The sequence below is a fragment of the Acinetobacter sp. YH12094 genome (genome assembly GCF_013419295.1).
Taxonomy (GTDB): Bacteria; Pseudomonadota; Gammaproteobacteria; order Pseudomonadales; family Moraxellaceae; genus Acinetobacter; species Acinetobacter amyesii.
In genome coordinates, this window is the sequence record NZ_VPAK01000001.1 from 1 (window position 1) to 230,686 (window position 230,686).

At 40.6% G+C, this 230,686-nt stretch carries 207 protein-coding genes, 8 tRNA genes, 2 rRNA genes and 3 pseudogenes (1 of these 220 cut by a window edge); 152 read left to right on the forward strand and 68 right to left on the reverse strand.

The features are described 5' to 3' along the window. The 9 genes from FTU34_RS00005 to hisC form a co-directional block, all read left to right on the forward strand. Positions 1-229: ribosomal RNA gene (locus FTU34_RS00005) — 23S ribosomal RNA — on the forward strand; the annotation flags it as partial. 189 nt (positions 230-418) lie between these two features. After that, positions 419-533 (forward strand): 5S ribosomal RNA (rrf, locus tag FTU34_RS00010). A gap of 290 nt (positions 534-823) precedes the next feature. Next, positions 824-2,278 (forward strand): RNA polymerase factor sigma-54, encoded by a 1,455-nt coding sequence (locus tag FTU34_RS00015; RefSeq protein WP_180034594.1) that lies wholly within the window; start codon positions 824-826, stop codon positions 2,276-2,278. A gap of 169 nt (positions 2,279-2,447) precedes the next feature. Continuing rightward, complete coding sequence (gene hpf, locus FTU34_RS00020; protein WP_078191195.1) at positions 2,448-2,780, forward strand: ribosome hibernation-promoting factor, HPF/YfiA family; 333 nt, start codon at positions 2,448-2,450, stop codon at positions 2,778-2,780. 135 nt (positions 2,781-2,915) lie between these two features. Further along, positions 2,916-3,167 carry a BolA family iron metabolism protein IbaG gene (ibaG, locus tag FTU34_RS00025; RefSeq protein WP_180034593.1) on the forward strand — a complete coding sequence of 84 codons (252 nt, stop codon included), beginning with the start codon at positions 2,916-2,918 and terminating at the stop codon, positions 3,165-3,167. Positions 3,168-3,173: 6 nt separating this feature from the next. Continuing rightward, the gene (murA, locus tag FTU34_RS00030; protein WP_180034592.1) at positions 3,174-4,430 is read left to right on the forward strand and encodes a UDP-N-acetylglucosamine 1-carboxyvinyltransferase; all 1,257 of its coding nucleotides are present in this window, start codon (positions 3,174-3,176) and stop codon (positions 4,428-4,430) included. Then, complete coding sequence (hisG, locus tag FTU34_RS00035) at positions 4,430-5,131, forward strand: ATP phosphoribosyltransferase (protein ID WP_180034591.1); 702 nt, start codon at positions 4,430-4,432, stop codon at positions 5,129-5,131. The genes murA and hisG overlap by 1 nt, the downstream gene beginning before the upstream one ends. 201 nt (positions 5,132-5,332) lie before the next feature. Then, positions 5,333-6,634, forward strand: coding sequence for a histidinol dehydrogenase (hisD, locus tag FTU34_RS00040; RefSeq protein WP_180034590.1), 1,302 nt, complete (start codon positions 5,333-5,335; stop codon positions 6,632-6,634). Positions 6,635-6,815: 181 nt separating this feature from the next. Beyond that, positions 6,816-7,913 (forward strand): histidinol-phosphate transaminase, encoded by a 1,098-nt coding sequence (gene hisC / locus FTU34_RS00045; RefSeq protein ID WP_180023094.1) that lies wholly within the window; start codon positions 6,816-6,818, stop codon positions 7,911-7,913. Between the two features lie 118 nt (positions 7,914-8,031). On the opposite strand, the gene pabB is transcribed toward hisC, so the two are convergent. Then, positions 8,032-9,372, reverse strand: coding sequence for an aminodeoxychorismate synthase component I (gene pabB / locus FTU34_RS00050; protein WP_180034589.1), 1,341 nt, complete (start codon positions 9,370-9,372; stop codon positions 8,032-8,034). 255 nt (positions 9,373-9,627) lie between these two features. Between pabB and FTU34_RS00055 the strand changes: the two genes are divergently transcribed. From FTU34_RS00055 to FTU34_RS00080, 6 genes are all read left to right on the forward strand, one after another. Beyond that, a complete protein-coding gene (locus tag FTU34_RS00055; protein WP_180034588.1) occupies positions 9,628-10,608 on the forward strand; it encodes a DUF6160 family protein in 981 nt (326 codons plus the stop codon). Positions 10,609-10,806: 198 nt separating this feature from the next. After that, positions 10,807-11,640 (forward strand): C39 family peptidase, encoded by an 834-nt coding sequence (locus tag FTU34_RS00060; RefSeq protein ID WP_111884773.1) that lies wholly within the window; start codon positions 10,807-10,809, stop codon positions 11,638-11,640. A 60-nt stretch (positions 11,641-11,700) separates the two neighbouring features. Next, positions 11,701-12,900, forward strand: coding sequence for a hypothetical protein (locus tag FTU34_RS00065; protein WP_180034587.1), 1,200 nt, complete (start codon positions 11,701-11,703; stop codon positions 12,898-12,900). Positions 12,901-12,912: 12 nt separating this feature from the next. Then, positions 12,913-14,577, forward strand: a complete 1,665-nt coding sequence (locus FTU34_RS00070) for an OmpP1/FadL family transporter (RefSeq protein ID WP_180034586.1) — start codon at positions 12,913-12,915, stop codon at positions 14,575-14,577. A 14-nt stretch (positions 14,578-14,591) separates the two neighbouring features. Further along, entirely contained in the window at positions 14,592-15,941 is a 1,350-nt protein-coding gene (gene filE / locus FTU34_RS00075) for a putative pilus assembly protein FilE (protein ID WP_180034585.1), read from the forward strand. Between the two features lie 22 nt (positions 15,942-15,963). Beyond that, positions 15,964-17,979 (forward strand): hypothetical protein, encoded by a 2,016-nt coding sequence (locus FTU34_RS00080; protein ID WP_180034584.1) that lies wholly within the window; start codon positions 15,964-15,966, stop codon positions 17,977-17,979. Between the two features lie 67 nt (positions 17,980-18,046). Here the strand turns inward: FTU34_RS00080 and FTU34_RS00085 are convergent, their stop codons facing one another. Continuing rightward, positions 18,047-18,595: an NUDIX hydrolase gene (locus FTU34_RS00085; RefSeq protein ID WP_078192366.1), complete on the reverse strand. Its 549-nt coding sequence runs from the start codon at positions 18,593-18,595 to the stop codon at positions 18,047-18,049. Between the two features lie 126 nt (positions 18,596-18,721). Between FTU34_RS00085 and FTU34_RS00090 the strand changes: the two genes are divergently transcribed. The 9 genes from FTU34_RS00090 to FTU34_RS00130 all read left to right on the forward strand — a co-directional run bounded on the left by FTU34_RS00090 (position 18,722) and on the right by FTU34_RS00130 (position 27,077). Continuing rightward, a complete protein-coding gene (locus FTU34_RS00090; RefSeq protein ID WP_180034610.1) occupies positions 18,722-19,330 on the forward strand; it encodes a CoA pyrophosphatase in 609 nt (202 codons plus the stop codon). 35 nt (positions 19,331-19,365) lie between these two features. Continuing rightward, positions 19,366-19,896, forward strand: a complete 531-nt coding sequence (locus tag FTU34_RS00095; RefSeq protein ID WP_180034583.1) for a gamma carbonic anhydrase family protein — start codon at positions 19,366-19,368, stop codon at positions 19,894-19,896. 162 nt (positions 19,897-20,058) lie between these two features. Beyond that, a complete protein-coding gene (gene tsaB / locus FTU34_RS00100) occupies positions 20,059-20,724 on the forward strand; it encodes a tRNA (adenosine(37)-N6)-threonylcarbamoyltransferase complex dimerization subunit type 1 TsaB (RefSeq protein WP_180034582.1) in 666 nt (221 codons plus the stop codon). 12 nt (positions 20,725-20,736) lie between these two features. After that, positions 20,737-21,561, forward strand: a complete 825-nt coding sequence (locus FTU34_RS00105) for an undecaprenyl-diphosphate phosphatase (RefSeq protein WP_078191179.1) — start codon at positions 20,737-20,739, stop codon at positions 21,559-21,561. Beyond that, positions 21,555-22,373 (forward strand): class I SAM-dependent methyltransferase, encoded by an 819-nt coding sequence (locus FTU34_RS00110; protein WP_218950024.1) that lies wholly within the window; start codon positions 21,555-21,557, stop codon positions 22,371-22,373. Before FTU34_RS00105 ends, FTU34_RS00110 begins: the two co-directional genes overlap by 7 nt. A 125-nt stretch (positions 22,374-22,498) precedes the next feature. Beyond that, a complete protein-coding gene (locus FTU34_RS00115; RefSeq protein WP_180021433.1) occupies positions 22,499-23,890 on the forward strand; it encodes a C13 family peptidase in 1,392 nt (463 codons plus the stop codon). A gap of 28 nt (positions 23,891-23,918) precedes the next feature. After that, the gene (fghA, locus tag FTU34_RS00120) at positions 23,919-24,764 is read left to right on the forward strand and encodes an S-formylglutathione hydrolase (RefSeq protein ID WP_180034581.1); all 846 of its coding nucleotides are present in this window, start codon (positions 23,919-23,921) and stop codon (positions 24,762-24,764) included. A 130-nt stretch (positions 24,765-24,894) separates the two neighbouring features. Continuing rightward, positions 24,895-26,001 carry a YjgN family protein gene (locus FTU34_RS00125; RefSeq protein WP_180034580.1) on the forward strand — a complete coding sequence of 369 codons (1,107 nt, stop codon included), beginning with the start codon at positions 24,895-24,897 and terminating at the stop codon, positions 25,999-26,001. A 14-nt stretch (positions 26,002-26,015) separates the two neighbouring features. Then, on the forward strand, positions 26,016-27,077 hold the full coding sequence (locus FTU34_RS00130; protein WP_180034579.1) for a M48 family metallopeptidase: 1,062 nt from the start codon (positions 26,016-26,018) through the stop codon (positions 27,075-27,077). A 31-nt stretch (positions 27,078-27,108) separates the two neighbouring features. On the opposite strand, the gene FTU34_RS00135 is transcribed toward FTU34_RS00130, so the two are convergent. Then, positions 27,109-27,405 carry a DUF2218 domain-containing protein gene (locus FTU34_RS00135; RefSeq protein ID WP_180034578.1) on the reverse strand — a complete coding sequence of 99 codons (297 nt, stop codon included), beginning with the start codon at positions 27,403-27,405 and terminating at the stop codon, positions 27,109-27,111. Between the two features lie 606 nt (positions 27,406-28,011). On the opposite strand from FTU34_RS00135, the gene rpe reads away from it, so the two are divergent. The 9 genes from rpe to FTU34_RS00180 all read left to right on the forward strand — a co-directional run bounded on the left by rpe (position 28,012) and on the right by FTU34_RS00180 (position 35,818). Further along, positions 28,012-28,698: a ribulose-phosphate 3-epimerase gene (gene rpe / locus FTU34_RS00140; RefSeq protein ID WP_078192356.1), complete on the forward strand. Its 687-nt coding sequence runs from the start codon at positions 28,012-28,014 to the stop codon at positions 28,696-28,698. Positions 28,699-29,313: 615 nt separating this feature from the next. Continuing rightward, on the forward strand, positions 29,314-29,829 hold the full coding sequence (locus FTU34_RS00145; RefSeq protein ID WP_180034577.1) for a hypothetical protein: 516 nt from the start codon (positions 29,314-29,316) through the stop codon (positions 29,827-29,829). A 46-nt stretch (positions 29,830-29,875) separates the two neighbouring features. Further along, positions 29,876-31,858 carry a multicopper oxidase domain-containing protein gene (locus FTU34_RS00150; protein ID WP_180034576.1) on the forward strand — a complete coding sequence of 661 codons (1,983 nt, stop codon included), beginning with the start codon at positions 29,876-29,878 and terminating at the stop codon, positions 31,856-31,858. After that, the gene (locus FTU34_RS00155; protein ID WP_180034575.1) at positions 31,845-32,873 is read left to right on the forward strand and encodes a copper resistance protein B; all 1,029 of its coding nucleotides are present in this window, start codon (positions 31,845-31,847) and stop codon (positions 32,871-32,873) included. Before FTU34_RS00150 ends, FTU34_RS00155 begins: the two co-directional genes overlap by 14 nt. A 298-nt stretch (positions 32,874-33,171) precedes the next feature. After that, on the forward strand, positions 33,172-33,489 hold the full coding sequence (locus FTU34_RS00160) for a multidrug efflux SMR transporter (RefSeq protein ID WP_180034574.1): 318 nt from the start codon (positions 33,172-33,174) through the stop codon (positions 33,487-33,489). A 54-nt stretch (positions 33,490-33,543) separates the two neighbouring features. Further along, positions 33,544-33,861 carry a quaternary ammonium compound efflux SMR transporter SugE gene (gene sugE / locus FTU34_RS00165; protein WP_078191206.1) on the forward strand — a complete coding sequence of 106 codons (318 nt, stop codon included), beginning with the start codon at positions 33,544-33,546 and terminating at the stop codon, positions 33,859-33,861. A gap of 37 nt (positions 33,862-33,898) precedes the next feature. Beyond that, a complete protein-coding gene (locus FTU34_RS00170) occupies positions 33,899-34,381 on the forward strand; it encodes a methylated-DNA--[protein]-cysteine S-methyltransferase (RefSeq protein WP_180034573.1) in 483 nt (160 codons plus the stop codon). Between the two features lie 352 nt (positions 34,382-34,733). Further along, complete coding sequence (locus tag FTU34_RS00175) at positions 34,734-35,387, forward strand: nuclease-related domain-containing protein (protein WP_180034572.1); 654 nt, start codon at positions 34,734-34,736, stop codon at positions 35,385-35,387. Between the two features lie 62 nt (positions 35,388-35,449). Beyond that, on the forward strand, positions 35,450-35,818 hold the full coding sequence (locus tag FTU34_RS00180) for an SseB family protein (RefSeq protein ID WP_180034571.1): 369 nt from the start codon (positions 35,450-35,452) through the stop codon (positions 35,816-35,818). 92 nt (positions 35,819-35,910) lie between these two features. Here FTU34_RS00180 and FTU34_RS00185 read toward each other — a convergent pair whose 3' ends face one another. Continuing rightward, the gene (locus FTU34_RS00185; RefSeq protein WP_180034570.1) at positions 35,911-36,843 is read right to left on the reverse strand and encodes a tRNA-dihydrouridine synthase; all 933 of its coding nucleotides are present in this window, start codon (positions 36,841-36,843) and stop codon (positions 35,911-35,913) included. 449 nt (positions 36,844-37,292) lie between these two features. Here FTU34_RS00185 and FTU34_RS00190 point away from each other — a divergent pair, with 449 nt between their 5' ends. Next, positions 37,293-37,502: a cold-shock protein gene (locus FTU34_RS00190; RefSeq protein ID WP_067761877.1), complete on the forward strand. Its 210-nt coding sequence runs from the start codon at positions 37,293-37,295 to the stop codon at positions 37,500-37,502. Between the two features lie 150 nt (positions 37,503-37,652). Here FTU34_RS00190 and FTU34_RS00195 read toward each other — a convergent pair whose 3' ends face one another. After that, a complete protein-coding gene (locus FTU34_RS00195) occupies positions 37,653-38,462 on the reverse strand; it encodes an inner membrane protein YpjD (RefSeq protein WP_078191164.1) in 810 nt (269 codons plus the stop codon). Positions 38,463-38,600: 138 nt separating this feature from the next. On the opposite strand from FTU34_RS00195, the gene ffh reads away from it, so the two are divergent. Then, positions 38,601-40,004, forward strand: a complete 1,404-nt coding sequence (ffh, locus tag FTU34_RS00200) for a signal recognition particle protein (RefSeq protein ID WP_078191163.1) — start codon at positions 38,601-38,603, stop codon at positions 40,002-40,004. Positions 40,005-40,417: 413 nt separating this feature from the next. Then, the gene (locus FTU34_RS00205; protein WP_257226176.1) at positions 40,418-40,876 is read left to right on the forward strand and encodes an alpha/beta hydrolase; all 459 of its coding nucleotides are present in this window, start codon (positions 40,418-40,420) and stop codon (positions 40,874-40,876) included. 138 nt (positions 40,877-41,014) lie between these two features. Here the strand turns inward: FTU34_RS00205 and FTU34_RS00210 are convergent, their stop codons facing one another. The 3 genes from FTU34_RS00210 to FTU34_RS00220 form a co-directional block, all read right to left on the reverse strand. Next, positions 41,015-41,692 carry a hypothetical protein gene (locus FTU34_RS00210; protein ID WP_180034569.1) on the reverse strand — a complete coding sequence of 226 codons (678 nt, stop codon included), beginning with the start codon at positions 41,690-41,692 and terminating at the stop codon, positions 41,015-41,017. A gap of 226 nt (positions 41,693-41,918) precedes the next feature. After that, positions 41,919-42,647 (reverse strand): type III pantothenate kinase, encoded by a 729-nt coding sequence (locus FTU34_RS00215; protein WP_180034568.1) that lies wholly within the window; start codon positions 42,645-42,647, stop codon positions 41,919-41,921. Positions 42,648-42,669: 22 nt separating this feature from the next. Further along, positions 42,670-43,425, reverse strand: coding sequence for a biotin--[acetyl-CoA-carboxylase] ligase (locus FTU34_RS00220; protein WP_180034567.1), 756 nt, complete (start codon positions 43,423-43,425; stop codon positions 42,670-42,672). A 29-nt stretch (positions 43,426-43,454) separates the two neighbouring features. Here FTU34_RS00220 and FTU34_RS00225 point away from each other — a divergent pair, with 29 nt between their 5' ends. From FTU34_RS00225 to ligA, 5 genes are all read left to right on the forward strand, one after another. Then, the gene (locus FTU34_RS00225; RefSeq protein WP_180034566.1) at positions 43,455-44,267 is read left to right on the forward strand and encodes a sulfite exporter TauE/SafE family protein; all 813 of its coding nucleotides are present in this window, start codon (positions 43,455-43,457) and stop codon (positions 44,265-44,267) included. A 147-nt stretch (positions 44,268-44,414) separates the two neighbouring features. Next, positions 44,415-45,110: a GntR family transcriptional regulator gene (locus FTU34_RS00230; protein WP_078191157.1), complete on the forward strand. Its 696-nt coding sequence runs from the start codon at positions 44,415-44,417 to the stop codon at positions 45,108-45,110. Between the two features lie 10 nt (positions 45,111-45,120). Further along, a complete protein-coding gene (smc, locus tag FTU34_RS00235; RefSeq protein WP_180034565.1) occupies positions 45,121-48,570 on the forward strand; it encodes a chromosome segregation protein SMC in 3,450 nt (1,149 codons plus the stop codon). A gap of 1 nt (position 48,571) precedes the next feature. Continuing rightward, positions 48,572-49,624, forward strand: coding sequence for a cell division protein ZipA C-terminal FtsZ-binding domain-containing protein (locus FTU34_RS00240; protein ID WP_180034564.1), 1,053 nt, complete (start codon positions 48,572-48,574; stop codon positions 49,622-49,624). Between the two features lie 98 nt (positions 49,625-49,722). Then, the gene (gene ligA / locus FTU34_RS00245; protein ID WP_180034563.1) at positions 49,723-51,756 is read left to right on the forward strand and encodes an NAD-dependent DNA ligase LigA; all 2,034 of its coding nucleotides are present in this window, start codon (positions 49,723-49,725) and stop codon (positions 51,754-51,756) included. 242 nt (positions 51,757-51,998) lie between these two features. On the opposite strand, the gene FTU34_RS00250 is transcribed toward ligA, so the two are convergent. From FTU34_RS00250 to FTU34_RS00260, 3 genes are all read right to left on the reverse strand, one after another. Further along, positions 51,999-53,462, reverse strand: coding sequence for an amino acid permease (locus FTU34_RS00250; RefSeq protein ID WP_180034562.1), 1,464 nt, complete (start codon positions 53,460-53,462; stop codon positions 51,999-52,001). Further along, entirely contained in the window at positions 53,462-54,496 is a 1,035-nt protein-coding gene (locus FTU34_RS00255) for a methyltransferase (RefSeq protein ID WP_180034561.1), read from the reverse strand. Before FTU34_RS00255 ends, FTU34_RS00250 begins: the two co-directional genes overlap by 1 nt. Before the next feature lie 66 nt (positions 54,497-54,562). After that, positions 54,563-55,933 (reverse strand): uracil-xanthine permease family protein, encoded by a 1,371-nt coding sequence (locus tag FTU34_RS00260; RefSeq protein WP_078191151.1) that lies wholly within the window; start codon positions 55,931-55,933, stop codon positions 54,563-54,565. 173 nt (positions 55,934-56,106) lie between these two features. Between FTU34_RS00260 and typA the strand changes: the two genes are divergently transcribed. After that, complete coding sequence (gene typA / locus FTU34_RS00265; RefSeq protein ID WP_111884800.1) at positions 56,107-57,942, forward strand: translational GTPase TypA; 1,836 nt, start codon at positions 56,107-56,109, stop codon at positions 57,940-57,942. A 290-nt stretch (positions 57,943-58,232) separates the two neighbouring features. Then, positions 58,233-58,664: a large conductance mechanosensitive channel protein MscL gene (mscL, locus tag FTU34_RS00270; protein WP_078192339.1), complete on the forward strand. Its 432-nt coding sequence runs from the start codon at positions 58,233-58,235 to the stop codon at positions 58,662-58,664. A 38-nt stretch (positions 58,665-58,702) separates the two neighbouring features. On the opposite strand, the gene FTU34_RS00275 is transcribed toward mscL, so the two are convergent. The 3 genes from FTU34_RS00275 to mutM form a co-directional block, all read right to left on the reverse strand. Next, the gene (locus FTU34_RS00275) at positions 58,703-59,077 is read right to left on the reverse strand and encodes a hypothetical protein (RefSeq protein WP_005007840.1); all 375 of its coding nucleotides are present in this window, start codon (positions 59,075-59,077) and stop codon (positions 58,703-58,705) included. Positions 59,078-59,274: 197 nt separating this feature from the next. Next, positions 59,275-59,553 (reverse strand): peptidylprolyl isomerase, encoded by a 279-nt coding sequence (locus FTU34_RS00280; RefSeq protein ID WP_078192338.1) that lies wholly within the window; start codon positions 59,551-59,553, stop codon positions 59,275-59,277. Next, positions 59,550-60,404 carry a bifunctional DNA-formamidopyrimidine glycosylase/DNA-(apurinic or apyrimidinic site) lyase gene (gene mutM / locus FTU34_RS00285; protein ID WP_078192337.1) on the reverse strand — a complete coding sequence of 285 codons (855 nt, stop codon included), beginning with the start codon at positions 60,402-60,404 and terminating at the stop codon, positions 59,550-59,552. Before mutM ends, FTU34_RS00280 begins: the two co-directional genes overlap by 4 nt. Positions 60,405-60,793: 389 nt before the next feature. On the opposite strand from mutM, the gene FTU34_RS00290 reads away from it, so the two are divergent. The 4 genes from FTU34_RS00290 (at position 60,794) to FTU34_RS00305 (ending at position 66,376) form a co-directional block, all read left to right on the forward strand. Further along, the gene (locus tag FTU34_RS00290; protein ID WP_180034560.1) at positions 60,794-62,077 is read left to right on the forward strand and encodes a carbohydrate porin; all 1,284 of its coding nucleotides are present in this window, start codon (positions 60,794-60,796) and stop codon (positions 62,075-62,077) included. A gap of 18 nt (positions 62,078-62,095) precedes the next feature. Continuing rightward, on the forward strand, positions 62,096-64,237 hold the full coding sequence (locus FTU34_RS00295; protein WP_180034559.1) for a TonB-dependent receptor: 2,142 nt from the start codon (positions 62,096-62,098) through the stop codon (positions 64,235-64,237). A 12-nt stretch (positions 64,238-64,249) separates the two neighbouring features. After that, a complete protein-coding gene (locus FTU34_RS00300; RefSeq protein WP_180034558.1) occupies positions 64,250-65,365 on the forward strand; it encodes an NADH:flavin oxidoreductase/NADH oxidase in 1,116 nt (371 codons plus the stop codon). 81 nt (positions 65,366-65,446) lie between these two features. Next, complete coding sequence (locus FTU34_RS00305) at positions 65,447-66,376, forward strand: AEC family transporter (protein ID WP_180034557.1); 930 nt, start codon at positions 65,447-65,449, stop codon at positions 66,374-66,376. A 72-nt stretch (positions 66,377-66,448) separates the two neighbouring features. On the opposite strand, the gene FTU34_RS00310 is transcribed toward FTU34_RS00305, so the two are convergent. After that, positions 66,449-67,255: a tetratricopeptide repeat protein gene (locus tag FTU34_RS00310; RefSeq protein WP_180034556.1), complete on the reverse strand. Its 807-nt coding sequence runs from the start codon at positions 67,253-67,255 to the stop codon at positions 66,449-66,451. 249 nt (positions 67,256-67,504) lie between these two features. Between FTU34_RS00310 and FTU34_RS00315 the strand changes: the two genes are divergently transcribed. Together FTU34_RS00315 and FTU34_RS00320 are read left to right on the forward strand one after the other, a co-directional pair. Then, a complete protein-coding gene (locus tag FTU34_RS00315; RefSeq protein ID WP_078191141.1) occupies positions 67,505-67,750 on the forward strand; it encodes a hypothetical protein in 246 nt (81 codons plus the stop codon). Between the two features lie 207 nt (positions 67,751-67,957). Next, positions 67,958-69,142 (forward strand): sorbosone dehydrogenase family protein, encoded by a 1,185-nt coding sequence (locus tag FTU34_RS00320; RefSeq protein WP_180034608.1) that lies wholly within the window; start codon positions 67,958-67,960, stop codon positions 69,140-69,142. 85 nt (positions 69,143-69,227) lie between these two features. On the opposite strand, the gene FTU34_RS00325 is transcribed toward FTU34_RS00320, so the two are convergent. From FTU34_RS00325 to FTU34_RS00335, 3 genes are all read right to left on the reverse strand, one after another. Then, a complete protein-coding gene (locus tag FTU34_RS00325) occupies positions 69,228-69,713 on the reverse strand; it encodes a hypothetical protein (protein ID WP_180034555.1) in 486 nt (161 codons plus the stop codon). A gap of 137 nt (positions 69,714-69,850) precedes the next feature. Beyond that, complete coding sequence (locus FTU34_RS00330; RefSeq protein ID WP_180034554.1) at positions 69,851-70,582, reverse strand: folate-binding protein YgfZ; 732 nt, start codon at positions 70,580-70,582, stop codon at positions 69,851-69,853. 117 nt (positions 70,583-70,699) lie between these two features. Then, the gene (locus FTU34_RS00335) at positions 70,700-72,799 is read right to left on the reverse strand and encodes a multicopper oxidase family protein (RefSeq protein WP_180034553.1); all 2,100 of its coding nucleotides are present in this window, start codon (positions 72,797-72,799) and stop codon (positions 70,700-70,702) included. A 591-nt stretch (positions 72,800-73,390) separates the two neighbouring features. On the opposite strand from FTU34_RS00335, the gene acnD reads away from it, so the two are divergent. From acnD to FTU34_RS00440, 21 genes and pseudogenes are all read left to right on the forward strand, one after another. Then, positions 73,391-76,009 carry a Fe/S-dependent 2-methylisocitrate dehydratase AcnD gene (acnD, locus tag FTU34_RS00340; RefSeq protein WP_180034552.1) on the forward strand — a complete coding sequence of 873 codons (2,619 nt, stop codon included), beginning with the start codon at positions 73,391-73,393 and terminating at the stop codon, positions 76,007-76,009. A gap of 172 nt (positions 76,010-76,181) precedes the next feature. Next, entirely contained in the window at positions 76,182-76,718 is a 537-nt protein-coding gene (locus FTU34_RS00345) for a hypothetical protein (RefSeq protein WP_218948978.1), read from the forward strand. 501 nt (positions 76,719-77,219) lie between these two features. After that, positions 77,220-77,675, forward strand: a complete 456-nt coding sequence (locus FTU34_RS00350; RefSeq protein ID WP_180034551.1) for a hypothetical protein — start codon at positions 77,220-77,222, stop codon at positions 77,673-77,675. Between the two features lie 192 nt (positions 77,676-77,867). Beyond that, positions 77,868-78,083: a hypothetical protein gene (locus FTU34_RS00355; protein ID WP_111884814.1), complete on the forward strand. Its 216-nt coding sequence runs from the start codon at positions 77,868-77,870 to the stop codon at positions 78,081-78,083. Between the two features lie 127 nt (positions 78,084-78,210). Next, complete coding sequence (locus FTU34_RS00360; protein ID WP_180034550.1) at positions 78,211-78,786, forward strand: DUF4126 domain-containing protein; 576 nt, start codon at positions 78,211-78,213, stop codon at positions 78,784-78,786. A gap of 127 nt (positions 78,787-78,913) precedes the next feature. Next, the gene (locus FTU34_RS18090; RefSeq protein WP_373686459.1) at positions 78,914-79,051 is read left to right on the forward strand and encodes a DUF2569 family protein; all 138 of its coding nucleotides are present in this window, start codon (positions 78,914-78,916) and stop codon (positions 79,049-79,051) included. Between the two features lie 216 nt (positions 79,052-79,267). Further along, complete coding sequence (locus FTU34_RS00370; protein ID WP_078191130.1) at positions 79,268-79,477, forward strand: hypothetical protein; 210 nt, start codon at positions 79,268-79,270, stop codon at positions 79,475-79,477. 105 nt (positions 79,478-79,582) lie between these two features. Next, positions 79,583-79,840 carry a hypothetical protein gene (locus FTU34_RS00375; protein ID WP_180034548.1) on the forward strand — a complete coding sequence of 86 codons (258 nt, stop codon included), beginning with the start codon at positions 79,583-79,585 and terminating at the stop codon, positions 79,838-79,840. 1,423 nt (positions 79,841-81,263) lie between these two features. Continuing rightward, positions 81,264-81,722 (forward strand): GIY-YIG nuclease family protein, encoded by a 459-nt coding sequence (locus FTU34_RS00380; RefSeq protein WP_180034547.1) that lies wholly within the window; start codon positions 81,264-81,266, stop codon positions 81,720-81,722. Between the two features lie 85 nt (positions 81,723-81,807). Continuing rightward, positions 81,808-82,473: a pseudouridine synthase gene (locus FTU34_RS00385; protein WP_111884818.1), complete on the forward strand. Its 666-nt coding sequence runs from the start codon at positions 81,808-81,810 to the stop codon at positions 82,471-82,473. Between the two features lie 495 nt (positions 82,474-82,968). Continuing rightward, entirely contained in the window at positions 82,969-83,904 is a 936-nt protein-coding gene (locus tag FTU34_RS00390) for a hypothetical protein (RefSeq protein WP_180034546.1), read from the forward strand. Between the two features lie 133 nt (positions 83,905-84,037). Beyond that, positions 84,038-84,424, forward strand: coding sequence for a ribonuclease E inhibitor RraB (locus FTU34_RS00395; protein WP_078191123.1), 387 nt, complete (start codon positions 84,038-84,040; stop codon positions 84,422-84,424). A gap of 331 nt (positions 84,425-84,755) precedes the next feature. After that, positions 84,756-85,202 (forward strand): SRPBCC family protein, encoded by a 447-nt coding sequence (locus FTU34_RS00400; protein ID WP_078191122.1) that lies wholly within the window; start codon positions 84,756-84,758, stop codon positions 85,200-85,202. Positions 85,203-85,247: 45 nt separating this feature from the next. Beyond that, a complete protein-coding gene (locus tag FTU34_RS00405; RefSeq protein ID WP_111884822.1) occupies positions 85,248-85,616 on the forward strand; it encodes a DUF488 domain-containing protein in 369 nt (122 codons plus the stop codon). A 157-nt stretch (positions 85,617-85,773) separates the two neighbouring features. Continuing rightward, positions 85,774-86,115: a zinc ribbon domain-containing protein YjdM gene (locus FTU34_RS00410; protein ID WP_180034545.1), complete on the forward strand. Its 342-nt coding sequence runs from the start codon at positions 85,774-85,776 to the stop codon at positions 86,113-86,115. Positions 86,116-86,277: 162 nt separating this feature from the next. Continuing rightward, the gene (locus FTU34_RS00415; protein ID WP_180034544.1) at positions 86,278-86,640 is read left to right on the forward strand and encodes a 5-carboxymethyl-2-hydroxymuconate Delta-isomerase; all 363 of its coding nucleotides are present in this window, start codon (positions 86,278-86,280) and stop codon (positions 86,638-86,640) included. Positions 86,641-86,911: 271 nt separating this feature from the next. Further along, positions 86,912-87,196, forward strand: a pseudogene (locus FTU34_RS00420) (YegP family protein). A 238-nt stretch (positions 87,197-87,434) separates the two neighbouring features. Continuing rightward, the gene (locus tag FTU34_RS00425; RefSeq protein WP_180034543.1) at positions 87,435-88,118 is read left to right on the forward strand and encodes a DUF2939 domain-containing protein; all 684 of its coding nucleotides are present in this window, start codon (positions 87,435-87,437) and stop codon (positions 88,116-88,118) included. Positions 88,119-88,143: 25 nt separating this feature from the next. Further along, the gene (locus FTU34_RS00430; RefSeq protein WP_218948040.1) at positions 88,144-88,590 is read left to right on the forward strand and encodes a nuclear transport factor 2 family protein; all 447 of its coding nucleotides are present in this window, start codon (positions 88,144-88,146) and stop codon (positions 88,588-88,590) included. A gap of 138 nt (positions 88,591-88,728) precedes the next feature. Continuing rightward, positions 88,729-91,164, forward strand: coding sequence for an AI-2E family transporter (locus tag FTU34_RS00435; protein WP_257226180.1), 2,436 nt, complete (start codon positions 88,729-88,731; stop codon positions 91,162-91,164). 90 nt (positions 91,165-91,254) lie between these two features. After that, the gene (locus FTU34_RS00440; protein ID WP_180034542.1) at positions 91,255-92,307 is read left to right on the forward strand and encodes a DUF1176 domain-containing protein; all 1,053 of its coding nucleotides are present in this window, start codon (positions 91,255-91,257) and stop codon (positions 92,305-92,307) included. Between the two features lie 79 nt (positions 92,308-92,386). Here the strand turns inward: FTU34_RS00440 and FTU34_RS00445 are convergent, their stop codons facing one another. Further along, a complete protein-coding gene (locus tag FTU34_RS00445; RefSeq protein WP_180034541.1) occupies positions 92,387-93,154 on the reverse strand; it encodes a hydroxymethylpyrimidine/phosphomethylpyrimidine kinase in 768 nt (255 codons plus the stop codon). 98 nt (positions 93,155-93,252) lie between these two features. Between FTU34_RS00445 and FTU34_RS00450 the strand changes: the two genes are divergently transcribed. After that, complete coding sequence (locus FTU34_RS00450) at positions 93,253-93,924, forward strand: HAD-IA family hydrolase (RefSeq protein WP_180034605.1); 672 nt, start codon at positions 93,253-93,255, stop codon at positions 93,922-93,924. A 28-nt stretch (positions 93,925-93,952) separates the two neighbouring features. Here the strand turns inward: FTU34_RS00450 and FTU34_RS00455 are convergent, their stop codons facing one another. Then, positions 93,953-94,402: a hypothetical protein gene (locus FTU34_RS00455; protein ID WP_180034540.1), complete on the reverse strand. Its 450-nt coding sequence runs from the start codon at positions 94,400-94,402 to the stop codon at positions 93,953-93,955. Positions 94,403-94,700: 298 nt separating this feature from the next. Here FTU34_RS00455 and FTU34_RS00460 point away from each other — a divergent pair, with 298 nt between their 5' ends. Beyond that, on the forward strand, positions 94,701-95,867 hold the full coding sequence (locus tag FTU34_RS00460; RefSeq protein WP_180034539.1) for a low temperature requirement protein A: 1,167 nt from the start codon (positions 94,701-94,703) through the stop codon (positions 95,865-95,867). Between the two features lie 954 nt (positions 95,868-96,821). Here the strand turns inward: FTU34_RS00460 and FTU34_RS00465 are convergent. The 7 genes from FTU34_RS00465 to FTU34_RS00495 form a co-directional block, all read right to left on the reverse strand. Next, positions 96,822-97,229 (reverse strand): Tox-REase-5 domain-containing protein, encoded by a 408-nt coding sequence (locus FTU34_RS00465; RefSeq protein WP_180034537.1) that lies wholly within the window; start codon positions 97,227-97,229, stop codon positions 96,822-96,824. Positions 97,230-97,815: 586 nt separating this feature from the next. Continuing rightward, positions 97,816-98,502 (reverse strand): immunity 52 family protein, encoded by a 687-nt coding sequence (locus tag FTU34_RS00470; RefSeq protein ID WP_180034536.1) that lies wholly within the window; start codon positions 98,500-98,502, stop codon positions 97,816-97,818. Positions 98,503-98,516: 14 nt separating this feature from the next. Continuing rightward, complete coding sequence (locus FTU34_RS00475) at positions 98,517-99,155, reverse strand: Tox-REase-5 domain-containing protein (protein WP_111886111.1); 639 nt, start codon at positions 99,153-99,155, stop codon at positions 98,517-98,519. A 283-nt stretch (positions 99,156-99,438) separates the two neighbouring features. Continuing rightward, the gene (locus FTU34_RS00480) at positions 99,439-100,386 is read right to left on the reverse strand and encodes an IS5 family transposase (RefSeq protein WP_180034535.1); all 948 of its coding nucleotides are present in this window, start codon (positions 100,384-100,386) and stop codon (positions 99,439-99,441) included. 214 nt (positions 100,387-100,600) lie between these two features. Next, the gene (locus FTU34_RS00485; RefSeq protein WP_078191110.1) at positions 100,601-101,884 is read right to left on the reverse strand and encodes a ribonucleotide-diphosphate reductase subunit beta; all 1,284 of its coding nucleotides are present in this window, start codon (positions 101,882-101,884) and stop codon (positions 100,601-100,603) included. 407 nt (positions 101,885-102,291) lie between these two features. Beyond that, entirely contained in the window at positions 102,292-102,465 is a 174-nt protein-coding gene (locus FTU34_RS00490; protein WP_180009865.1) for a hypothetical protein, read from the reverse strand. Positions 102,466-102,600: 135 nt separating this feature from the next. Then, positions 102,601-105,432, reverse strand: a complete 2,832-nt coding sequence (locus tag FTU34_RS00495; RefSeq protein WP_180034534.1) for a ribonucleoside-diphosphate reductase subunit alpha — start codon at positions 105,430-105,432, stop codon at positions 102,601-102,603. A gap of 588 nt (positions 105,433-106,020) precedes the next feature. Here FTU34_RS00495 and bfmR point away from each other — a divergent pair. Together bfmR and bfmS are read left to right on the forward strand one after the other, a co-directional pair. Further along, complete coding sequence (gene bfmR, locus FTU34_RS00500; protein WP_067764711.1) at positions 106,021-106,737, forward strand: response regulator transcription factor BfmR; 717 nt, start codon at positions 106,021-106,023, stop codon at positions 106,735-106,737. 44 nt (positions 106,738-106,781) lie between these two features. Further along, entirely contained in the window at positions 106,782-108,443 is a 1,662-nt protein-coding gene (gene bfmS, locus FTU34_RS00505) for a sensor histidine kinase BfmS (protein WP_180034533.1), read from the forward strand. Positions 108,444-108,535: 92 nt separating this feature from the next. On the opposite strand, the gene FTU34_RS00510 is transcribed toward bfmS, so the two are convergent. Next, positions 108,536-108,892, reverse strand: coding sequence for a hypothetical protein (locus FTU34_RS00510; RefSeq protein ID WP_180034532.1), 357 nt, complete (start codon positions 108,890-108,892; stop codon positions 108,536-108,538). A gap of 557 nt (positions 108,893-109,449) precedes the next feature. Between FTU34_RS00510 and ndhC the strand changes: the two genes are divergently transcribed. The 17 genes from ndhC to FTU34_RS18040 all read left to right on the forward strand — a co-directional run bounded on the left by ndhC (position 109,450) and on the right by FTU34_RS18040 (position 126,559). Continuing rightward, positions 109,450-109,998 carry an NADH-quinone oxidoreductase subunit A gene (gene ndhC, locus FTU34_RS00515; protein ID WP_078192295.1) on the forward strand — a complete coding sequence of 183 codons (549 nt, stop codon included), beginning with the start codon at positions 109,450-109,452 and terminating at the stop codon, positions 109,996-109,998. Between the two features lie 6 nt (positions 109,999-110,004). Then, positions 110,005-110,682 carry an NADH-quinone oxidoreductase subunit B family protein gene (locus tag FTU34_RS00520; RefSeq protein ID WP_078191105.1) on the forward strand — a complete coding sequence of 226 codons (678 nt, stop codon included), beginning with the start codon at positions 110,005-110,007 and terminating at the stop codon, positions 110,680-110,682. A gap of 87 nt (positions 110,683-110,769) precedes the next feature. Further along, positions 110,770-112,557, forward strand: coding sequence for an NADH-quinone oxidoreductase subunit C/D (gene nuoC / locus FTU34_RS00525; RefSeq protein ID WP_078192294.1), 1,788 nt, complete (start codon positions 110,770-110,772; stop codon positions 112,555-112,557). A gap of 14 nt (positions 112,558-112,571) precedes the next feature. Beyond that, entirely contained in the window at positions 112,572-113,081 is a 510-nt protein-coding gene (nuoE, locus tag FTU34_RS00530) for an NADH-quinone oxidoreductase subunit NuoE (RefSeq protein WP_078191103.1), read from the forward strand. Next, positions 113,078-114,409, forward strand: a complete 1,332-nt coding sequence (gene nuoF, locus FTU34_RS00535) for an NADH-quinone oxidoreductase subunit NuoF (protein ID WP_111884890.1) — start codon at positions 113,078-113,080, stop codon at positions 114,407-114,409. Before nuoE ends, nuoF begins: the two co-directional genes overlap by 4 nt. 11 nt (positions 114,410-114,420) lie before the next feature. After that, positions 114,421-117,099 (forward strand): NADH-quinone oxidoreductase subunit NuoG, encoded by a 2,679-nt coding sequence (gene nuoG / locus FTU34_RS00540; RefSeq protein ID WP_111884891.1) that lies wholly within the window; start codon positions 114,421-114,423, stop codon positions 117,097-117,099. 3 nt (positions 117,100-117,102) lie between these two features. Beyond that, complete coding sequence (gene nuoH, locus FTU34_RS00545) at positions 117,103-118,119, forward strand: NADH-quinone oxidoreductase subunit NuoH (protein WP_078191100.1); 1,017 nt, start codon at positions 117,103-117,105, stop codon at positions 118,117-118,119. 18 nt (positions 118,120-118,137) lie between these two features. Beyond that, a complete protein-coding gene (gene nuoI / locus FTU34_RS00550; RefSeq protein ID WP_078191099.1) occupies positions 118,138-118,680 on the forward strand; it encodes an NADH-quinone oxidoreductase subunit NuoI in 543 nt (180 codons plus the stop codon). Then, positions 118,680-119,198 (forward strand): NADH-quinone oxidoreductase subunit J, encoded by a 519-nt coding sequence (nuoJ, locus tag FTU34_RS00555; RefSeq protein WP_171262661.1) that lies wholly within the window; start codon positions 118,680-118,682, stop codon positions 119,196-119,198. The genes nuoI and nuoJ overlap by 1 nt, the downstream gene beginning before the upstream one ends. Beyond that, entirely contained in the window at positions 119,198-119,506 is a 309-nt protein-coding gene (gene nuoK / locus FTU34_RS00560; RefSeq protein WP_067665227.1) for an NADH-quinone oxidoreductase subunit NuoK, read from the forward strand. The genes nuoJ and nuoK overlap by 1 nt, the downstream gene beginning before the upstream one ends. Then, entirely contained in the window at positions 119,503-121,392 is a 1,890-nt protein-coding gene (gene nuoL, locus FTU34_RS00565; RefSeq protein WP_078191097.1) for an NADH-quinone oxidoreductase subunit L, read from the forward strand. Before nuoK ends, nuoL begins: the two co-directional genes overlap by 4 nt. Before the next feature lies 1 nt (position 121,393). Further along, complete coding sequence (gene nuoM, locus FTU34_RS00570) at positions 121,394-123,007, forward strand: NADH-quinone oxidoreductase subunit M (protein ID WP_078192291.1); 1,614 nt, start codon at positions 121,394-121,396, stop codon at positions 123,005-123,007. 3 nt (positions 123,008-123,010) lie between these two features. Next, positions 123,011-124,555 (forward strand): NADH-quinone oxidoreductase subunit NuoN, encoded by a 1,545-nt coding sequence (gene nuoN / locus FTU34_RS00575; RefSeq protein WP_078192290.1) that lies wholly within the window; start codon positions 123,011-123,013, stop codon positions 124,553-124,555. Between the two features lie 126 nt (positions 124,556-124,681). Continuing rightward, positions 124,682-125,317, forward strand: coding sequence for a uracil phosphoribosyltransferase (upp, locus tag FTU34_RS00580; RefSeq protein WP_078192289.1), 636 nt, complete (start codon positions 124,682-124,684; stop codon positions 125,315-125,317). 85 nt (positions 125,318-125,402) lie between these two features. Then, positions 125,403-125,696, forward strand: a complete 294-nt coding sequence (locus FTU34_RS00585) for a cold shock domain-containing protein (protein ID WP_078192288.1) — start codon at positions 125,403-125,405, stop codon at positions 125,694-125,696. Positions 125,697-125,804: 108 nt separating this feature from the next. Beyond that, positions 125,805-125,903, forward strand: a complete 99-nt coding sequence (locus FTU34_RS18035) for a cold-shock protein (RefSeq protein WP_306669809.1) — start codon at positions 125,805-125,807, stop codon at positions 125,901-125,903. A 170-nt stretch (positions 125,904-126,073) separates the two neighbouring features. Beyond that, complete coding sequence (locus FTU34_RS18040) at positions 126,074-126,559, forward strand: excalibur calcium-binding domain-containing protein (RefSeq protein ID WP_180034531.1); 486 nt, start codon at positions 126,074-126,076, stop codon at positions 126,557-126,559. 26 nt (positions 126,560-126,585) lie between these two features. Here the strand turns inward: FTU34_RS18040 and gigC are convergent, their stop codons facing one another. Then, positions 126,586-127,470 (reverse strand): LysR family transcriptional regulator GigC, encoded by an 885-nt coding sequence (gene gigC / locus FTU34_RS00600; RefSeq protein ID WP_180034530.1) that lies wholly within the window; start codon positions 127,468-127,470, stop codon positions 126,586-126,588. An 85-nt stretch (positions 127,471-127,555) separates the two neighbouring features. On the opposite strand from gigC, the gene FTU34_RS00605 reads away from it, so the two are divergent. Further along, on the forward strand, positions 127,556-128,317 hold the full coding sequence (locus tag FTU34_RS00605) for a ferredoxin--NADP reductase (protein WP_168378569.1): 762 nt from the start codon (positions 127,556-127,558) through the stop codon (positions 128,315-128,317). A gap of 430 nt (positions 128,318-128,747) precedes the next feature. On the opposite strand, the gene FTU34_RS00610 is transcribed toward FTU34_RS00605, so the two are convergent. The 5 genes from FTU34_RS00610 to FTU34_RS00630 all read right to left on the reverse strand — a co-directional run bounded on the left by FTU34_RS00610 (position 128,748) and on the right by FTU34_RS00630 (position 132,692). Beyond that, the gene (locus FTU34_RS00610) at positions 128,748-129,491 is read right to left on the reverse strand and encodes an amino acid ABC transporter ATP-binding protein (protein WP_373686456.1); all 744 of its coding nucleotides are present in this window, start codon (positions 129,489-129,491) and stop codon (positions 128,748-128,750) included. After that, positions 129,488-130,171: an ABC transporter permease subunit gene (locus FTU34_RS00615; RefSeq protein WP_078191088.1), complete on the reverse strand. Its 684-nt coding sequence runs from the start codon at positions 130,169-130,171 to the stop codon at positions 129,488-129,490. Before FTU34_RS00615 ends, FTU34_RS00610 begins: the two co-directional genes overlap by 4 nt. Continuing rightward, the gene (locus FTU34_RS00620; RefSeq protein ID WP_180034529.1) at positions 130,171-130,914 is read right to left on the reverse strand and encodes an amino acid ABC transporter permease; all 744 of its coding nucleotides are present in this window, start codon (positions 130,912-130,914) and stop codon (positions 130,171-130,173) included. The genes FTU34_RS00615 and FTU34_RS00620 overlap by 1 nt, the downstream gene beginning before the upstream one ends. A gap of 70 nt (positions 130,915-130,984) precedes the next feature. Next, entirely contained in the window at positions 130,985-131,932 is a 948-nt protein-coding gene (locus tag FTU34_RS00625; protein WP_078192283.1) for a transporter substrate-binding domain-containing protein, read from the reverse strand. A 337-nt stretch (positions 131,933-132,269) separates the two neighbouring features. Next, positions 132,270-132,692 (reverse strand): hypothetical protein, encoded by a 423-nt coding sequence (locus tag FTU34_RS00630; RefSeq protein ID WP_078191199.1) that lies wholly within the window; start codon positions 132,690-132,692, stop codon positions 132,270-132,272. A 360-nt stretch (positions 132,693-133,052) separates the two neighbouring features. Between FTU34_RS00630 and FTU34_RS00635 the strand changes: the two genes are divergently transcribed. From FTU34_RS00635 to FTU34_RS00650, 4 genes are all read left to right on the forward strand, one after another. Continuing rightward, positions 133,053-133,331 (forward strand): hypothetical protein, encoded by a 279-nt coding sequence (locus tag FTU34_RS00635; protein WP_111884899.1) that lies wholly within the window; start codon positions 133,053-133,055, stop codon positions 133,329-133,331. Between the two features lie 282 nt (positions 133,332-133,613). Then, positions 133,614-135,392 carry a mechanosensitive ion channel gene (locus FTU34_RS00640; RefSeq protein WP_180034528.1) on the forward strand — a complete coding sequence of 593 codons (1,779 nt, stop codon included), beginning with the start codon at positions 133,614-133,616 and terminating at the stop codon, positions 135,390-135,392. A 68-nt stretch (positions 135,393-135,460) separates the two neighbouring features. After that, positions 135,461-135,643 (forward strand): hypothetical protein, encoded by a 183-nt coding sequence (locus FTU34_RS00645; RefSeq protein WP_180034527.1) that lies wholly within the window; start codon positions 135,461-135,463, stop codon positions 135,641-135,643. 124 nt (positions 135,644-135,767) lie between these two features. Next, complete coding sequence (locus tag FTU34_RS00650; RefSeq protein WP_162689753.1) at positions 135,768-135,929, forward strand: hypothetical protein; 162 nt, start codon at positions 135,768-135,770, stop codon at positions 135,927-135,929. 91 nt (positions 135,930-136,020) lie between these two features. Here the strand turns inward: FTU34_RS00650 and FTU34_RS00655 are convergent, their stop codons facing one another. The 5 genes from FTU34_RS00655 to FTU34_RS00675 all read right to left on the reverse strand — a co-directional run bounded on the left by FTU34_RS00655 (position 136,021) and on the right by FTU34_RS00675 (position 141,659). Next, positions 136,021-137,220: an NAD(P)/FAD-dependent oxidoreductase gene (locus FTU34_RS00655; RefSeq protein WP_180034526.1), complete on the reverse strand. Its 1,200-nt coding sequence runs from the start codon at positions 137,218-137,220 to the stop codon at positions 136,021-136,023. A 33-nt stretch (positions 137,221-137,253) separates the two neighbouring features. After that, a complete protein-coding gene (locus FTU34_RS00660) occupies positions 137,254-138,144 on the reverse strand; it encodes a 1-aminocyclopropane-1-carboxylate deaminase/D-cysteine desulfhydrase (protein ID WP_180034525.1) in 891 nt (296 codons plus the stop codon). A gap of 130 nt (positions 138,145-138,274) precedes the next feature. Next, positions 138,275-139,393, reverse strand: coding sequence for an HlyD family secretion protein (locus tag FTU34_RS00665; RefSeq protein ID WP_180034524.1), 1,119 nt, complete (start codon positions 139,391-139,393; stop codon positions 138,275-138,277). A 61-nt stretch (positions 139,394-139,454) separates the two neighbouring features. Continuing rightward, a complete protein-coding gene (locus FTU34_RS00670; RefSeq protein ID WP_078192276.1) occupies positions 139,455-141,104 on the reverse strand; it encodes an MFS transporter in 1,650 nt (549 codons plus the stop codon). Positions 141,105-141,110: 6 nt separating this feature from the next. After that, positions 141,111-141,659, reverse strand: a complete 549-nt coding sequence (locus FTU34_RS00675) for a TetR/AcrR family transcriptional regulator (RefSeq protein WP_078192275.1) — start codon at positions 141,657-141,659, stop codon at positions 141,111-141,113. Between the two features lie 306 nt (positions 141,660-141,965). On the opposite strand from FTU34_RS00675, the gene FTU34_RS00680 reads away from it, so the two are divergent. Further along, the gene (locus tag FTU34_RS00680) at positions 141,966-142,169 is read left to right on the forward strand and encodes an NF038215 family lipoprotein (RefSeq protein ID WP_180009849.1); all 204 of its coding nucleotides are present in this window, start codon (positions 141,966-141,968) and stop codon (positions 142,167-142,169) included. Positions 142,170-142,405: 236 nt separating this feature from the next. Here the strand turns inward: FTU34_RS00680 and FTU34_RS00685 are convergent, their stop codons facing one another. Further along, positions 142,406-142,864 carry a DIP1984 family protein gene (locus FTU34_RS00685; protein WP_180034523.1) on the reverse strand — a complete coding sequence of 153 codons (459 nt, stop codon included), beginning with the start codon at positions 142,862-142,864 and terminating at the stop codon, positions 142,406-142,408. A 171-nt stretch (positions 142,865-143,035) separates the two neighbouring features. Here FTU34_RS00685 and FTU34_RS00690 point away from each other — a divergent pair, with 171 nt between their 5' ends. Continuing rightward, entirely contained in the window at positions 143,036-143,659 is a 624-nt protein-coding gene (locus FTU34_RS00690) for a LysE family translocator (protein ID WP_078192408.1), read from the forward strand. Positions 143,660-143,987: 328 nt separating this feature from the next. Further along, complete coding sequence (locus tag FTU34_RS00695; protein WP_180034522.1) at positions 143,988-145,586, forward strand: DUF6119 family protein; 1,599 nt, start codon at positions 143,988-143,990, stop codon at positions 145,584-145,586. Between the two features lie 111 nt (positions 145,587-145,697). On the opposite strand, the gene metG is transcribed toward FTU34_RS00695, so the two are convergent. Continuing rightward, a complete protein-coding gene (metG, locus tag FTU34_RS00700; RefSeq protein ID WP_180034521.1) occupies positions 145,698-147,755 on the reverse strand; it encodes a methionine--tRNA ligase in 2,058 nt (685 codons plus the stop codon). A 171-nt stretch (positions 147,756-147,926) separates the two neighbouring features. Here metG and FTU34_RS00705 point away from each other — a divergent pair, with 171 nt between their 5' ends. After that, positions 147,927-148,721 carry a hypothetical protein gene (locus FTU34_RS00705; RefSeq protein ID WP_180034604.1) on the forward strand — a complete coding sequence of 265 codons (795 nt, stop codon included), beginning with the start codon at positions 147,927-147,929 and terminating at the stop codon, positions 148,719-148,721. Between the two features lie 241 nt (positions 148,722-148,962). Further along, positions 148,963-149,361 carry a hypothetical protein gene (locus FTU34_RS00710; RefSeq protein WP_180034520.1) on the forward strand — a complete coding sequence of 133 codons (399 nt, stop codon included), beginning with the start codon at positions 148,963-148,965 and terminating at the stop codon, positions 149,359-149,361. Positions 149,362-149,411: 50 nt separating this feature from the next. Here FTU34_RS00710 and FTU34_RS00715 read toward each other — a convergent pair whose 3' ends face one another. Continuing rightward, a complete protein-coding gene (locus FTU34_RS00715; protein ID WP_180034519.1) occupies positions 149,412-149,750 on the reverse strand; it encodes a hypothetical protein in 339 nt (112 codons plus the stop codon). A gap of 347 nt (positions 149,751-150,097) precedes the next feature. Here FTU34_RS00715 and apbC point away from each other — a divergent pair, with 347 nt between their 5' ends. After that, complete coding sequence (gene apbC, locus FTU34_RS00720) at positions 150,098-151,369, forward strand: iron-sulfur cluster carrier protein ApbC (RefSeq protein WP_180034518.1); 1,272 nt, start codon at positions 150,098-150,100, stop codon at positions 151,367-151,369. A 500-nt stretch (positions 151,370-151,869) separates the two neighbouring features. Here the strand turns inward: apbC and FTU34_RS00725 are convergent, their stop codons facing one another. Genes FTU34_RS00725 through FTU34_RS00735 form a run of 3 tightly spaced genes read right to left on the reverse strand, consistent with a single transcriptional unit; the run spans position 151,870 to position 155,358 of the window. After that, positions 151,870-153,882, reverse strand: a complete 2,013-nt coding sequence (locus tag FTU34_RS00725; protein WP_180034517.1) for a TRAP transporter permease — start codon at positions 153,880-153,882, stop codon at positions 151,870-151,872. Next, the gene (locus FTU34_RS00730) at positions 153,879-154,373 is read right to left on the reverse strand and encodes a DUF1850 domain-containing protein (RefSeq protein ID WP_233945036.1); all 495 of its coding nucleotides are present in this window, start codon (positions 154,371-154,373) and stop codon (positions 153,879-153,881) included. Before FTU34_RS00730 ends, FTU34_RS00725 begins: the two co-directional genes overlap by 4 nt. Beyond that, positions 154,351-155,358: a TAXI family TRAP transporter solute-binding subunit gene (locus FTU34_RS00735; protein ID WP_168379308.1), complete on the reverse strand. Its 1,008-nt coding sequence runs from the start codon at positions 155,356-155,358 to the stop codon at positions 154,351-154,353. Before FTU34_RS00735 ends, FTU34_RS00730 begins: the two co-directional genes overlap by 23 nt. Before the next feature lie 437 nt (positions 155,359-155,795). On the opposite strand from FTU34_RS00735, the gene FTU34_RS00740 reads away from it, so the two are divergent. The 6 genes from FTU34_RS00740 (at position 155,796) to FTU34_RS00765 (ending at position 163,639) form a co-directional block, all read left to right on the forward strand. Next, positions 155,796-156,389 (forward strand): LysE family translocator, encoded by a 594-nt coding sequence (locus FTU34_RS00740; RefSeq protein ID WP_078192265.1) that lies wholly within the window; start codon positions 155,796-155,798, stop codon positions 156,387-156,389. A 112-nt stretch (positions 156,390-156,501) separates the two neighbouring features. Continuing rightward, positions 156,502-157,071, forward strand: coding sequence for a dCTP deaminase (gene dcd / locus FTU34_RS00745; RefSeq protein ID WP_180034516.1), 570 nt, complete (start codon positions 156,502-156,504; stop codon positions 157,069-157,071). Between the two features lie 244 nt (positions 157,072-157,315). Continuing rightward, complete coding sequence (locus tag FTU34_RS00750) at positions 157,316-159,376, forward strand: hypothetical protein (protein ID WP_180034515.1); 2,061 nt, start codon at positions 157,316-157,318, stop codon at positions 159,374-159,376. Between the two features lie 10 nt (positions 159,377-159,386). Then, positions 159,387-160,076 (forward strand): hypothetical protein, encoded by a 690-nt coding sequence (locus FTU34_RS00755; RefSeq protein WP_067764582.1) that lies wholly within the window; start codon positions 159,387-159,389, stop codon positions 160,074-160,076. Positions 160,077-160,106: 30 nt separating this feature from the next. Further along, entirely contained in the window at positions 160,107-162,287 is a 2,181-nt protein-coding gene (locus FTU34_RS00760; RefSeq protein WP_180034514.1) for a DUF6160 family protein, read from the forward strand. 50 nt (positions 162,288-162,337) lie between these two features. Beyond that, a complete protein-coding gene (locus FTU34_RS00765; protein ID WP_111884918.1) occupies positions 162,338-163,639 on the forward strand; it encodes a hypothetical protein in 1,302 nt (433 codons plus the stop codon). 62 nt (positions 163,640-163,701) lie between these two features. Here FTU34_RS00765 and FTU34_RS00770 read toward each other — a convergent pair whose 3' ends face one another. The 4 genes from FTU34_RS00770 to FTU34_RS00785 all read right to left on the reverse strand — a co-directional run bounded on the left by FTU34_RS00770 (position 163,702) and on the right by FTU34_RS00785 (position 170,385). Then, positions 163,702-165,417 (reverse strand): proline--tRNA ligase, encoded by a 1,716-nt coding sequence (locus FTU34_RS00770; protein ID WP_180023163.1) that lies wholly within the window; start codon positions 165,415-165,417, stop codon positions 163,702-163,704. Between the two features lie 96 nt (positions 165,418-165,513). Beyond that, entirely contained in the window at positions 165,514-168,618 is a 3,105-nt protein-coding gene (locus tag FTU34_RS00775; protein WP_180034513.1) for an efflux RND transporter permease subunit, read from the reverse strand. A gap of 23 nt (positions 168,619-168,641) precedes the next feature. After that, a complete protein-coding gene (locus tag FTU34_RS00780) occupies positions 168,642-169,745 on the reverse strand; it encodes an efflux RND transporter periplasmic adaptor subunit (RefSeq protein WP_180034512.1) in 1,104 nt (367 codons plus the stop codon). A gap of 46 nt (positions 169,746-169,791) precedes the next feature. Beyond that, positions 169,792-170,385 carry a hypothetical protein gene (locus tag FTU34_RS00785; RefSeq protein WP_373685158.1) on the reverse strand — a complete coding sequence of 198 codons (594 nt, stop codon included), beginning with the start codon at positions 170,383-170,385 and terminating at the stop codon, positions 169,792-169,794. Between the two features lie 343 nt (positions 170,386-170,728). Between FTU34_RS00785 and pilG the strand changes: the two genes are divergently transcribed. The 7 genes and pseudogenes from pilG to FTU34_RS00815 all read left to right on the forward strand — a co-directional run bounded on the left by pilG (position 170,729) and on the right by FTU34_RS00815 (position 179,321). Further along, complete coding sequence (gene pilG / locus FTU34_RS00790) at positions 170,729-171,112, forward strand: twitching motility response regulator PilG (protein ID WP_078191060.1); 384 nt, start codon at positions 170,729-170,731, stop codon at positions 171,110-171,112. A 29-nt stretch (positions 171,113-171,141) separates the two neighbouring features. Further along, positions 171,142-171,510, forward strand: coding sequence for a response regulator (locus FTU34_RS00795; RefSeq protein WP_078191059.1), 369 nt, complete (start codon positions 171,142-171,144; stop codon positions 171,508-171,510). Positions 171,511-171,516: 6 nt separating this feature from the next. Then, entirely contained in the window at positions 171,517-172,053 is a 537-nt protein-coding gene (locus tag FTU34_RS00800) for a chemotaxis protein CheW (RefSeq protein ID WP_078191058.1), read from the forward strand. 44 nt (positions 172,054-172,097) lie between these two features. Further along, complete coding sequence (locus FTU34_RS00805; protein ID WP_180034510.1) at positions 172,098-174,173, forward strand: methyl-accepting chemotaxis protein; 2,076 nt, start codon at positions 172,098-172,100, stop codon at positions 174,171-174,173. Between the two features lie 162 nt (positions 174,174-174,335). Further along, positions 174,336-174,584 (forward strand): annotated as a pseudogene (locus tag FTU34_RS18095) (Hpt domain-containing protein); the annotation flags it as partial. A gap of 381 nt (positions 174,585-174,965) precedes the next feature. Beyond that, positions 174,966-178,850 (forward strand): annotated as a pseudogene (locus FTU34_RS00810) (Hpt domain-containing protein); the annotation flags it as partial. Between the two features lie 3 nt (positions 178,851-178,853). Then, the gene (locus FTU34_RS00815) at positions 178,854-179,321 is read left to right on the forward strand and encodes a hypothetical protein (protein WP_180034508.1); all 468 of its coding nucleotides are present in this window, start codon (positions 178,854-178,856) and stop codon (positions 179,319-179,321) included. Positions 179,322-179,390: 69 nt separating this feature from the next. Here the strand turns inward: FTU34_RS00815 and dapE are convergent, their stop codons facing one another. From dapE to FTU34_RS00830, 3 genes are all read right to left on the reverse strand, one after another. After that, a complete protein-coding gene (gene dapE, locus FTU34_RS00820; RefSeq protein ID WP_180023170.1) occupies positions 179,391-180,524 on the reverse strand; it encodes a succinyl-diaminopimelate desuccinylase in 1,134 nt (377 codons plus the stop codon). 122 nt (positions 180,525-180,646) lie between these two features. Next, positions 180,647-180,796, reverse strand: a complete 150-nt coding sequence (locus FTU34_RS00825) for an entericidin A/B family lipoprotein (RefSeq protein ID WP_078191053.1) — start codon at positions 180,794-180,796, stop codon at positions 180,647-180,649. A gap of 154 nt (positions 180,797-180,950) precedes the next feature. Then, positions 180,951-181,814: a DUF1853 family protein gene (locus FTU34_RS00830; RefSeq protein ID WP_180034507.1), complete on the reverse strand. Its 864-nt coding sequence runs from the start codon at positions 181,812-181,814 to the stop codon at positions 180,951-180,953. Positions 181,815-181,902: 88 nt separating this feature from the next. Between FTU34_RS00830 and FTU34_RS00835 the strand changes: the two genes are divergently transcribed. The 11 genes from FTU34_RS00835 (at position 181,903) to FTU34_RS00885 (ending at position 184,726) form a co-directional block, all read left to right on the forward strand. Further along, positions 181,903-182,337, forward strand: a complete 435-nt coding sequence (locus FTU34_RS00835; RefSeq protein WP_180034506.1) for a YbaN family protein — start codon at positions 181,903-181,905, stop codon at positions 182,335-182,337. After that, a complete protein-coding gene (gene elsL / locus FTU34_RS00840; protein ID WP_180034505.1) occupies positions 182,330-182,824 on the forward strand; it encodes a cell wall-recycling L,D-carboxypeptidase ElsL in 495 nt (164 codons plus the stop codon). The genes FTU34_RS00835 and elsL overlap by 8 nt, the downstream gene beginning before the upstream one ends. A 448-nt stretch (positions 182,825-183,272) precedes the next feature. After that, positions 183,273-183,348: transfer RNA gene (locus FTU34_RS00845), tRNA-Val, on the forward strand. Between the two features lie 29 nt (positions 183,349-183,377). Then, positions 183,378-183,454 (forward strand) — tRNA-Asp (locus tag FTU34_RS00850). A 47-nt stretch (positions 183,455-183,501) separates the two neighbouring features. Next, a tRNA-Asp gene (locus FTU34_RS00855) sits at positions 183,502-183,578 on the forward strand. 21 nt (positions 183,579-183,599) lie between these two features. Beyond that, positions 183,600-183,675: transfer RNA gene (locus FTU34_RS00860), tRNA-Val, on the forward strand. A gap of 13 nt (positions 183,676-183,688) precedes the next feature. Then, positions 183,689-183,765: transfer RNA gene (locus FTU34_RS00865), tRNA-Asp, on the forward strand. 31 nt (positions 183,766-183,796) lie between these two features. Further along, positions 183,797-183,872 (forward strand) — tRNA-Val (locus tag FTU34_RS00870). 44 nt (positions 183,873-183,916) lie between these two features. Beyond that, positions 183,917-183,993 (forward strand) — tRNA-Asp (locus tag FTU34_RS00875). A gap of 98 nt (positions 183,994-184,091) precedes the next feature. Beyond that, positions 184,092-184,167: transfer RNA gene (locus FTU34_RS00880), tRNA-Val, on the forward strand. 97 nt (positions 184,168-184,264) lie between these two features. Continuing rightward, positions 184,265-184,726 (forward strand): DUF2750 domain-containing protein, encoded by a 462-nt coding sequence (locus FTU34_RS00885; RefSeq protein WP_180034504.1) that lies wholly within the window; start codon positions 184,265-184,267, stop codon positions 184,724-184,726. A 53-nt stretch (positions 184,727-184,779) separates the two neighbouring features. Here FTU34_RS00885 and FTU34_RS00890 read toward each other — a convergent pair whose 3' ends face one another. The 4 genes from FTU34_RS00890 to yccS form a co-directional block, all read right to left on the reverse strand. Then, positions 184,780-185,550 (reverse strand): YdcF family protein, encoded by a 771-nt coding sequence (locus FTU34_RS00890; RefSeq protein WP_180034503.1) that lies wholly within the window; start codon positions 185,548-185,550, stop codon positions 184,780-184,782. Between the two features lie 104 nt (positions 185,551-185,654). Further along, positions 185,655-188,357, reverse strand: a complete 2,703-nt coding sequence (locus tag FTU34_RS00895; RefSeq protein WP_180034502.1) for a sulfite reductase flavoprotein subunit alpha — start codon at positions 188,355-188,357, stop codon at positions 185,655-185,657. A 187-nt stretch (positions 188,358-188,544) separates the two neighbouring features. Then, positions 188,545-189,105, reverse strand: coding sequence for a YcxB family protein (locus FTU34_RS00900; RefSeq protein WP_180004995.1), 561 nt, complete (start codon positions 189,103-189,105; stop codon positions 188,545-188,547). An 85-nt stretch (positions 189,106-189,190) separates the two neighbouring features. Further along, a complete protein-coding gene (gene yccS / locus FTU34_RS00905) occupies positions 189,191-191,359 on the reverse strand; it encodes a YccS family putative transporter (RefSeq protein ID WP_180034501.1) in 2,169 nt (722 codons plus the stop codon). Positions 191,360-191,494: 135 nt separating this feature from the next. Here yccS and FTU34_RS00910 point away from each other — a divergent pair, with 135 nt between their 5' ends. The 10 genes from FTU34_RS00910 (at position 191,495) to FTU34_RS00955 (ending at position 203,573) form a co-directional block, all read left to right on the forward strand. After that, a complete protein-coding gene (locus FTU34_RS00910; RefSeq protein ID WP_180034500.1) occupies positions 191,495-192,697 on the forward strand; it encodes a multidrug effflux MFS transporter in 1,203 nt (400 codons plus the stop codon). 642 nt (positions 192,698-193,339) lie between these two features. Then, the gene (locus FTU34_RS00915; RefSeq protein ID WP_180034499.1) at positions 193,340-194,674 is read left to right on the forward strand and encodes a DcaP family trimeric outer membrane transporter; all 1,335 of its coding nucleotides are present in this window, start codon (positions 193,340-193,342) and stop codon (positions 194,672-194,674) included. 628 nt (positions 194,675-195,302) lie between these two features. Further along, positions 195,303-196,544, forward strand: coding sequence for a sodium/glutamate symporter (gltS, locus tag FTU34_RS00920; protein WP_180034498.1), 1,242 nt, complete (start codon positions 195,303-195,305; stop codon positions 196,542-196,544). A gap of 63 nt (positions 196,545-196,607) precedes the next feature. After that, positions 196,608-198,083, forward strand: coding sequence for a sodium:alanine symporter family protein (locus FTU34_RS00925; protein WP_180034497.1), 1,476 nt, complete (start codon positions 196,608-196,610; stop codon positions 198,081-198,083). 242 nt (positions 198,084-198,325) lie between these two features. Continuing rightward, a complete protein-coding gene (locus tag FTU34_RS00930) occupies positions 198,326-199,318 on the forward strand; it encodes a patatin-like phospholipase family protein (RefSeq protein WP_180009823.1) in 993 nt (330 codons plus the stop codon). 386 nt (positions 199,319-199,704) lie between these two features. After that, positions 199,705-199,881 (forward strand): hypothetical protein, encoded by a 177-nt coding sequence (locus tag FTU34_RS00935; protein ID WP_171319286.1) that lies wholly within the window; start codon positions 199,705-199,707, stop codon positions 199,879-199,881. Between the two features lie 282 nt (positions 199,882-200,163). Continuing rightward, positions 200,164-200,685 (forward strand): acyl-CoA thioesterase, encoded by a 522-nt coding sequence (locus tag FTU34_RS00940; RefSeq protein ID WP_078192241.1) that lies wholly within the window; start codon positions 200,164-200,166, stop codon positions 200,683-200,685. A gap of 196 nt (positions 200,686-200,881) precedes the next feature. Next, a complete protein-coding gene (locus FTU34_RS00945) occupies positions 200,882-201,478 on the forward strand; it encodes a TetR/AcrR family transcriptional regulator (protein WP_180034496.1) in 597 nt (198 codons plus the stop codon). Continuing rightward, a complete protein-coding gene (locus FTU34_RS00950) occupies positions 201,475-202,680 on the forward strand; it encodes an MFS transporter (RefSeq protein ID WP_180034495.1) in 1,206 nt (401 codons plus the stop codon). The genes FTU34_RS00945 and FTU34_RS00950 overlap by 4 nt, the downstream gene beginning before the upstream one ends. After that, positions 202,680-203,573 (forward strand): LysR substrate-binding domain-containing protein, encoded by an 894-nt coding sequence (locus tag FTU34_RS00955; protein WP_180034494.1) that lies wholly within the window; start codon positions 202,680-202,682, stop codon positions 203,571-203,573. The genes FTU34_RS00950 and FTU34_RS00955 overlap by 1 nt, the downstream gene beginning before the upstream one ends. 120 nt (positions 203,574-203,693) lie before the next feature. Here FTU34_RS00955 and FTU34_RS00960 read toward each other — a convergent pair whose 3' ends face one another. Next, positions 203,694-204,602 carry a DUF4349 domain-containing protein gene (locus FTU34_RS00960; protein ID WP_180034493.1) on the reverse strand — a complete coding sequence of 303 codons (909 nt, stop codon included), beginning with the start codon at positions 204,600-204,602 and terminating at the stop codon, positions 203,694-203,696. 215 nt (positions 204,603-204,817) lie between these two features. On the opposite strand from FTU34_RS00960, the gene FTU34_RS00965 reads away from it, so the two are divergent. Then, entirely contained in the window at positions 204,818-205,426 is a 609-nt protein-coding gene (locus FTU34_RS00965) for a glutathione S-transferase family protein (RefSeq protein ID WP_180034602.1), read from the forward strand. 175 nt (positions 205,427-205,601) lie between these two features. Here the strand turns inward: FTU34_RS00965 and FTU34_RS00970 are convergent, their stop codons facing one another. The 3 genes from FTU34_RS00970 to FTU34_RS00980 all read right to left on the reverse strand — a co-directional run bounded on the left by FTU34_RS00970 (position 205,602) and on the right by FTU34_RS00980 (position 208,574). After that, complete coding sequence (locus FTU34_RS00970) at positions 205,602-206,105, reverse strand: hypothetical protein (protein ID WP_180034492.1); 504 nt, start codon at positions 206,103-206,105, stop codon at positions 205,602-205,604. A gap of 299 nt (positions 206,106-206,404) precedes the next feature. After that, positions 206,405-208,009: a bifunctional 3-(3-hydroxy-phenyl)propionate/3-hydroxycinnamic acid hydroxylase gene (locus FTU34_RS00975; RefSeq protein WP_180034491.1), complete on the reverse strand. Its 1,605-nt coding sequence runs from the start codon at positions 208,007-208,009 to the stop codon at positions 206,405-206,407. Between the two features lie 343 nt (positions 208,010-208,352). Next, the gene (locus FTU34_RS00980; RefSeq protein ID WP_078191424.1) at positions 208,353-208,574 is read right to left on the reverse strand and encodes a hypothetical protein; all 222 of its coding nucleotides are present in this window, start codon (positions 208,572-208,574) and stop codon (positions 208,353-208,355) included. Between the two features lie 567 nt (positions 208,575-209,141). Between FTU34_RS00980 and FTU34_RS00985 the strand changes: the two genes are divergently transcribed. The 4 genes from FTU34_RS00985 (at position 209,142) to FTU34_RS01000 (ending at position 213,579) form a co-directional block, all read left to right on the forward strand. Then, a complete protein-coding gene (locus FTU34_RS00985) occupies positions 209,142-210,155 on the forward strand; it encodes a GTP-binding protein (RefSeq protein ID WP_180034490.1) in 1,014 nt (337 codons plus the stop codon). Between the two features lie 65 nt (positions 210,156-210,220). Then, positions 210,221-210,751 carry a YaeQ family protein gene (locus FTU34_RS00990; RefSeq protein ID WP_078191423.1) on the forward strand — a complete coding sequence of 177 codons (531 nt, stop codon included), beginning with the start codon at positions 210,221-210,223 and terminating at the stop codon, positions 210,749-210,751. 505 nt (positions 210,752-211,256) lie between these two features. After that, complete coding sequence (locus tag FTU34_RS00995; RefSeq protein ID WP_078191421.1) at positions 211,257-211,595, forward strand: FKBP-type peptidyl-prolyl cis-trans isomerase; 339 nt, start codon at positions 211,257-211,259, stop codon at positions 211,593-211,595. 187 nt (positions 211,596-211,782) lie between these two features. After that, positions 211,783-213,579, forward strand: coding sequence for a diguanylate cyclase domain-containing protein (locus FTU34_RS01000; protein ID WP_180034601.1), 1,797 nt, complete (start codon positions 211,783-211,785; stop codon positions 213,577-213,579). A 141-nt stretch (positions 213,580-213,720) separates the two neighbouring features. Here FTU34_RS01000 and FTU34_RS01005 read toward each other — a convergent pair whose 3' ends face one another. Next, entirely contained in the window at positions 213,721-214,167 is a 447-nt protein-coding gene (locus FTU34_RS01005) for a GNAT family N-acetyltransferase (protein WP_180034489.1), read from the reverse strand. A gap of 434 nt (positions 214,168-214,601) precedes the next feature. On the opposite strand from FTU34_RS01005, the gene FTU34_RS01010 reads away from it, so the two are divergent. Then, on the forward strand, positions 214,602-215,090 hold the full coding sequence (locus tag FTU34_RS01010) for a hypothetical protein (protein WP_180034488.1): 489 nt from the start codon (positions 214,602-214,604) through the stop codon (positions 215,088-215,090). Here the strand turns inward: FTU34_RS01010 and FTU34_RS01015 are convergent. The 3 genes from FTU34_RS01015 to FTU34_RS01025 are packed head-to-tail and all read right to left on the reverse strand — an operon-like array spanning position 215,072 to position 217,417. Then, positions 215,072-215,635, reverse strand: coding sequence for a TetR/AcrR family transcriptional regulator (locus FTU34_RS01015; RefSeq protein WP_180034487.1), 564 nt, complete (start codon positions 215,633-215,635; stop codon positions 215,072-215,074). The genes FTU34_RS01010 and FTU34_RS01015 overlap by 19 nt on opposite strands. A 50-nt stretch (positions 215,636-215,685) precedes the next feature. After that, positions 215,686-216,576 (reverse strand): alpha/beta fold hydrolase, encoded by an 891-nt coding sequence (locus FTU34_RS01020; RefSeq protein WP_180034486.1) that lies wholly within the window; start codon positions 216,574-216,576, stop codon positions 215,686-215,688. 55 nt (positions 216,577-216,631) lie between these two features. Then, a complete protein-coding gene (locus tag FTU34_RS01025; RefSeq protein WP_180034485.1) occupies positions 216,632-217,417 on the reverse strand; it encodes a crotonase/enoyl-CoA hydratase family protein in 786 nt (261 codons plus the stop codon). A gap of 222 nt (positions 217,418-217,639) precedes the next feature. Here FTU34_RS01025 and pnuC point away from each other — a divergent pair, with 222 nt between their 5' ends. The 4 genes from pnuC (at position 217,640) to FTU34_RS01045 (ending at position 219,859) form a co-directional block, all read left to right on the forward strand. Continuing rightward, entirely contained in the window at positions 217,640-218,230 is a 591-nt protein-coding gene (gene pnuC / locus FTU34_RS01030; RefSeq protein ID WP_180034484.1) for a nicotinamide riboside transporter PnuC, read from the forward strand. Positions 218,231-218,493: 263 nt separating this feature from the next. Continuing rightward, positions 218,494-218,793, forward strand: coding sequence for a hypothetical protein (locus tag FTU34_RS01035; protein ID WP_180034483.1), 300 nt, complete (start codon positions 218,494-218,496; stop codon positions 218,791-218,793). 235 nt (positions 218,794-219,028) lie between these two features. Next, positions 219,029-219,196, forward strand: coding sequence for a hypothetical protein (locus FTU34_RS01040; protein ID WP_180034482.1), 168 nt, complete (start codon positions 219,029-219,031; stop codon positions 219,194-219,196). Positions 219,197-219,361: 165 nt separating this feature from the next. Next, positions 219,362-219,859 carry a DUF2505 family protein gene (locus tag FTU34_RS01045; RefSeq protein ID WP_180034481.1) on the forward strand — a complete coding sequence of 166 codons (498 nt, stop codon included), beginning with the start codon at positions 219,362-219,364 and terminating at the stop codon, positions 219,857-219,859. Between the two features lie 406 nt (positions 219,860-220,265). Here FTU34_RS01045 and FTU34_RS01050 read toward each other — a convergent pair whose 3' ends face one another. Further along, positions 220,266-221,546: an MFS transporter gene (locus tag FTU34_RS01050; protein ID WP_180021219.1), complete on the reverse strand. Its 1,281-nt coding sequence runs from the start codon at positions 221,544-221,546 to the stop codon at positions 220,266-220,268. Positions 221,547-221,923: 377 nt separating this feature from the next. Here FTU34_RS01050 and def point away from each other — a divergent pair, with 377 nt between their 5' ends. From def to FTU34_RS01080, 6 genes are all read left to right on the forward strand, one after another. Next, positions 221,924-222,406 (forward strand): peptide deformylase, encoded by a 483-nt coding sequence (gene def, locus FTU34_RS01055; RefSeq protein WP_078192223.1) that lies wholly within the window; start codon positions 221,924-221,926, stop codon positions 222,404-222,406. Between the two features lie 191 nt (positions 222,407-222,597). After that, entirely contained in the window at positions 222,598-223,809 is a 1,212-nt protein-coding gene (locus FTU34_RS01060; RefSeq protein ID WP_180034480.1) for a GGDEF domain-containing protein, read from the forward strand. A 17-nt stretch (positions 223,810-223,826) separates the two neighbouring features. Beyond that, on the forward strand, positions 223,827-224,279 hold the full coding sequence (locus FTU34_RS01065; RefSeq protein WP_180034479.1) for a hypothetical protein: 453 nt from the start codon (positions 223,827-223,829) through the stop codon (positions 224,277-224,279). Between the two features lie 64 nt (positions 224,280-224,343). Then, a complete protein-coding gene (locus FTU34_RS01070; protein ID WP_180034478.1) occupies positions 224,344-225,621 on the forward strand; it encodes a glutaminase in 1,278 nt (425 codons plus the stop codon). A gap of 90 nt (positions 225,622-225,711) precedes the next feature. Continuing rightward, positions 225,712-226,752: a molecular chaperone DnaJ gene (locus FTU34_RS01075; protein WP_180034477.1), complete on the forward strand. Its 1,041-nt coding sequence runs from the start codon at positions 225,712-225,714 to the stop codon at positions 226,750-226,752. A gap of 196 nt (positions 226,753-226,948) precedes the next feature. Further along, positions 226,949-227,323: an endonuclease domain-containing protein gene (locus FTU34_RS01080; RefSeq protein ID WP_180034476.1), complete on the forward strand. Its 375-nt coding sequence runs from the start codon at positions 226,949-226,951 to the stop codon at positions 227,321-227,323. Positions 227,324-227,422: 99 nt separating this feature from the next. Here the strand turns inward: FTU34_RS01080 and FTU34_RS01085 are convergent, their stop codons facing one another. The 3 genes from FTU34_RS01085 to FTU34_RS01095 form a co-directional block, all read right to left on the reverse strand. After that, the gene (locus FTU34_RS01085) at positions 227,423-228,088 is read right to left on the reverse strand and encodes an HNH endonuclease (protein WP_180034475.1); all 666 of its coding nucleotides are present in this window, start codon (positions 228,086-228,088) and stop codon (positions 227,423-227,425) included. Then, positions 228,081-229,514 (reverse strand): AAA family ATPase, encoded by a 1,434-nt coding sequence (locus tag FTU34_RS01090; RefSeq protein WP_180034474.1) that lies wholly within the window; start codon positions 229,512-229,514, stop codon positions 228,081-228,083. The genes FTU34_RS01085 and FTU34_RS01090 overlap by 8 nt, the downstream gene beginning before the upstream one ends. A gap of 65 nt (positions 229,515-229,579) precedes the next feature. Next, positions 229,580-230,686, reverse strand: partial view of a valine--tRNA ligase gene (locus tag FTU34_RS01095; RefSeq protein ID WP_180034473.1) — the 3' portion only. 1,788 nt of this gene lie beyond the right edge of the window; the window shows 1,107 of its 2,895 coding nt (coding positions 1,789-2,895); its start codon lies off the right edge, out of view; the stop codon is at positions 229,580-229,582.

The window sequence follows — 230,686 nt, forward strand, 5'->3', positions numbered from 1 at the left end:
CGAACCTCTGGTGTACCGGTTGTGACGCCAGTCGCATCGCCGGGTAGCTATGTTCGGAAGGGATAACCGCTGAAAGCATCTAAGCGGGAAGCCTACCTCAAGATAAGATTTCCCTTGGACTTTATGTCCACTAAAGAGCCGTTGAAGACTACGACGTTGATAGGTTGGATGTAGAAGTGCGGTGACGCATGAAGCTGACCAATACTAATTGCTCGTGAGGCTTGACTATACAACACCCAAGCAGTTGTATATATAGCATCAATTGATTCGATATTAAGCAAAATAACTTGATTTAGTTAACGCTTAAGAACAAAATACTGCAACTCAGATATGATCTGTTAATAACTCATTTGGTAGAAAACTTAGCACGAAGAGCACTGCTCTGAGATTAGACTAAGCAAGTATCCATAACAGTTGTGCTGGCGACAATAGCAAGAGTGAACCACCTGATCCCTTCCCGAACTCAGAAGTGAAACCTCTTAGCGCTGATGGTAGTGTGGGGTTACCCATGTGAGAGTAAGTCATCGCCAGCTCATTATTCGAAACACCCCCTGATATGTCAGGGGGTGTTTTTTTATGCGGGGAAAAATAATAAGAACAATGAAAAACAAAAAATACAGTGACAGCCGGAGTAAAATGAATAAGAAATCTAATTATATAGTTAATTTATAAGGCGAATTGTTCATAATAGAAGAATGAATTAGCTGAATAATGAGTCTAAAAAAGACAAAAAATCGGGCGTTCTGTTCAAAATTATGCTATAAAAAATAAAACGGCATAAAAATTGCTTATAAAGTGCGGTTAATTATAGGGGGAGTTATTAATGAAATTAGCGATGGGGTTAAAGGTTGCCAATTCCTTATCATTGACACCTCAATTACAACAAGCCATTCGTTTATTACAGCTTTCAAGTTTGGAATTGGAACAAGAAATTCAAATCCAACTCGACAGTAATCCTCTATTAGAGAAAGTTGAAGAACAAAATACCGTTGAAAGTTTAAATAGCTTACAAGAACAAGAAAGGGAAAATAAAGACTTAACCAATGAATTAAATGCCGATCATTTACCTGATGAGTTACCAGTGGATACAGAATGGGATGATGTATATACCCATCAACCAACAAGTTTAGGCGCTGCTGAATTTGAAGAGCGCGAAGATAATAGGCAGGGGCATCAAAGTTTACAAGCGCATTTGCTTGAGCAAGTTAATCTTTTACACTTTTCTGTGATCGATAAACTAATTGCGCACTGTATTGTCGATGCTTTAGATAACAAAGGTTTTTTAGATTGCGAATTAAATGAAATTACCCAATCGGTTCAGCATCTTTTAGACTCTATGGATTATGAAGAAGAAGTTGACGATGACGAGGTTTTGGTGGTTTTAAAGCATATTCAGCGTCTAGATCCTGTAGGGGTAGGCTCACGCAATCTTGCTGAATGTCTAATGGTACAAGTTGAAAATCTTCCTGAGCATATCGAATATCGATATGAAGCTATTTTATTATTGAAAAATTATGAATTGCTGATTAGTAATGAATTACCCAAGTTGATTAGGCAAACGGGATTAAATACGGAACAGCTTAAACTAGCCATTTCTTTGCTAAAAACATTAAAAGCGCATCCAGGGCAAGAATTTGAAGATAAAGATTCAGACTATCAAATTCCAGATGTTGTCGTCTTAAAAAAGAATGAACATTGGTTGGTTCAATTAAATCCTGATGTGATGCCAAAACTACGGGTAAATTCTTTTTATGCCAATATGATCAAGCGTGCTGATCAGAGCGAAGATAATCAATATTTACGTAATCAAATGCTTGAAGCTAAGAATTTTATTAAAAGCATTGATGAACGACATAAAACTTTATTAAAAGTAGCAACCTGTATTGTGGAGCATCAACGAGCATTCTTTGAACAAGGGCCTGAGGCAATGAAGCCTTTGGTATTGCGTGATATTGCGGAAGAAGTTGAACTCCATGAATCCACGGTTTCCCGTGTAACCACAAATAAATATATGCTCACACCACGTGGATTATTTGAGTTGAAATATTTCTTCTCAAGTCATGTTGGGACATCGTCTGGTGGTGAAGCATCTTCGACTGCAATTCGTGCAAAAATTAAAAAGCTGATTGCTGAAGAAAATACACGTAAACCTTTGTCTGATAATGCAATTGCAGTGTTACTGAATGCTGAAGGTATTGATGTTGCTCGTCGTACGGTTGCGAAGTATCGTGAATCGTTACATATTCCATCATCTTCAGAGCGAAAAGTGTTGATCTAAATTTGAAAATCTGACTATTCTAGAGGTTCATTATGACGAAATAATGAATCTCTTTTTTATATAAGGAATGGCCGAAATGATCTGATTGTGTAAATGTATGCTTCGCATATTGAGTTGGATGATTCGGCTTGAACTTTTCCAGTCCTGAAAGAAGGTGAGGGATAGAATTATGCAGATTACAATTCGTGGCCACCATTTAACAATTACGCCAGCAATAGAAGAAAATATTCGTCTTAAATTTGCGGAAATGACCAAACATTTAGATCAGGTCAATAGTATGCAAGTCAAACTGACTAAAGATCATCAAGTTGATAAACGTTCAAAAAAAGGTAGTGATAATCATATTGCGGAAGCGATTATACGATTACCTGGGACAGAACTTTTTGCGCAAGCGTGCGCTGATGATATGTATACCTCGATCAAAAAATTGTCTGAAAAATTAAAAAAACAATTACATAAACATCGAAAAATGCAGCTCATTTATATGCCTTTAACGGTTTAGATTGTACATTGTACAAAAAGAGGTTTTTTATAACCTCTTTTTTTATATATATAATGTATGTGACTAATGAATTATTTTTTAGATTTATAGTAAAATGACGGGTTTTACACCGTTAGTCCTATATGGGGTCTTGTGATGAATAGTGAACAGCTCACTGAAATTTTAAAAGCTGCTTTTCCAGAAGCTGAGGTTGCAGTTAGTGGGCAAGGCGGCAAATATGATCTACGCATCGTCGATGATCAATTTGAAGGGAAACGTCCTGTTGCTCGTCAACAATCTGTTTATGCACCTTTGAACTCCTACATTGCCAGCGGTGAAGTACATGCAGTAACAATTCGTGCAATGACCAAAGAAGAATGGCGCAAAGCAAGCTTATTCGGAGCTTAATAATTAATGGATAAATTTCTGATTCAGGGCGGTACTAAGCTCGAAGGTGAAGTTCGTATTTCTGGTGCGAAAAATGCTGCATTGCCATTACTCGCTGCAACTATCCTTGCGGATACACCTATTACATTAACCAATGTTCCGAATCTAAAAGATGTGAACACCTTAGTGAAATTGATTGCAGGTTTAGGTGTTCAAATCAGTTATGAAGGTGATACGGTTAAGGCTGATACTTCTAGCTTAGATAACCAATTTGCACCATATGAACTCGTGAAAACCATGCGTGCATCTATTTTGGTGCTTGGCCCGTTATTGGCGCGCTATGGTAGTGCAAAAGTGTCTTTGCCGGGTGGATGTGCAATTGGTTCACGCCCTGTAGATCAACATTTAAAAGCTTTAGAAGCACTTGGTGCTGAGATCGAAGTTGAAGCTGGCTATGTGCATGCCAAAGTGAATGGTCGTCTAAAAGGTGGCGAAGTTATCTTTGATATGGTCACAGTTGGTGGTACTGAAAATATTCTAACTGCTGCGGTTCTTGCAGACGGTGTCACCACGATTCGTAACGCGGCTCGTGAACCCGAGATTACTGATCTTGCTAATATGTTGATCAAGATGGGTGCAAAAATCGAAGGTTTGGACACTGATACTTTAGTTGTTACAGGTGTTGAAAGCCTACATGGCTGTGAATATGCCGTTGTTGCAGATCGTATCGAAACAGGTTCTTATCTTGCTGCTGCGGCAATAACTGGCGGTAAAATCAAAACCACGCATACAGATCCAAACTTGTTGGAGTCTGTGCTGGATAAATTTGAAGAAATGGGCGCAGAAGTTACGCGCGGTGAAGATTGGATTGAACTGGATATGATGGGTAAACGCCCGAAAGCAGTAAGTTTCCAGACTTTACCACACCCAGAATTTCCAACCGATATGCAAGCACAGCTTATGGCGGTGAATGCAATTGGTCGTGGTTTTGCCACAATTTCAGAAACGATTTTCGAAAACCGTTTCATGCATGTACCTGAATTAGCACGTATGGGTGCCAATATTCAGGTTGAAGGTAATGATGCTGTTGTTACAGGTGTAGAGAAATTATCTGCTGCACCGGTGATGGCAACTGATTTACGAGCTTCTTTCTCATTGGTTTTAGCAGCACTTGCCGCTGATGGGGAAACGTTGATTGACCGTATCTATCATATTGACCGTGGTTATGAAGATGTTGAAGCGAAGTTACAAGGTTTAGGTGCCCAAATTAAGCGAGTAAGTTAATGAGCGATATGAGAAACGATGATCCCAATTTTGACGTAATGGGCAATTTTGATCATGGTTTAACTTTAGCATTAAGTAAGGGACGTATCTTAAAAGAAACTTTGCCATTGTTAGAAACAGCTGGCATTAACTTATTGGAAGATCCGGATAAATCTCGTAAGTTAATTTTTCCAACGACCCATAAGCACGTACGTATTTTAATTTTACGTGCTTCTGATGTACCAACTTATGTTGAAAATGGTGCTGCAGATATTGGGGTGGCAGGTAAAGATGTGCTGATGGAACATGGTGCACAAAATGTGTATGAACCATTGGACTTAAAAATTGCCAACTGTAAGTTAATGACGGCTGGTAAAGTCGGCATGGTTCGTCCGAAAGGTCGTTTAAAGATTGCAACCAAGTACGTCAATTTAACCCGTCAATATTATGCAAGCTTAGGCGAGCAAGTTGATGTGATCAAACTGTATGGTTCTATGGAACTTGCACCTTTGGTTGGTTTAGGTGATTACATCGTCGATGTTGTGGATACAGGGAACACTTTACGTGCCAATGGTTTAGAGCCTTTGGAAGAAATCTGTAAAGTGTCTTCACGTTTAATCGTGAACAAAGCAAGCTTTAAACGTAAACAAATTTTGTTGAATCCAATTCTTGCACAGCTAGAAAAAGCCGTGGAAGAACGCGAGCAAGTAAAGAAAGCATAATTTGTTGAGTTGCTAACTATGCTGATCAAACCGCTCAAATTTGGGCGGTTTTTTTATGAAAACTGAAAAATAATGATAAAACTGTATTTTCACCAATTTTAACGAAAGTTATTTTCAATAAAACTCCACATGAACACATGCGATAGATGTCCACAAGCTGCTGTAAAACAGGTAAACTAATCTTTTCCAATAGATTACCTTGTGGGTAAATTGATGCGACGTTTATCGACTCAAGATCAAAACTTCAAGCAAGCTTTTGCTGACTTGTTGGCTTTTGAAACTGTGAATGATCCAGAACTTTTAAAAACCGTTGACCAAATCATTGCTGATGTTCGTCAGCATGGTGATGCTCATGTTCTTAAATTGACACAGCAGTTCGATCGACATCCAGCGCATCAATTCTCAGAATTAGAGCTGACACAAGAACAGCTGAAAGCAGCATTTGATGGTTTAAGTTCAGAAGTGCGTGAAGCCTTAGAACTTGCTGCGAACCGTGTTCGTGAATTTCACCAAGCACAAAAGCAAGACGGCTGGACCTATGTTGATGCTTTAGGAAATACCCTTGGTCAAAAGGTCACACCGCTGGACCGTGTAGGTATCTATGTACCAGGCGGTTTAGCTTCTTATCCGTCTTCTGTATTGATGAATGCTGTACCTGCGCATGTTGCTGGCGTGCCTGAAATTATTATGGTGGTGCCTGCGCCGAATGGTGATTTAAATCCATTGGTTTTGGCAGCAGCTTACTTAGCCGGCGTACACCGTGTATTTACCATTGGCGGCGCGCAAGCGGTTGCAGCATTGGCTTATGGTACAGAAACTATTCCATCTGTGGACAAAATTACTGGCCCGGGCAACCGTTTTGTTGCTGCAGCAAAACGTGCAGTATTTGGTCAAGTCGGCATTGATATGATTGCAGGGCCATCCGAAATTTTGGTCTATGCAGAAGGTCAAAACAACGCTGAATGGCTGGCGATGGATTTATTGTCGCAGGCGGAACATGACACTGTGGCTCAAGCGGTGTTCATTACGCCAGATGCAGAACTTTTAAATCAAGTAGAACAATGGATTGAAAAGCATTTAGAAGCTTTGCCTAAAGCAGATATCGCGCGCACTTCAATTGAAAATCGCGGCGCATTAGTTTTAGTTGAAGACCGTGCTGAAGGTGCTGAACTGATTAACCAAGTTGCACCTGAACATTTGATGCTGTGTTTAGACGAAGCGCAGGAAATGGCTGAAGATATCCGCCATGCCGGCGCGATTTTCATGGGTCGATATACACCGGAAGCGATTGGTGATTACTGTGCAGGTCCAAACCACGTGTTGCCTACTTCGGGCACAGCGCGTTTTTCATCACCGCTCGGTGTTTATGATTTCCAAAAGCGCTCAAGTTTAATCATGTGCTCTGAAGATGGCGTGAAAACTTTAGCGAAAACGGCTGATACATTAGCACAGCAGGAAAATTTAGATGCGCATGCGCGATCTGCGAGATATCGTTATCAGTAATAAAATATAGACTAGGTGAAAAACTTAGTTTTCCAAAACTATAAACCTCTCCCTAACCCTCTCCTGAAAGGAGAGGGGAAATCTCATAAAATGAATATTCCTCTCCCTGAACGAGCTTTAAGGATTCCTTTAAAGCGAAGTGCAAGAGGGGTTAGGAGAGGGTGAAAAAGAGCAAAATAAAATGCCAAATATTACCTCTGAACAAATGCGTTTTTGGAGCCCTGATGTACGTGAATTAGAACCGTACACACCGGGTGAACAGCCTAAAATCCAAAATATTTTAAAACTCAATACCAATGAAAACCCATATCCGCCATCGCCAAAAGTGGTGGACGCAGTACAAAAAGTGTTAGCAAATTCTGCTGATGTTTTACGTTTATATCCAGATCCAGATGCGTCTGAGTTAAAGCAAGCGATTGCAAAACAGCAGCATGTGCCTGTTGAACAGGTCTTTGTTGGTAATGGTTCGGACGAAGTGCTGGCGCATATTTTTAAAGCCTTTTTTGTGCAAGAGCTGCCGGTTTTGTATCCAGATATTACCTACAGTTTTTATCCGGTATATAGCCAATTTTTTGGCATTGCGGCCAATACTAAAATTTTACCCCTGAATGATGCCTTTGAAATTGTGGTGGATGACTATAAACAGCCGAATGGCGGCATCATCATTACCAATCCGAATGCGCCTACTAGCATTGCTTTAGGTTTGTCTGCAATTGAAGAAGTCCTGCAAGCCAATCCGAATTCAGTGGTTGTGATTGATGAGGCGTATGTCGATTTTGGTGCGGAATCTGCTGTGGCTTTGGTTGCCAAATATGAAAACCTTGTGGTTTGTCAAACCACGTCTAAGTCGCGTTCATTGGCCGGTTTGCGTGTCGGTTTCGCGATTGCGCAGCCGCATTTAATCGCAGCGCTTGAGGCGGTAAAAAACAGCTTTAACTCTTATCCGATGGACCGTTTTGCGATTGCAGCAGCCGTGGCGTCATTTGAGGATCAAGCCTATTTTGAAGAGCAAAATGCCAAGGTGATTGCGAGCCGTGAAAAACTTGTAGGTCAGCTGTCTGAGCTGGGCTTTAAGGTATTGCCGTCTGCGGCAAACTTTATTTTTGCCTCATTGCCAAATAAAGATGCAGGTGAGTTGGCTGCTGAATTACGCGAACGCGGGATTATTGTGCGTTACTTCAATAAGCCGCGGATTAATCAATTCCTACGTATCACCATTGGTACAGATGAACAAAATCAGCGCCTTGTGGATACGCTTAAAAACGATATTTTGGCTTGATTGCTGCAAGCTACTATAAATTTAAATCTACCCTAATCTTCCTTTCGAAAAGGTGAGAAGCACTGCTTCGCAAGGGGAGGGTTATAAAAAAGCGATTCAATTGAATCGCTTTTTTTGTTTAATCTTTCGTATACCACGTGTTTAACAAATCCAGCATCGCTTTGACTTTATCAAAGCATTCTTGATATTCAGCATCGCAATCAGACGCGATGGTGATTCCGCCACCTGCCCACAGCGAAACCTGATCTTGGTATTTTTGAATAGAGCGGATTAAAATATTCCAAGAGCCCGTGCCATCGTGATTAAAATAACCCATCGAGCCGCAATAGGCGCCGCGAGGAGCACCTTCAAGTTCATCAATGATTTGCATCGCGCGAATTTTAGGCGCGCCGGTAATCGAACCGCCCGGCAGTGCTGACATCAGAACCTCAAAAGGGTTTACATCGGTTTTCAGCACGGCCTCAACTTCACTGACCATGTGATGCACCTGATTAAAGCTTTCAATATCAAAAAGTTTTGGTGTTTTTACAGAACCTGTTTCAGCATAAACACTCAAATCATTACGCAGTAAATCGACAATCATTACATTCTCGGCCATGTCTTTTTCAGATGTTTTTAATCGTTGTTTTGACTGCGCATCTAAAACTGGGTCTTCATAGCGAGGCATCGTGCCCTTGATTGGTTTAGTAATAATCTTGCGTTCAGGCTTAAAATCTATAAAAAGTTCAGGCGAACAACTTAAAATTTCAAAATCATTAATACGTAAGTAGCCTGAATATGGTGCATCAGTCAGTGACCAAAATTCTTGAGCGGTATCTAAGAGTGAACCGTTTGCTTGAGCTGTGAACTCTTGGGTTAAATTAATTTGATAGCAATCACCCGCTTTAATATATTCCTGCACTTGATCAAAGGCTTTCGTGTAGTCTGACTTAGACCATCTTGCAGTACATTTTTGTCTTAATTTAAATTGATCCTGAGTGATCTCTGTTTGAATGAACTGATCAATGTAGTCGTAAATCTTAGCTGCAGAATGATCTGAACTATAAAAATACCAACCATCATCCTCTAATTTTAAAAAATTGGAAAATTGTCCTAAAAACAAGCGAGGTTGGGCTTTGGCGTGCAAGGAAATCTGTTGCTGCGTTGCATAATCATAGCTAATAAAACCAGCCCAGCCCCCAGAAAAACCGCTGCCTAAGTTTGAACATAAATCTTGGAAGGCAATATTTTGCAAGGGCTGAGTATCAGATTCCTCATATTGATCTAAATTGGTACGGACATAAGCTTTAAGTTCATCATTCTTCAATTGTTGATATTGATTTGCCAAAAAGCAAATAACAGGTTGGTTTTGATCTTCTAAAAAAATCACATGTGACAAGGGTGCAAGCGCTTGCAAAATATTTTGAGCACTAACATTTTGTTTGAGAATAAATTTTTTAAAAGAAATCGGTTTTTGCATCAACAGAGAAATTAAATTTAAAGACTAAAATGGATTTTATACCATTCCTAATTCATTTGGTTTGCAAATACCGTTTATCGGTAAGAATTAGATTGCGACCAACAACAGTTGAACAAATTTCAGCTTGGATATAATTTAATCGAGCGAGCAAACAACTCAAGGAAAGATTTAGCAGTTGTCACAAAATAATATTACAGCTGAATAAATCGAGTGGTTGAAAATCAAAAAAAATAAATACTCTTGGGAGAGTACCGTATGAAAAATTTCACTAAATTAGCTCTAGTTTCTTCAATCGCATTTAGTGCGAATGCTATGGCTATGCAAGCAATGGACGATGCTGCACTTAGTTCAACCACTGGTCAAGATGGTATTAACATCGGGATTGGTATCTCTAAAATTGAAATTGAAAAACTTTTCATTCACGATAACGACGGTTTAACGGATACAGCTAAGGGCGGTACAGGTACTGCTGGTGCGATCGTAATTCAAGGTAACAAGAAAACTGGTGATCCTTTAGAAAATAAAGGTATCGTTATTGGTGCAAACTATGATAACGGTGGAGCTTATCTTCTCGCTTCTCGTAATTTAGCTGATTTACGTATTGATACTGATGCTGGTACTGGTGCAAATGGTGCATTCATTAACATTGCAGCTGATGTTTCTGGTTTAGATATCAAAATCGGTGAAATTGGCGTAACAGCATCTGGTACAGCGGGTACTACAGGCATTCGCCGTGGTGGTGACGATAACAATTACAATGCAATTTTATCTGGTCTTTCTCTAAAAACTGGTCCAATGACAGCGAATGTTCAGTTGGGTGCTGCTCCACAAGGTGCAATGATCAAACTAAGCACAACTATGGTTGGTGGCTTAGAAATTAAAGATCTAGGTATTCTTGATGCATCAACTAAAGCAGGTACGGGCGATGGCACAAGTGCGGCTAACCGTGCAGCGGGTGAGATCTTCATTGAGAGCATCAAAGTTGCTGATGCTAATAAAACTGACTTAACCATTAATCAAAATGTTCGTGTTTACGGTAAAGACGGCACAAACAATGGTTATATTCAAATGGTAAGCAACTCTGGTCCAATTGATAACTATGTGAAAGGTATTCATTTAGGAAGTAAAGACGCTGGTTCAATTGGTGATATCGAAGTTCAAGGCTTACAAACATTCTACAGCCCAGCTATGGGTGTATATAACCAAGGTTCTGTAATTACAATTTCTAGTAAGTAATCTAGAATAAAAATAAGGCGCGTGTTGATCACGCGCTTTTTTTTACAAAAAAGTGCGGAATGACCCAATAAAGCATAAAAAAATGCTGTTTTTTTATAAAAAAAAAGGTATCTTGCATAATACATGGATGTAGAGCATTAGCTCTAAAAAAATAATGAAAAAAGGCACATCATTGCCGATAACTAAAAGTTAGAAGATATGTTAGAGATAGCTGTAGGCTCGGCATTGATGTATTACTTTGCCAAAGAGTCCTTCGATTTAAAAGAAAAGCCAGTCGGAACAGTTCACTATACCGAAACATTGGATTCACGAAATGATTCCTTTACTCGGATGCACCGTGAATCTGTAAAAATTAAACCTGCCATAGAAGATCAATTTCGAGGCATCGTTCGGCAAGCATACGACTACAGTTGTGGTTCAGCGGCCTTAACGACTTTATTAAATGGTTATGTCGGGACACAGCTAACTGAGCAACAGACCATGAATGGTTTGCTGAAATTTGGTGAAACTGAAAAAATTATCGAACGTCGAAGTTTCTCCTTATTAGACATGAAACGTTTTGTCGCTGCTGTGGGGCTAGACAGTGGGGGCTACAAAGGTGAGTTTTCAGATCTAGTTAAGCAAGGTCAACCTGCGATTGTTCCGATTTCATATGCTGGTTTTAAACATTTTGTGGTTTTTAAAGCCTATAAAGATGGGCGTGTTTATGTTGCAGATCCAGCACTGGGCAATATCAGTTTCGATGAAGTTCGATTCCAAGAAATATGGGAAAACAACACATTATTCTTAATCAACGTTGCGCCTGAGCAACGTAAAAATTTATTAGCTTTGCAAGATTCAGACTTGCGACATGTTGAAGATGCAACCGTGAACCGTTATGCATTGGTTGATATTCAATATCCGCAGTTTTACATGGAAAAAATTGCAGACAAGGCATCTACGATACGACTTGATAAAAACATGAATGAAGAGTCGGAGTCTTATGGTAAATCGAATTACAACTTTCTAAGGCTTTACTACAAGAGTAAATAATTAGATGAAAGCGTATAACAAAGTGTCAGGATTAAAAAAATAACAACGGTGGGAAGGAACATGAATCGTAAATGGATGAACAAAACACTACTAGCCATGAGTATTCAGGTGGTGATGGGGGTTGCCTATGCAGCTGAAGAGCCAAGCCTTGGAGAATATGATCCAGTTGAACAAGAGACAGTCGTAGAAGAGTCTGTATCTCCTGCTACTGTAAACCAAGCTGATACTGCACAAGAAGCTGCTGCCGAGCCTGAAATTGGACAGTATGAATCTGTTGAAGAGCCAGTACAATCTGAGGCACCACAAGTCGAAAGTGCTACTGCCACTGAAAAGGCATCGACAGCACTTCAACAGCAAGAGGGTGATGCGAGTCAAGAAGCTAACTTACAGGAAGTATTTAGCTCGAATGAACGTCAGTATTCATTGATTAAAAAAGGTGAAATATCATCTTTTTACGATATCGATTATACCTATTACCGTGATACTCAACTTGATATGGAAATGGCACAAGGCCAGCTTTATCAACTCCGTGTACAAGAGAATGCCACACACTCAATGACCAATACATTTACCGTGCAATACGGTGTAATGGACAATTTGACATTCTCTGCATCTGTGCCTTTAGTAGCAAAAACTGATTTATTAAAAGATACTTCAACTGCTGGTTTAGGGGATATTTCTTTAGGCGCACGTTGGGAACCCTTCCCATTGAAGCAAGGTCGTTTGCCACTGATTTTATTTGGTAATTTGTCTACGAAAACAGGTGATAGTCCATACGAAGTAAATGCAACAAAAGATTTAGCCACTGGCAAGGGATATTACTCTGTAGGTATCGGTGCAAGTACACGTAAATATATTGATCCCGTAGTGTTGTTCGCCTCTGTTTCGGCAAATTATGGTTTTAAAGAAACAGGGTTAAATCAAAAGCGCGGCTTAAGAACGATAGAAGAATTTGAGCCGGGTATTAGTGGTGGTTTTGCATTCGGTTTTGCATACTCGTTTAACTACGATGTTTCCCTCACCATGTCATATCAACAAAGTTTCAACACTGGCGCAGAATTTACGTATAGCAGTGGCGAATCCTATTCACCTGCAGACCAAACCAGTTCAACTCTAGCAATTTCTTTAGGTGTACGTGTATCTCCAGATACGATTGTGAACGGTACAGTGGGGCTAGGTTTAACTGAAGATGCACCAGATGTGTCTTTAGGACTTTCTTTCCCGTTAGATATTCTAGGTTTTGGAAAAAAACTTCGTTAAGAGGGCTGTCGTATGCGTAAAATTCGACTCAGCCCACTTTTTAGTGCGATCGTTTTAACGGGCTGTTCTAGTGCTGCTTTTGCACAATTGGGTACCAACCTTTCAGTTGATGTAAGGTCACTTGCATTAGGTAATGCAGTGACTGCTGATCCTCCGGGGATTAGTGCCGTGCATTTTAACCCTGCAGCATTAACCAAAATTGAAGGTTTGCAAACCGATATGCAGGGGATCATTGCAAACTTTGATATTCAACGTGAATTTACCGTCCCTGCGGGTTATAACGTCTTTGGTTATTCTGATGACCCAATGGTCTGTAATGATGGCCCTGAAGTAACGGCAGATATCTGTACGGACTTTAAAGATAAGGTTTCTGGTGATGTTGAATATGCATCCCTATATGTACCTGTCTTAAAAAAAATGGTGGATTTTGGTGCTGGCCAACCCATTGCCGCACCAACGATGGGGATTGCCTATAATCCACCAGGTTCTAAAGCAACATTTGCATCAGCCGTTTATGCGCCTTTGATTGCAGGTTTTGGTGCTGAAAATGGCAACCCGGGTAATTTCATGGGGCAACAAGTTGCTCTAGAGCGTATTACTTATCTATCGCCAACTGTGGGTTATCAAGTTAGTGATGAGTTATCGATTGGTGGTGGTGTAGGGATGTCCTATCAAGCCATTGGATTGAAATCTGACCTGCGATTTCCCAATGAGTTGATCGGCATGTTAAGGATGATTGATGAAGTCGTCTGTACGCCATTCAAAGAAAATTCGGACATTATTACCGACATCTTGCTATTGGGAATGTGTAATACCGAAGAAGGGATGAATCCATTTGGCAAATTTGGTCAGATGGAATTGGCTTTAGAGCAGTCACTGAGCCCAAGTTATAACTTAGGGGTTTTGTGGGAGCCACGCGAAGATTTTAGTTTTGGTGTGGTGTACCAAAGCGCTGCGAAAATGCGCATGAAAGGCCGTTATCGCATTCATAATGCAAAAGCGCCTCAGGAGATGATTAAGGGATTAATGTCATCACCAACAGGTCAAATTTTAGCTGCCATTTTAGGTTTCCCAAATGCCGTGCCTAACTCGGAGTCGGGTTTGGTTTCGATGGATTTTGAGTATCCACAGCACGTACAGGCCGGGATCAAATATAAGGTCATGCCTGATTTACAAATCAATTTTGATGTGGGCTGGACCGATTATCGTGCTTGGGATAAATTCCGTTTTGAATTCGACCGTCAAATTTCAGCGCTGAAAATTGCAAAATTATTATCTGAAAATGTGACCGATAATTCTTTGGCTTTACCTTTGAAATTTACGTCGCCTTGGAACTGGGGTATTGGTATTGAATATTCTGCAACAGATCGTCTGAAATTACGTGCAGGCTATGAACCACGGAGTACCTCTATTCCTGATGGTAAGCGAAATACCATGGTCCCAATTAATGGTGCGCAGCTCTTTGGTATGGGGATTGGATATCGTTTTGATGCAGATACGGATTTAGATTTATCAATCGGCTTTTTACGCAGTAAAGATAACATTCCAGCGAATACTAGTAGTCTTGCAAACTTAACCGGTGTGAATAACTTACTTTTAAACCCATATGCTGGACTGAATGTAAAAACCGATACGAAAATCACCATCCTAGGATTAAATTACAGAACTCGTTGGTAGGATAAGCAGACAGAATGAAAAGGATTTTATTCATAAAAACGTTACTTGCACTGTCTGTGGTGCAAGTGTCGTATACCAACGCTGGGGCGTTTCATACCATTATTGGGCCAGATGGGCGCCCAATGGTGGTACAAGTGCAAGAAAAACCAGCAAAGAAACCTAAAGAAAGTCCAACTGCTAAAACGATAGACTCTCAACCTGTACAACAAATTATTCAACCATCCGTAAGCATTAGTCCGTCTCAAACCAAGACACCGATGACATATCAAACGAGTCCAACAGCACAGGCTGTTGGACCGGTGAATTCTCAACATTTAAGTATACGCGAGCCGGAAAAACGGGATGAAATTAAAGCTGTCACAGTAGATAAAATTAAAGACGTCTCAGGGGATAAAGTTCGCAAATCTGAAAAGTCAGTACAAGCTTCAGATATTTCAGCAAAAGTGGTACCTTCAACAGCATGGGCAGAAAAGTTACAGCAATCAGAGCTAACCCAACCTCGTGAAGCGTATCAGCCCAAAGTTCTAGCTGAAAAAGATAAACCTGTCGTTGAGAAAAAGATCCTTGCTGAGAAAGTAGTCAGTACTGATCAATCCGTACGATCTTCAGGTGAAAACTTAGAAAATAATCCTTCAAAACAATCGGCCAAGGCAAAACAAGAGCAAGGCTTTTCGACCATGGCTGGTGAAAAGTATGTCAATAATGAATATCTTGAAGATAAAGAGTTTAACTTAGAAGGCAAAAAGCGCTTTTACACCATGCCCGAAGGCGTTATTGATAGCAAGATGGGGCAAACGCGGATGCAAACCATTGAACGTGAAAAAGGTGTCAGTCGCTCCGTCATTGATAATTTATTTAAACGTAATCAACCCGAAGATACAGGCCCAATCACTTTAGCCACATCATATTATCGGGTCTCACAAGCTGACACCATTCAAGGTTTAGGTCAGCAATGTTTTTCGAATAAAAAAATGAAGAAAGCCAAAGAGCTCGACTTAGCTCAAGATATTAACTTATGGCCTCGAGCGCCTTTATCAGACGAATTTGACTATGAAGTCGTAAAACTAAAATCACCATTACAAAATATTCGTATACATTCATTTGCATCCAAAGTACAAAATCCTACATTTTATTGGCCATTTGCGGTATTTTTAGACAAAAATGGATGTGTCATGGAAGGCGCAGGTGGATTCAAGAATAACCAAGGTGAAGCGGATCATCTTTACCATGAAAAAATTGAAGGCGTGATTCAAGTGCCTAAAGGTAGCCAGTATTTATTTTTAACGCCTTTAGCAACAGCAATTGACGTCGATGGTCGCGTATTAACCACTCAAGGCCAACTTAAATTAACAGCAATCCGTTAAGGACATAAGAAAGAGAATTAGGATGAAAAATAAAATTTTATTACCGTTTGCTTTAACGGCATTGGTTGCAGCGCTCAGTGGCTGTGGCGGTGAAAGTGCAAATGTGAATCCTGAAATTTATGATACCAGTACGACTAATGGTACTTGTAAAAGTAATACTGAAGGCTGTGTTGAGTTCGTTTTAGATTATCCAATTGAAGGTCTGAATTTTAATTGTTCGAGCGACGTTAAAAATACCTACATAACTTTATTTGATCTAAAAGAAGGTGTTTCGACAGGTGCTTGTAAGATTGGCGATACGGTAACTTTCTTTGTCCAAGGTGAAAAATCACGTCGAATTGATTTGGGTAAAGTAGATTTGAAGCAAATTTCCAATGTAGCCAGTGGTACGACACCTCCACGCTTGACCTTATTGGATTTGGCAGTTGGCATCGCGGGTAAACCTGCTACAACGATTGCAAATACCGACGCAACGGTTAAAGTGGCCATGCGTTTGGCTAAAATTATTCAAGCCTTGGCTTTGAAAAATAACAGCGCAGTTACAGCTACAGATATCCAAGCGGTTTATATCAACAATGCAGATAAAGTATTGATTGATCAAATCACTCGAAATGTCGCGACAGCAGATTTCAGTATCAGTTCAGATACGGAATTTAATGACCTGTTTACACCTTGGCTAGACCTGTCCGAAGTCAGCAATGAAAATGCATTTACCTTAGTTTCAAAACTCATGAATATCTCAACGGCTGCGGTTTACCAGCCAGAGTTTGCGTTGTTTTCAACTGATGGCGTGATTACCAATGCCAGTGGTTCAAATGGACTGGTCGGCTGTGACAAAAATGAATGTTTGCCGACCGATAGTTCAAAAGTCAATTTATTTGGTCATTTCATGTTAATGACGGACCGCCAAGGTATGACGTTTGGTAGTGGTTTACAGTGGAAGGGCAAAGTTGATCAACAGTTGAGTACCATTGGTGGTGTGAATGTCTTGCTCTTGACGCAGGTTCGACCAACACGTTTAACAGCAACGCCACAGGACAATTGGATCGATCCGCTTACCAAGCAAATTGATAAACCTGGCATTCTGGGTTTCCGTTTTGATGCAGAAGAAGCCAACTCTGGCCCTTTGATTATTAAACAAGGGACGCTACTTGCCGACAAAATGGTGGTCGGTACAGGTGGAAGTTTATATAAAACGTTAATGGCTAAAAAAGATGATTATGTTCTGACGGCCGATGATAAGAAAAAATTAGGTCTTTGGGAGCAAAACATTAACCAAGTACAATTTAAAGGCACGATGGATTTATACAAGCTTTATCCGCTGTCGTATTTAGACAAAAAAGTCTTTAAGTCTGTTGAAAATGTTGCTGCTGGACAAAATTATATCTTCCCCTTGTATGCAGATTTAACCTTTAAATTTACCGATACTTCGATTAAAACAGTGAAATTGGGTGTGGTGATTGACCGTAATGGTGATATTCGCACAAATATAAAATCTGGCGTGCCAGACGATGTATTTACTCGTCAAGATAGCCAAATTGTCGACTTGTCTACACACGCGACGGAAGGCTGTAGCGGAAAAGATGTGCTTGACCCACTGTTAATGAAAGATGACAAAGGTGTACAGCAATATCGTATCGGAACGACAACCCGTACCTTTACGCCTGAAGGAAATATCAATCCAAATACCATTTCGATTCGTATGATTTTAGCTGACCCATATTTCCATACGCTTGATGGCGCGCTGATTGGAATGAACTCAAGTGTGAAAACTTCAGCGGATACATCAATGGTTGTAGGCGGTGCTTTAGTGCAGTTACACAATATGATTAATGCCAATGCAGGCACACGTCCCTCTGGCGTTGCTTTGACAGATTCGGATAATAAAGTGGTGAAGTGGGGGAATAGTTTGGCCAGCTTTAGTTATATTTATAGCTTAAAAAATCCAAATGATACTGCTGCGGCTCAAACGGCAAAGTTAAGCGGTGGTGATATTTCTTTCGAATTGGCCCCTTGTTACACCATCAAGGCTAAATAGTAGTTAAATCTTAGAAAAATAAAAAAGCCCATCTTTGATGGGCTTTTTTAATCATGCGGCCAGCAAATTAACCTGTGTGATCGAGTCGCGTACCAAGGGTTTCGAGATGCATTTCAAACTGACCTGTTTTGCGGTCAGCAAAATAATGCCGCAGCGTTCTTTCCACACTTGGAAAGGCTAAATCATCCCAAGGAATATCTTCTTCACTAAACAATCGTGATTCAATGGTTTCATCACCCGCACCAAACTCGCCATTGATTAATTCAGATTTGAACAAGGCATAAATTTGCCCAATACGGGGAATGTTATACATGCAATACAGTTGCTCAATGTTGACTTCTGCTTCGGCTTCTTCGCGAGTCTCACGCGCTGCACCTTGCTCCATCGTCTCATAGAGTTCCATATAGCCAGCGGGTAATGTCCACAGCCCATAACGTGGCTCAATTGCACGACGGCAAAGTAAAACTTGATTGTCCCAAACGGCTAAAGCACCACAAATGACTTTAGGATTCACATAATGAATAAACCCACATGCGGTACAAATACGGCGTATCTGATGATCTCCAAGCGGGATCGCTTCTTTTGTTTTTTGTCCGCAGTTTGAGCAAAAGTTCATATTCATCGTCATGGATTGTGTGAGCCGTCAGAATAACTTAAAAATAAAACTTTGGCATCATTTCTAACCAGCTTGGCCGAAATTCAGCTATGATGAAAACAAGATAATTATAAGGATGTAATGTGGATGGATGAGGGTTTATTGACTCAGCTATTGCAGCAAAGTTTACGTTTTTCTAAGCGTATTCAACCTGCGCATGCTGCTGTATTGATTGCGATTACCCAAGAAGATAATCCACGTATTTTATTGACCCGCCGCTCGCTCTATATGAATAATCATGCCGGTGAAGTGTCCTTTCCCGGTGGCAAACGTGATGCCCAAGACACCAGTAATATCGTGGTGGCGTTAAGAGAAGCTCAAGAAGAAACCGCTCTAAATCCATTTGATGTGCAGCTTTTGGGTGATTTACCGATGCAAAAAGCACGGAATGGGATGTTGGTTAAACCGATCGTGGGATTGATCCCGCCTGACGTAAATTTAATACCTCAACCCACTGAAATTGACCGTATTTTTTTTGCATCATTAAGACAGCTTTTAGAAACACCGCCAACGCCATATGAAGTTCGTTTTGCCCAGCAATCGCTTTATTTTCCCAGTTTAAGAATCGAAAACGAAATCGTATGGGGCTTGACTGCACGGATGCTGATTTCCTTATTTCAATATGGTCTGAATTATCAAAAAGAATGGCCTTTTTTATTAAATTCTCCTTCATTTCATTTGGGCCGTGAGCCATAAATCATTTTTAGAAAGTCAAAATAGGATGTTTGATCATGTTGTACAAATTTCAAGGATATAGCCCGAAAGCCACGCATCAACCTTGGGATGGTTGGGTTGCAGAAAATGCAACGGTCATTGGGCAAGTTGAATTAGGCCGAGAAGTGAGTGTCTGGTTCGGAGCCGTCATTCGAGGGGACAACAGTCGTATCAAACTGGGTGATTTTACCAATGTACAAGAAAATGCGGTGCTGCATACCGATGCGGGCATTGAAATGATCATTGGTGATTATGTCACGATTGGGCATCAAGCCATGCTACACGGATGTACCGTAGGTGATAATAGTCTGATCGGAATCAATGCCGTGGTTCTAAATCATGCTGTTATTGGTAAAAATTGCATCATTGGTGCGAATGCTTTAATTCCAGAAGGGAAGGTGATTCCGGATAATTCTGTTGTGATGGGTTCACCGGGTAAAGTCGTCAAGACTTTAGATGAACAAGCCGAAGTACGTCTAAAAATGAGTGCCATGCACTATGCCGCTCATTTTAAACATTTTACTCAACTCGAAGTCGCTGAACTTTAGAACGCTATACATGGTAAGCAAAAAAGCCTCGACGTTTGTCGAGGCTTTTTTATAGATTAAATACAGAAAGCACTGAGTCTGTGGTGGAAAATCTCGCGAACTGCGATGGAGTGGAGTATCATATTCAACGTTTTTTAAGATTAAATTTAATTAAGGTTGCGCATGAAATTACTGGCATTGGAAACTGCCAATGAGCAGTGTTCCGTCTCGATTGTAGATGAAACTCAAGAGCTTTATTTTCAACTCGATTTACGGGCAAAAGCGCAGACACAAACCATTCTCCCAATGATTGAGCAAGGGCTTAATCAAACTGCTATTGAGTTAGCGGGTTTAACTGCGATTGCATTTAGTCGTGGGCCTGGCTCATTTAGTGGTGTTCGTATTAATGCTGCGGTAACACAAGCCTTGGCATGGGCCAATGACGTACATGTTGTTCCAGTCTCGACTTTGCAAGCTTTGGCTCAAGCGGCGCATCGTCTACATGGTTTGACTGAAGTAACGGCAGTCCTTGATGCACGCATGCAAGAAGTGTATATCGCTAGCTATCAACTCGATGCCAATGGCATTATGCAGGCTGTAGATGAAGAACAATTATTAAGCTACGCAGATGCCACACTGCAGATCAAATTTACCGTCGTGGGTTCTGGTAGTGAGCTCATTCAATCAGAACAAACACAATACAAAGACTTAAGTGCAACAGCACAAGATATTGCTACTATTGCCCGCGAAGCGGCGCAAAGAAAAGCATGGGTGAGTGCTGAACTTGCATTACCCGTATATTTACGAGATAACGCCTGGAAGAAAATTTCAGAACAAGGCAAGCCATAATTAGGGTTATATATGGATCTTCTACTGCTGCTCAAAGCGGCAATCATGGGTATTGTTGAAGGTATTACCGAATTTTTACCGATTTCAAGTACAGGGCATTTAATTCTGGCTTCAGAATTAATGAACTTTTGGACCAAAGAAAAAAGTGATGTTTTCGTGATCGCAATTCAAATGGGTGCGATTGCGGCGGTGATTTATGAATACTGGGGCCGCCTGTGGGGCGCAGCAACCGGTATGGTGACGGGTGAAGAAAAAGGTCGCCGTTTAGGTTTTGGCTTAATTCTCGCTTCGATTCCAATCGTGTTGATTGGTTTGACGTTTGGTCAGACGGTGAAAGAACTGCTGTTCAATAACATTGCGATTGCTATGGGGTTGATTATCGGTGGTTTGATCATTATTTGGATCGAAAAAAATCCACCGCAGGTGCGTGCCAAAGAAGTAGAAGATTTAACCATTAAAGATGCGATTTGGATTGGTTTAATTCAAGTTTTATCTTTAATTCCAGGGACTTCACGTTCAGGTGCGACCATTATTGGTGCTATGTTCTTAGGGGTTTCTCGTAAAGCGGCCACTGAGTTTTCATTCTTTTTGGGTATTCCGGTTATTGTCGGTGCAGGTTTACTGGATTTATATCAAAGCTATGATGTATTTCAAGGCACTCAAGATTGGACTGTGATCGCCGTTGGTTTAATCGTTTCATTTGTCTCTGCATTGATTTTAATTCGTGCGCTTGTCGCTTACGTGGCAAAACGTGATTTCATGATTTTTGCGTGGTATCGAATTGTTTCGGGATTATTGATTTTATTGTTCGCATTTACAGGCTGGAAATTATGGTAAGCGAAATCCGCTTATACACAGAACAAGAATTTCATGAGAAAGCACAGCAGTATTCTGCTGTGCTTTCTTCACGTGGTGTATCTGTAAATATTGAATTGATTGAAAAATTAAACGCGCGTTTTTTACGTTTAAACCCTGAACTCAGTTTGTGTGTCGATGCAGATGGTTTGTGGTTGGCGGCCAATGGCATGAAGATGCAACCCGATTGGAAAGCAGAAGTGGGACGTTTAAAGCGAGCATCCTTAAAGTCTGAGATGATTGCACGTGCGTGTAATTTGGCTGAAAAACCACAGCTTGTAGATGCAACCGCAGGGCTAGGGCATGATAGTTTATTGATGGCCCATTTGGGTGCGCATGTGACTCTTGTGGAACGTCATCCAATTTTATTTACCCTATTGGAAGACTCACATCAACGTGCGCAGCAAGATGCGTTTTTAAGTTCGGTTGTGGCTCGAATTGAATTGGTCTTTTCAGATTCGGCAGATTATTTGAAACATTTATCGACGATCAATCAAATCTTTGATGTGGTTTATCTCGATCCGATGTTTCCACAGCGAGATCAAAACCAGCAAGCCGTCAAAAAGCAAGCTCAGGTCAAAAAACAAATGCAATTACTGCATTTGCTGTTACCTGAAGATGGTGAGATGGATTTAGGTGATAATTTACTGGATTTAGCACAAAAAATTGCTAAACGTGTCGTGGTTAAACGTCCACGATTGGCGGTTTTTTTAGCGAATCAAGAGCCGCAACACCAGTGGCAAGGTGATGCTTGTCGCTTTGATGCATATTTCCAACATGATCTTGTGACTTAAAATGATATTTGCTTCAATATTGTTCAAAGATTTGTTATATAGTTAAAAAATAGCATTGCTAAAAACGACATCAGGCATAAAATTATTTGTGCAATTAAGCGAGCCAAGGCCACCATCAGAACTCTATGATTGATTTCAAACCCTCCATCAATTTTTGGCATGATTTTAAAAGCAACCAAACTGCGGGGATGTGGTTATTTTTTGGGTCTCGTCGTTCTTTACAAATCGTTCGTCCATCGATTTTACAATTGGTGTTTTGGGGGATTTTAGGTGGTTGTGCCAACAGTTTATTTAGTTGGCTGAGCACGGGGCGTATTGGTGAATTTAACGCTCAAGGTCTTATAAGTTATGCATTGTGGCCATTTATTGCTTTAATTGTGGGGATTTTCCTATCACAACGTGTAAATAATCCACGGTTAATGTTGGTCCCTGCATTGCTTTGGTTGGTGCTTGATACGCACATCATGTTGTTTCAATGTTTGATTCAATATTTGGGAGATCTCGATTTTCTCCCATACTTTCTGTATGACTACATTCCAACGTTATTCATTATTCTATTTGTTTGGCAAAGTCTGGCTGTCGTTTGGGTGTTTTCACGTGAGCTGAAATGGCCATGGTGGGAGCGTGCACTGATTATGGGTGCGACGCTATTTACTTTGGTCGTGTGGCAAGTCTCAGTCAAAGATCAGCCGATTTGGAAAGTTGAAGAAGTTCCTCCAAGCTTTGCTGAAGATGCATTTTATGCACAAAGCCGTTTGCTCAATAAATCTTTAGACGCAGTGGAATATGGTGAATTTGCCCAATCCCATTGGTACTTCTTAGGGGTGGCAGGTGCGAGTTATCAAGATGTCTTTAAACTGGAAATTGAACGGATTAAAGAACAGTTTGATACACGTTTTGGCACCTATGGGCGTTCGGTTGAGCTGATCAATAACCCTGCAACGCGCACTGAAATTCCGCTGGCATCTAAAACCAGTATGGAGTTGGCACTGCGTCGTATTGGTCAGCAGATGAACCGAGAAAGTGATGTCTTATTTTTATATATGACCTCCCATGGTTTACCGAATGTCTTTGAAATGGAAAATGCACCTTTGGATTTGGCGCAAGTCGATCCTAAATGGTTAAAAGAAGCCTTGGATGCATCCGGAATTCGTTGGCGTGTAATTGTGATTTCTTCATGTTATTCAGGCAGTTTTATTCCAGCACTGCAAAATGATAATACTTTAATCATTACTGCATCGGCAGCTGATCGACAGTCTTTTGGCTGTTCGAATGAAGCTGAATACACCTATTTTGGTCGTGCTTTCTTTGATCAGGCGATGCGTGAGCAGACCAGTATTCAAGCGGCATTTAATGAAACCAAAGCGACTGTAGCGAAATGGGAAGCAGCGCAAGGTTTCGAACCTTCTGAACCACAGTGGTCGATGGGGAAAAACATGGCATTAATGTTGCCTCAATTAGAACAACGATTGTTCCCGCCGACGACTACTGCACCGGCTACGACGGTTACGCCTTAAAAGATCAAAAAAGTTTAGGATAAAGATCATGGAATTAGTACAACGAAATACCTGTTTTGCGGGTGAGCAGCGCATTTATCAATTGGATTCTTCAAGTTTAAAAACCACGACAAAGTTTGGTATTTTTCTGCCGGAAGCAGCCTTGCAAGGCCAAGCGTGTCCTGCATTGTTTTATTTGGCGGGATTAACATGTACCGAAGAAACCTTTGCTACTAAAGCGCATGCACAGCGTTTAGCTGCGCAGCTCGGCCTGATTTTAATCAGTCCTGATACTTCTCCACGTGGGGGACAGGTAGCGCAAGGCGATCATTGGGATATTGGGCAGGGCGCAGGCTTTTATATTAATGCAACGGAACAACCGTGGGCCGAGCATTATCAAATGGAACGTTTTCTTACTGAAGAATTGTATTCGCTGGTACAGACTGAATTTCCGGTACAAAAAGGTGCGATTGGCATATTCGGACATAGTATGGGCGGTCATGGTGCATTAACTTTAGCATTGAAGCATCCTGACCTGTTTAAATCGGTTTCTGCTTTTGCACCGATTTGTGCGCCGAGTCAGTGTCCATGGGGTGAAAAAGCTTTTAGCCAATATTTAGGTTCAGACCGTCAGCAGTGGCTTCAGCATGATGCAACAGCTTTAGTGCAATCCAAAGGGGCTTTGTTTAAAGCCATTTTGATTGACCAAGGCATTGATGATCAATTTTATAGCCAGTTAAATCCGGCGTTGTTTCAGCAAGCGTGTGAGCAAGTTGGGCAGCCACTCGAACTGCGTGAACATGCAGGCTATGATCATGGTTATTATTTTATTCAAAGTTTTATGGATGATCATTTGCAATTTCACGCTGTCCAATTGCAAACAGTAGTTCATTAATCTAAAAGCCAGTAGTTAAAAATATTGAGGCATAGCTTGCTTTGATATACGTATAAATAAAGCATGGTGATGAGCATTGCCATGCACATGAATAAATTCGACATACCAAAAAAAATAATTTAGGGTACTTATGCAAAATTCACAAATGGAAACGCCGCTTCCGCCAGAGCTGCCCGTGATGAATCCACCGAGTCTATTTGGTGAGACAGAACAGGCTGATGTTTTGGGAAGAAATTATCATTTTAGGTTTAAAGGTAATGCGTCTGAATATTTCGGTATTTGGATCGTGAATATCTTACTGACGATTGTCACGCTTGGACTTTATGCGCCTTGGGCAAAGGTCCGCCGTTTACGGTATTTTTACGGTAATACTTGGGTGTTTCAGCGTCGTTTTGACTTTACCGGTTTGCCTACAAAAATTTTAGTTGGACGAATCATTGCGTTAGTGGTCTATGGTGGTTTCTCTTTTGCTATAAAGTATTCTTGGGAAGCTTTCTTAGCGGGCTTTGTCCTGATCTTCTTTGCGATTCCTTGGCTTATTCGATCTACGATTCGTTTCCGCGCCCGTAACAGTAAGTTTAGTAATAGCCGATTCTTTTTTTCAGGGACGAATAAAAGCGCGTATTGGTGCTTTGTCAAATGTCTTGCGGTGGTTGTCTTTACCCTCGGTTTGTTTACACCTGTTGCGGTTTGGCTATATAAACGTGAATGTCTGAATCATTTGTATCTTGGTCAGTTGAAATTTAATCTGAATAATACGTGGGGCGATTATATGCGCGCCATGTATGTGCCTTTATTTCTGTTTATGGGCTTTAGTGCATTGCTGGCAGTAATCTTTGCGATACTGTTTGGTAGCTCAGATGGTTTAAATGACGCATCTTATGTCTTCATTATTTTTGGTATGTATTTGATTGGCTACATGTTTATTTGGCCACTCACCGCTGCACGTATTTTTATTACCACTTGGAATAACACCACGTTGAGTCGCAGTCAGTTTCATACGGACTGTAATCAATGGCGCTATGCATGGATTGTCTTGAGCAATTGGTTGGCTAAAGTGATTAGCCTCGGTTTACTGACACCATGGGCAGTTGTACGACTATATAAATATCAGACTGAATCTTTGCACTTAATGTTGGTCGATGATCCAGACCAATTACAAAATCAAATGCAGCAAGATCACAATGCGATTGCTGAAGAATTATCCGATATTTTTGACCTAGATATTTCCTTATAACGTAGGTGAATTACATGAAAACATCAGTAGTGAATGCAACCTATTATGATGGGAAAGTGTCAAAACCCTTTGTTGCTCAAATTAGCGCAGATGGGGAACATGCTGTGATTGTGCGTTATGGTCAAGACCTAGAACAAACGCAGCATTACACCTATCAAGATATGACGCTGATCGGTGCTTTAGGGGATATTCAGCCAGTGATCGAGTTAAAGGACGATGCTCGTTTAGAGTTTAATCAGCCTTTGCCAGAGTGGTTTAATCTCGGCGTAAAGTCGCGTTGGCATTCGATTTGGAAGTTAGAGCGTTCACCCTCCTTAATCATTTTTAGTGTGATTTTCGTGGTGGCGTTTGCTTTTGTATTGATTAAATGGGGCATACCTGCGGCGTCGCATGTGGTGGCTAATCAACTTCCTGAGACAGCTTTAAAGAGTTGGGGGGATCAGGCGGAAAAATATATTATCGATATGACTGAACCCACAAAATTGCCACAAGCACGGCAAGACAAACTGAAACAAGAATATCAACAATTGGTGGCTGAAAATCGACCTGCGAAGTTGTTATTCCGTGGTGGTGGTAGCATCGGTGCAAATGCATTGGCGATACCCAATAACACCATTATCGTGACAGATGAGTTGGTTAAATTAGCGAAAAATGATTATGAGCTCATAAGTGTGCTTGCCCACGAGCAGGGGCATTTAGTTCAACGCCATAGTTTGCAGCAAAGTTTGTCAGGTTTAGGCATCAGTATTATTTTGTTGATGATTACAGGGGATGGCTCAGATATTCTCACCAGTTTACCGGTTGCTGCGGTAGGTGCAAGTTACTCACGAGACTTTGAATCTGAAGCAGATTTATACGCCCTAAAACAACTTTCAAAACATCAAATTCCAACGGCACATTTTGCAAACTTCTTACAACGTATGGAAGATGAAGCTGACGGTGAAATAGCAAAAGAGAAAGGTGCAAAGGATGAAACTGCCAAAGATCAGAGATCTTGGACAGATTTCTTTGAGTCACATCCACCGACGAAAGCCCGTATTGATGCAGTTAGAAATTATCAATCACATCAGCATTGAGTGAAAGGCTTTGACAATATGGCGACGTAGACTACGGTTCGCGTTGCCATGTTGCACTGAGTTCTTCTTGTCCCATACGGATCAAATGATCTAAAACCACATGTTCCAATTGATCTAGATTTGCACTTGGATCTTGGGCTGAAATTACTACATCTAAAAAAGCAGCTTGTGGTAAAAGATTGACCTCTGCAGAGGGTAGTTGAATCTTGAATGCAGTATTTTCTCCAATGAGCTGTTCATTGACTTCAAATTTATGTTTCCAATGATTGACTAAGCGTTTAGCAACACGTGCTGCTTGGGCGGTGGTGATTTGTGTTGAACTTTTCATAAATGCAATTTTATTATTAAGCCGTCAGTCCTTTAACTTAGCAAAGTACATAGATGCTCGTTAAGTCTAAATATGCAACGCTGTGTTTCTATCCCTGAGATCTTTATCCATATTAATCACTGATGTTACGCAAGCAAAAAATAATTTTGCATTTTTTAAAATGATATTTAAGTCAATTCGACGGAGTCTTACATCTAGGACTTAAATAAAGGGATTAGCCTTCGGCTGGAGGTACTCTTACGAAACGATGTTTCTCATTAGGCAAAATGAGAAGCGAAGCTTCGCAAGGAAACCATCCTGCAGAGCAATGCTCCTCACCGCAAAACTCGCTCTCTAGCGTCTATTTATTTAGAGTATTGCAAAAAAAAAATTTGATGAGAAGTCGTGCTATCTCAAACAATTGCGGATGACGTTACCGCGTATCTTTCTTTTATTTGAACCAATTACGCTTCTGATATTACTGCGTAACATCAGTTCATCCTAGGTTTTTTTATTATAGAGATCTCAATCATTGGCATCGAAAAAACGACTAAGGGCATGGGCAGCGAATAGGGGGACAATTTGCTATAATGCGTCAATCACTCCCTTTTCAAAGCTAGGTTTTTCATGTCCAAGCCATTCTTAATCGCACCTTCAATTTTGTCAGCAGACTTTGCGCGCTTAGGTGAAGAAGTTGAAAATGTTCTAGAAGCCGGTGCAGATGTTGTTCATTTCGATGTCATGGATAATCATTATGTACCGAACTTAACTTTTGGTGCGGGCGTTTGTAAGGCATTGAAAAAATACGGCATTAAGGCGCCAATTGATGTGCATCTAATGGTTTCACCGGTAGACCGTATGATTGGTGATTTCTTGGAAGCTGGCGCAGATATCATCACTTTCCACCCAGAAGCGACTGACCACATTGACCGCTCTTTACAGTTAATCAAATCTGGTGGTGCGCAAGCGGGCTTGGTGTTTAACCCTGCGACACCTCTGCATTATTTAGACTACGTTTTAGATAAAGTTGACCAAGTCTTGTTGATGAGTGTGAACCCAGGTTTTGGTGGTCAAAAGTTCATTCCAATGACCTTGGAAAAGCTGCGTCAAGCACGAAAAATTATTGATGCTTCAGGTCGTGATATTCGCTTAGAAGTGGATGGTGGTGTTACTCCAGCCAATATTCGTGACATTGCTGAAGCCGGTGCAGACATGTTTGTTGCAGGTTCAGCGATTTTTGGTAAGCCTGATTATAAAGCTGTGATTGATGACATGCGTTCAGAGTTGGCAAAAGTGCATGCTCAAGAGGCTTAAGCCTTTGGGTATAAGTTACTCCTTGCTTGTGGATAACTATATGGATAACCGTATGGATATCTGTGTAGATAACTATATGGATAACTTGGGTAAATTATAAACGATTGTGCATCAATGGTTTAATAATTAGACGTATTAAGTATAAAAAGGACTCAATTGAGTCCTTTTTTTATGGGAAAAAGTGTTTGAAATACTGTATGTTTATTAATCTATGGTAAATAATTAATCAGTTTAAAAAATAACTTTTATGTTTTAACTGGACGATATGCACTGTTTTTTATGACAGCGCAATAAATTTAAAACTGTTGTGAATAACTGCACAATTAATTATGCTGTAAGTAACCGTTGAGATAAGCAGCAACTGGCAAAAACACATCATCGATCGTAGTAGCTAGTGATATTAGTTGCTCCTGAATGTATCGTTCATGCTGAATAAATCAGTCGAGCTGCATGTCATGTTGATACGAATGTCATGTAATTGCATTTGAATCGTAAATAACATCATCATGGTGTTTCATGCGGATTTCGGCTGAGCCCATCGCGTGATGTTTCTAAAGATGTATTAATAGGCACATGTTGTCACAGTGCATCATTGGGTTGAATTAGGATACTAAATTGTACAATTTTTTGCGTAAGCATCTTGGCTTTGCTTGGCTCATGGCGTTTGTCATGGGGTGGAGCAGTGTGGTCAGTGCTCAGCAAAATTTTCAACATCAACAAATGATGACTGCGAATGCCCATCAGGCATCAGTTCATGCAGCACATACTGATCCTTCACATTCAAATATAGCAAATTGCCATCAAAATCAGCGGCAAGCTGTTCCAGAGCATGCAGCACATCATGGCAAGCAGACGACACCTGAAGTCATTTCAATGATGGACTGTCATCAATCTTTAGATTCGCCATCTGCACTGCAAGATGGTCAGGTGCATCATTCAACAACACAAAGTACAGACTGTCAGGACTGTACACTCGCACATTGCCAAATCAGTACCTCTTATGTCGATAGCGCCTTGGTCGCATTGCAGACCTTCCATGTGCATCACTATGCAGAACCCCCTCGTTTCATTTTTGCTGGACAGCATTTAAAAGGCTTTTGGCAAGAAATTCTAAGACCCCCGCAAGCTTAACCTGAGTTTTAAATACGTTTTTTCGTTATTTTATAAAGGTTAAGTCATGTCTAATTTATCTAAATCATGCCTCGTGCTCGGGGTGTGTCTGCTGTCTCCAACGTGGGCGTTTGCAGCCATTAAAGAATATCATCTGAATATTGATGAAAAGACCATCAATTTGACTGGTAAAGCGGTCAAGAAAATCAGCGTCAATGGTCAGTTTCCAGCACCATTACTGGAGTTTGAAGAAGGCGATGATGCGGTCATCCATGTGCATAATCAGCTCAAAAAACAAAATACCTCAGTGCATTGGCATGGTCTATTGCTGCCCGGCTTAATGGATGGTGTACCCGGCTTTAATGGTTTCAATGAAATTCAGCCCGACGGTAGCTTTACTTACAAATTTAAAGTCCGTCAAAGCGGAACCTATTGGTATCACGCGCATTCCAAAGGTCAAGAACAAGACGGATTGTATGGCGCTTTGGTAATTTATCCGAAAGGTAAACAATCACTTGCCGCACATGAACAGACACAACGTGATTATGTGGTCATGCTGTCGGATTTTCATGAATCATCTAGCGCTCAGATTATGGCAAATCTGAAAAAGTCTGCCGAATACTATCAAAATCAGCGTGAAACAGTTTCAGATGTATGGACGCAAATTCAACGAACGGGTTTAAAAAACACTTGGCAAGATCGTTCGATGTGGAATCAGATGCGTATGCTGAAAACGGATTTGTCTGATGTAACGGGTTATACGTTTTTAGTGAATGGCAAAACACCACAGCAGAACTGGACAGGGATGTTTAAGCCCAATGAAAGAGTCAGACTTCGTTTTGTAAATGCTGCGGCCATGTCGTTTTTTGATGTGCGTATTCCTCAGCTCAAAATGACGGTGGTCAGTGCAGACGGTCAAGCGGTCAAGCCGGTCGCTGTGGATGAATTTCGCATTGGTGCTGCAGAAACCTATGATGTGATCGTAGAGCCTAAATCTGCGCATTATCAGATTGAAGCTGAGTCGATTGATCGGACTGGATTTGCGATTGGCACTTTACATGATGAAACGCAGCCTCAGCACTCAGGTATTCGTATACCAAAAGCACGGCCACGCGCTTTGCTGACCATGGAAGATATGGGGCATGGTTCAATGTCAGGTATGGACCATAGCAACATGGGACATACTGCTACAGGTTCAACCCAAATTGCAGCAAGCCAACAAGCGAATGCTCATGAGCACAGCGCGCATACTGTCAATCCATCAAATATTCAGCCGAAACAAGTTCATGATCATGCAGCTATGGGACATGACAAGGACCATTCTCCAGTGACTGCACATACTACTATGCAGCATCCAGATATGCATAAACAGAACATGTCTGATTCAGCGCATGCCAATATGGATCATAGTGTGATGGATCATTCATCTATGAACCACACCTCAATAGATTCATCCATGAAACATGATATGCATACAGCGATGGAACATGCACAGTCTAAAGAGGAGAAGCAGGCAGTTGAAAATTCAGCAACGGTTATGGGTTGGGCCAATGCTTCAACACCTGTTGGTGATAAGGCACTGCAATATAGTGATTTAAAAGCGTTAACCCCGCAGCCTGATACACGTGAACCGACGCAAGATTTGGTCATTCATTTGGGGGGAACGATGGAACGCTATATGTGGACCATGAATGGCAAAAAATTTAGCGAAGCTGAACCACTAAAGGTGAAATATGGTGAGCGAATCCGACTGAAATTCGTCAATGACAGCATGATGGCGCATCCGATGCATTTACATGGCATGTTCATGCAATTGGAAAATGGGCAAGTGTCTTCTGAAATGCCAAATAAACATACGGTGATTGTGCCGCCGGGGAAAACTGTCACGGCTCTGTTAACGGCCAATGAATTAGGGGAATGGGCGATTCATTGTCACTTGCTGTATCACATGTCCGCAGGGATGATGAATAAACTTGTGGTCGCAAATGTCGCAGAGAATACGAAAACGGCATCTGTGCCGCAAAAGGAGTTGTCTCATGCGCATCATTAAACCATGCACGTATACGGTACTGAGTTTAGCTTTGGCATCGGTCACTCAAATGACCATGGCGCAAGATGCACATCACAGCACGCCGATGTCAGCTCAACATGAGTCGCATTCCTCACATGATTCGTCGCATCAAGAGATGCAAACAGCGATTAAATCGAGCCAGATGGAGCATACTACAGAACATACAGAACATACAGAACATACAGAACATACAGAACATACAGAACATACAGAACATACAGAACATACAGAACATACAGAACATGCAGAACATGCAGAACATGCAGAACATGCAGAACATGCAAATGCATCATCTATTGCGTCACGTGCTGCTTCTGCGCAGCACCCTGTTGATCATAAGCGTGAACATGGTGGACAGATTTATCAAGCGACTGAGATAGACAATCGATGGCTCAATAATGCCGATGGCCGTGGAAGTTTAAAGACCGAAATTGAGAGTCGAATCGGGACCGATGAAAATAAGATCTTCATCAAATTACATGCGGATAAAGCAGAATCTCAAGATGCATATTATGCGGCTCAATTGATGTATAGCCGTATGATCTCCGACTTTTGGGATGCGCAAATTGGTGCGCGTTATCGGGTCGATGAACATCAAGTGACGGACAAAGAACAGTTAGATGCTGTGGTGGGTTTGCATGGTCTGGCACCGTATTTCTTTGAAACCGATGCTTATTTATATCTTGGTGCAGATAAACAGGTCAGTTTTTCTTTAGAAACCGAACGTGATTTGCTGCTGACCCAAAAATTGATTTTAAAACCATATTTGAACCTAGATGTGGTGCTGAGTGATGACTCTGCTTATGCACAAAAAACAGGACTCAGTTCTGTATGGCTAGGGCTAGAAACACGCTATGAAATCAATAAAAAGCTGATGCCCTTTATCGATGTTGCTTACAGCTACGAAAAAGGAAATCAGCATACGGCATGGCAAGCTGAAACTGGAAGTGAAAAACACTGGTGGTATGGCGCAGGCCTTCGTCTGAAGTTCTAATTGGCGAATAGACCAAATAAAGAGGGCATCATCAACAGGTTTTGTGATGCCTTTTTATCTCTGAATCTATCCTTTGAACAGACATGCCATGTTTTGGCGCAATTCATCTGCACAAGTTTTTTCCTTAACGGAATAACGCCCAAGATTTGGTCAGAAAATGTAAAGACTGCACTAAAATTCAGCATATTTGCTATACTGAGAAAATATTCGGAGGAACGACCTCCCTTACATCTTTGTTCAAAGCCAGTAAGAAAAATCGTCAGGACGACCTGACTCTACTAATATGGAGGAAGGCATCATGGCCTGGGTTGTTCTGGTATTCGCTGGTATTTTTGAAATCGTTTGGGCCTATTCGATGAAGCTCTCAGAAGGCTTTACAAAACTTGGCCCAAGTTTAGTCACTTTATTTTTTATGATCCTGAGCTTTGGTTTATTGGCCTATGCCATGAAAACGTTGCCTCTAGGAACGGCTTATACCATTTGGACAGGAATCGGCGCGATTGGCTCTTTCCTCGTGGGTATTTTTATACTCGGTGAGCATGCAACTGCCATGCGGATGTTAGCCGCAGTACTGATCATTTCTGGTCTAATCTTGATGAAATTATCTTCAAGTTAATATGTTCTAAAGCACAGCGGTCATTGACCCCTGTGCTTTTTTATGGGTAAAAATATGGCTTGGGTTTTATTAATTGTAGCGGGATTGCTTGAGGTAGTCTGGGCATATTGTATGAAAGTCTCTGAAGGCTTTAGCAAACTGACGCCAAGTATTTTGACCATTGTTTTCATGATCGCAAGTTTTGCTTTATTGTCTTATGCAATGAAATCCTTACCGCTGGGTACAGCCTATACAGTGTGGACAGGCATTGGTGCAGTGGGTTCATTTATCCTCGGCATCGTTGTATTGGGTGAGCCCGCAAATGCCATGCGCATGCTAGCTGCGGTCCTGATTATTTCAGGACTAGTCTTGATGAAATTATCGTCCTCCTGAATAATGAAGTGCTGCGATTTCGAGCTTGGAGTATGTCATGCAATTTTCTTATCAGTTTTTAGATTCGCCCGTTGGACAACTAAAACTTGTTGCACATGAAACCGCATTGGTGGCCGTTCTTTGGGAAAATGAAAATCCAAATCGTGTGCGATTGGCGGCTTTGGTTGAAGATCTGCAACACCCGATTTTGCTCAAAACCGCACAGCAATTAAATGAATATTTTGCAGGTAAAAGACAGCAATTTGACTTGCCGCTAGACTTTGAAGGCACCGCATTTCAGCAACAAGTTTGGCAAGCTTTATTGACGATTCCTTTTGGAGAAACTCGCAGTTATAAACAAATTGCAGAGCAAATCGGCAATGTCAAAGCCGTACGTGCTGTCGGTGCAGCCAATGGTAAAAATCCAATTTCAATTATTGCACCCTGTCATCGTGTCGTGGGCGCAAATGGAAAATTAGTGGGTTTTGCGGGTGGTCTAGAAAATAAAGAAATATTGTTAAAAATTGAGAAATTACAATAAAATAGAAAATATACATATTTAATTGATGTTACGCAGTAACATCAAAGCACAATTCGTTTCAAAGAGAGAACGATACGCGTTAACGTCATCCGCAAGTGTTTGAGACAGGGCTACTTTTAATCAAAAATGTTTTTGCGATGCTTTGAATAATTTGACGGTGGTGAACGAGTTTTGCGGATGACAATGGTTTTGGGTACTTTTACCGAAACAAAAGTACCTCCAGCCGAAGGCTAATCCCTTTATTTAAACCCTAGATGTAAGACTCCGGCGAATAGGCTTAAAAATCATTTTAAAAATGCGAAATTACTTTTATGTGGGTAACATCAGTAATTTAAAGTAATGAATCAAATCAATGAATATTTCTCAAATTTTTGCACCGCTCATTTCGACGTTGTGGTGGCTAATTCCATTGTTACTGATTGTGGGGGCAATCAAAGCATTTAAACCTTATTTAAAGGGGAAAATGGGGGAGTTTGCTGTCGCCGTTCATGTCAAACTTTATTTGAAAGACCATTATATATTGTTAAATGATTTGACCTTACCAGATGGCGAAGGAGCTACAACTCAAATTGATCATCTTCTGTTAAGCCCATTTGGTGTGTTTGTGATTGAAACTAAAAACTATAAGGGCTGGATTTTTGGGAGCGAGAGACAAAAACAATGGACGCAAAAGATTTATAAAAAAAGTTTTAAATTTCAAAATCCAATTCACCAAAATTATAAACATATGAAAGTGTTAGAACAGGTGTTGAGCGATATTGTGGATAAAGACAATATGCATTCTGTGATTGTTTTTATGCCTGAAGCAGTGTTTAAAACAGAGATGCCGTCGAATGTATTTCGGGGTACAGCTTGGGTGGACTATGTTCAAACCTTTCAGCAACCCGTGGTCTCTGAAATGAAACTTAAACGAATACAGTTGCGTTTAGAAAAAGAAATTTTAGAAAAATCGTGGAAAACAAATCGACAGCACGTTGAAGATTTAAATCAACGGCATAATTCATAAACTTCCTGTATGCTGTGGATTGTGAACAATATCTGAATGATAAAAATAGACGGACAATAACAATGAACGACACGCTTCAACACCTTTATGAATCGACTTTAGATCATCCTGAGCAATACCAAGACTTTTATCAGCAACTTTTATCCAGCCAAGTGTATTGTTTGGGTGAGCGTGATGCTGAGCAGCATTTACATTTTCAATTGATGGAAACGGAGCAAGGCGAGCAAGCCATTCCATTTTTTCTGAGTCTTGAGATGCTACAACAGGATGTTGGTGCAGATGCAGAGTTTGTCATGATCAGTGCTGAAAAATTATTTGCGATTACCAAAGGCGCAAGCTTGGTGATGAACCCGACTTCGGAACATCCTAAAGAGTTCTTGGCAGATGAGATCGACGCAATTTTAGAGTTTGCCAAACAACAAAGCCTTTGAACACTGTAGGTGTAATCAAAGGCTCTGCGGCTACGCTTAGATAGGTGTTTTCACACTTTTTCATTTTCATATTGGACGATGTGCTTTAAAACTTACATACCGGCTTTGAGTTTTTCCACGATTTCATCAAGTGGTTTGACGCGTTTTACTTCATCCCAAAGGACTTTGGCTTCTGGGTAATGTTTCGACATCATACCGAGCCATTGTTTATAACGACCGACCATATTCATTTCTTTTTTATACGAGCCGTTTAAGAAACGAATTTGTAATCCAAGTAGTTCATGCCATGTAATCAGCGGTTCATCGGTATTACGACGGATACACTGTGTAATGTCAGGAGTGGTCACCGCAGCACGACCAATCATTAGGTCTTCACAACCAGATTCGAGTTGGCACTGTTTGGCATCGGCATTATTCCAAATTTCACCGTTGGCAATCACGTTAATTTTCAATGCTTCACGAATGGGTTGCAACTGATCCCAAAAGGCAGGCGGGGTATAACCATCGGCTTTGGTTCGCGCATGGACTGTAACCCATGCAGCTCCTGCATCTTCGATGGCATGCGCATTTTCCATGGTGAAGTTACGGTCCATATAACCCAAACGCATTTTTGCCGATACAGGAATATGACTCGGAACAGCATTACGCACAGCTTTGACTAACTCATACACCACTTCAGGTTCATCTAGCAGAACTGAACCACCACGGTGGCGGTTGACGGTTTTTGCAGGACAACCAAAGTTCATATCAATTGCAGGGGCACCAAGTTCTACCGCGCGTACAGCATTTGCCGCGAGCATAGTGGGATTGTTACCTAAGAACTGTACATGAACCGGTGTTCCTGCTGCAGTTTTGCCTTCATTGTTTAGTTCAGGACAATAGCTATGATAAATATGATCGGGCAGGACAGAGTCCGTGACACGGATAAACTCGGTTACACACCAGTCAAAACTCCCCACATGCGTCAACACATCTCGCATAATTGGGTCGGTTAAGCCTTCCATCGGCGCAAGAACAAGTTTCACGGTCACACAGCCAAAAATTGAAAAACGGAGTTATACGTGGTTTTGAAAGGGATGTCTAGGTTTTGTGCTTAAGGTGACGCGGAATACGAAATGACAAGATTTTATGTAACTATTTGGTGAAATTAGGACCAAAGTCGTAAAGTATTGACTGACATAAAACTTTAACAATAAAATGAGTAAATACATATGGATAGTAATAATAAGAAGATGGCTTATACTGTTGTTTTTTAATGGAATCAACAACATATACTGTGCTTGAATCTTTTAAGATTTCATGTATGATGGCTGCAACTAGAAAAAAAGTATTGTTTCGTAAATTTTCTTTAAGTATCGCAGTGTTAGTCATAATCCTTCGTTTTTTACAGAAATGAAGTTCAATTCTTTATTATTTTCCAAGTTATAGTCAGTCATCATCCAATGGCTAAATCAACAAATTAATAGGTATTATTATGTCTAATACAGTTACTGGTACAGTTAAATGGTTCAACGAAACTAAAGGTTTCGGTTTTATTGCACAAGACAACGGTCCTGACGTTTTTGCTCACTTTAGCGAAATCACTGGTTCTGGCTTCAAAACTTTGCAAGAAGGCCAAAAGGTTTCTTTCAGCATCGCTCAAGGTCAAAAAGGCCCAAATGCTGTAAACATCGTTGCTCTATAATTTAGACGTAATGAAAAAAAAGCGCTGTATAGCGCTTTTTTTATGCCTGTTATTTCTGTGTGAATAATCAAGCTATAAAAAAGAGAGCTTTAGCTCCCTTCTTGATAAAACTTACTTCTTGATAAAATATTAAATCGTTTCATCGTCGACTTAGCGGCCCAAAACCATTTCTAAAATAAACTTAGATCCAATAAAGCCAACTGCCAAGAGACAAAAACCAATAATGGTAAAGCGAATAGCTTTTTGACCACGCCAGCCAAATCGATAGTGTCCAATAAGCAAAGCTCCATAGACGAACCATGAAATGATGCTAAAGGCAGTTTTATGCGCCAAATGCTGTGCAAAGAAGTTATCGATGGTGAAGAAACCAAACCCAAGTGCCACGGTCAGTAGTGCAAATCCAGCAATCAATAAATCAAATAGCAAAGATTCCATGGCTTGGAAGGATGGAAGTAGGCTCACCCATACACGCTTTTTCTGCTTGTTTTTTAGTTCACGGTCTTGTAAACGCAAAATAACCGCTTGAATTGTTGCCATCAGCAGGACGGCATATGCGGAAAGTGACAAAATAATATGGATGTCTAAACCCAGTGAATGTTGTTCTATAAATTGATTTTGTCGACTAAATGCAAAGCCCAAAATCAATCCCGTCGCTGCCACAGGAATGCCCAATAGGTTCATCGCAAGCACAGGCCGATAGGTACTAAATAATACACTGAGTAATAGCATGAGACCTGAAGTAAAAGACATCAGGTTGAACACGTCATAGTTCACACCCATAGGCGTCAACATGTCGTTATATAAAACACCTGCATGCAATAACATGCCTAAACCAAGTACAACACCAATAAACCAATGGTTCGGCGCACGTTTAGACATTAAATGGCTGAATAAATACCAAAAAGACGTGGTATAAGCGATTAATGCTAGGATCGTGTAAACCAAGGGGAGACTGATCATGTCAAACCTTTTTCAGGATGTTGAATATTCATTTATATAAATTCTGCAAGAACTAAAGTATCCTATAGCATTCTATGCATAAATTTTCTATTTTAAGAAACAATTTTTTGCTCATGGCTATTTTAAGCGGATTTTGCAATGTTTGATACCTTAACAGAACGACTCACGCAGAGTTTAAGAAATGTTACTGGCTCAGGGCAGCTAACCGAAGACAATATTAAAGATACGTTACGCGAAGTACGTATGGCACTTCTTGAAGCCGATGTTGCGTTACCTGTAACTCGTGAATTCATCGCGAAAGTTAAGGAAGAAGCATTGGGCCAAGAAGTGATGACTCAGTTATCACCGGGGCAGGCTTTCGTCAAAATCGTTCATGACGAATTGACCAAAATGATGGGTGAGGCGAATGAAAGCCTAGACCTAGCGGCAAAACCACCAGTTGTTGTGCTTCTTGCAGGTTTACAAGGTGCGGGTAAAACAACCACTGCGGCAAAACTTGCACGTTTCTTACAAGAACGTCAAAAGAAAAAAGTAGCAATGGTGTCTGCCGACGTTTATCGTCCAGCAGCGATTAAACAGCTACAAACAGTTGCAGGTGAAGTTGGCGCTATTTTCTTTGAATCAAGCGCAGACGAAAAACCGATTACCATCGCAAATCGTGCGATTGAGCAAGCAAAAATTCAATTTGCTGATGTCTTGATTGTCGATACAGCAGGTCGTTTACATGTAGACGACGAAATGATGGATGAAATTAAAGAGCTTCATGCAGCGATTAAGCCGACTGAAACATTGTTCGTGGTTGATGCCATGACCGGTCAGGATGCGGCGAATACGGCAAAAGCCTTTAATGATGCCTTGCCTTTAACCGGTGTGATCCTGACAAAAACGGATGGTGATGCACGTGGTGGTGCGGCACTTTCTGTTCGTGCTATTACTGGCAAGCCGATTAAATTCTTGGGTATGGGTGAAAAACTCGATGCCCTAGAGCCATTCCATCCTGAACGTATCGCACAGCGTATTTTGGGTATGGGTGACGTACTTTCTTTGGTCGAAGAAGTTGAACGTAAAATCGACAAAGAAAAAGCCGAAAAAATGGCGAAAAAACTGCAAAAAGGCGGTAGCTTCAACTTTGAAGATATGCTTATGCAGTTTGAACAAATGAACAAAATGGGCGGCATGATGGGCTTCTTGGATAAACTTCCAGGCATGAGCAACTCAGGGATTCAAGATGCAATTGCACAAGCAAATCCTGAAAAGCAAGTGAAGAAAATGGAAGCGATTATTCAATCGATGACCATTAAAGAACGTCGTAACCCAGACTTGATGAATCCAAGCCGTAAAAAACGTATTGCAGCAGGCTGTGGTATGGATGTTGCGGAAGTGAACAAACTCATCAAACAACATGCGCAAATGGCGAAAATGATGAAGAAATTTGCCAACCCAACGGGTATGGCAAAAATGATGAAATCATTGGGCAATATGCAAAAACAATTTGGCGGCGGTGGCATGGGTCCATTGTTCGGCAGTAAAGATCCGAAGTAATTTGGACTTAAAAAAAGGCGCATTCAGCGCCTTTTTTTATGGCTGTAATTTGATGAAACCGTGCGCTCAAGCAAAGAGGTAGAGTGCATTTGATAGAAAGTACTGGAGCAATTTGGCTATATGATCCGATATATACCGAACTGAGCTAAATCATTACAAGAACATGCGAAATTGACATTTAGAGCGTGTAGGTGACAGGTCTAAAACAGAGGTGAAAATTTGCCGAACTGCAAATTGAAGGTTTCACCAAAAATAATCACCTAAAATAAGCATCAAATAATGAATACACCTCATACGCCAGAGAGCCATAACATCTATCTGATTCATGCTCATCAGGCTTCCCCTAATGAGTATTAGTTTCCTTATTGAGACAAAAGCAGCAAGGGGTAGGACATTATTCTTGGCGCATTGATATGGCAAATGCAGTACAACCAGATTTTGACCATTGGCAGAAATTTCTGGCATTACAAATGCCTGATTTGGATGAAAATACCATCGTGATTGCTCATGGTTTGGGGTGCTTAACCACGCTGCATTATCTCAATCAATATTTTGAACAGCATGGCACACGGATTAAAGCGGGCGTTTTTGTGTCAGGTTTTAAAAGTAGTTTACCGACACAGCCTGAATTAACCGCATTTATTCAACGTGCAAAAATGGATAGCGGTGTTTTACAAACCTATATGCCGATTTGTATCAGTCTGATTTCATCCAATGATCCAATCGTGCCGCCGCCGGTTGCGATTCAATTGGGCAATTTTATAAATGCACAAATTTATGAGGTGAAAGAAGCCGGGCATTTCACAGCAAAGGATGGCTTTTCAGAGATTCCACAACTGTGGCACGTGTTAAAGCCGATTTTAACGGCTTAGGTAGGTTTTGTGCGCGTGTTTAATAGATCGTGTGTTTTGTAGATATGGTAATTGTGAAAACCAAAATTGATCATACAATAGGTTCAATTGAAGAGAAAAAAGGCGCATTCTGCGCCTTTTTTTTGATCTGTTGATAGATCAGTCGAGTTCTAAAGCAACACGTTCACGAATGTCGTCAATGTCGTCATTGGCTTCGCGACCATCTTCCAGCCATGCTTTATAAGCACCGACATATTCACCATCGGTATCGACCACATATTCAGCTGCAATTTTTCCTGAGGCATACCATAAGCGATAAGCGTCATTGCCATTTTCATCGACTTTGTACGCTGCGCCACGTTGTCCTGTTGGATAAAACTCTTCGCCTTGGATGCTCACGCCATCTTGGTTCACAAAGGTTGATTCTACTTTGCCGTTTTTGCGATAAAGCGTTACTGGGCCTTCAATGTCACTGCCACTGAAACTAAATAGTTTCATCGGATCTTTGACCCAAGCAGGTGAGGATTGAGGGGTTTTGGTTTCTTGGTAAAAATCTTGGACTAAAAAATCACCTGTCGCATTACGACCTAAAAGTACACGGTAATAGCCGTTTTTGACTGGGGTCATGTAATAGCTTGAGTCAATATACGATACGCAACCGCAGTAATCAGGATTATCTTCATCACCGAAATAACCCAAAACAGCTTCAGAGGTGCTGAGCTGAGATTTGATTTCGGCAGGGATTTTAGAGTTGGCTAGATTTTGTGTGGTGGTACAACCGCCGAAGAATAATGTAGAGGCGAGCAGGCTTAAACCCAGTAAATTCTTAAATTTCATATCTATACTCTTCGTCTTATATTCTATCTTGAAAGACATTTTTAAATTATAAAGTTGCTGATGTATCTGTCGATCATCGCAGGCTATTGTAATTCCTTGGACGAAAAAAAGTCATGAATCGCGATACAATTTGTAACCACACTTATATGAAATGGCCCTCAATAAAAAAGCGTGATCACCATTTGCCATCACGCTTTCACAGTTTGCTATCAAATAAATAGCTAAATTACACACCATTTACATAACTTTGTAGGCCTCGAAGCAGTAAATCTGCTTCGACAGCTGGCTGATATTGTTCTAAATAGCGTGCAAATAGCGCAGCATCGCCACCGGTTAAAATTAACCGACTTGGATATTTGTCGAGAACTTTTTCAATGGTGCTGACCAAGCTGAGCAATATGCCATGATGAACAGCGTCGATAGTATTTTTACCAGGAGACAACTCGTCAAAGATGGCATCTGGAATTTTAATGCCTTTGGTGTTTTGGATGAGCGAATCACGTTGCAAATATAAATTTGGCAAAATATAGCCGCCTAAATGTTGTAATCCATCCGTTAAGTCAATGGTGAGTGCTGTTCCACAGCTAATCACACAGTATTTTTGTGTAGGGTCTGTAACTACAGCAAGCATTTGCAGCCAACGGTCGATCCCGAATTTACTGGTGTCTTCATAAGCGCAGCGTAAGCCCGCATATTCGGCATGAACTTTGGCAATAGTGACAGGAACGGCTAAAAATTTAAGAATTTTTTGAATCCGATCATTATTTTTCTTGTCGAGTACCGAGGAAATCCCCACCTGATCTAAGTCCAAACTTTTAAAGTGCTGGATTAAACCGAGTAGGAGTTCGGCAGGCGACTGTAAATGCAGTTCCGCAGCATGTTCTATGATTTGATCGTGTTCAGTAATCCAGTATTTCAGCCGAGTATTACCGACATCGAGCCATAATTTTTTCATCAGTAGGCCTTTGCAATCCTGTTTATGATTGATCTGCTAAACGTAAGCGACCTTGGAAATGATTTTCTAAGCGCTGCGAAGTTTGGATGTTGATCGAACCATCATTTTCAATACCGAGAAAGAGACCTTGGCTTTTGCCTTGTAGGTGTTCAAGCTCAACAGGCTGTTGCATAAATGCAGCATAATGGTTGAATCTTGCAGCGAGGTTATAGCAGTTATGATCGAACCATTCACCTGCAAGTTGAATCGCTGCATAGAGTTCAGCGATTAACTGTAAACGGTTTGGCGAGTGAAGTCCGAGTTCAGATAACGACGTTGCGCGTTGCTCAATTCCTGTGGATGGAATCGGAAATAAGTTCATGCCCACGCCGACAATCGCTTGATGTGGCGAAATTGGTTCAATCAAAATCCCGCCCCATTTGCCTTGTGGGCTATATAGGTCATTGGGCCATTTCACTTGCAACGCTAGATTTTGCAAACTTGGCATTTGCAAGATATTTAAGGCAATTTCAAGTGCAAGCCGTCCATCTATCGCTGTCTGTAAATTCAGCAATGTGCTTAAATAGATATTACCAACGGGTGAGACCCATCGATGATCGCGTTGCCCACGGCCCTGAGTTTGCTCTTCACTGCATACCAAAACATGCTGAATGCCTTTTTTGGCAATCTCACGGACATCGTCATTGGTCGATGTAGTAATGGGCTTCAGTAATAAAACTTCAGGCGGTTGAGGTACTGTGCTCAGCAATTGCTGTAAGTGTCTGGTCTCTAAATCCATTTGAATCTGAGAGTTGTGGAATAATATTGATGGAGTTAATCATATATTTACTGATTGGTGCAATCGCTGGTTTTGCTGCGGGGCTATTTGGTGTGGGTGGTGGCCTGATTATTGTACCGATTTTATTCATCGTCTTTACCCAACTTCAGTATGATCCCAGTGTGATAATGCACATGGCGGTGGGCACCTCTTTGGCCACGATTATTGTCACCTCACTCAGCTCGGTTTCGGCGCATCATAAAAAAGGTGCAGTGCTGTGGAATGTCTTTCGGAATTTGGCACCAGGTTTGGTGATCGGTTCATTTCTCGGTGCAGGCATTGCAGATTATTTATCAGGGCAGGGTTTGCAACTGTTAATTGGCTTTTTTGCGGTCTGGGTGGCCTTTAAAATGTTTCGCGGTGCAGCGACACCAGTCGATCCGAATAAACATTTACCCTCACAAGCCATGCAAATGGCAGCAGGCGGCGGCATTGGGATTGCCTCTGCGATCTTCGGTATTGGTGGTGGTAGCTTAACCGTCCCGTATTTGAATAAAAACGGCGTCATTATGCAAAAAGCAGTCGCGACATCTGCTGCATGTGGTTTACCAATTGCGATTGCTGGGGCACTCGGCTTTATGTGGTTTGGTCATCAAGCCGATATCCTGGTTCCTAATACCATTGGTTATATCCATATTTATGCATTTATCGGGATTAGTGTCATGAGCTTCATCACTGCGAAATTGGGTGCGAAAGTGGCTCATATGTTGTCGCCATTTATGCTAAAGCGTTGTTTTGCATGTTTATTAACAACAGTCGGCTGCTATTTTATTTACCAAGGTATGCAAGCCTTTGGCGCATGATTGTCCGTTTTGACTGAAAAAATTGGCTTTGTTGACACAAGATTGTCAGACAATGTCATGTTCAATTAGGTTGCTTATCGTTTCTAATGCAAATAGATTGAGTGTAAATCTGAACATTGCATCTTATAAAAAAAAGATAGGAACAGTATGCAACAACAAGAAGCGGACAGTTTGTCAGAACAAATTGCCAAACACATCGGTGAACAAATCATTCGCGGTGAGTTGGTCGAAGGCGAGCGTATTCAGGAACTTAGAATTGCGGCCGAATTGGATGTGAGCCGTGGCTCTGTTCGTGAAGCTTTATTGATTTTAGAACGGACCCAGCTCATTGAAATCTACCCGCGACGTGGCGCCTTAGTCTCTGAAATGTCGGCTTTACAAGTGCGCTCATTATTTGATATTGCAGCATTATTGTTGGGCCAAATTGTGCATCGTATGGCGGAAACGTGGCGCAGCCATGAAGCTGAGCGTATTCAGTTATTACTTGAACAATTAGACGTGGAAACTCGCCAAGGCAATACCGAAAAGTTTTATGATCTGATTTTTCAGGGCATGGCTCGTCAGCATGAAATGGTGGGAAATACTTACCTTATGCGTTATTACCAAGAATTGTTGCCATCACTCAGACGCAGTTATTTTCTGACACTGAATATTTCACGACGTGAACTACAAGAATCTTTTGATTTGTTTAAATTAGTGACTGATGCAGTTTTAATCAGAAAATCACATCAAGCCACTTTATTTATGGAAGATTTTTGTCGACACTTACGCAACCTTGTGTTGGAATCACTAACACGGATGAAACAAATCGAATTAGCGTGGGCGAGACGTTCACGCCGCTGATCAGGACATTATGCGTTTAAGCAGTTTAAAACTTTCCGGCTTCAAATCTTTTGCCGATAGCACAACTCTAAAATTTGAAGGCAACCGTAGTGCGGTTGTTGGACCGAACGGCTGTGGTAAATCCAATGTGATCGATGCCATTCGTTGGGTTATGGGGGAGTCCAGTGCCCGTCAATTGCGTGGTGGCACCATGCAAGATGTTATTTTTACCGGAACGGCAAAGCGCAAACCAGTCGGGATGGCGAGTGTTGAACTGCGTTTTGATAATACCTATGGCAAGCTAGGTGGCGCTTATAATGCCTATACTGAACTAGCAGTTCGTCGTCAGGTCAATCGTGATGGTAAATCCGAATATTTCCTCAACGGCACCAAATGCCGCCGTCGTGATATTACCGATATTTTCTTAGGTACCGGTTTAGGTCCACGTTCGTATGCGATTATTGAACAGGGCATGATCAACCGTTTGGTCGATGCCAAACCTGAAGAAATGCGTGTGTATATTGAAGAAGCAGCTGGGGTTTCTCGCTATCAAGCTCGTCGTCGTGAAACTTTACAGCATCTAGAACACACCACTCAAAATTTAGAACGTCTCGAAGACATTGCCTCAGAACTGAAGTCTCAGTTGAAAACCTTAAAGCGTCAGTCTGAAACGGCGGTGCAATATAAAGAATTAGAAACCCAAATTCGTACTATTAAGATCGAAGTGCTGTCTTTCCAATGTGAGCAAAGTATGCGTTTACAGCAAGAATACACGCTTCATATGAATGAGCTTGGGGAAACTTTCAAACTGGTGCGTTCTGAGCTGAACACCTTAGAACATGACTTATCTTCCACCAGTGCTTTATTTCAACGGCTTATTCAACAGTCCACGCCATTACAAAGCGAATGGCAACAGGCGGAAAAGAAACTGTCTGAGTTGAAAATGACACTGGAGCAAAAGCAGGGTTTATTTGCACAAAATTCGGCAAGTTTGGTGGAGCTTGAGAAGCAAAAAGCTCAAACCAAAGAACGTTTACAGTTATTAGAGTTACAACGGGAAACGCTACAAGAACTGCAAGATGGATTTGTTGAACAATTACAGCGTCAAGAAAGCAGTAGTCAGGAACAGACCCAGCAGTTAGCCGATTTGAAAGCTCAGCATCAACAAGCGGTTCAACAATTTGAACAATGCCGTGGGCAAGTCGAAAAGCAGCAACAGCAAAAGCTACAGATGTTGGCGCAGAGTGAACAATTGACCAAAAATATTGGTCGAATTGAGCAACAGCGCGAGACCCTACAACAGCAACGAGGTCAAATTCAGCATCAGGCGCAGCAAGATGAGTTGGAGCAGTATCAGCAAGATAAGCAACAACTCGAACAGCAAATTGTGCAACAAGAGCTGGTGATTGCCGAAACGCAAACACTGCTTGCAGCTACACAAGAACAGCAGGCACAGCATAAAAATATGGTGCTGCAGCTAAAGTCAGAAATACAGGTGCTGTTGTCAGAGCAGAAAAACCTAAATCAATTGATGATTAAAGCTAGTCCAAAGCAGCAAAGTCAGCGTCAACATTTAATGCAGCAGTTGCAGTTGAGCACACAAGGTAAACAGCATGCACAACTGGTGGAGAAATTTTTGTCTAAATGGCTGAGTGCCCAAGTCTTGGGACACAGTGATAATTTTCAAGACAGTGTTGCACGTCAGGTCAAAGGCAGTCAGCACACCGCAGCACAAATCGTTGGATTAGATGCTTTGGCGACGTGGATTGAAGCACCACAGCTTTCAATCTGGCAGCAAGTCGCAATTGCCGAAACATTGCCGATGGCATTGAGCCATCAGGCTAAACTGGCTGCTGGTCAGTCGATACTCACGCTCGATGGTTATCATGTCGGTGCAGATTGGGTGATTGGTCTAGATTATGATGAGGACAGCCAAGCAGGGCAAGGTGCATTGAGTCACCGTATTCGTTTAGATGAATTGACTGAATTGCTTGCAGCGCAGCAGCCTAAGCTGACACAACTAGAAGGCCAATTGCCTGAGTTGCAAAATGCCGTACAGGCTTTACAGCAAAATCTACAACAGCAATACAGCCAATTAAAAACTTGGCAAAAAGACATTCAAAATGCTGATGTTGCGATTGCGAAGGTACAAAGTTCCAATCAGGCATTTGCATTACAAAAGCAGCAGTTAGAAGATCAATTGCAGCAACTTGAAGCGCAGCTCGAAGAAGATGCCATGCAAAAAGACGATTTGGAAATTGATCTGCATGCGCTGACGATGAAGCTTGAGCAAGCTTTGCCCAATTATAAGACCTTGCAATTCCAAGTTGAGGAATTGAGTCTAGCGCTGGAAAGTGCTCAGCAAGTGGCATTACACAGTCAGCAAGAATTGGAAATCGTGCGTCGTCAGTCTGTACAGACGAAACAACAGATTGAATTATTAGAAAAAGACACGGTCTTTTTAAAAGCGCAAACTCAGCAAATTATTGGACAGATGGAACAGGCGAAGAAATTTGTCGATCCAGTACAGTTAGAATTGCCTGCGCTTGAGTCACAGTATTCTGAACAGGCTCAAGTCACTGAACGTTTACAAAAAACCTGGAATGACTGGCAGCTTGAACTCAATAATGTTCAGAGCAAACAACAGACATTGACGGAACAACGCCATTCACATCAACAGCAAGATGAAAAATTGCGTACGCAATTGGAAGAAAAGCGTCTGGCTTGGCAATCCGCGCAGTCTGATTTACAGCATTATTCTGAACAGCTGAAAGAAATGAACAGCGAGATGCTGACAGGTTTAAGCATTGATGTGGTATCCCATCAGCAAAAACTAGAAAAAGCACAGCAGCAGTTTGATAAATTGGGTGCAGTCAACTTGGCTGCGGCAGAAGAATATACTGAAGTTTCTAAACGCTTTGATGATTTAAGCCACCAAATTGATGACTTGCAAAAGACCGTTGAACAACTGCAAGCTGCGATGAAAAGCATTGATCAGGAAACGCGAAAGCTGTTTATGACCACTTTTGATAAGGTCAATACAGAACTTCAAGCGTTATTTCCGAAAGTATTTAATGGTGGTGAAGCAAGTTTAAGTCTTGAAGATGGTTGGCAATCGGGTGTAAAACTGATGGCACGACCACCGGGTAAACGAAACAGCTCTTTGGCATTATTGTCAGGTGGTGAAAAGGCACTGACCGCATTGGCTTTGGTTTTTGCGATTTTCCGCCTAAATCCTGCACCATTTTGCGTTTTAGACGAAGTCGATGCACCTTTAGACGATGCAAATGTAGGAAGATTTTGTAATCTTGTAAAAGAGCTTTCAGAACAAGTGCAATTTATCTACATTACACACAATAAACTGGCTATGACAATGGCAACTGACTTACTTGGTGTGACCATGCCAGAACCAGGAACTTCAAAATTAGTGACTGTGAATATAGAGCAAGCCAAAGAATACGGTTTAGCTGCGGAGGCATAACATGGAAATCACCACTATAGTTGGGATTGTAATCGCTGTAATTATCATGGTTGTGGGTATTCGAATGATGTTTCGTAAACCTGCAGATGCAGCACCATCACTTGACACCGAATTACATATTGATCCTGATAGTCAGCAACCTGTTATTCCGCGCCATGTACGCAATCAGTTAAATACACCTGAAACCACGCAACGTGTAGAGCCGACTTTGGCTGAGGAAAAAGTCCCAGCGGTTGAAACGACTGAAGCTGTTCAAGCGAATGTAACGCAAGAAGCAACGGTAACGGAACAAGCTGAGCAAAGTGTTGAGGCTATTGCAAAGACTGAGACGACTACGACGGATCCCGTTTCAGTTGAAAATGCTCAAACTGCGACAGAAGACACTACTTTGTCTACAGAAGCCACTGAATCTACGACAAATACGTCTGTAGTAGATGTAGCCAATGAAGCCGTGACTCCTGCGACGAACGTTCAGGCAGACGCTGTTCCTGTAGAAAAAGCGCCAGAATTTAGTGTAAATAGCGCAATTGAAAAAGCTGAAATTAGCGATTTTGATGAAGAAAGCAGTATTTTGGATGCGCATTTACATGAACAAAAAATTGTTGATGAAGAAAGTGCTTTAGCGACTGCGGAAACTTATATCGCCTTAAATGTATTCCCTGATAGCCGTGCCTTGTCGGGTGAAAAAGCATTAAAAGTGTTACTGAAATACGGTTTACGCTTTGGCGAAATGGCTTGTTTCCATCGCTATGATGAAGAAGGTACAAAGTTATTATTCTCTGTATTGCAAATGAATAATGATGGCGCTGCGCAAGGTTTTGATCTTGAAACTTTATCGACTGAAGAAGTAAAAGGTTTGGCTTTCTTCTTAGCGCTGCCACACAGCGATGTACAAAATGCCTTTGATACCATGGATAGCATTTCACGTCTAATTGCCCGTGAAATTGACGGCACTGTGTATGATCAAAATAACCAAGAATTTACACCGCAGATGCGTGAACATTGGCGTCATCAAGCGATTGATTATCGTCAAGGTCAAGCTATCGAAGTCTAAGCGTCTTTGATTGAAACTCACCGAGTGGGTTTCTATAATAGCAACAGATAATGAAATTTGAGGGCGGAGCATGAACCGCCCTTTTTTATGGTGAATGTATGACACAACAATCCACTGTCGTTGCACAGATGCGACAACTGATTCAACTCTTGGCGAAGCATAACCATGCCTACTATGTCATGGACACGCCAGAAATTGAGGACAGTGAATATGATCAACTTTTTCACCAATTAAAAGCTTTAGAAGAGCAATACCCTGATTTAGTACAACCTGATACACCAACTACAAAAGTGGGTGGAAAGGCCTTATCTAAGTTTGAGTCTGTAACCCATGCAGTGCCTATGTTGTCATTAGGTAATGTGTTTAATGCAGAAGATTTATTTGCCTTTGCCCGTCGTGCGGAAGAACGCTTACCGAATCAAAAAATTGAATATGATGTCGAATTAAAATTTGATGGACTGGCGATTTCTCTCTGGTATGAAAATGGTATTTTGATCCGTGGTGTGACACGGGGCGATGGTGAAACAGGGGAAGATATTACCCAAAATGTAAAAACCATTCGTAATTTACCTAAAGTACTGACCTCTACACAGACTGAAATTCCAAGTCTGCTTGAAGTCCGTGGTGAAGTTCTGATGCCAAAATCAGGCTTTGAAAAGCTTAATGCTGAAAACGAAGCCAAAGGTGAAAAAACCTTTGCCAATCCACGAAATGCAGCAGCAGGAAGCTTACGTCAACTCGATCCTGCAATTGCGGCTTCGCGTCCCTTGGCTTTTTATGCTTATGGCATTGCACAGTGCGAACCACATCATGGTCAAACCACCATGTCTGCTAGCTTAGAATGGCTGACACAGTTTGGTTTTGCTGTCGGTGAACGTCACTTTATATGTGACAGCATTCAGGATGTACAAGCTGCGTATGAGCAAATGATCATTGATCGACCAAGCCTGAGTGTTGAAATTGATGGCATGGTGATTAAAGTGAATAGTTTGAAACAGCAGCAAACTTTAGGTTTTTTAAGCCGTGAGCCACGCTGGGCAACGGCATATAAATTCCCTGCAGTCGCAGCGCTGACGACAGTTGAAAATATTGATTGGCAAGTGGGGCGTACAGGGACTTTAACTCCAGTCGCACGTTTAAATCCTGTGGCAGTCGGTGGCGTAACGGTTTCCAATGTCACTCTTCATAATATTGGTGAAATTCACCGCCTAGATGTCCGTGTAGGCGATACCGTGAGTGTTTACCGTAGTGGTGATGTGATTCCCAAAGTGGAAAAAGTTTGGCCTGAATTTCGACCTGTAGAAACAGTTGAAGTTCAATTGCCCGAATGTTGTCCTGTCTGTTCTTCACCTGTGGTGATGCCCGAAGGTGAAGCCTTGGCACGTTGTTCAGGTGGTTTGTACTGTGCTGCACAGCGTATTGAGGCGATTCGTCACTTTGTATCGCGTAAAGCTATGGACATTGAGGGCTTAGGCGACCGTTGGGCGGAATCTCTTTTACATTTGGATCTGCTCAAAGATGTTGCTGATATTTATAGCTTGCATAAGCATCGTGAAAAATTACTGACTATTGAAAAAATGGGTGAGAAGTCGGTTCAAAACCTTATCGATTCCATTGAAAATAGTAAGAAAACGACACTAGGTGCATTTATTTATGCACTCGGCATTCGAGGCGTGGGTGAAACCACGGCACGCATGCTCGCAAATACCTTCCAAACCTTTGATGCGATTCGCCATGCAGATCTCGAATCCTTGAAGAAAACACCAGACGTTGGTGATATTACCGCAGAATGGATTGTCGACTTTTTCCAAGCGCCGCATAATCTCGAAGTGGTTGATCGTTTGTTGGCAGCAGGGATTCATTGGGATGCACCCGTTGCACCAAGTCGTCAGCCATTGAATGGCGAGAGTTGGGTGATTACTGGGACATTGAGTACCATGGGTCGTGATGAAGCGACGCAAATGCTTCAAGCCTTAGGCGCACGTGTCAGTGGTAGTGTTTCGGGTAAAACCAAATGTGTAGTTGCAGGTGAAAAGGCAGGTTCTAAATTAGAAAAGGCTGAAAAGCTGGGTGTACCTGTGATGAGCGAAGAAGAGTTTATTAGATTTGTACAACAGCATAATGCTTCTTAACTATTGAAAATCAAACCTGAAAAGGTGATTAATTTTGAACAAACGCCTGATGCATTGCATTGGGCGTTTTTATTTTCGGTGCTTAATATGATTGAGTGAGCGTATCAGTTGTTGGTGATAGATCAGACAGTATTCCTCAACATTACTCACGAAATATTTTGCTAAAGCGTGAATGTATTGAGATACAATTTTAGCCATAAAAAAGCAGCCCTTAAGCTGCTTATTTTTATTTAGTGATCACATTATTCTTGATCAACTTTCATTGGTTTTACATCCATTTCTTGATATGAAACCAACTTGGTTTTGTGTTTCCACTTATAACCAACCCAAATGGCAAGGAATAAGAAAATACCAATATAGGTAGAAACAACGGCTAACCACTCACCATCTAAAACGGCTTGATAGTTCTGACCAAGGACCACGATGGCACACAAAATAAAGGCAAACCAAGGTGCAAATGGGAAGAATTTTGCACGGTAAGCAAGATCTTCTAATTTATTGCCTTGAGCCAAGTAGCCTTTACGGAAGCGATAATGTGAAACTGCAATACCAAGCCACACAATAAAGCCACACATACCTGACATGTTCAGTAACCAGTTAAATACCGCTTGTTCACCGATAAAAGTGGTTAAGAAGCACAGTGCCGCAATCGCCGTTGTTGCATAAAGCGCATTCATCGGTACGCCACGTGCATCTAAGCGACCAAAGACTTTCGGCGCACTGCCTTTACGTGCCATATCAAACAGCATACGGGTAGAGGAGTACATACCAGAGTTACCCGCTGATAAAATCGCAGTCAAGATCACCGCATTCATCACCGATGCAGCAAAAGCAAAACCTGCTTTTTCATACAGTAAGGTAAATGGTGAAAGTGCAATATTTTCAGTAGATGCTGCTTGTAATAAACGTGGGTCATCATAGGCAATGAGAGTGCCGATAATGAAAATACACACAATATAAAACAACAAGATACGCCAGAAAATTTGCTTGATGGCAATAGGAATGGTCTTTTCAGGATCTTTCGACTCACCTGCAGCCACACCAACCATTTCAGTCCCTTGGAAAGAGAAACCGGCAATCATCGCTACACCAATCAAGGCAGATAAACCACCGACAAATGGGGCTTCACCCTTGGTCCAGTTGGCAAATGTTTCTACACCCGGTGTCAGCATGATTTTGCCAATCATAAACAGGCCGATAATGATAAAGGCAACAATTGCGAGCACTTTAACAAGCGAGAAGAAAAATTCGGACTCACCGAAGCCTTTTACGGTTAGCGCATTAATGGCAAAGACGATTGCGAGGAAAATCGCACTCCAGTAGAAGCCCGGAATATCTGGAAACCAGAATTTCATAATGAATTGGACTGCAACCAATTCAAATGCCACGGTAATCGCCCAGTTGTACCAATAGTTCCAACCCAAAGCGAAGCCGAAACCACCCTCGACATATTTGGTGCCGTAGGTAAAGAATGCACCCGAAGTTGGGTTATGTGTTGCAAGCTCACCTAGACTGGTCATCAAGAAGTAAATCATGATACCAATTAAGCAGTATGCAAGCAGGGCGCCACCTGGGCCTGCATTGGCAATGGTTGCACCTGAGGCAAGGAATAAACCTGTACCAATTGATCCACCAATTGCAATCATGTTGAGATGGCGAGCACCCAACTTACGCTGAAGCTGAGCTGGTTTTTGAGTTTCGCTCATCATTGTTCCTTAAGATTTTTTTGCGTGCTCGCAAACAAGACTTTAAATCCTTGTTGGTCGGCTTTGATTGTACATTGACCGTAATGTTGCTCAATTAAAGTCGGATAATTGAGGAATCGGTTGGCAACAATCCAAAGCTCACCCCCAGACTTCAAATGTCTGCGCGAAGTTTTGCATAGATTTTCACTGGCATTGTAGTCGGTTTGAATCCCTTGATGGAAGGGTGGATTGCTGACTATGGCATGTAAAAATAATGGAGCATCCTCGATTCCTGTGACCGCTTTAATCTCAAGTTGTTCAGGTTCAAGCAAATTTTGTTCAAATGTCATTTGTGTAGACGCCAGTGCAAAGGCATCTACATCCATGGCAAAGATACGATTTTTAGGATTTAGTTTGGCTAAATAAGCACTGATAACACCCGCACCACAGCCAAAATCTGCAATTTTGCCCGAAGTGACTTGTGATAAATAAGGCAATAACGTAGCCGTACCCACATCTAAACGGTTCTGGCTAAATACGCCAGGCAGTGCGCAAATCGTAAGCTCACCATTTGGGGTTTCAACTGGATATTTTTTCACCCAATCTTGCAGTGGCTTCAGTGTGACAGTTTTTTCCAATAGGGTTTGCCACATTTGGCAGTGACGCGCGCTATCAATTTTTAGGGTTTTACCAAAGGGCTGTAATTGTTTTGCAGCGCGTTCAACACCGCCTTTTTTTTCACCCACGAGGAAAATAGACGCACCTTGAGCAAGATGACTTGCGACATTGTGTAATAAATAATTTAGCAGCTCTTTTGATTTCGGAACAAAAATAACCGCTTGATCAAACTGACCTTCAGGAAAATCGACACCAAAATGGACATTTGACTGTTGATTTTGAAAGTACTGAAAATCATTAAAATTCCAGCACCAAATCGATGGCTTAATATTGTCATTCAATTGACTGAGTAAGTCATCTGTCGGTGCATTTACGAAAAGCACGCGATCTTGTAATAAATCGATCTGTCGTATAACGACTTCACTTGTGAGATCCATAGATTTCTCCATCATAAAAAACACTGCCTAGGGCGGAACCTAGGCAGTGTTCTTTGACAAATGAACTTACTTCTTCACTTCAGGAAGAACAATATTCAAAATAAGGGCAGCGATACCACCAGTGGCAACGCCTGAACTGAAGATATTACGGAACAATTCAGGAAGATGTTCAAGGATTTGTGGTACTTGTGCAACACCTAGACCCAATGCCAATGAAATCGCAATGATTAATAGTGCGCGGCGGTCTAAATGAATGCCCGATAAGATATTAATACCAGAGGCAGCCACAGCACCAAACATTACCATTACAGCACCACCAAGCACAGCTTGTGGAACCGCCTGAATGACACCTGCTACAGCAGGAAGTAAGCCTAAAATAACCAATAGGGCAGCAATCCAAATGCCTACATAGCGGCTTGCAACACCTGTTAACTGAATAACACCGTTGTTTTGCGCAAATACAGAACTAGGGAACGTGTTAAAGATACCGGCAAGGAATGAGTTTGCACCATTCACCAATACACCACCTTTAATACGCTTCATCCATTCAGGGCCATCTACAGCTTGATTTGAAAGCTTAGAAGTCGCGGTAATATCGCCAATCGCTTCCAAAGAAGTCACAAGGTAGATAAATGCCATTGGAATGAACAAGCTCCAAGAGAAGCTCAGGCCAAAGTGCATCGGTGTTGGAATTTGAACCAGTGGCGCATCTTTTAAACCATCAAAGTTTAAATGACCCATAAAGCCTGCAAGGATGTAACCCACGACTAAGGCAATTAGGATGGCAGAACTTTTTACCCATGTAATACGCACACGGTTCAATAAAATGATCAGTGCCAAAACGGTACATGACATGATGAGGTTGTCTGCATTGGCAAATGTTTTATCGCCCATGGCTTGATAACCACCACCCATGCTGATCAGGCCTTCTTTAATTAAAGTCAGACCAATCAATAGCACCACAATACCTGTTACCAATGGGGTAATCAGTTTTTTCACCCAAGGTAAGATTCGTGACACACCCATTTCAATGAATGAACCCGCGATCACCACACCAAAGATAGATGCCATCACTGCTTCTACAGGTGTACCTGCCGCAACCATTGCAGAACCAATACCGATAATAGGACCAATAAAGTTAAAGCTGGTTCCTTGTACAATCAGGAGACCTGCACCAAATGGACCGACTTTTTTACATTGTAAAAAGGTTGCGATACCAGAGATCACCAATGACATCGACAGAATCATATTGGTGTCTTCTTTTGACACACCAAGTGCCAAACAGATCAGCAGACCCGGCGTCACAATTGGGACAATAATGGCCAATAAATGTTGGAACGCAGCGAGAAAAGCAATAAAAGGTTTTGGTCGATCATTCAATCCATAGACTAAATCGAGTTGATCTTTTGCTTCGGGAGATTGGTTTAAATCAGACATGCGGCACTGAAAATTAAGGCTAGGTGGCGCTATTCTAATCTGTTTACACAGCTTTACAAAACCAAAAGCGTACCAGTCGTCAAAAAAAATGCGATTGTCAATAAACTGTCACTACTAAAATCTATATTTTTTCTGTATAATTTGCCCTCAAACTTTAGGCGTATCGAATTCACATGTCAGATATTAAAACTCTCCGTAACATTGCCATCATCGCGCACGTCGACCATGGTAAAACTACTCTTGTAGACAAACTTTTACAGCAATCAGGTGCTCTTGGCGATCGCGCAGGCGAGATCGAACGTGTAATGGATTCTGGCGCTATTGAAAGTGAACGTGGTATTACCATTCTTGCAAAAAACACTGCAATCAAATGGTTAGACAAGCGTACTAACACTGAATACCGTATCAATATCGTGGATACCCCGGGACACGCCGACTTCGGTGGTGAAGTAGAACGTGTAATGTCAATGGTTGACTGCGTACTTCTTCTTGTTGACTCTCAAGAAGGCCCAATGCCACAAACTCGTTTTGTAACGCAAAAAGCGTTCGCACGTGGTTTGAAACCAATCGTAATTATTAACAAAGTCGACAAGCCAAACGCTCGTCCAGACTGGGTAATTGACCAAGTATTCGATTTGTTCGACAACCTTGGTGGTTCTGACGAACAGTTAGACTTCCCAGTTGTATATGCTTCAGGTCTTCGTGGTGTGGCTGGTCCATCTCCAGAAGAACTTGCTGAAGACATGACTCCATTGTTCGAAACAATTGTAGACATCGTTGAACCACCAGCGGTTGACGTTGACGGTCCATTCCAAATGCAAGTGTCTTCACTTGACTATAACAGCTTCGTAGGTGTTATCGGTGTTGGTCGTATTCAACGTGGTTCAGTGAAATTAAACACTCCTGTAACTGTAATCGACAAAGACGGTAAAACACGTAACGGTCGTATCTTAAAAATCATGGGTTACCATGGTTTAGAGCGTATCGATGTTGAATCAGCTTCTGCTGGTGACATCGTTTGTGTAACGGGTATTGATGAACTTCATATCTCTGACACAATCTGTGATCCAAAAGCAGTTGAAGCTTTACCTGCACTTTCTGTAGACGAACCTACAGTATCGATGACTTTCCAAGTAAACAACTCACCGTTTGCTGGTAAAGAAGGTAAATTCGTAACTTCACGTAATATCCGTGAACGTCTAGATCGCGAATTGATTCACAACGTAGCATTACGTGTTGAAGATACTGACAGTCCTGACCGTTTCAAAGTATCTGGTCGTGGTGAGCTTCACCTTTCAGTTCTTATTGAAAACATGCGTCGTGAAGGCTTTGAAATGGGCGTATCACGTCCACAAGTAATCATCAAAGAAATTGATGGTGAAAAACAAGAGCCATACGAAAACGTAACGTTTGACGTTGAAGAGCAGCACCAAGGCGCTGTAATGGAACAAATGGGTCACCGTAAAGGTGAAATGACCAATATGGAAGTTGACGGTAAAGGCCGTATCCGTATTGAAGCAACAGTTCCTTCACGTGGTTTGATTGGTTTCCGTTCTGAATTCTTAACTATGACTTCAGGTACAGGTATCATGACTTCAAGCTTCTCGCACTACGGTCCAATGAAACAAGGTACTGTTGCGAAACGTCAAAACGGTGTGTTGATTTCTATGGTTCAAGGTACTTGCTTGGGCTATGCACTATTCAGCTTACAAGACCGTGGCCGTCTATTCGCTAAACCTCAGTTAGAAGTTTATGAAGGTATGATCGTTGGTATTAACTCGCGTTCAGACGACATGACTGTTAACCCAACTAAAGCGAAACAGTTAACTAACGTACGTGCTTCTGGTACTGATGATGCGTTGACTCTCGTTCCGCACATTGAATTTACGCTTGAACAAGCGCTTGAATTTATTGAAGACGACGAATTAGTTGAAGTAACGCCTAAGTCAATCCGTATCCGTAAACGCTGGTTGACTGAAAACGAACGTAAACGTAACCGTAACGGTTAATTTTACAGTTTCAAAAAAACCGCTGACTTAGGTTAGCGGTTTTTTTATGCATGGGTGTTTTGAGTAAAAATGCAAAAATTGAATGACTTTATTCATTTAATTCGACATGCATAATTTTGATAAATCCTTTTTAATAGAATGTATTACCAAAATCAAAAATGTTTTGTGTGAATTTTTATACATGGCATTTAGAATCTAATAAAAACCAAGTAAATTAGGTGGAAATAGTTATACAGATATAATGTATACTTCGTCACAAAATTAAAGCTGAAAAAATTTCTGGAGATCACATGAGTATTATTCAAGAATTTAGAGAATTTGCCGTAAAAGGCAACGTGATGGACTTGGCTGTCGGTGTCATCATTGGTGGTGCTTTCGGTAAAATCATCGATTCCATGGTAAAAGACATTATCATGCCTTTTATTTCTTGGATCCTTGGTGGTGACGTTGATTATTCAAATTGGTTCTTAGTATTGGGCGATAACCCAAACAATTTAACCACGCTAAAAGCAGCACAGGATGCAGGCCTTAATGTTTTGGCTTACGGTAACTTCCTAACCATCTTAATCAACTTCTTGCTTTTGGCATGGGTCGTATTCTGGTTAGTGAAATTGATGAACAAATTGCGCCGTCAAAAAGTTGAAGAGCCAGCTCCAGAGGCGACTCCAGAAGATATCGAATTACTTCGTGAAATTCGTGATGAATTAAAACGTAAAGGTTAATCCTTTAGCAGTGAAAACGGCGCTTAAAGCGCCATTTTTTATTGTGAATTTTGTTGAGGCGTCATTTTCATAAACTTAGGTTCTGATGTCGAAAAAACAATGCCATTTCGAATGCCTGTAAATACTTCATTTGCTTCTTCAGGCGATTCGGGTGCGCAGGCTTGTTGACCTAATATAAATAAGACTAAAGGGTGATTTTTGGATAATTTGCTAATTTGCTGTATCGCATCATACCATTTTGATTCATCGTTACGATTCCCATCTAAATCTAGTGCCAACTGGACTTCACCATGAGGGTTCATATCTTGATCATCATATAATGCTTGGATAAGTGCATGCTTTCGTTCACCTCGAATGATTGTAAAATCTGTTGTATCGACAGTGCCAAGACGAAAATAGTTGTAATAGCCCAATGGAATGTCCTTTATTTATTATTAAGTAGAATTGATTTAGTGCAATGTTATCTGGTTGCTATGATTTATATTATATGATTGAAAACCGCCAGCCAATGTTCTGAACGATTGAAAAAAATACTGGGATTATGTGCTTTAAGATGAAAAGCACATATTCGCGATATACTCGTTATAGCATGTTCAATGTGGGTGCTATGTTACATCCGAAACTTAATTTCTAATAAATGCCAGCCAAATTGGCTTTTGATCGGACCATGCAGTTCACGTTCGGGTAGGGTAAATACCGCCTTATCAATTGGACCAACCAGTTGGCCTTTTTTAATGTCGCCAAGCTCACCGCCTTTTTTACCCGAAGGGCATGTCGAATGCTGCTTTGCAATTTTGGCAAAGTCCGCACCGCCTTTGATTTTCTTTTTCAGTTGCTCACATAGTTCTTTATCTTTGACTAATATGTGGCGAACAATCGCAGACTTCATGCTTTATTTCCTTTCACGGTTTTCTTAGTCAGCATTTTAACCTTTTTTAAAGGCTGACACTCTGGGCAAAACACCGATGCACGTTGCCCTAGTTTGATATTTTGCAAGATGGTTTCACAGTTGATGCACATTTCACCGGCACGTCCGTAGGCGAGCAGAGTTTGTTGGAAATAACCATTTTCGCCCATCGCATTGGTGTAATCACGTAACGTCGAACCGCCTAAATCAATTGCCTGTTTTAAAATACGTTTGATTTCGATGACCATTTTTTCAACTTGTTCAAAACTCAAACTTGATGCAGGCTGCGCAGGGTGTATGCCTAAGTTAAATAAGCTTTCCGTTGCATAGATATTGCCGACACCAACCACAATATGATTGTCCATGATCGATACTTTGATACTGGTCTGCTTATTTTTAAATTTTTGGAATAAGTATTCAGCATTAAAGTCATCACTCAGCGGTTCAGGGCCAAGCGTGTCAATCAGTTTGCTTTGAGACGATGCATCTAACCATAAAATACAGCCAAAACGTCGTGGATCGTGATAGCGTAATTGCATATCTTCAAAATGAATCACCAGATGATCATGCTTTCGTAATGCTTCATCACCTTCACAAATCCGAAAACTGCCAGACATGCCCAAATGCCACAGCATGCAGTCATGTTCAAATTCAGCCAAAATATATTTTGATCGACGGCTGAGCTGAAGCAGCTTTTGACCGACGAGTTTTTGAATGTCGTCAGGAATAGGCCAACGCAGGCTCGACTGAAAAACCTCAACTTTGAGAACCTTTTCATTCAATAATGGCAATAAACTGGTTTTAGTGGTTTCTACTTCTGGTAATTCAGGCATAAAGGTCGAAGCAATGGATCATTCAAGTTATGCATACTATTGGGTCTAGCCCTACATAATGCAAGTTTCATCGCGGCCTAAGGGAGTGTATGAATAGGTTATTGATTATTAATTGTGAGAATAATAAACCAACAAGTCACAATAATGAGTTTGAAAAAGCGATCAGAAGTTAAACAATTGAATTAATAGATATATAAGATATTGAAAAATAATCACTAAAAATATTGCATAACAATAGATTTATTTAAAGTCACTTATTGATAAATTAAAGTTTGGTGAATGATAAAAATAATGCTGAGATAGAACGTGAAAAATTATGTAATTTTTGTGACATTAGATTTCAAGCCATGTGGCTTGTCTAGAGACTCTCTCCAGATTTAGGTTTTACCATGAAAAAATACAGTCTAGCTCTTCTACCTGCATTTGTTGCAGCAGCCATGACACATGTTCACGCCACAGAAGCATTCGACACTAAAGGTCAGTACATGCTCGGGGATTGGGATGGTAAACGTAACGAACTTGCACAACAAGGTGTGAAGTTTGAGGCCAATATTGCTGCTGATGCTGCCTATCTTGCCGATGGCGGTCGTAATCCGGGACATTCAGCAACGGTAGCCAGCCAATTGTGGTTAGGAACACAGCTTGATATGGAAAAACTTGCAGGTTGGGATGGCGTGACTGTGCGTGCTGTAATGACTGCTCGTCAAGGTCAAAGTACCTCAGTTCGTGATTTGCAAGGGGATGTTCCTCAATTGGCAAATGCACAAGCCAATTTTGGCCGTGGTAACCAAGACAGCCGCTTAACTGAACTATCGATTGAAAAGAATTTCAAAGAACAAGGCATTAGTGTAAAAGCCGGTCGTTTAGGTCTAGGTATGGACTTTAACGTGATGGCATGTGACTTTGCCAGCACCTCATTTTGTGCAGCGCAAATGGGTAAATGGCAAGGTTCTATGTGGATGAATACTCCAGTTTCACAATGGGGTGGACGTGTGAAATACCAAGCAACGCCAGAACTTGCGGCACAAGTCGGTGTTTACGAATTTAACCCTGACAATGGTAATGCCAAAGCAGAAGGTCAAGGTTGGAGTCTAGATACAGATCATGCTGATGGCGTAACCATTCCCGTAGAATTGGTTTGGACACCAAAATCATTGGTCAATGGCTTACCGGGGAGCTACCGCTTTGGTGCGTTGTACAACACCGCAGATAATGCTGAAAACCAATTTGATATTGCTAAAGGAAAGGTCGATGGAAAAGGGGTAAGCCCTGAAGATCGTACCTTTGGTGGTTGGATTGCGATTGAGCAACAGTTAACGTCTACAGGTGAAGGCAAACGTGGTTTGCATAGCTTTGCCAATTTTACTTGGCATGATCGTGTCACCACAAAAGTTGATAACTCACAGCAGCTGGGTTTGAAATACATTGGATTGGCCGATCGTTTACCAAACGATATGGTTGGCTTGGGCGTGAACCGTGTGCATGTCAATAATCGACTTTCTGCTGAGAAATTTGATGCAAGTGCAGAATATAATGTCGAGTTGAACTATAGTCATAACCCTACGAAATGGTTGATGATTCGTCCAAGTTTACAATATGTGATTAACCCAGGCTCAACAAATCGAGTTGATGATGCTTTCCTAATTGGTTTAAGCTCTAAGGTAATCTTCTAATGTTAAAATAGGTGCTCTATGCAAAGTAAATTTAACGTCACATCATTTAAGACACATTTACTTTGCCTGACGGCATGTATTAGCCAACAGTTGTATGCAGAAACAGGTTCTACGGAACCTGTTTTACTTCCTGAGATTACCATTGAAGCACCACGAACCAATACCACGTGGTTAAAAACACCTGCATCGGTATACCGTGTACAGCAAGCTGAAAATAATAACAATACGGGTGTGAATCTGTCTGAAACCTTAAAAGGTGTGCCCGGACTACAACTGAATAACCGTGAAAACTATGCACAAGACTTGCAACTGTCTATGCGAGGCTTTGGCGCTCGTTCAACATTTGGTGTGCGTGGTATCCGTTTATATGTTGATGGAATCCCTGCGACCATGCCGGATGGTCAGGGACAGACGTCAAACATCGATATGAGTAGCTTAAATCATATCGAGGTATTGGGCGGGCCATTTTCTTCTTTATATGGCAACTCTTCGGGTGGGGCGATCTTAACAACAACCAAGCAAGGCACAGGAAAAGACTCTATCGAACTTGGTTATTCGGGCGGCAGTCATCATAAAAGTCGTGCTGACATTGTGCTGCAAGGTGGCTCAGAACAGGCCAATGAACCTAGCTATGTCGTGAGTTCTTCTTATTTTGAAACCGATGGCTACCGTGATCATAGTGCCGCAAATAAAGTACTTAGCAATGCAAAACTGACGTGGGATTTGGATGATGGTTCCAAGGTCAATTGGATTGTGAATCATGTGGATATCAATGCCGATGATCCACAAGGTCTGAATCGGGAGCAATTGCGTCAAAATCCGAAACAGGTCAATGATGCCAATAATACCTATGATGTACGTAAGGAAATTAGCCAAACTCAAACGGGCTTAACGTGGAAAAAACCATTGAATGATCAGCATGAACTCAATGCAATGGTGTATATGGGGCAACGTGATGTGGTGCAGTATCAGTCCATCCCCAAAAATCCACAAAATAATGCGCGCCATGCAGGTGGTGTGATTGATTTTAGCCGTGATTATTATGGAACAGATATTCGCTGGACAGGCAAAGACCTCTTGCCGAATACGCGTTTTACTGCAGGTCTTGCCTTTGATTATATGGATGAAGACCGTAAGGGCTATGAAAATTTTGATGCCAATGGAAATTTTGGCAAGAAAGGCAATATTCGTCGAAATGAAAATAACACCTTGTGGAATTTAGACCCCTATGTACAAGCTTCGTGGAATTTTTTACCCAATTGGACTTTAGATACAGGGCTACGATATAGCAATGTTCATTATGAATCTGATGATAAATATGTCGTGGGTTTAAATAAGGATGACAGCGGTAAAACTGACTATGACAAAGTTTTACCTTCAGCAGCATTAAGTTGGAATATTGCGCATCAACTGAATGCCTATGTCAGTTATGCCAAGGGTTTTGAAACACCCACCTTTACAGAAATGGCCTATTCTAAAGATGACGGCATGAATTTTGATTTAAAACCGGCCAGTAGCGATAACTACGAGCTTGGGCTTAAATCACAAAATGCATGGGGGAATTTCACGGCAGCAGTGTTCCAAAGCAAAACTCAAGATGACATCGTTTCTGCTGGGACAGAGGAAGGGCGTGCAACCTATAGAAATGCCGATAAAACCTTACGTGAAGGTGTTGAGCTTTCGTGGAATAAACAGCTATGGCGAGATTTAAGTGCGCAAGCAAGTTACAGTTATATCGATGCCACATTTGATGCTTTTGTTCCAGAAATACCGAATCCTACAGATCCAGCGAAACCTAAAGCGTCATCTATTAGATCGGGTGCGAAAATTCCGGGTATTGCCAAAAACCAAGCGTTTGCCGCACTGAATTGGCAGCCAGATATTGGCTTTAATGCCGGCCTAGATGTGCGCTATATGGATAAAGTCTATGTCGATGATGCCAACAGTGATGCTGCGTCGAGCTATACCGTGGTTTCTGCCAACGCAGGTTATGTATGGAAACAAGCAGATTGGAAAGTTAAAACCTATGTACGTGCAGATAATTTGTTTGATGAAAACTATGTCGGTTCAGTGATCGTCAATGATGGAAACGGACGCTTCTTTGAACCCGCGGATGGGGTGAATTGGAGTGCAGGATTAAGTGTGACCAAAGCCTTCTAAAAGGAGAGTGATGTGGCGTTGTTATTTCAACCAATTCAGTTTGGAACATTGGGGCTGAGTAATCGAATCGTGATTGCACCCATGTGTCAATATTCTGCCAATGAGCAAGGGGAGTTAAGCTATTGGCATGAGCAACAATGGGCGAACTATGCCTTGTCAGGTGCTGGACTTTGTATCGTCGAAGCAACGGCTGTACAGGCAGAGGGGCGCATTAGCTATGCAGACCTCGGCCTTTGGAATGATATGCAACGCGCACAGATGAAGGCACTATTGGCCAAGGTGAAATCACTTTCACCTATGCCATTTGCTATCCAACTGGCACATGCGGGTCGTAAGGCATCGACAGATAAACCGTGGGCAGGACGTGGACAATTACCCCCAGATCATCCTCAAGGATGGCAAACCGTGTCAGCCAGTGAGTTGCCCTTTAATGCCACAGATCATGCACCCCATGCTTTAAGCCGAGATGAAATCCAACAGATCATTCAAGACTTTGCCGATTCAGCAAAACGTGCGGTAGATGCAGGCTTTGATTTAATTGAGCTACATGCTGCACATGGTTATTTGCTGCATCAATTTATGTCGCCATTGTCGAATCGGCGTAGCGATGAATATGGCGGCAGTCTGGAAAATCGCATTCGGCTGACGCTTGAAGTGTTCCAAGCCATGAAAAATGCCGTTCCTGAAGATTATCCAATTGGGGTACGTATTTCCGCAACTGATTGGATGGAATATACTGAAGTACCGAGTTGGGATCTAGACTCGGCTGTTGGTTTGTCAAAAGCGCTTGCACAACTAGGCACAGCCTATATTCATGTTTCTAGTGGCGGCTTAGATGTTGCGCAAAAAATTCAATTACAAGCCAGTTATCAAGTGCCTTTTGCTGAAGCCATTAAGCAAGCCGTTCAGGTTCCCGTAATTGCTGTGGGTTTAATTACCGAAGCAATGCAAGCCGAAGGCATTTTACAATATGGCATGGCAGATGCGATTGGCCTTGCTCGTGCAATTCAATATGACCCGCGTTGGCCATGGCATGCCGCTGCTGAACTCGGTGAAAATTTAAAAATTTCTCCGCAGTACTTACGCTGTCAGCCGCATGCACAAAGAAGTCAATTTACGGCTTTCTAATCTTCAAAATTTATAGAGGTCCGATCTACACTCTCAGATTGAGGGTGTGGATAGAAGAGTCTATTACACAGGATATTTCGTATGGTCTTTGAGGTGATTGGTCCAATCTTTTTTCTTTTGGCCTTGGGATATCTGTCTGTAAAATGCAGTTTATTGAGTAAAGAACAGGTCGGAACCATTGGTGCATTTGTGATTAAGATTGCACTGCCGGCTTTGTTTTTTCAGTCATTAGCTTCTAAAGATTTGCATCAAATTTGGTATCCTAGCTATTTCTTTGTTTATACCGGAGTCACATTTTTATTGTATGGCATGGCCTATTGGCTATTGTCGACACATTTTAAAAATAATATGTCGCAAACAGCGGTACTGTCACTAGGTGCTGGCATGTCAAATACAGGCTTAATTGGCACTGCAGTCCTAAGCTTATTGGTCGGTCAAAATGCGATGACCTATACCTCATTAATCGTCATTATTGAAAGTGTGCTACTGATTCCAACGGTGCTGGTTCTTGCACAATTAGGAAGTTCACAGCAAAAAGCCAATATTGGCGACATCATCAAAAATACCTTAATGACCCTGTTAAAAAATCCACTCTTTGCAGGGGTAATGTTAGGAATTGGGTTTGCAATTTTCCAAATTCGTTTACCTCATCAAATCAATGATGTACTGGCGATGTTAGGTCAAACGGCTTCACCACTGGCGCTGTTTGCAATTGGTGGAGGGATTGTCGGTATGAGCTTAAAGTATGTGAATGCTCAGAGCTTCTATTTGGTGATTTCAAGCAACTTGGTGATGCCTTTACTGACTTATTTGGGCTTATGCTATTTGACCGATGTCAGCCAAGAGATGTTATATGCAGGGACGATTATTGCCGCATTACCGATGCCGACAATTTTTGCCATGCTAGGACAAGTGTATGGCTTAAATGAAAAGACCTTAACGCCTTTGTTGATGAGTACTATCTTGGGCTTTGTCGTAACAGGTGTATTAATCAGTCTGTGGTGGGCGTGATTTTGATCAGCTCAAGATTTGCTTAAACCCATGAAAAAGCCCTGTATGTGCAGGGCTTTTTTTAATGCTTAATTAACTCTTTTTCGCATTGGCTTTAGGTGCTTTGGCTTGTTCAGCAATCATTTTATCCACGGTTGCCAAAGATTCTTTGGCTTGGGGAATATTTTCTTTGGCTAATGCACTAAATATTTTTTTAGCTTCAGGCAAATTTTGCGGGATGATATTGCCATTTACAAACATATTGCCCACCGCCATCAATGCAGGGACATAACCTTTTTTCGCTAACTCTTGAATGCTATTTAGACCTTGCTGAATAGGCTTTTCATTTTTAGATTTAAAGCCAGCACTGATGTCATAAAGTGCTTTGGCATGAATCGCAGGGTAGTTGCCTTTTTTAATCAGCGGATCAAGTTTACTGAGTGCCAATTTATCTGACTCAGGTTTATTTTCTGCAAAAAGTAAAATGGCATAGTCGATGGAGGCATCTTCAAAACCTGCCGAAGATGCGCGTTCTAAATATTGTTTGGCCTTGTTGGTGTCTTGTTTTAAGCCCAGTGTGCCCGTTGCATAATTTTTACCTAACACATAGTTAGCAACTGGGTAGCCTTTGGCTGCAGCCTGTTCATAGAGTTGGATGGCTTTTTTCTCATCCTTCGCTACGCCTTGACCTGTTTGAGTAAGATAGCCCAAATTATAAATGGCCTGAGCATTACCTTTTGCTGCAAGCTTGCTTAGTGTTTGGTAGGCGCCATTCATATCTTTGGCCTTGACCATGGCTTCCACTTTAGCAAATTCAGGATCGACGGCATCTGTTTTAGTTTCAGCAAAAGCGAATTGAGTGCTCATTGCCAAAATGCTTGCAAGTAGGATTTTTTTCATCTTGAAACCTTTTGTAAATCATACACATAATTCCGTTTATGTGTTTTGGTGGTTATTTTTGTCGGTTTTTACATCATAGGTAGATTTACGTAAATGTAAAGTGAGGAATTGTGATTTAAAGCGTTTTTATAAAATAATGTTGATTGCCGTTAGCACTTTAAATGCCATGACTTTATTGCATCAAAAGCCTTTGCAAAAAAGCAGGACTCTGATTTAATCGCGCATTGTTATTTTCTCAGAGGCAGCGCGATGTTTATTAAAGGCATTAAACGCAATTACGATAAAATTAATGCAGATGAATCGATTGCAGATGAAGATAAAATCGATGCGCTTTTGATGAAACTGGGCGCAGAGTTTTTAGTCAGTAAAGAGGATCGTGTTTATATTTTCAAAAAAGGCGATTTAGAAGCTAAATTTGATGCCAAACATGCGCGCGCCTATCATTTTAAAGAATATGTATGCAAAGACATGAATAAGTTGTTTCATGGATTTTGATTAAAATCATGATTTAAAAACGAAGACGTGAGGGGGAATAAAGTTCCTCCTTATTTTTGACTGTTGTGTACTGCACCAGCGTATATGATTTAAAAAACCTTAATTTTCAAAATTATAATATTTTCTAAAAATATAAATTGAATAAAATAGATACAAGGCGTCTATGATGAATACAGATATACATGATTCATTGAGATGTATTTAAATATGATAAAAATAAGTGCCATCTTGATCCTTAGTTTCGTTTGTTCAATGACCAGTTGGGCGCAACAACCCAAGCTTGTTCCGCATCCAATCCATTTAAAAAATGGCAAGCAGTTTTCTTTAAATTTGCCTGCAAATTTCGAGATCATTCCTGCTGCTGAAGGTCTCAAACGGGTACGCTTTTTTGCGCAAGCACCTGATCGCAGAATGTTTGTCACGGATATGTATGATCTAACAGATAATAAAAAAGGTACTGTATATATATTGGATGATTGGAATGCTGACACCGGTAAATTTGGCAAAATCATTCCTTATCTGACCGGTTTGAGAAATCCAAATTCAGTTCAGTTTTATACTGATGCTCAAGGACAGGATTGGCTCTATTTGGCGGAAACGGACCAACTGACACGGCAAAAATTTAGTAGAGGAGAAACTCAGCCTTCGAGTAAGGCTGAAGTTTTAGCGACATTTCCAGATTATGGTTTGAGTTATAAATACGGCGGTTGGCACCTGACTCGGACGATTGCTATTGGTGGGAATGGAAAAGTTTATGTGTCGGTTGGTTCGAGTTGTAACGCCTGTGTAGAAAAAGAAAAAGTACGAGCCTCCGTCATTGAGATGAATCCTGATGGTTCAGAGCAACGGATTTATGCGACAGGTTTGCGTAATGCTGTTGGGCTAAAATGGATCGGCAGATTTCTATTTGCAACTAATCAAGGTTCTGATCATTTGGGAAGTAAAAAGCCAGATGAAACTTTTTATGCGTTAAAACGGGATATCGATTATGGCTGGCCCGCATGTTATTCATGGCAGGGCAAAGTATTAGCGGATCCTAAATTTAAACGTGCATCTGGCTGTAAAAATGTTCCATCGCCCTATACTTATTTCCCTTCGCATTCCTCAGCACTGGGTTTTGATTATTTTGATCATCCAGACACAGATGACACCATCAAAAATTCTTTTTTAGTGGCCTTGCATGGCTCTACCGAAGAAGCGATTGGCCATGGCTATCAAATTGCAATTATGCGTAAAGGACAAAAACTTGAAACCTTTATGAATGGCTTTTTAGTCGGGAAAACGGTAATTGGGCGACCTGCTGATATTTATAAGATCGATGAAAAATCTTTTTATTTTTCGGATGATCGGGCAGGGGTGATTTATTATGTGAGGGAAAAAATGAGTGATTAAAAAGCCAAAGTCTTTAGGCTTTGGCTGTGGGTTTGATGTTATAAAATATGATCATTAATGAGAGAGGATTCTAACTCTTCTATTTCTATGTTTGCTGTAGAGTTTCTTTTAAAATTTTTCTAAAACGTAAGAACATAATTAACTCAATAAAATTTAAACCAAAGCCCCAAGGCAAAGTTCCAGCTGTATTGAATTTTATTGACGTGTTGTAGCCTATATGTGCTTTTGGTAGATAGAAAAAAGAATCAGGAGTTGCTTCTATGTAAAAACCAAAAATAAGTGCAATATTTGGAATATATAAAAAATAAGGCGTACATATAAGGAAGATCAAACTAAAACTTATCCATTTTAGGGTTATTAAACCTTTAATGTTTTGTTTCCAGTAAAGATAACTGCCAGAAATTGTAATGATAAGTTGAAGAAGGAACAGTAGATAAATAATATTGTTAATTGAGAACAGATTAAGAAAACCAATAAAATAAAATATCATTAAAACTGCTAATATTGAAAAACCACCATAGTAGAGTGCAATTAACTTATGCTTTGGGTCTTGAAATTGTGTCTGATGCATCGTTATATAGTTTATTGTTAAAATTCGGAGTGCATTTTAGTTTAAAAATAGTCAAATTAATATGATGAATTTTAAAATTTAAAACTTAGATTTGTTATAAAAGAAGATAGCTAAATGTAGCTATCTTCTGAATTTATTTAAGCTGACTGCGGACGTGCCACATCACCATTCAATGCATCAGGCAAGGCTAAAACTGTCACATCTAACTCTTCTAAAGCTTCTGGGCGTGCCACAACTAAAGCTACATAACCATTTTCTACAGCCGCGCTATTGACCACTTGTACGCCTTTATTCAGCTGTTCGCCTTGTGCAGGCGCAGTTCCTGTGCCTTGAATTGCATGCAACCAAGCTTTTGGTTTGGCTTTAAACCATAAACGTGCAATCACTTCCTGACCCAAATAACAACCTTTGTCATAGTGGACGCCTTCACGCTGATGTAGACGTAACTCTTGCGGTTGGAACACATGTTCAATGGCTTGGTCAATATAGGCCTGACCCGCTTGAATCGCTTGAACTTCCCATGCTGCAACATCCGTCGGTTCCGAAGCAAATGTCGTTTCATCACCGACTAAACTAGGAAAAACTGCACCAGTTTCTTCAAGTTTCATCTTAGAAAATGCACCATATTTTTTAATATGTTTGGCAAATTCTTCGGCTTGATCTGCTGTAGTGACAATAGAAAAACTTTCAGCACTGTGTTTGGTGAGCCATAAACCAAAATGAATACGGCCTTTGAGGTCGCAGATTGCGGTATAACGTGTTGCATTTTCTTCAAGGCGTTCAACATGCAAAGTCACTTGCCCTTGTAGAAATTTTTGTGCATCGACACCGTTGAGAGAAAAAGATGTGAATGCCATAGACGTTGTCATGACCAGCCTCAGTATAAATTTTAGATATCATTAATCATGTTATTTTGCAGCAAGCCGCAGTGTTAGGCAAACAAAAAGCCCATATTGATATGGGCTTTTGTACAGCAGAGATCGGTCTTAGTGATTGTGTGTAGGCATATCGCTTGCAGTCATATCCATAGTGGAATGATGCGAAGGCGGTTCACTATTACAATCATATTGATCGCCACAAATACGCACGGTTTCCATCATGCCTTGATCTTCATGGTCTAAAATATGGCAGTGCAGAACGAAGTCGCCTTCAAATTTTTCGTACTTACTGCGTACAAAGATTTTATAGCCCTGTTTGACGAAGAGCGTATCTTTCCAAACGCCTTTCATTCCATGATATTGCGAGTCAATATTACCCGCACCATCTTTATCTGAGCTGCCGATCGCACTGACATCGACACCATTTTCATTCAATATTTTCACGACTTGGAATGGATTGACATGAATATGGAAGGGATGACTGGCAACATTACTGCTTAACTCCCACTCTTGAGTTTGCCCGATTGGAAGCTTGCGGACATAGCTATGGTGGGTATGGTCTTCATCATGGTAGGCATCGCTAAAGCTGATCAAGGTACCTTCTTCGGCATGACGAATACCAAATTTAAAGCTGCCATCTGTATTGAACAGAATGTCAAAGTTGGTGATTTGCTTCGCCATCGTTTTGAGCATTTCATCGACTTCAGCAGTCATTAAACTCGCATGAGAGATAAAGGCTGATAAATCACCCTGTTCGAGCTGCGCAATCACTTCTGGTGCCAGTTTTAGTTGGGTGGCCTGACTTTTTAAGAAGTTAAACGGCGTTTGCTGCGGTAGTTGAGTTGCTTGCACATTGACCCAACCGAGGAGCTGTGTATTGAGTTTTTCTTCTGGTGCGCGACGAAGTAACGGACTTGATTCAGGCGCATTAATTTCATCTTCTAGATTCAGCTTGGTATCGTATACACAGTATTTATTGGTGGTCGGGAAAGAGAGCATGGCATCAAAACGATAACCCGGTTGAAAAATTTCAATCCCGTGCATTTGGATTTTCCCCATGGTCAAGCCGTCTTGTGCAAGGGTATATAACGGTAATGTTTTCAGCGTTTTAAACTCTGAAGACATCGACTTGCTTTGATACTTTTGACATTCGCTCAGGGTTTGCTCTGCGGTAAAGAGCGCAGAATCAGGCAGTTCTTTGATGGTCAAACCAATGGTGTCACGGATACCGCCGTGAATCATGCGCCAGCGGTGGTATTGGTTCTGATCCACCTTCATTTCACCAAACATTTTGCCATTGATACTGGTAAAACGATTTTCATCGGCCCAAGAGGTTGGTATATCGAGTTTTGAATAATCTTCTAAGCTATAGATGCAGGGTGTACCATTCACTTGGCTTAAATTGCTGTCGCAATCTTCATTGTATTGAATCTGCTGGAATAGCATGATTTTTTCATGGTCATACTGCTGGGTTTTTTGATTTTTCCATAAGATGTCCAAATCTCCAGTCTGCTGAATTTGCCCCTGACGAATGACAGGTTTCCGCTCTCCCTCAATAATCAAAGGGCCAGCCATGCCACTTGAGACCTGAATCGCGGTTGAACCATGCACATGTGAGTGATACCAAAATGTTCCCGCAGGATGATTCGGTTCGATCTTAAATTCGTAATGAAAATCTTGCTGAGGTTTTAAGCTCAAAAATACGTTGTCACTATTTCCTTGCGGGCTAACCCAAAGACCATGTGTATGTAAATTTGTAGTGTTAAAACAGTTCCCTTGGTTAATATTGGTCACTGGACTTGGACAGGTCTCTGTCGATTCAACAGGGAGATGATTGACCAGATGAATTTTTAAATTGTCACCTTGTTTCGCACGAATTTGTGGGCCAACCAACACATCCGAAACACTGCTATTGGTATTTTTCGAGTTCCAGAGTTCAGGTCTAGTCAGATAGCCTCTGACCTGTAATAGGTCATTTTCACCCGTTTCAGGGTCGTATAAGGCTTGGCGTTTATACGCTATCAGCAGTTCATGCTCACCTTGTGCATTGACCTTCAAACGTGGTGGATTCGAGACGACAGTAGGTGAGTCCGCTTCCTCTTCTTGAATCGTCGAATCTGTTGTCGATTGGTCGTTGTCGCCACAGGCAATGAAGCTGAGACAGCTTAAGAGGCAGCCAGCCCCAATGATGGTTTTAAATTTTGTCATGATCTTTCCCCCAAAGCATAATGACGGTAGAACAGTAGTCGCTGATTTATTTAGCTAAGGTTTTGTAAATATTGTGATTATTTTGGCGAGTACAGCGAATTACTGTGCTTGTATGTCGTGCTTTTATTATCTGAGAGAGGGGTGATTCGACGCTATCCCTGCAAATAGGGATAAATTGAGAATTAAGATAAAATAAATAATAAAACCGTGTTTTGATTCACATTGTGGCTTTGAGGCGCAATGAGCTAATTAAGTAATTTAATGCCTTGATTATTAAATACTAAAATTGATAAGACTGATTTTTAACCAATTTGGTTGATATTTAGATTAAATATTATGCAGTGCAATTTACCTTAGACTAAAGAATGAGGCGGATTTGCAGCTATTTTTCAAAAAAATTCACATTTAGAGCGAATATTCCAAAGTTAGTGTAACTAAATATTTCAAAAACCCCTGTTTTTATATTTAACCCTATGAAATATATGAGATTTGGGAAATGGGTTTTCGGCAGTGTAGTATGCCTATCGAACAAAGATGAATTGTCTATGAAAAAGACAACGCAAAAAATGAAAGACCGAGGGCAGGAACGCTATGAACAACAACTACCGTAAACCGCTGCAAGGCACCCAGCTAGAATACTTCGATGTACGCCAAGCCGTAGAAGATATTCAGCCAGGCGCATACGCAAAACTCCCATATACATCTAAAGTCCTTGCAGAGCAGTTGGTTCGTAAATGCGACCCTGCAATCTTAGAACAGTCTTTAAAAGAACTGATTAACCGCAAACAAGACCACGATTTCCCTTGGTACCCTGCACGTGTGGTGTGCCATGACATCTTAGGTCAAACAGCCTTGGTTGACCTTGCAGGCTTGCGTGATGCGATTGCAGACCAAGGCGGTGACCCGTCAAAAGTCAATCCTGTTGTTCCAACGCAGCTGATTGTTGACCATTCTCTAGCTGTAGAGTTTGGCGGTTTTGACCCAGATGCATTTGAGAAAAACCGCGCGATTGAAGACCGTCGTAACGAAGACCGTTTCCATTTCATTGAATGGACCAAAACAGCCTTTGAAAATGTCGATGTGATCCCTGCGGGCAACGGCATCATGCATCAAATCAACTTGGAGAAAATGTCTCCAGTGATTCAAAACCGTGATGGTTTAGCATTCCCTGATACCTGTGTGGGTACAGACTCACATACACCGCATACTGATGCATTGGGTGTGATTTCTGTCGGTGTCGGCGGTCTAGAAGCTGAAAACGTGATGCTCGGCCGTGCATCTTGGATGCGTCTGCCCGACATCATTGGTGTAGAGCTTGTCGGTCAGCGTCAAGCAGGCATTACCGCAACTGACATCGTGTTAGCGCTTACAGAATTCTTGCGTAAAGAACGTGTCGTCGGTGCTTATTTAGAGTTCTTCGGTGAAGGTGCAGACAGCATGTCTGTAGGTGACCGTGCAACGATCTCGAATATGACCCCTGAATATGGCGCAACGGCTGCGATGTTCTACATCGACCAAAACACCATTGATTACCTGACATTGACAGGCCGTGAAGCGGATCAAGTGAAATTGGTTGAAACCTATGCCAAAGAAATTGGTCTTTGGGCGTCGGATATGACAGCGGCAGAATACCCGCGTGTACTACGTTTTGATTTATCACAAGTCACTCGTAATATTGCAGGTCCATCGAATCCACATGCACGTGTATCAACCGCTGATTTAAAAGCGAAAGGCATTGCAGGTAACTTAGAAGCAGCACGTGCGCAAGAAGCTGAAGGTTTAATGCCTGATGGCGCAATCATCATTGCAGCAATCACCTCATGTACAAACACTTCTAACCCACGTAATACCGTGGCAGCAGGCTTACTTGCACGTAAAGCTAATGAGTTAGGACTTGTGCGTAAACCTTGGGTGAAATCATCTTTTGCACCGGGTTCTAAGGCTGCGGCTTTATACCTCGAAGAAGCTGGTGTACTCGGTGATTTAGAAAAACTGGGCTTTGGTATCGTGGCGTATGCATGTACCACGTGTAATGGTATGTCAGGTGCTTTAGATCCAAAAATCCAACAAGAAATTATTGATCGTGATTTGTACGCAACTGCGGTACTTTCAGGTAACCGTAACTTTGACGGCCGTATCCATCCATACGCAAAACAAGCATTCTTGGCTTCTCCACCTTTAGTTGTGGCGTATGCAATTGCAGGGACGATTCGTTTTGATATCGAAACCGATTCACTGGGCAATGACAAAGACGGTAATCCAATTTACTTAAAAGACATTTGGCCGTCTGATGCTGAAATTGATGCATTGGTGAAAAAAGCGGTGAAGCCTGAACAGTTTAAGAAAGTGTATATCCCAATGTTTGATTTGGGTGAGCGTGAAAAAGCGGCAAGCCCGTTATACGACTGGCGTCCGCAAAGTACTTATATCCGCCGTCCGCCGTATTGGGAAGGGGCTTTGGCTGCACCGCGTACACTTGCGAAAATGCGTCCGCTTGCGATTCTACCTGACAACATCACCACAGACCATTTATCGCCTTCAAATGCGATCATGATGGATTCGGCTGCGGGTGAATACCTGCATAAAATGGGCGTGCCAGAAGAAGACTTTAACTCATACGCAACCCACCGTGGTGACCATTTGACTGCACAGCGTGCGACATTTGCCAACCCGAAATTGTTTAATGAAATGGTGGTTCGCTCTGACGGTACGATCAAGCAAGGTTCAAAAGCGCGTGTAGAGCCTGAAGGCGAAGTGATGCGTATGTGGGAAGCAATTGAAACTTACATGAACCGTAAGCAACCGCTGATCATTATTGCAGGTAAGGACTACGGTCAAGGTTCGAGCCGTGACTGGGCTGCCAAAGGTGTGCGCCTTGCAGGTGTAGAAGTGATTGTGGCGGAAGGTTTTGAGCGTATTCACCGTACTAACTTGGTGGGTATGGGTGTGTTACCGCTTGAGTTTAAAGCAGGGACTGACCGTAAAACTTTGAAGCTGGATGGTACTGAGCTTTATAGCGTGATTGGTAATATTGCACCGCGTTCTGATTTAACTTTAGTGATTGAACGATCTACGACTGATGGCAAAAATGAAATCATTAAAGTGCCTGTAACGTGCCGTTTGGATACCGAAGAAGAAGTACATGTGTATGAAGCGGGTGGTGTATTGCAACGCTTTGCACAGGACTTTTTAGAAGGGAATGTGGCTTGATGTAATTCTTTAATCCTCCCCTTATGGAATATATTCCCACCTTTGAAAAAGGAGGGAGTTCCCCTCTTTTAAAAGATGAGAAATATTACTTCGCAAGGGGGAGATTAAAGTTATTGATATTGTTTAAAAAAGATCCTACATTTATGTGGGGTTTTTTAATAGATTAATTACAATGAAAATACTTAAAGATGATTTAAATTTTTTAATAAACATATCTGAAGAATTTTTTATGCAAGAAGATATTGTTAACAAATTAAATGGGTTTGTAGAGAATCAGATTAAAGGGTGGGAAATATGGCTTCAGGTTGAATTTGCTTTGTTTTTATTTAATCATACGGATGTGTCTGAAGTTGAAAGAGAAAAACGATATGAGTTAGATAAGCGGATGTCTAAAGATAAGGATATTTGCTCTATTGACTTTATGATCAGACAGAAACGAAAGCAAAGTTCAATACCTCTAGAAATTAAACAACATGAAAATGCGTCACATTGCATTAGGTATATGTTAAAAGATATCGAAAAATATGAAAAAGTTAGAGGATCTAGTACCACAACTGGTCGTTCACTTTGGTGTTTAGGTGTGCATCCAACTGTGGAAGAGGAATATTTAAATAAATTAATTAATGAAAATAAATTTAGAGATATAAATTCTGATTATATTTTTTCAAAAAATATTGAGGGTACTGATTTTAGTTTTACTTTAATTTGATGGCATTGTTTATTGGAAAAGAAGTATCTGTGAATGAAGTGGGTGGTTACTGCAATGCTATACACAGGACTTCTTGGAAGTGGAATAGCTTGATGTGATTCTTTTAATCTACACCCTTGCGATGCAATGCATCTTATCTTTGAAAAAGGAGGAAGTTTGCAATTCTTTTAAAAGAAGGGAGGAGGGAGATGAAACTTGTTGATATTGTTTAAAACGCTCTAGTGTAAATTGGGGCGTTTTTATTTTGTGGTTGAAAATGGAAAAATATCTAGATGTTGATGGGGTAACTCAGGCATATTTGCTTATCGGATATGTGATACATATATAAGAGTAAATTCGATAGCATATTTAAAATTTATATTTATAGTATTCGTAGTACAGGAGCTAATCTACTAGACAAAATTTAGTGAATAGCCAGGAATATAAGGGGTTTACACTTATATATTATGAAACATACAAAAAATGTATAAATAATTTATTAAAAATATTATAGAAGGTAATATGGGAAATAAGGAAATTTTTAAAAAAGTTTTAGAGTTAGAAGTTGCTATAAATGATTATTTTTTAAAACTAAATGAACACAGTATTTGGCTTTTTCTAGCAATAATTGGATGGCTTGGCATTCCTGAAAAATATGGAAATATAAAAATATTGGCTTTAGCTGGTATCATCATTTTCTTTTTTTCATTACTTTCTAAATCTAAAGCTTGGATACTTGCTGGGAAAAAGTCTTTTAAAAATTTGATTTTGCAATATAGACGTGAAATTCAAACAAACAGTTTGTCTAAATTTAAAAAGGATAGAGCGTTATCTAAGTTGGATAACATAGAAAATCAGTATTTTAATTTTAGAAAAAAGGGTTTGAGTATTTTTTATAAAAATTATTGTTTCTTCTTTACCGTCATATTTTTGGGTTTAGTGATAATTACAGAATTTTATAGTCATAAAATTGGATGAAATTAGGATAAATTAGCATTGATTAAAATGTTTGGAAAAACCAGTCTCATTTGATCAGCTATTTTAAGGTTTTGGTGCAGATGCCAGATGACTTTATTGCAAATGGATAATTGGCTCAGCAAATCTCTGTAAACCCACCAAAATTTCCATTCGAAATTATGCTTTGCCTAAATGCCATTATCAATTGTCGAAATGACCAATAGACATTCATCACAAGAGGGTTATACTGAATCTACCATTTCTAAAAACACATGGAGAACAAAAATGGTTACTGCTGGTCAAAAACCCGGAACAGGCTTCTATTTTTGTGTTCAATGCGGACACCGCGTCTACTTAGAAATTGGTACTGATCGTTTACCACCGTGTACCAAATGCCAAGGCAATCAATTTAACAATAAGAATGCCTAAGCTGCAAAACACTAACAGTTATCCGCTGTTTAGAAAGAAAAGCCCTATCACTCGATAGGGCTTTTTGCTAACGTATAACACAGCATATATAAAAACAAATTGTACGTTTGACCATTCGGAGAAGCCCATGGAAACAATATTAGGACTGTGTATCGGTATTGGCTTAAGTGCTGCCTGTGGCTTCCGTGTCTTTGTACCTTTACTTGTAATGAGTGTTGCCTCCATTTTAGGACTATTCGAACCAATGAAAGGATTCGAATGGTTGTCTATGCCTGCAGTATGTGTCGGCTTAGCAATTGCGACGGTTTGTGAAATCGCTGCGTACTATATTCCTTGGGTAGACAATGCCCTCGACACCATTTCAACACCTGCAGCCATGATTGCAGGGACCATTGCTACAATGGCAGTAAGCTCAGGTGAAATGTCACAGTTTGCCAGTTGGGCGGCAGCAATTATCGTGGGTGGTGGTACAGCAACAGCAGTACAAATGAGTACCGTCGCTGCGCGTGGCGTATCTACCGCAACCACAGGTGGCGTTGCAAATCCGATCTTATCTACAGGGGAATGGATTGGTGCTGCGGTCTTGTCAGTATTGGCATTTTTAGTCCCATTTTTCGTGGTGATCTTAGTGATTGCGATCGTGATCTGGTTGGTTCGACGTATTCGCCAAAAACGAGCTGTACAGGTCGATACCCCTTTATAAACCAGTCAAGATTCCACTCTAAAATGAATCCATCTTTTAGAGTGAGTGATCTGCGTTATGTTTAATAAATATAGAAATATAAATCCGAAACTGAGTTTTTCAGCGTTTACTAAAGATTATAAAAATTATAAGAAGTGCTACTGATACAGAGACCATCATGCAGTTAGCGACGAGTACTATGGGTTGTCTGATTTGGACGCCGTATTTGTTGATGTCAGTTCGAGTGAAAAATACCTTTACTCAACATTCAAAGCACTCGGCTTAAGCGAAAAAAATACTATCGAGCAATTTCACTATCTGTCCTAAAAGAGCACATCATTCTGCGTTTAAGTTATCCACGAGACGGCTAAAAAAATCTTTAAATACCGATTGATTTTTGAACAATAAAGGCATAATTTTATTATGTGATTATAAATCACATAGTTTTTATATGGATTTATTAATCTTTGAATTTTATAAAAAATAATGAGGGGAATGGTAGATGATTAAATTTATAGTCGATGAAAATGCCTTAACGAATGGCTCGCATTTAATTCACAATGGTACGCAAGGATGTGTAGACATGCCGCAATTTGACCAGCAAATATTGATTGGTTATTTTGCCAATTTCGAACTCGCTTATAAGCGTGCACGAATGAGCTGGCCAACAGAAAAAGTTGTTGGTTGCGATAAATGCTGTAGTCAAAGCTAGAAATTCAACATGCATTAACCTTGAAATAACGCTGTATATCCAAGAAAAATGGCGCAGAAATTGCTAACTGAAACAGGTAATCGCGTTATTAATAGGATATACAGCATGACCACAGAAACCATCCGTTGTACAAAATATCCAGCAGAGGCACATGCCTATGCAGCATGGCCTTGGATCCTGATCATCATTGGTGGTGCGATTGGACTGGTATATGGTGTGATTGCTTATTTGATCCATCTCAAAATATATGCATCAGACCTCAGTCGAATGAATAAAATTTTGGCCAATTTACTTTGTGGTATGGCGGCATATAGTGGTTGGTGGTTTAGCGCACAGTGGGTACAAAGCTATTTAGCTCATTGACCAACACCACGTTGAATAGATCAACCCTAATATCTGCAGAACATGGATAGGCTTAGATCTCTACTCAAAGGGCGGAGTTTTGTATGAAGTTAAGGGATGAATGTTCAGCGGCGATATATTTTTAAATTTGACGCTGTGTTTGGACGTTGTGTCTGTTGTAAAAGAAAATTTTCTTATAATTGGGCAAATCTACAGATAAAAAACGCTGAAATGAGCTGAAAAGATAAAATATCCTGCTAAACCTAAAATGGCTGAAAAAATTTGCTGAATTTGCAGAAAATTAGAAAAACTTAGGAAATTAATCCCGATCCTCTTTGGTTAAAGTATATCTCAAGGGTGTGATAGAGATTGAAAAGAGTAGCATGCTGTCAGTGGTGCAAAACACGTGTACAGTACTCACCCAAAAGGTCTCGATTCAGCTTAGGACGCTATAAACCAGAAGTTTATAGGCTATAAGATCATGACTTACAAAGTGATGATAGTTGAAGTAAACAATATTGTTTTCTCTTATACCACCCCAAAAATTTAAGCCAAAATAAAAAAGAATAATGAATCATTACTCCTTTAATCCGCATAAAACAAACCATACCAGTTTAATCACCATAAGCTTAAAGATCATCAGGCATCTCCCGTAAAAATAGTCCTAAGCCAAGTGTTAAATCTGAACGAATTTCATTTTCATCACATTGAATAGCCTCTGTGCTTTTTGCTACTTTTTTCAAGCACACCTCAATTTTCAAATCTCGCTGTGGTATGCATTATTGACTCTTAATTCAGTTGGAGAACTCATTTCAATACAAGTTCTCATTGGTTAAAAGTCCTGTCTAGAATTCAAATGATCCCGATGGTTTGAGTGCTAAGCTATGGCGAAAATTCTCGGGAAAAGTCATTTATAAGATGGAAAAAATGCTAAAACATGATGCAAGAAGAAAATATTTTCAATATATCTTTAAATGTGAAAAATATTTTTAAAATAAGCCAAAAACAGTGATTTTCAGGGAAACAATCCCTCATCGATACCACTACTATATATCTCAAGGGTGTGATAGAGATTGAAAAGAGTAGCATGCTGTCAGTGGTGCAAAACACGTGTACAGTACTCACCCAAAAGGTCTCGATTCAGCTTAGGACGCTATAAACCAGAAGTTTATAGGCTATAAGATCATGACTTACAAAGTGATGATAGTTGAAGTAAACAATACTGTTTTCTCTTACACCCTAAAAAATTTTTAAGAATTCAATCGAATAATAAATCCTTCCATCTTTTTCAAAATTCCAAACTTCGCATTCATTCCAGACAAACTTTGATCATTGCTGATGTAATGAATATCACGCAGAACAACTCAAACTTAATCTAAGCTTCGGATTGTCCTTTTTCACAAAGTTGTTATGCTTAACTATCTAAATTTTAAATAATTTTGATATGGGTTATCTGAACCAATTGATACAGGATTGTCTGCAGGCACAGCAGACTAAAGCTGAGCGTATATTTGAGTTTTCAAGTTTTGATGATCTTGCTCTACACGCACATTATATTTATGTGATAGAGCAGGTTGGTGGCGATATACAGCAGACATATCAGGACTATGCTGCATTTAAGGCATTGAAAACCCATGCCTGTGCCAAGTTAAATCAACCCAATCACATTCTGTATGTCGGATCATCACGGACAGGTATAAAGAATCGTTTAAAACAACATTTAGGTTTTGGGCCTAAACGAACCTATGCCTTGCATTTATCGCAGTGGTTTCAGGGCAAATATCGCATCACACTACATCAGTATCCTTTAACCACGAGTGCAAGCATCTTACAGTTACTGGAGGATGATTTGTCTCATTCATTAGCACCAGCCTTTGGTAAATTGGGGACCAATAATCGTTAGGGTTAGACCTGATCGGTTAAAGTCGATTGACAGCGAATTAGTCAGTTGTTATTTTGCCGACATTCTCCCAGTACACAGTCTGTCCATGCCTTTAGATCCCAACTTTGTCTATGCGCCGCCTCAAGGTCCTCTACGTATTTTGTATGAAGATGCAGACTTGGTTGTCATCGAAAAACCAGCGGAATTGCTGTCGGTTCCGGGACGTTTGCCTGAGCATCATGACAGTGCCTATCTTCGAGTTTTGCAACAGTATCCAGCAGCAAAGATTACCCATCGTTTAGACATGGCAACATCAGGCATTTTGATGTTTGCGAAACACCGCGATGCAGAAGTGGCGGTGAGTAAAATGTTCCAAGCGCGAACGGTTCAAAAGCAATATGTGGCTTTGGTTCAGGGCAAACTTGAAGGTGAGGGCAGTGTTGAAGTGCCCCTCATTACGGACTGGGAAAATCGCCCACGACAGATGGTGCATTTTGAATTGGGCAAACCCTCAAAAACCTTGTATCAAGCCATCAGCTATGACGCAAGCAAGGATATTAGCCGAGTATTATTAACACCAGTGACAGGGCGTTCTCATCAGCTACGTGTACACATGATGCATATTGGGCACCCCATTACAGGGGATCAACTGTATCACCCAAATGCAAAACAGAGCTCACTTGGGCGGATGGCATTGCATGCTTGCGATCTAGCATTTACTCAGCCTTTAACGCAGCAAGCTGTTCATATTCATTGCGCGGCAGAATTTTAAAGCGTATTCATGTGAATGCTCACTGTTCATAAAATCTGCTGTGTTGAATTGAAATTTTTAGGCAGCTTAGCAAGCTAAGAATATTTACAGCTTTAAATAGGTTTTTCTGCTTAAAAATGAATCATGATATACACTAAATCCCCAATTCTGGGGATTTATAATTACTCCAAATATCTCTATAAAATGTATGAAATATTTACAAATAATGGTATTAAGTTGATTTGTATCTTTTAGTAAATAAACACCTTTTTTAAATTATTATTCTATTTTTTAAAGTATATTGATTGATTATTTTTAATATGAAAATTTTTTATTAAATTAATTTAAAACAGTATTTTAGTTAAATAGTGTTCAAGTGTGTATTTGGTCAGATAAATACGGTTTTTTGCATTTGTTCTGCTAATATGAAATGAATTATAGATTTTAACTTTTGTAACTTAGGTTTGTTTTGGGGAATAAACTTAAATTATTGAAGCATATTTTGAGGATTAGCAAATGATCAATATTGCTTTAATCGTCCTTATCATCCTATTAATTGTGGCTCTCCTTTTTGTATATAACCGCAAATTGAAAAATGATAAAACCCTACGTTCACTGCAGGAAAACTTCGATCGTGCGCGGTTAAAACTGGCTGAAACTGAGTCTCAGCAAGATGAATTGAATTATGCAATCAGTCAATTACGTATTCAAAACAGTGGGCTAAAAATCCAAGTCGATAAAGTAGCAAAATATCAACATATTGTAGAGATTGAACAATATGTTGAGTATCGAACTTTACAGGCTGATGGTTTGGTGGAAGTCACCAAAGCCAATGCCGATATCATGTTGAATGATATTCGCGCACAGATCGAACAAGTGCGTCAGTATTTGAGCAAATATCAAGAAAGAGCTAAATCACAAATACAGGAACAAGCCCGTGCCGAGTTAAAGGGTTTGTATAGCCAAGCGCTGGATCAGCAGCATTTGGAAAACATCAACCGTGCTTTGGACAACAAAATACGGGGCTATCAGTCAGCATTCTTTTTACCTTTACAGAGTATTTTAGATCAGCTGATGGATGGCATGAATGAATCTGCGGCAAAGCAAAATTTGACTGCGGTACGTTGCAAAATGATTGATGCAATGGAGCAGCAATCGACTGCAAAATGTAATTATGTTGATGAAGAACGTCGTTTGGCTGCGATGCAATTATTTACATTGGTGTTTAATAGTCGTGCTGATTTGTATTTAGCCCAATTAAATACCAAAAACTTAGGTGAGCTATTGCAGGCTTTGGCGGATGATTTCACCTTGCTCAATGCGCATGGTGTACATTTTAGTCAGGCACGGGTACTCGACAGTTATCTACGATTACGCTTAGAAGAATTGAAAATGGCAGCTTTGGTTTTACATCTTAAAGAAACTCAGGCCCACATGGATGTTGTGGTTTAATTTGAATTGTTATCAGAAAGATCACTTCGGCGGTCTATTTCTGATTAAAGAGATTTAGCTAATGCAAATTGCAACAATTATCCGTTAATCTAAGTCAACAGAATAAAATTCATAAACGATAAGGGAAAGTACAATGACTCGTGATTTTAAACAATTTCCAGATGATGATAATGGCAATGTGCTGTGGCAGATGCAGCAAGATGGTGATGATTTATCTGTGCCGCACGAAATCGAATATTCAATTGCCTTTTCGACTCAAGAGCAGGCTGAACAGTGTGCATTGTACTTATTGAAAGAAGAGCAAAAAATTTCGTTGTTCCAAGATGAAGAATCAGATCGCGTGGAATGGATTATCACGGTCTATGTTTATATGGAACCTGATTATGAAGATATCGTTGATTTAGAGCAGTGGTTTATTAAAATTGCGGAACAACATTCGGGCGAATATGACGGCTGGGGTTGTATGGCTTATATCTATGAAGATGATGATCTGGATGAAGATGAAGCACAATTGAGCTAAGTCTCACTATTGTATCGTTAGCAACAAGAACCCAGTGATTCAACTGGGTTTTTTATTATTTAAATTTTAGAAAAATTGGATTAAGTTTTGATTTTTTTAGAATTTTCTATCCAATTCGATATGAATGCAGCTCACAAAACATAACACTGCATTGCGTTAAAGTGATGGGATCAATCTGTAGGATTCGCTATAGTATTGAACAGCAATGACCTTTCTCGCACGTCTTAAAGCTGTCTCATTTAGAACGTTTCAGTGTGATAAAAATGGACGATAAAGCGAGGGTGAATGCATGTGGATGATTCAGTGAAAACAATGACAAAAGGACATCATCATGAGCAATACTGTTCGATTACATCGTGTTTTTAGTGCGCCTGTAGAGCGCGTTTATCGTGCCTTTGTGGAGCCAGATGCTTTGGTTAAATGGATGGCACCGCATGGATTTACTGCCCATGTGGAACATTCTGATGTGCGTGTAGGTGGCTCGTACCGCATGTCGTTTCAAAATTTTTCAACGGGAACCACACACGCTTTCCATGGTGATTATCATGAAGTCGTGCCGAATCATTTACTGCGCTATACAGACCAATTTGATATGCCAGAGTTGGCCGGTGAAATCGAGGTCACTGTTGAGTTTAAAGCGGTATCAGTAGGAACCGAAGTGACGATTGTACAGGCAGGGTTGCCGAGCGTTATTCCACCTGATGCCTGTTATTTGGGGTGGCAGGAGTCTTTACAGTTGCTGGCTTTTTTAGTGAATCCAGCGATCCCCGATGAATAATCTGACGAATGATTGAAAAACTGTAAATAGGCGAAGGAGGGCTTAATGACTGTACACATTAAACGTATTTATGATGAGATAAGCCCAGACGACGGTAAACGCATATTGGTCGATCGCTTGTGGCCGCGTGGTATCAGTAAAGTGAGCGCAGAGCTAGATTTGTGGCCGAAGGCATTGACGCCATCTACAGATTTACGTCGTTGGTATCATCAAGATGAGGCAATGGCTTCTCGATGGGACGAGTTTAAACAGCGCTATTTGCAAGAAATACAGCCACATCAAGCCGAGTTGGAACAACTGCGGGCATGGGAAAAAGAGGAGCCACTAACCTTACTCACAGCGGCTAAACATACGGATAAAAATCATGCGCATATCTTAAAAGCGTTAATATTAAATACCTCATTAGAGATCTAAAATTTAAACCTTCAAGTGCTGTAGCGTTGTGAAATTTACGACCTTCACAAGGTGATTAAACCATACGAAATTTATGGTTTTTAAGTTTATGAAATACATAAAAATGTTATATTAAGTTTTTATGGATTTTTGCGTCCATCTTTTTTTGAGGTCTTTTATGTCTTTACCCAATTGTCCCCAATGTAATTCTGAATATACCTATAATGATGGTGATTTACTGATTTGTCCCGAATGTTCACATGAATGGCGTGAAGGCGAAAGCGCTGCAGATGAACAGGTAGTGATTAAAGATGCCAATGGCAATGTATTGACCGATGGTGACACGGTTACTGTGGTGAAAGACCTTAAAATTAAAGGCTCATCCTCAGTGGTGAAAGTTGGCACCAAAGTTAAAAATATCCGTCTTTTAGCCGATGCAACAGATGGTCATGACATTGATTGTAAAATTGATGGTATTGGGGCTATGAAACTCAAATCTGAATACGTGAAAAAAGTTTAAGTTTCGTTTTTGTTCGCTCCAAAGCAACTTTCAATTATCCTAAGCGAAGGCCACACTTGGCTTGGGATGTCTACTAAAACATGAAATTGATATCTAATCCGCTATAGATTTTACTTTTCAGCCTGCATAATAGACGCATTACGGGTTTGAAAAGTCTTTACTATGCCGCATATTCATTTGGAATATTCCAATAATCTTGAGATTGAGGCTCGTCCTTTACTTAAAGCGCTAAACACTGCCTTATTTGAATCGGGTCATGTTAGTGCCATCAATGATATTAAAAGCCGCGCTGTCGCTCAGCAAGATTTTGTTGTGGGTTTGGATGAACATGCTCAACATGCGTATATGCATGCCAAAGTTTCATTATTGACGGGTAGAACGGTCGAAGTGCAAAAGCAAATTTCATTGTTACTATTGGACGTGTTGAAACAACATGTCACAGCTCCAGCAATAGAAGTGCAACTTTGTGTGGAAATATTAGAAATGAATAAAGCGACGTATTCAAAGCAGATCCTCAGTCCTTAAGGCCTTTATTCAATGCGTTAAGTAAAGCATATCTATTCACAAATATATCATGATGAAAGAATGATGAAATCCGACTTCGGTCGGATTTTTTGATTGGAATTATTTATTGAAAATCATTTTCTTAGTGATTAAATTTTAAGCCTTGACACTGATCAAAAAAGACATTGAAAAATGTGACCGAGTTCATTTATATTCTGTAGATCAGGTTGAATTTCCAACAACAAATCCTGATCGAATAATAGATAAAACAATGAAAATGATGGGGTAACATATGTCGGAATGGTACCAGATCACTCATTCTAATGATCAGCAGTTTCGTTTTCTATTAAAAGCATGGAACGGTGAAATCATTTTAACGAGTGAATTATATAAAGTGTAAGCATCATCACAAAACGGGATTGAGTCTGTACAAAACAACAGTGCAGATGATAGTCGCTTTGAGCGACTGAATGTTAATAATGGTAAACCATATTTCAATCTGAAAGCGGCAAACCATCATATTATTGGGATCAGCCAATTTTATGCCAGTGAGCAATCGCGCGATAAAGGCATTTAGTCAGTTAAAACCCATTGTGCGAATACCCAAATTAGAGAATTAACAGCTTAAATTTGAAACAACCTGATTAAGACAGCCAAAGCGAGATGAACAAACCTGAAGGCTCGTCAAAATCACAAGATCAAAAGCTATATGGTTCTCAGATAAGCGCTGTTATGTTGGATGCTATTCAATCTAGAGCAGGCTTATTTAACGGTACAAGGAAGTACCACAACTTCACTGGCTAGAGTGGTGAACGATGAATAAGCAGAATCATATTTTGTATTATGGGCTCATTGCGATCTTGATCATCGTCTTGGGTTGGATGATTGCGTCTCCGTATTGGGTGCTGTACCAAATACGTCAAGCCTATGAGCACAATCAACCTGAAAAAATTGCTCAATATATCGATTTTGCGGCAGTCAAATCGAGTCTAAAACCACAAGTTAAAGACCTCATTCAACAGAAAACTGGGCTACAGCATTTACCCAAATTCGCTCAGTCGTGGGGTGGGCAGCTCAGCACAGTCCTCAGTGCAACGCTGGTCGACAGTCTGGTCAATCCAAACAGTATCATGCTGCTTTTACAAGGCAAAGCATTAAAAGAGTCGATTCAATTACCAGAAATAACCCAACTAACCAATCCGAGCATGATTAGCTCAGAGATTGAACTATTCACTCATGCTGAAAATAAGGTCGCAGAACAACCTCATACATCAACATCATCCAAAAAGGATGCAACTCCAACTACTGTCGCTTTAAAACAAAGCCAGTCCCTTGAACCCAAAGCAAGCTATAGTGCTTGGAATCGATTTGATCTGTATGTGCCGCTCCAAGGCCTAAGTGAAGCAACATATACCGTATTTAGTATGCAACGCCGAGGTTGGAGCTGGAAGATCGTTGAAATTCAACTTCCAAACGCTTTCCAGAACAATGCTTCATAAAAAATAAAAGAAATAGGTGCCAGAGATGCAAGATAAAATCAAAATAGTCGGTGACCAACAGGCCGCTGACGAAATTCTGCAATTTTTAGCCAATTGGGATGAGGTTATCTGCCAATTGAAAATTGAGAATATTGCTGAATCCTGCGCAGCAGATGTGAACTTTTTTGATGCCAGTTGTGAAATGCGCGGCTTAATGGCATATCAAAAAATGTGGGAATTTTATAGAGAGTATTTTCGTGAAGGTTTAAAGGTGTTTAGGCGAGAACTGGTCATCCATGCAGAACCTGATATTGCCTTTCTGCACTGTTATTCCAAAATTGATGATAAGAGTGGGATACCAACGCCAGGGATCTCGTGGTGTCGTAACACCATTGGGATGAAAAAAACGCAGTCTCTATGGAAGATCGTTCATCAACATATTTCTGTTCCAGTGGATATTGTGACTCATCAAAGTAAAGTAATTATCTTTTAATTCATCTCAAAACACAGTATGAAAACAGAGCCATGTCGCTCTGTTTTTTTTCTTTGCAAATCATTACATGAAATGCGTATGCAGTTCTAAAACTTCAGCCTAAATTAAAAAATAATGACCATCGTTCAGGATAAGAAAATGGATCATAAAAATAATAAATTAGCGCAAGATTTTGAATCATCACCATCAGGTCAAAAGCAAGGCTTACAAGACTTGAACGCCTCGAAGCAAATGCCCCCTGCAGATTTACATAAAGTGATTCGAATCACGGCAGGATTCATCATCGGCAGTTTGCTGATTGCGGCCTTATATCTTGGTAAAGATATTTTTATTCCATTGGCACTCGCAATCTTATTGGCTTTTTTAGTTGACCCTTTGGTGATGAAACTCCGAGGTTGGGGACTACCACAGATGCCATCGATATTTATTGTGGTCGGTTTGGCTTTGGCGATTTTGTCCGGCGCGGCCTCTTATTTGGGTTATCAACTGGGGCAATTAAGCCAAGAGTTACCGCAATATCACGGTACGATTCAAAAGAAAATGGATTCTATTCGTCAATTTGCACGCGGCCCGAGTGTTTGGGATGGCGCAAAAACCACCATAGATACTTTTGAAAACTCGATAGATGATGTGGTGCCTGAAGAGAAAAATCCTAAAGTGCAGCAAGTGGAAGTGGTGGGACAACAACAAACCACGGCTGAAGCGGTCATGGCTTGGAGCGAGCGGGTGCTCAATCCTTTGGCAACCGCGGGTATTGTATTTTTGTTTGTGATCCTTATTTTGGTCAATCGGAAAGATTTGCATGACCGTTTCCTTAAGCTGCTGGGCGGCAATTTAAATATCGGAACAGACGCACTCGATGAAGCCGCCAATCGTATCGGTAAATATTTACGTATGCAGCTGATGGTCAATGTGACCTACGGTATTCCGATGGCCTTGGGACTTTGGTTTATTGGGGTGCCGGCAGCAATTATGTGGGGAATGGTGGCGATAGTGATGCGCTTTGTTCCCTATGTCGGCCCAATGATTTCTGCGATTTTCCCCATTGCATTGGCTTTTGCGGTAGATCCCACATGGAATATGGTGCTATGGACAGTGGGTTTAATTTTGCTCTTGGAATTGGTCAGTAATAATATTATTGAGCCTTGGTTATATGGGGAAAGTACCGGACTTTCAACCTTAGCCATTATTATTGCCGCCATGTTTTGGACGGCTGTGTGGGGGCCGATTGGTTTAATTTTATCGACGCCTTTAACCGCGTGTTTATTGGTGCTTTCGAGCTATGTACCATCCTTAGGTTTTATTAAAAACCTGATCGGTAGTACGCCTGCATTGGCACCGCATGAGCGCTTCTATCAAAGATTAGTCGCTGATGATGTGCAAGATGCCATGGATGTTGCACAAACTTTTATTGCTGAAAAGTTACCGAAGGATGCGACGGATGAAATCAAGGCACGGCGGGTTAATGCGTTTTATGCCAAAGTCGCGATTCCAGCCATACGGATTTTTTCGAGAGGCCACAACACCGAGGCCAGTGCTGAACATCGACTACGTTTACATCAGGGATTAAAACTGTTTAATCATAGTTTTCAACGGGCATATCCAGTGGCACAGCAGGATCAGAAAACTGAGGTTTTGTGTATCGGCGCACGTTGGGAAATTGATGTTCAAGTATCGGCTATGTTGGCGCATGGCCTAAGCTTAAGCGGTATTCAGGCTCAGGCTTTTAGCGACGTCTTAATTCAAAATCAGCATCAAAGTATAGATGATATCCAAGAGGATATTCAGATAGTATGTATTTCGATTTTTCATACAGCACCAGAAGCTCAAATTCGCCTTTTAAGTCATGTTTTTAAGGCACAGTTTCCAGATAAAAAACTGATTTTTGCACTGTGGAGCTGTGATGGAGTAAAGCAATTAGATGCGATCAAAGAAAATTTCATCGTCGATGCTGTAGTCAATAATATGAATGACTTGTTATTAACCATTGAAGCTTTTCAATTGACGCATGGTGAGTCTTGGTTGGATGAGCCTGATCCTAGCGTTGAAGCACAGCGCTTAAAAGCATTAGAAGAACTGAATGTTTTGGATGAGCGGAATTTACCGATTTATGAACAATATATTGAAGAAGCCCGACAAGCCTTCGATGTGAAATATGCACAAATTTCTTGGGTCAAGCAAGACTGGGTCTATACTCCAGGTAGCCCTTTGGCTCAGGCTACCGAGCAACCGATGCAGGTGCGCCAGTCGAAGCAAGACTCAATCTGCAGCCATTTGGTATATCAAAATGAACGCTTGATTATTGAAGACTTACAACGTGACCCACGCTTTGCGCATTTACCTGAATTGATGCATAACCGCATTCGCTTTTATGCAGGCGTTGCACTTAGAGACCGTAATGGGGTGGCCTTGGGAAGTTTTTGTGTTTTAGATCGGCAGCCGAATCAAATGACAGATGATGATATGAGTCTTTTAAAAGGCCTAGCGGCAGATTTGATGAATACGCTCAGTGATGAAAATGCGAAACGAATAAAATGTGAAGAGATACAGCAACTGAATGATTCAACTCTATAAATTTAAATTATGTAGCAGATCCATTTAAACTGGAGTTTCAATGAAAAGCATTCTAAGATGGCTCTAATATAATTATTTTGAGCCAAAGACATGAACAAAAATAATGTCATCTGGCAACTTCTATTGGGCTACGTTGCTGCATTGGGTTGTAGTGTGAGTTTTGCTCAAATTCAAGGAAATTATTTTTCACATAAGGATTGGGAAATCGCTTGTGATAATACGGGGACTTGTCGCGTTGCAGGTTATCAGGCTGAGGGCAATCAGCCCGCTATTTCTGTATTATTACAACGTGCTGCGGGCGCTCAAGCACAAGTCAGCGCACGAGTGAAACTCGATCCTGAAACGTTAAGTGCGGCAAATAAACCACTTCAACTTTACACTTTAGGTAAAAATCAGGGAACTGTGCAGCTTGATGCCAAAACTGCCGAAGGTCAGTTAAGTGCAGCTCAAACTCAAAAACTGATTCAAGCCTTACAAGCCAATCAACCGATTGTGTGGAAAGGCAACAACAAAACATGGTTATTGTCCGTGCAGGGTGCTAGTGCGGTTTTGCTCCGTATGGATGATTTTCAAAAGCGCATAGGGACAAATTCAGCATTATTACGTAAAGCCAATAGCAGTTCGGCCAATGTACTCAAACCGAAGAGTATTCCGAAAGTGTATATTCAAAATTATAGTAAGGGCTTACAAACACGGTATGCCGTCAATGCGCCCACAGCCAAACAATTATTTGGATTGATAAAGAAAAAAACGACAGTAGAAGATTGTCCTCAACTCTTTGATGCAAATTTCTTAGAGGATGATCGAGTCGTGGTGTTTCCAATCAATGGAAAAAATGCCTTGGTCGAAGTGCCATGTTGGCGTGGGGCATATAATAGTGGTAATGGCTATTGGTTAATGGATCGAAATTTAAAGCAAATCAAACAATCCGTGACCTTTTCTGGAAGTGGGTTTAGTGAAGGACAAATTTTCTCCAACCAACGTGGACGAGGTATTGGCGACTGTCATAGCACGGGGGAGTGGTCGTGGAATGGTCAGCGCTTTATCCAAACCTATATGGCAAAAACCACACAGTGCAAAGGATTTGCTGGTGGTGCATGGGAAATTCCAACTTTGGTCTATCGAGTTCAACTCGACTCTTAATTTGAAAAAGCCCTGATATTCAGGGCTTTAAATGATGCAGCGTTTTATTCTATCGGGTTTAAATAAATAACCGAGTACTTTAAAAACGTTTTGGAATTTTCTGTCCTCCGACAACTGGTGATTCAGCGATTTTCAACACACCAAATAGCCATGTTTCGGCATGATGAACAGCCGTTTTGAGCTCATCACCTAAGGCTAAACGCCCTGCAATAAAACTCGCCAATGAACAGCCCGAACCATGATATTCCCCATCCAGTCGTGGACAACGGGTTTCAGAGACTAATTCACCCTGAACGTACAACGAGTTTTGGATATAGTCAGGCGTATTTTCATGCCCACCTTTTACTAATACCGCTTGAGCACCCATCGCAAAAAGTTGCGCAGTTGCTTTAGAAATATCGTCTTCACCTGTGAGCGCACGTAATTCTACGGTATTGGGTGTAAGCACAGTGGCAAGTGGAATCAGTTCTGCAAAGGCTTTGACCAAAGTTGCTTGATCGCCCAAAGAACCACCACTATTGGCAACTAAAACGGGGTCGAGAACATAATGATATTCGGGATGTTCACGTAAAAACTCAGCGAGAGCCGCGATATTTTCAGTTGTTCCTAACATTCCTGATTTTACACAGCGAATAGGGAGGTCACCGACGACAGCATGTGCTTGAGCCAACAATAACTCACGAGAGGTCGCTTCAAACGAATACACTTGTTGTGAGTTTTGAACGGTTAATGCTGTACACGCAATGGCAGCATGTGCACCACTTTGACCAATGGCTTCAATGTCCGCTTGCAGTCCTGCACCACCTGAAGGGTCAAGACCTGAAAAGCACAGTACAGTAGGGCGCACAATGATGTCCTTATTACACAAAATTTGCGATAGTATAGGCAACTTTGAGCGAACACTCGATAGTATTTTTGCAGAAGTGAATGGATAAGGTAAAAGCTGTGATTAAGAATATATTGATCGATCTCGATGGAACATTAACAGATCCAAAAGTTGGCATTACCACTTCAGCACGCTATGGACTGGCGAAAATTGGACATCCCATTTCGGATGAGACCAATATCGATTGGATCATTGGACCACCTTTGAAAGCCTCTTTGGCCAAAATCCTCAATGTCGATGTGCATAATGTACTTGCAGATCAGGCTTTACTAGGTTATCGCGAGCGCTTTGCCGTTACCGGTTTATTTGAAAATAAAGTCTATCCTGCCGTTGCCGAAACTTTAGCAACTTTACAACAGCAAGGTTTTCGCTTGTATGTTGCTACAGCAAAGCCGACGGTCTATGCTCGCCAAATTTTAGAACATTTTGATTTGGCACAATATTTTACTGTGATCTATGGCAGTGAACTGAACGGTGAGCGCACCAACAAAGGCGATTTAATTGAATACATTTTGCAGCAAGAACAGTTGGATGCGAAGGAATGTGTGATGGTGGGAGACCGTGAGTACGATATTTTAGGCGCACGCCGTAATGCAGTGCAGAGTATTGCTGTGAGCTATGGTTATGGTAGTGCAGAAGAAATTCAAACGGCTACACCGGCACTGGTGATTGATCGTTTTAACGATTTGATTTCGAGTATTGAGCAATTGCAGCAGCAGAAAGTGTCATAGTTTGATTTACCCTTGCGAATGAAGCTGATTATTTAAAGATAATCAGCAAAATCAGAAAGATCACCCCACAGAAAAACCATTTGAGCAAAGGTGACTCATCATTTTTGATGGTTTCTGCTTCGAGTGCGATACCATGTTTGTCGTAAACAAATACAAAATGCGCATTTGCGCTTAGAGCCATTTCTTGAATGGCTTGTAGCTCGAGTGCGCTGACTTCTTCACTTAAGCGTTCTTTTAACTGAATAAAAATAACCGGCTGTCCAAACTCATACCACTTGAAGTGGATCTGTTGTATGAGTTGGTTGAAGCACTGTTCTGCAATATGATAGTTTCGGACAAAACTTCCGCGTTCTATAAAAGCCAAAGGGCAGTTTTGTTCAGCTACAATTTGATGATCACGCGTTAAAACTTGCATTTGATCATAATGGATCTGTACCCAAACTGCGTCAGGAAAAGACGCTAATTTTTCTTTTAACATCACTTTTAGTTTTCATTATTATTTTAGTGGATAGCATTATGTCATTAAAATTTAGAGAAAAATATAGCTGAGATATAAAAAACACATCGATCTATCGAGTTTTTATCTTAAACGTCTTTCGCAGTTTTATTACTTTAAATTTTTACTTCCATAATTGAAATATCTAACGCTTAAGTAGGTTTTTAAAGCCATTATCCCTTTTCTAGAAAACTGTTTCTCATCTGATTTATGTAATCGATCTTGTAACTATTTCAGGCTTTTGAAAAAATTCAGACAGAAAACAATAAAGCTGAATGCTATGTCCAAATCATTTTTATTCCTTACTCAGTGGCTCAAACCTTTGCACCCACGTGATCCACATGAGCATCATCGTGTCGCGACCTCTTTAGAATTGCTTTTTGACTTGATCTTTGTTGTCGCGATCGCAACAGCAGGGCAGCAACTGCATCATGCCATTGTTGAAAATCATTTGGCTCAGGGTTTAACGCTGTATGGCATGGTGTTTTTTGCTTTGTGGTGGGCGTGGATGAACTTTAGTTGGTTTGCCTCGGCATATGATAATGATGATGCGCTCTATCGAATCTTAACTTTTGTACAGATTATTGGTTCTTTGGTCATTGCTGCAGGTATTCCAAGCGCATTTCAAAAGCAGGATTTTGACGTAATTGTGATTGGTTATGCCATTATGCGTCTAGGCTTAGTTACGCAGTGGTTTCGCGTTGCAAAGCATGATCTGTCCCGTCGGAAAACTGCATTACGTTATGCTTTTGGCATCATACTGGTACAAGTCGGGTGGCTGCTCTTTCATTTTTCGCCGCTGCATTTCACCGTTTATCTTTTCATTTTGCTCGCAATTGCTGAACTGTCTGTGCCAGTTTTTGCAGAGGCTGCAAGCCGTACACCTTGGCATGCGCATCATATTGCTGAGCGATATTCACTGCTCACCATTATCGTTTTAGGCGAATCTATTGTCGGATGCTCGATTGCCATAACCGATGCATTAACAAATCAGCGTTTTAGTACTGAACTGATCTTTTTGATGGTGGGCGGCCTGATGATGATGTTCACTATGTGGTGGTCTTATTTTGATACCAGTATTGCAGAGCGTTTAAATAGCCGCAAAATGGCATTTACTTGGGGGTATGGACATTTCTTTGTCTTTATTAGTATCGCGGCGATTGGTGCTAGTTTAGCTGCGGCAGTCGATGTGGTTTCGCATGAGGCACTGATTAGTTCTGAAAAAGAAAGCTACTTTGTGGCGATCAGCCTCGTGATTTATACGACAAGTTTATATTTACTCCATGAATTGCATCATCAAAGTGGTTTTAGAAAACTTTTATATCCTTTAACCGTGGTGATTGTTTTGTGTATTCCGTTGTTTATCACACCCGCAGGTTATGCAATATTTGCGATGGCAGTGGTATATGCACTGCGTTTGATGTTTACAAAATGCTATTTAAAATGAAGGTTTATTGTCATGGTTCCGTCTGCGATGAAGGGACTATGACCTTGGTTTGATGATGGTATTCGTCCGTAATCTTCATAACGACAGTTATTTTTAGCTTGTCTATTGTGTAGTTTGAATGTGAGGAAGGTGTGATTTGAACAAATAAGAAAAATAAATATATCTCTTAATGGTGTACTCCCAAAGAAGAATGGAGAAAAATAAGCTCATAGGGACGTAAAGAAAATAGCTGTTTTCTAATCTTGATAGAAAAGCCAATGGAATAGTGAATAAAATTACTAAATAGAGTAAAGGCAGGTGATATTTTCGTTGCCATATTCTCCCGTGGATCAACTCATGGTCAAGACTAAATTGATCTCTATTTGTAATAACTTCGGGGATAGACTGCATAAATTCTGGTTGTTTGAGCAGTACTTTCACTTTCTTTCGTACAAGATATCCATCAATTAAACAGTAGCTTATGAAGATGATGGACATTGTGTGATCAAAAATGATAAGGGGGTAAAAGCATATGCTGAATATGACCAAGATATTAAATGTTAGGGCTCTAAAATAGCAGTGATTACATGTCGTTGTTGCAGTAATGAGTGTGACTGGAAGCGTAATGATGGTTGCGATAATGAGTAAGTAAAAGCTTTCTATGAGGAGATAATAAATGCTGAAAAGAAACCCCATAATCATGACGCATATCCAAGACCTATAAATCAGTGAATTTTCTTTTGCTGTTGTATTTATTATTATTTCCATTATTTACTCTCAAATTTAAACCCTCCGAAGAGGGTTTTTCCCAGTTGGATTATTAATATACCATGTAGAAAAAATAGGATCGATTACAACAATTTTTTTTACGATTTCTTTTAATGTGTTCAACTGCGATTGAATATCACTGCCTGATGATGGTAGCCGTTTAAAAAAACGAGTATTAAGAAAAAATTCGCTCATGTTCGATCCTATTTATAAAGACATGTATATAGAGGACACAATAAGCCCTCCATTACTATCAAAGAATGTTTTTGCTTCTCTCTCATAAAAATACCAAGTAGGTTTTATTGTTTTATATGGAGTAATTACAGTTTTTTCCCTTCTAGCTTCTAAAACTAACCCATTAAAAACATCCATTTTTAGAAATCTAGGTTTTTCAGGGTCTAAAAATTGTGAATATTGTCCTTTTGCTTCGACCAAAATACAATCTATTGGCCATAGCCCATCAAATGATGTACCAACTAAATTCCACTCTTCGATTGGAGTAGTAGCCTTTGTATTGCCATCGGCTATATATGGCGTATAGGAGTTAAATGTTAAGGGATAACTAGATAAATTTGATATTTTTATTTGATACTCTGTATTAACTTCGGCGCCCATAGAACGCTTAATCAGATGTTTATTACCTAACTGATAGGCTTCACACTTATTGCATTGCTCTTACTTGGTTCTATCTTTAGTGAGCTCTTTATAAATTAGAAAGTATGGATGGCAAACTGAGTTATAGTATGATTCCTGTGGAACCGATGGACATTACAGTATGGATGTTTAATCCTAACATTGAAGCCATTTCTGAGAACCTACAAAATCTTTATGATTATCTAAAAGATTATGCATCTTTTACGAATAAAACTGATTGGATGAATTAGTACATTAACAGTATTGCACCTATCTACCAAAAGCAGAGCCAAGTTGATTCAATGATGGGTCAAAGCTTTGATTTATTTTTTCAGAAAAAAGATGAATATTTTTTATGGACATATCCCGAATACACAAAATACAACCTTAAAATTCAAAGAAATTTCAACTAAATTGCTTTGCTTAAAAATTAATCATAGATGGGGCATGAATCAAAAAATCCCGATCAGAAATGATCGGGTTTTTTCGTTATGTCATATGAGTATGATTTAAACTAATAAATGAAAATAATTGTCTATAACACCTATTACTTTGATTTTAGGAATTGCTATTGCTCAAAAAAATCCTCAGGTAATTCAGCTTCAGGAATCACTCCTAGTTCAACTAAGGCTAAAGAGTTTTCTTGTACTTTTTTCTTCATTTCATCTGATTCATCTGCCCAATGCTCATCAAAAATTAGAATAGTTCCTTTATTTAGAGGGGTATCAACATCAACAATTTTGTAAAGGTGGGGTATTAATTTTTCATCTATTTTAATGGGGATATAGCAAATGGAAGTCGTTTCTAACCGATGTGGAAAAACATTGATATCTCCAAAAAAGTCGCTATTTAGATATACATAATCATTCTTAGGATATTCTAATACGACTTTAAAAAGTTGAATTATTTGCTCAAGAGTCAAGACTTTTTTGAAAGTCATAACTAAACCTGTTCTATCGAAACTAAAACTCGCAAAAAGCTCTGTTTCTAACGATCCATTCCAGAGCCCAAAAATTTCAAAACTGTCTTCTTTTCTATGATTAAACAAATATTTTTTCGATTTTTCTGAAGGGAAAGGATAGTCTAAAGGTGGTTTTGAGCTAGTTGCATTATTGATATACCAAGTCTTAAAAATAGGATCAATTTTTGACAGTTCAGATATAATCTGCTCAACTTTTTCTATTTGTTCAATTATTTCATTATCATTATTACCAAGAATTTTTGGTATTCGTGTACTAAGAAAATACTCTCTCATACTGAAATCCTATTTTATAAAGGCATAAAAATTGTTGGCACTATGTTGCGACTGAAACGATCAAAATACACTTTAGTTTCTTCTTCATAAAAATACCAATTCAACTTTGATGTTTTAAAACGACTAACAACACTTCTTTGGCTAGTTGCCTCATTACGCATTTTTAGAAAAATATTATTTTTCATAAAATCAGGTTTACCTTCTAAAAATTGAGCATAACGCCCTTTCGCTTCGACAAGTATACATTGCATTGGCCATAGCCCATCAAATGAGACTCCAGATAATACCCACTCTTGTATTTCTGTTGTTTGTTTTGTATTTCCTGAAACAAGATATGGATCTGAAGCTTGGAATGTTAGAGGGTAACTTGATAAGTTGGCTATTTTAATTTGATATTCAGTATTGATTTCATTACCCATTGGGCGTTTTATTTGATGCTTATTACCTAATTGATAAGGTTCACATTTATTACAACGCTGTTGTTTAGTTATATCTTTACTGACCTCTTTAGCTAAAACAACAGCAGCCATACCTTTGGCAGCTTCAACAGCAATCGTCGTACTTCCTGCTGTAGCACCTCCTGTTGTGCCAGTTGCTGCTCCTCGGCCTCCAACTGTAGCTAATCGCCCTAAGCTTATAAGGAATCCTACCATTTAATTCTCACTTAACTCATGAAACTCTAAAGTAGACAATAGGTCTTTTCCTCTAAGATTTGACCCATATATAAATTTTTGTACATCTAGATCCTGGAGAAGATCTTTCCTCAAGATGGTATTCCATACAATAAGTTGTGAAATTACTTCGTTATCGGTTAATAACAATGAAATCAATAAATCAAAACTTTCATAAATTGCTGGCTTTAACTTTGCATAATTGACTTGATACGGCTTTGTTGCACAAAGACTTGAAATACAAAGCCCCCTAATTGAGCCAAATTTAAGGCGTAACTTGGGTAAGTGGTCGACCTAATTCCGTAAATCTGTTGAGGACTGCTAAACGTGCATGAATTTCATTGACTTGGCTATCAAATTTTCTTGCACTGAGTTTATCCCCCAATAATTTGATGCAATGCATCTTAGTTTCGACCAAACTTCGGCAATGATAGCCGGACCATTTTTTCCATAATGTCCTGCCTGAGAAGCACTGCTTCGCAAGATTAACCGTTCGAAGTAATTCATTTCGCGCTAGCGAGCTGATCTTTGTATCTTTCCATGGTTTCGCATTTTTTCTAGGTGGAATCACCGCATGCGCTTGCCGATCTGCAATGACCTGACGACATTGTTTGGTGTCATAAGCGCCATCGGTATAAACAGAGTCAATCTGCTCATCTTGTGGAATCTGATCGAGTAAATCACCAAGCACTTGTGAATCACTCACATTATTTGTAGTGAGTTGAATGGCGCGTATTTGAAGGGTTTCAGCATCTATACCAATATGAAGTTTACGCCATTGGCGACGATATTCAGGTCCATGTTTCTTGCGTTTCCATTCGCCCTCACCTAGAAACTTCAAGCCTGTAGAGTCCATAAGTAGATGTAGCCCATAGCTACTTTTTTGATAGCTGATTGCAATATCAATATACTTTTGTCTTCTACAAAGCGTACTGTAATCTGGCGCTGTCCAATTTAATCCGCAAAGTTTAATCAGACTTTGCACAATGCCAGTGACCATACGTAAAGACAGACGGAATAAGGATTTAATCATTAAGCAGCATTGGATGGCTGCGTCGGAGTAGGTTTGATTTCGTCCTTGTTTGCCTTTTGATGGAGCATACCATTGCGTAGTAGGATCAAACCAAATGGCAATATTTCCGCGACTCATGAGTGCTCGGTTATATGCGGGCCAATTGGTTGTGCGATAGATTTTGTGTGTAGGCTTCTTCATTTGAAAATTATATCGCTGAAAAAGCCTTTACAGATAGGTTTGTGCAACAAAGCCCATCTATGTGTAATATAAATATTTAATTAAAGACTAGATCGTATATTTTAAAAAAACCGCCAATTTATGGCGGTTTTTTGATCAATAACAACTTATGTGTCGCGCAATGACATTTTATGTGTCGCAAATGACAACTTATGTGTCGCGTAATGTTTATCAATTACCAGCTTAACGCACCACCAGTTTGGTAATCCGTTACGCGAGTTTCAAAGAAGTTCTTCTCTTTACGTAAGTCCATCATTTCTGACATCCACTGGAATGGGTTATTCACACCAGCAAATTGTTCAGGCAAGCCCAATTGGCTTAAACGACGGTTACAGATGAACTTCAAGTATTCTTCCATCATGCCTGCATTCATACCCAATACACCGCGTGGCATAGTGTCACGTGCATATTCGATTTCAAGCATCGTACCTTCAAGAATCATTTGAATGATTTCTTCTTGGAACTCAGCAGTCCATAGGTGAGGGTTCTCGATCTTGATTTGGTTGATCATGTCGATACCAAAGTTCAAGTGCATAGATTCATCACGTAAGATGTATTGGAATTGCTCAGCAACACCATTCATCTTGTTACGACGACCCATAGACAAGATTTGGCTGAAACCACAGTAGAAGAAGATACCTTCAAGTACGCAGTAGAACGCGATCAAGTTGCGAAGTAAGATTTGGTCGTTTTCAGGTGTACCTGTTTTGAACGTAGGATCACTTAAAGATTGTGTATATTTCAGACCCCAAGCTGCTTTACGAGCCACTGAAGGAATCTCACGGTACATGTTGAAGACTTCGCCTTCGTCCATACCTAAAGATTCGATACAGTATTGGTAAGCGTGCGTGTGAATCGCTTCTTCAAATGATTGACGTAAGATGTACTGACGGCATTCAGGGTTGGTAATGTGACGGTAGATTGCAAGAACCAAGTTGTTTGCAACCAATGAATCCGCAGTCGAGAAGAAACCTAAAGAACGCATAACAATGGTACGCTCATCTTCGGTTAAGCCATTTTCAGACTTCCAAAGTGCGATGTCATGGTTCATGTTCACTTCTTGCGGCATCCAGTGGTTTGCACAACCGTCTAGATATTTTTGCCAAGCCCATTCGTATTTGAATGGTACAAGTTGGTTTAAGTCAGCGCGGCAGTTGATCATCGCTTTATCGTCAACTTGAACACGCTGAGCACCCATTTCTAGCTCTTCTAAGCCAGGTGCAACGTCTAGATTTTCTAGAGCGTTAGATGCTCTTGCCAACGGATCGGTTGGATCTGTTGGTCGATTTGTACTGGTTCGAGCGGGTTGTGCAGCTGCCAAATTCGGCGATGAGTGCTGTGCATTAGATACCACTTGCGAATCAGTCGTTTTTTGCGGTTCGACGGGCGCAGGCTGGTGAGCTTGTGCAGCTTGTTTCGGTTCATCATCTTCGAAATCGTCCCAACTTAGGATAGACATAAACAGTTCTCTCTTCGTTGCTTTATATCTTTTATAGACATCCAGCGTCGCTGAGATGTCCTACTATACGCTCAATTTGTGTAAGCAAAATTAAGTTTTGTCGATCACTGCTCTAAAAGTGTTCGGTAGAGCAAATATCCCCACTACTTATTTTGATTACGCGATTTATATGCCTTGAACCAGAAATAGGCGATCGGGACATAAAAAGTCAAAATAAAGGAAACCACCAAAGCAATAAGCCCTAACTGATAGTTATGCGTCATATGTGGCATGGTGGTTTCCTTTTTTATTTATCTTCTTTGAATCCTCCCCAAACCCCTCCTTTAATAAAGGAGGGGCTTCACGTGAATTTAAATGCTTCACGGAAGTCCTCCTTTGCAAAAGGGGGACTTAGGGGGGATTTATTATTAAGCAACTACCTGGGTAGTTGGCTTAATGTCTTCAATATTTTGCTCATTCGTTTGGTTTATGGAAACAAATATTGCTACTGAGCAAGGAAGTAAGCATGTGAAGCAAAAGGTTTGAATTTCTTTACGTACAATGCGAACTTTCTTTTTAAATTCTTTGAGCTTTTTCGACATGTTCTTTTCCTCTAAGGGAATCAATCATAACGAATTAGCAATAAAGTGAGTTCTTATGCTAACCACTCATAAGAATCAACCATTGCTAATACCGCAATAATGAGAAAATCTCGGTTGATTCCTAAATGGGTTAACTTACTGACAAGCCTCACAATCAGGGTTGTCAATTGAACATGCCATTGGCACTGGAGCTGCTTGACTAAAACCTTCTTCTTCAGCAGCAACTTCAGCTTTAGGCTCTTCTTTCGCAACAGCTGTTACAGGTGCTGCAACAGTAGCAGGCTTAACTGCGTTCAATGCGCCAGTGTTAATGGTTGATTTCTCAGCAGAAGTCGCACCCAATGCACGTAGGTAGTAAGTGGTTTTTAGACCACGTAACCATGCCATTTTGTACGTCATATCAAGTTTCTTACCGTTTGCACCAGAGATGTAAAGGTTAAGAGACTGAGCTTGGTCGATCCATTTTTGACGACGTGATGCAGCATCAACAATCCAACGTGGCTCAACTTCGAACGCAGTCGCGAAGATTGCTTTAAGCTCTTCAGGAATACGTGCAATTTTTTGAACCGAACCTTCGAAGTGTTTCAGGTCGTTGACCATTACAGAATCCCAAAGACCGCGATCTTTTAACGCACGTACTAGGTACGGGTTGATCACTGTGAATTCACCAGAAAGGTTAGATTTCACATACAAGTTTTGGAAAGTTGGTTCGATTGACTGTGATACGCCACAAATGTTCGAAATGGTTGCAGTCGGTGCAATCGCCATCACGTTGGAGTTACGCATACCGTCTTTTTGAACTTTAGTACGTAAACTATCCCAGTCCAAACGTGTTGTACGGTCAACTTCGAACATACGGTCAGGACGAGCTTTTTGTACGATATCTAAAGAGTCAATTGGCAAGATACCTTGATCCCAAAGTGAACCTTTAAATGTCTCGTAAGTACCACGTTCAACTGCCAAGTCGCTAGACGTTTGGATTGCGTAGTAAGAAATCACTTCCATCGATTCGTCAGCGAACTCAACCGCAGCATCAGAACCATAAGCCAATTTCATTTCGTATAAAGCATCTTGGAAGCCCATGATACCCATACCTACTGGACGGTGTTTCAAGTTCGAGTTACGCGCTTGAGGAACAGCGTAGTAGTTGATGTCAATTACGTTATCGAGCATTCGAACAGCAGTTTTAACTGTACGAGCAAGCTTTTCACGATCTAACACACCGCCTTGCACGTGTTGTACAAGGTTAATTGAACCTAAGTTACATACTGCGATTTCATCTTCGTTAGTGTTCAGCGTAATTTCTGTACACAAGTTAGAAGAGTGAACTACACCAACGTGTTGTTGTGGTGAACGTAAGTTACATACGTCTTTGAATGTGATCCAAGGGTGACCAGTTTCAAACAACATAGACAACATTTTGCGCCATAAGTCTTTCGCACGGACTTTCTTATGTAGCATGTTGGTTTCTTTCGCAATGCCTTCATAGTAAGCATAGCGTTCAGCAAATTCTGCACCTGTTAGGTCATGCAAATCAGGTGTTTCAGATGGTGTGAACAGAGTCCATTCAGCATCTTCGAATACACGTTGCATAAACAAGTCAGGAACCCAGTTCGCTGTGTTCATGTCGTGTGTACGACGACGGTCATCACCTGTGTTCTTACGAAGTTCTAGGAATTCTTCGATGTCCAAGTGCCAAGTTTCAAGGTATGCACATACTGCACCTTTACGTTTACCACCTTGGTTGACTGCAACAGCAGTATCGTTGGCAACTTTAAGGAACGGTACAACACCTTGTGACTTACCATTTGTACCTTTGATGTACGAGTTAAGCGCACGAACTGGTGTCCAGTCATTACCTAAACCACCCGCCCATTTAGACAACATTGCGTTATCACGCATTGCGCCATAAATGTTGTAAAGGTCATCTGAAATCGTTGTTAAGTAACAGCTAGATAACTGTGGACGTAAAGTACCAGAGTTAAATAGAGTAGGCGTAGACGCCATGTAATCGAAGCTAGACAATAAGTTATAGAATTCGATTGCACGTTCTTCACGATTTTCTTCGTTCAATGAAAGACCCATTGAAACACGCATGAAGAATAATTGTGGTAATTCGAAACGTACACCATCTGAGTGGATGAAGTAACGGTCAAATAAAGTTTGTAGACCTAAATAAGTAAATTGGTTTGAGCGTTCTGGTTGAATCGCAGCAGCCAATTTTGCAAGGTCAAAGTTAAGTAGTTCTGGAGAAAGAAGATCAAGCTCGATACCTTTCTTCAAGAAAGTTTCTAAAGCATCGCCTTCATTCGTGTCACTATCTAAACCTAAGAACTCTAACCCTGTAGCAACAAGGTCATTACGCAATAAACGCGCAGTCACATATGTATAGTTTGGTTCTTGTTCGATACGTGTACGAGTAGCCATCATCATGGTCGTTGATATGTCTGACTCTTTTACGCCGTTATAAAGGTTTTTTACAGTCTCATCGATAATCGCTCGAACATCGATGCCTTCTAAACCTTCAGCTGCTTTAACAATATTTGCCTCAAGTGCGCCAAGATCAAGCGGTTTAAGCTGACCGTTTGAACCTGTCACTTGTAAAGTAGGGTGGTGGTGAGCACCAGTTTGTTTACGAGCTTCGGCACGTTGTTCGCGGTAAATCACGTAAGAGCGAGCAACTTTTTGCTCACCTGTACGCATAAGCGCAAGTTCAACCTGATCCTGAATTTCTTCAATATGAATGGTACCGCCAGAAGGTAAACGACGGTTAAAGGTATTCAATACCATCTCAGTTAATTGAGAGATACGGTCATGAATACGGCTGGAGTCAGCGCTTTGCTGGCCTTCAACGGCCAAGAACGCTTTACCAATCGCCACAGAGATTTTTTCTGCATCAAAAGGTGCAACGTCACCGGTGCGTTTAATCACCTGAATTTGACCAGGGGTTGAATTCGTTACGCTCATGCTAGCATAGCTCCATTTGTCATCTATTTTTATGTTAGGACCGTTTGAACTGGGCAATTTTTATGCCACAGTGTTTGAGGTTTAAACACAAGACCTAGTGGTTTAAAAATTTATTGAACACAAGATACGGGAAAATTCAGGGTATATCAATATTGACATTTTACTAAATGCTTTGAACTTTTCTGGCAGAAATCCATCTCAAAAAATCCCTATTTTTTATCTTTGTTATATATGCCTTATCCGACAAGGGCATAGCATAGCAAAGTCGAAAAAGAGTGCTTATAGATAACATTGTGGATAACTTCAGAAAGCCTAAAAAGTTGTGAATTAATCAGTCAGTTTTTATTCGATGAAAATGTATCCAAATTTATAATTGTTGCTATTGTGAGCAATAGGGCGTGGAAATGATTGGTAAATACGGCTGCAAAAATGTAGCAGGTTAAAATTTATTACAAAATACGATATTGATGTATCAGTTTGGTGAATGCCATCTTGTTTACAATGTAAACGTGTGTATATTGCAAACTATGTTTAAGCGTATCTATCGGATTTCAAATAGGATACGCCCAATCAAATAAGGGGCAATCAATGAGCCAAGAAGAAAAGTTACCTAAAATTTTAATTGTTGAAGACGATGAGCGTCTTGCTCGTTTAACTCAAGAATACTTAATCCGTAACGGACTTGAGGTTGGGGTAGAACCAGACGGTAATCGTGCGATTCGCCGTATTATCGCTGAACAACCAGATATGGTATTACTCGACGTGATGCTTCCGGGTGCTGATGGTTTAACCATTTGTCGTGAAGTTCGTCCACACTACCATCAACCAATTTTAATGTTGACTGCACGTACCGAAGACATGGACCAAGTGTTGGGTCTAGAAATGGGTGCAGATGATTATGTTGCAAAACCTGTTCAACCTCGCGTTTTACTTGCGCGTATTCGTGCATTATTACGTCGTACAGACAAAGCACCAGAAGATGAGGTTGCACAGCGCATCGAATTTGATGATCTTGTAATTGATAATGGTGGTCGTTCTGTCACACTCAATAATGAGTTGGTTGACTTTACCAGTGCAGAATATGACCTTTTATGGTTGTTGGCATCTAATGCGGGTCGCATTCTTTCTCGTGAAGATATTTTTGAGCGTCTGCGTGGTATTGAATACGATGGTCAAGACCGTTCAATTGACGTGCGTATCTCGCGTATTCGTCCAAAAATTGGCGATGATCCAGAAAATCCGAAACGTATTAAGACCGTACGTAGTAAAGGTTATTTATTCGTAAAAGAAACCAACGGCATTTAATGTAAAATACCGTCCCTTAGTTTGGCAAAGTAGGACACTTTTACGTGTTTAAACACAGTATATTTTTGCGCGTTTATGCAGGGCTACTGATTTTAGTCTTTTTAGTCGCTACATTTGGCTATTTGCTGGTGCAAATCATAAACTACCAGCGCGCGCAAGAATATCGTGAATCGCTTACTGACGGTTTGGCTTTCATTATAAGTGAAGGTATTGCACGTCAGCCAAATGAACAACAAAAGTCAGATTGGGTGTCAGATGCATCCGATCTACTTGAGTTGCCTATTTATTATGTAAAAGCTAATCAGGTTGATTTAACCCGAGCGGAAACAAAACGTATAGAAGAGCGTAAAGCTGTAGTGCGTTGGGACGCACAAACCACAGCAGCTTATATTATTATTGGCTTAAAAGATGACCCTGCACATCTACTGTATATAAAAGCCGATAATATTTCAGAACGCCAAATGAAAGCATTGCCTGTATTTATACTGGATTATTTGGTGTATTACCCTGGTCAAGAAAAACAATATCTTGAAAAAATCCAACATCATTTTTCTTATCCAATTTCAATTCAAAATGTTCAAAGTTTGCCTTTAGATTCTGAGCAAATCGGCCGACTACGTTTAGATCACAGCATTATTTTGTATCGTGATAGTGCGACTGAGCGCGGCACGACCATTTCGATCGTATCGCCAATTCCAAGCTCAACTTCAGAAGTCTTGGTCATGGGGCCGGTACCGCTATTCAATTGGATGCCTTTCCAGTTGGCAGCAGGTATTACGCTACTGAGCTTATTTGTGTTGAGCTTGGGTGTTTATGGCCTATTGGTGCCGATGCAACGTAAGTTACGTGCTGTAAATTATGCGTTAAATAAAATGAAGGGCGGGGACTTATCTGTGCGTCTGCCTGTCGAAAGTACCGATGAATTTGGTACCTTGGCATCGAGCTATAACTCGATGTCGGATCATATTGAGCGTTTAATTGAAGCGCAGCGTGAGTTAATGCGCGCGGTATCGCATGAACTGCGGACACCCGTGGCACGTATTCGCTTTGGTGTTGAAATGATGGCGGATGAAGATGATTATGACTACCGTCAGCAGCAAGTCGAACAGATTGATAAAGATATTGAGGCTCTAAATACTTTAATTGATGAAATCATGACTTATGCCAAACTCGAACAGGGCATGCCATCTTTAGAATTTGAAGATGTTAGCTTGTTTGAAGTTTTAGATCAGGTCCTGATAGAAACTGAAGCCTTAAAGACTGGGAAAACCTTGGAATTGCAAGCACCACCAATTGGAGTGGTTGTGGAAACCGAGCGTCGCTATTTACACCGTGTTGTACAAAACTTGGTGGGGAATGCAGTGCGATATTGTGACGATAAAGTGCTGATTAGTGGTGGTGTGAATGATGAAGGTATGGCTTATATCTGTGTTGAAGATGATGGCCCCGGTATTCCAGAAGAAGATCGTAAACGTATCTTTGATGCTTTTGCACGTTTAGATGATAGTCGCACACGTGCCTCAGGGGGCTATGGTTTAGGCTTATCGATTGTTAGTCGCATTGCATATTGGTTTGGCGGGACTATTGATATTGATGAAAGTCCAATATTAGGTGGAGCGCGTTTCACCATGACATGGCCTGCAACTCGTTTTAAGAAAAATAAACCGAAGTTAGATGTTAAAGAACCGAGTACCAATGAAAATTAAGTAAGCTTAGATATGTAGCTAAGCTGATTTTAGTGAATGATAAGTATAAAAAGCCATTCAATTTGAATGGCTTTTTGATATCAGTTTTCTACTTATTCCGTAATTGTTGCATCGGGTTCAATAATAGGTTTGCCATTTTTTAATGCGGCAAGAGCATCTGCATTAAAATCGATGAGTAAGGAGTTGTTTTTAGCATTGATAGAATAATTGCTAATAAGTTTTTGATCACCGTTTAAAGTTTCAAGTTTATATTCATCTGCAATATTCATAATCCCGTTAAGGTTGGTTGTTGCAGAAGCTAAATCTTGTCGTAACAACTCATAGATATCACGTAAATCAAAAATGGCATTTTGAGCATCAGGATGCTTATCTAAGTAGCTTTTAATATGGTGAATCACCAATTGTGCAGATAGAAAATAATCAGGTTTATGCGTAAATTCTAAAGTCATTATTGTCTCTCCGTTGTGATTGCTTTTTGTGTTTTAACTACAAATATCACACTCTTTGTGGGTCGTGTCAAAGAATTGCAAAAAAGTCACAAGAAGCTAAAAAAAGACTTTTTTCTTTGTGCTAATTCAACTTGTTTTTCATTTTAGGGGTAAGATCAAAGCTAATAGATGGAATCAAACAGGCAAACAATTTGAAACAAGATGGAATTTATTTAATAAATGATATGGCCATGAAAATTTAATACATGAGCTAAAAGTTGAAGGATTTGTTCATGAAACTGAACAGTCATAATTTTCTGTTAAAATCGCATAAATGTAATAATTAATAAAAAAATAAGATCTAATCTAATTAAACGATTAATCCTAAATTTAAGGGAGTAAACCCAATTTAAATGCTGAAATGATTAAAAAATCATCCTAAAGACGAATATCGATAAGCTAGCAAGAAGCCTCCTCAATCAGGTACAATTGGCGGGATTAATTTTGTGTTTGGTGTATTTGAAGGCCAATACATACATTCTTTGTTAATAAATAGGCCTGCCAGGAGTTATCCCCGCATGAGTGCCATTACTCCATACGATTGGGCAATTATTGCCTTCGTGATCGGCGTTACATTCCTTTGCGTCTTTATGCTGACCGTCCCTTTACTCCTTGGGGGTAAATCATGGGGTCGTGCTAAGCAAGAGCAGTTTGAGTCAGGTGTAGTAGGTGCTGGTGGTGCACGTATTCGCTTGTCTGCGAAATTCTATTTAGTTGCGATCTTCTTCGTGGTGTTCGATATCGAAGCACTTTACCTTTATGCATGGGCATCTTCTGTTCGTGAAACTGGGTGGGTTGGTTTTGCAGCTGCAGCAGTCTTTATTTTAGTTTTACTTGCTGGTTTGGTTTATGAATTGTCTTCTGGTGGTTTGAATTGGTCACCTTCTGACAAGCGTAAAGCGGCGGGAATTAAACCTAAAATTGGTTCGCCAAATATGGATATCGCAGAAATCACACGCTTTAACTCTATTGAAGAGTTGGTTATGGACCCTACAGGTCAAATTCCAGCGCAATCATCTGGTCGTGTGAAATCTAAGTCACCGACTGCATCATCTGACAAGGAGTAAGACGGGATGAAATATACATTAACCCGTGCGAATCCGGATGCTGATCAATATCCACTTCAAGAGCGTCAAATCGTTACCGATCCGCTTGAAGAAGAAGTGAATAAAAATGTGTTCATGACTCGTTTAGAGGATGTTGCACATACAGCAGTAAACTGGGGTCGTAAAAACTCAGTTTGGCCGTTTAACTTTGGTACATCTTGCTGCTACGTAGAGTATGCAACGACTTTAACAGGCGTGCATGACTTGTCACGTTTCGGTGCCGAGGTTATTCGTGCTTCACCACGTCAGGCTGACTTGATGATTGTTGCAGGTACATGCTTCATGAAAATGGCGCCTGTAATTCAACGTTTGTACGAGCAAATGCTTGAGCCTAAATGGGTAATCTCAATGGGCGCATGTGCAAACTCTGGTGGTATGTACGACATTTATTCAGTTGTACAAGGTGTGGATAAAATCATCCCTGTCGATGTGTATATCCCGGGTTGCCCACCACGTCCTGAAGCTTTAATTCAGGCATTGATGTTATTGCAAGACCAGATTCAACTTGAGCGCCGTCCTTTATCGGCCGTGATTGGTGATGATCTTAAGCCAGTGTATAAGCCAAAGATGATGCCAGAACGTGACCGTAAGAACGCACAGCGTATTGCAGTGAAAAACTTACGCTCAATGGATGAAATTAAATAATCACTGCGACGAAATATTGATACACCCGGACTGGGTGTAATTGTCGTTTTGATTGACTGAATTTGTATTAAATAGGAAGCCAAGCCAATGGCTGAAACTGACATTGCTATGCCAGAATCAACTCCAGTTGATTCCCGCCCTGCATTTGCAATTGTAGAAGAGCTCAAAACCAAATTTGGTGAGAACTTCTACGTGCAAACGACTTTTGAAGACTTTCCAACAGTCTGGGTTGAGCGCGCACGTGTACAAGAAGTTTTAATGTTCTTGCGTACGGTGTCACGTCCATACGTGATGCTGTTTGACTTGTCTGCGGTTGATGAGCGTTTACGTACACACCGCGATGGTCTGCCTGCATCTGACTTCACTGTGTTCTATCATCTGTTATCGCTTGAGCGTAACAGTGATATTCGTATTAAAGTTGCATTGAATGAGTCAGATTTGAACATTCCAACGGCAACCAACATTTGGCCAAATGCCAACTGGTACGAACGTGAAGCTTACGACATGTTTGGTATCAACTTCGAAGGGCATCCAATGCTCCGTCGTATCTTGTTGCCAACATATTGGGAAGGTCACCCGTTACGTAAAGAATATTCTGCACGTGCGACTGAATACACGCCTTATCGCCAAAACCAAGCGAAACAGGATTACGAACAAGAACATCTTCGTTTCGTACCTGAAGATTGGGGTATGAAGCGTGGGAACGATGATGAAGACTTCATGTTCCTAAACTTGGGTCCTAACCATCCATCTGCGCACGGTGCCTTCCGTGTGATCTTGCAGTTGGACGGTGAAGAAGTGAAAGACTGTGTTCCTGACATCGGCTATCACCACCGTGGTGTGGAAAAAATGGCTGAGCGTCAAACATGGCACTCATTCATTCCGTATACAGACCGTGTTGACTACTTAGGTGGTTGTGCGCAAAACATGCCTTACGTTCTTGGCGTAGAGCAAATGGCAGGGATTACCGTTCCTGATCGTGCACAATGTATCCGTGTCATGATGTCTGAATTGTTCCGTATCAATAACCACTTATTGTTCATTGGTACTGCGATTCAGGATGCCGGCGGTATGACCCCAGTATTCTATATGTTCGCTGACCGTCAAAAAATCTATGACGCGATCGAAGCGATCACGGGTTACCGTATGCACCCAGCATGGTTCCGTATCGGTGGTACAGCGCACGACTTGCCAAACAACTGGCAGCACCTCATTCGCGAAATCCTAGATTGGATGCCGAAGCGTATGAACGAGTACTACACTGCAGCACTTAAAAACTCAGTGTTTATCGGTCGTACCCGTAATGTTGCTCAGTATGATGCTAAATCTGCATTGGCTTGGGGTGTAACGGGTACTGGTCTACGTGCTACAGGTATTGATTTCGATGTTCGTAAATACCGTCCTTATAGCGGCTACGAAAACTACGACTTCGATGTGCCTTTAGAGTACGAAGGCGATGCTTATGCACGTGTTCTTGTTCACTTCCGTGAAATTGAAGAATCGCTGAAAATCATCAAGCAATGTTTAGACAACATGCCTTCTGGTGCATACAAAGCAGACCATCCACTGGCTGTTCCACCACCAAAAGATAAAACTTTACAAGACATCGAAACATTGATTACGCACTTCTTGAGCGTGTCATGGGGTCCTGTAATGCCAGCAGGCGAAAGCTCTGTAATGGCGGAAGTGGTAAAAGGTGCGTCGAACTACTACTTGACTTCAGACAAGTCAACGATGAGTTACCGTACACGTATCCGTACACCAACCTTCACGCACTTACAGCAAATGCCTTCTGTGATTAACGGCAGCTTAATGTCTGACTTAATCATTTATTTAGCGACAATTGACGTCGTAATGGCTGACGTGGATCGCTAAGGGGTAATCGCATTATGATGATTTTGACTGACAAAAAACCACGTGTGAACGTTGAAGGGATTTTAACTGCGGAAGAAATCCACGATATCGAACATCACATTGGTCACTATCCGTACCCACGCGCAGCATGTCTTGATGCTTTGAAGTGTGTACAACGCCGTAATGGCTGGGTAGATGATGCACAGATGAATGCTATTGCGCAATTGCTTAGCATGAGCCTTGCAGACCTAGAAGGTGTTGCTACTTTCTATAACCGTATTTACCGTCAACCAGTTGGTCGCCACGTAATTTTATTATGTGACTCGATTGCTTGCTTCTTGATGGGTGCGGAAACACTTGCTGAAGCATTCCAGCGTGAATTAGGCATTTCATTTGGTCAAACGACTGCAGATGGTCGCTTTACTTTATTGCCAATTTGCTGCCTAGGTAACTGTGACAAAGGTCCGACGTTAATGATTGACGAAGACACTCACGGTCTAGTTGAAGTGACTTCAATTAAACAGTTATTGGAGAAGTATGTATGAATACTGAACCAAAACCAATTTATGGCGACGGTAACCCAGAAACTCACCCATTAACTTGGCGTTTGAGCAAACAGGAACACGTTCGCAGTGCAGATGATTACGAAGCACTTGAAGGTTACGCAGGCTTTAAGAAAGCTGTTGGCATGCAACCGAAAGAAGTGCTTGAAGTGATTAAAGCTGCGACTGTCAAAGGTCGTGGTGGTGCGGGCTTCCCTGCAGGGATTAAATGGTCGCTTATGGCGCCAAATGATAACTCAGGCCCTCGTTACCTCATCTGTAATGCCGATGAAATGGAACCAGGTACCTTTAAAGACCGTCTGTTGATGGAAAAACTTCCTCATCAGTTGATTGAAGGTATGTTGATTGCTGCTTATACATTAGAAGCAACACAGGGTTATATCTTCATCCGTGGTGAATACATCGAAGCGGCTCAATACTTAAATGAAGCATTGGACCAAATTCGTGCCAAAGGTTACTTGGGTGAAAACATCTTAGGTACAGGTTGGAACTTCGAGTTACACGTGCATACTGGTGCGGGTCGTTATATCTGTGGTGAAGAAACTGCATTGATTAACTCGCTTGAAGGTCGCCGTGCGAACCCTCGTACTAAACCGCCATTCCCACAAGTTGCAGGTGCTTGGGGTCGTCCTACGATTGTTAACAACGTAGAGACTTACAACAACTTACCCGCAATTATGCTTCGTGGTCCTGAATGGTATATCGGTTTATCTGAAGGTAAGTCGAAAGATCCAGGTACTAAAATTTATGGCGCTTCAGGCAAAGTAAAATTCCCAGGTCTTTGGGAGCTTCCATTTGGTACAACTGCGCGTGAAGTGATTGAAGATCATGCTGGTGGTATGCGTGATGGTTTAAAACTCAAAGCATGGTTACCGGGTGGTGCTTCTACAGACTTCCTTGCTGCTGAACACATTGACCTTCCTATGGATGCTGAAAGCATCATGAAAGCAGGTTCACGTTTAGGTACGTGTTTGCTCATGGTAGTCGATGAAACTCAGTGTATGGTTTCAGCAACCCGTAACTTAGAAGAATTCTTTGCGCGTGAATCTTGCGGTTGGTGTACACCATGCCGTGATGGCTTACCTTGGGCGGTTAAAGCGCTTAAAGCCTTGGAAGATGGCACAGGTAAGAAAGAAGATATCGATCACTTACAAGAACTGACTCGTAAGCTTTGGATTGGTAAAACTTTCTGTGCGCATGCTCCAGGTGCGATGGAACCGTTAATGGGCGCACTCAAACATTTCCGTGGCGAGTTTGAAGCTAAAGTCGTAAATGCGGCAGCTCAAACTAGCAACGTAGAACAAGCTTAAGGAATTCGACTATGGCTACAATTCATGTCGATGGAAAATCGTATGAAGTCAACGGCTCAGAGAACTTGCTACAAGCATGTCTTAGCCTTGGCATCGACATCCCATACTTTTGTTGGCATCCATCCTTAGGTTCTGTCGGTTCTTGCCGTCAATGTGCTGTGACTCAATACGCGAATCCTGAAGATACTCGCGGTCGTTTAGTTATGTCATGTATGACGCCTGCATCTGACAATACCTACATCTCGATTGAAGATGACGAAGCAAAAAATTTCCGTGCTTCTGTTGTTGAATTCTTGATGACCAACCACCCACACGACTGCCCAGTCTGTGAAGAGGGTGGTCACTGTCATTTACAAGATATGACTGTAATGACTCAGCATGACCGTCGTCGTTACCGCTTCACAAAACGTACGCATTACAACCAAGAGCTAGGCTCTTTCATTTCTCATGAAATGAACCGTTGTATCGCGTGCTACCGTTGTGTGCGTTACTACAAAGATTATGCAGGTGGTACGGACTTTGGTGTGTATGCAAACGCTTCGCGTGTTTACTTTGGTCGTCCAGAATCAGGTACTTTAGAATCTGAATTCTCTGGTAACTTGACTGAAGTTTGCCCAACAGGTGTATTCACAGATAAAACTCACTCTGAACGCTATAACCGTAAATGGGACATGCAGTATGCGCCAAGCGTATGCCAAGGCTGTTCTTCAGGTTGTAACATCTCTCCAGGTGAACGTTATGGCGAACTACGTCGTGTAGAAAACCGCTTTAACGGTGACGTGAACCAATACTTCCTTTGCGATAAAGGTCGTTTCGGTACAGGTTATGTGAACCGTGAAGATCGTCCACGTCAACCACAATTCCGTTCTGGTGCAAATGTGACTACAGTTTCTGTAGACCAAGCATTGGATACCGTAATTGAAAATATCCAAGGCAAAAAAGTATTGGGTATCGGTTCACCACGTGCGTCACTTGAATCAAACTTCGCGCTTCGCGAACTTGTAGGTCAAGACAACTTCTCAACAGGTATGTCTCAAAAAGAGCAAAAACTTGTTGAGCTTGCAGCTTCTATCATGCAAACCGAAGGTGTTTATAACCCAGGTATGCGTGAAATCGAAAGCTACGATGCTGTGTTGATTTTGGGTGAAGACTTAACTCAAACTGCACCACGTATGGCTCTATCTGTTCGCCAAGCTGCGAAAAATAAAGCTAAAGAAATGGCTGCAGAGCGCCGTACGCAAGAGTGGTTGGCTGAACCTGTACAACGTATTGCTCAAGATGCCAAATCTCCGATTTACATCCTTGCTGCCACTCAAACACGTTTAGCTGATGTTGCTACCGGTGAAGTTGTTGCATCACCTAACGACATTGCACGTTTAGGTTTTGCGGTCGCTGCTGCTGTCAAAGGTGAAGTGATCTTAGGTTTGGATGACGATGCAAAAGCATTTGCACAAACGATTGCTGACACTTTAAAAGCTGCGAAAAAACCATTAATCATCTCTGGTACAAGCTTGCAAGACGCATCAATCATGGAGGCTGCTGCACAAGTTGCACAGAACCTTGGTAATGCGGGCTTAACATTGACTGTTCCTGAAGTGAACTCAATGGGCTTAGCGATCTTTGGTGGTCAAAGCTTAGAACAAGCATTCGCACAAGATTACGATACCGTGATCGTGGTGGAAAATGACCTTTATCGTCGTTTACCAGCCGCGCAGGTGAATGCTGCACTTTCTGGTAAAGAAGTGATCGTACTTGATCATTCTGAAACTGAAACTGTGAAAAAAGCCAACATCGTACTTTCTGCTGCTTCATTTGCTGAAGGTGATGGTACTGTGGTCTCTCAAGAAGGCCGTGCACAACGTTTCTACCAAGTGTATGACCCAAGCTACTACAAACCAGAACTTGCGATCAAAGAATCTTGGCGCTGGTTACATGCCATTGAAACTGGCGTGAAAGGCAAAGCGATTTCTTGGACAGTTCTTGATGATGTGATCGAGTCAGTAGCGAAAAACGTTCCTGCACTTGAAGCAATTCAAGATGTCGCACCAGATGCTGGCTTCCGTGTACATGGTCTAAAAGTGGCACGTGAACCACGTCGTTACTCAGGTCGTACTGCGATGCGCGCACCACTTTCTATTCATGAACCAAAACAACCAGTCGATAAAGACTCTGCGTTGACGTTCTCTATGGAAGGTTATGTAGGTAACCAAACTCCAGCTTCACTTGTACCATTTGCTTGGTCTGCAGGTTGGAACTCACCACAAGCTTGGAACAAATTCCAAGACAACGTGGGTGGTCACTTAAAAGGTGGTGATGCAGGCGTTCGTTTATTCGATCGTTTAGCGAAACGTCCAGCACGTACTTTCGTTGCACCTGCACCTGTTGCGGTTAATGGTGAAAGCTTCCGTCTTGTACCTATGCATCACATCTTCGCTTCTGGTGAATTTACAGTGAAAACACCTGCGATGGAGTCGCGTATTCCTGAAGCAATGTTTGCTGTGGGTGAACAAGATGCAGCACGCTTAAATGTTCAAGATGGTCAACGTATCGCTGTGAAAGCAGGGGATGCTGAAATCGTCCTTCCAGTTCAAGTGATTGAATACTTACCTACAGGTTATATCGGTTATCCAGTGGGTCTAGCACCTACAGTATCGCTTGCAGAACCTGTTTCAGTCGCGGTAGGAGTGTAATTCATGGAACAAGAATTAATCCGTCAAACGCCGCTGTGGGCTGAAAACTGGCCAATCGCCTATTCAGTTCTTCAAGCGATTGTGATCTTACTGGTTGTAGTGTTGATCGCTGCGTTGATGTCTTTTATTGAACGTCGTTTACTCGGCTTGTGGCAAGACCGTTACGGTCCGAACCGTGTAGGTCCGGGCGGTATGTTCCAGATTGTTGCCGACATGCTGAAAATCATGTTCAAAGAAGACTGGACACCAAAATTTGCTGACAAATTGACTTTCCGTATGGCTCCAGCAGTTGCGATGGCAACTGCGGTGCTATCGTTCATGGTTATTCCTGTTTCACCTTATCTAGGTGTTTCAGACATGAGCATCGGTCTATTGTTCTTTATGGCAATGGCTGGTATTGCGGTATACGCAGTATTGTTCGGTGGTTGGTCATCAAATAACAAATACGCATTACTTGGTGGTTTACGTTCTGCTGCTCAAACCATTTCTTATGAAGTGTTCTTGGGTATTTCACTGATGGGTGTGGTTGCGATTGCAGGCTCATTCAACATGCGTGAAATTGTTGAAGCTCAACGTGATGTTTGGTTTGTTATTCCTCAGTTCTTAGGTTTCTTAATCTTCGTGGTTGCGGGTGTTGCGGTAACTCACCGTCATCCATTTGACCAACCAGAAGCAGAACAAGAATTGGCGGAAGGTTACCATGTCGAATACGGCGGTATGAAATGGGGTATGTTCTTCGTTGCGGAATACGTCAACGTCGTACTGATCTCTGCATTAATCGTGACTTTATTCTTCGGTGGTTGGTTAGCGCCTTTCAACCTAGATATTCCATTCATTCCAGCTGCGTTCTGGTTCATTATTAAAACAGCATTCTTTGTAATGATGTTTGTCTTGGCTCGTGGTTCTTTAATGCGTCCACGTTATGACCAAGTCATGAACTTTGGTTGGAAAATTTGCTTGCCATTGGCGTTGGTTAACCTTCTGGTAACTGGTGCTGTGATTCTGATGAATCAGGCCTAAGACAGCAGGGAGAATAAAATGTTTAAATTTCTAGCTGGATTTGGGTCAATTGTACGTTCGTTGTGGATGGTATTCTCACACGCGACACGTAAACGTGACACCATTTTATATCCAGAGGTTAAAGCGGAAGACATCGTACCACCACGTTTCCGTGGTCGTATCGTGTTAACGCGTGACCCTGATGGTGAAGAGCGCTGCGTTGCATGTAACCTTTGTGCGGTTGCATGTCCAGTCGGCTGTATTTCACTACAAAAAGCTGAAAAAGAAGATGGTCGTTGGTATCCGGAATTTTTCCGTATTAACTTCTCACGTTGTATTTTCTGCGGTATGTGTGAAGAAGCATGTCCTACGACTGCGATTCAAATGACACCTGACTTTGAGTTAGGTGAGTATGTTCGTCAGGACTTAGTATATGAGAAAGAAAACCTTCTTATCTCAGGTCCTGGTAAATACCCAGACTATAACTTCTACCGCGTAACAGGTATGGCTGTTGCTGGTAAAGATAAAGGTCAGGCTCAACGCGAAAGCACACCAGTTGATGTACGGAGTCTATTACCATGATGTGGCCATTTTATTTGATGGCGCTTGTGGCCATCGTCTCTACCGTTCGTGTTGTAACTAACACGAACCCAGTACACGCTTTATTAAGCTTGATTATCTCTTTACTTGCAGTTGCAGGTATCTTCATGATCGTGGGTGCGCCGTTTGCCGGTGCCCTCGAAATTATCGTTTACGCTGGCGCAATCATGGTGCTATTCGTATTCGTCGTGATGATGCTGAATCTTGGTCAAAATACAGTTGAACAAGAAAGCAAATGGCTGACTTCTTCAGCGTGGGCATATCCTGCGTTGATGAGCTTCCTGATGGGTCTAATCCTTGTTTGGATGTTGAAGTCAGACTACACAACTGCTGGCACTGTCATGGGTGCTCAAGTTGTCGGTCCGAAAGAAGTGGGTACTTCACTCTTTACTCAGTACTTATTGCTGGTTGAAGTTGCTGCGATGTTATTGCTTGGCGCACTTGTCGCTGCATTCCATCTTGGCAAACGTGAGCCAGGTGCAGAAGAGGACAAAGAATAATGGGCAACATCCCTTTAGAACATGGTTTGATCGTTGCAACCATTCTTTTTGCACTGGGTTTTTACGGTGTGATGGTTCGACGCAACCTACTATTTATTTTAATGAGCCTTGAAATCATGATGAACGCTGCTGCTTTAGCGTTCGTATTGGCAGGAAGCGCATGGGCACAGCCAGACGGTCAAGTGATGTTTATCTTGATCTTAACGCTTGCTGCAGCAGAGGCTTGTATCGGTCTTGCGATCGTCCTTCAGTTCTATCATCGCTTCCATCATCTGGATGTGGATGCTGCTAGTGAGATGCGCGGATGAGTTATTTATATTTAACAGTACTTTTCCCGCTAATTGGTTTTATCCTGTTGGCGGCAGGTCGTAAAAACCTTCCTGAATCAGTTGCTGCAATTATTGGTGCAGGTTCAGTTGGTCTTTCAGCTTTATTTGCATTAATTGCCGGTATCGACTTTGTTAATAATGGTTCAGTTGCAACAACTCAGCATCTTTGGACTTGGTTCAGTGCAGGTAACTTAGCACCGGGCTTCACGCTTCATTTAGATGGCTTATCATTATTGATGATGGGCATGATCACAGGTGTGGGTTTCTTAATTCACATCTTTGCAACATGGTACATGCGTGGCGAAGAAGACTTTGCACGTTTCTTCTCATATTTCAACCTATTCGTAGCAAGCATGCTGCTTTTAGTGTTGGGTGACAACTTAGCGTTGTTATTCTTGGGTTGGGAAGGTGTAGGTCTATGTTCATACCTATTGATTGGTTACTACTACCAAACACCTGCAAACGGTTTTGCTGCAATTAAAGCATTCACTGTGACACGTGTGGGTGACGTATTCTTACTGATCGCATTGTTCTTGATCTACCAACAATTCGGCACTTTAAACATTGCAGAAGTTGTAGCTGCTGCGCCAACAGTTTTGGCTCAGAGTTCTTCAATTGCGATTTGGACTGCATTGATGTTGTTCTTGGGGGCTGCAGGTAAATCTGCTCAGATCCCATTACAAACATGGTTGGCAGATGCGATGGCTGGTCCTACACCAGTATCTGCATTGATCCACGCAGCAACAATGGTAACAGCGGGTGTTTACCTATGTAGCCGTATGTTCAGCGTGTTTGAACAAGCGCCAGAAGTGATGATGTTCATTTCAATCACGGGTGCAGTGACATTGTTGGTAGCAGGCTTTGCTGCATTGGTACAAACAGACATCAAACGTATTCTTGCTTACTCAACTATGAGTCAGTTGGGTTATATGTTTATGGCTGTAGGTGCTGAAGCTTACCAAGCAGGTCTATTCCACATGCTGACTCACGCATTCTTCAAGGCATTATTATTCTTGTCTTCTGGTGCAGTGATTTTGGCTTACCATCACGAACAAAACATCTTCAAGATGGGTGGTCTATTCCATAAAAACAAATTCTTGTTTGCTTGTTTCGCGATTGGTGGCGGTGCATTGGCAGCGATTCCATTCATCACGATCGGCTTCTTCTCGAAAGATGCGATTCTTGGTGCGGTATGGGTGAAAGGTCAAGCGATTGCAGTTTATGACTGCTTGTACTGGACTGGTGTAGCAGGTGCGTTCTTAACTTCAATTTATACATTCCGTCTTATTTGGGTTGTATTCTTTGGTAAAGAAAACACGCCTTACCATGAAATCAAAGGTGTTACTTACTGGGGTCCATTGGCGATTCTTGCAGTGCTTTCAACTGGTTTAGCTTATGTATTAAAAGCACCAGTAACGAATATTTTAAATGCTGCACAAATCCCAGCGTTTAATATTCCAGAAGCACTAGAACACGGTATGCATAGCGCTGAATATACAGCAGTTGGTATTGCACTTGCAGGTCTTGCAGTCGGTGTGGTGTTATTTGCCTTTGCTTATGGTGCAGTGAAATCGTTCGCGAAAACTTCACTGGGCGCGGGTCTTGCAAATATCTGTCGTAATGCACTTGGTTTCGATGCTTTGTACAACATTGTTTTCGTTAAGCCTTATTTGCTACTGGCTAAAATCTTTGGTCGTGATCCAATTGACGGCTTATGGCTTGTATTGCCTGCACTTGTTAAAGGCGGTAATAGCTTTACAAGTTCACGTCAAACAGGTTCATTGCGTGAATACGCATCTAGTATGGCATTCGGTACGTTTGCATTACTATTGATCCTGGTCGTGATTCAGGTCGTGGGGAAATAAAATGGAAACTCCAAACAATTTAATTCTACCCGCTCTGATCCTTATTCCGTTCATTGCAGGTTTTGTATGCTGGCTTGTCGATAAACTCGACAAGCACTTACCACGCTATATTGCCTTAATTGGTATGCTATTAACGTTGGTGTTAACCGTCGTTTTATGGCAAAGCGGTACTTATAACTACGAGTTGGGTACACAAGCTCCACAGTGGGCTGCTCAATTTAACCTACCGTGGATTACCACTTTAGGGATTAACATTCACCTTGCGGTGGATGGTCTTTCACTGCTTATGGTAGGTTTAACTGCATTACTGGGTGTACTTGCGGTCGGCTGTTCATGGGGTGAGATTCAAAAGAACGTTGGTTTCTTCCACTTAAACCTACTTTGGTCTTTAGGTGGTGTGATCGGTGTATTCTTAGCGATTGACATGTTCCTATTCTTCTTCTTCTGGGAGATGATGCTGGTACCAATCTACTTCTTGATCGCACTTTGGGGTCATAAAGGGGCAGAAGGTAAGTCACGCGTTTACGCTGCAACTAAATTCTTTATCTATACTCAGGTTGCGGGTCTGATCATGTTGATCGGTATCTTGGGTCTAGTGGTTGTTGGCTTCCAACTTCACGGTCAAATCAGCTTTAACTATGACTTCTTGATGAGTGTTGCACACACTGTTGAGGCGAAAGCTCCAGCACTTGCCTATGCATTCATGATCTGTATGTTCATTGGTTTTGCGGTAAAACTTCCAGTTTTCCCATTACACGGCTGGTTACCAGATGCACATGCGCAAGCACCTACAGCGGGTTCTGTCGACCTTGCAGGTATCTTGATTAAAACTGCGGCTTATGGTCTTTTACGTTTCGTTATTCCATTCTTCCCGGTAGCATCTGCTCAGTTTGCTGACATCGCGATCATTCTTGGTCTAATCGGTATTTTCTACGGTGCATGGTGTGCATTCCAACAAACAGACATGAAACGTCTGCTTGCGTACACATCTATTTCGCACATGGGCTTCGTACTTCTTGCCTTGTATGCAGGTAACATCCTGACATTCCAAGGCTTGATGATTATGATGCTGGCTCACGGTCTATCTTCTGCTGCATTGTTCATTATGTGTGGTCAGGTTTACGAACGTCTGCATACACGTGACATGCGTTTGATGGGCGGTATTCGTGGTCAGTTCCAATACCTTTCATTCTTCTTAATGTTCTTTGTTGCGGCACTTGTAGGTATTCCGGGTCTAGGTAACTTCATCGGTGAATTCCTGATCTTGATGGGTTCTTATGACAAGTTCCCTGTGTATACAATCCTTGCTGCAGTAAGCTTAGTATTTGCCGGTCTTTACGGTTTAATCCTGATCCACAAAGCGTTGTTTGGTACACCAAACGAAGAACAAAAACAGCATTACGCAAATCCGTTGAAAGACTTAAATGCGCGTGAAGTTGTGATTCTTTTAATCTGTGCTCTTGGTCTAGTATGGCTTGGTCTATTCCCACAAAGCTTCCTTGATATTTCAAATTCAAGCATGGCGTGGATTGCAAATAGCTATATCCCAGTTCAAGAAGTCGTTGATGTTGTGCAGCAGATTGCTGTACAACCTGAAAATGTGGAGATGCAATAAGCCATGGACTTCACAATGTCATTTTCTGAGCTTATGCCATTAGCTCCTGTGATGATCGTGGCTTTAACTGCGATCGTCGTGATGTTGCTAATTGCAATCAAGCGTAACCACAATTTAGTTGCAACGACTTCCGTTATCGGTCTGAACCTTGCAGCCTTTTATATTATTTTTGTTTTCGTTGCAGGGCAGTATGCACCTGCAAACGTAATGAATTTGTTCATCGTAGATCCATTTACGATGTTGTACCAATTCGTGATTTTGATTGCAGCACTTGCTTGCTGCACATTGTCACATGCGTATATCGAAACCTATAAAGATAACCGTGAAGAACTTTATATCTTGATGCTGTGCTCTGTAACAGGTGCATTGTTAATGGTTGCAAGTTCTCACTATGCGTCATTCTTTATCAGTCTTGAGTTAATGTCGATTCCTGTATACGGCCTATTGGCTTATACACACCAACGTTCACAGTCGCTTGAAGCGGGTGTGAAATACTTGGTGCTTTCAGCAACCGCTTCTGCGATGTTGTTGATGGGTATGGCTTATGTATATGCGTATACAGGTACAATGGCATTCGTTGCTGAACCAGGCAAAATGTTCACAACATTCAGCCAACCGGGTGTAGTCCTTGGTCTTGCACTAATTGTCTTTGCTGTTGCATTTAAATTGTCTCTTGCGCCATTCCACAAATGGACACCAGACGTGTATGCAGGTGCGCCAGCGCCAATCGCGACATTCTTAGCGACTGTGGCTAAAGTGGCAATGATCGGTCTATTCGTTCGTTACTTCTTGGCTTCTGGCTTAATCCTTTCTGACAGCTTCATCACGATCGTGACCATCATTGCAGTATTGTCTATCCTTGCGGGTAACTTACTAGCAGTACGTCAAGTGAACTTGAAACGTATCCTTGCATACTCTTCAATCGCTCACTTTGGTTACTTACTTGTTGCGATTGTGAGTGCACGTAATACTGACTTTGTTCAAGTACAAGGCTTTGCAACATTTAGCAGCGTCAACGTTTATGTGATTACTTATGTATTAACAACGATTGGTGCGTTCGGTGTTGTGACACTAATGTCTAGCCCTTACAACAACAAAGACGAAGCAGGTAGCCTTGCTGAGTACCGTGGTTTGTTCTGGCGTCGTCCAGTGTTGACTGCAACACTGACTGTCATGATGTTATCTCTTGCAGGTATCCCATTAACAGCGGGCTTTATTGGTAAGTTCCTTGTGATCAAAACAGCAGTTGCTGGTGGTTCATGGTTCTTAGCTGCGATGGTGATCCTTGGTTCAGGTATCGGTTTGTACTACTACCTACGTGTGATGGTTGTGATGTACATGACTCCACCAGAAAACCCACGTATCGACGCTGTCGATCATTGGGGTCAAAAAGTGGGTGGTATTATGGTGCTTGGCGCAGCTGCACTTGTGTTGTTGATCGGTGTATATCCAGATCCAATCATTGCAGTTTCTCAAGTGGCATACTTTGCGATCTCACCTGAATTACAACAGTTCATTTTTAGCTTAATTCAAAGTGGTTTTAACTAATGAATTAAGCAATTAATTTGCTTATTACAAAAAAGCCTCCTGTAAAGGGGGCTTTTTTATTTTTATCATTTGTTAAATAGCTTTATAATGGTTGAAATTTTATCTTAACCTTTTAGGTGTTCTCCCGTGGCTATCCATGAAATCCGTCATCCGCTTATTCGACATAAACTCGGCTTACTTCGTCGTGCAGATATTAGTACTAAAAACTTCCGTGAGCTTGCTCAAGAAGTGACTATGCTTCTGACTTATGAAGCAACGAAAGATTTACCAATGGTCGATCATGAAATTGATGGTTGGAATGGTAAAGTAACTGTAGATCGTATTGCCGGTAAAAAAATAACAGTTGTACCGATTTTACGTGCAGGTATTGGTATGTTGGATGGTTTCTTAAACCTGATTCCAAGTGCGAAAGTATCTGTATTGGGTTTAGAGCGTGATGAAGAAACTTTAGAAGCGCGTACTTACTACAAAAAATTAGTACCAGACGTACAAAACCGTTTAGCGATGATTATTGACCCAATGCTTGCAACAGGTTCATCGCTCGTTGCTGCTATTGACGTTCTAAAAGCCAGTGGTTGTAAAGATATTCGTGTCATGGTGCTTGTTGCCGCTCCAGAAGGCATTAAACGTGTAAATGAAGCTCACCCAGATGTGATCATTTACACAGCATCTGTAGACCAAGGTTTAAATGAAAACGGTTATATCGTTCCTGGTCTTGGCGATGCAGGCGATAAAATTTTCGGTTCAGTTCAAAAAGACTAATTTTTGCATCATGAACAGAAAAGGGGCTTTTATAGCCTCTTTTTTATATACTAAAGACATTGGAATAAATGGAATAGGGTACTTTATGAAGTCTGAACAATATAAAGGTAAAGTGAAGCAGTACAATCCTGAAAAGGGCTTTGGCTTTCTTTCATGTGAAGAAGGTGATGTATTTTTCCATATCTCTGACTTTCCCGCAGATGGTGTCGAGCCAAAACGTAATGATCGTGTGAAATTTAATGTGGTGAAAAATGGTGATCGTTATAAAGCCATAAACATTGAGCGTGAAGAAGACAAATCTGCAAAAGCTAAAAAATCTAAAGTAGTGGCAAATAACCAGTCAATTACTTCAGCTTTGCTTTCGAATTTGCGTAAATAATGTGATTGTAAGATTTCATGGAAATCTTTGAAATTGAAAAAGAGGTCTATAGGGCCTCTTTTTTTATTATCATAAGAGTATTAAAAGAAAAGATGAGAGACAATTTTTATGTTTAAAGAGGGGAAAATCAAAAGCTATAACGTTGAGCGCGGCTTTGGATTTATACAACAAGATCAAGCACAGGATTTATTTTTTTCATATTCGTGATTTTCCTAGCCGACACATCGAACCACGTGTTGGAGAAAATCTCAAATACAGGATTGAAGCAGATCAAGGTAAATTTAAAGCGGTAAATATCATCCGTTTAGATTTGAAAAAAGAGCAGTCCACTCATGAACAGATAAATCCGTCATTTGAATCAAGGTCGGATCGAGTGAATGACCAAGCTACTCCTCACGATACAGCCAAAGGCACAGTTTGGGGGTAGTAAAATCTTCAGCATGATTGGACTCATTGTAATTCTAGTATTAGCTGTGGCTGTTTATGGGAAATATCAGCAGTACCAAGAACAGAAGCAGCTACATTTACAACAGCTCATGCAAGAAAATGAAAACATTGTAAAAGAACAACGTAAAGCTCAGGGGGATTTACCCGATCGGGTGCTGACTGAGCAAGGTGAAAAAAATCTATACGGCACAGCTTCAACGCAAGCTCAGTCTGTTGTTCAATACACTGCGCAGACACCTGCTTCAAGTGATACGCCAAGGGCAGCAGAGAAAGTACAGTTTAGTTGTGATGGACAACAGCATTGTAGTCAGATGAAATCTTATGAAGAAGCGGTGTATTTTCTTCAACATTGTCCAGGCACAAAAATGGACGGAAACAACGACGGAATACCTTGCGAACGACAATTTAATAAATAAAAAAAAGCGCCATTAGGCGCTCTTTTTTAGACAGATTTTTCACAAAATTGCATAAAGGCTTTGAGACCCGGTCCTTGGTATTTCTGACGATGTACCAACATGAATAATGGACGGGCAAGTTGCCAAAACGGCGTATCTAAAACCACCAATTGACCTTTTTCACGTAAAGGCTCAATTGCCAGTTTAGAAATACATGACATACCAAGACCACCTGCCACGATTTTTAGAATGGCTTCGTTATGACCCAAGGTTAAACGAATATTGGCATCTGGCAGGTCTTTTAAAATTGCGTTATCAAATACTTCACGTGTGCCTGACCCTTCTTCTCGTAAGATCCATTCCACGTTATCAAAGTCAGCCGCAGTCAGTGAACGATCTAGCTTCGCTAAAGGGTGCTCTGGTGAACAGCACACCGCAAGTTCATCGTCACGCCAGTGAATACATTGTAGCTGTGGCAGGTGGCATGAACCTTCAATTAAGGCCAAATCCAACTGAAATTGGTTTACCGCTTCAATCATTTGGCGGGTATTGCCGACTTGAAGTTGTAAATGTGCTTGAGGTTGAATTTGTAAGAAATCTGCCATGAGGTCTGGCATCAAGTAGTCACTGATGGTCAGGGTCGCGCCCAAACGTAGATCAATACTTTGTAGTTCGCCTTTGGCTGCTTGTTCAAAAGCTTCACAGCGCCCTAAAATTTCCAAAGCTTGTGGCAATAAAAAACGACCCAAGTCATTCAATTGCAAGCGTTTACCAAGTCGGTCAAACAGTGGAGCACCGAGACCATCTTCGAGGTCTGCCAATGCCATACTTGCTGCACTTTGAGTAAGTTTGACAGCATCACTGGCTTTGGTAACGGTACCTTCTTGAGCGACTGCTACAAAAACAGCCAACTGGCGTAAAGTCATGCGCATGAATCAGGCCTTAACATTTAAAAAATATTAATAAATTATGCTGTCATGCTAACATGAGCACAGTCTGTCACGCCACGTTCAAATCATGTCAATTGAAAAATTTAGCTTAGAAAAGGTTTTATCTGTACACCGTTGGACCAATACTTTGTTCAGTTTTACCATGACACGCCCTGCGCATTTTAAATTCACCGCTGGTCAGTTCGCACGAATAGGCTTGAAAGTGGGCGATGAATTGGTGGTTCGTGCCTATTCTGTGGTGTCGTCACCCTTTGATGAAACTTTAGAGTTTTTTTCTATCGTTGTTCCAGATGGTGCATTTACTTCAAATTTGCAGCATCTACAAGTGGGCGATGAGCTGTATTTAGAAAAAGTCCCTTATGGCTTCCTTACCTTGGCACGTTATCAGTTGCCATTGCCGAAGGACTTATGGCTGTTGGGGACAGGAACGGGTCTGGCACCATTTTTATCAATGCTACAAGACTTTGAAACGTGGACTAAATACGAAAAAATTAATCTAGTTTACAGTGTACGCACCGTATCAGAACTGGCTTATGTCGAGCGTATTCAAGAAATCGCGGAAACCTTTGGCGAAGGGCATACGGGGTTTAAATTTATACCTATTGTGACACGTGATCCAAATGCGCCGCTGCATGACCGTTTACCAGTTTTAATTGAAAATGGCGAGTTAGAACAGGCGGCAGGCTTAGCGTTTAATGTGGAAACGACGCATGTCATGCTGTGTGGTAATCCACAAATGGTTGATGACACCAAGGCGGCATTAAAGGCGCGTGGTTTGACCATGAACCGTCGTGGTGAAGGAAATATTGCTGTAGAAAATTATTGGTAATGTGCCATGAAAAAAAAGCTCATCGATGGATGAGCTTTTTTATTTTCGGAAATTAAATAACTGATGTTATGCATGCAAAAGTAATTTTGCATTTTTAAAATGATTTTTAAGCCAATTCGACGGAGTCTTACATCAAGGGAATGAATAAAGGGATTAGCCTTCGGCTGGAGGTACTCTTACGAAGCACGCTTCTCATTAGGCAAAATGAGAAGCGTGCTTCGCAAGGAAACCATCTTGCGGTGCAATCACCTCACCGACAAAACTCGTTCACTAGCGTCTAATTATCTAAAGTATCGCAAAAACATTTTTGATTAGAAGAATTCCTATCTCAAACACTTGCGGATGACGTTACTGCGTATCGTACTTTTATTTGAATCAAATTACGCTTCTGATGTTACTGCGTAACATCAGTTAAATAAACGTTTTGAACTTAATGCAGAATTTTATTTAAGAACTGCTGCGCTCGTTCACCACGAGGGGCATTAAAGAATTCATCTTTACTGCAGTCTTCCACAATTTTTCCTTGATCCATAAAGATCACACGGTCCGCAACCTGACGCGCAAAGCCCATCTCATGGGTTACACACATCATGGTCATGCCTTCTTTGGCAAGACCCACCATCACATCAAGCACTTCATTAATCATCTCTGGATCAAGTGCTGAAGTCGGTTCATCAAACAGCATGGCAATCGGGTCCATGCTAAGCGCACGTGCAATCGCAACACGTTGTTGCTGTCCACCTGATAACTGTGCAGGGAATTTAGCGGCATGTGCACTCAAACCCACACGATCTAAATAAGCCAAGCCTTTTTTCTTGGCTTCGGCTTCTGATCGGCCCAAGACTTTGACCTGCGCAATGGTCAGGTTTTCGGTAATGGATAAATGTGGAAAAAGTTCAAAGTGCTGGAAAACCATACCGACACGACTACGCAATTTATTTAAATCGGTTTTTGGGTCATTAATGGAAATACCGTCGACTAAAATCGTACCGGCTTGAAAAGGCTCAAGTCCATTGACGGTTTTAATGAGCGTTGATTTGCCTGAACCTGAAGGTCCACACACCACAACCACTTCACCTTGTTTAATTTGAGTCGTGCAATCGGTAAGCACTTGAAAATCTTTATACCATTTACTGACATTTTGGAGGTCAATCATCGTTTTTTGATCGGTCATACACTTAACCTCCGTTGTAATTTTTTAACTGCATAGGTAGCGATCATACTAATAGTGAAATACACCAAACCGGCAAACAGAATGTATTGAGTTAACAATGACATGAGGTCGCCACGAACATAGTTGGTGCGGAAAAAGTCTAACAGTCCGATGGCATAAACCATGGTTGAATCTTGGAACAGAATGATGGTTTGCTGTAAAAGCAGTGGCGTCATTTTGCGAAAAGATTGCGGCAAAATAATTAAGCGCATCGCTTGGCTATAGCTCATACCGAGAGCATAAGCTGCAGAAGTTTGACCTTTAGGAATTGATTGGATCCCGGCACGGACAATCTCTGAAAAGTAAGCCGCTTCAAATAGCATGAAGGCCACGATACTCGACACAAGGGCAGTATCAATCGTTAGATAGTTACCCGTGATCCCTGTGTAGATAAAGGGTACTGCAAAGTAGAACCACATCAGCACCAAGAGCAAAGGAATAGAACGAAAGAGGTTCACATAGCCTTTAGCAAAAATATTAAAAGCCTTAATCGAGGACAGGCGCATCAACGCCAGTAAGGTCCCAATAAAGACACCACCAATGGTTGCCGTGATTACCACTTTGAGTGTGATGCTGAAACCATGCCATAGCGCAGGGCCAGACGCTTGTAGGTCTTGAATAAAAGAACTGAGCCATTCCATTATTTATCTCCTGCAATTAAGCCAGGAACGCGTAGGCGTTTTTCCAGAAAATTCATGAAACCAATTAAACAGATATTGATCACGATGAAAATAATGGTGACGTAGGTATAAATTTCGATGGTGTTTTGCGTGTATTCACTGATGGTTTTCATCTGTGAAATGATTTCTGCAACACCGACCAAAGACGCAACTGAGGTGTTTTTGACACAGTTGGTCAACTCAGAGCTCAGTGGTGGCAAAATCGTGCGGAATGACTGCGGTAAGATCACATAGCGGTATAGTTGAGCCGTGCTAAATCCCATGGCATAACCTGCATTGGTTTGCCCCAAAGGAAGCGCTTCAATACCTGTCCTGACTTGCTCACAGACCCGTGCAGCTGCAAAAAGACCCAAGCCGACACTTGCAGAAATTAAGGCGGTCGTATTTGCCCCAAGGTCATTCATCCACCAGCTTTTAATCGCAGCAGGGAGGAAGTTGGGTACAACATAGAACCATATAAACAGTTGAATCAATAAAGGTACATTTCGGAAAATAGTCACGTAGGCCGTACCAATACCTCGTGCTACAGGACTCGGTAGGGTACGCATAATACCCAAGATGCTGCCAAGCACCATCGCAATGCTCCATGCCACCAAAGCGATGACAAACAGCCAGCCGATCCCAATTAAAATCCAATTCAGGTAGGTCGAATCACCTACACCTGTAGATTGGAACAGCACACCCCAATTCCAGCTATAATTCATAGGAACTCCCTATAATGAGCTTAAGCCAAAATCCGTTTGGCTTAAGCATCTTTAGAATGTTTAGGGAAAGTTATTCGTCACGGTCATGTGGATTACTAATCAATGCTTTTAATTGATCAGACATCGGGAAATTCAAATTGATATTTTTTGGTGGAATTGGCGTTTGGAACCATTTTTTATACATGTCATTGATTTCACCAGAGCTATAGGTCGCTTTGATTGCATCATCAACCACTTGTTTAAAGCCAGTATCGCCTTTACGCAGCATACAACCATAGATTTCATGAATCGGCGCTGTACCCACGATTTCCCATTTATTTGGATCTTTGGCTTTCGATTTTTCACCCGCCAGCAAAATATCATCCATCATAAATGCCGCTGCACGACCATTTTGTAGCATGAGGAAAGACTCAGCATGGTCTTTGGCAGAAATGACTTCACCAATACCTAATTCTTTTTCATGTTGACGAATATAACGCTCAGATGTCGTTCCTGCCGTGGTGACTAACTTTTTGCCTTTTAGGTCAGCAAAATCTTTAATCCCAGAGTCTTTTGCTGTAAGTAAGCGTGAACCGACCTCAAAGAAACCTGTTGAGAAATCTACTTGTTGTTGGCGTTCTTTATTGTTTGTGGTTGAACCACACTCTAAGTCGACTGTGCCATTAGAAACCAATGGAATACGGTTTTGGCTGGTCACTAAGTTATAACGGACTTTTAAATCGGGAAGATTTAATTGCTTTTTAACCGCCTCAACGACTTTTAATTGGAGATCGTGTGCATAACCTACAGGTTGGTTTGGATTATCTGCGATATATGAAAATGGAATCGATGAATCGCGATAGCCTAATACAATCGTGCCGGATTTTTTGATCTTATCTAAAGTCCCTGAGTCAGAAACAGCAGCTTCACTTCCTGCAGCTTTATCCGTTGTAGGTGCTTTATTGTCACTACATGCGCTAAGCCCTAAAGTGAGCGCACTTGCACAGAACAAAGTTGCTAAATGTTTTTTTGACGTCATCGTTAAAACTCCTTTTACCCTGATTTAATATCCACTTTTTATGATCTTGTTTCTCGTTTGATTTTATTGCTTTGTTTTTAAGAATGTTTCAACAATAAAAAAGAGATCATTTTCTACATCTTAGGTGATAAATCGAGCAAGGCTCAAGCAAAATTTATTGCCGAATTGTTACTAAGAAATGGGATAAGTTATGAACATTTTTTATAAGAAGGTTTGCTATAAGTCATTAAATATAAAATAATTTAATTTTATTGTGAAATAAATAATTAAAATAAAAGGGCATAAAAAAACCTCCAAATGGAGGTTTTCGAGATTAAACTTTAGTTTAATCTCCGTATTAATGCACAAACATATCCATAAATTCACGAATTTCTTGAATCGCTGTGTCTACGTCGGAAGTCAACCAAGTCGGTTCAAAAAAGCCAGCATAATGCTCCAGTCGATCTTGGGGAACAACTAAGCGAATCGGACATTCTTCTTCGAGCAAGCGCCAAGGAATAATAGGCACTTCATTATCTAAAAAAGCCGCAATATTTCGAATATCTATCACCATCGCATTGATGCATTCAGGGAAAGGCATCACTGAAAACTCTTCAGTACGTCGGCGAAAATATTCCAAATCACCCCATTTCAACACATAACTTGGCTTACTAAATTCAATAATGCCAATAAGATGTTGATCGCGAGTGTAATGAAGGGAACATTGATGAGTGACGTCAGTGTCAAGATCAAGCGTTACACCTTGTTGATGGTACGCCATAGATTTGATAACAGGTGAAAAATAAGGTGCATGATTATAGCTCATTTCATTCATCAAAAGCAGATAATTCCACCGGGCTCAAAAAAGCATTTATTTTGTAAGAGGTCATACAATAAAAAATGCTTTAGATTTAAATATTGCACTTAAATCTTTGCCCGATATTTGCGCCCTTATATATTGATTTATATTTGAAAATAACTGATCTAGCTCCAAAGGAAAGTATATTTATTAAACTTATCATTCGAGATTTATCATTCAAGTTACACGTTTTCACTGATTGTAATTGTTCTTCACACAATACAGGATATTGTATTGCTAGTATAAAAATTCAACTATGAACAACAAAATAGCGAGGGGAATATGACACACGATTTTAATAAACCACCCCATACCACCAGTACGGAAGAAACAACACAAAAAAAACGTATCCCTGTGTACATACTGATTTTAGTGGGTATTTTTTTAATCGCATTATTATTTTATATGTTTGCAGATATGAAGCCCTCTGCTTCGGATGCACCGCCTGATCATCCTGCACCGAATGCACAAACTGCAACAGCCAATGATACGACTAGCGGTACAGCGGGGGATGAAGCTGTTGCTAATGATTCAAATACTGCAACTGCGACAGATCGTTGATAATAATTGATGATAAACATGAGTCAGAGTTACATGAGTGCAAGATCTGAACCTTAAGTTTCTCATCAGAGTGACATAAATAAAGCCTTGGTTATGCCAAGGCTTTTTTACATTCAATTGTGAGCTTTTGTTGGAGTTATGCATACTTTGGTTGATTAAAAAATACGCAAAAACTAAGGTGGAAAAGAAAGCTTAAGTTCAAAGCACTAATGCTGTGTGATATCGCGGCATACGTAAAAATGCACATAACAACAGATCATGTATAACAATGAGGGCGAACGTATGAATGATTATCTGGGTGGTCCGCGTGGCCGTTTTGATGCCATGTATTATTGGGAACAGTTTCACCCCATTTTAAGTGCAGTAGCAATTCTCCTGATAGGTTGGGTCATTGCCTTATTGATTGCTGCTGGCGTCAAAAAAGTTTTGCAAAAATTAGGTACAAATCAAAAACTTTCAAATGCAACTGGGCACCGTTCCAATGTTGAAAATATAGTCTCCAGAGTTGTGTTCTGGATTATTTTGATCATTGCCGTCATTGGTGCACTCAATGTGCTGAATTTGACCAGTGTCAGCGGCCCATTCAGTAATATGATTCAGCAGTTCTTGTTATTTATTCCACAGCTTTTGGCTGCGGTAGCTGTAGGTTTTATTGGTTGGATCGTGGCAAGTTTGGTCAAAGTCGGTTCAAAGAAACTGCTGGATAAAACCCAACTCGATGAAAAACTCAGTTCTGAGGTTGGCGTTAGCCCAATCAGTCAAAATATCAGTGAAATAGTGTATTGGCTAATCTTGTTACTTTTCCTACCGATTGTTTTATCGATCTTGGGTTTAAACGGTCTCTTGTTCCCAATCCAAAATATGGTCACTGAAGTTGTTTCTTATCTTCCCAATATCTTTATTGCCGGTGTCATCGTCTTTGTGGGGTACATCTTGGCGAAGATTGTGCGAGGCATCGTGGAAGGCTTGGTGAACAGTTTGAGTTTGCAGCAGCAAGTCGAAAAAGTGGGCATGTTTAAAAACGCAAAACTTGCTCAAGTTTTGGGTAATTTTGTCTTTGCTATAGTCATTATCACTGCATTAATTGTGGCTTTCGAAGCACTTGGTATCGAGGCGATTTCTCAGCCGGCAACGGCCATGTTACATGAGATCATGTATGCGATACCGAATATTATTGCCGCAGGTTTAATCTTAATCTTGGCTTATGTGGTATCACGTTTTGTGGCACGTCTAGTGGTAGATGTGATCTCGGGTACTGGTGTCGATGCTGTACCTGAAAAATTAGACATTCAACGCTTTTTGGGCAATACCAAAGTGTCGGATGTGGTTGGTTGCCTGATCGTATTTTTCACCATGCTGTTTGCGGTATCTGAAGCCGCTAACCGTTTAGGCTTTGAACAAATCAGTGCCTTGATTGCGATGTTTATCCAGTTCGGTGCAAGTATTTTACTTGGTGCTGTGATCTTGGTGGTGGGCTTCTGGCTTGCCAATATTGTGGCAAATGTGGTGCAACGAGGGGAATACAACAGTTCACGTTGGTTAGGTAATTTGGTTCGTGTGCTGATTATGGGCTTGGTTGTAGCCATGGGCTTACGTGCCATGGGTATTGCCGACTCGATCGTAAATTTGGCTTTTGGTTTAACCCTCGGCGCGGTCGCAGTTGCTTTCGCTTTGGCCTTTGGTTTAGGCGGTCGCAATCCGGCGGAACGATTGTTATCAGATCTTATCGATAAAGCGAAACGCGAAGCCAATGAACCGAATCCAGTACAGGAACAGGCGAAGGCAAAAACCACATTTAATACGACTACATCGTCTGCAGCGAGTCCAACGCCATCAACATCTGTCATGACTTCTGAAGTGAAAACCGATGATGGCTATCCAAACATTCAACAGGCTGCTCCCGGCGTCAGTGAAAAAGAAACTGCGACGCCAGATCAGTTGGATGTAAACCCAAGTGATCAACCACAAAATAATCCATTTGGTTCAACTGGTGAGGCTGAAAAAGAGGTCGATGCACCTTCGGCACCTGTAGCTCCGCCAAAACCGAATGACCCTAATTAACCTGTTCTGTCTTTACAAAATCGGCCACGCTTAGGTGGTCGATTTTAATGCTCTATAAGGAATATTGTATGGCAAAAGCACCGAATAAATTTTTAGCCCCAGTGATTATTGCAGGGATCACGGTGGGTTTTTTGGCAAGCGCACGACGCTTTATTTTTGCAAAACCAAAACGCACTAATTTGGAGCAGACAGAACAATCACCGCCAAACAGTGAAAAAAATTATACCAATCAGTCCAAAAATAATGATTGAAATTTACCCGAAAATTGGTATTTTAAGTAATAGTGATATATGGAATATTACTTAAAATATAAAAACTTAGGATTCATATTGCTGTCATGAATGACACTTATGATCCGTGCAAAGGAATGGCAAAATGGGGGTAATTTCAATGCTCAATACTTTAGTATCGACACTCAAACAAACCGCAAGTGTGCAACCACAACATATTTCAGTTGCCGTTGAAAAAATGGATCTGACAATTCAACGAACTTCGACGTCGTCGGTATCATTATTTAAAACTGACTATCTTGAATAAATCAGATCGGATAAGAAAAAGGGCTGAATGAATCAGCCCTTTTTTATGCAGAGATCATCTGCAGGTTATGTTTAATTAATTCTTGTCAAGATCAAACGTATTCGGAAGCTGCATGCGCAGAAGCCCATGCCCATTGGAAGTTGTATCCACCTAAATGACCTGTTACATCAAGTACTTCGCCAATAAAGTACAAACCTTTCTGTTTTTTACTTTCCATGGTTTTTGATGAGACTTCAGTGGTATCCACACCACCGAGTGTAACTTCAGCAGTACGGTAACCTTCAGTGCCTGATGGTTTTACTTCAAAGCTTTCTAAACGGCTTGCAATGAGTTCTAGTTTTTCATCACTGATATTGCCAATGGCTAATTCAGCTTGTTCAGGCCAAATCAGATTTTGTAATTCCACAACCACGCTTTTCGGTAAGTGTTCATTGAACAGTGTGCGCAGTAACACTTTTGGTTGACTAGATTTCTTAGATTTGAGGAAATTTAAAACATCTAAAGTTGGCAGGAAATTGATGTTAAAGCGTTGACCGACATCCCAGTAGTTTGAAAGCTGCAATGAGCTTGGGCCACTTAAACCGCGGTGAGTAAAGAGTAAAGCCTCGGTAAAACTATTTAACTCATTCGATAACGTGGCTTCAACAGCATTGCCGCTCAAGCGTGTGGTGACTTCTTTAAAACTATCGGAGAAAGTGAAGGGTACTAAGCCTGCGCGAGTGGGGTAGACGGAATGTCCGAATTGTTTGGCAATTTCATAGCCAATTCCTGAACCACCTAAAGTAGGAATAGAAAGACCGCCACTGGCAATAACCACGGATTCTGCTTCAAAAAAGCCTAGATTGGTTGCCACTTGAAAGCCTTGTTCAGGCAAGGCATTGACTGCTTTTACTTCACAGTTGGTTTTAATATCCACCAAACCAGTTTTGTCACATTCTGCCAATAGCATGGCGAGAATTTCTTTTGCACCATTTTGGGTAAATAATTGCCCATGTTTGCGCTCTTCGTACTCAATGCCATATTCGCAGACCATACCAATAAAGTCCCAGTTGGTATAGCGAGTTAATGCTGAAATAACAAAGTGTGGATTATGTGAAATATAATTTTCTGGTTCGACATACAAATTGGTGAAATTGCATTTACCGCCGCCAGACATTAGGATTTTTTTGCCAACTTTATTAGCTTTTTCAACCACCAAAACTTTGCGTCCACGCTGTGCCGCTTTATATGCCGTCATTAAGCCTGATGCACCAGCACCTAAAACAAGGACATCATATTGATTTTGCGACATGGTAAGTTTCCGCGTGGAAGAAAGGACGCAGGATTATACGCTTTTTAGCGCTTCGGTTGCACCTTTCAAGCGACCTTGTAGGCCACCAGTATGGATCACTAAAACACGCTGATGTTTTGTAATCTGACCACGCTCAATCATGCAGAAAATACCTCGCAGCATTTTAGCCGTATAAACCTGTTCTAATGGGATCACATAGCGTTGTTCAAAGTCATGCATAAACTGTAAAAGTTCCGGCGTTGTTTTGGCATAGCCGCCACAGCAAAATTCATCACTGATGCTCCAATTGGTTTTCTGCGTCAACTGAGCAACATCGTCGCAAAGAAAATTTCCTTTGAGCGCAGAAAAACCAAGAACATGTTGATGTTCCGCACTGGCTTCAATTAAGCCTGTTATGGTTCCACCTGTACCGACGGCACAGCAGATGAGATCAAAATTTTGTTGATTTTCATGGCTTAAGATTTCCGTACAGCCACGGATAGCCAATGCATTGGTTCCACCTTCAGGAATGACATAATGTTCGGGATATTGCTGTTGTAATTGCGCTAAAGCGTCAACTTGTTTCATTTCTCGATACTGTTGGCGTGTGACAAAACTGAGCTGCATACCAAACTGTTCGGCGGTGGCTAAAGTCGGATTTCGGGCTTGATGTTGTAATTCTTCCCCACGGATGATGCCTAGACTGCCGAAACCAAATAAATATGCAGCATATGCAGTGGCTGCAATGTGATTTGAATAAGCGCCGCCAAAGCTAAGCACCTGTTTAAAGCCTAATTTCTGCGCCTCAATAAAATTATATTTAAGTTTATAAAATTTATTGCCCGATATTTGTGGGTGAACCAAGTCCAAACGCTTAATACACAAATTAACCCCTTGATATTGAATAGTCTGCTCAGGAATGGCGTGGGCGATAGATTCAAACATGTTGGTAATCGTTATCTTGGTGGTTAGAGGTCAAATAGGTAGGCATTGTAAAACGGGAGGTGCAGAAGATAAAATCCTTTGCATCTTGGTCAGTTCAACTCTGCTTATAGCACTTCACTGTCGATATCTGCTAACTAGCAACATCAACGGAGGTGACGACAGACATACCGGGTCTTAAGTTTTCTAAACCTTGTTGATTAGGATCAATCGCAATTTTTACGGCAATGCGTTGCACGACTTTGGTGAAATTTCCTGTGGCATTGTCAGGTTTCAATACACTAAATTCAGAACCAGCCGCAGGGGAGATTTGCTCAACTTTGCCGTAAAATTTTTGATGTTTCATGCCATCGACGCTGAACCACGCTTTTTGACCAATATGCATATCTGCAATTTGCGTTTCTTTAAAGTTGGCAGTCACCCAGCGCTGCTGTGGAATTAAATACATCAGTTGAGAGCCTGCCGCAACATATTGACCAATCCGTGGGCTGACTTCGCCAAGTTGACCATCCATAGGTGCCACAATCGTGCTGTAGTCTTTAGTGGTCACTGCCTGATCAAATTGTGCTTTGGCACTATTCACTTGCGCTTTAAGCCCTGTCGCTGCAACTTGTGCAGTTTTGAATGATTCTTTGGCAACTAGTAAATTGGCTTCTGCTTGATGAAGTTGGGCCAAACTATTTTTAGCGTCTGCAGTGGCTTTATCTTGTTCTGATTTCGATGCAGCGCCAGTATTGCCGAGTTGTTGGTAGCGCGTCATTTGTGCAAGAGCTAATTCATAGGCCGCACGTGATTGGTCCACTTTCGCTTCGGCTGCCGTAATATCTGCTCTGCGTTGTTCAATGGCCTGGCTTTGATTGGCAAGTGAGTTCTGTGCTTGTTCCACCCCAGATTCAGCCTGTGTGACTTTTTGATCATAGGTCGTTGCATCGATATGCATAAGCACTTGACCTTTTTTCACATGATCAAAATCCGTCACCAAAACATCTTTCACATAACCATTAATTTGTGATGAAAGCACCGTGGTTTTGCCTTTGACATAGCTATTTTCAGTCGACTCGATACTGTTATGAAATGGACCAATCCGCCACGCCCATAAGATCAGCGCAATTCCCAACAAGAGGATGATCAACATGAAAATCAGGGTACGCTGCGGCGTAGAAATAAGCTTGCTCGATGGTGTAGGCATAGCGGTTGCTGTTTGTGGTTGCTGCGGTGCTGCTTGCTCAGTGGGTTTATGGTCTTCTGTCATGTTGTTCTCAATATCAATTAGGTCATTTGGCTGTGGCTTATGTTGTGTAAATCGAAGAAATCTAACTACTATCCGTGCGTTGCTGTTGGCGTAATTGATATTTATTTTTGCCCATCAGCAATAAACCCCAAAGCAACAATAAAACGGCGAATATGCCATTTAAAAAAATCACATCGTTATAGGCTCGAACTTGGGCTTCTCGAGTGATGGTTTGATTAAGGCTACGTATGGCTTGTTGTTGATCTAAATTAGGGTCTAAAGAATATTGATGCGCACTTTGCGCCAATTGTTGTAGGCGCTGTTCCACTATAGGTGAGGTTTGCGATAAATCATTATAAATCTGTGCCTGATAGGTTTGGGTACGCATTTGCTGATAGGTTGAAAAGAACGAGGATCCGACCAATCCCCCAAAGGTTTGCGTTGCAGAAAACAGCACGATAAACGTCACCATGTGAGATGGGCCTTTTTGCAAAGCACTGACAATGCCTGTAAGCAAAAGTGGGCCAATAAACATGCCACTGGCAAAGCCCACCAAAAACTGACTCCAATAAAAATCATGCGGTCGTACATCACTGGTCAGGTGGTAATCCAGTGCACAGGCGAAGAGCACGAGACCTGCTGCACCAAGTAGATGAAGAACGATTTTTTCTTTGGAAAAGGTCAGGGCACTAAACACTGTGCCTAAGACAATTCCGATCAGCACAACGGTATAAAAAGAAACGAATTGGTCGGGTCCCATGCCCATGGTTTTCAAAAAATTCACGGCCGCATAGCTTTGTTCTGACATGAGAAAGCGAATGGCAAAGGCACCAATAATAAAACTCACGGTAGACGATGTTCCGAGCCAGCGTGTGACAATCAGTGGATTGACCCGAAAATGTTCATAGGTCAGACCAACAACTAAAAGAATCAAAGCGGCGATGAGTAAATAGGCCAACCATTCAGCTTCAAACCACCAAAGAATCGGGCCTTGAGTCAACACGATACATAGCAACGCAAAGCCGGGTGCCAATAATGCAAAGGTGAATAAATCTTGCTTTTCAAACACTTCGATACGTAGGCTTCGTGGCAGTTTTAGAGAGACCACCATCGCCAAACAACATAAGGCTAAACCTAATTCAAAGGTATAGAAAATAGACCAATCATTTACATCGACCAGATAAGGCGACATGATCCAGGCCAGCGGAATCCCCAACTGCTGAAAGCCCAAAGCTAGATAAAGCCCACGACCAAAATGAGCACGTTTAAACGCTTGCATGATGTAATACATCCCAAGCGAACTGAGTGGAGCTGCAAGTAAGCCGCTAATCACCCGTGCAAAAATTGCCATTTCATAGGTATGGACGAATAAATGCAGCACCATCACCGCGATAAATAAAACCAAACCAATTTCTGAAAATAGCCTAAGTCCATATTGTTGACGGGCTTTAAATAAGATCAGGTTAGAGCTGACATTTGCCATAACAAATGCCGCAGGAATCCATGCCGCTTCTGAAGGCGTTAAACCATATTCACCTTGTAGAAGGGGTAAATTTGCCGTGATAAATCCATTACTTAAACTCCCCGAGATCGCAACAAATAAACCGATAAAGAAGTATAAAAATCGCTTATAGGTGGGATGTGCAATGGCAGCCGGAGAGCCGGGCAAAGTCGGTTTTTCTTCGGGTGTCCAATCCGGAGCAGGTTCCAATAAACGTGGAGATTTGGACATGACGTATTACCCGCAAATACCATGTAGTAAAAATTCCACGGCACGTTTGGCGAGTTTTTCCTGATCTGCTTCGGTATGGCCTTGCAAAGCTGCCCGCAAAATAGAGGTGACCATGGCATAGTCCGCCGGTTTAAAGTCTGCTCGGCAGCGACCATTTTGAATGGCCTGATCAATCATCGGTTGCAATATGGCATCACGTCGTTGGTATATTTCAACCATGGCGGGATCATTCCGATCGATCACACGCCAATATTCCATTAAAGCCGTGAGATAGGGAATATTATAAATATGGTCTTGAATGAGGCGAATAAATCCATCATCGAACTGTGCATAATTAAGCGCACGCTGTTCAAGTCGGTTCAAGGCAGCTTGCATTAAGGCGAGTACCAACTCACGACGGTCATTAAAATTACGATAAAACGTCGCACGTCCAACTTGAGCCTGATCCATGATGAGTTGTAGAGGCGCATTGATTCCGTGAATACGGAATACCTCAATCGCAGCTTCTAAAAGGATTTCACGATTTTGTGCAGCGAGTTGTTGACGTGTGGACATTATTCTTTGACAGCATCATTTTAAATTTATCTAGCTATTAAACGGACAAAAGTGTCCGAAGTAAAATCGTATTCGATAGCAGTTTTGTAACTTGTCTTCTATGTAGTTAAATAAAATGAATCAATTATTTATTTTTAAAAGGAAATATTTTTCTATCGGCATCAATCTGCATCCGCATTGGAAAGACCGTCGAGACATAATTACTGACAATTGACCCTAAATCGGCAGATAAATAAGGTGAATATCTGCACAAAAATGCTATGCTGAATCTATAAACAAGATAATTATAAAAATGGAGGGCATCCAATGAGCAAATTAAGTCGGGCTGTGCTGCCTATGCTGTGCCTGTGCAGTTTTTGGATGGTTGGCTGTGATACGACTGACGAATTGCATCGTCCTCAAAATGAACATCGCACCATGATCATTGGTGGTGTCCCTGTAAATGACCATGACTATAAATTACCGCGTGACGATGTTGCGCTCAATGAAGCCGCTGCGGATGACGACTAGCAGATAGATCCGTCAAAAATAGGGTGGACATACTGTCAGTACACGGTAGTGAGACGTGACATGTAAAGAGTCACAGATGCAGTGTGCTACGTCAGATGTGTGAACATTTTGAAGTAGACGTCTTACTTCTGCAGTTTAGTTTGTTGGATTAAAGCCTTACAAACATTTAAAAAGGCTCTGTACTCGCCCAGTATGCCCGAACTGGAATGAACCGTGGTTCAAATGCTTAAATCAGGTCAATCTATCAGGTCAATTTGCCAATTGGATGCCTGAATTTCTAAGTTATTTTGTCTAAGTTGCTGACTAATGCTATCGGCCTGTTTCTGTAAATCTGCCACTGCAATGGTTTTAATCCAACGGATTTCACTCGAGCTATAACGACCATTTTCACGACGTGAGCTGTCAATCGCTTGTTGCAAGATACGATGCTGCTGGGTCAATAAATCACGTTCATTGAGCACTGAAAGCATGGAGCGTCCAGAACGGGTTTTAGCCTGCGCATTGGTGGCGTGAATCTTTTCAATTAAACCATAAAGTTCTGTATTTACGGCAAATGCTTCTTGAATTAAAGCATTCGGTTCTTCACTGGGTACATCACCTTCTTGAATGAGCACGTTGTTATTGATTCGTTGTTGCAGCGAGGCCAATTTAGTTTGTAAGTCACTGCGTAAAAGTAGGGCTTCGGCTAATTTCATTGTCTTGATATTAATTTGTACTTTTAGCGATCATGCGATGGATTAATGCAGTATTCAAGTTATTTATAGTGAAAAATTTGGTCAATTAAAATAAACACTGCAAATTATAGGGAGAAATTCAGAGATTCTGTCTGTAAAATTGCCACGAATTTAAGTAAAAACGGTGTAACTGTGGAATCATTTTGGATATTAGGCTCGATTGCGGCAGCACTATTACTTGGTGCAATGAGCCCGGGGCCAACGTCAATTTATGTGGCGAAGAATTCCATTGCGATTTCACGTAAACACGGTTTATTTACTGCACTTGGTACAGGTTTGGGCGCTGCAATATTTGGGCTTTTAGCGGTATTGGGTTTGCAGGCATTTTTATTGGCTGTACCTTCTGCATATTTGGCTTTAAAAATTTGTGGTGGTTTATATCTGCTTTGGATGGCATTTAAAATTATAAAACATGCCAAAGAACCGATTGAAGCAGGTGATGCCAGCAGTTCGCAAATGTCACTCCGTCGTGCCTTTACGACTGGTTTAATTACTCAGTTGTCGAATCCGAAAATTGCAATTGTGTTAGCCAGTATTTTTACGGCACTTTTACCGAAAGACATTCCGACGTATTTCTACTTTGTATTGCCAGTTTTGTGTTTCTTTATCGATGCAGGGTGGTGCTCATTGGTCGCTGTGGCGTTGTCAGCAGAAAAACCACGTAAAGTCTATTTGAAGTTTAAAGCGGGTTTTGATCGGGCAGCTGGGGCAGTGATGACAGTGCTGGGTTTAAAGTTGATTTTTGGTATGAAGTGATTGAACGAAAAAAAAAGCCTCTTTGATAGAGGCTTTTTTATTGGGTTTATATTTAAATTTACAATGAATTCCCTCTCCTTTTAGGAGAGGAGAAGCAATGCTTCGTAAGGGGAGAGTTTACTGAAAGTAGCTTAGGGTAATTACTAAAAATATTGGTTATAAAGTTTTCTTAGGATTGTTATAAGTTTTAAAGGGATTTTTCTTGTTTATGGCATTTATTTAAGGACTTTAAAATAGATTATCTTTGCTAAAAAAAGTATTGATAAAAAAACTTTACATTTTTTGTACAAATTTATAGGATTAATAATTAACATAATTAGATGAAAAAATGATCAATACATACAATATATATAAATTAAAATTTTCTGAAATGAAGGGATTACTCGAAAAACTCGAGTCAGTAGGTCTAGTAGAGCAAAAGACTCAAATTTACGATAACTATGAAATGACTTTTTATTTTTCAGAAAAAGTTGAAGGTAATGATGTTTGGTGGCACGAAACATACAAGGATTTTTTGATTTCTCAAAATAATTCGCCAAAAAATATTTTCCATTTTGGATTGTTGATTTGTAAAAATGAAGACAACCTTCAAGAAATATATGCTGTGAGTTTAGGGAAATCTCACTTTTATCTTGCAAAATTTATTGAGCCAAATTTTGGGATCAGCCTAGCTGTAAGAATGGGTAATGAACAAACTACCATTCTTAAAAAAAGTAGATACTTTACAGGTACGAAAAGACATGAAGTTTCATCCTATGAGAACTTTAATATAAATAGCTATGAATCAGGGGAGTCAGTTGAGCATCTAAAAATTAAAGCTTCCAACTCTGAAATATGGGGAGATAAAAATATTATTTTTGCTGATTCAGTACAGTTAAATGTAGATAAGTCTCCTAGTGATTTGGCACAAATTCTAAATGAAATTTCTGATACTTTAGGTACTGAAGAAATAATAAAACTACCTAAATTAGAACCAGTTATAGATCAAAATTTAATAACCCAATTAGATGCCGAAATTATAGATTCTTTACAAGAAAATGTATCTATCTGTCTTGAAGAAATACATGTGGCTGGAATTAATATTTCTTTTCGATTTAATGAATATAACTACGAATTAATTTACAAGAAAGAGCGTAAGCAACTTGCAAAACTTGGACTTGGCAATTCATTTGATATTTCTATGATTTCTAGTTTTATTAAAGAACATAATCTGCAAAGTATTGATGATTTGTACGTGAAATTTAAAATAGAAGGTAGTGGTCGTTTCACACAACCACTAAAAGAAATTTTAGATTTCTACACCTCATATGAAGATGCTCAATATTTTCTAAAATGTGGAAAATGGTTTAAATTCAACGAAACTTTCAAAGCATATTTAAAAAAATCTTTAGAACAAATAACACTAATATTTGAACAGGATTTAATTGAAAGTGATTATTTAACTTGGAAAAAAAATAAAGAAACCCAAATCAGAAATGGAGTAAATTTAGGTAATGAAATAACGTACCGTGAATACTATTTTAATGAGAAACTTAGTCTTAACAATGGCTATAAATTGCTTGATAGGCAATTAGAAGCAATACAATCCTTATCTAGTAAAGGGCGTAATTATAAGTTTGAAGTTGCTGATTTATATAAGGATAATGAAATAATTTCAGTTAAAATTTCAGGAAAACCTCAAGATCTAATTTATAATATAGAACAGTCGAAAGGGGCTGTAGAACTTATCAAACAAAGAGTTATTCCTTTTGAAGATAAACTTGAGTCAGCTGCATTATGGCTTGTTTTAGAGCAGCCTGTTTCATCTTTAATTGAAATAAACTCGATACAGTTTTTATTAGCTGTGGATTCATGGAAAAAAAGAGTAGAGTTTTTTGATTTAAAACCAAAGATATATATTTCTAACCATATAAAAATTGATTCATAAAACACCTCTCCCTTGCGAAGCAGCGCTTCTCATCTCCTAAAAGGAGAGGGAAACTAAAGGCATAAAAAAGCCCCTACAAAGTAGAGGCTTTTCCTATCTAAGACTTAAATCTTAAGACACTTTATCACCCGGTTTAGCACCAGTTTCAGGTGAAATCACCCAAACACCTTCACCATTACCCGCAGCTAAAACCATACCGTTAGAAATACCAAAACGCATCTTACGTGGTGCAAGGTTAGCCACCATCACCACCAGTTTACCTTTAAGGTCTTCAGGTTGGTAGAACTCACGAATACCGCTAAACACGTTACGTGGCTCAGCTTCGCCGACATTTAAAGTCAATTGAAGCAGTTTGTCTGAACCTTCAACATGAGCTGCTTCTAAAACTTCCGCTACACGTAAGTCAACTTTCATAAAGTCTTCGATACCGATAATTTCAGCTTCGCCAACTTTAGGTTCAGGTTTCTTCTCTTTGGCTTTCTCTTTTTTCTTTTCCGCTTTTGGTGCTTCCGCAGGAGCAGCTAAAGAATCTTTAGACGCATCGACCATTGCAGCAACTGCTTTTGGATCTACACGCTGCATCAATGGTTGGAATTGAGCAATTTGATGATCTACTAAAATCGTTTTGCCTGAAGCAAAGTCGAAAGATTCTAATTTTAAGAAGCTTTGAACTTCTGCTGCCAATGTAGGAAGTACTGGTGCAAGATACACAGCCAATTGACGGAACAAGTTGATGCCGACAGAACATACGTCATGTACTTGTTGTTCTTCACCTTCAATCTTCGCTAAAGCCCAAGGCTTTTTCTCATCAATATATTGGTTGGCTTTGTCAGCAAGCGCCATGATTTCACGGATGGCTGCAGAGAATTCACGCGCTTCGTATTGAGCAGCAATTGACGCGCCAGCATCAATAAAGCTTTGCACCAACTCAGGCTCTGCACATGTTGCAGAAAGTTTGTTATCAAACTTCGTGTTAATGAATTTCGCACAACGGCTTGCGATATTCACGACTTTACCAACAAGGTCTGAATTCACTTTTTGAACGAAATCATCAAGGTTCAAGTCAGAATCTTCAACTTTGTCAGAAAGTTTAGATGCGAAGTAGTAACGTAAGTATTCAGGGTTCAAATGCTCAAGATACGTTTCCGCTTTAATGAACGTACCGCGAGATTTAGACATCTTCTGACCATTTACAGTCAAGAAACCGTTTACGAATAAGCTTGTTGGGGTACGGTAGTTTGCACCTTCAAGCATTGCAGGCCAGAACAACGCGTGGAAGTAAACGATGTCTTTACCAATGAAGTGATACACCTCATTTTTAGAATCTTTTTTCCAGTAGTCTTCAAAGCTTAGGTCAGGACGTTTAGTCTTGATGTAGTTTTCAAAGCTAGACATGTAGCCGATTGGCGCATCTACCCAAACGTAGAAGTATTTGTTTGGCGCATCAGGAATTTCAAAACCGAAATAAGGCGCATCACGTGAAATATCCCAATCAGATAAACCTGCTTCAAACCATTCATCAAGTTTGTTGGCAATTGACACAGGCAGACGGCCTTCGTCTCGTGTCCATTTTTGCAGGTATTCACCAAAGTTTGGCAGTTTAAAGAAGTAGTGATCTGAAGATTTTTCTACAGGTGTCGCACCGCTCAAAGTCGATTTTGGATTGAGTAATTCAGTTGCGTTGTATGTTGTACCACACACTTCACATGAGTCGCCGTATTGGTCTTCCGCTTTACATTTCGGGCATGTACCTTTAATGAAACGATCCGACAAGAACATTGCTTTTTCAGGGTCAAACAATTGCGTCACAGGGCGTACAGCAATGTTGTCCGCTTCACGGTTTTTGATATAAATCTCAGAAGCGCGTGCTTGGTTTTCAGGGCTATTAGTTGAGTCGTAATGGTCAAAGTCAACTCTAAAGCCAGCAAAGTCACGTTCATGTTCTTTTTGCACATTGGCAATTTGCTGTTCAGGCGAAATACCATTGGCTTCCGCACGTAGCATAATCGCTGTGCCGTGAGCATCATCCGCACATACATAAGTCACGTTATGACCCATTGCACGCATGGCACGAACCCAAATATCAGCTTGGATATAACCGAGTAAATGACCCATATGAATTGGGCCATTCGCGTATGGAAGGGCGTTAGTAACTAAAATATTACGCACGGATATGACTCTCTCATTCGTATTTATGCAATGGGCTGTAATTTTACATGAGATAGCCAGTACTTGCACAAGGGAATAGGTGAAATCTTTGCAAAAGTAAAAAAATCTATATTGCTGACACAATTACAGTGATAATAGGGCATAACTGTGATGCCTAAGAGTAACAAGCCCATGTATGAAGATGACTATGAAGACGATCAGCCAATTACTCGTATTCCTCAAAATGAACAGCGTCATAAATTGGGGCATCACATTATTAAAGATGCGCAGCAATATTTAGAACAGATTTCTGCAGATGAGCATGCCTTACTGATTCAAACCCTGCGTCATTTGGCACAAGATGAGCCTTATTTCGATATTTTGGCCGATGAATTAGATCAGCCTATAGAAATGAAAGTAGCGAATGATGCTTTAAATTTATTGTATTTTTGGCAACTGCTTCATCAACATGAAAATGATGCAGACTTTGATTTTCTGAATGTCATTAATAGCGAGTTTTTCCAAACTGAAATGTTGAAAGCCTTTGATGCTTTGAATATTGGTGAACATAAAGCACAGCGCCGTCAGGTACTTCTAGATGCGTTTAAACTGTATAAATTAGAAATACATGCAGGATGTATCCCTGTGTTATATGCACAGCTTGAAGGTATCTTGACAGACGTGTTGATTCAAACCGGTTTCTTAAATCAAAACGGCACTAAATTTGTCGATGTCTACAAAATTGTACCAGGACTCAAAGGCAGTGAAATTAAAAGCCTGTGGCACAAATCTAAAATTGCCAATGAGTTGAATCCGTATTTTGCCGAATTGGCAGCCTACCAAATGGATAGCAGCTCTACCGTAGCCATGACCCGCCATAATATTTTGCATGGCACCGATGTCACGCATTTTAATCAGGGACGGAGTTTTATTCTGTTTATTTGGCTGTTTTCCGCAGTGAGCTTTATGAGTACGGTCAGCAAATAAGGTTAATTTCAAGAGATCAATGCATAGGAGTGGCATTGGTCTTTTTGCATTACATCATCCTTTAAAATTAAAAGCTTAGATAAAAAATAACCATACAAGTTTTCATTAAATAATTGTGAAAATAGGCAATCACATGGCGTTTTCCTGTGGTTGATTTGTTTCTAAATGCGTCTATTTCAAGTATCTGCTTCAAATCGCGTTATAACTATTGTTAGACAATAACAGAGAAGAGGTGAGAACGATGACAACTGAAAATAAAATTGATCAATTGAAAGCTAAAGCGTCAGAGTTGGGTGATGATCTAAAGCTCAAAGCCAAAGAGGCTCAACTTGAAGGTGAAAAAGCACTCGATGGTACAAAGCATAAAGTTGAAGAACTCAAGCTTGAGGGTGAAAAAACCTTAAATGACGCCAAACATGAACATGCAGAACAGCATGCTGAAACCAAAGACCGTCTAGAGCAGTTAAAAGCAGAAGCGAGTCATAAATTTGATGAAGCCAAAGTCAAAGCTTCCGAACTTAAACATGAGGCTGTCGAAAAATTTGATGAACTAAAAGTGCAGGCGACAGAGAAATTTGACGAGTTAAAAAAGAAAGCCACTGACACACTGAATAAGTTTAAAAAAGATGACCAAGCTTAAATTAGGTCTGATGAAAAAAGCCGCTCTATCTTGAGCGGCTTTTTTAGGATTCATTGTTTTAATCCATCTAAATTTTCAGCCTTAATATTTTTGACTTGATCATCGACTATGGTAATCACATAGCGCATATTGGAAATTTCATAGGTGTAATCTACCGCTAGTTTCGCAGGCAGATTTTTCTCTTGCAGCGGATAAGACACCATTTTCATCGGAGAAGCTTGCATACGCGAGCGCATGAGATCGATGCTATCACCAATCGCTACAGTTTGTCGGTCAGGTGTTTGAATGGCTTCAGTCGCAATTTCTGCATAGGCTGCTGAAGTCAGGAGCATCAAGGCACATAAAGTCGTTTTATAAATATTCTTCTTATAGATAGTCTTCTGATACATCGTCATCCCCATGTTAAAAACTAAAAAGCACAAAATGTGCCTTTAGATTGCACATCCATCGCTATGATTATTCTGTTAAACCGACTGAAATATAAACTGAAATTACGCTGTAAAAGTATGGTTGATATGTAATCAATTTAAAATTTAATGGCATTGGTTTAGCCGTATAGATCAACTACAAGGGCATTTTAAGTCGCGCACGCTTGAAAACTTGCTTGAAAGCTGACTAAATTACTCAACTTTATAAGCTTATAGGGATAAGTCATTCATCTCCCTCTTACTCTGTGGCAAATGAACAGGTAAACTATCGCTATTATCTTTTGATTTTCCTGTTTGGAGACAACATAATGTCGTGGCTTTCTTCTCTAAAATCTGTGTTTTCACCCTCCCAAGAGGTGAAAGAAGAGGAAATCCAACAGGTTTTACAAAACTATGTACTTCCCAATTCAAATAATGCCTTAAAAGACCGTATTACTCAGGTGAATGTGCAAGGTCAGATCTTACAGATCACGATTAATACCTTTCCTTCAGAAGCCGATGACTTACAAAAAATCCATGATGATTTGGCTGATGCGTTAGAAAAATGCGGCATTAACGAGCTGAATATGCATGTGATTCAACAAAAAACAGGGCATAAATCTGAAGGTGGTTGTGGTCATCATCATGCAGAAGGCGAAAGCTGTTCTAGCCAAGAAAAAGCTGAGAGTTCAGCAGCAAAAAGTCAGTTACCTCCAGTTGTGGATGCGTCTGCGAAAACACCCGAAGCACCTGCCGAAGTTGATCCGAATAACCCACCGATTCAAAAAGCGGCTCCACAACAGCGTGATGTACCGAAACATCCACGCATTAAAAATGTCATTTTGGTGTCATCTGGTAAAGGTGGTGTGGGTAAATCGACCACCACAGTGAACTTGGCGCTCGCATTACAACAACTGGGTTTAAAAGTTGGGGTATTAGATGCAGACATCTATGGTCCAAGTATCCCAACGATGCTTGGCAACGCAGGCCGCACGCCGATGATTGAAGCGGAGCAATTTGTTCCCATCGAAGCCTATGGTATGGCAGTGCTTTCAATTGGTCACTTAACTGGAGATAACAATACGCCAGTGGCTTGGCGTGGGCCAAAAGCGACAGGGGCGTTAATGCAGCTCTTTAACCAAACCTTATGGCCTGATCTGGATGTATTGGTCATTGATATGCCGCCAGGCACAGGTGATATTCAGTTGACGCTTGCACAGCGTATACCAGTGACAGGTGCTGTGATCGTGACGACACCACAAAACGTTGCATTAATGGATGCGACCAAAGGCATTGAGTTGTTTAACCGTGTACACATCCCTGTAATGGGTGTGGTTGAAAATATGTCGACCCATATCTGTTCGAACTGTGGACATGAAGAGCAAATCTTTGGCACAGGTGGTGGCGACCAACTTTCAGCCCAATACGACATTCCACTCTTAGGCCGTTTACCGCTGAACGTACAAATTCGTGAAAATGCCGATGCAGGGAAACCGTCTGTGATTGCTGGTGATGATGCTGCTGAAAGCTATATGGCAATTGCGCAAAAAATTGCAGATGCATTGCCTCAAGCTGAAAAAGATAAAAACCGTATTTTCTAAGGGTTAACTGAAATTTAAGTTGCTCGCATTAAATCTGGCCTCGTGCCAGATTTTTTATAACGTGGTATTGGGAGTGTTTGAAAATTATGAGTACTGAACTTTAGACATTCAACGATGTCTATGAATTACACATCTAAAAAACGATTTGCACAATTTCTTATTTTTCCTGCGATTATAAGCCGTCTGCCAAGGATAAAATTCTTGAGGCATATCAAAGGATGTCGCGTTTGTACTTAGTTTTTACAAAATAGCTTTCACGATATTTCTATTATTTTGGCTAGGATCAATTCTTGGAACGGCAGTAACTGTACAAACGCATTGTGTCTTAGATTTTTTGCCAAATGTCCTCTGTTACAAGGGGCTTAGCATTGAAAAAATATAGAGGAACAAATAATTTTAAATATTATTTGAAGTCATTAAAACCCACCCATCAAATGAGGGTACGCCTTAGTCTAAGAAATTAAAAAGCCCGGTAATTACCGGGCTTTTTAATTGGTTTTTTAGGAGGAAAGAGACGGGTTTGCTTTACGTTTAGCAGTGATAATATTCACCGTAATTGCGATGATGACCATGATAATGCCTACAATATCTGTAATGGTTTCTGGAATAATCATACACAGCGCACCCACACCTAAAAAAATACGCCAGAACCAGTTGAGATAAGTCTTGAAATAACCTTCAACTGCGGAGCCTAAAGCGAGAATTCCTATCACTGAAGTGACAGTAATACTCACTATAGTTGTCCATGCAGGAAAGGCAAATTCTCGAGCATTGACTGCAACATTGGTGGTATCAATCATCAGCATGGCAGGGTTATAAACGAATAAAAATGGAACAATAAAACCAGCAAGAGATAGTTTTAAGGCCTGAAACCCAGTGCGCATTGGATCACCGCCTGCAATTCCTGCGCCCGCAAAGGCGGCAAGGGCAACTGGTGGGGTGATGTTTGCAAATAAACCAAAATAGAACACAAACATATGCGCGACTAATACAGGGATATCAAAGTTTGCGAGTGCTGGTGCTGCCATGGTGGCAGTAATGATATAGGCCGGAATAGATGGAAGCCCCATGCCTAAAATCATCGATGCAATCATGGTTAAAAATAAAGTGAGAAAGAGACTACCTGCACCTAAACTCATAATTGAAGAAGTCATTACTGAACCAAAACTTGTCAGACTTACTACGCCGATAATAATACCAACGACAGCACAAGCAGCCATCACAGATAATGATTGTTTGGCTCCATCAACGAGCGCATCTAAAATATCTTTTACACCCATTCGTGTTGATTTTCTTAAAGCTGCTACAAAGATGGTCAGGACGATGGTGTAGACAGCAGCATAGCTCACAGGAATATTCTGAAATAAGAAAAAGACCAGTGCCAAAATTGGAATAAGTAAATGTCCACGCTCTTTTAGAACTTCTTTTACTTTAGGTAAATCAGCTTTAGGTACGCCTTTCAGATCATCTTTACCCGCACGGAAATGAACTTGAGCCATGACGCCAAGGTAATACAATAAGGCAGGTAATAATGCGGCTAGTGCAATCGTGCCATAACTCACGCCAGTTGTTTCGGCCATAATGAAGGCACTCGCACCCATGACTGGCGGCAAAATTTGTCCACCGACGGATGCACTGGCTTCAACGGCACCAGCAAAATTCTTGTGATAACCAATCTTTTTCATCAATGGAATAGTAAATGAGCCTGTACCAACAACATTGGCAACAGCAGTGCCATTAATACTGCCCATAAATCCACTTGAAATTACAGCAACTTTGGCAGGCCCACCTTGTTTATGTCCAGCCAGCGCCATGGCAAGATCATTGAATAATTTCCCCATACCTGATTTTGCAAGAAAAGCACCAAAAAGGATAAATAAGAAAATAAAGGTGACGGATGCACCAATTGCCGAAGAATATAAGCCTTCGGTTTTTAAATACATATGTCCGAAAATGTCGCTGATTGTATAAGGGCGAGTAAGTAATCGATCTGGCATCCAATCAAAGTGACTGATAAATGTATAGGTCAGGAAAATTAAACTTAAAATGGGCAACATCCACCCCATGACCCGGCGAGTTGCTTCTATGACTAATACCACACTCATAATTGCAAACGCGATATCTAAGGTATTTGGAATACCACCTCGAGTGGTCATAATAGATTGATATTCTTTCCATAAATATAAAAAACTGAAGATGGAAAGCAAAGCCAAGAACCAATCGAGAAGTGAAATATGCTGTCGGGAGCTTGTTTGACGAGCTGGATAGAGTAAAAAAATGAGTGCTAGGCCAATAGCGACATGGGCTGCACGCTGTATTAACTCAGGTAAAGGATTAAACGTAATAAATAAATGAAATAATGAATAAAAGATCGCTACAAATGCAACAAAGTAGGTAACAGATTTGCTCATATTGATTCGAGTAACAGATTCCCGATCAAATTTTTCTAATATGGCTTGTTGTTGTTTCTCATCGAGTTGTTCTAATACAACTTTATCTTCTTTGGAATTCATAGGCATTCTCCAATCCACCAAGACTTCCATTTGGGTTGATATTGAACCGAGATGTTGACCAAACTATAGTCTGGGTAACTTTGAAAAATAGACCAAATTTTTTGGTCAGCGAGGATCGTGCCTTGCATATTTCTAGAAATCACCCAGTTGATTTCATCTATATTTTGATTGACCCGCATTCTAATCACACCATTTTTTTGAAACTCAATGGGATAATTTGAGGGTGTACCTGCACCAAATGAAATCAAATCGGTGTGGTGCAGTAAAAACTTATTCTTTTGACGCTGATATTGTTCAGACCAAGCCGTCTTTTCTACTGAATGCTTCCACTGTAAATCAAATTGATCAGTTGAAATTTTGCATATATCAGTTTCAACTCTAACCTGCGTATACAGTGTTGGATAGCTAGCATAGATTAAGAAGAACAATATAAAAAATGCAGTATAAACTGCATTTTTTTGAAGCTTATTATTTTTTAGCCACTTCATCATAGTAGCGTTTCGCGCCTGGATGTAGAGGCGCTACAAGGCCTTGTTGAGCACCTTCAAGCGTGATTTCTGTTGCTGCTTGGTGTGAAGTTGCCAATTGAGGCAAACTGTCAAAGAAAGTTTTTGTTAGTTTGTAGACATCATCATCCGATATATCTGTGCGAACAACTAATGCATTTTTAATTGCGGCAGTTTGAATGTCCGCAGTATTGCCATATGTGCCTTTTGGAATAATCATCGGTAAGAAATAACTTTGATCTTTAGCTATTTCTTTGACTTTATCTGCATTGATTGAAACTAACTGTAGATCAAAGCTTTGTTGAAGTTCCATGAGTGATGAATTTGGAATGCCACTAGTCAGGAATGCTGCATCAAGCTTGCCACCTTTTAAAGCATCAGCGGCTTCAGCATAGCCTAAATAATCAACTTTAATATCTTTATAGGTGATTCCAAAACCATTCAACAGTGTACGTGCATTTACTTCTACACCTGAATTTTGTGCACCTACAGCGATACGTTTACCTTTCAAATCTTCGATATTTTTGATCCCTGATTTTTTAGAGGTTACGATTTGTACGTAGTTGGGATAAAGCGCTGCGACTTGGCTGACATTCTCAACTTTACCATTTGCGAAACTTCCTGTTCCGTTCAGTGCTTCTGTTAAGCTGTCACTCATAACAAATGCCATTTCAACTTTATTCTGTTTCAGAAGGTTTAAGTTTTCGACGGATGCACCTGTAGTTTGAGTCTTAGAATTTACACCAAAGGTTTTGTTATAAATTTCTGCAAGACTTGTCCCAATCACATTGTAAGGTCCTGATGCCCCACCAGTTGCAATGGTTACGAACTTGGTTTGAAGTTTGTCAGATGTAGCAGTTTCTGCGCTTTTTCCTTCCGTGGTATTTTTTGAAGTAGATTGATCATTTGAGCAAGCAGTAATACATGCCAAAGTAACCGAGAGTAACGTGAGTTTTGTCCATTGGTTCATAGAAACGTCCTTTTACACATAAATTTTGAATATTGATTTGATGAGCTTTAATTTTAATTTCCACTACTCAATTGAACATAACTTAATCAATTATTTTTGAAAAGTATTTTTTTTTGATTTTTTAGTCTCCAATAAATAATGGTTATGCGTAAGAATGGCATGGAGCTATATCGTTTATTTTAATAATATTTTGTTACGTGTAAAAACTGTAGGGTATACATGGAATCATGTGAAATTTCTATTAATAAATATAAGTTCAAGATATTTCTTTGAATTGTAAGGTGCTCTGAATGACTGTTCAGCTAAGGTTTTGTTTTTCTATTTAAGTTACTGAATTTATAATTAAATAAGGAGTTTTTTATAAGCGTTTCTATTTTTTATTTTGCTAATACGAAACAACTGAATTAATCTTCGCGGATTAAGTTTGAGGTCAAAGTATGATTTCATGGTTTTTTATTGGTCTAGTTATCAGTATTTTGTTAACGCCAGGACCAACCAATACCTTACTCGCATCTTCGGGTATTCAAGTTGGGCTACGTAAATCATTCCGACTCATTCCAGCGGAAGCCTTTGGTTATCTTATTTCGATTAGCCTATGGGGTTTTCTCATTGGTAAAATTTCCGTACATCTGCCTTTACTACCGACCATTTTAAAACTGTTTAGTGCTGGCTATATTCTATTTTTGGCTATGCGATTATGGCGTACAGCAACTGTTGCTGAAAATTTTAATCAAAAGGGCATTCGTGCACGCGAACTCTTTGTTGCGACTTTATTAAACCCCAAAGCATTATTATTTGCATCTGCGATTTTCCCTGCGTTGGCTTGGCAAAATGCGCAGTATTATGTAGCTCACATGCTGATCTTTCTGTTGTTGATTGTTCCTATTGCATTCTTTTGGACCTTTCTTGGTTCCGTTTTGGCATCGAATAAAATTAGTTGGCTCAATCAAGCCAATCTACAACGAACAGCATCGCTAGTCTTGGTCAGTTTTTCGATTCCACTGAGTTATTCTGCGATTTTAAAACTCTAAATTGATTTGAAAATGACTAAATCCGCTTAGTTCGGTAAAGCTTATTTTCATTAAGTCGGATTTCAGTTAAAGTACCACGCAATAATTGATTTAAGTTTTTGGATAGAGATAAATGGCTATTAAGTCTGATCGTTGGATTAGCGAAATGAGCGAAAAACACGGCATGATTGAACCGTATGCAGAAAACCAAGTCCGTTATGATGAAAATGGCGAAAAGCTTATTTCGTATGGCGTGTCTAGCTATGGTTATGACGTGCGTTGTGCTCGTGAATTTAAAGTCTTTACCAATGTTCATTCAGCAATTGTTGACCCTAAAAACTTTGACGATAAAAGCTTTATTGATATCGAATCAGACGTTTGTATCATTCCGCCGAACTCGTTTGCACTAGCACGGACAGTCGAATATTTCCGTATTCCACGTAATGTGTTAACCGTTTGTTTAGGTAAATCAACCTATGCGCGCTGCGGTATTATTGTCAATGTGACGCCTCTTGAACCAGAGTGGGAAGGTCACGTGACTTTAGAATTTTCGAATACAACCAACTTACCTGCACGTATTTACGCGGGTGAAGGTGTCGCACAAATGTTGTTTTTCGAATCAGACGAAGTGTGTGAAACCTCTTATAAAGACCGTGGCGGTAAATACCAAGGTCAAACTGGTGTGACATTACCGAAAGCTTAATCCTTCGGATTTAGTTAAATAAAGCGGGCGAATTAGCCCGCTTTTTTGTTGGGTCATTCATCGGAAAATAGACCATTCGGTGGGGAAGTTTTTGCAATTGAGTAATTATTCAGCATAATAAAAAGTTAAGTGACTGGTCTATCACAAGTCTCCATTTAAGGAATAAATGGACAATAACATCAAAGCCAGTTCTCAGGAATAAATATAAGAGAGATGCAGAGCATCTGATAAAAGGAAGGTCGAGATGACTCAATTCACCCAGGCTAAGTTATTCCGCCAGAGTTGCTTAGCAGCCGCAGTCAGCATTTTTGCTGCACCATCTGTTTATGCGCTTCAAGATTTATCAGATGAAGCACTTTCAGCCACAACGGGTGAAGGTGTTGCACTCACTTTAGAGAATTTCAAAATGGTCTTTCAAGGGCCAAATGACCGTTCTACGGCTTCTAGTTATGCGTCTGGTATGGTTGATCCTGGGAAAAACGATACAGGTTTTATTCGGATTATTCCTACAGGTGAAAACTATGAACAATTAGGGCAGCGTGCTTACGATAAAATCTACAAAGCAGCTTATGTTGATGCTTATCAGCAAGGCCGAGTTACGGGCTATAACGGTGTTTATGACTCAACTTTTATAAGTTCTAAAAGCACTTATGAGACCAATAATGCTACACGAGTAACCAATGAAACCATCGCAACATATTCAACAGAATATCGTGGCCGATTAGTACAGTCTTATCTTGAATCACCAACGATGAAGGCATATTACGATCAGCGTTATGCAGATTATTATAATGGTTCATCGGCTGGCTTACCTTTTGAAAACGATGGCACAACGAAAGAATCAATTACTCCAGGACTAAAAGAAAAGTCACAAACTGCTGCTTTAAAAAATACCTATGAAATGATTGAGTTACTATACGGTAACAATAGTACGGGTAATTTGCCGACCACTTCGACTTTTTATAAAAATTATGTCTCAGGAAAAATTACACGTTCAAATATTATAGATACAACAAAAAATGCTCAGTTGAATGCCAAAGCTGCAGAAACCCTCAATCAGTTGGCAACGGACTATGCCAAGCTTGAAGCTCAAAAGGCAAGCGATGCAGCATTAGCAACCGTGAAGAAAAATGCTGAAATTACAGCAAAACAAATTGCTTCGACTGCGACCGTATCGAGTCTCAGATCGAAAGCAGATGTCTTTATATATGGTTTAGCCTTATCAAACAGTAAAGATAAAAATGGCAAAAGTTCATTAGCAACACGCTATACCGATCAAGGGTTTAATTGGGGGACCGCTGAAAATCCGTGGCTTTTCCATGCGGGAAATCAAGATGTTGAACAATTTGCGAAAGATAATAAGGGGAATGTTGGTTACTTAGCGATTGAGGCACCATTAAAGAAAATTGCGGCAGATGATGCATCTAACAACATCAAGCTTGGTTTGTGGATGGATGTATTTTCACGGTCTTTGAATTCAAGCAATGTCGTCGATCCGATTACCGGTGCGCCGACCAGTGGCTTAGATAAAGATTATCGATTACGGACTCAAATTGTTGCGAATGGTTTGAGTTTTAATGGTTCACAAGTTCGCATTTTTCAAACACTAAAATCAACAAATACCAACTATAACCAAACTTTAGGTTTAGCCAGTTTAATTCGTATTAATACCAATGATCGTGCTGAGTCACTGAGTATCAATGATGGTGATTTGGATGCTCGCGGTATGCGTATCAGTACAGCTGCACGCTCCGAACTGGATGATGGTACTGCAGCGACACCCGCTATGGATCGTTCTGTCGCTCCGATTTTCCATGAAACGGAAGGTCTATATTTATATAGCCCAAACATCAATTTAGTTTTAGGCAATATGTATCAACCCTTTATTGTGGGATCGGAAGGTCGAAATATTATTTTGGAAGTAACACGTATTCCTAACGTGCCTTCTATATACAGTAAAATTTATACTTACTATACAGATATCGCTGGAAATACCACAGGTACATCGGGTTTAACCGCTGCTGACTTTAAAGGTTCAACCTGTAACGTCTATAGTTGTGGTACGGAGTTAAAAGCAAACTCTTCAGATGCGACAGCACTATATCAAGGGCGTAATGCAACACATAGTAGTATTGCAATCGGTACAGTAGAGCGCTTGCCTGGTAATCTGCTGAATGCAAAAAGTACGGATACGGCGACAGGTGTGGTCTTTAAAGGTGTCAATGGACAAAGCACGAATTTAGGATCTGTTGCCATAGATGGCGTATTGATTCAGCACTTAAAAATAAGAACAACAGGGCTGTAGGAGAAATTAAATGTATAAAATTTTATGCGCTGTTGTTTGTGCTGCACTGACACAAACTCATGCAGGCTTAGTGTCTATGGATAATACCGAACTCACTGCTGCAACCGGTCAAGGCGGTGCTGATCTCAGTTGGACACTTTCATTAAACCATCAATACGCCAATGATATGTCGAAAAACAACATTTCTATCATGGATGCGAATGGAAAAACGACTCAAGCTTTTTATGGATATCAATGTTCATCCAATGAGTTTTGTCGCTTAGCACTTGCGCCCAATAATCATGTGGATGCAAATGGTAATAAGAAATGGTTGGTGTTTAAACAGTTTCAAGGAACGTTACAGATCGATCAATTTTCACTAGATGGTGTGACGATTATCAATCGTGAAGGCAATCCACAAACGGCTATGCAGTTGACATTTTATGATGATAAGCCATTAAAAATTAGAAATTTAGGTTTTGCTACGTTGGCGGTGGAAACAGGGACGACAGGTAAGGAAGGTTATGAAAATACCAGTACTTATACGACCTATACCGAAAAGAAAGCTGATGGAACAACTTCAACTTTAGCAGTGCCTGATTTTGATCGTGGTTCAGAACAAGGATTTATGGGTGTTAATGTGCATGGCAACATGCACATGAGTGGAAAGTTAAACATCTTCAGTTTTAACTGCACTGGAAATGGTGCAGGTCGCTGTTAATCAGCTGTGACTGAATATAAGGATATTGTGATGAGAAAAATAACAACTTTAACGGCACTCGCAACCAGTATTTTACTTGCTCAACATGCATATGCTTTTGAAGCGATGACCGATGAAAGCTTGGGTGCAGTTACTGGCCAAGATGGTATTTCGATTACCCATGAAGTTTCTAGAGTCAAAGTTGATCAGTTAAATTGGGTTGACCCAACTGACCAAAATAAGATGAAAATGGGTTTGCACAATGTACAAATAGATGGCGTTGGGCAAAGCACCATTACATCAAAATTAGATTTTGATGTTGGGACTACGGATGCTGGTGTAGGCATGCGTATAGCTGCGAGTGTCAGCCCTTTTACGGCTGTTGCACAAAATATTATGTTGCTGTGTCAAGGTGCAACGTGCCAAACGCCTACACAAAATTTAGGTTCACTTACGATTGCAACATCTTCACCTTTAAAAGTATTACTTGAAACCAGCAATGGTCTATTTAACCGTAATGATACGGCGTATATGGAATTTCAATTGCAAAATGCCAGTATTAGTCATGGTATGAATGGACATAGCGTAACCTTAAAGGACTTTAACTTTAACTTTGCTGGTTCAGGTTATATGTATGTCGCAGCTGATGAAGGCATTGTTCTCACCACAAAATCCACAGGGAGCAAAGACCATGCGGTCAATTTGGGGCGGGTAAAGGATACTTCAGATGTACATAGCTCACGTAGCGATGCCACAAACCCCGGCGTTAATATCGATTTACGATACGGTACCGATGGTGGTGCACAGCGCAATTTAATTCGTATGGGAGCATCGGGTGCTGTCACTAATGCACGAGTTGCCTTAAATGCCAATCAAGAAGGAATTAAAGATTTTGGTCTAGCAACGAAAGCTTCAGGATATGAGTCCGTTGGTTCAGGTGGTTTACATTTAGGTGTGCGCGCGGATTTCACTTCAAAAGATGATCCGAGTCTTGTTGCAGGTCAAGCACCGACAACCTTAGAAATTGGCCATACGGGTATTGGTAGTTATTCCATTGAATTTTCTAATTTAACGTCTTTAGTTGCTGATAAAAATGCCTATATTGATTTTGGCGATATTTATATCAATACCATTCAAGCAAAAAGCCTTGATTTTCTGGTAAATGATAAATTAAAAGCGACATTAGGTTTAACCAATAATGTTTTAACCCAGAATCTGTCAAATCAAACGGCGGGTGGAAATTTTGCACTTGTGGCGATTCGTGGTATGGATTTTCAGTCCATCGCGCGTACCGCACGATTTATTTCGGATAACTCAATTGCTGCAATTGCAAGTAATGACAACAGTTGGGGGATTGGTATCCCGATTTATAATATGAATGCCAACGTTGCATTATCAGAGAAAAAATACAGTTATAAAAATGCGGCTGAAAAATCAGGTATTGGCTATAACCTTGTGATGAGCACAGATGGTTATGGTGTTGATAAAAAAACAGGAACACCAAGTACAACTTCCATTATTTTGATTGATGGTAAAAAAGGTATTAATGGTCAAGAAGTCAATTATTATGCCGGCTTGCGAAACATCAATGCACTTATTCAATCTGATGGTGTGATTGGCTATGAAAATGATGGCATCTATGTACGTGCAGATAATCTATTGATTGCAGCCAATGCCGAGTTAGCGATTGGTCAACTTCCTGGTTCAACCTATAACTGTGCGACTACAGCCTCTGCCAAATGTGGGACTACAGTACCTTTAGATAATTTCTCTAAACGTGATGATGTGTTGACGAATATTGCGTTTAAACTCGATGGTAAAGGTGAGCTATTTATAGTACCGGGTCTAAATGACAGTGCAGAAAATAATTATTTATCTTTCCGTGGAAGCTTTGAATTTAAAGCATTAACAGATGCTGAAAAGAAAGATCAAAAAGTTATGGGAAGCTATTTAAGTTTGATGAATGAAGATGTAAATGCCAGCGGTGTCGTTTCAGCTTCAAGTATCAATATTAATAAAATGCAGGGCGATCTAGGCTTTGATGCTCGAATTAAAATAAAACAAGATTCGGTAGAGTTTGATAATCAGGTAAAATTCAATCCAACCAATAATATGTCTAAAGCGTTTCGTGCAGAAGTATCGATGTTAACAAATGGCAATATGCAAAAGATGGTGGATATTGCCCTAACAGGTGGAACAATGCGAAGTACGATGGGGATTACTCCACGCTAGTAAAATTAAATCAATAACAAATAAATAAAATAACGAACAGGGAATTTGTTATGAAAAAGAAGTTAATCAGAGGTTTGATATTCTCGACATTTGCGATGAGTAGCTTATCTCATGCAATGATGGCTTTAGATGATGAAAGCTTATCAAAAGTTGATGGTCAAGCTTTACTCTCCATGGAATATACGCAGGGGTATAATTCTGTGGATGAGAGTGGACAAGCCGTTGACCAATCCAAAGTTGGCTTTTATAAACTTGGTTTGGAAGCTGAAATGGAGCTCAATGCAAATATTAAAAAGCTGCAATTGGGTTGTGGTGGTGCAAATGGCTCAGGTGCTTGTGATATTGATATTGATCATATTTCACTGAGTGGATTGCCTGCAAATAGCAATTATACGTCGGATGAACGTGCGGCAACTTCTGCTTTGCTGACCAATCCTTTTATCGAAATCGCAATTAAAGATCCGAAATCAGCTGCAACACGTGAAGTGATGGGCTTTCGTTTGAGCGCTGAAAAAATTTCTGGATTAATGACATTAGGTACAGAAAATAGCAATACACCCAATGGTATCAATACCTTTAGTGGTTATATGAAAACCAAAGCATCTGCGGGTGTTGCAACAACTGCCGAGCGTGTGATGGACTATGCTTCTACGCAGCAATATATTGAAGGAGCAGTTAAGGGGACATTATTTGGTGCTGAAGTTGATCTACCGCTTCACTACAAATCAGATAATTATTCCTTTAATTTAAAATCAACCACAGCTCCTTTTACGATTCCAGCTACTGTTGTAAGTGGTAATCGAATGACAGATGTACAGTTAAAGGGTACAGGAACTGTTGATCGTCTAGATTTTAGTGGTCCATTAGAAGCTCAAATCTCTTTACTCGGTTTAAACATTAATTTGAATAAAGATGTGACGGGGTATCTTACTGGGCTAAAAACCGATATTACGGTAAATCAAAGTTTAGGTTTGATTCACGCACTTTATCTAAATAACCCTGCTTCGCTATCTTTACAAGCTCAAAAAATACTCTGGCCTGGTGCTGCAGTCGCAGCAGAAAGAGGGTGGTGGCTGGCGATGGAAGATGAAGTCGATTTGGGCAGTATTACACCATCAGATAAAGTGGCGATTACGGATGAAGTATTGAAACAAACGATCGCCGGAATTAACCATGACCTAAGTACCAATGTTCGTAACTGTGGAGATTTACTCTTTGGTTGTGTTGCAGGTTCTTCTTTGGATGTTAAAGAGATTAAAAACCCGTCATTAATTGATTTCCCATTAACCAATTTAAAACTGTCTGGACAGGAGTTTCGTTCTAACTGCTTCGGGGGGCTGAAATTCTGTTAAGGCTTAAAATATTTGATATAAAAAATCCCGCACCTAGCGGGATTTTTTATGTTTAGCGCAAATTATTTTGCAAGTTTCGCTAAAAGGTCTTCTTTACTTAAGTTGCTTGATTCTTCATCACGGCGACCTTTGTACTCAAATGTACCAGCATCCAAACCTTTCTCGCCAATGACAATACGGTGTGGAATACCTGTTAACTCGATATCAGAGAATTTAACACCAGGACGCTCATTACGATCATCAAGAAGCACATCATAACCAGCAGCAGTTAATTCTGCATACAGTGCTTCAGCTGCTTCCATTGTACGTGGTGACTTATGTGCATTCATTGGCACGATAGCAACTTCGAAAGGAGCAATTGCAGACGGCCAAATAATACCTTTGTCATCGAAGTTTTGTTCAATCGCAGAAGCAACAACACGAGTTACACCAATACCGTAGCAACCCATAGTCACAACGAGAGGTTTGCCATCTTCACCTAAAACTTTGCAGCCAAGCGCTTCAGAGTATTTTTGACCCAACTGGAAGATATGACCAACTTCGATACCACGTTTAATCAAGATTGTACCTCGACCATCTGGAGAAGGGTCACCTTCAACAACATTACGCAGGTCATAAACTTCGGTGTATTGTGCATCACGTTCCCAGTTTACACCTACAGCATGTTTATCAACTTGGTTTGCACCAGCAACAAAGTCTGAAAGTACAGACGCTGCACGGTCAACAATAACGGTAATGCCTTTTTCGGTTAAGCCTTGAGGGCCACAGAAACCAGCAGTTAAGCCTAAGTCAGCTAATTGTGCTTCAGTTGCAAAAGTTAATGGAGCAGCAATTAATGGGTGTTTTTCTGCTTTAATTTCATTCAGTTCATGGTCGCCACGTAGGAATAAGGCAACCACTGGTGCAGCTTTACCTTCTTCAGCAACACCTTGAACCAATAATGCTTTGACAGATTGAGTAGGGTCTGATTTAAGGAATTCAGAAACCTCAGCAATGGTTTTCTGATTTGGTGTATCAACAATCTCAAGTGCTTTAGTCGGAGCAGCACGTTCACCTACTAATACTGCTTCCGCCATTTCTACGTTAGCAGCATAATCTGACTCTGTAGAGAATGCGATGTCATCTTCGCCGCTAGACGCAAGGACGTGGAATTCGTGTGAACCAGAACCACCTATTGAACCTGTATCCGCTTGAACTGGGCGGAAATTTAAACCTAAACGAGTGAAAATTTTGCAATAAGCTGCATACATCTTGTCATAGGTTTCTTGTAAAGAAGCTTGGTCAACATGGAAAGAATAGGCATCTTTCATGATGAATTCACGTGAACGCATCACACCGAAACGAGGGCGGATTTCGTCACGGAATTTAGTTTGTACTTGGTAGAAGTTTGCAGGCAATTGCTTATAGCTTTTCAATTCATTGCGAGCAAGATCTGTAATTACTTCTTCATGTGTAGGGCCAAGTACAAAGTCATTGTTATGACGGTCTTTAAAACGTAAAAGTTCTGGACCATATTGTACGAAACGACCTGATTCTTCCCATAAAGATGCGGGTTGAGTGACAGGCATCAGGACTTGAAGTGAACCAGCACGATCCATCTCTTCGCGGATAATCGCTTCAACTTTATTTAATACGCGAACGCCCATCGGCAGCCAAGTGTATAAACCTGAAGCCAATTTACGAATCATCCCGGCACGAAGCATAAGCTGATGTGAAATAACTTCAGCATCGTTTGGGGTTTCTCTTAACGTTGCAAATAAAAAGCGACTCGCGCGCATGGAAACTGTCCTAAAAAATTAAGCGTTAAAGTGGAGAGTATACAATAAAAAATGAGGTGAACATTTTCCAAAGTCACCTCATTTTAGATTTTGTCATTATGACATGATTTTTTTGGCCTGACGTGCAAGGAAGTTTCGGAAATCATCCAAATAGGTAAAAATCACCGGCACAACCACAAGTGTTAGTAGGGTAGAGGTAATCACCCCGCCAATCACGGCATGTGCCATTGGCGCGCTTTGTTCACCGCCTTCACCTAAACCAAGTGCAAGCGGAACCATACCCATCACCATTGCACTGGTGGTCATTAAAATGGGGCGTAAACGGGTTTTACCTGCTTCAATAATCGCTTCATAACGATCTACACCATGATCCATGGCTTTTTTAATAAAGTCGATGAGTAGAATTGCGTTCTTTGTCACCAAGCCCATGAGCATAATAATCCCGATAATGGAAAAGAGGTTCATGGTTGAATTAAATAAGAATAAGGCTAAGAATACCCCAATCAATGATAAGGGCAATGAAGCCATAATGGCTGCAGGGTGAATGAAGCTATTAAATTGTGAACCCAAAACAATATAAATAAATACAATAGAGAGGGTAATCGCTGTCATTGCATAACCCGCAGACTCAGCCATATCTTTATTGGCACCTTGCGTGACAAAACTATAACCTGGTGGCAAGTCGAAGTTTTTCTCTATCTCATTGATTTCGGCACCAATATCACCCGCAGGACGTCCTGCTGTGTTGGCTTCAACCATTACTTCACGTGCCAGATCACGACGGTTAATTTGTGAAGCACCAAGTGTTTCTTCAAAGCTTGCCACACTTGTCAATGGAACTAAAATAGGTAAGCCTGCAGCATCGGTTTTTTGTGATGTGATGTACATGCTTTGAATGTCAGTTGGCAGTCGACGCTGATCTTCAGTGAGTCTTAAATTTACATCATAGGTTTCGCCTTTATCATCCTTCCACGTTGTTACATTATCACCCGCAAGAAGAGGGCGTAATACATTGGCGATTTGATTGACGGATAAACCTAAATCACTGGCTAAAACGCGATTGATATGTACACCTAATGTCGGTTTAGGTTCTTTGAGTGAGCTTTCTAAGTCGACAATACCGTCGACTTTCGAAATTTCTTTCATGAATCGGTCAGAAATGCGTTGTAACTCATCTAAGTCTGGTCCTTTAATCGAAATCATAACCGGCTTTTGGCCGCCCGATACTGTTTCATCAGCTGAGGCAATCGAGGTAATGGTAATACCTGCTACATGTTTTAAGCGGGTACGGAATTCATTGTTGAGATCCGTTAATGTTTGACTACGCTCCGTACGTGGTGAAACAGTGACACGAATGCTAGCATGGTTTTTACCCCGATCAGTGGCACTATTAATTGCACCATAAGTGGCTTTGACTTCTGGATGTTGGCGAATGATACGATCTACTTGCTTAAGCTTAGCCTGCGAATATTCAAGGGTTGCATCAACTGGTGTTTCAAATTTGATCCGAATTTCACCTTTGTCTGGTACGGGTACAAATTCAGTTCCGATCATTTTGGATAAACCTAATGCACCAAATAAAGACGCGACGGCGATTAAAAGGGTAATGAGCCTAAATCTTAAAGCAAGCTTGAGTAATTTTTCATAATGATGGCTTAGGTTGTCGAGCTTGCTCGAAATCCAGTTAAAAAAACGTTTGATTTTACCCGGCTTTTTATTTGGATCTTTGCGCTCTGCCCAGTGAGCAGACAACATGGGGTCAAGGGTGAAACTCACAAACATTGAAATCAGTACAGCGGTACTGACGGTTACACCAAATTGATAGAAGAAACGCCCAATAATGCCGCCCATAAATGCCACAGGTAAAAATACCGCGACAATGGTCAATGTTGTGGCCAATACGGCTAAACCAATTTCTTTCGTACCGTCGAGTGCAGCGGTGACGTGGTCCTTGCCCATATCGGCATGGCGGACAATATTTTCACGAACCACAATGGCATCATCAATGAGTAGACCGATACTTAGTGAGAGAGCCAGTAGGGTCATCATGTTGATTGTAAAACCAAAAATCCAAACAAAGGTGAGGGTACCTAGTAGCGAAATCGGTAGGGTTAAACCTGTAATGGCTGTCGAACGAAATGAGCCGAGAAATAACAATACAATGAGTACCGCAAGTACTGCACCTTCAATAATCGTACGTGCAACGTCTTTAATGCTGCCACGAATACCTTTAGATGAATCAACCACAATTTCTGCGGTCGTGCCTTGCGGCAATTGCTGTTGGATTTTACTTAAGGTTTTACGGGTATTATCAACTACCTCAATCACATTAGAGTCCGAACTTCTTAGAATGTCGACAGCGACGGCTGTTTTACCATTCAGATAAGCACTCGACTCCATTTCAGCTTGGCTATCTTCTATTTCGGCAATTTGTTTGAGATAAATCGGCGCGCCATTTTTATTGGCAACCACTAAATCTCCGAAAGAATTTGGGTGAATAACGCGAGATTTAATTTCGACCACCAATTCTGAATTCTTTTGTTTTAAGGTTCCTCCCGGAACTTCAAGATTTTCAGATTTTAGGGTGTTTATAACTTGATCGATCCCAATCCCGAAACTTTGTAATTTTTGCGGATTTACTTGAATACGAATTTGACGCTGTGCATCACCCAATAAATTGACCGTACCGACACCGGGAACCGTTCTAAGCTGGGGCACAATCCGTTGATTCAGATAGGAACTCAAATCACGTAAAGACGTGTCCTTCGATTCAAAAACAATCGACATAATTGCACTGGCAGTAGGGTCATAACGTTCTACGATGGGGTCATCAATTTCATCACGAAATTGTGCGGTTACTGGTGCAATTTTATCTCGAATATCCTGTGCAGCTACAGAGGACGAGACATCTAGATTAAATTCGACAATAACCGTGGATAAACCTTCACTGGATTGAGAAATGACTTGCTTGAGGCCTGAAATGGTATTGATCTGATCTTCAAGTTTCTTGGTGATTTCAGATTCGACAGACTCAGGAGAAGCACCCGGATAGTTGGTGTAGACAACAACAAAAGGGAAGTCGACATCAGGAAACTCTTCAACACCCATACGTTGCCAAGATGCGAGTCCTAGTACCATCAGACAGAACATCATCATGATGGTGAAAACAGGATATTTCACACTAATTCGGGTTAACCACATAACAACTGTCCTGCCTTATTCTTTTAATTTTGGCTGATACTTACATCTTGTTTGATATCTGAATCATTAAATTTAATTCGGCTGATCAGATCACTATTTTGTAAGCCCTGAACAATCGCGGTGTTATTGCTATAACTCTGATTCAAAATTTGTACAGGTACTTTGGCAATTTTATTTTGACGAATGACCCAGACGTAAGGTTTATCTTTTAGACTTTGAATGGTGTCGAGTGGAATTTTTTGGCCTGAAATATTATCCGTGCCTAAGATGTGGCCTTCGACAAAAGCACCAATACTTAATGAAGTAATAGTTTCATTTGGGGCTGCAAAAAATTCAATTTGACGACTGGCTTGATCGGCAATCGGTGAAATCCGGCTGATTTGTGCTGTGAGTAAATTGCTATTACCTTGGATGCTATATTCAATCTTTTGTCCAATTTTCAGTGCAGCTTGCTGATCACTTGGTAATTTGGCTTGAATTTCTAATTGGTCTGGATTGATAATTTCAAAAAGGGTTTGTCCGGCAGCAACCGTTTGTCCCGGTTCAACATCACGTTTGGTAATCACGCCTTGGATAGGGCTATAAATGGTACCATCTTGATTGGCTTTTCGCGCAATATCGACATTAGCTTGTTGGGCACGAACATTTTCCATTTGAGCTTGGTAATCGACACGACTTTGTTCAAACTCTACTTTGGAAATAAAGCCTTGATTCAGCAAACGCTGTTTACGTTCCATCATCAGTTTGGCTTGATTGGCTTGAGCTTGCGTGGAGGCAAGGTTTGCTTGAGATTGAGCAAGACGTGCGGCATTGTCTTGATTATTTAAACGCACCAACACTTGGCCTTTGCTGACACGTTGTCCGACTTCTGCATTAACATTGGTTGCAGTCGCAGTGACTTGGGCTTGAATACTGCTCTGATTGACCGCCCGAATGGTACCAGTAAAGGCCGTTTTTGAAATGGCGTTGCCTTGTTCGATCGTCACCAGATCTTGTTGAATTAATTCAATCTTATTTTCTGGTTTAACACTTTGCTGCGGATCTTCTTTTTGACATGCAGCCAAAGTCAGGCTTATGCAAAGCATGCTAAGCTTTAAAAATGGGGATGATTGCTGTGCAGAGTGCATAATGGTCCTTATATCAGCGGTCTACAAAAGCAATTGAATAACAAGTTTATTCCATCGCTTTTAAACGCGTAATAATTCTGTCGTATTCAGCTTCTGTATTTCGATAGCGAGTTTGTAACGATTGAATGTATTCTTTTTTTGCTACCATATTTTTTTGATTATTATCCAACATTGTTTTTAATTTTGCCGGAACGGTTTCACCTTTTCGAAAATGTTCACGTTCTTGGCGAACAAATAATACACGATCATTTTGTAATTGTTTTAATTGTTCTTGTTCAAACACGATCTGTTTACGTATACCTGTCAGTGCATCACGCTTTTTAATGGCTGCAGTTCGGCTATTGGTATAGGCTTTTTTAAGTTTGATATCTGACGCTTGCTGACGTGCTTGGGCAGCACGCTGAGGAGCTTGTCTAATGTCAGCTTCAGCATTGTAGGGGCGGTTACGTTTAATCACTTGCATATTTTGATCAAGTGCTTCATAACCATAGCGGATGTGATTTGGTGTCACATTGGTACTGATGTTTGCTACACCTTTACTGTCATAGTAACGATACCAAGTGGCCTTTTGTGGTTGCTGTATATTGGTTGGTGCAGCAAATAAAAGCGGGGTATAAGCCAGTAAACAAGTCGTCAGAATGATTTTTTTTGAGAAATGTTTAAGGCCAATCAAGTGAATTTTTTTTGTAAACGGATTCAACCTTGTACTCCCCAGTTTAAAGTTGACTAAATTACTTATTTTAAAGTAATAATCTTGCTATAATATGCTTAATTAAGACAATTAAATACTATTCCAAGTTAAAAAAAAATCGTTGGTCATCGGAAAGTGTGAAGCAGTTAATAAAAACAAGAAATCTTGTGTGTTTGCGCAGAAAATGTTCATTGAAAACGCAAGTAAAGATATGTTAAAAATGTTCACAACTTGTAAATAATAATGCTGCTAACTTAATTGTTTGTACATCCTCAATGGGTAGGGTCAATAAATGGACGATAAATTCCAAAATCTAAAAGTCATGGTAATTGATGATTCAAAAACCATTCGTCGTACGGCCGAAACGCTGCTTCAGCGTGAAGGATGTGAAGTAGTCACTGCTGTAGATGGTTTTGAAGCACTTTCAAAAATTGCAGATGCGAATCCAGATATCGTATTTGTCGATATAATGATGCCACGTCTTGATGGCTATCAAACTTGTGCCCTGATTAAAAACTCTCAAAATTATCAAAATATTCCTGTGATTATGCTTTCAAGTAAAGATGGTTTATTTGATCAGGCGAAGGGTCGTGTTGTAGGTTCTGATGAATACTTGACTAAGCCATTCAGTAAAGATGAATTGCTGAATGCAATCCGTAATCACGTTACAGCTTAATTAGATTTTTTATTTTTTGGGGAAAAAGCATGGCACGTATCCTAATCGTTGATGATTCACCAACAGAAACATTCCGTTTTAAAGAAATTTTAGGTAAACACGGATTTGAAGTGATTGAAGCTTCAAATGGGGCAGATGGGGTGACGATGGCTCAAGCTGAGTTACCTGATTTGGTCTTGATGGATGTGGTAATGCCGGGTGTGAATGGATTCCAAGCAACACGTCAAATTGCACGTGGTGCGACCACCAAACATATTCCGATTGTCATTGTAAGTACCAAAGATCAGGCAACTGACCGTGTTTGGGGTAAACGCCAAGGTGCTTCTGATTATCTGACTAAACCTGTAGACGAAAAACAATTAATTGATGTGATTAAGCAACACCTCAATGCAGGATAAAGCTCTATGGCAGCAAATGGATTTATCGAATTACTTCGAATCGCAAAACGAGGAAACAAAAACTACGTTTCCACTGAAAATGAAGTAAACCGATGGTCAGGCATTGCTTTTGAGATGATGGGGCAATATTACGTTGCTCCTTTAGGTGAAGTAGCTGAAGTGATCTACCCACCAAAATATACGCCAGTTCCCAACACCCAACCTTGGGTGATGGGATTAGCCAATATTCGGGGACGCTTACTTTCTTTGTCTGACCTAGCACAATATATAACCGGTCATCGAAGTAGTTTTTCACCCACTCAAAAAGTTTTATGTATTAGTCATAATGACCATTATGTCGGTTTGGTAGTCGATCAAGTTTTGGGTATTCAACACTTTAATAAGAAAAGTTATTTTTCTAAACATAATGAGTTGGATCGAAATTTGCAGGAATATTGTCAGGGGTATTTCCACCAGCATAACCAGCAGTGGAATGTATTTCTCTTCAGTCGTTTACTGCAAAATCCAAAATACATGAACGCATCTATAAAATTTATAAATTAATTGTCGCGCACGAACGAAAGAAGGCGTAATCGGGGAGAAGCTGAATGGGCTTTAAACTTAAAAAGAAAAATACGGGTGAAAGCACCAGTGGTCGTAAAGGCGGTAATGCTTTTCTGGCAAAACTGCAATCACAGACAGATCAATTATCTCGAGTTTTTGGTGATAGTGAAAAATCCAAACCATTTATTTATGGTGCGATTGGTTCATTAGTACTGGCAACGATTATTTTATTATACCTATTCTATAGCGTTCCTCGCGGTAACCAATTAACGCAAAGTTTGGGTGAACTCCGTCTTCTTTCGCAAACAATTTCGCGTCAAGCAACTGAGGCAACTGCATCAGGTACTGAAGATGCAATGAAAAAATTAATTGCCTCTCAAGATTCGTTCAAAGAAAACTTAGAAACTGTAAAAGACATTCATGCAAATACAGATGCGCTGAAATCTGTAGATACGCAGTGGGCTGAGGTTTCAAAAAGTATTGACTTGATTACTTCGCAACAAAAAATCATTAATAAATTATATGACACGAACATCGCGATTGGTGAAACCATTCCGGGGATTCAGGCGGAATATAACTTGATGGTCGACCAAATGGCACGTCAAGACATGCCTTCGAACCAGGTGGTGATTGCGAAAAACCAGGTATTCATTGCTGAACGTATTTTACGTTCGATCAGCTCGGTGCTTTCCGGTTCTGATAGTTCACGTGAGTCTGCAGATGACTTCAGTGCCGATACTGAAACCTTCGGTTTGTACTTAAATGCCCAATTGGATGGTAGTACAGAGCTTGGTGTACAACGTATTGAAAGCCCTGAATTACGTGAGTCACTTGAAGGCATTAAAGCTGAATATGACGATGTATTAAAATCAGCGGCTGCGACAATTTTGAAAAACTCAACGCAAATTGTGAACGTACGTAAAGCATCTTCACAAATTTTTGCTGAGTCAGACAAATTATTGGACAACTTAAATCAATTGTCTTCTAGCACAGGTCTGAAAACCATTTTACCTGCGGTAATGTTGATTCTTGCTTTAACAGCCTTCTTGATCTGTGTGTTCAAACTTCTTTCTTTACGTGGTCAATCGGATAAATTCCGTGTAACCCGTCTTCAAGAAGAATATGACCGTAACCAGAACGCGATTTTACGTTTACTCGATGAAATTGCCGATCTTGCAGACGGTGACTTACGTTCGTATGCGACGGTATCTGAAGACTTTACTGGTGCGATTGCCGACTCGATTAACTTCGCAATCGACCAATTACGTGACCTTGTATCGCGTATTACAGAAACTTCTCAAGAAGTTGCGCAATATACCGCCAATACGCAGGGTATTACCAACCAGCTTGCAGAAGCATCTGAACATCAGGCGCAAGAGATTGCTGGTGCATCTGCCGCGATTAACGAAATGGCAATGTCGATTGACCAAGTATCTTCGAACGCTGAAGAATCAGCTGTCGTAGCAGAACGTTCTGTACAAATTGCTGCAAACGGCGCAGATGTCGTAAACCGTTCAATTGAAGGTATGGATACGATTCGTGAACAGATTCAGGAAACTTCAAAACGTATTAAACGTCTAGGTGAGTCTTCTCAAGAGATTGGTAACATTGTCGCATTGATTAACGATATTGCCGACCAAACAAACATTTTGGCATTAAACGCAGCAATTCAGGCGTCAATGGCGGGTGAAGCAGGTCGTGGTTTCGCCGTGGTAGCGGATGAGGTACAGCGTCTTGCGGAACGTTCAGCGTCTGCAACCAAACAGATTGAAGGTTTGGTAAAAACCATTCAAACGGATACTAACGAAGCCGTAATTTCAATGGAACAAACGACTTCGGAAGTTGTACGTGGTGCGAACTTGTCTAAAGATGCCGGCGTAGCACTAGATGAAATTCAGTCTGTATCGGGTAACTTGGCGAAACTGATTGCAAACATTTCTGATGCTGCAAAACTTCAGTCTGCTTCAGCTGGTCATATTGCGACAACGATGAACGTTGTACAAGAAATTACCTCGCAAACTACCAGTGCAACATTTGATACTGCACGTTCGGTATCTGAATTGGCGAATATGGCTGAATCATTACGTGAATCTGTATCTGACTTTAAACTCCCAGAGTAAGTCAGGCGCAAACCTGGAGTACCTTAGCTGCGGCTAGGGTACTGCACCGATTACAGATAACACATCGATAAGGTGAACTTAACGTCACAGTTAAGTCTTAGGTGATGGTTACAATTAAGTTTGAGCAACCTTCTTGGTGGCAAAACATAAGAAGCCTTAGCTATGAAAGAAATATTAAAAAATTTAGTTGAAACAACTACGCTTCCTGAAGATAGTTATCTTGATCAAGATGCAGAAATTTTAGAGATTTTTGTTGAAGAAATAGAAGAAATCTTTGAAGAACTAGCGGGTTTATTTACAACTTGGTTGGAAAATCCACAAGATAAAGAGACTTTAACGACGATTCGTCGTCATTTCCATACCCTGAAAGGTTCAGGTCGTATGGTCGGGGCAAAATCGGCGGGTGAAACTGCATGGGCAGTTGAAGATACGCTGAACCGTGTCATTGCGGGTTCAGTACAGTTAACGCCGACCGTTCAAAAGTTTGCACAAACAGTTTTAAATGTTTATCAATATAAGCTCTATCCACGGTTTAAAAATGTTGCCGAATTGGATGTTGACTTACGTCCATTGGTTTTAATGGGGCAACAATTACAACAAAATATTAGCCTTGAGCCTGCACTCGAAGAATTATTAAAACTGGCAGATCAATTAAAATCTGAAGATGGTGTCACTGGTTTAGAACTGACTGATGTTGAAGCTACAGCACCTGTAGAAGTGCTTGAAAACACGATTGATGCGGTTGTTGAATCAGAACCTGCTCCTGAACAAGTGGATGCAGATGCATCTCTGGTCGAAGAGACAGTGAGCATTTTTATTGAAGAAGCTGAAGAACATCTACAAACGATTGATCAGTTCCTCCAATCTGATGACAGTAAATCACAAGATTATAATGGTTTGATTCGCGCGCTACACACCTTGCGTGGTAGTTCGTCGATGGCGCAAATCGAAGAGATTTTTGAAGCCAGTTCAAAAGTTGAAAACTTATTCAAAACCTTATTGCAAGATGAAATCGTATCGAGCTCGAAAGAAACTGCTTTATTGATTCAATATGCTGAATTTGTTCGTGATTATTTACACGTGCTGCGTTCAGGAGATAAGGCAAATCTTGCATCTATTTATGAAACCTTCAAAGCCGCTTGGGATGATTATGGTTTTGCTAGCCAAGATCAATTGGCGCCTGAAGATAATCCACAAGGTTTGGTTTCTAAACTAATCGAATTAAATATTGATCAGTTATTGGATGCTGAATTTGAGTTTGATAAACGTGCCCTTGCTGAATTCCCAGACTATATTCAACAGCTCAGTCAACAAGCTTTAGAGTTGATCGAACATACGGATAATCGTGCGTCTGTTGGAATCCATGATTTCACAACTCAACTGCGTTCAGCATATCAGTCTTTAGTTGAAAAGCCTGAATTACTCCATGCTGATTATGGTTATGAGTTATTTGCGCAAGCACATCAAGAGTTCATTCACTTATTTGACACTTTAGCTGCGGGTCAGCGTGTAGTGTTAAGTGAAGAGGTTCAGCGTTTCTTAAATGAGCTGACTGCATTTGTTCAACAAGACATTGAAGCAGTTGCAGCGACGACAACACCAGAAGCCCATGTAGTTGCTGAACGTGTTGCCACAGTAGAAGATAAAGCCGCTGTTGCAAATACAACAGCAGTAGACTTTGCACAATTAAGTCAGCGTATTCAACTTGATCATCAACAGATGCAAGCGGCGGATGCGAATAATGACTTTGATGAAGATCTTTTAGGGATCTTTATTGAAGAGGCAGAAGAGTTATTGGTAGGTATTGACCAAGACCTCAGTACTTGGACGCGCGATCAAACCAATACTTCAGCTTTGAATAATTTAATGCGCTATTTGCATACCTTAAAAGGTGGTGCAAATATGATTGCCGCGTCTCATGTGGGTTTAATTTCGCATGAATTGGAATCGATTTATGAGCGTATTATTCGTCAGCAAATTTCGATTACTCCTGCGTTAATTCAAATTATTCGCTTGGTGCAGGATGATATTTCAGATCGTATTCAAACCATTCGTGACCAAGGGATCGACTACCCAGCGAATAATGTGATCGATATTCTAAGGAATATTCAGTCAATTGTGGCAGGAGAGCGTTCAGAAGCTGTTGCATTGGCTTCGGCCCCTATTTCTGCTGAAACTGAACAAACAGCAGTAGAACCAGATGTATCGGTGTCAGAGCCGATGGATGTTGCTGAAGACACTGCAGAGGCAGTGGTTGAAGCTCAAACGACTGCTCACACTGAGTCTGCTGTTGAACATCTTGAACATGCGGTTGCTGAACATGTTGAGCATCCAGATGACGATCTACGTTCTGTCATGGAAGAAACCTTCCTTGAAGAGTCTGAGGAAATTCTTGAACAAGCCGTTCAATTATTAAATCAATGGACTGAACAACGTAGTGACCGTAACGTATTGCTTCAATTACAACGTGCTGCCCACAGTATTAAGGGTGGTGCGCGTATGGTTGAAAATGAACCTGTTGCCGCAATTGCGTATCAACTTGAGACGACGTTTGAGCATTTCGCGGTTCATCATTTCAACTCAAATGCATATGACGGCTTGCTCAAAACGACGTTAGCATGGTTAAAAGAAGCAATCTTCAACCACGACTATAGTAATTTTGACAGCATTAAATTGAGCTTAGAGTCCATTCAATATGTGGATGTTACAGTTCAATTACCAAACCGTGTTGCAGAATTAGAACAAGGTATTGTTAGCAAAGGCTTTGAATTTATTCAAGGTGATGGTGTTGAACCGCCATCGATGTTGGGTGAATGGTCTGAAGCCAATTCTTCTGATAACAGTAATGAGATGATTCGGATCTCGGCTGATCTCGTCGAGAAGATGATTGACTTATCAGGCGAAAACTCGATTAACCGTTCACGTATTGAAATGGACTTAGGTCAGCTAGGCAATACCTTGAATGAAATGGAGTTGGCGATTAAGCGACTTGCTGACCAGTTACGTCGAATGGATGGTGAGCTTGAGTCACAAATTATTGCCAAACATGGTTCTGAAAATTCACGCTATGCGGATTTCGACCCATTGGAGATGGACCAATATTCATCGATTAACCAATTGTCAAAATCTCTAGCCGAATCTGCGTCAGATTTGGTTGACTTCAAGAGTACTTTGGCAGAAAAAATCCGTGATGCGGAAGGTTTGTTATTACAACAATCACGTATTCAGTCAGAAATTCAAGAAAGTCTGATGCGTACCCGTTTGGTGCCATTTGATCGTTTGTTACCACGTTTACAACGTATTGTGCGTCAAACTTCTTCGACCTTGAACCGTCCTGCAGAATTGATTGTTCAAAATACAGAAGGTGAATTGGACCGTACGATCTTAGAGCGTTTGGTGACACCATTTGAACATATGCTGCGTAATGCGGTCGACCATGGTTTAGAAGATACTGCTGACCGTTTGGCTTTGAAAAAGCCAGAAGTGGGTAGCATCGTCTTGAACATTAGTCGTCAGGGTACTGATGTACTGGTGTCTTTCAGTGATGATGGTAAAGGGATTGATGAAACCAAAATTAAAGACAAAGCCTTAAAACTTGGTTTAATCAAAGCGGATCAGTTCCTCGATAAACAAGAAATCTTGCAATTGATCTTCCACCCAGGTTTCTCAACGGCACAAGCGGTAACGCAAATTTCGGGTCGTGGTGTTGGTCTGGATGTGGTGCAAAGTGAAATTAAAGCCTTGGGTGGTCATGTTTCCGTTGAGTCTGAGTTAGGTAAAGGGACGACCTTTATCATTCGTGTACCAACGACAGTAGCGGTCAGCGATGCCTTGATGGTGAAAGCGGGCGATCAGCAATATGCGATTTCATTAGCGCAAATTGAACGTATTGTCCGTATTGCACCTACGGCACTAGAAACTTACTTCAATAGTAATGATGACGTGTTTAAAATTGACAACACCAATTACAAACTACGTTATCTATCAGAGTTTGTGGGTAATCAGCCAATTCCACGTTTAAATAATGTCGGTCATTCATTGCCTGTATTGCTAATAAAAGGCAACAGTGGTCAAACCATTGCTTTATTGGTCGATCAGTTGGTGGGTTCACGTTCTCAAATCGTGGTGAAACCAATTGGTCAACAATTTACTAGTGTGGCCGCGATTGCAGGTGCCACGATTCTAGGTGATGGTCATGTATGTTTGATTTTGGATGGGCAAAATATTGCACGTCAGATTCAAACTACGCAGCGTGTTAAACATTCAGCTGAGCAGCGTGACTTGGGCCGTCAAGCCAATGCGCGTCGTTTAGTGATGATTGTCGATGACTCGGTAACTGTACGTAAAGTGACTTCACGCTTACTTGAACGTCAAGGTTATGACATCGTGACAGCGAAAGATGGTGTGGATGCAATTGAGCAGCTTGAAAATGTCCGTCCAGACTTGATGCTACTCGATATTGAAATGCCACGTATGGATGGTTTCGAAGTGACAAACTTAGTTCGTCACCATGACATTCACCGTGACTTGCCAATCATTATGATTACATCGCGTACAGGTGAAAAACATCGTGAGCGTGCTTTTAGCTTAGGTGTGACTCACTATATGGGTAAACCATTCCAAGAAGCTGAATTGCTTGCCAATATTGAAGCTTTAATTGCAGAAAAGCAGGGGTAATCTATGAGCCAAAATACTGTTTCTCAGGTTGTCAGCGATAAAGTTGATCAACAGGAACTGCAACATCTCATTACGGTTTCAACCGGTTTTATAGATGCGTATATCATTGATTGTCATGGTAAAGAGCCAATGTTGTTGCCACAAAATATTGTGCTTTCAGCGCTCGATAGTGCAACCAAGGTTTCTTTTGTTGAATGGCATGAATTGAAATTGCCTGTTTTCTCGGTCAATGATCCTGCAAAAAATCAGGGCGTGGCTTTGGTGATTGAAGGCGATGATGTTGGACAGCGTTTTGCACTGATGTGTAATGAAATGCCGAAAACCATTCGTCTGCGTATTTCTGAAGTGGTTGATGAAGATAAAGCTGTGAAAGACGCCAATATTTTCCAATATGTACGCATGGCCGATCAGGTATTTCATATTCCACATTTAGCCAATATTCAAAACAGTATTGGGCTTCAAGCGGCTTAATATTTTCAAAAACGAGATATAAAAAAAGGAACTCAATGGAGTTCCTTTTTTTGACTATGCAGGGAATATTTAAGCCAACAGGTTTTCTAAAATCTTTTCGTAAATTTCAGAAAGTGGCTCCAACTCTGCCACATTGACGTGTTCATTGATTTGGTGAATTGTAGCATTTAAAACACCCAGTTCAAGCACCTGTGCTCCTGTAGGCGCAATGAATCGACCATCAGAAGTTCCACCACTGGTCGAAAGTTCTGTTTCTGTCCCAGTAACATCTCGAATGGCATCACGTGCAGCATTCACTAACTCACCGACAGGGGTTAGGAAAGGCAGACCAGATAACGTCCAAGAGATGTCATATTCAACGCCATGACGATCTAAAATTTCCAAAGTACGTGCTTTGAGTTCATCTGCCGTTACTTCTGTTGAATAACGGAAGTTAAAGAGTAAATTCATCGTGCCCGGAACAACGTTGGTTGCACCTGTACCCGCATTGATATTGGAAATCTGGAACGACGTTGCAGGGAAGTATTCGTTGCCATTATCCCACACGGTATCGCAAAGCTCTGCCAGTGCCTTTGATGCAGTATGAATTGGGTTAATCGCAAGATGTGGGTAAGCAACGTGCCCTTGTTTACCTTTAACTGTTAAATTGGCATTTAGCGAACCACGACGACCATTTTTAACAATATCGCCGAGTGTGTTGGTGCTAGATGGCTCGCCCACCAAACACCACGTCATTTTTTCATTACGCGCTTCTAAAGTTTCAACAACTTTAACTGTCCCGTTGATCGAAGGACCTTCTTCGTCAGAGGTAATGAGAAATGCAATAGAGCCTTTATGATTTGGATGCTTTGCAACAAAACGTTCTGAAGCCACAACCATAGCTGCCAACGCAGTTTTCATATCTGCGCTGCCACGACCATACAGTTTACCGTCGCGAATTTCAGGAAGAAATGGGTCAGAACCCCATGCATCCAAGTTACCCGTAGGTACTACATCAGTATGACCTGCAAAGCAAAATACTGGTGCTTCAGTCCCTTTACGTGCCCAAAGATTATCTACATCATCAAAACGCATATTTTCAATGTTAAAGCCAATCTTGGCTAAACGTTCCGCCATAATGTTCTGGCAGGTATGGTCAATCGGTGTTACCGAAGGTTGGCGCAGTAATTCTAGGCTGAGATCAAGAGTTGCTGTTGAGGTCATGCTAAATACAGAAGTCAAAAATGTCGCAATATAATAGGCGAATCGACAAGCGAAGGGAAATTTAGACGTGAAAAAACCCTATTTAAAAAATAGGGCTCTTTTATAAATTCTTGGGAAAGAAATTAATTGCGGCGAATTTCTTCCGAAGTTTTCTCAGCAGTATTGGTTACAGCATCTCCAGCTTTAGATACGTCTTTACCAACACCTTTTACTGTATTACAACCTGTCAGTACGAAAGCAACCATAAGTGATGCAGCTAAAATTTTTTTCATTGAATGTAATCTCCATTATGAAAGAATAATTTTTAGAAGACTAAATTATTCTGTTGTGAGATTTAGATTAAAAAATAGCCGTATCAAACAGTAGGTGGTTTTTACGGTGGTTGAGTAAATAAATGTAAATTTCTACTAAATGGTGCATTGGGGCTTAAAGCGTTTGCGGCAAGATCAAGCGTGGCTGTCTATACATATAATAGCTTTCATCACTGTCTTTTTTATATAAACCATCTGTCCACCAATGTGCGGTTGCACTCGTCGGTTGCTGCTGCACGCAAATCCATTCATGTCGTTGTAAGCGATAATAGCCTTGCTTTGTAGGCGGAATGACATGTCCCCATTGACCTATTCTGCGTGCAGGATTGACCCAGTTTGGCAATGTGCTGGTACGCTGAATAGGTAAATATAATTGGCCCTTTAAAACGCAATAGCGCTGTTGAATCTGCTGCCCAAGTGCTTCATCAAATTGGAATTGTTTTTGGGTAAAATGATTGAGCTTTCGAGCCAAAGTATCACTACGATTTAAGCCATACCAGTAGGGTAATTTAAAATCACGCTCGGCTAGATAATATTTTAAAGCCACTTCCCAATGTTCAACTTCACAACTTTCGGTATTTTTTAAAACAAAATCCAATTCACCAAGTGTACGAGGGCCGTCAATTTTTTGAATGCTATGTCCGAGTAACTGGTATGGATGGTATGGGTGATCGAGAAGCCAAAACCATATAAACATTTCGAAACGTAAACCAAGGCGAGTACTTTTTAATTTTTGTAAAAATTCTACTAATTCATTTGGGTGTTGTTCGAGTTGTTTTAAACGGGGAAGGTAGGCTTCAAAATATTTATGCCAAAGCTCGTTTGGATGAAAATGAAAGGGATAGCGGATTTCGAGTTCATTGGGAATTTGCTGCAGAATATTTGGGCTAGCAATACAGAAAGCCAATTGGCGAACTAAGGGCTGTTTAAATTGCAACCATGGCTCAAAATAAGACGACGTTGTCGGGGCTACAGCCATATTGAAACCTTTTGAATAATGCAGAATAACAACGGATAATTGTTAAAAACATCTTATACTACCTGAATTGAAAGTTCAGGGTAGCGGTATGAAGACGTTGTTTTGGCGAAGCTTAGTGGTTGTCTTTGTCATTTTAGGCTTTATAGGGGCTTTATTGCCGGGAATGCCCACGACAGTCTTCTTAATATTAGCGGCATGGGCGGCTTCAAAAGGTTGGCCTCAAATGGATGCTTGGTTGTTGAATCATCCTAAATATGGGCCAACCTTACGCGATTGGCGCGAAAATGGCACAGTCCCACGCAAAGCAAAATGGTTTGCATCGATCATGATGTTTGTTAGTGGTCTGATTATGCTTTTTACATCAGCACCGATTGCCGTCAAGATTTTCACTGACTTAAGCATGTTGATTATTGGCATTTGGTTATGGACACGACCAGAGCCAAATAAGATTAGAACTATTGAAACATCGCCGCAGACACAACCACAAGATAAAGATAAGCAGAAAGAGCAAGAGCATGTCTGAATATACCCAAGATCAAGCAGATATCCTGATTAACTTGAAAGATCAAACTTTAACTTTGCCGAAACTGAATAAGTTTTACCTCATTTCATCGGGTAAAAATGGCATTGGTGAGCAGGAAAATAGTGGCAAGACGCCACGAGGCTGGCATCAAGTGGCTGAAAAGTTTGGTGGACAACATCCTCAAAATGCAGTTTTTAAAGCACGTCAGTGGACCGGAGAGGTTTACGACGAGCAACTTGCTGCATCATATCCTGATCGGGATTGGATTTTATCTCGAATATTATGGCTCAGTGGTTTAGAACCGGGCTTTAATGCAGGTGAGGGCTGTGATACTTATCAACGTTATATTTATATTCATGGCACACCAGATAGAGAGCCTATGGGGATACCGATGTCACATGGTTGTATTCGCATGCGAAACAGCGATGTTGTAGAACTTTATCAATTGATTCCATTAAATGCGCTGGTTTACATCACTGAACATTGAACACGTCGTTAAAAGCACAAGCCATGAAAGCCGAAGTTCATGACATCAAACCATGGTTTGAAGAATTAAAGTGAGTTTGAAAGGCGTTTTTTGTCAGAAGTAATACACGCAAACTAACAGAAAATCGTGTTTGAATGTATTTTGTACACTGTGGTGTTTTAGAATGTAGTGTATGTGATGAATTAATCGTCGGTTCGCTGAATGATTAGTTATGAGTCCACGCGAAAAACTGTTTTTTATGTGAATGATGCAGAATATAAGTCATATTTTTAGTAATAAATTTACAGGTTTATAGCTAAAAAATGTTCAAAAATACTGATTTTTCCGCAATATAACTTATTTTTTAATCACTCAAACAGAAAAAGTGGAAAAGAGTTAGAAAAGCGTTTGACAGACCGTGAGGATTCTCTATAATGCACCTCATCAAACGATGAACATGTTTTGAAAAGGGCGCTTAGCTCAGTTGGTAGAGCGTCTGCCTTACAAGCAGAATGTCGGCGGTTCGATCCCGTCAGCGCCCACCAAACCTTTTCAGTGTTAAGATATTTAGAGTGCAGCGGTAGTTCAGTTGGTTAGAATACCGGCCTGTCACGCCGGGGGTCGCGGGTTCGAGTCCCGTCCGCTGCGCCACTTTAAATCTTAATTCGTTTGAACCACAATAGCGACATTGTGTAAGTGCAGCGGTAGTTCAGTTGGTTAGAATACCGGCCTGTCACGCCGGGGGTCGCGGGTTCGAGTCCCGTCCGCTGCGCCATTTACATGATAGACCTTTTGAGGGCGCTTAGCTCAGTTGGTAGAGCGTCTGCCTTACAAGCAGAATGTCGGCGGTTCGATCCCGTCAGCGCCCACCATATTTTTTGCGATGCAGCGGTAGTTCAGTTGGTTAGAATACCGGCCTGTCACGCCGGGGGTCGCGGGTTCGAGTCCCGTCCGCTGCGCCATTACAAAGAATATAATTGTTGTACCCTTTGAGGGCGCTTAGCTCAGTTGGTAGAGCGTCTGCCTTACAAGCAGAATGTCGGCGGTTCGATCCCGTCAGCGCCCACCATATCTTTTAAGATATAGGTTGTGTTTCGAAAGAAACTACGTGATGCAGCGGTAGTTCAGTTGGTTAGAATACCGGCCTGTCACGCCGGGGGTCGCGGGTTCGAGTCCCGTCCGCTGCGCCATTTATCTTAAAAATCTCTGTTCAAGAGAATGCCTTTAGAAAAATCTTTGATTTTTTTCTTGCGCTCAGACAAAGCTTCGCTTTGTTACTCTTCGCTCAGGGCGCTTAGCTCAGTTGGTAGAGCGTCTGCCTTACAAGCAGAATGTCGGCGGTTCGATCCCGTCAGCGCCCACCATATTCTTCTATAGAATCTTCTTTCCCCAAAAGCTTGCCTAAATTTTCTGATTTACATAGAATCCGCTCTATAATAATTTTAATATTGTATGTGATCTATGAGAAATCCATATCAGCGCAAGGCAGCGTCTAAAACTCAAACTACAAATTACAATCCTCAACAAACCTATAAACAATTTATTGAAAATATGGTTGCTCAAGGTGGCGTGATTGCGTTATATCAAGATGGTTGGGCACTTTGTGCGACACCTACAGGTCAGCGTTCCTTCGCCATTTGGCAAAATCGTGGTTTGGCACGTTTATTAATTAAAGACAATTGGTCCAATTATGAAATTCAGGAAATTTCATTAAAAGACTTTATCGAAAAAGTCATTCCGTTTTTACGCAGCGAGAGCACTACGGTATCTTTAGATTTGACCCCAGAAGGGCAAAATATTTTGGTTGCGCCTGAAAAGATGCTGTTAGATATTAAAAATTATTTATATCAAGTCTATCAACAGCGCCCAGAAATCTTTGAAAACCTTAAAATTCCTTTGCCACGTAACATTCGTTTAAATTAATGGTTTATTCACAGCATAAAAAGCCCTTGTTTACTGATCAAACAAGGGCTTTTTTAATATTCATTGAGTACAAAACCGCTCAAAAAGGCAAAATATTCACGTAACCAAGAGTTGTAGCGGATGTACAGCGGTGTAGGCGCTGCAATGGTATACACCTGTGTATAGCCTAACTTTTGTGCAATTGCTTTTGCACGTGGAAGGTGAAAGTCACTACTGGCAATTGCAATGGGGGCATCAAGCGAAATTTGATGTTGTTTTAAAATCATTTTACTATTGGTCAGATTGAGTTCTGTACTGGTACTTTTACTTTCTTCATATAGACGTGCCGCTGAAATGTCATAGTGTTGAAGTAAATAGCGCTTCATGACAGAGGATTCGGTCATTTTTTCATTAAAGCCTAAACCACCGGTCATGATCATGATGGCATTGGGCTGTTTCAAGGCATACGGTGCTGCGGCATCGAGACGCGCCTTTAAGGTCGGAGAGGGTTGACCATTTTCAATACCACTACCTAAAACGATGATAGCTTGGACGGAAGTAAATGGCTTGGATTGCTGGCTATTGAAGTGTAAATACGCAAAAAACAGTAAAAGGCTCAATAGCCAAAGCCAAAACAACCACCATGTAGCACGCCAGAGCCTTTTGAGTTTAGGGTATTGATCTAAAATATTGTGGATTTGCGTTGCAAATAGTCCAGATAAAAGAAAAATACACCCAATGACTAAGGGTAAAAGGATGCCTAAATGAATTTTATCTAATGTAAGTAACCAAATGGCATCTACGCAGAGCAGCAAGCCTACACAAAGCAGTAGTATTCTTTTCATTCAAAAAATTAAAGCAGTATTCGTATTTGGCCCAAGTATAGCGAAAAAAAACCAGACACGAGGTCTGGTTTTGAGTTGGGACTATTTATGAGTAAACATCTTACTTAGTAAACATCACGACGGTAACGCCCAGCTTGACGCAGTTCAGCAACAACATCTTCACCTAGTATATCAATCAATGCGTGGTCAACGTCCGTTGCCATACCATTGATACTACCGCAGACGTAAATCACGGCACCTTGTTCTACCCATGATTTTAATAAGGCCGCTTGATCACGTAGCTCATGATGCACATAGCGTTTCTCCGTTTGATCACGAGAGAAGGTGAGGTCTATGCGTTGAACTAAACCGGTGTTTTGCCATGCTTCAATGACGTCTTGATAAAAGAAATCATGTGCGCGTTGGCGCTCACCAAAAATCAGCCAGTTTTGCGTATAGTCTTGACGAACTCGTGTATGTAACAGGCTGAGTAAACCAGCAATACCTGTACCGTTACCAATACAAATCACAGGACGATTATCTGCAATCAGATGGAATGATTCATTGGTACGAATACGCAGTTGTAGTGTGCTATTAATCGCTGCATGTTGTGTTAACCACCCTGAGCCTAAGCCAAGTTCACCCTCTGCATTGGATTGCTGACGTACCACTAAGCGTAATACTTGCTGACTTGGAATACTGGCAATCGAGTATTCACGAGTTGGAAGCGGTGGAAGCTGTTCGAGTAAATGATCAAGGTTGGCAAATGGTTCAACATCCGTATTTAGGTTACGATCCCATAATGCATCTTCAATACGTTGCTGAGTAGAATCAACTACTTGCTGACTTTGAATTTGGTACTTTTGCATGAAGTTTGCAATACGTTCAGCACTATTACCTGGTTGAATCTCTGCAATATCACCCGCTTGCCAGTTGGCTTCATGTTGCGGTTTTAACTCAATATTAAATGCAGGTGCACCTAAACTGTTCGGGTTGAGTAAATCACGTTTGGTCAATGTCCATGCATCAAAAGTTTTTTCAATTTGCATGTGCTGAAGTTCAAGTTTAGTCGCTTTGGCTAAAGCGCTATTCCATGCTTGAATGGCTTGGGTGTCGCCATTATTGACTTCAATCGTGTCAAACAGGGGCTTCGCAGCATTACTTTGCATCCAACGATGAATCGCATGACCAAAGCTACAGAACGTATCCGGATATTCTTCAGAGCCTAAAGCTAAAACGGCAAACTGAACATGACTCAAATCGAGGCTTTGTGTCATCAGTTTACGTTCAAAGCTTGAAGCGAGATCAGGCGCTTCTCCAGTGCCATAGGTACTTGCAACAAATAAAATCTGAGCGGCTTGCGTTAAGTCATCTGCTGAAAGTTGCTGAACAGCTTTCACTGTGACAGGCTGACGAGCCTCTTGTAAGCTTGTTGCTGTACGCCATGCCAATTGTTCAGACTGACCTGTTTGTGATGCATAGCAAATTAACCAAGGCTGTGCATTTGGGTCGATGGTAACTGGTGCTAAGCTTTGACGGGCTTGCTGTGTCAGTTTTTTCTGTTTACGACGTTTGAGATAGAGCATCCATCCTGTGACAAAGAACAGCGGCATCATGAGGGATGCAATAACCACAAAGAACTGATAAATCGGTCCGAAGAAACTACCGCGATGTACAGGCAACATGCTGGTCATGATTTTTTCATTTAATTTTTTATCTTCGTATAACTCGATATCGGTAAGAGCATCCGTTTTGTAGTTATAAGTCGCTTTGTTGCGCGCACGTTCATGTTGAGGGACGGCATCCACAAAGTTAATTTCTAATTCACCATTGGCTTTTTTTGGAATATTAAAAGTGACACTTGAGTATTCACGACCAATATTTTGATTAAAGCCATTCCAACTTTGCGTAAGGGCAATATTCACTTGTTCTGGTTTTAGACCACGTTTTTCTCCGCGACCTTCAGCACCATGTTTATTTTCTTGAGCGCCGTGTTCAGAGGGACTCGACGTTGCAGGGTTTCTTTCAGAACGTGCTTGGTGTTCACCACGAGTTTGTCCTGCTTCAGTGGCTTGTTTTTCACCACCTTGCTTTGCACCCGCCTGTTCAGCAGGTTGTCCATTCGTTTTTGGACCTTCTTGCAATTGGGGCTGTGGACGTTCAACGCCCATGACTTTAAACATGCCATTACGCCACCAATCATAAGACCAATACAAACCTGTACATGCCAAAATGAGATAGAAAATAATCACCCATGTGCCGACGACAGCATGTAGATCCCACAGGAAATTACGTCCTTTGAGCTTTGGTTTAACTGCAAGCCATTGTTTTACAGAATGTCTCTTTGGCCAACGCAGATATAAACCACTCAATACAAAATAAATTAGCATGAGTGTACATGCGCCGGTAATTTGTTTACCAACAGGGCCAACAGTTAAATTACGGTGTAGCTGCTGTACAAACTGGAAGAACTTTTGACCTTTGATTTCAGGTAAAACTTCGGCTGTATAGGGGTTCACCATCATGTTATAGCCACGACGAGCACCTTCTTTGACAATATTCACGGTACTTGAGGCGGTAGCATCTGAGGCAATAGAGATGCTATTAATTTTCATGTCAGGATCAGACTGACTAAAGTGCTGATAAAGCTCAGCAGGGGTTAGTTTAGGCTGCTGTTGAGCCTGAACCACATAACTGTCCTGATTGATTGCTTTAAGTATTTGCTGTTCATAGGAATAAATGGCACCTGTAACCCCCATGAGCGAGAGTATTAAGCCGGCACTAATCCCCAAGAACCAGTGAATCTGGAAAAGGGTTTTCTTAAACATGATGGATTTAATATTGATAAAAGGTTGCTGAATTGCGACGAATTATAAACGATGATGTAGTAGAGAATGTGGAAAAAGTAAGTAATATTCATTCTCATTATTGTAATTATCAATAATTATTCAAAAATTAAACACATAAAAAACCTCCAAAGAGAGGAGGCTTTTTATAAACAAATGTCTGTTAGGCTTAAATTGGTTTAGCTGGGCCTACAGTTTCATTTAAGTGTTTACGAATGGTCGAAAATGGAAACTTCTTGCTATCCATACGTTTAGGCAAGATGTATGCACCATCTTGACCCTTTACTTTAAAGTTCAAAAGGATGAAGTCTTTGGTGTCATACCATTCATGAATGTCTTTCCAACCGACAGTCATCGTCCCCATGTTTGCGCCCATACGTTGCTGCATAGAGATCCCATGCGGCTGAACACCCATACGGATGCCTTTAATTTCTTGAACAGGGACTTCGTTCAGTTTGCGTTTCGCATACCACTCGATACCGAATTTACGCACAAGGAAGTAAATCACAACACAGACAATAGCTACCCAGCAAAATACTGTTGAATAGTTCTTAATAAAGATGAGGCCCAAGAGTGCCAGTGCTAGAATTGCACCCATAATTAGCCATGCTTTTTTGCCAATTTTGAAGTTACTGCGAGACAGAACAAGTTGAGCATAACGTTGTTCTTCTTCAGAAATTTCATAAGCCACTGGCTCTAGCGTGTAGGCGTATAAATTTTTTGCGGTCATAGTGAAAGTAACAGATTTAAAACTGTAAAAAGTTTAGCATTATTTATACCAATTCAGTGAGTATATTGTTCCAAAATCATCCAAATTATAGCGAAGCCAGTTCAGTCGATGCCTGATCATGCTCATGACTGAGATTTTGTTTCAATTGGCTAAATTGGTTCAACACGTTAAACATCAAAGAAAGCTGTTGTAGCACAATTAAGGCTTTCTGATCTTCCTCACTGTTTTGTGACAAACGCTGACGGATTTCTTGCAACATATTTTGCGCAGATAAGTCTGGAACTTCGTCACGTAGCAATGCACCTTGAATGTCATCCGCAGCTTTATCCAATAAGGCTAAGACCTGTTGGTCTTGAATTTTTTCACGATGCGCACCTAAGGCCGCGATATAACTAATAAAGGTATGATTGAGGCACAAAAACTCAAAGGCTAAAGCTTTTTGAGTCGGATCGGTATCGGGTTCGGTAGCTAAGGTGGAAATCAGTGAAGCAACTTCTGCATCGGTATTATGGGCTGCACGACGGACCACACGATAATTCAGCCCGTTATTACGACCAGATTTGTATTGTTCAACCACTTCGGCCAAATAATCACACTGCGCTTGAATCGAACGGCTGATGGTTCGAGGCAGGCGACGGAATTTCCAATCTGGGAAAATGAAACTCACACCAAACCATGCCAAGGCACAGCCAATCAGTGTATCAATCATACGCGGCATAGCTGCGGCAAAACCCATGCCATCTAAGTTAAAGTTGATCAGCGCCAAAATGGTAATAAATGCAGTAGCTTGTGCATATTGCTTACTACGTAATTCAAAAAACAACACGCCACTTAAAATGAGCAGTAATAGTTGACCTTCGACAGAAGGGACAAAATATAAAATCGCATAACCTAAAATAATCCCGACCAAGGTGCCAATGATACGTAAATAGAGGCGACGTTTGGTGGCGTTAAAGTTCGGCTGGCTGACAAACAGGGCGGTCAATAAAATCCAATAGCCATAACTGATATTGGTTACTTGGACAAAAATATAACCAATAAATAAGACAGTCGATAAACGCACAGCATGACGGAACAGCACCGATTCAGGGCTCAAATGTTGTTTGAATCGAATGACGATGTCGTCCCATCCTTTTAAATCATCATCTTTTAAACGATTTTCAATCAGGGCTTGTCGGTCAATATAACGCTCGGTTTCGACATTACGTAATTGCGCATCGATGCCTTTTAGGTTTTGGTATAAAGCAAATAAAGAGTTGATCCAGACTTCATCGTATTTTTGTTCTTCACGCAGCTTTTCGAGTGACAGTTTTAGATTATGGAATGCATGCTTAAAACGTTGATTATGATGATAAGGTTTTCGCTGTAAGATACTGATACTCAAATCTTTACAAGCTTTACCTTGAATCGAAAGCACGCGTTGAAAGCGGAATAAAATATCACTATGTTCAAAAATACGGGTCAATTTTTGATAATCAATATGCGCGGAATCGGCACGTTCATGAATGTCTTGCGCGACAAAATAATATTGTAGGCTACGACGTGTATCTTTTTGTCCACGGTCGCCTTTTAAACGCGTTAATAAGGCCGTTTTCATATCGTTGAAAATGCCAATTAATTTGCCATTTTCGAGCGACAGCTCAATCAAACTTTGCTGGTAACTTTCCGGTGTCATATCGACATCAAACAAGTTAGATTTTGCAAATAAGAAGTCACCTAGAGACGAATAGCTTTGGGCCAATTTGTCCTGAACTTGACGCACAGGAAACAGCAGAAAGCTCAAAGTCGAAAGCAGTCCGTACCACATCGCACCGATGACCAATAAACCTGCTTGTGTATACCAATTTTCAAAAAGTTCAACCCCAAGCATGGAATACACGGAGATCACCAAACAGCCATAAGAAATGGTGGCGTAGCGACGACCCAATGAACCCAAAAGAATCCAACCAATACAAGACACAATCAGGCCCAATGCAAATAAGATCGGATGCGGGAACAACAGATAAATGGATACCGCAGTAACAAAGAACCCGATATAGGTATAAATTTGATTGAGCACACGGACTGAAAAGCGGTCATCGATATCACTTAGACCTGCGGCAACCACACCCAAAGTGAGGGGAATGGTCATCAATTGCTGATCTAAAAAATATGGGACAAAGGCTGTTCCTGCGAAGGCAATGACCATGCGCAAGTTATACATAAAGGTCGTGTTATAGGTTGCTTGTTTCAGTCGTGCGAGCCAGGCGTTCAAAATTTTTCCTTTGCTAAAGCGATGGGGCAGTAAGCAATGTGTATCGTGTGAATTTTCACATTGAAGCCAAGAAATAATACTATGTGCAGTGTAAACTTGTCTGCAAAACTTGCTTGCGATAAATGAATTATTCTTATGAAAAGCGTCGAATCACAAAAGGAATTTTCTCAACGCTGGATCGTCTTGTTGGCGTTGCTGACTGCTTTAGGTCCACTTTCAATCGACATGTATTTGCCGGCTTTACCTCAAATGGCCGACGATTTTGGTGTCACAACCCAACAAGTGGCCAATAGTCTTCCAGCGTATTTCTTAGGTTTGGCGATTGGCCAGTTAATTTATGGGCCAGTCAGCGACCGCATTGGGCGTAAAACACCGCTATATTTCGGTTTGGTTTTATATATTTGTGCCGGTTTTCTGTGTGTCTTTGCCAATAGTGAATGGAGTTTGATCGCTGCTCGTGTTTTGCAAGCCTTGGGTGGCTGTGTCGGTGTAGTGATTGCCCGTGCTGCAATTCGTGATCGCTTAAGTATGCAAGCTTCTGCTCAAGCCTTTGCCAGCATGATGATCGTGACAACAATTGCACCCATCATTGCACCTACTTTAGGCGCATGGGTTTTGCAGGTGTTTGAATGGCAATACATATTTGCGGTATTGGTGCTTGTCGGTATTTTTTGTCTTTTCTGCGTACATTTTTTCTTTCAAGAAACCCTACCTGTTGAGCGACGCTTAAACTTAAGTTTAAAACAAGTCTTAGGTTTATATGGTGCGATTTTACAGGACGAAAGCTTCCGTAAACCGATGCTCACAGGCTGTTTTTCTGGCGCAATTTTATTTTGTTACATCAGTGGCTCATCTGCCATTTTAATGGATGGTTATGGTCTGAGCCAACAGCAATTTGCTTACGTATTTGGTGCGAATGCTTTAGGGATTATGGTGTTTTCGACCCTCAATAAGAAACTTGCAAATCGACTGGATGTTCGCCATCGATTGCACTTGGGTAATGCACTTCAATTATGTGGGGTGCTGATCTTATTGGTGGCGGGGCTATTTTATCTTTCATCTATCGTTGTTGTAATGTTGGGCATGTTCTTATGTGTTGCTTCAATCGGCTTCACTGGTCCAAATGCGATGGCATTGGCGATGTCTGAACAAGGCTCACGAGCTGGCACAGCCAGTGCAATCATGGGAAGTATGCAATTTGCCTGTGGTCTATTGGCTGGAGTGTTTTTGAACTTTTTAGTATGGTCAGCGCTGATCAATATGGCCCTGATTATGTTGCTATTTGTGGTTGTTGCAATGTTCACCATGCGTAGTTTAAAAGCTTCAGCCATGGGTTGAGCTGAATACAGGTGATGATGTTTAGGTCATTTGACTTAAACGTCGGTCATCAACGTACTAGTATTTTGATCAAATATCCGCGTCACTCATTATAAATGTTCATCATCCATAACGATGAATGATTGTGCTATTTTCCCATTGTGAGGTCAGTTTCTATTTTCTCGAAACTTATATCTAAACAATCATCCACTTGAAAATAAAAAGTGAAACGGTGGATCGCTGTTATCCCACTCTAATAAAATAGAGCAACTGATAAATAAGTATTATTTGCATTAAACACAGTACTTTATGTTGAATCACTATATGTCAAATGCCTCTATTGGCAATATGTCGGATTTTATCATTTTTATAACATACCTATAAAGTATGGATTTTTACCTTTAAGGTATTAATAATGAGCTTTTTTGCCATCTGAATCGGCTAAGTCTGAATTTTAACTAAATATTTCAGTCTATTTTCAGTAATGGATTCAGGTTTCTTGCTTTTTGCTTTCAAGTATTTCGTTATTGGGGGCTACAAGTTGGGACTTTAATGCGACTAAAGCACGGATATGCAGCTTGAAATTTGTCCGCTCAAATAGCTGAATAACAAAGCGCCCAGAGTTAGGGCATACAACAATGACAGGACAATAGAGAGCTTAGGATGAAAACTCAAACTGTATTCCACCCAATGAAAACCCTTGTTGTTGCCATGAGTTTGGCAACGGTCTCAATGGCTCATGCAGGCAGCAATACTTCTGAAATTGAACAATTACGTGCAGAAGTTGCAGAACTGAAAAGTTTGATTAAAGCGCAGCAGCAAGTTCAACAACAGCAACAAACAGAGATTCAGCAAGTTAAAGCGCGTCCTGTTGCACCACCACCGCAACCAGCTACTCCAGCTGCAAGCTTAAAATCTAAAACAGGTGCAGATGTAAGTCTTTACGGTTTTGTTCGTGGTGATGCGAACTACATTATTGAAGGTGCGGATAACGACTTTAACAACGTACATACGTCTAAAGAAGAAGCACGAGATAAACTTCGCGCAACTGCAAAAACCACACGTTTTGGTTTAGATTTTACAGCACCCGTCGGTGGTGATGATAAAGTGGGCGGTAAAATCGAGGTCGATTTCAATGGAAGTGGCGAAACTATTCGTCTACGTCATGGTTATTTAACCTTTAACAACTGGTTATTTGGTCAGACCACATCAAACTTCTTGTCTAGCCATGCACCAGAAATGATTGATTTTGCTACTAACGTGGGCGGTGGTACAAATCGTTTGCCACAAGTGCGTTACAACGTAAAACTTGCACCGCAAACACAATTATTTGTAGCTGCTGAAGAAGGTGATAGTAAAGCTCAAGCACTGACTACCAAAACAGCGGGCACGCCTCCTGTAAGTAATACAACGCTTGAGGATTCAACAGTCAAATATAGCTTACCAGCGTTGACAGCTAAACTGACTCAAGGTTATGCGAATGGTAAGGGGAATGCATCTGCACGTGCGCTTGTGGAACATCATAAAGTTCAAAGCGGTAATGATGATGAATTAGGGTGGGGTTTGGCAGCTGGTACGACGTTTGATGTGACTAAACAGCTAAAAATTAATGGTGATGTATCTTATGTAGAAGGGAACAGCAACTATTTATATGGCTCAAATACCGCATATGTTGTTGATGCTAATGGGGATATTGAGCAGAATAAATTTACCGCAGTACAAATCGGTGCAACCTATAAGTTTAATGAAAAGTTGCGTTCAACTTTAGCTTATGGTGCATTATTTGCTGATGAAGATACAGATTATGCAAAAGCATTTAAAGATGTTGGAAATAATTCTGCAAACAAAGAAGTACAGCAAGCTTGGTTAAATGTAATTTATACACCAGTGAAACCAATTGATTTAGGTGTTGAATATGTGAATGGTAAACGTGAAGCGTTTACTGGGAAAACATATAAAGATAACCGCGTTGGCTTAATGGCTAAATATAGCTTCTAAGCTAAATCATCGAAAAGAATCGATCAAAAAAGCCTGACTCAGTTCAGGCTTTTTTTGTTTAAAAGGTGGATGTTTCAATGCAAATGAACTCACAGTACTAAGTAGATGGATTCACTAAATCGCCTGAGTCATGATGTCGTACTGGTTAAGGCAGGCGTTGAACCACGTCCTATAATGCATTATGTTCAAATCTTTAATATTTTATATAGATAAAAAATGCGAATACATTTTAGTAAAAACAAATAGATATAACTTTAAATTATAGCAAATAAAACTTTTTGTAATTAAAATTAATGAAATTTCTCTGTTCTCCACGCATAATGTGCGACTTTTCTAATCAGCATTTGATTTTATGTATTTCATCTATGATGTGAATATTGTAGTAAGTGTTGGTTTAGTAAGCATGAACTGCTTTTATGGATTTGTTTTGTCGAATTGAGTTTTCACTTTTTTTAACTCAGGCATACATATTTGAATCAGATGATGAATATTTATGATTGGCAATGAATAGCTGGTAGCCTGATTTATTGGTTAAATTTACAAATTGGAATTGTATTTTAATTAATAAACGCTACTAATTTCTATTAATTGGACTAATAAATATTCTAACCATTTTGGACAAATTATTATGGAATTTAGCTTTAACGCATTTTATACCTTAATTGCGGCGGTGATCGTTCTTTTATTAGGACGTTTTCTGGTAAATAAAATCAGTTTTTTGAGGCGTTACAATATTCCTGAGCCCGTAGCTGGTGGTTTGGTTGCTGCAATAATTTCATTGGTTGTACATAGCATTTGGGGTTATAGCATTACTACGAGTAGTGAATTACAAACCAGTTTTATGCTGATTTTCTTCGCATCCATTGGTTTAAGCGCAAACTTTGCCAAATTGAAAGAAGGCGGAATTGGTCTTGTTATTTTTCTGGTAGCCGTTGCTTCTTTCATTGTTGTGCAGGATGTCGTTGGTATCAGTCTTGCCACTTTATTGGGTATTGATCCACTGATTGGTTTGATTGCAGGTTCAATTACGTTGACAGGTGGTCATGGTACAGCTGGTGCATGGGGTGAAATTCTTGAAGTTGAACACGGTATACAAGGTGCATTAGCTTTAGGTATGGCAAGTGCAACTTTTGGTTTAATCATTGGTGGTATTATTGGTGGCCCATTAGCTAAGTTGCTAATTAATCGTTATCGCCTAGCAACTCCGCGCACGAATGAGCAAATTGAGCGTAGTGATAACACACCACTAGCTGATATTAATTCAACAGAATATGTACCTTTTGAATATCCACATCGTGTTCGTTTAATTACCGCAGATAATGCAATTACGACTTTGGGCTTATTTGCTGGCTGTTTAGCATTTGCTGATTTTATGACGGCTTTCAGTAAAGGTACGATGTTTGAATTACCGACATTTGTATGGGCTTTAGCTGGTGGTGTCATTTTACGTAATGTATTAGAAGGTATTTTCCGCGTACAAATATTTGATCGTGCAATTGATGTATTTGGTAATGCTTCATTATCACTGTACTTAGCAATGGCACTATTATCGTTGAAACTATGGCAGCTATCAGATCTTGCAGGACCATTAGTTGTGATTTTGGGAGCCCAAACATTAACAATGGCACTATATGCTGCGTTTATCACTTTCCGTGTAATGGGCAAAAATTATGATGCTGCGGTTTTAGCGGCGGGTCATTGTGGTTTTGGTATGGGGGCAACACCTACCGCAGTTGCAAATATGCAAGCCATTACCAATATGTATGGTCCATCTCATAAGGCTTTCCTAATCGTTCCTTTATGTGGCGCATTTTTTGTTGATTTGATTAACGCAACAGTTATTCAATTAATTCTTAAATTCTTTGCTTAATTTAGAAAGGCTCTTCAAAAAAGAGCCTTTTATACTTTTGACCATTTAAAACTAGGGTTGAATATGAATGAACAATTAAATGAAACCCTGTTGGGGTGGATTAAAATTTTTAATGACCCACTTTGGGATTTCCTTGTTGTCTTCTTGGTTGCTGTTGGTATTTTTTATACTGTAGTAACAGGTGCAGTCCAGATTCGCCTATTCATTCACAGTATGAAAGTGATGAAATCTAGCCGTAAAGAAGGCGATGATGAGCATGGGATTACACCATTCCAAGCCTTTGTGACTGGACTGGCAAGTCGTGTCGGTGTGGGTAACGTCGCAGGTGTTGCAATTGCGATTGCAATTGGTGGGCCGGGTGCAGTGTTCTGGATGTGGTTTACCGCATTTTTAGGCATGAGTTCTGCATTTGTGGAGTCTTCACTTGCACAGCTCTTTAAAGTGCGTGATACGCAAAATCAGCAATTCCGTGGTGGTCCAGCGTATTACATCACGCAAGGCTTAAAGCAAAAGTGGTTGGGCGTGGTTTTTGCCATCGCGCTGATTTCAACCTACGGTTTTGTCTTTAATGCGGTGCAAGCCAATGCCATTACAGGTGCGACCTCACATGCGTGGGGCTGGGATAAAGCCAATATCATTTTAGACTTAGGTGGTTTTGGTTTCGAAATCTCTTGGGTAGGGTTATTCCTTGTCTTTATAACAGCGCTGATTATTTTTGGTGGTATTAAGCGTATTGCAAAAGTGGCAGAACGTTTTGTTCCATTTATGGCATTACTTTATTTGGCAGTCGCGCTCTATATCGCTTTTGCTAACTTTGCAATCTTGCCTGATATCTTCCAGTTAATATTCAGCAAAGCATTTGAGTTTGATGCTGCGGCTGGTGGTTTCTTCGGTGCTATGGTTTCTATGGCGATGATGCAAGGCATTAAGCGTGGATTATTCTCAAACGAAGCGGGTATGGGTTCTGCTCCGAATGCTGCGGCAGCATCAGATGTTAAACACCCGGTCAATCAAGGCCTGGTTCAGATGCTCGGTGTCTTTGTCGATACATTTGTGGTGTGTACCTGTACGGCGATCATTATTTTGGCATCTGGCTTGTATGAAAATGCAGGCTTTGAGGGTGTTGCTTTGACGCAAATGGCGCTTGAAAGCCAGATTGGCGCATGGGGAGATGACTTCCTTGCCATAATCTTGTTCTTATTCGCTTATTCTTCAGTAATCGGTAACTATGCTTATGCTGAAGGTAATGTGCAGTTTATCAATAACAATCCTAAGGTCATGTTTATATTCCGCGTAGTCGTCCTCATGATGGTGTACTTTGGCTCAATCATGAGTGTGCCACTGATTTGGAACTTAGCGGATCTCTTCATGGGCGTGATGGCGAGTATTAACCTCTTTGCGATTTTATTGCTGACGCCATTCTTATTGATGCTGATGAAAGACTACACCTCACAGTTAAAACGGGGTGTAAAAGAGCCAGTATTTAAGATGGATGAACATCCAAAATATAAGGATCGCGTTAATTCCGATATTTGGTAAAGTCAAAAATTAACTTTAAAAAGCTCCGTTATCGGGGCTTTTTTTGCTAGACAATGTTTTGGATCTTGATGTGGAAATTCTGCTAGACACTGAAATTTTGACAGCCAATGACTTTCTAGGTTGTATGTCAATATAATGTGCATCGGTCAGAGGCATTAACGAATAATAACAGTGACGTGAATGTGGACTGATTAGACTACTTTTTCTCTTCAAATCTCGAGTTGCATTTGGAATATCTCTCAATGAAAAGCATAACTGTTTTGATGACTGCATTCGCAATCAGCCTTGTAGGTTGTCAAAGTGTGGGCTCAAAAAAGGTCAGCGCTGAAACAACATCACAAATTCGAACTTATACAGCAGCACCTGCTCAAGTGGCGAATAACCGCATTGACTTTAAAAAAGTGAAAAAGCAGGAAAAGCGTCCGATTGTTGCTTTGGTTTTAGGGAGTGGTGGGGCCCGTGGTTATGCACACATTGGCGCCATTCAGATACTTGAACAGCAGGGAATACACCCTGATTTCATTGTCGGAACCAGTGCGGGTAGCATTGTGGGTTCAATCTATGCTTCAGGTAAAAGTGCCAATGAGTTAAGAGATATCGCCTTAAATATGAAAGCCAATGATGTTCGAGAAATACGTTTGGACAAAAAAGGGTTTTTTGACGGTAAAAAAGTTGAAGATTATATCAATGAGCAAGTTGATGATGTGCCTTTAGAGTTACTAAAAACCCCAATGTATGTGGTGGCAACCGAGTTAAAGGATGGCAAAAAAGTCGTGTTCAACTATGGTAATACGGGACAGGCCGTTCGTGCTTCGGTGTCGATTCCGAGCATGTTTATTCCAACGATTATTGAAGACACTGAATATGTCGATGGTGGCTTGGTCAGTCCAGTTCCTGTGGACGTTGCACGCGATTTAGGGGCAGATATTATTATTGCGGTGGATATTTTGGCACGACCGATTCATACCGAAACGTCGAATGTTTGGGGCTTGTTTAACCAAAATATCAATATTATGCAAAATCGTTTAGCTCAAGAAGAGCTCAAGCGAGCAGACATTGTGATTCAACCTGATTTACGTGAAAAAGCACATATATTTGATGTGAAAGGGCGTGAAGCGACGATGCTTGCAGGTGAAGAGGCAACCTTGGAAAAACTTGGAGAGATTTCTCGGGTCTATGCTGAACATCAATACAGCAAGGGACATCATATTCCTTATTTAGCGGCCAAAGACTAGGTTGGTACAATCCATAAATTGACATGCATCCTGTTCACCTCTCAGGGTGCATTTTTATTTCAGCAAAGCATTTTAATTTTTGCTCTCAGCTTTTCCCATGCTCAATAGTATCTAGTAATCATTAATATCTTGGATGTTGATTGGTTTTAGGTCTTAATCAAAAGATTTGCCAAATATAAAAATCGTAATAATAAGAAAATATACAGTTAATTATTTGAAATTAATTAAGAAAATCATATTAATTGGTTTTACGTAGATTTTAAGAGTATATACCTATATTAGCGTTTTTATTCATGTGCTTACGTTTACCAATACTGTTGAAGTGTTTAGAATATCATCAGGTTATTAATACTTAAAACCAATAAATATTTTAAAGGTAGCTGTAGATGAAAACGCTTGATGTAGGACAAAAAGTAAAGCTTGCGATGATGGAAGAGAGGGTATTTATTGTCACTCATGTACATGTAGATAATTCTTACACGCTAGAAAGTACCAATGATTTTGGGCAAAAAACCAGCTATGACAACGTATCTTTCGAGATGTTAAAAGTCTTAGAAGATTAAGTTTAATGCCGTGCTATGTTGAATCGATGAACAACGCGTTTTAATGAATATGTTTTAAATATAAAACACAGCATAGCTTGGATTAAAAAAAGCTGATAGATAGCGCGATAAATACTTGTTTATCGGGTGTATATCGTTATCGATATATATTTTACTGAATGATGGTATGATCACTATAAATAATAATGATGGTTTTTTTGCCGATTTGAACATTTAATTTTGATTAAAATCTATATAATAATCACATTAATCATTGTTATATCACGAGTCTAGAGAAACAAGATGTCCCCATTAGATCAAATTGCGAATGCACTAGACGACCAGTCAGAATTATCGATGTCAGTTTTAATGACTCCTGACATGGCGAATTTTTCGGGTAATGTGCATGGTGGAACGATTCTAAAATTGTTAGACCAAGTCGCGTATGCTTGTGCAAGTCGCTATTCTGGTAGCTACGTGGTGACACTATCAGTCGATAAAGTGAATTTTAAAGAACCAATTCACGTGGGTGAATTAGTGACTTTCCTTGCAAGTGTGAACCATGTTGGTCGTACTTCTATGGAAATTGGTATTCGTGTTGAAGCGCAGAACATTCAAAAACGTACAGTACGTCATACCAATAGTTGCTATTTCACAATGGTCGCTGTTGATGATCAAGGTAAGCCGAAACAAATTCCAGCATTGAATCTAGATAATGACTGGAAACGTTGTCGTTTCGAAGCTGCGGAACAGCGTAAAGTGGCACGTTTACAGGAAAATCATCATCCTTCTTGCAGTATTTATAAAAAGTCGACACAAAGCTAATCACTTTGGTGGCTGAATATTTGAAAAGATCGCTTAGGCGATCTTTTTTGTATTCTGAAATTCGTCTGGAGAGTGCAGTTGGGATTTGAATTCCGAGTGTGCGACTAAAGTTTATTCTTTAAAGCTCAGTTAAAGATAGTCATTCAGTCCAATACTGTTTAATATAAAACGATACGTAGCGTTTCGTTTTTAAATTATGAGTGAAACTGAAAAAACTTCTCGGCGTAAGCAATGTATCTTACAAGCGGTCACTGATGCTTTAGCGGAAAGTGATTATCGAAGCATGACCATTGAAGATATTGCAGCTCGTGCAGGCGTGGGAAAATCGACGATTTACCGTTGGTGGAAGCATAAGTCCGATCTGGTTTTCGATGCTTTTAAAGCGCACACCGCGTCAGTGTTTGAACTCGATTTATCACAAAGTTTAGAGTTCAATCTAAATCAACAATTGCTCAAACTATCACGGGCTTTAAATCAGCACGTGGGTCGAGCATTGCTGGTTGTATTGGCGGAGCATCGTGAAGCAGCGGGTGAGTTTTTTAAACAGTATTTATTACCTAGACGAGAAGCCACACGTGAGCTGATCCAATTGGCCATTCAACGAGGCGAAATTCGGGCGGTTTATCCTTTCGAACTCATGTTGGATATGTTGTATGGCCCGATTCATTATCAGATCATTTTCTTTAATACCCAGCCAGATGAAGACTATATCAAGCGACTGGTGCAGTTGGCGCTAAACCCGATTTTTACGCAGTCCCAAGCCACGCGTAGCAGCGAGACAATGACCTCATGACTACTCAACATCAGGCATCGCTATGGAACAAGTCTTTCGTTTTTTGTCTGTGTAATAACTTGTTTTTATTTAGCTATTACTTTGCGCTGCTGACAATATTGCCCATTTATATTATGAAAGAATTGGGTGGTTCGATTCAGCAAGCGGGTATGGCTTTAACGCTGTTTTTGGTGTCATCCATTGCGATTCGTCCCTTTTCCGGCATGATCATTGAGCGTTTTGGTAAAGCCAATTCTGTGCGTATTTCAGGCTTTATCTTTGTCGTTTTTGCGCTGAGTTATTTGTGGATTGACAGCATGTGGTCGTTGTTGGTCATTCGTTTTTTACATGGTTTTTGGTTCAGTATATTAACCACGGTCAATGTTCCCATCGTAAATGATTACATCCCAGATCATCGAAAGGGCGAAGGCATGGGTTACTTTGTCATGTCGACCAACTTAGGCGTGGTGATCGGGCCATTTTTAGCGCTGAGTATGATTCAATTCAGCAGTTTTAGTACCTTATTTGCAGTATTAGCCTTATTGGTTGCAGTGGGCTATATTTTTACGTGGTTAGTTCAAATACAAGAACACGTACAGCATAAATCAAGTGATCAAGCGAGCCAATCCGCAGCCATCCAATGGCGTGATGTGATAGAAACACGGGTACTTGCCATCAGTTTTGTGGCATTGCTGACCGCATTTGCATATTCGAGTGTGATGAGTTTTATCACCGCTTATGCAGAGTTGAAGCATTTACTCGCTTATACCAGTATCTTTTTTATTGTCTTTGCTGTGTCGATGTTGCTCGTCCGTCCTTGGGTTGGCAAAGTCTATGATCGTAAAGGCCCGAGTGCAGTCATCTATCCATCCTTTATTTGCTTTGCCATTGGTTTGGTGGTTGTGAGTTTTCTCACGAATCAATGGGTGCTTTGGATATCGGCAGTTTTTATGGGCATCGGCTACGGTTCAGTGTTCCCATGCCTGCAAACGGTCGCGATTCAAACGGTAGAAAAAGCCCGAATAGGACATGCGATATCCACCTTTTTTGCCTTGTTTGATATTGGCCTTGCTGTCGGTTCGGTCATTATGGGTGTGCTGATTGCATACTTTGGATTTCAGGCAACCTATTTATTTTGTGCGGTGATGGTGCTGTTCACTTTGTGGATGTATCGTCTATTCGTGGCAAACCAATTTAAACGCAGTGCTTTAGGAGCTGAATAATGGAATTACGACATCTACGATATTTTGTTGCGGTTGCCGAAGAGCTAAATTTTACCAAGGCTGCGCAGCGAATGTGTACTGTGCAACCTTCTTTAAGTCAGCAAATTAAAGACCTAGAACAGGAAGTTGGGGTGCAATTATTGATGCGAACCAACCGAAAAGTTGAGCTGACTGCAGAAGGTCAGGCCTTTTTAAAAGAAGCGCGTTTGAGTTTAGAGCATGCTGAAAAAGCCATGATAGATGCACGTCAAATCGCGCAGCTCAGTAAAGAACAACTGAATATCGGCTTTGTTCCTGTGGCTGAAATGAAGGTCTTTCCTTATATCATGCCAAATATTCGAGCTCAGTTTCCTGAGTTAAAAATTCATTTTCATAGTTTAATGGATGTCGATCAGATCAGTGCAGTGCGTAAGGGAGAGATTGATATTGCCTTTACCCGTTATGTCGAAGAAAGCCCTGATATAGAATTTGTTCAGATTTTTACTGAGCCTTTGGCGCTGATTGTACCGAAAAATTCGCCTGTTGCAGAACAGCGGCATATCAGCATTAAAAACATGAATAATCAGGATTTTATTATTAGCGATGAACACTCATCACCTGAGCTATACCGAATTATTCAAGATTTCTTTAAGCAAAATAAACTGAATGTGAACTTGGTACAGCATTCGACCAATATTTTGTTAAATGTCAATTTGGTCGGTATGGGCGTGGGATGGAGTTTGGTGCCGTCTTATGTCATTCCATTGCTCGGTGATAAAATATTGGTTAAAAGTACCGTTGAACCTTTGCCGACCATTGGTTTGTATGCGAGCTATCGAAAAGATCGTAAAAATGATGCGATCGAGTTGATTTTAAAAGTATTAAAAGAGCAGTTCTATATGGGCTTTTTCTAAGCCTTTAAATATTGCCCTAAGATTTAAATGAAAAAATCCCGAATTAAGCGCTTCGGGATTTTTTTATTTATCGTATTTTTAATCAAAGACTCAATGAGACATAGTCATTGTCACTCTGATTTATTTAAACCACTTTTGTAAATAAGGTTTCATCACACGGTAGGCAATCAAACCGATAATAATAATCATATAGATTGGCCAAATCGTAATAAGAATAACCAGTAGGCTCAACACAAATTGCCAACCTTTTTGAATACCATACCACGCTCTTTGCCAGAAACTATCGCCATTTAACTGCGCAACAGCATCAAGGTTAATATCGATATGTTCACGGACAGTGGCAGGTTGAGTAAAGCCAATCACAATCGTGCTATAGCGGACACGATCTTCAACTTCTAAGCGGGTCAGTCGTGAGATTTCATTGACTTGCGCAGCTGCAACATGGTCGGGCACGACCTGTGTTTGTGACATTATTTCTTCGAGTAGTTTTAGCTCATAGCGTTTTGCCGAATATTGCTGACGGTTCAAAAAATGCATAAGGGGCAACAGTTGATTAACGAAATGTGCAGCTTTTTCAGTTGGCACACGAATGATCATTTCCGCTTGCGGATTTACTTTTTCAAAGATTTTAATTTTGCCGTCAGCAATCGGGTAGGATTGACTCTCTTGCACCACAAAGTCGATATTTTTCTGTTCAATAAAGCCGCCTAAACTTAGCGTCAGTTTTTCAATTTCTAAGGCCGTTTTAACCACATCTTTCGACTCAAAACTGACATTGGCTTCTCGTACCATTTTACGTGAGGCTTCAGCTGGGTTGACCTGCTCATTTAAAATAGTTTCAGGTTTTTGTGTTGTTGCAGGCGTGGTAGACGGCTCATTGGAAGTGCTTTCCGCTGCTTGATCTTGCTGTGTACTGACTTGAGCAGGTTGTGCATCTGCGCTGGCTTCAGTTGCCATTTCTTCGGTTTTCTTGGAACAGCCTGAAATTAAAATTACCGTAAACATGGCAATTAAATATTTATTTTTCATCGATGTAGAGCTCAATTGTTTGATTATCAGAAAGTCGGAGTAAATACTTTTTGCTTTAAATATCAATTCAAATTTAGCGTAATTATTAGTCGGGCGTATTGTATCGGAAAGTGTTTAAAGCACGGATGAACGCAACATAATTCTACATAAAGCCGCGTATAGTAATAGACAGAACAACAAGGATGAAAATAAGGATATCTACAATGAACCCAACAATGAAACTCTACAGCAATCCACGCTCACGCAGTAATACTATTCTGCCTTTATTGAAAGAATTAGACATCGAGTCAGAAGTTGAGATTATTGAAGTGCCATATGAAGAGATGCACCAAGCGGCATATCTCAAGATTAATCCCATGGGCAAAGTTCCCTGCTTAGTCGATGGTATTGTCGTGATTAGTGAGACCGCAGCCATCTTTAGTTATTTAGCTGATACATTCAGTGACAAAGGTTTGGCACCCGCCTTGGATGATCCCAAACGTGGTGAATATTTGAAATGGATGTTTTTCTGTCATGGTCCGCTGACTGAATACATGGACATGAAAAATGTCGGCATTAGCACTGAGTTGATGGATGAGAAACGTGGCAGTTTGAGTTTTGGTAATGAAAAAATACTTTTAGATTTTATTAAAACAGGGCTTGCACAGGCTCAGCCATATCTGTTGGGGGATAAAATTAGCGCAGCAGATTTATATTTGGCTTATTGGATGGTGTATGCCATTTCATTCAAAATATTGCCATATTTAGATGAATTTAAACCTTATATTCAGCAGATTCAGCAACGTGAATCGGTAAAAGATGTGCATTGGTTTCAGTCGGTTTAACCTGGAAGCTTATTTGATTGTTGGCTGAACTTGGTATTGCTATATGTCTATTCATATAACTCTTTCTTTGAGAACTAAAAAGAAAGAGTTTTAAATATCAATCACTAAGATGATAAAGCGATTTTAATTATTGCCTAGATAATGTATGGCATATATTGCGCTAAATTAAATAGACTCAATCGTTGTTGGTTCTATTTAAAAAATCATGGGCTTCATCATCAGATAGAGGTGGGCCTAAATCTCTTTCAAGTTTGGCATATATTTCAAGCAGTCTTTTTTGTTGTGGATCCATATCTAAGGCACGATGCTGCTGATATGTTAATTGATCTTCAATCCAATCATAATGCTGAACCGCAGCCCCTGCGAAACTGGTTTTCAAATGGAGTTTGTAATAACCAGAAAATTTATGTTTCTTGGTATCTAGACAGAGATACGCGAAGGTAGACCAACCACTTTCGGGAAATTTAAGGCGAGCTCGGCAGGGCTTCTTTTCTAGTGTAAATGTAGGTGAATAGACTTGGCCTTTTAGAATGATATTTTTATCTTGACCAAAATATTGAGTTTGTAATGCAAATAAAGCAAGAATCACTGTGGTGAGAAAAAAGCTGGCAATGACTGAATAAAAAAATGAAATGTATAAATGGAAGGACAAAAAATTAGATTCTTCGTTTTTGTTCACATCTTTTTCTAAGCGTAATAAATAGCAATTCAAAGAAATAAGAAAACAGAGGCAAAAAACGAAAATCGGTAACCAACTATTGGCATGAAAATGATGTATCTTTACGAAAATGAGTGAACAGATAAAAATAAAACCTAACAAACTATAAATGAATAATTTCTGAAATCTTTTTTGCATTTTGCGAAGCTTATAATTATGTATTGAACGATTATAGCATCTGATGTTTATAGTGATTATAGAAAAAAATCACCATGCTTTATGCATGGTGATTTTTAATTCTTGCAGATCTATTTAGATTATTAAGCATACAATTTTGCAAACAATTGTTGGCTCACGCTGTCTAAAGTTTGTGGAATTGCAATCGCTGCAACAAAGCGGTCTGGGCGAAGAATCGTAACAGATTCAGTGGTTTTACCAAACCAACCACGAATATCAGTACCAATATCACCAATCGTAATCACATTGTCGTACTTGGTGCGATTTTCATTGCTAAGCTGAACAGCAGGCAATACTTGGATAAATTTAACGCCCAATTTTTGCCATTTTTTCATGGTCGCATCTGACAGACCCCATTTTGGATCGACGCCCCAAGCAATGATTGCAAAGTCGTTACCGATGACTTCATCAAGTAGGACTTTTTCACCAGATTCAAGTTGAACATGTGGTTGAATGAACATTTTACCCACAGGTGAATCTTTAATACCGTTATTGATCAATGCACCATCGTTGTACTTCGGCATTGGCTTGAAGCGCATTTCCAATAGATATTGCTTGATCGGTTTGATGTAATTGAGCGCATACGCGATACCATCACGCACGAAACCTTGCCATTTTTTTGGTGGCGCAAGGACATGACCCGCCATTACAGAAAGATCAATCATCGCTTTGGCATGATCTTTACGTTCAACTTGGTATGTATCTAAAAGCGCAGGGCCAGCTTTACCTTGTACAACCATTGCAACTTTCCACGCTAGGTTGAACGCATCACGCATACCACTGTTATACCCTTGACCTTGCCAAACTGGCATGATGTGCGCAGCATCGCCTGCTAGTAAAATACGGTCTACACGGAATTTATCTGCAATACGGGCATTGTGGGTATAAACACGCTGACGAATCACTTCAATACCGTCGGTCGTTGGAAGCACTTTCGACAATAATTTGGCAATGTTTTCAGGTTTGCTTAATTCTTCTTGAGTTTCACCAGGCATCACCATAAATTCGAAACGACGAATACCGTGTGGAAGAGCAGCAGATACATAAGGACGCACAGGGTCACAGCATAGGTAAATGTGTGGCGTTGCAAGTGGGTCATTATTGATGTCGATCACGATCCATTGGTTCGGTGCAGTTTTACCATCGAAGCCGATGTTGAGGGTACGACGTACCACTGAGTTACCACCATCACAAGCAATCAAATACTGCGCTTGAATTTTTTCAGCTTCACCGTCTTTATTTTGAATATTGAGCGTTACACCATTGGCATCTTGGCTAAAATCAGACAATTGACGAGAGAATAAAACATTTGTGGTTTCGTACTGTTTTAAACCTTGTAGCAGTACATTATCGACTTGTGGTTGAATAAAGGCATTACGACGTGAGAAACCAAATTCACGAGTGAGCGGTTGAATGTCTGCGAAACAACGGCCTTTAGGGGTTAAGAAACGCATCGCGTGGTTCGGTGTCGTATGCGGTAACACTTGATCCACTAAACCTAATGATTGGATGGTACGTAATGATTCATCATCAATACCAATCGCACGTGGGTAGTCAATCAGGCTGTCCAGTTGTTCAATCACAGTGACATTGACGCCTTGCTTACTTAAGTAGTTTGCAATGGTTAAGCCGACAGGACCTGCGCCCAGAATGGCAACTTCCGTTGTGTAATTTGCTTTATTGCTCATGCGTAAACATCCAATCACTTCACATATGCCACTATTAAGTTCTAAAGCGAGGCTTTCAACAAGCTAGGCATAAGTCGAAACGATGAATCGAATTGTCGTGTTTTTTGCAGGGTTTTATTTTAAGTAAATGATATATATTTATTTATATGAAAATCATCAATCATTTTGAATGATTTATCGATCATTAAAATCTATCAATCAGTGGCTTTGAGCATAAAAAAGCCGAACCATTTTTCAATGATCCGGCGACTTTAATTCATTTAGCACAACATTTTATTAGTGAGGGATAAATGTTGAGCAGCAGACTAAATGAATTTAGCGTGTGGAGTACGCTATCCGTCTATTACTGAGCAGGTTGAGCTGGTGCAGAACCTTCAGCATTTGCTTCTGAAGCAGGTTGAGCAGCAGTACCTTCAGCAGCAGTTGTTTCAGTCGCTGGCTGTTCTTGAGTGCTAACCACTACTTTTTCTTGTTCAGGCGCTTCTTGTTTATCTTTGCTCGCAGCAAAACTTGTTGCAGCTGCAGCAGCTAGAGTAGAAGCAAGTAAAATTTGAGTTAATTTCATTTTGAGCATCCTTATATATTTTAGTAAGTCCTGAAAAGATCATCACGTCCATCAGGAGAGAACTCATGCTAAATCGAGAAAACCGAGTGATCAATGCGAGCAACAAAGTGAAACAGACTGGTTAACTGGATGAATACATAACCGTCCATCCTGTGTTTTAAATGTAAAAAAATATCGGAATCTTCATTTAACTTTGCAAGAAAAAATGACCAAATCGGCTTCATGATTCATTCATTGTTACATGATGATTACATCGATGTCGTAAATAAGCAGAATCCAGAAATTTCACTAAAATCCAAATGTAAGGATTCTTTTCGATATGACCATTTTTTAAAATATAAGAGTTAACTTTGCCAATAAAGTGTGACCAGATATGTCATGCATTCATGCAAATGGAATAAACAGGCTGTTTAACAGCCAGATTATCATTCAATGCCTCGAATACTAGGCTGATCTATGCTTTAGGAAAATGAAGACGGAGAAATGAAGACTAGGCTTGCAGCATTTTTTTGAAATCATTATGGTAAAGGCCATCAATCATTGGCTATTTATTTGAGTGATTCACTTTTGAAATTAGTTTCTACCCACGGTGCGATTCCTGTTCATATTATTTCTGGCTTTTTAGGTGCGGGTAAAACCACAGTTTTACAGCAGCTATTAAAGCAAAAGCCAGCGGGCGAAACTTGGGCCGTACTGATAAATGAGTTTGGGCAAATTGGGGTCGATCAACAGATGTTGCCGCAAGATCAGGGCTTTGCGGTGAAGGAACTATTGGGTGGTTGTCTATGTTGTAGCAGCCAACTGCCGATGCAAATTGCGTTGTCACGGTTATTGTCAGAGGTGAAACCCGACCGACTGTTTATCGAGCCGACAGGTTTGGGGCATCCGGGACAGCTTTTGGAGCAATTGACTGAGCCACATTGGCATCCGCATTTAGCCATGCGGGCATTGGTGACCGTGGTCGATGGCTCACGCTTACACGATCAAGATTGGACGTCGCAAAACCTGTATGCCGATCAACTCAAAGTGGCACAAATCGTTGTGGTGTCGCATGTTGATTGTATGAGTGATGCCGATCAAGCTGGTTTGGAACGACTCAAACAAACGTATTTACCGTATCAGCAGCAATGGATCAATGTCGTCAAAGGTGATTTAAAACTGACAAATATTGATCTCGCCTATGTGGGAAGTCCGCGTAAAATTCAGCCTTTATTGGCCATACAAAAGCAAACGTTGGTCGATGTACCCACAGAAATTAAACAGTTGCCTTATCATTATGTTGAATCCGCTCAGGGCTATAGTGTCGCAGGTTGGAAACTCCCAAAACGATGGACCTTTGATTTTTTTGAGTTGTTAGATTTACTCTGTGAGCAGCAAGATTGGCTACGGATCAAAGGTATTTTTCAGACAGACCAAGGGTGGAAAACCTTTAACTTTAATCCCGATCAGTTTAATTATCAGTCGAGCGAGGAAAGTATCGATAATCGTGTCGAAATTATTTACCAGACTGAACGTGAATGGCTCGAATTTGAAGATCGTTTAATGCAGTGCCGTATCGATGCCGATAAAGCTGAGAAATAAGTAAATCAACGCAGCAAAAGCTTGCTAAATCTTATATGCTAAGCGCCAAATTTGAGGACTTTACCATGGCGCTAAAAGCTACAATTTATAAAGCAGATTTGAACATTGCCAATATGGATGTACACCAATATGGTGATTATCAATTGACGATGGCTTTGCATCCTTCTGAAACGATTGAACGTTTGATGGTACGTGTCTTGGCATATGCACGCTATGCAGATGAAGCCTTAGAATTTACCAAAGATCTTTTCGAAACTGACGAACCAGCGCTGTGGGAAAAAGATTTAACAGGTCAATTGGTGAAATGGATTGAAGTCGGTTGCCCTGACGAAGATAAAGTCAAAAAAGCCAGCGCACGTTGCCCACACGTTGCTGTGATTACCTATGGTTCTTCAGTAGACGAATGGTATAAACGCAACAGCAAACTGAAAACCCTGAAGAATGTTGAAATTTGGCAATTATCTGAAGCGAGTACAGCTGCCATTCAAGAGTTATGCGAACGAACCATGTCTTTACAATTAAACGTAATGGACGGCGAATGGACTTTGATAGGTGATAAAGCTCAAGCGGTGATTGAATGGACACAATTGCAATAAGCGCATGATTTGATTTAACTCATGATGATGGATGTGAGTTCAGGCTTGCATCCTTGGTGCTATAACTATTTTTCAGCTAATACAATTCTGTTAATTTAAAAGTTGATTTAAAACTCAGTTGACCTAAAACCAAAATAAAAATTTAATTCGGGAAATTTTCTAGCCCCCCATTTATGTAATGCCTATGGATGAATCCTCTTTATTATCTTTGTAAATAGCGTTGTTCTTACCGCATAAACGTCTTCATTCAATGAACGTTCAAACTTTTAGTGCGCTTGAAATTTTTTATTCGTTTCTTCCCAATGCATCTTAGGGATAACGGAATACTCCTAAATGTTTCAAGACATGTGAGCTTTACTAGTAAATGTTTATTTGCATGCTGATCTAAATCATTGTGTTCTCAACTTTGCGTCGCTAAGTTCTAACGCATTCAAGGGCATCATGTTCAGACTGATTCTGTTTATAATAGTGCTTTATTTAGATTGCGGCATTTGAGGTTGAGAGCATGAGCACGGAATTAGAAATTATTGACTTAGTGGTAGGTGAAGGTAAAGAAGCGGTTAAAGGCGCTTTGATTACAACTCACTATACAGGCTGGTTAGAAGACGGTACAAAATTTGATTCATCACTGGATCGTGGTAATTATTTTGAAACAGTGATTGGTACTGGCCGTGTGATTAAAGGTTGGGATCAAGGCATCATGGGGATGAAAGTCGGTGGTAAACGTAAGTTAATCGTGCCATCACATTTGGCTTATGGTGAACGTAAAATGGGTAATGTAATTCCTGCCAATTCAAATCTTATTTTTGAGATTGAATTGTATGATGTAAAAACTCGCGATTAATACAGCGACTGTTTTAGATCAGTGACATGGAAGTTATTGATCAATTTGATAAAATAGTAGTTGTTATTTTTGTCTTTTACCGTAGATTAGAATAATTGCTCGAGTATAAACGCAGGAATCAAAGCCGTTGTCTTTACAGTTGCCTTGCACCAGATTGTTCTGGGTTCTTACCTTTATTATTTTTACATTGGCATTCACTGTATCGACTGCTCAAGCACAGTATGAAACTGCTCCTAAATCATTTTATTTAAAACATCAAAACGAAGTTAACCAAATCTACTTCACGGAAGACACCAGTAGCCTCTTACAAGGCAAATGGTTGTTTTATCCAAATCAATTTTTAACTTCTCCGAGTTCGGTTCTAGTCGGTCAAACGGTCTATCTGCCTGCATCATTTAAAGACATCACAGGGGACAGTAAAGGCTTTGGGACATATACTGGACATTTCCAAATCCCCAAACAATTTATTGGTCGTCGTATCGCGGTATTGATTCCAAATCAGTACGGTGCGTATCGGGTCTTTTTAAATGGTGATGTGATCGTTCGTTTGGGTGAAGTTGGGCGAACTGAAGCAGAACAAAAAACGGAGAATGCACCACGAATTGCCTATTTTGTGGCACAAGATGAATATTTCACCTTAACCATTCAGGCTTCAAGTTTTAACAGTATGCACGGCGGGTTTGAAAACCCGATGCGTATTGGTATTGCTAAGACAGTAAACCGCCAATTCCAACAACAGATGATGAGTATTGGAATGGTGTCTGGTGCCGTCTTGGGTGTGGGACTATTTACAATCCTATTTTCTGTTTTCCGAGGTTTACGCGGTCGCAATAGCCGAAGTAACTTGGTGTTTGGCTTATTTATTGTCTTTTTAGCACTCCATAATTTATTTTCAGCACCTTATGCCTATACCACTTTTACCGATATTAATTGGTTGTGGGGCACGCGATTAGAATACTTATTTACCTATTTGGCATCGATTTTCTTTTTAAGTTATATCCACTTGCTCAGTCGTCGCTATTTATTTACCTTAAATTATCAGATCGCGATGTTGCTGTTGTCTTTGAATATTTCAGTGACTTTTGTTTCGACGCCTGAAATTTTTCAGCCTTTGGCAACCTACAGCTTTGCCTATGTGATCGTTGTTCTAAGTAATTTTGCTTATGGTTTTTACCTAACACTGAAAAAGAAAGAACCGTATTCAAAATTAAATTTAATCGCGGTTATTTTCCTATGCATTACTTTTTTAAACGACTTTTTGCTGATGATGAATTTGATTGATTCAGTCAATTTATCGTTCATTTCAACCAGTTTGTATGCCTTGTTGATCATGTTTCAGCAATCGCACCATTATGCACAGCAGTCGATGCATACCGAGCAGTTAAATAATAGTCTGCTTGAGCTAAACAGTTCACTCGATCAGAAAGTCAAAGAGCGCACCTTACAGCTCCATGAGCTGAATAAAAAATTAGAGCTACAAATTCGTATTGATGCCTTAACGGGGGCATTCAATCGTCGTGCTTTGAATGCAGAAATTCAACGTTTATATTCAGAAGTCCGTTTTCATAGTCATCGAACATTGGTCTTTGCCATGTTAGATGTCGATTATTTTAAAAATTATAATGACCACTATGGACATCTCAAAGGCGATGAGGTGTTACAGCAAATTGTGAAAACCATGCAAAATACTCTGCCAAGTTCAGCCTATGTGGCTCGCTACGGTGGAGAGGAGTTTGCCATATTGATGCATGATGTTCCGTATGCGATTGCCCAAGAGCAATTACAATTGGTACTCGAAGCCATGCGTAATGAACAACTTGAACATGTTAATCGGGGTGATGAAAAAAATTATGTCACACTGAGTTTGGGCATGGCATGGATGGATAAGCAGAATGACTTCGACAGTATCGAAGCCTTAATGAAGCATGCAGACCATTATTTATATATGGCCAAACAGGCAGGACGCGATCAACTTAAGCCTTGATACCTAGTTATAAACGGTTAAAACTTTGCGGTGCTATTGCTAGTACCATTGCAACACTCATTTAGATTGATCTCTTTTTAAATTCACCTATCATAATCATCCTATTTGAAAATCTATCTTTTTATGAGGTTTGCCTCTCTACTAACAGAGCTGTTTGACCAATTTGAGCGGAACTTCGGCAGGCTCAAAATCCTGATGTGCGACAAAGCCATATTTTTGGTAAAAGGCGAGTGCCGTATGAGTACTTTCTAGACTGATCTCGGTAATATTCTTTTTCCTGACACAGTGTATCATGTTTAACAATAACGCCTTACCAATGCCTTGGTACTGACGTTCTGGGCAGATATAGTTCAGTAAAATTTGTCCCTGATCACTGACTAAAATAAAGCCGACCACTCGATTGTCACTGACGTAGACCCAACTGTCGTTGTAAAGCATCCACATTAAGATATTTGATTGATTTGCCTCCTCAAGCCAAGTTTGAATCACACTTTCATTACGTTGATGGTCCTGGATACATGAACGAATGCTGTTGTGAATCACGTGAATAATTTCGGGTATATCCTGAATTTGTGCTTCGCGTATCATAATTTTTTCTTTTTATAAAAAACTCCAACAGCCTGCCATTTCAGAAGATATCGCCCTGTGCTTAAAGAGGCTTCTTGTTGCGTTTTATGTTTTTTTGCAGCCATTGCGCCGTTGGGTTGGGTTTTTATTTCAAAATTGTTGCAAAATTTACAAATGTATATTTATAAATTAATCGTTAAATACGGATAAATAACCACATAAATGCATCTAACTATACTGTTTTTAAAGTAATAATAGATATTTTAGAAATGTATACATACTCAATGATTTCAGCAGGTGTAATAGTTTGAAATAAATTAGCAAAGAAAATTGGCAAGATTTCAGCTTTAAAATAATTTTGTATGAATTTTAAACGTTATTGTGCGTTATATTAGTTCATAAAATATTCGATGATTCAAGATGTGCATGCGCGTCATCGGCAGTAGGTTGTTATTATGGTTATTTTTCTCATTGTGATGTGTATTCTGATTGCGTTGTCTGCAGCAGGAATCGTGGTCAAAAAAATAATAAAAACAGAAAAATATCGTCAAAAATATACGCGTTACCAAGCACCAAAAAAATCGAAAAGTATCTCTCTAGCATCAAATGATGATGCTATTCGTGACGTCGATCAAGTCATTGAAGTAGATGAATATGAACAGCAACTTTTTGATGATATTGCGGAAATTTTCTTTCAACAACAATACAAATTAGATTCGCTACAGGCAGCCGAACAGTTACAAGAAGTTTTTTTACGTCGCATGCCAGTCAATTGTAAAACTCAAATTCGCCAATTAGATCTGAATGAATGGTCGATTTATTGGAGTTTTTACAATCAATCGCTCGAGTATTATTTAGGCCGATACGGTGAGTTTTATACACATGTCGACCGTTTTGGCGAAGAACATAAAATTGAATATCGCTATCAAGACTCCGCAAGTTGAAGCAAAATGCGATCTTGGACTAAATCGAGATAACTCAAATCATCGGTTATTCGGGCCATTAAAATAGCGCCTTCATAATCCGCCAAGCTGACTTTGGCAAGTTGAGCGGCGTGTTCGATGGTCATGCATCGCTTAAAAAACACTTCAAAGGCGAGTTGCCACTCCTGAAAGATGGACTGTAATTTTGCAAAAATCTCAGTTGGCAAATGTTGCCGCTCCATACTTAATATCCCGACTAAACAACCTAATCCACCTTGGCTAAAAAATTGTATGGCGAGTTGATGGATGTGCGAGAAAGCCTGTTGAGGTGAGGTAGTAGTTTGCTGTAATTGCTGAAAAATACTGTGCTGTAACTTTATATGCGTCAGGTTTAAAATTTCCATCAGCAATGCGTCTTTATTCGGATAGTCATAATAAAATGCAGCTTTTGAGAGTCCACAGGCTTCAGCCAATTTCCCCATGCTGCAGCCCATATAGCCATAGCGTTTAAAGGCGTGTGCTGACTGTAACAATAGATGTTCAGAGGTGTTTTTCCGTGGACGCATGTATCTCTCTATCCGAATAAATCAATGTGCTATGTATGAAGTAAATTGGTCTAGGCGATTAATAGTTCGTCAAACCTTCCAATGACTTCCTGCCATAAGAGTTCAGCACCTTTGCGGAAATATCCCATATGACCAATCTGTTTTAGACCATAATCTTGCGCTTCAATATTGATATAGTGCATTGATGCTTGCGCATAATGTTGCATAAAAGCATGTCGTGAATTGGGTAATGCCCAGTCATCATCAAGTGCAGCGACCGCATAAATCGGCGTTTGAACTGCAGCATATTGTTGAGATAACTCACTCAGCTCAGGGTCGGCAAAGAAATAGGTTGGGTTTTTACACCAACGGCGCCATTGTTTATAGACATCGACAGGAAGGTCAGCGCCCATATTGAGTTCGCTCCAAGGCAAATACCCTTTGATGGCAACCATCGGCGGAAAAACGATATTCCACATTACATGAACCTTCATTTTTTCTTTAAAGGGCATATAGCCATGCCAACCTGCGCCAGTGCCAAAACAATACATGGCACGTATCTGATCGTGATTTGAGGTAAGGCCTAGTGCTTGACCGCCATAAGAGTGTCCCACTAGAAAAGTTTCCTGACCATGTTGTTGCATATAAGCTATGGCACCAGAAAGGTCATAACGTCCCCAGTCAAGATAAGACATCTTAAAGCCTTTAAGTTTTGACGGTGCAGAACGCCCTATACCACGATAATCAAAAGTCAGTACTTGATAACCGAGTCCTGCGGCATACTCGGCAAATCGACGGTAAAATTGTTGAGGTACACCTGTCGCACTTGAAATAATAATATTGGCCTTAGCGGCAGTATTAGGCCGATATTCAACGCCTGAAAGCGTATAGCAATCGGTTGCTGGGAAACTCACGGGTGTACTGTGTATTTCTTGCGTTGTTTGTTCTAAATCCGTTGGCATAATTTTTCTCTTGATGTTGCAGGGCGTTAAAGGTTTATTCGATTTATCCATAGGCTTATTTGCCCTGAAAATTGGCTGCACGACGTTGTAGCATGGCCATCACACCTTCTTGTACATCTTGTGTTTTTAGTAATAGTTGTAAAAGCTGATCTAATTGAGCAAATGCAGCATCGGCTCCCAAATGCACACCTTGCTGTGCTGCAGCGAGTGTTGCCTGAACCGCTAGTGGTGCGGCCTGCGCAATTTGTTCCGCAAGTTCAATGGCACGAGATAAGGGTGCTTGGTCAGTGATTTCAGTCACCAAATTCATGTCATATGCCGTTTGCGCATTGAAACGTTCACCTGTGAGTAAATAGCGCATGGCTTTATTCCAACCCGCTGCTTGCACAAAGCGAACTGTTGCGCCACCAAAGGGAAGAATGCCACGTTGCACTTCCATTTGAGCAAACTCCGTGTGACGCTGTGCGATCACGATATCGGCATTCAGCATGAGTTCAATACCCGCTGTAAAACAGAACCCTTGTACCGCGACCACAACTGGTTTTTTTCGTTGTCGTGAGTTGGTTCCCCACGGATTAATTTGCTGATCAGGAAAATTAAACAGTCCACTGCCAAGTTTTGGTTGTAATTCGACCAGATCTAGACCTGCAGTAAAATGATCGCCATGAGCAAAAATCACTGCACAGCGTAAATTTGGATCATCTTCATATTCAGTGAGCGCCAGTGAAAGGTCATGAATTAAATGACTGTCAAACGCATTTCGTTTATCTGCACGGTCCAAACCGATTAAATAAAGATGACCACGAATTTCTCGACTTACACGACCTTGTTGTTCTGACATTTGGATGATTCCTTCTGATTATTCTTTATGCATAGCTAAGTTTTTAAATGATTGTTAGAAAACTGTCAAAACTGATGCGTTCAAAACATCAAAATCATCGTCTGGTGGATGAGTGGTTTGATTTAAAATTTACAGCGTTGATATGAAATAGTGCAGGATATAGCTTGCCTTTAGGCTGAATTTTTCCATAATAGCTGCAGCTTTTTTAAGGCCCAATCAACCATGTCGAACTTAGAAATATTTGCAGTCATTATTAGCTTAATCGGGGTGACTTTAACCATAAAGCGAAATATGTGGTGTTGGTGGTTTAACTTTGCAGCTTTTTTGCTGTATGCCTACTTGTTTTATACCTACAAACTTTATGGCGAAACCATTTTGCAATTTTTCTTTGTGGTGGTGAACTTCTACGGTTTTTATCACTGGTTGAAGGGCAAACAACAAGATCATGACATCCGTATTGAACCGATTGCGACCAAAATTGTGATCTTTCAAATGCTCTTAGCTGCGGTGGGCGGTTTGATTTTTGGTTTAAGCCTGCACTATTTTACCGATGCAGCCGTACCAATTTGGGATGCACAATTGGCCGCGTTTAGCTTACTCGCAACGTATTGGACCAGCCGGAAACATATTGCTACTTGGGTGCTTTGGGTATTTGTCGATATTATCTATGTGGGTATGTTTATATACAAAGACCTGTATCTCACTGCGGCGTTGTATGCAGGTTTTGTGGGCTTGGCGGCATTTGGTTGGTGGCAATGGACACAAGTCAAAAATAAACAGCAGCAACAGGCGATGAAAGCTTTATCCATTTAGCCCACAGATGTTTTTTTCATTCCCAATTTGACAATTTATAAAAATATATTTACTTTGTAACCATAAAGGGCATTTCATAATCGGGCTTCACCCCGATGAGAAGTGCCTTTTTTATGCCTTAAGAAATGTGGCTGTGTTCATTTGAGTCTAAGACATGTCATAAAATCCTCTGTGAATTTATAAGCAAAATTGGGTGTCTGCGAAGCTTGATTTTAATAGCCGATGATCCGATCCCGATGAATAAGTAAAGAGCGTGCAGAGTCATGATTATCGACTTTCAACTTGAGCAGCAACTGCGTTTTGACCGACAAGCTACGGTTCTACTGCAGCAAAAGGCGAGCTTTTTTCAGTTTGAGCAAATAGCAGATGTGTATAACGCTGAATGGCTCAATGCATTTCCACAAGGGACGCAATGTAGCATCAGCGGTTTGGATGATGGTGCAGATGAATACGGCATCCAAATCAGTTATAAACACCAAAGCATCTTGATCGATTATTCACAACCAATCAAACTGGTACACCGTGATCGGGATGGTGTAGTGCATAGCATGCTGTTAAATTAACAACTTAAATTAAACTGAGATTTATAAAAGCAGTACCACAAAGATTTGTTATAGAAATATAAAAATAAGCGCAAGAAGAAATGAAAAGATATGGGAAGTTATTAAAGCAATGATGCAACTTGACCCAAAAGATTCAACATTTAAAATTTTTAATCAGCTATGTTTCGAACTTTTTCATGATTATGGCTCGCACTGCACGTCTTTTGAACCAAGCGCTTTGATACATGCAAAACCAATGCAACAGCTCCCTGAACAAGCCCGCTTTGATATTGTAAGCCTCGACTTTGGTCATTGGTACGCAAAGTTGTCCTATGCAGGGATGTATTTAAAAATTGATGCGGGCTGGGAATTTCAGCTCGAGTTTAAAGATCAGCATGGGCAAATCTATCAAAAAGTCCTTTAAGGCAGAGTCCAATGAGTTGCAGTATGGCAATTCTGTTTTTTCAGTTTGGTTTCAGGTCAATGACAGCCATAACGCTTTTCGATTTAATTCAAAGCACAGTTTTAGCAACTGTAAACTGGGCGAAATAAAACAATAAAACCAATATTGACCTGAAGGATTACGAGAATGGCACATCAATTTACCGTCAATGCCACAATTTATGGCGTTTCACTTGAAGATTTTAAACGATTAGCCGCAGATATCAGCTTGCATGAAGCGGTGTGCAAACGCATACCGGGTGAAAATCTAGAAATTTTAGAATCAAAAAAAACAGGTGATATGTATACCTTAAAACGTGCCTATAACTTGGATGTAAATATTCCAGATATTGCCAAGAAGTTTTTAAAAGATGCGTTTCGTCTGAAACGTACGGATATTAGTAATTTGGCGGCATTAACCTCTGACGTCAAACTAGATCCGAACCTACCGCTCGAAGCAAGTTGCAAACGAAGTGTCAGTGGCGATACGACACAAGTCAGTTTCAATTTGGACTGGACGGTGAAAGTCAAAGTTCCACTTATTGGTGGATTACTTGAAAAACATGCAGAAGGTGAAATTCGTCGTTTTAGTCAGCTTGAGATTGAAATTGTAGAAGATGAATTACGTAAAAATTTAAAAGCCTGAATTGATTTGAAAGTGATTTAAAAAAAGCGGTCATTGACCGCTTTTTTTAGTGACTGAGGTTACGCACGTAAAAGTAATTTCACAATTTTTAAATGATATTTAAGTCTATTCGACGGGGTCTTACATCTATGGATTGAATAAAGGGATTAGCCTTCGGCTGGAGGTACTCTTACGAAACATTGTTTCTCATTCGGCAAAATGAGAAGCGAAGCTTCGTAAGGAAACCATCTTGCGGAGCAATGCTCCTCACCGCAAAACTCGTTCACTAGCGTCAAATTTTTCAAAGTATTGCAAAAACAATTTTGATTAAAAGTAGTCCTGTCTCAAACACTTGCGGATGACCTTAGCGCGTATCGTTCATTTATTTGAATCAAATTGCGCTGCTGATGTTACTTCGTAACATCAGTTAGCGAGATGTTTTTTCAAAACGTTGACGATAAAGCATCGCAGTAAAGAAGGTCACCAAACAGACAGTCCATATATAATACATAGCGCCAATGTTGCTGTATAAACTCAACCATTGAACCAATGGCAAAGTGATACCACCCGCGATGGCATAGGCCAAATTGTATGAAAATGAAATGCCCGAGAAACGAATCTGTGCAGGGAACATTTTCACCATACTATAAGACACCATACCAACTGTACCTGATGCCAAACCGAGCAACATATAGAGCGCAAACACGGTCGATGCTGCCACATGGCCCAAGCTGTTATAGAACACGCCCGCAATTATCGCGACAAGGAGGGAACCGAACAGCATCACTTTGCCCGCACCGAAGCGATCTGCCAAAAGACCTGCCAAGATACAACCGACCATTTGCATCACAATAGCGGCACTTTGCATTTTAAAGGCATCGGCCCGTTCAAAACCAAAGGCGCCCGTGAGTAGATTTGGCATCGCTAAAATCAGCACAACAACACAGCCTGTTAAGAACCATGTAAACAGCATACCAATCACAACGCCTGTTTTGTGCTGTTGCAGTACTTGTTTCACTGGAAGCTCTTTAGCCAATTGTTTCTTTTCTTGCATGGCTTTAAATACTGGCGTTTCTTTTAAATAACTGCGTAGATAGAGCGCAACAAAACCAAAGATTCCGCCTAGAATAAATGGAATCCGCCATGCCCAATCATGGATTTCTGACTCTGTAAATTGTAATGAAATAAACAAAGACATCAGTGCGCCCAATAGGATACCTAAAGATAAGCCAGCAGTGAGTAAGCCATTGGCGATACCAATTTTTTGCTCAGGCACATGCTCTGAAACAAAAGTCCATGCAGCAGGGATTTCACCACCAATCGCGATGCCTTGAATCACACGCATCAGTAGGAGCAGGAGTGGTGCTGCATAGCCAATACTTTCAAAAGTTGGCATCACACCGATCATCAGCGTAGGCAAAGCCATGAGTAAAATAGACAAACTAAATAAACGCTTACGACCAATCAAATCGCCAAAATGCGCCATTACGACACCACCCAATGGGCGGAAAAAATATCCTGCGGCAAAAATACCGTAGGTATTCAACATCGCCCAAAATGGACTGAGGCCAGTGGGGAAAAACAGTTCCGAAATAATTTTGGCGTAAAACACATAAATGACAAAGTCATAAAACTCAAGTGCGCCACCGAGGGATGACAGTCCGAGGGTGCGTTTATCTTGACGAGTCAGGCGTGGCTGAGCTTCCATGCAAATATTTTCCAGCAGCAAATAGCATTTGAGGATTTTAGTGATTCAAATTTTTATTGAATAATCAAACTTTGTTGCATTATTAAAAACTTATAGTTATGAAAATATCATTAATTAAGAACAAAATAATATAGATAAAGTCGCATTAACTTAAATAATGATTGCTAATAGATAATGGCGTACCTTGATGTATAAATGATAAATATCAATGGTATAGGGTAGTATGATCTACTATTTTACTTTGTGCTCTATATAAACCACAAAAGATTCAAAGCCATAGCATGCTGTTGTTTTATACTCAGAACCGATAATAATGCATATTGCATGATTGTTTTTTTTACGTAATTTAAGCCCGCTAGACTTAAAAGGATAAAAACATGAGTTATGTTGCTGCTGTTGCACAGCGTGGTGAAGCAATTTTGACGCTCACTGCCGCAGAGGTACAAGCATCTGAAATAGGTTCTGCATGGTTAACTGCACTAAGTGAAACACTGCATGCCACTATGCTTGAGCGTCAAGGCGTAGGCATTGCCGCGCCGCAAATTTATGTTTCAAAGCGGGTGATTATCGTGGCTTCACGTGCAAATTTACGCTATCCCGATGCGCCTGAAATGGAGGCGATCGTGATGGTGAATCCAGTGATTACATCTCGATCTACGACCACGGTTTTGGGTGAAGAAGGCTGCTTAAGTGTGCCGAATGCACGAGGGCAAGTCCCGAGAGCCGAGCAAATTCACGTGCGATATTTGACCCTTCAAGGTGAAGTCAAAGAGAAAACCCTGAATGGCTTTCCTGCACGGATCGTACAACATGAGGTCGATCATCTGAACGGGATCTTATTCACCGAGCGTTTAGAATAATAAACCGTGTTATTTCAAAAATAAAAAAGTGACCAATTGAGCTAAAAAAATAACGGAAAAGTAATTTGAATAGTGGTGCAAGTGAAGTTTAAAGGCTTTAAATGTTGCACTTATAACTGTGAAAATAGGCATTCTTTTTGAAGTTAAAACCTTGTATAACTAGCGAAACAATAAAATAAAAAAGTAGATTAATGGGGAAAAACTGGGGCAATGCTGTCTGTACGAACTGGGGCGTACAATGGCGTAAGTTGAAGCATCTTTTATTTGAATCCGACTATCTCATCATCAATTGGTCTGACTACGATAAAGGGCGTTTACTTCTCATCTTTGGCATGCTGAGTCAAGTTAGCGTGTTGAAGTGGTGCATCATGAATTTTTATTATTCGACCAATCGGATTTGGTTTAATCCGAGTGAACTCAAGTTCAGGATCATCGTCGCTTGTATAGTCCTACTCAGTTATGGCGTATTGGCAGTACTCAGTCTTTATTTCAAAAAATATTTAAATTTTAGACTGTTTTTTAGCTATTTTGCGCCCGTCCTGTTTGGGTTCGGCATGATCTATGGTGGCTATATGATCGGGATCTATAGTCCTGCCACTATGGCGGGGACGGTCAATCTGCTGATGGTCGGTTTGGTTTTTTATCGTCCTGCAATTATGCTCAGTATTACATTTCCGATCACACTGTTTATTGGCTACATTTGCTATCAAACTTCGATTGACCATCTAGAATATGCACCGATTTTCAGCCCAGCTTTAAAACAGAGTGAGTTTTACGACAATGCCTTTTGGCTGATGAGTATGGCGGAGTTGTATTTACCTATATTGATCATCAGTGCAGTATTTTTTCAGATTTTGCTTTTACAGTGGCGACACCGTGAACAAAAGATGGAAGTCCTCAGCCGTGTCGATGGGCTGACCAATGTGTTTAACCGACGTTATGTTAGTCATGAACTTGATACACTCAGCAAACAGACACAGCCTGAATTTGCAGTGGTTTTACTTGATCTCGACCATTTTAAACTGATCAATGACCAATATGGACATGATGCAGGAGATGCCGTTTTACAACGTGTTGCTCAAATTTTAAATGACAATACTCGTGTACAAGATGTGGTTGGACGTTATGGCGGTGAAGAATTTATTTTAATTTTAAAAAATCAGAGTTTAGAGCAGGCGATAGAGGTCGCTGAACGCTGTCGATTGGCCATTTCTGAAGCTGAAACTATGATAGCCAACCATCAAATGTTGAAGATTAGTGCAAGTTTCGGTGTAGCAACTGCGATTGAGGGGACACCGTCTGCTGTGGTCACGCGTATGGCCGATCAAGCGCTGTACATGGCAAAGCAACAAGGTCGTAACCAAGTGCGTAGCTTTCGTGAGTTAAACTTGGCAGAAGATTAAAAACTTAAAAGATAGCGATGCAGCAATTACAATTTCAGCTCGGATTAGCGCAGCTCGACTTTCAGACCGAGCAACAGAATATTCATTTTGATCATGGCTTAGCGGCTTTGGTGCAAAAATGTGTCCGACATCAGCGCTTCGATGCTTTGGCAATTGAATATTTGATCTATGAAATTGAAGAAATTTTAGAACGATTACAGCTAGATTATCAGACGCAGCGCTACGCTCAGTCGAATGATGCGATGCTGCATCTATTGGCGCAAACCTTTTTTGAACATGCGCCCCGCATTGACCGACAAAGCTTTGAACATGGCTTTAATGAAATGATTGAACATACCGAATATTATCAAAATCTATTTGGTGAACAGGCAATCATTCAACTCAGTTATTTCGTTTTTATTCGAGAAATGATGCACCATTTGAATATACAGCACATACAGGTTTTAGCTCAGAACGCGTCTTCACCATAAGGACTTATACAGAGGCAGCTCAATTTGTTATAAATAAACAAGCACACAACAAAAAATAAACCTTATGAAAACGCCTGTTCCAGATTATTTACAGCATGTCCTTAATGCCTGCGATGCCAATCAACACGGAGCTTTGGCAGATTATATTCCTGAGTTAGCTAATGCCAATCCAAATAGACTGGCTTTGGCACTATCTACCGTAGATGGCACGATTTATTCTACAGGTGATGACGAAGTCGAGTTCACTATACAGTCGATGTCTAAACCTTTTGCTTATGCCTTAGCGATTCGTCATCTTGGTCTAGACAGCGTTTTACAAAAGGTCGGTGTCGAGCCATCGGGAGAGGCATTCAATCAAATTGCACTCGATCCACAAAGCAATACCCCGAAAAACCCGATGATCAATTCGGGGGCAATCACCACACATTCACTATTACCGCATGACGAACACAGCCCCCGAGCTGAAAAACTCCGTGAATTTTTAAGTGAACTGGCAGGGCGTGAGTTGAGTTTTGATGACGCGGTTTACCAGTCTGAAGTGAAGACGGCTTTTCGAAATTTGTCGATTGGTTACATGCTGCGCACAGTCGGTGTACTTGAAGAAGACCCTGAAGATGTGGTGAACGGCTATATTCGTCAGTGTGCAATATTAGTGACGGTTAAAGATTTGGCAAAAATGGCCAGTGTGCTTGCCAATGGTGGTGTGCAAGCTGCAACAGGAAAACGGTTGCTGTCACGTTCGGTGGTGCGGCAAGTGTTAAGCGTGATGATGACTTGCGGCATGTATGATGCTGCGGGTGATTGGCTGACAACGGTCGGTATTCCTGCCAAAAGCGGTGTGGCCGGTGGCATCATGGGGGCTTTGCCGGGGCAGGTTGGGCTAGCGGTCTTTAGTCCGAAACTGGATACACATGGGAATAGTGTTCGAGGCGTCGAAATATTTGAACGACTGTCGAAGGACATGGGGCTGCATGTGATGGAGGGAACTCCTTCAGCGCAAACGATCGTCCAAAGTCGCTATAGCTGCGGGATAGATCATTCGGTGGTGGTGTATGAACTGCGCGGCGTATTGCAATTTACTGAGTCGGAAATGTTGCTGCGGATCTTAGAGGATGAAACTGTTGCGACTAACCATATCGTTTTAGACCTGACCAATATTTCTTTGATACACGATGTTGGTGTCCGAATGCTCTTTGAAGGTGTAGATCGTTTAATTGCGGATGGTCATCGCGTGGCAGTAATCGACTCAGAGCATCTCTTGGAACAAAGTCGAAGTCATGCAGGACATGAGGTGGTTGTTCGAGAAGAGTTGGGTCAATATTTACAACGGTTTGAGCGTTAATGGACCAAAAGCCATTGTTGATTCATATAACTTGCTCATAAGTTTAGTGCTTAGATCGGCTATAATTTTCTTTTTGCGTTAAATTTGCTTATGTCTTTTGAGTTAAAAGTCAGTTTACTCCCGAGTGCTGAAGCTTTATCCCCACAGCATAAAAAGCTGAATAAACTGATTGAGCAAATCGAACAGCAAAAGCTAGATTTAGATCTTTGGCAAAATGCCAAAAGTGAAATTCAGAGTTATATCCAACTCAAACTTGTGCCGATCTATCGTGATTTGCATGGGGTCTACTTTCGTCAGATTAATCAACTTTGGCTGCATCTACAGCAAGAAGACTTTGCCAAAGCGGATGTAGCACAGCTCGATGTGAAGCTTGCGAAACTGGCAAAGCAGCTGAAAAAATCCAACTATTTAAATACAGCAGAACTTGAAAAAGTCGCAGAGGTAGATGCCTTTTATCAGCAGCACCATGCACATAATCAAAAGCCAAATAAAAAGGGCAAGTCAGCACAAGCAGAACAGCTAAACACAAATAGTCATGTTGATATAGAACTGGACGCTGCAGAACAACATGAGTCTTATGAAGCGTGGGACAGCGAACAATATCAACGTGAGAAAAAAGAGCATCAGCGGAAACGTTTACAACAAAAACGTGAACAAGCTGAAAAGTTAGTGAATCAATCACTAAAAACCGTGTATTTAAAAATCACTGCCATGATTCACCCAGACCGTGAACCTGATGAAACTAAAAAAGCGGAAAAAACCGAGTTGCTGCAAGTGGTGAACCAAGCTCATGAAGCACAGGATTTGTTTTATTTATTAAAGCTGCAATTACAGCTTGAAACCAATAAAGGCAAAAGCCCTAAAGCCTTAACTGATGAACATTTAAAGTTTTATCAAATGGCGCTAGAAGCACAAAGCCAACGCCTTGCAAGTCAAATTGATGACATCAAGGATAGCTTTCACTGGAGTGAAAAACCGAAGCCGAAAAATATGCAGGTGAAAGATGTGTTTAAGGTGATTGATGGCGATGTTTCGGTATTGAAAGAACACGTGAAGTGGGAAAAAGAACGGCTGAAATATATGGAGAAGGTGAAGGGGCTGGAAGTGTTGTTGGAGAATGGGGTGCTTTGATACTTTTTTTATTAAAAGCATGTTTCCCTCATCCCCCTTGCGAAGCAGTGCTTCTCATCCCATAGGGAGAGGGAGCTGCATCTAATTAAATACCGTCAATCGGCTTAATAATGAATATTCCCTCTCCTTGTAGGAGAGGGCTAGGGAGAGGTAATAAAATTTGATAATCTAATTAAAATAATAAAAACAAAACGTAATGAACAATAAACTCGACCCCCAACTTTTAATATTCGCCAAAACCATGCGCCACACTGCCACCGATGCTGAACATCTCATGTGGCAACTCCTACGTGCCAAGCGTTTTATGAACCTAAAATTCCGTCGTCAGCATGTGATCAAACCTTATATTGTGGATTTTTACTGTCATGAAATTGGTTTAGTGATTGAGTTGGACGGTAGTCAGCATGGGTCTGATGATGTGATTGAATATGATGCCGAACGGACGAAGTTTTTACAGGATTTGGGTTTAACTGTTGTGCGATATTGGAATCATGATGTGTTGAGTCGGACGGATGTGGTTTTGGAGGATTTGTGGCTGAAGTGTAGTGAACTAAAAAACACCTCTCCCTAACCCTCTCCTAAAAGGAGAGGGAATTTCCATTGTGAAATTCATAAAGGCATTAAATCAAATGACGCTCCCTCTCCCTATGGGAGAGGGTTGGGGTGAGGGCTATTGATTTATGAATTCAGATAGAAAAGGGTCATTCTTAACGTAATTTTTCCAAAAAGCAGAAAAGGGATAGTTCGGTTTAAGCATATTACTTATTCTTTCTACTAGATCATCTTTTTCTCTTTGTATTAAGCGATTTAAGCCTTTTTTAAGTTCGAAACGTAAGTTTTGCAAATAAGCATGCTCTTCAAGAATTTTTTCTTTCAAATATTGATGGCTTATTTGTTGATTACCACTGTTTGCATTGTTATAGCATTGCTCTAATAAAGCTATGGTTTTATTTGTGAGTTCAAACAAATCAGAATCATTAGTTAATGTATTGGTTAAGATAATTTTTCCATTTGGAACACTTGGAGCTTCCAAAGAAATAGCAGTATCTACATTATGACTTTCTTCACAACAGTCGAGTAATTCCTTATGTCTCGAGCCTTTAATACCGTTGCAGTGAGAGCAGGCATAATAAAGATTATTCCAATCAGTTCTTAACTCTTCATTTTTATTAAGGTGTGGTACAAAGTGTTCTACGTTGACATTACCGAAATCCGTTTGTTCGCATAAATAACACTTAGATAAGAAATCTTGTTTCAATTGTTTAACTACGACTGGATCTGTGTAATCAGAACTTTTCCAATCTTCAGGTTTATCTGAACGTACTACTCTAAACATCAAGTTCTCCTAGTTCTTGATTGTCTACTAAATGATTTAGTGCTTTAAAATAAAAAGATTTGGACTCAACATCTAGCTGTTTTGAGAAAGGAGCAATATTTTTTAAAATATTCCTGAGTTTTTCATAACTGTTTGGTTCGTTGTTTAAGATTTCAGCAATGGCTTTAATTTCTGATTCTAATTTTTTAGATTGTATTTCTACATGGAATAAACCTTTAATAATAGATTCGTATGAATAACGACTTAAATCTTTTTCAATAAGTTCGTTGGTTGTTAGATCGAAAACAACAGTATTACTATTTTCTGAGGTGATCACAAAAGGTGAATGCGTGCTTACAATAAATTGAATTTTAGGGAATGCTTTTATAAGAAAGGGCAAAATCTTTTTTTGAAGTGATATATGAAGATGTACATCAATTTCATCAATGATGGCTATACCAATTAAATTTTCAGGCTCTAAATTTTTTATTTGTGCGCGCATTAATAAGTTAGTATAAATATTAAATATTGCTTTAAATCCAGATGACAGTTGATCAAAGGAAAAAGAGTTTTCTTCTTGTTTAATTAATACTTTATTACCGTCTTGAGTAAATGAAAGTTTTGTATCTTTATTTTCAAAGATCCATTTTAGATCGGATTCTACTTTTATGAACCATTTTTCAAGTTTACTAATTTGTCTTATTTTTGTTCCTTCTAAAGTTCTAAATTTCATTAAATCAATTAATTCAGATTTTTGACGTACCAAATATGCTTCTAATGCACCTTCAATATTAGCGAATGAATCAATGTCCAAGAAATCATCATATGTCTTAAAAACATCTAAAGAAAAATCCATTCTTGGAACTCGAGCCGCATCGAAGAAAAAAATATTATTTTTATCATATAAAGACATCACTACTTCTAATAGTTTTTGATTTGATAAATAAGAGTTACTTAAATGATTTATTTCTCTAACATAGTTATGTATGTGTTCTGGTGAAGAGTAATAGAAGTTCTTTTGATTATCTTTATAATTTTTAAATCGTAAGTTTAAGTTATTAGTTTTAGAAAAATTTCCTAACTTTTTTTGAAAAATACTATATTTGTAATTTAAATTTTTTTGAAATTCAGTTAATTCTTTTGTGAATACAAAATCTAGGTTTGCGATATCTTGTAAAAATATTTCGTTCAGATGCTTGTTTTCTTCTTCTTGAAAATCTAAAGAAGAATGGAAGTTTTTCACTCCATAATTAATTAAAGATATTAACTCGTGCCTGAGTTTCTCTCTTCTTTCCGAGTTACTACGGCCATTTCGTCCTGTTAAATCATTCGCAAGATTGTTTAAGAAACGAGTTTTTCCTGCACCATTATTACCTGTGATAATAAGGTTTTTACCATCGAGTTGTAATACTTTTCCTTTGAAAAATAAGGCAAAAATTGAAGACATAGAGAAAAATAAAGGGCTGAATAATCAGCCCTTTATACTACAAAATTGGTCAAATTAACAACACATTAAAGCGCTGCAATTTGCTCCATATTCGCTTTAATCTTCGCTAACTGATCCGCAAACTCAGCAAGTTTTACTTTCTCGCCTTCAACCACAGCGGCAGGTGCTTTTGCCACAAAACCTTCATTTGCAAGCTTAGTTGCAATTTGGTCATGCTGTTTTTGAACCTTGTCTAAGTCTTTTTGTAGACGACCCAATTCCGCTTTAGGGTCAATTAAGCCCTTCATTGGAACGAATACAGACACATGACCCACTACAGAAGAAGATGACAATGGCGGTTGTTCAGCATCAGCTAGGAAAGTAATGCTTTCAACTTTCGCCAATGCTTTAAACAACGGTTCAATACGTGCGATTTGTGCTTTTTCCGCATCAGTCGTGTTTTGAAGAAGAACAGGCAACAAGCGCGCATTACCTAGACCCATCTCACCACGGATGTTACGTACCGCACCAATCAAACCTTGCAGCCATTGCATATCAGCTTCAGCTTGTTCGTTGATAAGCGCTTGGTCAGCAACAGGGTACTGCGCAAGCATAATTGTTTCGCCAACGATGTTGAGTTTCGGCGCAAGCGTTTGCCAGATTTCTTCTGTTAGGTAAGGCATCAATGGATGCGCTAAACGTAAAGATGCTTCCATTACAGCAAGTAGGACTCGACGTACTTCAGCTTTACGTTCAACCGATACGTTTTCGTCATTGAGAACTGGCTTAGTGAGTTCTACATACCAGTCACAGTATTCATTCCAAATGAACTCGTAAATCGCTTGTGCAGCCAAATCTAAACGGTATGTTGCAAATGCTGTTTGCACTGCTTGTTCAGCTTTTTGCAGACGGCTCACGATCCACTGTTCAGGCAATTCCCAAAGGTCTTGACGAACGTCTTGACCAATGACTTGCTCTTCGCAGTTCATCATTACGAAACGGGTAGCGTTCCAGATTTTATTCGCAAAGTTACGGTAACCTTCAACACGCTTCATATCAAACTTAATGTCACGACCTGTGTTTGCAAGCGCACAGAATGTGAAACGAACCGCATCTGTACCGTAAGATTGAATACCTTCAGGGAATTCTTTACGGGTAGATTTTTCAATCTTCGCCGCTTGTTTCGGGTTCAT

Bases quoted from the DNA above. Each gene is read 5' to 3' on its own strand.
- FTU34_RS00180 (WP_180034571.1), top strand. From the start codon at position 35,450: ATGAACGACACGCTTCAACACCTTTATGAATCGACTTTAGATCATCCT.
- FTU34_RS00935 (WP_171319286.1), top strand. From the start codon at position 199,705: ATGAAAACGCTTGATGTAGGACAAAAAGTAAAGCTTGCGATGATGGAA.
- FTU34_RS00995 (WP_078191421.1), top strand. From the start codon at position 211,257: ATGAGCACGGAATTAGAAATTATTGACTTAGTGGTAGGTGAAGGTAAA.
- nuoH (WP_078191100.1), top strand. From the start codon at position 117,103: ATGGAACAAGAATTAATCCGTCAAACGCCGCTGTGGGCTGAAAACTGG.
- FTU34_RS00465 (WP_180034537.1), bottom strand. From the start codon at position 97,229: ATGGGCGCCGAAGTTAATACAGAGTATCAAATAAAAATATCAAATTTA.
- hisC (WP_180023094.1), top strand. From the start codon at position 6,816: ATGCCAAATATTACCTCTGAACAAATGCGTTTTTGGAGCCCTGATGTA.
- FTU34_RS00135 (WP_180034578.1), bottom strand. From the start codon at position 27,405: ATGAAAAGTTCAACACAAATCACCACCGCCCAAGCAGCACGTGTTGCT.
- FTU34_RS00710 (WP_180034520.1), top strand. From the start codon at position 148,963: ATGACAACTGAAAATAAAATTGATCAATTGAAAGCTAAAGCGTCAGAG.
- FTU34_RS00480 (WP_180034535.1), bottom strand. From the start codon at position 100,386: ATGAAGAAGCCTACACACAAAATCTATCGCACAACCAATTGGCCCGCA.
- FTU34_RS18035 (WP_306669809.1), top strand. From the start codon at position 125,805: ATGTTTAAAGAGGGGAAAATCAAAAGCTATAACGTTGAGCGCGGCTTT.
- FTU34_RS00805 (WP_180034510.1), top strand. From the start codon at position 172,098: ATGGGCTTTAAACTTAAAAAGAAAAATACGGGTGAAAGCACCAGTGGT.
- FTU34_RS00255 (WP_180034561.1), bottom strand. From the start codon at position 54,496: ATGGATCTCACAAGTGAAGTCGTTATACGACAGATCGATTTATTACAA.
- FTU34_RS00635 (WP_111884899.1), top strand. From the start codon at position 133,053: ATGACACACGATTTTAATAAACCACCCCATACCACCAGTACGGAAGAA.
- FTU34_RS00755 (WP_067764582.1), top strand. From the start codon at position 159,387: ATGTATAAAATTTTATGCGCTGTTGTTTGTGCTGCACTGACACAAACT.
- mutM (WP_078192337.1), bottom strand. From the start codon at position 60,404: ATGCCTGAATTACCAGAAGTAGAAACCACTAAAACCAGTTTATTGCCA.
- FTU34_RS00305 (WP_180034557.1), top strand. From the start codon at position 65,447: ATGGTCTTTGAGGTGATTGGTCCAATCTTTTTTCTTTTGGCCTTGGGA.
- FTU34_RS00780 (WP_180034512.1), bottom strand. From the start codon at position 169,745: ATGCACTCTGCACAGCAATCATCCCCATTTTTAAAGCTTAGCATGCTT.
- FTU34_RS00475 (WP_111886111.1), bottom strand. From the start codon at position 99,155: ATGGTAGGATTCCTTATAAGCTTAGGGCGATTAGCTACAGTTGGAGGC.
- FTU34_RS00795 (WP_078191059.1), top strand. From the start codon at position 171,142: ATGGCACGTATCCTAATCGTTGATGATTCACCAACAGAAACATTCCGT.
- FTU34_RS00325 (WP_180034555.1), bottom strand. From the start codon at position 69,713: ATGCATCAGACACAATTTCAAGACCCAAAGCATAAGTTAATTGCACTC.
- sugE (WP_078191206.1), top strand. From the start codon at position 33,544: ATGGCTTGGGTTTTATTAATTGTAGCGGGATTGCTTGAGGTAGTCTGG.
- FTU34_RS01075 (WP_180034477.1), top strand. From the start codon at position 225,712: ATGTCTTTTGAGTTAAAAGTCAGTTTACTCCCGAGTGCTGAAGCTTTA.
- FTU34_RS00925 (WP_180034497.1), top strand. From the start codon at position 196,608: ATGAATGAACAATTAAATGAAACCCTGTTGGGGTGGATTAAAATTTTT.
- ibaG (WP_180034593.1), top strand. From the start codon at position 2,916: ATGAATAGTGAACAGCTCACTGAAATTTTAAAAGCTGCTTTTCCAGAA.
- FTU34_RS00400 (WP_078191122.1), top strand. From the start codon at position 84,756: ATGAGCAATACTGTTCGATTACATCGTGTTTTTAGTGCGCCTGTAGAG.
- FTU34_RS00765 (WP_111884918.1), top strand. From the start codon at position 162,338: ATGAAAAAGAAGTTAATCAGAGGTTTGATATTCTCGACATTTGCGATG.
- FTU34_RS00195 (WP_078191164.1), bottom strand. From the start codon at position 38,462: ATGATCAGTCTCCCCTTGGTTTACACGATCCTAGCATTAATCGCTTAT.
- FTU34_RS00055 (WP_180034588.1), top strand. From the start codon at position 9,628: ATGAAAAATTTCACTAAATTAGCTCTAGTTTCTTCAATCGCATTTAGT.
- FTU34_RS00485 (WP_078191110.1), bottom strand. From the start codon at position 101,884: ATGTCTATCCTAAGTTGGGACGATTTCGAAGATGATGAACCGAAACAA.
- nuoF (WP_111884890.1), top strand. From the start codon at position 113,078: ATGAATACTGAACCAAAACCAATTTATGGCGACGGTAACCCAGAAACT.
- FTU34_RS00585 (WP_078192288.1), top strand. From the start codon at position 125,403: ATGAAGTCTGAACAATATAAAGGTAAAGTGAAGCAGTACAATCCTGAA.
- FTU34_RS00895 (WP_180034502.1), bottom strand. From the start codon at position 188,357: ATGTTTAAGAAAACCCTTTTCCAGATTCACTGGTTCTTGGGGATTAGT.
- FTU34_RS00375 (WP_180034548.1), top strand. From the start codon at position 79,583: ATGACCACAGAAACCATCCGTTGTACAAAATATCCAGCAGAGGCACAT.
- FTU34_RS00355 (WP_111884814.1), top strand. From the start codon at position 77,868: ATGACCAATAGACATTCATCACAAGAGGGTTATACTGAATCTACCATT.
- FTU34_RS01085 (WP_180034475.1), bottom strand. From the start codon at position 228,088: ATGTTTAGAGTAGTACGTTCAGATAAACCTGAAGATTGGAAAAGTTCT.
- FTU34_RS00430 (WP_218948040.1), top strand. From the start codon at position 88,144: ATGCAAGATAAAATCAAAATAGTCGGTGACCAACAGGCCGCTGACGAA.
- FTU34_RS00440 (WP_180034542.1), top strand. From the start codon at position 91,255: ATGAACAAAAATAATGTCATCTGGCAACTTCTATTGGGCTACGTTGCT.
- FTU34_RS00835 (WP_180034506.1), top strand. From the start codon at position 181,903: ATGAAGACGTTGTTTTGGCGAAGCTTAGTGGTTGTCTTTGTCATTTTA.
- FTU34_RS00190 (WP_067761877.1), top strand. From the start codon at position 37,293: ATGTCTAATACAGTTACTGGTACAGTTAAATGGTTCAACGAAACTAAA.
- FTU34_RS00760 (WP_180034514.1), top strand. From the start codon at position 160,107: ATGAGAAAAATAACAACTTTAACGGCACTCGCAACCAGTATTTTACTT.
- FTU34_RS00945 (WP_180034496.1), top strand. From the start codon at position 200,882: ATGAGTGAAACTGAAAAAACTTCTCGGCGTAAGCAATGTATCTTACAA.
- FTU34_RS00950 (WP_180034495.1), top strand. From the start codon at position 201,475: ATGACTACTCAACATCAGGCATCGCTATGGAACAAGTCTTTCGTTTTT.
- FTU34_RS00725 (WP_180034517.1), bottom strand. From the start codon at position 153,882: ATGAATTCCAAAGAAGATAAAGTTGTATTAGAACAACTCGATGAGAAA.
- FTU34_RS00680 (WP_180009849.1), top strand. From the start codon at position 141,966: ATGAGCAAATTAAGTCGGGCTGTGCTGCCTATGCTGTGCCTGTGCAGT.
- tsaB (WP_180034582.1), top strand. From the start codon at position 20,059: ATGAAATTACTGGCATTGGAAACTGCCAATGAGCAGTGTTCCGTCTCG.
- FTU34_RS00395 (WP_078191123.1), top strand. From the start codon at position 84,038: ATGACTCGTGATTTTAAACAATTTCCAGATGATGATAATGGCAATGTG.
- FTU34_RS01040 (WP_180034482.1), top strand. From the start codon at position 219,029: ATGCAACAGCTCCCTGAACAAGCCCGCTTTGATATTGTAAGCCTCGAC.
- FTU34_RS00460 (WP_180034539.1), top strand. From the start codon at position 94,701: ATGTCCAAATCATTTTTATTCCTTACTCAGTGGCTCAAACCTTTGCAC.
- FTU34_RS01065 (WP_180034479.1), top strand. From the start codon at position 223,827: ATGCAGCAATTACAATTTCAGCTCGGATTAGCGCAGCTCGACTTTCAG.
- FTU34_RS00930 (WP_180009823.1), top strand. From the start codon at position 198,326: ATGAAAAGCATAACTGTTTTGATGACTGCATTCGCAATCAGCCTTGTA.
- FTU34_RS00415 (WP_180034544.1), top strand. From the start codon at position 86,278: ATGCCGCATATTCATTTGGAATATTCCAATAATCTTGAGATTGAGGCT.
- FTU34_RS00335 (WP_180034553.1), bottom strand. From the start codon at position 72,799: ATGACAAAATTTAAAACCATCATTGGGGCTGGCTGCCTCTTAAGCTGT.
- FTU34_RS00350 (WP_180034551.1), top strand. From the start codon at position 77,220: ATGGGAAATAAGGAAATTTTTAAAAAAGTTTTAGAGTTAGAAGTTGCT.
- FTU34_RS00705 (WP_180034604.1), top strand. From the start codon at position 147,927: ATGTATGAAGATGACTATGAAGACGATCAGCCAATTACTCGTATTCCT.
- FTU34_RS00625 (WP_078192283.1), bottom strand. From the start codon at position 131,932: ATGACGTCAAAAAAACATTTAGCAACTTTGTTCTGTGCAAGTGCGCTC.
- FTU34_RS00330 (WP_180034554.1), bottom strand. From the start codon at position 70,582: ATGACAACGTCTATGGCATTCACATCTTTTTCTCTCAACGGTGTCGAT.
- FTU34_RS00260 (WP_078191151.1), bottom strand. From the start codon at position 55,933: ATGTCTGATTTAAACCAATCTCCCGAAGCAAAAGATCAACTCGATTTA.
- FTU34_RS00015 (WP_180034594.1), top strand. From the start codon at position 824: ATGAAATTAGCGATGGGGTTAAAGGTTGCCAATTCCTTATCATTGACA.
- typA (WP_111884800.1), top strand. From the start codon at position 56,107: ATGTCAGATATTAAAACTCTCCGTAACATTGCCATCATCGCGCACGTC.
- FTU34_RS00315 (WP_078191141.1), top strand. From the start codon at position 67,505: ATGTTTATTAAAGGCATTAAACGCAATTACGATAAAATTAATGCAGAT.
- FTU34_RS00740 (WP_078192265.1), top strand. From the start codon at position 155,796: ATGATTTCATGGTTTTTTATTGGTCTAGTTATCAGTATTTTGTTAACG.
- gigC (WP_180034530.1), bottom strand. From the start codon at position 127,470: ATGCGCATGACTTTACGCCAGTTGGCTGTTTTTGTAGCAGTCGCTCAA.
- FTU34_RS00520 (WP_078191105.1), top strand. From the start codon at position 110,005: ATGAAATATACATTAACCCGTGCGAATCCGGATGCTGATCAATATCCA.
- FTU34_RS00695 (WP_180034522.1), top strand. From the start codon at position 143,988: ATGATCAATACATACAATATATATAAATTAAAATTTTCTGAAATGAAG.
- FTU34_RS00955 (WP_180034494.1), top strand. From the start codon at position 202,680: ATGGAATTACGACATCTACGATATTTTGTTGCGGTTGCCGAAGAGCTA.
- smc (WP_180034565.1), top strand. From the start codon at position 45,121: ATGCGTTTAAGCAGTTTAAAACTTTCCGGCTTCAAATCTTTTGCCGAT.
- FTU34_RS00830 (WP_180034507.1), bottom strand. From the start codon at position 181,814: ATGGCTGTAGCCCCGACAACGTCGTCTTATTTTGAGCCATGGTTGCAA.
- FTU34_RS00170 (WP_180034573.1), top strand. From the start codon at position 33,899: ATGCAATTTTCTTATCAGTTTTTAGATTCGCCCGTTGGACAACTAAAA.
- gltS (WP_180034498.1), top strand. From the start codon at position 195,303: ATGGAATTTAGCTTTAACGCATTTTATACCTTAATTGCGGCGGTGATC.
- FTU34_RS00085 (WP_078192366.1), bottom strand. From the start codon at position 18,595: ATGAACTTTTGCTCAAACTGCGGACAAAAAACAAAAGAAGCGATCCCG.
- FTU34_RS00310 (WP_180034556.1), bottom strand. From the start codon at position 67,255: ATGAAAAAAATCCTACTTGCAAGCATTTTGGCAATGAGCACTCAATTC.
- FTU34_RS00215 (WP_180034568.1), bottom strand. From the start codon at position 42,647: ATGAAAAAATTATGGCTCGATGTCGGTAATACTCGGCTGAAATACTGG.
- FTU34_RS00090 (WP_180034610.1), top strand. From the start codon at position 18,722: ATGGATGAGGGTTTATTGACTCAGCTATTGCAGCAAAGTTTACGTTTT.
- elsL (WP_180034505.1), top strand. From the start codon at position 182,330: ATGTCTGAATATACCCAAGATCAAGCAGATATCCTGATTAACTTGAAA.
- FTU34_RS00620 (WP_180034529.1), bottom strand. From the start codon at position 130,914: ATGAATTATAGCTGGAATTGGGGTGTGCTGTTCCAATCTACAGGTGTA.
- FTU34_RS00610 (WP_373686456.1), bottom strand. From the start codon at position 129,491: ATGACCGATCAAAAAACGATGATTGACCTCCAAAATGTCAGTAAATGG.
- FTU34_RS00650 (WP_162689753.1), top strand. From the start codon at position 135,768: ATGGGGGTAATTTCAATGCTCAATACTTTAGTATCGACACTCAAACAA.
- FTU34_RS00155 (WP_180034575.1), top strand. From the start codon at position 31,845: ATGCGCATCATTAAACCATGCACGTATACGGTACTGAGTTTAGCTTTG.
- FTU34_RS00360 (WP_180034550.1), top strand. From the start codon at position 78,211: ATGGAAACAATATTAGGACTGTGTATCGGTATTGGCTTAAGTGCTGCC.
- FTU34_RS00210 (WP_180034569.1), bottom strand. From the start codon at position 41,692: ATGAAATTTAAGAATTTACTGGGTTTAAGCCTGCTCGCCTCTACATTA.
- FTU34_RS00060 (WP_111884773.1), top strand. From the start codon at position 10,807: ATGTTAGAGATAGCTGTAGGCTCGGCATTGATGTATTACTTTGCCAAA.
- FTU34_RS00205 (WP_257226176.1), top strand. From the start codon at position 40,418: ATGGCAAATGCAGTACAACCAGATTTTGACCATTGGCAGAAATTTCTG.
- FTU34_RS00495 (WP_180034534.1), bottom strand. From the start codon at position 105,432: ATGAGCGTAACGAATTCAACCCCTGGTCAAATTCAGGTGATTAAACGC.
- FTU34_RS00320 (WP_180034608.1), top strand. From the start codon at position 67,958: ATGATAAAAATAAGTGCCATCTTGATCCTTAGTTTCGTTTGTTCAATG.
- FTU34_RS00175 (WP_180034572.1), top strand. From the start codon at position 34,734: ATGAATATTTCTCAAATTTTTGCACCGCTCATTTCGACGTTGTGGTGG.
- FTU34_RS00640 (WP_180034528.1), top strand. From the start codon at position 133,614: ATGAATGATTATCTGGGTGGTCCGCGTGGCCGTTTTGATGCCATGTAT.
- FTU34_RS00455 (WP_180034540.1), bottom strand. From the start codon at position 94,402: ATGTTAAAAGAAAAATTAGCGTCTTTTCCTGACGCAGTTTGGGTACAG.
- fghA (WP_180034581.1), top strand. From the start codon at position 23,919: ATGGAATTAGTACAACGAAATACCTGTTTTGCGGGTGAGCAGCGCATT.
- nuoM (WP_078192291.1), top strand. From the start codon at position 121,394: ATGGAAACTCCAAACAATTTAATTCTACCCGCTCTGATCCTTATTCCG.
- nuoK (WP_067665227.1), top strand. From the start codon at position 119,198: ATGGGCAACATCCCTTTAGAACATGGTTTGATCGTTGCAACCATTCTT.
- FTU34_RS00065 (WP_180034587.1), top strand. From the start codon at position 11,701: ATGAATCGTAAATGGATGAACAAAACACTACTAGCCATGAGTATTCAG.
- nuoL (WP_078191097.1), top strand. From the start codon at position 119,503: ATGAGTTATTTATATTTAACAGTACTTTTCCCGCTAATTGGTTTTATC.
- FTU34_RS01005 (WP_180034489.1), bottom strand. From the start codon at position 214,167: ATGATACGCGAAGCACAAATTCAGGATATACCCGAAATTATTCACGTG.
- FTU34_RS01050 (WP_180021219.1), bottom strand. From the start codon at position 221,546: ATGGAAGCTCAGCCACGCCTGACTCGTCAAGATAAACGCACCCTCGGA.
- FTU34_RS00150 (WP_180034576.1), top strand. From the start codon at position 29,876: ATGTCTAATTTATCTAAATCATGCCTCGTGCTCGGGGTGTGTCTGCTG.
- FTU34_RS00290 (WP_180034560.1), top strand. From the start codon at position 60,794: ATGAAAAAATACAGTCTAGCTCTTCTACCTGCATTTGTTGCAGCAGCC.
- FTU34_RS00405 (WP_111884822.1), top strand. From the start codon at position 85,248: ATGACTGTACACATTAAACGTATTTATGATGAGATAAGCCCAGACGAC.
- hisG (WP_180034591.1), top strand. From the start codon at position 4,430: ATGAGCGATATGAGAAACGATGATCCCAATTTTGACGTAATGGGCAAT.
- FTU34_RS00940 (WP_078192241.1), top strand. From the start codon at position 200,164: ATGTCCCCATTAGATCAAATTGCGAATGCACTAGACGACCAGTCAGAA.
- FTU34_RS00105 (WP_078191179.1), top strand. From the start codon at position 20,737: ATGGATCTTCTACTGCTGCTCAAAGCGGCAATCATGGGTATTGTTGAA.
- FTU34_RS00960 (WP_180034493.1), bottom strand. From the start codon at position 204,602: ATGAAAAATAAATATTTAATTGCCATGTTTACGGTAATTTTAATTTCA.
- FTU34_RS00980 (WP_078191424.1), bottom strand. From the start codon at position 208,574: ATGAAATTAACTCAAATTTTACTTGCTTCTACTCTAGCTGCTGCAGCT.
- FTU34_RS00230 (WP_078191157.1), top strand. From the start codon at position 44,415: ATGCAACAACAAGAAGCGGACAGTTTGTCAGAACAAATTGCCAAACAC.
- FTU34_RS00425 (WP_180034543.1), top strand. From the start codon at position 87,435: ATGAATAAGCAGAATCATATTTTGTATTATGGGCTCATTGCGATCTTG.
- FTU34_RS00885 (WP_180034504.1), top strand. From the start codon at position 184,265: ATGAGAAATCCATATCAGCGCAAGGCAGCGTCTAAAACTCAAACTACA.
- FTU34_RS00380 (WP_180034547.1), top strand. From the start codon at position 81,264: ATGGGTTATCTGAACCAATTGATACAGGATTGTCTGCAGGCACAGCAG.
- FTU34_RS00510 (WP_180034532.1), bottom strand. From the start codon at position 108,892: ATGACTTTAGAATTTACGCATAAACCTGATTATTTTCTATCTGCACAA.
- FTU34_RS00160 (WP_180034574.1), top strand. From the start codon at position 33,172: ATGGCCTGGGTTGTTCTGGTATTCGCTGGTATTTTTGAAATCGTTTGG.
- FTU34_RS00770 (WP_180023163.1), bottom strand. From the start codon at position 165,417: ATGCGCGCGAGTCGCTTTTTATTTGCAACGTTAAGAGAAACCCCAAAC.
- nuoN (WP_078192290.1), top strand. From the start codon at position 123,011: ATGGACTTCACAATGTCATTTTCTGAGCTTATGCCATTAGCTCCTGTG.
- ndhC (WP_078192295.1), top strand. From the start codon at position 109,450: ATGAGTGCCATTACTCCATACGATTGGGCAATTATTGCCTTCGTGATC.
- FTU34_RS00125 (WP_180034580.1), top strand. From the start codon at position 24,895: ATGCAAAATTCACAAATGGAAACGCCGCTTCCGCCAGAGCTGCCCGTG.
- FTU34_RS00815 (WP_180034508.1), top strand. From the start codon at position 178,854: ATGAGCCAAAATACTGTTTCTCAGGTTGTCAGCGATAAAGTTGATCAA.
- FTU34_RS18040 (WP_180034531.1), top strand. From the start codon at position 126,074: ATGACCAAGCTACTCCTCACGATACAGCCAAAGGCACAGTTTGGGGGT.
- FTU34_RS00110 (WP_218950024.1), top strand. From the start codon at position 21,555: ATGGTAAGCGAAATCCGCTTATACACAGAACAAGAATTTCATGAGAAA.
- FTU34_RS00670 (WP_078192276.1), bottom strand. From the start codon at position 141,104: ATGTCCAAATCTCCACGTTTATTGGAACCTGCTCCGGATTGGACACCC.
- FTU34_RS01090 (WP_180034474.1), bottom strand. From the start codon at position 229,514: ATGTCTTCAATTTTTGCCTTATTTTTCAAAGGAAAAGTATTACAACTC.
- FTU34_RS00390 (WP_180034546.1), top strand. From the start codon at position 82,969: ATGATCAATATTGCTTTAATCGTCCTTATCATCCTATTAATTGTGGCT.
- FTU34_RS00750 (WP_180034515.1), top strand. From the start codon at position 157,316: ATGACTCAATTCACCCAGGCTAAGTTATTCCGCCAGAGTTGCTTAGCA.
- nuoE (WP_078191103.1), top strand. From the start codon at position 112,572: ATGATGATTTTGACTGACAAAAAACCACGTGTGAACGTTGAAGGGATT.
- acnD (WP_180034552.1), top strand. From the start codon at position 73,391: ATGAACAACAACTACCGTAAACCGCTGCAAGGCACCCAGCTAGAATAC.
- FTU34_RS01045 (WP_180034481.1), top strand. From the start codon at position 219,362: ATGGCACATCAATTTACCGTCAATGCCACAATTTATGGCGTTTCACTT.
- FTU34_RS00130 (WP_180034579.1), top strand. From the start codon at position 26,016: ATGAAAACATCAGTAGTGAATGCAACCTATTATGATGGGAAAGTGTCA.
- FTU34_RS00115 (WP_180021433.1), top strand. From the start codon at position 22,499: ATGATTGATTTCAAACCCTCCATCAATTTTTGGCATGATTTTAAAAGC.
- FTU34_RS00370 (WP_078191130.1), top strand. From the start codon at position 79,268: ATGATTAAATTTATAGTCGATGAAAATGCCTTAACGAATGGCTCGCAT.
- FTU34_RS00470 (WP_180034536.1), bottom strand. From the start codon at position 98,502: ATGAGAGAGTATTTTCTTAGTACACGAATACCAAAAATTCTTGGTAAT.
- FTU34_RS01080 (WP_180034476.1), top strand. From the start codon at position 226,949: ATGAACAATAAACTCGACCCCCAACTTTTAATATTCGCCAAAACCATG.
- FTU34_RS00655 (WP_180034526.1), bottom strand. From the start codon at position 137,220: ATGTCGCAAAATCAATATGATGTCCTTGTTTTAGGTGCTGGTGCATCA.
- FTU34_RS00915 (WP_180034499.1), top strand. From the start codon at position 193,340: ATGAAAACTCAAACTGTATTCCACCCAATGAAAACCCTTGTTGTTGCC.
- nuoJ (WP_171262661.1), top strand. From the start codon at position 118,680: ATGTGGCCATTTTATTTGATGGCGCTTGTGGCCATCGTCTCTACCGTT.
- rpe (WP_078192356.1), top strand. From the start codon at position 28,012: ATGTCCAAGCCATTCTTAATCGCACCTTCAATTTTGTCAGCAGACTTT.
- nuoG (WP_111884891.1), top strand. From the start codon at position 114,421: ATGGCTACAATTCATGTCGATGGAAAATCGTATGAAGTCAACGGCTCA.
- FTU34_RS00630 (WP_078191199.1), bottom strand. From the start codon at position 132,692: ATGGCGTACCATCAACAAGGTGTAACGCTTGATCTTGACACTGACGTC.
- FTU34_RS01025 (WP_180034485.1), bottom strand. From the start codon at position 217,417: ATGTCAGAACAACAAGGTCGTGTAAGTCGAGAAATTCGTGGTCATCTT.
- mscL (WP_078192339.1), top strand. From the start codon at position 58,233: ATGAGTATTATTCAAGAATTTAGAGAATTTGCCGTAAAAGGCAACGTG.
- murA (WP_180034592.1), top strand. From the start codon at position 3,174: ATGGATAAATTTCTGATTCAGGGCGGTACTAAGCTCGAAGGTGAAGTT.
- nuoI (WP_078191099.1), top strand. From the start codon at position 118,138: ATGTTTAAATTTCTAGCTGGATTTGGGTCAATTGTACGTTCGTTGTGG.
- FTU34_RS00675 (WP_078192275.1), bottom strand. From the start codon at position 141,659: ATGTCCACACGTCAACAACTCGCTGCACAAAATCGTGAAATCCTTTTA.
- FTU34_RS00900 (WP_180004995.1), bottom strand. From the start codon at position 189,105: ATGACCGCAAAAAATTTATACGCCTACACGCTAGAGCCAGTGGCTTAT.
- FTU34_RS01020 (WP_180034486.1), bottom strand. From the start codon at position 216,576: ATGCCAACGGATTTAGAACAAACAACGCAAGAAATACACAGTACACCC.
- FTU34_RS00220 (WP_180034567.1), bottom strand. From the start codon at position 43,425: ATGGATTTAGAGACCAGACACTTACAGCAATTGCTGAGCACAGTACCT.
- FTU34_RS01035 (WP_180034483.1), top strand. From the start codon at position 218,494: ATGATTATCGACTTTCAACTTGAGCAGCAACTGCGTTTTGACCGACAA.
- FTU34_RS01010 (WP_180034488.1), top strand. From the start codon at position 214,602: ATGGTTATTTTTCTCATTGTGATGTGTATTCTGATTGCGTTGTCTGCA.
- pabB (WP_180034589.1), bottom strand. From the start codon at position 9,372: ATGCAAAAACCGATTTCTTTTAAAAAATTTATTCTCAAACAAAATGTT.
- FTU34_RS00775 (WP_180034513.1), bottom strand. From the start codon at position 168,618: ATGTGGTTAACCCGAATTAGTGTGAAATATCCTGTTTTCACCATCATG.
- FTU34_RS00070 (WP_180034586.1), top strand. From the start codon at position 12,913: ATGCGTAAAATTCGACTCAGCCCACTTTTTAGTGCGATCGTTTTAACG.
- FTU34_RS01060 (WP_180034480.1), top strand. From the start codon at position 222,598: ATGGGGAAAAACTGGGGCAATGCTGTCTGTACGAACTGGGGCGTACAA.
- FTU34_RS00080 (WP_180034584.1), top strand. From the start codon at position 15,964: ATGAAAAATAAAATTTTATTACCGTTTGCTTTAACGGCATTGGTTGCA.
- FTU34_RS00280 (WP_078192338.1), bottom strand. From the start codon at position 59,553: ATGAAGTCTGCGATTGTTCGCCACATATTAGTCAAAGATAAAGAACTA.
- FTU34_RS00910 (WP_180034500.1), top strand. From the start codon at position 191,495: ATGAAAAGCGTCGAATCACAAAAGGAATTTTCTCAACGCTGGATCGTC.
- FTU34_RS00715 (WP_180034519.1), bottom strand. From the start codon at position 149,750: ATGTATCAGAAGACTATCTATAAGAAGAATATTTATAAAACGACTTTA.
- FTU34_RS00660 (WP_180034525.1), bottom strand. From the start codon at position 138,144: ATGTTTGAATCTATCGCCCACGCCATTCCTGAGCAGACTATTCAATAT.
- FTU34_RS00240 (WP_180034564.1), top strand. From the start codon at position 48,572: ATGGAAATCACCACTATAGTTGGGATTGTAATCGCTGTAATTATCATG.
- FTU34_RS00615 (WP_078191088.1), bottom strand. From the start codon at position 130,171: ATGGAATGGCTCAGTTCTTTTATTCAAGACCTACAAGCGTCTGGCCCT.
- FTU34_RS01070 (WP_180034478.1), top strand. From the start codon at position 224,344: ATGAAAACGCCTGTTCCAGATTATTTACAGCATGTCCTTAATGCCTGC.
- pnuC (WP_180034484.1), top strand. From the start codon at position 217,640: ATGTCGAACTTAGAAATATTTGCAGTCATTATTAGCTTAATCGGGGTG.
- FTU34_RS00605 (WP_168378569.1), top strand. From the start codon at position 127,556: ATGTCAATTGAAAAATTTAGCTTAGAAAAGGTTTTATCTGTACACCGT.
- FTU34_RS00295 (WP_180034559.1), top strand. From the start codon at position 62,096: ATGCAAAGTAAATTTAACGTCACATCATTTAAGACACATTTACTTTGC.
- FTU34_RS00095 (WP_180034583.1), top strand. From the start codon at position 19,366: ATGTTGTACAAATTTCAAGGATATAGCCCGAAAGCCACGCATCAACCT.
- FTU34_RS00800 (WP_078191058.1), top strand. From the start codon at position 171,517: ATGGCAGCAAATGGATTTATCGAATTACTTCGAATCGCAAAACGAGGA.
- FTU34_RS00250 (WP_180034562.1), bottom strand. From the start codon at position 53,462: ATGAGCGAAACTCAAAAACCAGCTCAGCTTCAGCGTAAGTTGGGTGCT.
- FTU34_RS00735 (WP_168379308.1), bottom strand. From the start codon at position 155,358: ATGAACCAATGGACAAAACTCACGTTACTCTCGGTTACTTTGGCATGT.
- FTU34_RS00490 (WP_180009865.1), bottom strand. From the start codon at position 102,465: ATGTCGAAAAAGCTCAAAGAATTTAAAAAGAAAGTTCGCATTGTACGT.
- nuoC (WP_078192294.1), top strand. From the start codon at position 110,770: ATGGCTGAAACTGACATTGCTATGCCAGAATCAACTCCAGTTGATTCC.
- FTU34_RS00965 (WP_180034602.1), top strand. From the start codon at position 204,818: ATGAAACTCTACAGCAATCCACGCTCACGCAGTAATACTATTCTGCCT.
- FTU34_RS00890 (WP_180034503.1), bottom strand. From the start codon at position 185,550: ATGAAAAGAATACTACTGCTTTGTGTAGGCTTGCTGCTCTGCGTAGAT.
- FTU34_RS00435 (WP_257226180.1), top strand. From the start codon at position 88,729: ATGGATCATAAAAATAATAAATTAGCGCAAGATTTTGAATCATCACCA.
- hpf (WP_078191195.1), top strand. From the start codon at position 2,448: ATGCAGATTACAATTCGTGGCCACCATTTAACAATTACGCCAGCAATA.
- FTU34_RS00410 (WP_180034545.1), top strand. From the start codon at position 85,774: ATGTCTTTACCCAATTGTCCCCAATGTAATTCTGAATATACCTATAAT.
- FTU34_RS01015 (WP_180034487.1), bottom strand. From the start codon at position 215,635: ATGCGTCCACGGAAAAACACCTCTGAACATCTATTGTTACAGTCAGCA.
- filE (WP_180034585.1), top strand. From the start codon at position 14,592: ATGAAAAGGATTTTATTCATAAAAACGTTACTTGCACTGTCTGTGGTG.
- FTU34_RS00225 (WP_180034566.1), top strand. From the start codon at position 43,455: ATGGAGTTAATCATATATTTACTGATTGGTGCAATCGCTGGTTTTGCT.
- pilG (WP_078191060.1), top strand. From the start codon at position 170,729: ATGGACGATAAATTCCAAAATCTAAAAGTCATGGTAATTGATGATTCA.
- dapE (WP_180023170.1), bottom strand. From the start codon at position 180,524: ATGACCTCAACAGCAACTCTTGATCTCAGCCTAGAATTACTGCGCCAA.
- FTU34_RS00345 (WP_218948978.1), top strand. From the start codon at position 76,182: ATGAAAATACTTAAAGATGATTTAAATTTTTTAATAAACATATCTGAA.
- bfmR (WP_067764711.1), top strand. From the start codon at position 106,021: ATGAGCCAAGAAGAAAAGTTACCTAAAATTTTAATTGTTGAAGACGAT.
- dcd (WP_180034516.1), top strand. From the start codon at position 156,502: ATGGCTATTAAGTCTGATCGTTGGATTAGCGAAATGAGCGAAAAACAC.
- ligA (WP_180034563.1), top strand. From the start codon at position 49,723: ATGACACAACAATCCACTGTCGTTGCACAGATGCGACAACTGATTCAA.
- FTU34_RS00730 (WP_233945036.1), bottom strand. From the start codon at position 154,373: ATGATGAAGTGGCTAAAAAATAATAAGCTTCAAAAAAATGCAGTTTAT.
- FTU34_RS00990 (WP_078191423.1), top strand. From the start codon at position 210,221: ATGGCGCTAAAAGCTACAATTTATAAAGCAGATTTGAACATTGCCAAT.
- FTU34_RS00645 (WP_180034527.1), top strand. From the start codon at position 135,461: ATGGCAAAAGCACCGAATAAATTTTTAGCCCCAGTGATTATTGCAGGG.
- FTU34_RS00665 (WP_180034524.1), bottom strand. From the start codon at position 139,393: ATGACAGAAGACCATAAACCCACTGAGCAAGCAGCACCGCAGCAACCA.
- def (WP_078192223.1), top strand. From the start codon at position 221,924: ATGAGTTATGTTGCTGCTGTTGCACAGCGTGGTGAAGCAATTTTGACG.
- FTU34_RS00975 (WP_180034491.1), bottom strand. From the start codon at position 208,009: ATGAGCAATAAAGCAAATTACACAACGGAAGTTGCCATTCTGGGCGCA.
- ffh (WP_078191163.1), top strand. From the start codon at position 38,601: ATGTTTGATACCTTAACAGAACGACTCACGCAGAGTTTAAGAAATGTT.
- FTU34_RS00825 (WP_078191053.1), bottom strand. From the start codon at position 180,796: ATGAAAAAAATTTTAGCTGCATCACTTATGGTTGCTTTCGTACTGACA.
- FTU34_RS00685 (WP_180034523.1), bottom strand. From the start codon at position 142,864: ATGAAATTAGCCGAAGCCCTACTTTTACGCAGTGACTTACAAACTAAA.
- apbC (WP_180034518.1), top strand. From the start codon at position 150,098: ATGTCGTGGCTTTCTTCTCTAAAATCTGTGTTTTCACCCTCCCAAGAG.
- FTU34_RS00385 (WP_111884818.1), top strand. From the start codon at position 81,808: ATGCCTTTAGATCCCAACTTTGTCTATGCGCCGCCTCAAGGTCCTCTA.